A 230,686-nucleotide genomic window follows, 5' to 3' on the forward strand; every position below is an offset into this window, starting at 1 on the left:
ATTCTTGTGCGAGACAACTGTAAGATTGGAAGCTGCTTGAATTAAATCTGCATCCTTCGGTGAAATTTCAACAATGACAGAGTTCTCCAATATTTTCACGATTGTTCCGTTTACTTCGTGGTCATTGCGAATAAATGAAATCTTTTCATCAATCTCTCGTTCCGCAACAAAATCGCAAACTTCCTTCGTTCTACGTGGAAATGACAAACCAAAAACCCCCTCATTTCTTTTCATCTCTCAAAATAAAAAGAAGCTCAGGCGTGTATCCTAAGCAATCTGAAATCCAAGTAATTCGATCGATGAATACTAATAGTATAACATATTTTGAATGTTTATTCAAAATGGCGTATGGAAGGGGAGTTGGACAGAAAAAATGCATTGATTCGAAGCGATATGTTGGCTTCGAATCAATGCATTTTCAAAATTCTATTGTTATGATTTACCGAATCGTACGAGTAGCCTGTGCAATACTTTTCTTCACTGGATCGTTGTGAGTTTTCTTCCGCGCAAACAAGAAATATGAAGAAATCGTAATTGTCGCAATCAGTAAGGTGAGAACCGCTTGCACGCGCAATGATTCAATGATAAGCATGGCGACATAGATCGTCGAAATACTAATGATTGTAAAATAAGTTAAATACGGAAATAACCACATTTTAATTTGAAGTGCTTCTGGGTTTTCCTTTTCAAATTTTCTGCGCATCCGTAAATGTGAAAAGGCGATAACGAGATAGACTAATAAAGCCACTGCCCCAGATGAGTTGACTAAAAATAGGAAGATTTTATCAGGCGAAACATAGCTGAAAATCACCGCGATATACGAGAACACCGTACTAAACAGAATCGCTCTTACGGGAACACCTTTTTTGCTGAGCTTTAAAAACGCTTTTGGCGCATCGCCTTTTTTGGCCATTCCGAACAGCATTCTGGAGTTCGCGTAAAGTGCTGAGTTCAAGCAGGAAAGCACAGCTGTTAACACGACAAAATTCATAATTTGTGCAGCTGCTGGAATTCCAATATGATCTAGCACCGCGACAAATGGACTCACAAGAATATTAGTAGAATTCCATGGCAACAATGTAACGACAATTGCGATAGAACCGATGTAGAAGATAAGGATTCGCCAAATTACACTGTTTGTTGCAATACGAACGGCTTTTCCAGGGTGATCTGATTCACCAGCAGCAATCGCGACGATTTCAGTCCCCATGAATGAAAAGATTACTACTGTTATGCCTAGCAGGACGGAACTGATTCCAGTTGGCATGAATCCACCATTACCTATAAGGTTAACGGTTCCTGGAGCCCCCACGCCTGGATACCATCCGAAAATAACACAAAGGCCAAGAACAAGAAACAAACCAATACTAACGACCTTAATAAGTGAAAACCAATATTCAAATTCCCCAAAGGACTTAACTGAAAAAAGATTCGTGAGTGTTAGCAACACGGTTAAAATGAGTGCCATAAGCCAAAGAGGAAAATCGGGAATCCAATATTGCATGATCGCAGCACCTGCAATTGCTTCAATTGCAATGACAACGACCCAAAAAAACCAATAGAGCCAACCGATCGTAAATCCTGCCCACGGCCCAATTGCTTCATTTGCATATGTAGCAAACGATCCGCTTGTCGGATAAGCGGCTGCCATTTCACCGAGCATTCTCATGACTAAAACAACAAGCGTCCCCGCAAGTGCATACGACACAATAGCGCCGGGTCCCGATGAGTTAATAACTGCACCGCTGCCGATGAATAATCCAGCGCCGATAACACCGGCAATTGAGATCATACTAATGTGACGAATTTTCAAATCTGGATTTAACTGTCCTTGTTCTGTCGACATATTGCATCCCCCTATGATTGAAAAACTGTTTTCTTGGCCGCCCTAGTTTACTTGCCTCCTTTGATTGCAAGCGGTTCCAATTTACTGTTCTCTGAATATTCCACCACTACGATGTTAATCATACACGATCGTGCTTTTAAACAAATAGACAAATTGTTAAAAAGGTTCTGAAAGAAGTAAACAAAACGTTAATATTTCGGAAGAAGAAATGAATGAATAAGCTTGGAGGAGAGGAGGTGGATGAACTTTCTTTCCCGTATTGCAGGGATCAGCAGCTTTTGATAGTATAAGCTGATTGGACAAACTGTCCTCGTTTCAAAGGGGATCGCGCACATGAAGTCCAATTTATTGGAAGCAATTTTCTAATGTGGTTATTAGGAATGCTTTAAACAAGTCCGCTAATTAAGACCAAGAGGTGTCATATGAGATCAATCAAATTGCTAATCGCTGTTCCTTTTCTCGGATTTTTAGGGTTTTTGCCATGGGCGAATCGGATAGAGCCTTATGTGCTCGGCATGCCATTCTTGCTCTTTTGGCTCGTGCTTTGGATGGTTATTTCACCAATCATTTTAATGATCGTTTATAAATTGGATCCGGATAATCGAGAAGGGGAAACAGAATGAACATATCGCTGCTGATAGTCGGTTTATTTATGATCTTGGCACTTTTCTTGGGCATTATATCTTCAAGGGGAAAAGAAATGAGCATGGAGCAATGGACTGTTGGGGGACGGGGCTTCGGCGCGCTTATTATCTTTTTTCTTATTGCTGGTGAAGTGTATACAACCTTCACGTTTTTAGGCGGAAGCGGATGGACATATACAAGGGGAGCGGCGGTTTACTACGTGCCGGCGTATATTTTCCTTGCGTATGTTTTGTCTTATTGGTTCGTTCCTAAAATATGGAGATATTGTAAAGAAAACAATTTAATCTCCCAGCCAGATTTCTTTGTTGCTAAATATAAAAGCACAGCATTAGGTATTTTAGTTGCCGTTGTCGGCTGTGTTGCTATGGTGCCATACATTGTTATTCAATTTAAGGGGCTTGGGATTATTGTTTCGTCTGCCTCTTATGGTTCGATTTCTCCGACTGTTGCAAGTGTTATCGGTGCAATTGTTGTAGCGACCTATGTAATGATTTCTGGCATTCATGGTTCTGCGTGGACCGCGATTATTAAAGACTTTATGATATTAATTGTCGTCATTTTCTTAGGTATTTATATTCCATTTCATTATTATGGCGGTATTCAGCCAATGTTTCAGGCTGTTGAAATGGTGAAGCCCGAATTACTAATATTATCGGATGCTGGATTAAGTCCTTCTTGGTTCATCTCTACGGTTATTTTTACCGCGATCGGTTTTTACATTATGCCAACGTCATTCATGGTTATTTTGTCCGCTAATGGTGAGAAGAACTTGAGGAAAAATGCGATTACGCTGCCGCTCTATACGATTCTATTGTTGTTCATCTTCTTTGTTGGGTTTTCCGCCATCACAATTATTCCTGAATTGGGCGCCGCACAAGGAGATATGGCATTGTTAACATTAGCCATAAAAACATTTGATCCCTGGGTGATCGGCATTATCGGTGCCGCAGGTTTGCTGACGGCACTAGTGCCTTGTTCTGTTATGCTCATGTCCATTGCAGCGGGGTTAACACAAAACGTATACAAAGTAATTGTGCCAAATGCGTCGGACAAACAATTGCTTCTTGTTTCAAAGTTGCTTATTGTAGTTCTTTCAATGATTGCACTTTATTTTACAATTACAGGCGGAGAGGCCATGGCCATGCTAAACATTATGGCCTATAGCTTAATCGTTCAATTAGCGCCAACCCTTTTCTTTAGTCTGATGAAAAACAATTTTATTACGAAAGAAGGGGCTTTTGCAGGGATCATTACAGGTGTAATTGTAGTTCTTTTCATGACGATCAATGGATTAGGAATTGGAGACTTGTTGCCGACTGCGCCGCAGTGGATACAAGACATTAATGCTTCATTTATCGCGTTAATCGTAAATATTGTACTTATGCTTGTGACAAGTGTTGTGGCGAGGATGTTTATTTCTTTTAAACAGCCAGGAGTAGAATGAGAAATCCTTAACAAATGAAAAATCACTCTCGGCACTTTAGCCTGAGAGTGATTTTTTATTTTCTTTTTTATTTGGATAGAGCAGCTGATACGCCATAATGGCAACTTCCAATGTCAATCGTTTCGATGGTTCCATAAAATCACTGCCAAGTAATGATTCGATCTTTTCCAATCGATGGTAAAGTGTTTGCCTGACGATGAAAAGGCGATCGGCAGTCTCTTTTTTCGCACCACCGCATTTCAAATAAAACCGAAGCGTTTCAAAGAGGTTACTTTCCATCTTCTCATCATAAGCAAGCAATTCTGCCAAGTAATCTTGAACATATGCTTGAAGGTAATTTTTATCGTCTACTAAAAGCAACAAGCGGTAGACGCCTAAATTTTCATAGAAAACAGTGTCGATAATTCCTGTGTTACGCATTTGAATGACCTTTAACGCCTCTTCGTAACCTTTTTGCACGTCGGTGATATTTTTATAAACCATGCTTAAGCCGAACGAACAGCTGCTTCCTTTTAAGTACGTATGTTCATTGGTGTTTTGAATTTGCTGGATGACGTTCACGAATCGATCCTGTTCATTCTTTAAATGGTCTGCTGCGATGAAGGAAGCGATGACCGCTACGCTGTTTTTATTTGACGAAACTGCTGGAAAGAACCCGTTTCGCTTGAGCAGTGTTCGAATCATCATCGACCGCTGTAGTTTAATTTCCTCCCAACTAGCTTCATCTAAATGGGATTCTGGGTGATCCACTTGTATGACAAATACACGGTAATGCATATTGCGGCTCATTGAAGGTAAATATGTTTGAATATCATCTTGTTCGACACTTCGTCCATTTAATAAATTACGAATAAACTCATCTTCGTTATTTTGCTTACGCTCCTCAATTGTACGGTTTCGAAGAGTGATTTGCGCAATCGCTAATGCAGCTCGATCTAGCATAAGAAATGTAAATTCATCCGTCTGTTTTTCAGTTGCCTCTAAACATAGATATCCCAATGTTTGTCCAAGTCCCGTGACAGGCATAAGTGCAAGGTTTTTCCCGTCTACTGACAATTGTTTTTGTTCGATCTGATCGTGCGGAGTTATTTCCATATACGTTCGAATAGAAGTTTCCAAGTTTTTTACGTTGGATGGATAATAGTATGTCTTCGCTTCATCGGAAATAAAGACAATACCCTTTCCGAAAAGCTGATGCAGCTCTTGCAATATTTTTAAAATCCCATTAGGCATTAAAGACAGGGCGCCTAGTTCCCTTGACATTGTATCGAGTTTTGACAACATTTCATGATGTTGATTAATAATATGGGTGTGTAAATCTTGTGTAATATCCACAAATTTTACGGTTTTATCAAATGTGATAATTGGGAAGTTATACAGATTAGCCAATTGAATGACTTCAGGTGGAAATGATTGGAAAAAGTCCCCGATTTCAATACATAGACAAGCGACCTCTCGTTCTATTAATTGACTAATAAACATCAACTGTGTCGGAATGTCTTGTTGTAAACCAATACCTGTCGTTAAGATCATTTCGCCTCCGTTAATAAGAGAACCAAAATCTTTTACTTCTAATATATGAGACCATTTTACTTGTCGGTCTAATCCACTTTTACCCGCAATGACTGTCGCATCTTTAAATGACTGTCGCACAAGGATATCACGAACAGTTAACGTAAACTCCTTCATGTAAATGCCCTCCATAACGTTAAAATAAAACTTGAATGATTTGACAATATGTAAAATGAAAACTTTTCAGATTACTTGTATTATATATTATGAAATGGAAAGAAGATAGCGTCAGTAATAAGTTAATGAGACCAGGGGGAGAAGAAATGACACAAATCGCAGTTGAAAAGAAAACGCTTTCGAATTTTATCAATGGACAGTGGGTAAAATCGACGACAGATAAATATGAAAAGGTGCCGAACCCGGCAACAGGAGAAATTTTAGCTGAAGTACCTGTTTCAACGAAAGAAGATTTAGCGCAGGCTGTTGCAGCTGCGAAAGAGGCTTTTAAAACGTGGAAAAAGGTTCCAGTTCCACAGCGTTCTCGTATTCTTTTTAAATACCAACAGCTTCTTGTGGAAAATTGGGATGAGCTTGCAAAACTAATTACCATAGAAAACGGTAAAAACTACAATGAGGCGTACGGGGAAGTGTTACGCGGTATTGAGTGTGTGGAGTTTGCGGCGGGATCACCAACTTTAATGATGGGGTATCAGCTTCCGGACATTGCCACGAATGTTGAATCAGGTATGTATCGTTATCCACTTGGCGTTGTTGGGGGAATTACACCATTTAACTTCCCGATGATGGTTCCTTGCTGGATGTTCCCACTTGCGATTGCAAGCGGAAATACATTCATCCTAAAACCGTCAGAGCGTACGCCGCTTCTTGCAAACCGCTTAGCAGAATTATTGAAAGAAGCAGGATTGCCAGATGGTGTCTTCAATATTGTTCATGGCGGACATGACATTGTAAATGGGATTTTAGAGCACAAAGATATCCCAGCGATATCGTTTGTCGGATCTCAGCCTGTTGCAGAATATATTTACAAAACAGGTACTTCAAACGGTAAACGTGTTCAGGCACTGGCAGGTGCGAAAAACCACACGATCGTTATGCCAGATGCTGACCTTGACTTAACGGTGACGAACATCATTAACGCTGCATTCGGATCAGCTGGGGAAAGATGTATGGCATGTGCCGTTGTCGTTGCAGTTGGAGATGTTGCGGACGAACTCGTTGAGCGTTTAGTCAATGAGTGCAACAACATGACAATTGGTAACGGGCTTGAAGAGGGCGTCTTCCTCGGACCTGTTATTCGCGAAGCACATAAAGACAAAACATTAGGCTACATCGAGTCAGGTGTTGAAGAAGGTGCGACATTACTCCGTGATGGCCGCAAAGATAGCGCTGTTTCCGGCGAAGGCTATTTTGTTGGACCAACGATTTTCGATCATGTGACACAAGAGATGAAGATTTGGAAAGAAGAGATCTTTGCACCTGTTCTATCGATCGTTCGCGTTGATACGTTGGATGAAGCAATTGAGTTTACAAACGCATCTGACTTTGCAAATGGTGCTTGCTTGTTTACGGACAGTGCAAAAGCAGAGCGTCAATTTAGAGAAGAAATCGATGCAGGTATGCTTGGCGTGAACTTAGGCGTTCCAGCGCCAATGGCATTCTTCCCATTCTCAGGCTATAAGAAATCGTTTTACGGTGATTTACATGCGAATGGCCGTGACGGGATCGAGTTCTATACACGCAAGAAAATGGTAACAAAACGTCACTAATCCAACTAACTCGGGCTCCGCATTTGCGGAGCCTTACGATTAAAAATAAAGGGAGTGTAAAAATGACAACGGCGAAAGAAAAAACAAAATCACGTGATCAAGTGTGGAATCATATTTCTTCCTACAATGAAACAACCCGTCCAATGGTATGGGAAAGTGCGGAAGGTGCCTGGGTGACAGATGAGAACGGCGACCGTTATTTAGATGGCATGTCTGGACTTTGGTCCGTAAATGTAGGATACGGGAGAGAGGAAATCGCAGCAGCCGCTTATGAGCAAATGAAAAAATTGCCTTATGTCCCAATGACACAAAGTCACGGGCCGGCAATCGAGTTGGCAGAAAAGATTAATGAACTCCTTGGCGATGAGTATAAAATCTTCTATTCGAACAGTGGATCGGATGCGAACGAAGTCGCATTTAAAATGGCAAGGCAATATCATCAGCAGAATGGTGAGCCATCACGCTATAAATTTATTTCCCGTTATCGCGGCTATCATGGCAGCTCAATGGGCGCACTCGCAGCAACTGGGCAGGCACTCCGTAAATACAAATACGAACCGCTTGCACCTGGATTTTTACATGTTGCACCGCCAGATAACTATCGTCGTCCGAAGGGTATGTCTGTTGAGGACTACAATATTCAACGCGCACAAGATATTGAAGATAAAATTATTTGGGAGCAAAAAGAAACAATCGCAGCCGTTATTATGGAACCGCTTATTACAGGGGGCGGCATCTTAATTCCGCATCCAGTATACGTTGAAAAAGTACAAGAGATTTGTAAACGCCATGGTGTATTGCTCATTATCGACGAAGTGATTTGTGGATTCGGACGAACTGGAAAAGCATTTGGTCATCAGCAATTTAATATTAAACCGGATATTGTGACGATGGCAAAAGGACTTACAAGCTCTTATTTACCATTGTCAGTGACGGCAGTTCGTAAAGACATCTATGAAAAGTTCAATACCGGCGAAGAAAACAGCCACTTCCGTCATGTTAACACATTTGGGGGGAATCCAGCAGCTTGTGCAGTCGCATTAAAGAACCTCGAAATTATGGAAAGAGAAAATCTTTTTGAACGCTCGGCAGAACTGGGCGCTAGATTAAGGGAAGAGCTAAAGTGCCTGAACGATCATCCGCATGTTGGAGAAATTAGAGGAATCGGTTTCCTTCTGGGAATTGAAGTTGTAGAAGACAAAGAAACACGCGAGCCCGCGACGAATGAGCGCATGGCAAAAATAATCGGTGAATGTAAAGCGAACGGATTGATTGTTGGCCGAAATGGGGACACAGTAGCAGGATTTAATAACGTCTTTGCATTGAGTCCACCGCTTTCTTGCACAGATGAGGATCTTGACTTCATTATTGCAGTTGTGAAGAAAGTGTTTAAGGAAAACGAGTAACAGGAAGATATAAGTAAGCATGGCATCCTTACAAAAAAACTGAGAACGCCATTTCTAGGGGTTCTCAGTTTTCTTTTTAAAGACTGCTGATATGCGTTTTTCTGTTTTGTTTTTCATTCGATGAAAGTTTTCCACGTGCTTCCAGATCGCCATAATGAATAAGAAGGCCGAAATGGCAGTTGGCCAAATCGTCTCCATCCAAACGGTGGAAGCGAAAAGTGTAATGTACAGCATGAGAACGCCGAGGACAATATAATCGGTGGCCAGTGCAACGATGATAAAAAGTGCCAAACCAAGCAGTCCGAAACGCCAGTCCAGTGCAAACAATACACCGATCAAAGTCGCTGTACCTTTACCGCCGTTAAAATTCATGTAGAACGGAAAATTATGTCCAAGAATTGTTGCGGCGCCTCCTAAAAATAATAGGGAGGCAGTAAAGTCAGGTAACAGCCCAGCATTCATAGCAAAATAATGGATGAGTAATACAGCTAATACCCCTTTGGCAATATCAATGAGCGCAACAAGGGCCCCGAATTTTTTCCCAAGTACAATGGTCGCATTGGAGGCACCCGCATTTTTAACACCGGTTTCCTTTAAATTCACTCCAGAAATTTTTTGCGCAACAAATGATCCGTGCACGCATCCAATCATATAACCGAATGCGAGGACACTGATGATCCAAAATTCCATACGTATTCCTCCAATTTAGGTTATGACTATTATAACATCCTAAAACACAAGGTTCAGAAAAATTTTTCAAATATACTCTTGACACTAGGTCGGGATTAAACGTATACTAGCTTACAAGATGGTGAACGAATTGAATAACTCTTATCCAGAGCGGCGGAGGGACTAGGCCCTGCGATGCCCGGCAACCAGTAAGCGACGAGCTTGCAAAGGTGCTACTTCCTACAGACGCGTGAGGCGGTCTGAAAGATAAGAGGAGGACTAAGCGAAAGCAAAACCTCTTCTTAAACGAAGGGGTTTTTTTAATTGATTCAGTAGAATCAATTAAAGCCTCCGGCGGATGTCACAGATTTTGAAAGGAGTTAATTGCGCAAGCGCAATTCAAAATCTGGACGCAATTACGCCGAGGCGTAATTGATTTTATCATAAAACCTCCTGCATCTCCGCAAACAATTCGCATCTAAAATAAATTGAAAGTTTTGGAGGTAATGAAAATGACGAATCTTCAACCTGAAACTCTATTATTACATGGCGGCCAAGAACCAGATCCGGTGACGGGATCTCGTGCTGTTCCAATTCATCGAACAACTTCTTATGTGTTTCGTGATACTGAGCATGCACAAAACTTATTCGCATTGAAAGAAGCCGGCAATATTTACACACGTATTATGAACCCGACAGTTGACGTATTTGAAAAGCGAGTTGCTCTGCTAGAAGGCGGAACAGCGGCATTGGCATTATCTTCTGGAATGGCGGCAATCGCATTTTCTATTTTAAACATTGCGGAGGCTGGCGATGAAATCGTAGCGGCGGGTAATTTGTACGGCGGTACTTATAATTTATTTGCAGTGTCGTTGCCGAAATACGGTATTAACGTAAAATTCGTCGACGCGGAAGACCCAGAAAACTTCCGAGCGGCAATTACTGATAAAACGAAGGCTATTTTTGCTGAAACAATCGGTAACCCTAGCCTCCATGTTCTAGACATTGAAGCAGTTGCGAATATTGCCCATGAAAACGGTATTCCATTATTGATCGACAGTACATTCGCTTCGCCTTATGGCTGTAATCCAATTGAATTTGGAGCAGACGTTGTCATTCATTCCGCAACAAAATGGATTGGCGGTCACGGTACTTCTATTGGCGGAGTAGTTGTTGACGCTGGAAAGTTTGACTGGACACAAGGGAAATTCCCTGGTTTCACGGAGCCGGATGAGACGTATCACGGTCTTCGCTATGGCATCGATGTGCCAAATGCAGCATTTGCAACAAAACTTCGTGTCCAGGGACTGCGTGACTTCGGACCATGCTTAAGCCCGGATAATGCATTTGCATTTTTACAAGGGCTTGAAACACTTCATTTACGTGTAGAAAAGCATAACGAAAACGCACGAAAAGTGGCAGAGTTTTTGAAAGATCATCCATCCGTTGAATGGGTAACATATACAGGGTTTGAAGATCATCCATCGTATGATCTTGCGAAAAAGTATTTGAAAAACGGTTTTGGTTCAATTGTAAACTTCGGCATCAAAGGCGGACGTGAAGCTGGTCGTAAAGTGATCGACAATGTGAAAATTTGGTCGCATGTGGCAAACGTAGGGGATGCGAAATCGCTTATTATCCACCCGGCTTCCACTACTCATCAGCAGCTTTCAGCAGAAGATTTAAAAGTGTCAGGTGTAACAGAAGAACTAATCAGATTATCAATCGGTCTAGAAGCGCCGGAAGATATTATTGCAGATTTGAAGCAGGCGATTGAGCAAGCAGCGCCAGTTGAAGTAAAATAAAAGAGAAAAAACCGGTTTGGACTTATTCGTCTTAAACCGGTTTTTTTAATCCTCGTCCTTAATATCCCGATCGGGTGGAATGGGCTCGTTTTTCCATTCCTCAATTTGTTGTTTTAGGCGTTCCAGCTGTTCAAAATAAAGTGTAAATTGATCTTTGTTTACAAGAAACTGCTCACCATCATGGACGGAGCGAATGCGACCTTCCAAAACATATTTGCGAACTTGTTCAAGAGGCATGCCAAGGTATTCAGCTGCTTCATCAATAGTAATATACATGGTCAAATCCCCTAAAAGAAAGGGGGTGTCCTAGAAGTGCCAGGCTCTTCGCTTTAGAACAACCCCTCAAATGTTAGATCATCTTTTCAAATTTCAATTTCTCGTTCAACTTGAGCATAATCGGAATACCGACTGCCATCACAACAAATTCACCAACGGCGACTGTCAACCATGTGAAAAGAAATGGTAACTCAAGCGCAAGGTTTAATTCGAAAGCGATGATGAACATCGTAAATGTGAAAACGAGCGTATTGAAAATGAGGCGTTTCAAATGACCCGCTATAAATTTACGCGAAAAAATCGTAATGGACAACGCTAAAATAGATTGCCCGACACCGAAAAACAAGTCATACAAGCCAAGTGGCGAGAATAAGTTCGTGACAAATACCCCAAGCACAATTCCAAAGAAGAATTTCTTATTAAAGACGACAAGATGATTGAACATCTCTGAAACACGGAATTGGATATTGGTGAATCCAAACGGGGCCACCAACATCGAAACAGCGACATACAAAGCAGCGATAATACCGCTGGTTGCCATCGTTTTTATTTTCATATTCACTTCTCCTTAGTTTTTTATCGTGGGATGGTTTCGAACCACGTTGTGCGATGCGCACAAAGAAGAATTTTAAACGATGGAGTGGGGGAATGTCAATGGAAGAAAAGAGGAAATATGATAAATCGCAGTAGTTGAAAAGTTAAAATACATAGGAAAAGTGAACATAAGATGCCGAGTCCCTAAATTGTCTGTGTACTCGGCACCTTTTCTTTTTCTTAATGGAATTGTTGCAACGTTACTTTCACCGCTTCTTCAATTTCCTTGTAGCCCGTACAGCGGCATATATTAGATTCCAGCCAGTCCTTAACTAGAAGATTATTGGCGTCTTGATGCTTTTGAATCATCGCATGACAATTCATGATGAAAACGGGCGTGCAATACCCGCATTGAAAAGCAAATTTTTCAATGAATTGCTTCTGAATTGGGACATTATAAAGCCCTTCAATAGTCGTCACTTGATGATTTTGTGCTTCGATGGCAAGCATAATGCAAGATTTCATCGGTTCACCGTCAATGATGATCGTAATGCCCCGCAATCCCCATTGAGACAGCCGGATTTGGTACCCGTTAATCCTAATTTTTCACGCAATACATATAGAAGCGTATCTGTATTTCGAACGTGAAGCGCGCGATCTTCTCCATTAAATTCACATGCAATCGATCAGTAGAGGAGAAATCAGCCGTATATTTCGCTGCTCCAGTCACTTTTTCATATGCATCCTTCCGCTCAATACTCTTACCGATAATCCAACTCATGACAAGGTTCACCCCTATAGTTCATCATCCTCACCATTATTGTCCTCTGTAGAAAAAAGTAATCATTGACGAAGGGGATTGAATGAATAGGAAGGCTTTTTATGATTGAAGTATAAGATCTTAAGAATTTCTTCAGAATTACCGTCGATGAATGTTAAGATTCACGCATTACAATTGGTATCATAGAGGAAAGAAGTGAGGTGCGGGCGATGATGAATTTTACGGTTCTGATAGCAGATGATGATCAGGACATCCGAAACGGTATCGAAATTTATTTAAAAAATGAAGGCTATCAAGTGTTGAAAGCTTCGGATGGAAAAGAAGCGCTGACGCTATTGGAAGAGAATGATGTCCATCTGCTCATTCTTGACATTATGATGCCGAATATGGATGGCATTACGGCAACATTTAAAATTCGCGAGGCGCGTAATATTCCAATTATCATGTTAAGTGCAAAAGCGGAGGATTCTGATAAAATTCATGGCTTGTCTGTCGGGGCAGACGATTACGTCACGAAACCATTTCATCCGATGGAGTTAATGGCACGTGTGAAATCCCAGCTGCGCCGTTATGTACAGCTTGGAACTTATGATGGCCAGAAGAAAATTGAAGTGGATGGACTTGTGCTTGATGAGGAAGCAAAGGAAATTACAGTGGACGGCGACCCTGTCAAGCTAACGCCGATTGAATATAAAATTACTGAACTACTGATGAAAAATGCAGGACGTGTTTTTTCGATCAATGAAATTTATGAACGTGTGTGGAATGAAGAAGCGTACAATGCCGAAAATATTGTCGCGGTTCATATCCGTAAAATTCGAGAGAAAATCGAGGCGGATCCAAAAAATCCAAGATATGTAAAGGTGGTATGGGGCATTGGTTACAAAATCGAGAAATGATTGGACGACTGTCTGGTCAATCGTAGCGATTGTCATTGCGCTCATTAGTCTAGCTTACGGATTGCCCTCTATTATAGAGATGATTGGAAACGGCATGGAGCGTTCCAGCCAAACAATTGCTTACGTTGCACGTCTAATGAAGGGAAGTTTATCGATATGAAGCACAGTAATAAAAAGTCTGGATTCCTCATTTGGCTGTTTTTAATGGCGATTGTATTAGTTGCATTGTTTTCGGTGCAATATGGCTCACAATTTTCCCGTGGAAGTTTCACTGAACAGGAAGATTTTCAGATGCAGATGGCTGATTTTTACGAACAGCTCGGTAAAGTGGTATTAAATCCAATTGATATCGAAGCGGAGAAGGACCAAATTCCGGTATTAAATGGGGAAATAGAAGAGCATCGAAATCAGTATGGAACACTTTCTGAACAGATTCAAAACATTAATGAACAGTACAAAGACCGCATTGCCGAAGCGGAAGCAGAGAAAAATGAGATTGTAAAAACTGCTTTAGTTCAGGAGCGCGATACGAAAATCGATGATATACGGAAAAACTTTGAAGACGATGCACATGTTGAAGCAAAAATTCGAGCAGAAAAGCTACAGCATTTGAAGCAATATATACAGCAAAGACAACATGACTTTAACAATCTGCTGGAGTTTCCAGTGGCGTACGAATTAATGGATATTAAAACGGGACAAACATTCACAAAAGGGAATGTAAAAGAAAATTCCGGGTACCAAGTGACTTTTGATAAGGAAAATGGCTTCCTCGTGGCAAACCAATATAGCCGCTCCGATTTGTATGATATTTCTAATGAATACGGTGTAGATCATAACGCGGCGATTGATTCTACCTTGGGAAATTATCTTGGATCGGATCTAAACACGTCCAAGCGCTTTAAAGGAGCCGTAATAATTCCTGCCAGTGCTTTCGAATCAGGTTGGCTTGGCAGACAAGTCGACAGTTTCAATCGTACGAAATACGGGATGATTGCGTTGTGGGCAGCCGGTATATTGGCCGCAATTGCCCTATTTACTTTTTCACGATTTCAAAAAGAGTGGGTTATAAATAGCTCATACGCAGATCGTTATATGCGCTTGAAAATTGATGTAAAAGTGGCGTTATTATTTTTATCAATACTGATTACGGGAATCATTTTAGAAACGATACAGCATGATTTTCATGGATATTTTTCCTCTAACAGTATCGAAAGCTTATTCTCTTTAGTCTTTACTTTTGCTTTGTTAGTAGTGTTCCTTTGGGGAATGGTTTTCCAAGTACTATTATTCGTAAAACGTTTGAAAGCAACGGGTGCGCTTGAACAAGACATAAAAGAAAGTTTGACCGTCAAATTTTTCAAAATATGGCGCGATATGTTTTTAAACCGAAAAGTTGGTACGTTCATGTTCATTCTGCTCATCGGATTTTTCCTTGCAGGCATTGGGTTTGTTGTTAGTGTGATGGTACCCGGGCTATTGCTTATTTACGTTCCGCTTGTATTGTTTGTTGGTCTGCCATTTTTATTTATGTTTGTTAGTCAAGCCGCCTATTTAAATCGAATCATGGCTTCGACAAAAGCAATGGCAGAAGGACGATTGAATGAAGAGATTTCGGCTAGAGGCAGATCCCCGCTTGCAGACCATGCTAGAAATTTAAATAATCTTCGTGAAGGTGTTCGCGTTTCAATGACCGAACAGGCGAAAAGTGAGCGAATGAAAACAGAGCTGATTACGAATGTGAGCCATGATTTAAGGACACCGTTAACTTCTATTATTACGTATACAGATTTACTGAAAAATGAAGAGCTGACGGCGGAAGAACGTGCAAAATATGTTGATGTTTTGGATAAAAAATCGCAGCGTTTAAAAACATTGATTGAAGATTTATTTGAAGTGTCCAAAATGGCGAGCGGCAATTTAGAGTTGCATAAGCAGCGCGTAGATCTTACTCAATTGCTACAGCAAGCACTTGCGGAACATGAAGAAGATATTTCAACTTCAGGCATCGATTTTCGTGTAGGCTTGCCAGATAATGGGCTAATCGCATATGTAGACGGTCAAAAATGGTGGCGTGTATTGGATAACCTCATCGTCAATGCCATTAAATACACACTACCTGGAACCCGGGTTTATATGACGCTTCGAAAAGTTGGTAACAGCGCCGAGTTTGTCGTGAAAAATGTCACAAAATACGAACTTGGTGAAAATACAGATGAATTGTTTGAGCGTTTTAAAAGAGGCGACGCATCCCGTCACACAGATGGTTCCGGACTCGGTCTTGCAATTGCGCAATCGATTGTCGATTTGCATAACGGCCAGTTAAAAATTGATGTTGACGGTGATTTATTCAAAGTAACGGTCACGGTACCCGCACTATAAAGCGAAAGCTGTACATGTCCTAAGTAAGGATGATGTACAGTTTTTTTGCATTCAACTTCAAAAGTATTCCGGGTAATATGACCTAATTACGGTCAACAAGTGACATTTGTAACTTACCTTATTTGTTTTGTTTTTTATAATTGCAGTAGATTAAATATGATCGAGAAGAGGAAAATCTATGCGCACGCTAGTATTTCAAGGCTATATGTGGGGTTATATTTTAAGTAAAGCAAATAAAACATTTACGATCAATAAATTAAATAAGACAGGTAAGAGCAAAGAAAAATTGGAACTAATGGATAAAATTATACTAAAATGTACCAAAAATTTAATTAAAATCTCGGGTGCTGACTTAATTGTAACAGGAACAGAGAACATACCTTTAGATGAACCTGTATTATATGTCGCCAACCATCAAGGGAATATGGATATTCCCATTTTATATTCAACGGCTCCTCAAACGATGGCTTTTGTTGCGAAAAAAGAAATGGAGAAAATTCCGTTGTTGGGCTTTTGGATGAAAGAACGAGGATGCGTGTTTATCGATCGAGATAATGCGCGCAGTTCCCTAAAGTCTATTAACCAAGCGATAGAAAGTTTGAAATCAGGACATTCCATCGCAATTTTTCCGGAAGGAACTAGAAGTAAAGGTCCTCAGATTGGAGATTTTAAATCGGGTAGTTTACGAATTGCGATTAAGTCAGGGGTTAAAGTGATTCCTGTAACCATTAAGGATTCTTACAAATTGATCAGTGAGAAAGGCAGGAATACACCAGCACAAGTATCTGTCCATTACTCTGACCCTATCGATTCAAGAGAATTTAAAGATACAAACGAACTAGCCACAGCAGTTCTAGCACAAATTAATAAATATTTATAAGATGAGAAGTAGACAGTGGGGACTAGGATATAGAAAGCGATGAATGGGAATACTTTTCATGTAGCAGTGAAAAATTGCAATTGAAAGGAGAAAATCATGAATCAAAATTACCCCAACAAAGCTGATCATGAACCGAATACCGACAAACATTTAAAGAACAACGCATACGAGTATGAGTTACCCTTGGCAGATCCCTCCGAATCCAATGAAACGGAAACATTTCGTCAAAACGAATCAACGACAGCCGGCGAAAATGAACCGTCCGCATTCGATGCCAATAAGGACTTGGGGCCCCATACCGAGCTAAGCTCCACTTCTCGAATTCTATCGGCAAGTGAAAAAAATGAATTAAATCTATTTGTCGAAGAATCCCATCACGAGTGGAATGAATTGTAGGACACAAAATATACGAAATTTCTCAAAGAAATGGGTTTGAAAGTTCTTCCCTGAGGGAATAGAATAGAAAGTAACCTTGGTCTTTGGTGTTATACATGAAAGATAAGGTACTTTTCTATTGCTATTTAGCATAGAAATACTAAACAAAGGGGGGCTTTTAATGTCTATTCTTAATGGAAACTATCCAAACAAACAAGATTTTGAACAGAAATTCTTGCATCCAACAAAAGGAATTGTTCGGACTGTCGAGTTGCCGTTGTCTGATCCATCTACTTCAAGTTGGACAAATATGAGGAATTCAAACAAATTCCGCGAAATGAAGCCATCCGCCTTTAATTTAAACAAGGTCGGCTTATACACGACGCTGAAGCCGCTGGATCAAGGTAAAAGACGTTCACGTCAAAATGATGTTGAAGAGCGGACGTTTAACCAACAAGCGCACGACAAATGGAATGCACATAAAATGAAAAGGTCGTTTGAAAATGATGCGTGACGATTCATCAGTACCACCCGAACCTAAAAGCAGCTAGTCAGTAATTGGTCATGTCCGATTCAGTGACTAGCTGCTTTTGTTTTGTATGGAATGGGATCAAACAGGCGGGGGCGAGAGGATTTCTGTAAACCTAGGATATGCAGAGTCCTATTCTACAAGTCCTTGCTTAAACGCATAAATAACAGCTTGCGTTCGATCTTGTACTTCTAATTTTGACAGTATATTACTTACATGTGTTTTGACTGTCTTTAGTGCGATAAATAGTTCATCCGCAATTTCCTGGTTCGTTTTTCCTTTTGCGAGGAGGAGAAGAACCTCATACTCGCGCTCTGTCAAATCATGATGCGGTAATTGATCTGCACCCGATCGCATTTTTTGCATCATTTTCGTTGTCACTTCGGGTTCCAAAACCGTTTGGCCCTTCAATGTTTCCCGAATCGCTTCGGCAATTCGTTTCGCATTAGACGTTTTAAGTATGTAACTTAATGCGCCGGCTTCAAGCGCAGGATATACTTTATCATCATCTAAAAAGCTCGTGACAACCATAATTTTTGCCTCAGGCCACTCTTCGATGATAGCGGCGGTTGCTTCCGCGCCGTTCATTTCCGGCATAACCATATCCATCAATATAATGTCCGGACGTAACGATAACGCTTTTTCAACAGCTTCTTTCCCATTCACAGCCTCCCCGATGACTTCCATATCAGGTTGGATTTGTAAGTAGGCAGATACGCCGATTCTGACCATTTCGTGATCATCCGCTAATAGTACTTTAATCATTCACTTCATCACCTTTCCGCGCAGGCAGTTTTACTTCAACAATCGTTCCTTGTGAGGGAACAGAAACAATTTTGCACGTTCCGCCAATTTCAATGGCGCGTTCTTTTACATTTTGTAAGCCGTACGATCCGCTTTTACCTTCCGTATCATCAAAACCAATTCCGTTATCTTGAACCCGGAAAATTGCCAGTCCATCCCGTTCTACAAATAATACGTCAACTTCCGTTGCTTGGGCGTGACGAAGCGTATTTGAAAAGGTTTCTTGCGCAATGCGGAATAAATGATCTTCCGCACCTTTTGATAAATTCACTTCTTCCAAGCGGAATCGAATGGTGAAATAAACTTTTTCGCGTAATTCAAGCAAAAGTTCTTCCAACCCTTCGGCAAGTGACTTGTTATTTAACGCCGCGGGGCGCAAATGGAGGAGTAGGGCACGCATTTCTAGCTGGGCTTGTTGCACCATACGTTCCACTTGTTGTAATGGCTTTTGTAAATTTTCCTCGCTTCCACTTTCAGTAATTGCAGATAACAGCATCGATGCTGCAAATAATTGTTGGGAAACGGAATCATGCAGTTCGCGTGCGAGTCGCTGGCGTTCCTGAATAATTTGTTCTTGGATCATTTTATCTTGCGCTTCCGCACGTTCATCCGTGATTCGTTGCAAGCTTTTTCGCTGTGTTTGAATGAGAGTGGAGACGGAGTCAATCGTTCGGTTCATCCGCTTCGTAAATTTATTGGGTGAATGGGAAGTTCTTTCTGTATCTATTAATCCGATGAGTCGATCTTCCATCGCTTTTTCTTTCTGGCGACTGATGGAATGCGTCCATACGGCGATGCCACAAGCAAAAAGAAAGATCGTATTCAAAATCCACCAGCCGAGTGGAACGTTCGCAAATTGTAATTCGTAAAAAGCGAACCAACTTTCTCGTAATGGTAAATCTAATAGAAAGTAAATATAAATGGCGACAACCCCTGTGAAAAGGAAGGTTAAAACAATGCTGCGTCCTATGATTGCCTTCATTTTCTTATCACCTCAACATCTCCAGCCCATGTGGCAAGTGTAATAATGATTTCGGGGGAGTCGTCCGATTTACTTTCATAACTATCTTTCATATGGAGTGTTTCATTGATGAGACGTTTCCGATGTTTGTCAAACAGGTTAACCTCGCCGAATAGCGTTGTGTAATGGATGCGTACAGGAATTTCGTAAGGTACATCGATTTTGATCTTTCCAATTCCTTGTCGAATAGAAATGAGAGAAGTGCCCTTCGGTAATACTGTATCCGTCACATCAATATGAATATCACCAAAAAACCCTTGAATGTGAAGATCCTCCCATTCGTAGGATGAAAAAGGCGAGGACTGAACAGAAAATAATTTGTTTTTCCAAATACCATTCGGTGTTTCCCTCTTCACATCATGAAGCGGCCGCATGATTTCCGACGCTGGAACGCCTTTCCAAAGTTTCAGAAGGACAGTTGCCAGTAGTATAAATATGAGTAAACGTAAACTCCAAAGCGTTAACAATGCCATAACGATAAAAAAGGCACCTAGTATAAACATCCATTTCGAACGCTTTTGCGTGCCGAAATAGAGAAGTCCGATGCCAAAAAGGACGAACACAATATTCCCATTATGGAAAAAAGCGGATTCCACAAAAACGAGCAAGAGGAAAGCGACTACCCAAAATGTCATTTTTTTCGTTTCAATCCGATTCATCTCGATGTTCTCCCTTCTTGATGCCGGCGCAATTATTACAATTTAGAAGTGAAAAATAGGTAATTAGAATTTCTTCAGCCTGATTGAAAACGCTTGTCAGCCTAGGCGCGAAGTCGAGCGAAGACGCGAATAGAACTTAAGTTCATGAGCGGACGAGCGAGACGAGCAACGACGGATGCGAGCGTTTGTCAACAGGCTGAAAGGAAGGCGACTGCCTTCCTTCATAGTTTACACAATTTCTACATTTTTTGTGGATGTTTTTTCTAATGCGTCCAAACGACGTTCCATGGATGATGTTTCGTACTGGCGCTCCACTTTTACACTTAGGTTTTCGATGTAATTTTTCATTTCCCCAAATGAAGCAAGCTTATTTTCAACAGCCTCGGGAGAAATGACTTGTTCCATCCGACGATGGGCACGCGTAACATTTTCTTTCCCCATCAATTGCAACTGACGAATTTTCATATCTTTTACTTTATGCTTCATTTCTTCAAATTTACGTTCTAAAGAGATAAGCTCAGCGGCAGTTTCGGCAATACTTGTGGATAACTCTGCAACACGCATTTCATAAGCAGCAACTTCATCACGCGCAAATGCGGCTAGATCTTCTTCACCAGCTGTTTCTGCAAGTGTTAGCTGACTCCTGCGCTTATCTGCCATTTTTTCTGCTTCTTTTAATTCTTTTTCCATCTCTTGCTTAAGCTTTCCTTGGCGTTCCAATAGGTTGCCCACTGAATTCGTCTGTTTCTCAGCTTCACGAAGATATTGATTTAGCATAGCGATTGGATTTTTGTTCTCTTTTTTATCGAAAAACGTGTGTAGATCTGCTTGAAGTGAATATTTAAATCTGTTCCAAAGTGAGTTCATATTTATTGCCTCCTTATTTTGTTAATTCGTCCCACTGACGTTCAAAATTGACGAATGGGTCATTCGAAGTTGCAGTTAGTACTTTGTTACTTTCCGTTCCTTTCCATTTACGCCAAACAAAGAGTACACCGAACAAGGCGACAATGCCGATAAAGGCAGGGATATTTGAAATGGCTGTAAACAATCCGATGAGCAGAACGATTCCCCAAAACAGTTTCAACATTTTTGAGTCGCTTTTTCCATAATAATGAAACCCTGCGTAGGCAATCAAAACGGATAGGGCTAACGCAAGTAGGGAACCGAGATTAGCTAGAACAACGATTGCTGCGATAATACCAAGTATCGCTAAACCGAATTTTTTCATGTATTGTTCCTCCTTTCATTTGTAACTCTATCGTATCGAAATGATTTGCTCGTCCCAACGGCCGTAAAACGTATTTGCAACTAAGACTTGAGACCGATATTGCATTCGACAGGCTGTTATGGCTCCCGAAATGATCGATAAAAAGTAATCCACAGCTATTCGCGAAATCCTCTGCTGATACAAAAGAGATTCAAAAATTATAAACACTTATATCCACTTGTTAACATTCTTTTGTGGATAACTCAGTTTATTGCGAAGTTATCAACAATTCCGTCATATGTAGATTGGTGGAAAATAATCATATGATCCTTCATCAAAGCGTAAAATAGTTAACAGGATGTGGAACTTCGCCAAACCGTTTACGTCACGTTAGGGTAGAGAACAAATTGAAGTTCATGACACGATGAAGTAAAGTTATACTATTGGGAGGCATCATGTGGTAGAGTGGATCGGGGAAATTATGAGCGCGTACGGGTATTTGGGTGTTTTTCTATTAATATTGATTGAAAATCTTTTTCCGCCTATACCTTCAGAGGTTATTTTGGCTTTTGGTGGCTTTATGACGACTTATTCCGAACTAACGGAAACCGGTGTGATCGTTGCGGCAACTGCCGGATCTGTCATTGGAGCGATGATTTTGTATAGCATCGGCCTTTTAGTCGATGTGCCTCGCCTTGAAAAAATGGTTGATCGGTGGGGGCATGTACTGAGGTTGAAACGGAAGGATATTCACAGGGCCGATGAATGGTTTAGTAAATCAAGCTTTTGGACGGTGCTATTATGCCGGCTTGTGCCATTAATTCGAAGTCTTATATCAATCCCAGCCGGCATGTCTACGATGAACTTTTTCCTTTTTATTATTTTGACCGCCATTGGAAGTCTTGTTTGGAATAGTGTGCTCGTATACACCGGAGCCGCACTAGGAGAAAATTGGGAATCGATCGTTCTAAAAATGGATACATATTCTAACTTTGTTTATATTTTATTGGGAATCGTCGGGATTATTGGATGTCTATCGTATATCGGATTTCGAAGAAGGAGAGCTTAAGGATAAATGGAAATTTTTGATTTAATCAAAGCGCTAATATTAGGATTCGTGGAAGGGATGACGGAGTTTGCGCCCGTATCGTCGACAGGGCATTTAATCATCGTTGACGATATGTGGTTGAAGACTGAGCAATTTTTAGGGAAGTACCCTGCAAACACATTTAAAATTGTTATTCAGCTGGGTTCGATTTTAGCCGTTGTCGTTGTCTTTTGGAAACGATTGTTTAGTTTACTAGGGTTATATAAAATTGACGGCAAAAAAATGAATAGCCGATTCAATTTAGCGCATGTCATTGTAGGTATGTTGCCAGCTGTCATTTTAGGATTTGCTTTTAAAGATTTGATCGATGATTATTTATTTGGTGTGGAGACGGTTATTTGGGCGTTGATTGCCGGCGCCATTCTGATGATCGTGGCAGATAAATTTGGACCTAAAAAGCCGAAAGTGAATTCGTTGGATGAAATTACGTACAAGCAAGCATTCAAGGTCGGACTTGTGCAATGCTTATCGCTTTGGCCGGGATTTTCACGCTCCGGGGCAACGATTTCAGGCGGCGTCTTATTCGGTATGAATCACCGAGTTGCTGCGGATTTCACGTTCATTATGGCAGTTCCAATTATGCTCGGCGCGAGTCTCGTTTCTGTGTTGAAAAACTGGGAGCATATGTCGATGGATTACTTGAACTTCTATATTGTCGGCTTCGTCAGTGCATTTGTGTTCTCATTAATCTCAATTCGCTTTTTCTTAAAGCTTATTTCGCGAATAAAACTTGTGCCATTTGCGATTTACCGCATTATTTTGGCGATTGTATTAGCGATCATCGTATTTTTATAAATCAAAAAGACTTCTGGGATCATCTCAGAAGTTTTTTGTATTAGTAGGATACTGATTTTCCGTGATAGGCTAATTTTTCCGAAATATTTCTTCCTGCTTTTATTACATGTTCAATAAGAAATTCAGTTCGACTTTCAGTGAGGTTGAAACTGACAACCCCAATGCTAATTGCACCAATCACCTCGCCAAATCCATCTTTTATGGCTACAGCAAATGAAGATGTGCCTTCTGTTCTTTCCGCATGGCTCACAGCAAAGCCTTTCCGTTGAATTTCACTTAACTCTAGTTTGAACAAAGGAATTTCCTCTGCCGGTAAAAGTTTTGTTAAGATCTCGTCCACTTTTATTGGCGGCATTGCGGAAAGCATAGCCTTATTAGCCGCCCCGATATGCATTGGAATGCGGATCCCAAGTTGATCGTAAATCCGAATCGGATTATTTTCACAATCAATTCTTTCCATAACAATGGCTTCCGTGCCAGAAGGCTTACTTAAATACACACTTTCCTGCACTTCCCGCATCAAATTCTCCAATACAGGTCTGACTTTACTCACATAATCTACTGTGTCATAGACGCGGAGTCCATATTCCAGCCAAATCATACCGAGCCGATATAATTTTGTCTGATGATCTTGTTCGACCATTCCTTGCTTGATCATTGCTTGTAACAGTCGATGCATCGTACTAAGTGGTAAATTACATTGTTTTGAAAGCTCGGAAATGGACATGCCATTTTCGACAGCCCCGGTTGCAAGGACATTCGCGACAGTCATCGCACGTTGTATGGATTGCATTTTTTGCACCGCCTATCTTTTATTTAGCGAGTTATTTTTGTCGTGTGGGTATTCTGAATACATCTGAATTAAAAAGTTTTCTAAATACATTGACATTGTAACACGAAACAAATATATTTGAACTACAAACTTTCCGTTAATCGGAAGTAGTTTCCACTAATCGGAAAAGGGTGAGGGATAATGACGTATTGTTCATCAATGTATGCGCCATTACAGTGGGTAATTGTAAAACATCCTAAGCAAGCTTTTTACAATCAAAGCTATTTGGCGGATCAATGGAAAACTTTTAATTACTTAGAGGAGCCGAACTTTGAAGAGGCTGTTCGTGAATATGAAGAATTTATTAGTATTCTAGAAAAATATGTGCCGCAAATTGATTTTTTACCAGCTTCAGATGAGGTTGGAATGGATTCGTTGTACGCACACGATCCGGTGAAATTTACGCCAGCAGGAGTAATGATTTTGAAATCCGGTAAAAAAGTAAGACAGCCAGAAGCAAACGTTTATCGAAAGTTTTTAGAAGAAAAAGAAATTCCGATCATTGGGGAATTGACAGGCGATGCAGTAGCGGATGGCGGCGATATCGTTTGGTTGGATGATCGCACATTGGTTGTTGGACGCGGCTATCGAACGAATGATGAAGCCATTGAACAAATTCGAGAAATGACCGGGTCTTTCGTGGACGAGTTTATCGTTGTTCAGTTGCCGCATGACCTTGGAGAAGAAGAGTGTCTTCATTTAATGTCCTTTATCAGTATGGTGGATAAAGACTTGGCCGTTGTGCACTCACGTCTCATGCCAGTGTTTTTCCGTCAGTTGCTCATTGAACGCGGCATCCAATTAATCGAAGTACAGAAGGATGAATACGACAATTTAGGCTGTAATGTATTAGCATTAGCACCGCGCGTATGCGTCATTTCAAGTGGAAACGCTTCCACGAAACAACAGCTGCTAGACGCGGGTGCAACTGTTTACGAGTACAAAGGCGAAGAAATTAGTGTCAAAGGGACGGGCGGACCGACATGTCTGACAAGTCCAGTCATTCGACGATAAAAAGTGAACGAAGGGGAAATGAAAATGTTTAAAAATGTCATTGTAAAAGAACCGGGAAAGAGCTATTTAAACGGATTAACGACAACAGATTTAGGGAAGCCCATCTATGAGTTATTGCTAGAACAGCATAAAAGTTACGTAGAAGCTTTAGAGAAATGCGGTGTAGAAGTGACCTATCTTCCGCCAAGCGAAGAATTTCCGGATTCAACATTCGTTGAAGACGCGGCCGTTTTAACACCAAACTTTGCAGTTGTGACAAATCCAGGAGCGGAATCCCGTAACGGCGAAATTGTGGAAATTGAGGAAGTGTTAAAAGGTTTTTACGACAAGTTTCATACGATTCAAGCACCTGGCACATTGGATGGCGGAGACGTTCTTCAAGCGGAAGACCATTTTTATATTGGAATTTCAGAGCGTACGAATGAAGAAGGCGCACGTCAATTTAAAGAAATTATGGAATCGGAAGGTTATCAAGCAACAATCATTCCATTAAAAGAATTTTTCCATCTGAAAACCGGTATTGCGTACCTTGGCAATAATAAAATGGTTGTTGCGGGTGAATTTGTCGAGCATCCAGCTTTTGCATCTTATGACCAAATTGTCATTGGAAAAGAAGACGAGTATTCCGCAAACTGCATTCGCATGAATGATTTTGTCATCATTCCAGCAGGGTACCCGGAAACAAAACGCAAACTTGAAGAAGCAGGCTACGAAACCATTGAACTGGAAATGTCTGAAGTTCAAAAACATGACGGCGGGTTAAGCTGTTTATCACTTCGTTTCTAAAAAAGAACCTAGGATTGTTTTATCGGCGGAAGGCTTACGTGCCTTCCGCTTCTAGTACTAAACGAGCGCAGTACATAAAGGAAAGGGGAGAGATTTTGATGTCAAACAACGGAGAATTGCTGGAGTCTAACCAATTGAATCGCTCGATGAAAAGCCGGCACTTGTTCATGCTGTCACTTGGTGGTGTTATCGGTACTGGTTTATTCTTGAACGCTGGCTACACGATTAACCAAGCGGGTGCAGGTGGTGCGTTACTCGGTTATCTATTTGGCGGATTGATATTATATATGGTCATGGTTTGTCTAGGGGAATTAGCCGTTCATATGCCGGTAACGGGATCATTCCAAACGTACGCAACACGATATATTAGTCCTTCGGCAGGTTTTTCGCTCGGCTGGATGTATTTTGTCGGATCGGCTGCTACTGCGGGTGTTGAGTTTACGGCAGCCGGAATTTTAATGCAGCATTGGTTCCCGGACATTCCGATCTGGATCTGGTGTGCAGTCTTTATGGTATTGCTGTTCGCGTTAAACGCGCTGACAACGAGAGGTTTTGCAGAAGCAGAGTTTTGGTTTGCAGGCATTAAAGTATTAGCAGTTGTGCTGTTCATCATCATCGGATTTGCCGCAATCTTCGGGCTTATCCCGCTGGAAGACCGCGGCACGCCGTTGTTTACCAACTTAGCGCCTACGGGATTGTTCCCAGCCGGTATTGCGATCGTCTTTATCACGATGATGAATGTCATTTTCTCTTATCAAGGATCAGAACTTGTGGGGATTGCAGCGGGGGAAACTGAAAATCCGCAAAAGAATATTCCGAAAGCGATCCGTACGATTTTAATTCGGATTATTGTATTTTATATTGCGTCGATCATTGTGTTATCGGCTATTTTCCCATCGTCAGAGCTTGGGTTGCTCGCCAGTCCATTCGTTACTTTGATGGAAATTGCAGGGGTCCCTTATGCAGCGGGAATTATGAACTTTGTCATTTTAACGGCTATTTTATCGGTTGGAAACTCCTGTCTTTATGCTTCAACTCGCCTGCTTTGGTCGATGGCAAATGAAGGCATGGCACCAAAAGTATTTGGCCGCTTAACAAAACGAAAAGTTCCACTTATGGCACTTCTTTTTACAATGACATTTTCATTGCTGTCACTTTTGACGAGTGTTATGGAGGCGGACGCGGTATTCGTATTACTCATGTCGATCGCTGGCATTGCTGTCACGATTTCGTGGATGGGAATCGCTATGTCACAGCTGATGTTCCGCCGCCGTTACTTGCAAGCGGGCGGTAAACTAGAAGACTTGAAGTATAAAGTGAAGTTTTACCCATTTATCCCGATTTTCTGTATTGGATTTTGTGCGTTCATTCTCGTGTTTTTAGCATTTGATCCAACACAACGGATTGGACTTGCTTATGGTATCGGTTTCTTTATTGCGTGTATGTTGTTTTATAAATTAAGATTAGAGAAGAAAAATAAAACAATTGTAGGCGTTGAAGTGAAGTCGGTTGAAGATTGAAAAATGGCGTTCAATTACACCGTGACGATTAGACGTCAGTAAACATTTATATAGGTGATGGAAAGGAGAATTTTGCGTGGGTAATAGTCTTTGGGGAACACCGGATGACCTTCGCGCACTCTTATGCGAGCTCGTCAGTTGGGATAGCCGGACGTTAACAGAAGGTGAATGCATCTTTGCGCCGAAAGTGGCGGAGAAGCTAGGGGAGTTGGATTATTTTAAAGATCATCCCGATCGCTTGGAATTACATGACGCAGGCTTAGGCAGGCAAGCGGTAACAGCTTTGTACAAGCATCCAGAAGCGACAGAAACAGTTGTCCTAATTAGCCATTTTGATACCGTTTGGACGGAAGAATTTGGGGTGTTGGAGCCGCTCGCGTTTCGTCCGGAAGAATTAACGCAAAAGCTCATGGAGCCGAAGTATAAAAAAGACTTGCCGAAAGATGCGCAAGTCGATCTTGAATCGGGCAAGTACTTATTTGGCCGCGGCACGATGGATATGAAGATCGGTCTTGCGCTGCATATGCAGTTAATCGAAAAAGCAAGTATTGAAAAATGGCCGATTAATCTTCTATTAACGACAGTTCCAGATGAAGAAGTGAACTCCGCGGGTATGCGTGCAGCAGTCGTAGAGCTCGTTCGTCTCCGTGAAGAGTATGGCTTAACGTATAAATTATTTTTCAATAGCGAACCTTCATTTTCAAAAAATCCGACAGATATTGATGAGTATGTCTATTCCGGAACGATTGGAAAGATTATGCCAGCCGCATTATTCTATGGAAAAGAAACGCATGTCGGGGAGCCGATGAAAGGAATGACAGCGAATTATATCGCTTCTTTCTTAACACAGCGCATGGAGTGGAATGATAAGTTCCGGGAAACGGTTCTTGGCGAAAGTACACCGCTGCCAGTTTCTTTACAGCAAAAAGATTTGAAACTGCAATATTCAACGCAAACACCGTACCGTGCAGTTGCCTTGTACAACGTATTCTTAATGAAACGTACGGCCGCCGAAGTGATGGATTTATTCGAACAAGTAGCGACGGAAGCGATGGATGCGTGTAACGAAAGCTACCGACAGATTTGTGCACGTGAACAAGTGAGTGGTGTTGGGGAAGTAAAAGTGTTGCGCTACGAGCAATTGCTGGCACACGCAATTGACAAGCTTGGGGCAGAGGAAGTAGAACAGATTAAAAAGGAAGTTGTGGACAATCCAGATTGGGATGACCGAGAAAAATCCCTTCGGATCGTCGATAGTCTAATGATCCAATGCCAAGAGCTAGCGCCGGCGACCGTCTTACTGTACGCACCGCCATATTATCCAGCCATTAACTCATCGAACGACGAATTGGTGAAAGATTCGATTGAACTAATGAAAAAAGTGGCGAAGTCGTTCGACAATACGGTAAAGCAAGTGCATTACTTTAATGGTATTTGTGACTTAAGCTACGTCAATTATGAAGACGATTCAAATGGGTGGGCAGCGTTTGAAAGCAATACACCGGTTTGGGGAGATACGTACAGCATTCCATTTAAAGAAATGGGCGAGCTGCGCGCCCCAGTCCTAAACGTTGGGCCATTCGGAAAAGACGCACATCAGCGCACAGAACGCCTGCATGTCGACAGTGCGTTTGTGGAAATGCCGGTGATGATTGAAGAGCTTATTAAAAGCCTGATGGTGAATGAAAGTAAAGTAGTTGTTAAATAAAGATGAAAACAGAGATCCTAACGGTATGGGTCTCTGTTTTTTCATTGTTCTGTTAGAATGAAATAAAAACTACAGGTGATTGTAATGAAGAATCGAATTTTAATTATAGAAGATGAAGAAAATATTGCGCGTGTACTTCAGTTGGAACTTGAATTTGAAGGGTACGAAACGGCGGTTGCCCATACAGGACCGGATGGGTTGATTCTTTACCGCGAACAGAGCTGGGATCTTGTCTTGCTCGACTTGATGCTGCCGGGGGTGAATGGGTTTGATGTGCTGCGAAGAGTCCGTGCAACGGAAGCCAATACACCGGTTATTTTATTAACAGCGAAAGGTGAAGTTGAGGATAAAGTGACGGGGCTCGATCTCGGGGCAAATGATTATGTGACGAAACCTTTTGTGATCGAAGAACTACTTGCGCGTATTCGAACGGCGCTTAGATTCTCTGCGCCGGCAGCTGTAAAGGCAGATCCAGATCTTCATGAATTTGCGGGATTGTCTATGAATGAAAAGACGCGTAAAGTGAGTCGAGACGGCATGACAGTAGAGTTGACGCCGAGGGAGTATGATCTATTGCTTTATTTACTGAAGCATGCGCGTCAAGTGCTTTCGAGAGAACAAATACTGGATGCCGTTTGGGGATACGACTATTACGGGGACACAAATGTCGTGGATGTGTACATTCGGTATGTCCGGAAGAAGATAGACGTGAAAGGAAAACCGGCACTTATTCAAACAGTTCGAGGTGTTGGCTATGTGCTAAAGGAGTCCGCTGATGCGACTTAAAACAAAAATTCACTTGTTCTCCACGATGATCATGCTTGTCATTTTGACATTGACAAATGTGGGTATTTATTTTTTATTCGAAAAGACAGCGTATCGTTCGGAATATAGTCAATTGTTAACGAGAGCACAAGAACTAACAACATCTCTTAGCAAAACAACCGAACAAATGGATGCAAGAACAATTATTATGGCCCATGTGCCAGCTAATGGTGCCGTTCGTATTGGAAAAATTACTGTGGCGTCTCAAACTACATTCGGATCAGAGAAAATTAATTTTGATATCAATCACAAGGAGCGCTATACAATTGGTGCCTTTAATGGCACAAAAACGATGGCGATCAGTGTTCCCGCAATTTGGCCCAACGGTGAAGTCGTCCAAGTGGAAATGGTACAGCTAATGGAAGACTTGAAGGACAGCTTACGATTGTTGAAACTTATCCTTATCGCTGTGACAATCGCTGCGATGATTCCAATTGTTGCATCTAGTATAACGTTAGGGCGTATTGTGACACGACCGATTGAAAAATTGACCACTACCATGATAGAAAGCCGGCAGTCGGGTAAATATGAAAAAATTACAGTCCCGTTAAAGGGAAAAGATGAGCTTACACAAATGAGCCGTACATTCAACGACATGATGGAGCAGCTTGAACAGAATTACAAAAAGCAAGAACAGTTCGTTTCGAATGCTTCTCACGAATTAAAAACACCGTTAACTGTTATTGAAAGTTATTCCCAGCTTCTCTTACGCCGAGGATTTGATAATCGCGCTGTCGCAAAGGAAGCGGTTGAAGCTATTAGCGGTGAGTCAGGAAGAATGAAGGAAATGATCACGCAGCTTTTAGAACTCGCCAAAACGAATGGATCGATGACATTTCAATTTGAAGAAGTGGCACTCTATCCATTCATCCAAGAAGTAACAGAGCCGATGCGAATAGCTTATGATCGAGCATTTCATGTCGCAGGTGATGTTGATATTTCTTGGGTAACGGATAGAGCCCGTTTAAAGCAGTTGTTATTCATCTTGCTTGATAATGCAAGGAAATATAGTGATGGAGAAATTAATGTTCAACTTCGACAAATGGATGATCAGTTGAAAATTTCGGTTGTGGACCAAGGAGGCGGCATTCCAGCCGAACATTTGCCGCATATTTTTGATCGTTTTTATCGTGTCGATAAAGATCGCAGCCGAAAAACCGGCGGTACAGGTTTAGGTCTTTCCATTGCGAAAGAAATCGCACAAGGACTCGGTGCAGACTTAACGATCGATAGTGAAGTAGGTGTTGGGACGACTGTCCAAATTAGTTTGCCGAAGCGATGATTTCTCACCGATTTTTAATTTGGGGTGGATATACTAAGAGCAGGAGGGATGGCGATGAAGCTCTTGAAAAAACCTTGGTTGATCCCAGTAATCTTAACAATTCTTATTTTAGTGGCCGGCGATTTTTTTACGAAGCAATTTGTAACAAAAGCGGAAGCAATGCCCGAAGGTGAAATCCGACACCAGCTAGAAGAAATGTACGGCGGGCAAGTGAAGCAACTTGCGTTAAAAGGGTTGGTCTATGAAGTGGAGTTAACGAACAAGCAAGGGATTTACGAAATGGAAGTAGACGCAGAAACAGGGAAAGTATTGTCCCTCGCGCAGACGAAGAAAGAAACTTCTACTGCCAAGCAAGATGAGAAGAATCATGAAGTGGGGACTGCTCCGTCAGATAACGAAAATCTGCCCAAAGATGTACAAAAAGAAAATATTGGGCAGAACGAAAAGCCAACTGGGTCGTCAGAATTGAAGGAAGAAACGGTGTTAATATCAAAACAACAAGCCATAAACATTGCGCTCGCCCAGCAAAAGGGAGAGGTTGATGATGTCGACTTTGTCCGGACTGAGAGCGGCGGCTACTATATCGTTGAAATCGAAGTGGAGAACGATGCGCGCGGCGACGAAGTCTATTTTCAAATCCATGCCATCTCAGGGAAAATCTTATCTGTTACATGGGACGACTGATTCTCATCAATTTCTAATAATACTCTTCCTGTCCTCTCATAATCGCCGAGTATGATTAAGGTAATAAGAAAAGGAGGAGTTACATTATGAATAAATGGATCATTGCACCAGTGTTAGCAGGAGTCGTAGCAGTCGGAGGTGTTGCCTATGCTAGTAGTCCGGCTACTATTAATACTCAACCATCACAAGTTGTTGACGTGAAACAAGCGCCTCAAACGGACACAAAACAACTATCAGCTGATGAAGCGACTGCAATCGCATTGGAGAAAGCAAAAGGTACTGTGACAAAGGTAGAGTTAGACACGGATGATGGATGGAAACATTATGATATTGAAATTAAAGACGGCGTTTATGAATATGACTTTGAAATCGATGCAGTAACAGGTAAAATCATCGAGTTTGAAAAAGATCGGGACGATGATCAAAAACGAACTGTTTCTAAACAAGCAAATGTAAAACAAACAAGTGAAAATAAGCAAGGAATGATTTCACAAGACGAAGCAGTCGCAATTGCGATGAAACAAGCATCAGGAACTGTAACAGATGTTGAGTTAGATCATGATGACGGTCGAAAAGTTTATGAAATCGAAATCCATGACGGTACATTTGAGTATGATTTTGATATCGATGCATTCACAGGTAAAGTGTTGAAATTCAAAAAAGATCGAGATGACGATTGATGGAAAAGGCTGCTTGCGCAGCCTTTTTTCTATTTAAAACATGTATTCTTTTCCAACATGCTCTCTATATAAATTAGTCCCACGAATAAGCATCCCTACGAACTGTGATATTTATCCGGCCCATCCCGATGTCAAGAATGGTAATTGACAGTTGCATAATTTGATTACGCTGTCCGTTAAATTGACCGAAAGAAGTATTAATTTTATAATTTAAAAAAGTGTTAATGGAGGTTTTTGCGATTAATCAAACGCTAACAAATTTATGTCGTGCTCATACGGAACTATCAACGCGAGACATTCTGCAGTTAAATAACATTGCATCCACATTGCAAATGTATGCAGATGTATCAAATGCCTACACGTTCATAGATTGTAAAGTGAAAAATACGCAGCATGCAATTGTCGTAGCAGAAGCTTTCCCGACCAAAATGGGACATATATACGAAAAGTCCGTCGTGGGGAAAATAGTTTTTGATACATTTGAACCTGGCGTTTTTTATAGTTTTCAAACCGGGAGAAAGTCTTTAATACGACGAGCGGTTACCCAAGAAGGAAAATCAGTAGAACAAAGTGTAGTTCCTATAAAAAATGAAGACGATGAAGTGATTGGTGTGCTTATTCAAGAAAAGGAAGTTGATGCAGCTGCTAATGATGCTAAACTACATCCCAATGCATCAATTGGTCAACATTCTATTGAATATATTATTGGTGACAGAAATAGTGAGCTTCCAATTGTCTCAGATTTATTAATGGAAATCTTTTTACTAACAGATGAAGATGATCGGCTTATTTATACAAATTTGGTTGGGACTCGATTCATCACTGAAATGAGCGGAGAAGAGGAAATTCAAAACCAAAACTTAGTAAAGTTATTGCCTTTTTTAAAGCCTGTTTTTGAACAAGAAGATTCATTTGTTTTTGATTTAGCTTTAGAGAAAAAAAGTTTAGTAGTTAAAAAAATTAGGCTTCGAAAAAAAGATAAGATGAAAGGCACACTTCTCATTATTCAGGATGTAACCGAACTTCGCATGAAGGAAAAAGAGTTGAAGATGAAATCTGTCGTTATTCAAGAAATTCATCATCGTGTGAAGAACAATTTACAAACAGTAGCAAGCTTATTACGTCTTCAAATGAGGAAAGGTGTTCCCGCGGAGATTCGACCTTATTTTGTCGATACGTTAAGCCGTATTTATAGTATTTCATCCGTTTATGAACTTATTTTATCAAATGAAAATGCCGATGATGATGCGGTGGATTTGATTGAATTGACTGAGAGGATCTGTTCTTCAGTGGTGGGAAATAGTCCACATGAAAAAGTTCACTTGATTATTCAATCAAATGGCAATAAAATAATAACTATATCTAGGAAAGCGGTTTCAATTGCACTTATGGTTAATGAGCTAGTGCAAAATGCCGCTAAGCATGCTTTCCCAGAAGGTGGAAAAGGAAGAATTATTGTCGAGTTCATTCTCAATAAAGATATTCTTGAGCTTCACATTTTCGACAACGGAGTTGGAATGAAGGGGCCAAAACCATCACTTGGATTAGAAATTGTACAGAACCTAGCTGTTAATGATTTGAACGGCGAGTTTTATTACGTACCGGAAAAAAAAGGAACACATGCAGTCATTACGTTTCCAGTAGATCCGGAGGTTTTAATTTATCATGAGCAAGAAGATATTGATAGTTGAAGATGAATCGATCATTCGAATGGATATGAAGATGATGCTTGAAGACCACGGGTACGAAGTGGTCGGTGAAGCGGGGGATGGGGATCAGGCAATTGAATTGGCATTTCAAGAAAAACCTGATCTCGTTCTCATGGATATTAAAATGCCTAGGATGAACGGTTTGAAGGCGAGTCAAGTTATTGCGAGCCAATTAGATATCCCTATTTTAATAATAACGGCATATAGTCAAAAAGAGTTTGTTGAGCAAGCCCGTCAAGACAATATTGTTGGATACTTGGTTAAGCCAATTTCTGAATCAAACTTAATTCCCGCAGTTGAAATAGCAATGCACCAGGCAAACAAAGCAAAAAAGCTTAAGCTTGAAATAAAGACCGCGCAGCATGAGGTGGAAAAAAGAAAATTGATTGAACGCGCAAAAGGAATTCTAATGGATAAAAAAATGCTAACGGAACAAGAAGCATTCAAAAAAATGCGGGATGCGAGTATGGCGAGGCAAATGACAATGGAGTCAATTGCAAAAGAAATTCTCTACGAAAACAAGTAAATACATTCAAGCAAAGGCGCTTAAAAGAACGTATGATTACGTTCCTTTTTAGGCGTCTTTTTTATTTCTATGAAAGTGGGTGGTTTTTCAAGTTTTATATGATCTTCATTCGGTTTGCTGCAAGGGATACGTTGAAAGGGGAATCTGAAAATGGAAATGATCGGAACTGTAATTGTTTATATTATTATGGCTTGTGCGATTATTGGTGCTTTGGCGGCAATCAAAAACCCAGAAGAAGGAATAGGAAAAGAATTCATGTCAGGTATGCATGCAGTGGGTCATATCTTTGTTCCGGCTGCGGGGATTATGGCGTCTATTCCTTATTTAACAATATTTATTAGCAAGTTTATTGGACCGATTTTTGATACAATCGGAGCGGATCCAGCCATTGCTGCGACAACGATTTTAGCTTCGGATATGGGCGGTTATCAGTTGGCAAATGCTTTGAAAAACTCCTATGAAGGCTGGGTTATGGCGTTGATCGTCGGTTTTATGGCTGGCGCAACAATTGTTTTCTCAATTCCGATGGGACTTGCTATGCTTGATAAAAGGGACCATAAATATATGGCACTTGGTGTCATGTCGGGTGTTTTAACAATTCCAATCGGGGCGTTTATTGCATCTGTGCTAGTAGTTTTATTTGACACAGAGATCCGTGATGTCATCAGCACAACATCAGCTTCTAATTATGAATTTGTTATTAGTTATGGACAAATCTTAATCAATCTACTACCATTACTTATTTTTGTCGTTTTGATTGCAGCAGGATTGAAATTCTTCCCGCGCGGTATGATTGCGGGCTTTATGGTATTTGGAAGAGTCATGGATGCAGCGATTAAACTTGTACTTGTCTTTTCTATTGTTGAAATTTTTACAGGCGCTTTTAGTACGCTATTCGGTACTTGGGGCTTTGATCCAATTATGGCTGATAAAGAAGATCAGTTTCGGGCTCTTGAAACGGCCGGTTACATTGGAATTATGCTAGCCGGCGCATTCCCAATGGTTTACTTAATCCGAAAATATGCATCAAAGCCGTTAGAAATAGGGGGTCGCAAGTTAGGTTTATCTCCTGTTGGAAGTGCTGGTATTTTGGCGACAATGGCTAATATTCTTGCTATGTTTTCACTCGTGCGATACATGAAGCCGAAAGATAAAGTTATTAATATTGCATTTGGTGTTTGCGCGGCTTTTTTACTTGGCGACCACTTGTCATTTACAGCAAACTTCCAGCCAACGATTATTTTACCTGTTATGATTGGTAAGCTAGGTGCGGGAATTTGTGCAATTGCAATTGCCTACAAACTTTCAGTACCGACGGCTATTAAACTAGAAGCAAAAGATCGTGAAGAAGGAATTATTCGTTCGGATGAATATTTGGACGAGGAAGATCTTCGTGATCGAAAAGAAGGGAAAAGCAAAAAAGAGGAAGTTATCACCCAAGCTTGATTACGTGAAATGGAGCGGAAAGGAGAGGATCAAATGAGTGAAGAGAAAAAAAGGTTTATTCAGGAATTTGTTCCCGGCAAACAAATTACGCTTAGTCATTTAATCGCTAATCCAGATCCGGATATGTTTCAAAAACTTGGTATTCAAGAGGCTGGTGCGCTAGGGATTATGACATGTACACCAAGTGAAACAGTTATTATTGCTGGAGATTTAGCTACAAAAGCAGCAAATGTCAAAATTGGATTTCTAGATCGGTTTACTGGAAGCCTTGTTATCGTAGGTTCTGTCTCTGAAGTTGAAATGGCAATGATTGAAATTAATCGATTTCTATCGGAAACACTAGGATATACGCCGTCGACCATTACAAAATCATAAGGGCGTGTGGTTAGATGAAAAATAGAGCGATGCTTATTGGTGCGATTGACGCAGGGAAGTCGACGTTGACAAATGTCTTATTGGGCAAGGACGATGATGCGGTTAAAACGCAAACGTTGATGTATGATGGCTGGATTGTGGACACACCGGGTGAGTACACAGAGAACCCGATGTACTACAAAAATATTATGGCAACCGCAATGGAAGTTACGCATGTATTTTATTTGCAAGATGCGACAAGCACAAAAACTATTTTCCCGCCTGGTTTTAGCAGTGGGATTGCGAAACTATCTATTGGTGTCATTACGAAATGTGACCATCCTGAAGCAAACATTGCTCGTTCGTTTGATAAAATCAAATCTGTTATTACAAATGGACCGATTGTCATCACATCAGCGGTCGAGGGAAAAGGCATTAACCATTTGAAAGAATTGGTTCAAATGACAAGTATGGAACAAATGAGACGTTACTATGAAGGAAATGCGGAAGATGATTACTTATTGTATACTGATTCACTTTACACCCTCTGAAAAGTGTGATAAGTTATTGATAGAAAAGTAAATGGAATTGGCAAAGACGCCTTTACGATTCGAAGACTAGTCTTCGGGTCTGTAAAGGCGTCTTTTTATCTTTATTCAGCCAAAAATTACGCCGAGTCGTAATTGATTTTTTTAAGGGGTGAGCGTGTGCGGAAGCAAGAAACGATGATCAGTGCAGGAATTGACATTGGCACGAGCACAACGAAGCTTATCATTAGTCGATTTTCATTGATGAATGTAGCAGGAACAACCCATGTACCACGCATTGAAATCGTCGATAAAGAAATTCTTTATAAAAGTCCGATATTTAGAACGCCGTTAATCGATTTTACAACGATTGACGTGGCGGGCATCGAAAAGATTGTCCGTGCACAATACGCAGAAGCGGGAATCGATGCATCTCAAATTGAAACAGGTGCAGTAATTATAACCGGTGAAACCGCGACAAAGCATAATGCGAGTGAAATGCTGCATTACTTGTCAAATGAAGCCGGCGATTTCTTGGTTGCGACAGCAGGCCCTGACTTGGAAGGCATTATTGCAGCCAAGGGTTCGGGGGCTTTCGATCTATCAAACCGAACGAGGAAAGTGATCGCCAACATCGACATCGGTGGTGGGACAGCAAATATAGCAGTTTACAAAGATCAAAAGCTGCTTGGCACCTGCACGATGCATATCGGCGGTCGATTGATCGAATTTAACGATCAACGCGTCGCGTCTATTGCACCATCTATCGGCAGGCTCATCGCGGAGCAAAGTATTCCACTAGAAATTGGTGATTCCATACATACGCCGAGCATTCGACGTGTAACCGATTTCATGGCAGAATCGCTCGGTCGCATATTAAAAAATGATGTGCGACGGGAAGATGAAGTGCTAATCATCGGACATCAGCCGAACTGGCAAGAGGAAATTGATACGATCATGTTTTCAGGTGGCATTTCCGAGTGTATGTACAATCACGAATCTGCCTCTCATCTAGCGCAATACGACGATATTGGAACGCAGCTTGCATCTTCACTGCAACAAGCAAGTTTGCTACAAGCATTTTCGTGGGCTGAACCCGTCGAGACAGTTCGTGCAACAGTCCTAGGGGCGGGGACGCAAACGACTGAAATAAGCGGTGCAACGATTCAAGTTGCGCCGCATGAGCTGCCATTAAAAAACATTCCCGTCTACAACTACGATTTTCAAGAAGATCTAGCCCGAGGGTTAGCTAACTTTGAAGCGGCGATCCAAACGGCGATAGAGATGTTCGATGCAACGCGGGAAGGTCAAAACTTTGCACTTTATTTATCAAACCTTCCTTATATGGGATTTCGGGATATCCAACAGTTGGCTCGCACGATCATGCAAGTCATGTCGCAACGGCCGAAGCCTGGTGAGCCAATAATCCTTGTGTTACAGACTGATCATGCAAAAGTATTAGGTCAAACATTGCTTGCGATGAATGTCCAACAAAGCGTCATTTGTATTGACCAAATAAGTGTCGATCATGGTGATTATATGGACATCGGAAAAATACTGGATGCTGGCGTTGTGCCAGTTGTTGTAAAAACATTAACTTTTCACTCGTCATAAAGGAGAGTGTTAACCATTGAATTTAAAAACGGTTTTAGGCGGAGTCACTTATTCCTTCGCTGATTTAAAAGAAGTAATGGCGAAAGCCAACGAAGAAAAGTCGGGGGACCGATTAGCCGGAGTGGCGGCGGAAACAGTGCAGGAACGAATTGCTGCAAAATCAGTATTGAGCGATATTTTATTGAGCGAGATCCGAAACAATCCGTTAATATCACCTGAAGAAGATGAAGTATCACGCATTATCGAAAATGATATTAACGAGAAAATTTACGGTGAAATACAAAATTGGAGCGTTGCTGAATTACGTGAATACATTTTAAGTAATGAAGTTGGAGACCGTGAGCTGAAACGAGTTAGCAGAGGTCTGACATCTGAAATGATCGCGGCGGTTGCGAAGCTGATGTCCAACTTGGATTTGGTGCATGCGGCAAACAAAATTGAAATCCTTACAACATGCAACATTACGATTGGTCGTAACGGAACGATTTCATCACGCTTGCAGCCAAATCACCCGACAGATAATGTCGATGGCATGATCGCATCCCTTAAAGAGGGGCTTAGCTATGGGGTTGGCGATGCAGTAATTGGGATTAACCCTGTCGATGATTCTGTCGAAAGTGTCAAGCGACTCTTACACGCAACAAAGGATTTCATGAATGAATGGGAAATTCCAACTCAAAACTGTGTACTGGCACATGTCACTACACAAATGAAAGCGATTGAACAAGGTGCACCCGCTGATATGATCTTCCAAAGTATCGCTGGAACAGAAAAAGCTAACCGTTCATTTGGAATTTCAGCAGACCTCATTGCCGAAGCGAAAGATCTTGCATTAAAGCAGGGCACGGGATCTGGACCGCAAGTTATGTACTTTGAAACGGGGCAAGGTTCTGAGCTTTCCGCGGAAGCACATTACGGGATTGACCAGCTAACGCTCGAATCTCGCAACTATGGGTTTGCGAGACATTATGATCCTTTTATTGTCAACACGGTTGTAGGTTTTATCGGACCGGAGTATTTGTACAATAACAAACAAGTGATTCGAGCGGGGCTTGAGGATCACTTCATGGGTAAAATGCACGGAATACCAATGGGCGTTGACATTTGTTATACGAACCATATTAAAGCGGATCAAAATGATATTGAAGACTTGAGTGTTTTATTATCGGCTGCGGGGGTCAACTTCATCATCGCGGCACCAATGGGAGACGACGTCATGCTGAATTACCAGTCCATGAGCTATCACGACGTTGCGACGTTATTAAACACATTTGGTAAAACACCAGCACCAGAATATTTGCAGTGGCTTGAAAAAATGGGGATTTACGAAAATGGTCGTCTAAGCGCGCGCGCTGGAGATCCGACAATATTCACACGATAGGAGATGACGTCTGTGAATGAACAATTGATTGAGCAAATTACTAAAATGGTTGTTGAAAAACTGCAAACGACAAACGTCCGATCAGATGTCCGTGAAAAAGACAGGACGGAAATGCCTGTCCAACTTTATCAACAGTCCGCGACAGGCAATTTCAGGGAAGAAAAAGTAATCAATACAACGCCTGGTAACGTAAAGTTTTTCAATACAGTTTCACAAGAAGCAAAGCCAAGTCATATTAAGTCTCATCCAAATGAGTCGATTGAAAGTGATAAGAAAAAGGAAGAAGAACTAGCTAAGCTTCGTAAGAAAACACCTGCCCGCATTGCGGTAGGCAGAGCAGGTTCAAGGCCCAAAACAAACACATGGTTGCAGTTTAGATATGACCATGCTGCAGCTGTCGATGCTGTTTACGGTGAAGTTCCGAAAGAAATTTTGGATGGCTTAAACTTTTTCCAAGTTCAGTCGAAAGTTGTTGATAAAGAAGAATACATTCGTCGACCAGATCTAGGGAGACGGTTGTCAGACGATTCCGTTCGCACTGTGAAGGAAAAATGTAAGCACGCACCGACTGTTCAAATAGTTGCATCCAATGGTTTAAGTGCAAAAGCAATCGAAGAAAACTTGGAAGACGTCTATTTGTCGCTCGAGCAATCGTTAAATAACCTAAATATCGATATGGGCACAACTTTCTATATTGATAAAGGACGCGTTGCATTGATGGATGAAATCGGAGAAATCCTACAACCGGACGTTGTCATTATTTTAATCGGTGAACGTCCAGGACTTGTGTCTGCCGAGTCTTTAAGTGCGTATATTTGCTACAAACCGCGTTTTGGCACAATTGAAGCAGATCGTATGGTTGTGTCTAACATCCATAAAGGCGGAATTCCACCGGTTGAAGCAGGTGCTTATTTAGGAACACTCATCCAAAAAATCTTGAAGCACGAAGCGAGTGGCGTATCTCTTGTCAAAAAAGAAGGGTAGGAGGTGTGTCAGTAATGGATAAAATTTATGCGGATATTTTGTCGATGCAAGTCATTCCAAACGTAGATGCGGGGTTGGCCAAGCAGTTTAACTTAAAACCTTATCAACGCAGCCTTGGATTGTTCACGACGAACATTGATGATATTGGTTATACGGCTGCCGATGAAGCAACAAAAACTTCAGATGTTGAAGTTGTGTATGCCAAAAGTTTTTATGCCGGCGCTGCACATGCCTCCGGACCTCTCTCGGGAGAATTCATCGGCATTATTGCGGGTCCTTCCCCAGAGGAAGTGAAAAGCGGTCTCGACTCTATTCGGATTACGATTGAGAACAGCGCTTATTTTGAAGCCATTAATGGGAATCAAGATCATGCAATGTTTGCCCATACCATATCCAGTTGCGGCAGCTACTTAGCGGAGCTTGCGGGCGTAAGGGAAGGACAGGCACTCGCTTACTTAATCGCACCGCCGATCGAAGCAGTTGTCGGCTTGGATGCTGCTTTAAAAGCAGCGGACGTGACAGTATGTGAATTCTTTTCACCGCCTTCTGAAACAAACTTTGGCGGCGGTCTCTTAACGGGAAGCCAATCGTCATGTCAAGCGGCAGCTGATGCATTTAGAGAGGCCGTTTCCAATATGGCGAGGCGGCCATTAGATTACTAAGGCAAGGAGTGAAACATGTGGTAACAGCGATTGATGCAGATTTATTAGCCCAGCAGGAAATGCGTACAGCTGTAAAAACGGCTAAAGAAGCACAGCAGGCTTATATGAGCTACACACAAGAACAGGTCGACCGGATTGTTCAAGCAGTTGCTGAAGCAGCGTTTGCACAATCTGAAAGACTTGCCCAAATGGCAGTAGAAGAAACAGGAATGGGTGTAGCCGCCCATAAAAAAATTAAAAACGAAGTCGGCTCCAAAGCTGTTTATGAAAGCATTAAAGATGTGAAAACAGTAGGAATTATCGACGAAGACAAAGTGAACAAAGTGGTTGAAATTGCAGCGCCATTTGGTGTGGTAGCGGCAATCATTCCGACGACGAACCCAACGTCTACGGCATTTTTTAAAACGTTAATCGCCTTAAAAACACGAAATGCAGTTGTCGTCAGTCCGCATCCATATGCGGTGAATTGTACACATGAAGCATTGAAAGTTTGTGACGCTGCTGCTGTAGCGGCGGGGGCGCCAAAAGGTTTAATCCAATGTTTGACAATGTCTTCGATGGAAGCAACTCAACAGCTGATGAAGCATCCTGATGTGAACCTGATTTTGGCAACAGGGGGCGGTGCACTTGTCAAAGCGGCGTACAGCTCTGGTAAGCCTGCGTACGGGGTAGGTCCAGGGAACGTACCGGTTTACATTGAACGTTCTGCCAAAATTGAAAAAGCAGTCAAAGATATTGTTGACAGTAAATCATTCGATTACGGGACGATTTGTGCGACTGAGCAGGCAATCGTCGTGGATCGAAACGTATCGGAACTCGTGACGCGTGAGCTGAAGAAAAATGGCGCATATATTTTATCAGACGATGAAAAGCGGTTGATGGAGAAAACGATTTCTCCTATACCGGGGAAAGTGAACCCGAAAATTGTTGGGAAAAGCCCGCAAACGATTGCACAATTGGCCGGTATCACGATTCCTGAAGGAACGCGCATTATCGTTGGAATGGAAACAGAAGTTGGCAAAAACACTCCGTTTTCACTTGAGAAATTATCGCCGGTATTTGCCATGTACGTTGCGAATGATGTAAAAGATGCAAAAGATATTTGTCTGTCACTTTTAAACTTGGGCGGACGCGGCCATTCACTATCCCTTCACACGGAAAATGATGCAATTGCACGCGAGTTTGCAGTGGAAATGCCAGTTTCCCGGATTATGGTCAATACGATGTCTTCTGTTGGAGCTGTCGGTGGAACAACGGGTCTTATGCCGTCACTCACACTCGGCTGTGGATCTTTTGGAGGCAACATTACATCCGATAACGTAACAGCCAAGCATTTATTGAACATTAAACGCATGGCTTACGGCATCAAAGAAGTACAGCCTCCAAAAAATGATGGCGGTGCTGTAACAGCCAGCCCGCAAGATCAAATTGTCTCTCAAGTGATGCAGGCAATGGGCTCAACTAACACAGTCGATCCGGAAATGGTCAAAGGTTTAGTCAGTGAAATCGTTAAACAACTAACAAAATAAAACTAATTTTTCTAGGAGGAAACAAATATGAACAGAGAAGGTACAGCATTAGGAATGGTAGAAACTAAAGGATTAATCGGTTCAATTGAAGCAGCGGACGCAATGGTAAAGGCTGCAAGTGTTAACTTAGTTGGAAAAGTACATGTTGGAGGCGGAATTGTAACAGTTTTAGTGCGCGGTGATGTAGGTGCGGTTAAAGCGGCAACAGACGCAGGTGCGGCAGCAGCACAGCGCGTAGGCGAATTGCTATCTGTACACGTAATTCCAAGACCACACAATGAACTTGAAATGATCTTACCTTCTGGAAGCTAAGGAACATAGATAAGTTGAACTAATGAACGCATAAAAGTATATGTGAATTTTAAGCTGAACTAGCGAAGGTGCCTTCCAAGCGGGAGGCATTCGCAAGCACCGAAGCGATATTAGTAGAAATTTTTAGTTCGATTTATGTAGTTGAAAAGGCGAATGGTTCTACAGTTTATTGAAAGGTGGAAATGACATGGATCAGCAATTGATCGAAAAAATTGTAGGAGAAGTACTTGGACAATTAAGCCAAGCGGGCGTTCAACCATCCGAACCCTCTTCTGCAAATGCAATTCCAATCGCTGTTTCTGCTCGTCACGTCCACTTGTCGCAAGAACATGTTGAGGCACTTTTTGGTAAAGGGTATACATTAACACAAAGAGCAGAATTATCCCAGCCAGGTCAATTTGCTGCCAATGAGACAGTTGTCGTTGCAGGTCCCAAAGGCAGTATTGAACGTGTGCGAGTTCTTGGACCTGCACGCTCATTGACGCAAGTTGAAGTAAGCTGGACAGATGCTATGAAGCTTGGCGTTAAACCGCCGCTTCGTGAATCTGGAAATATTGCGGGCTCTGGAGCCATTACCCTGATTGGTCCCAAAGGCAGTATTTACTTGCATGAAGGACTCATAGTTGCACAGGCTCATATTCATATGCAGCCTCAAGATGCATTGCGTTTAGGCGTACAAAATGGCGAGTGTGTCACAGTAGAAGCAGACGGAATCCGGCCGATCGCTTTTCGAAATGTGAAAATACGCGTGTCTGAACGATATCGTTTAGAAATGCATATTGATACGGATGAAGCGAATGCGGGTTTCATCACGCAAGGAACCATTGGACGAATTGTATCGAGCGAAGGTTCTGGTTCTCGTCCAATGGAATTAACTGACGGAAAAGTACCGGAGCGTTCAGTTCCACAATCTCATTATTTCAAGAAGAAACTGCTTTCAAATGGGGATCTTCGTGAAATCAAAGCTGCCGAAATTGTCGTTGAAAAAGGTACAATTGTTACTGCGTTAGCACGCGATACGGCAAGAGAACTGGGTAAAACGATTACGGTCGGTAAATAGAAAAGGTGATTACGATATGCGAATCGGAAGAGTGATCGGAAACGTTTGGGCAACACGTAAAGAAGAAGGGTTGCAAGGATTAAAATTACTTGTGATTCAACCATTAGACGCATATGGAAACCCGATTCAAACGCATTTTGTGGCGGCTGACCGCATCGGAGCCGGAATCGGAGATGATGTCTTAGTGACAAGCGGCGGATCATCCCGCTTCATTGATCGAAATAACCCAATGCCTATTGACGCGGTCATTATCGGGATCATCGATGCAACAGAAGTGGAAAGAGGTGAATTGAATGGGTCAAGCGATCGGAATGATTGAAACAAAAGGGTTGGTCGGTTCCATCGAAGCGGCAGACGCAATGATTAAAGCGGCCAATGTCCGGTTGATCAAACAAGAATTCGTTGACGGCGGCATCGTTACAGTCATCGTACAAGGCGATGTCGGTGCAGTTCAGGCGGCAGTAGATGCGGGGCGCGATGCAGTAGAACGTACAGGCGAACTGCTCGGTGCGCACGTCATTCCACGTCCGGATGAATCAGTTTTTGGCATGGTTAAACCCCTAGAAGAACAAAAAGATGAGGAACAGCAAAAACAAGCAAAGTCTAAAGCCCCTGCAGCAAAAGCGCAAGCAGCTAAAAAGACAGATGCATAAGGTACGAAAGGGTTGAACATAAATGGCATTTCGGAGAAATAAAATCGCTGTCATCGGTGCTGGGAACACAGGTGCTACAACGGCTTTGTTGGCGGTCCAAAAAGAATTAGGTGACATCGTTCTATTGGACATTCCAGAGCTTGACGGTCCGACGAAGGGTAAAGCACTGGACATGCTTCAAACAGGACCTGTTCAACAGTTCAACGCCAAAATTAAAGGCACGTCTAATTACGAAGACATTCAAGATGCGGATATGGTTATCATCACTGCGGGTATTGCGCGTAAACCAGGGATGAGCCGTGACGACCTTGTTTCCACGAATGCAAAAATCATGCGTCATGTATCTGAGCAGATTAAAAAATATGCTCCAAACAGTTACGTGCTCATTTTAAGTAACCCTGTTGATGCAATGACATACGTTTGCTACAAAACAACAGGATTTCCTAAAAATCGAGTCATCGGTCAATCGGGCGTTCTTGATACTGCGCGTTTCAACACATTTGTGGCGGAAGAGCTTAACATTTCCGTCGAGGACATTTCTGGCTTCGTACTAGGCGGTCACGGCGATGACATGGTACCACTCGTAAGATATTCTTACGCGGGTGGCATTCCATTGGAAAAAATCCTTCCACAAGAACGTCTTGATGCGATCGTAGAACGTACAAGAAAGGGCGGCGGCGAAATCGTTTCTCTTCTTGGTAACGGAAGCGCATACTATGCACCAGCTGCATCTTTAATCGAAATGGCAGAAGCAATTATTAAGGATAAAAAGCGTATCCTTCCATCGATCGCATACTTAGAAGGCGAGTACGGCTACAGCGATCTATACCTGGGCGTACCAACCGTAATCGGCGGAAACGGTATCGAAAGTGTTATTGAACTGCCGCTTACAAGCGAAGAAAAAATCGCACTCGACAAATCTGTTGAGTCTGTAAAATCTGTGTTGAAGATTTGTAATGGTTAAGGAACTAGCAAAACTACACTTCTTTGAAAATAGGGAAGTTCACTGCACTTGTTCAAAATAGGTATTCATCCAAACATTAAGCGAAAGCTGAAATTACTTGGTTGTCGGCTTCTATTTTAACTTTTATGCTTCTAAGCACTAAAAGGCTGCTTGCGCAGCCTTTTTTCTATTTAAAGCACATACTCTTTTCCAACCTCCGCCAGTTCGGCAGATCCATCATAATGCACTTTTGCCGCTTGTAAAATTTCCTCAATATTGCCGTGCAACGGTAAATGGGTCAGAATGAGCTGCTTTACATTGGCTAAATGTGCAAGATTCCCTGCTTCGCTTCCGCCCATATGCCCCGGTGCTTTTCCAACATGCTCTTCATATAAATTGGCCTCGCTTATAAGGATGTCCGCATCGCGCGCAAATTCAACTAACTCCTCTTGCCATTCTGTATCCGCTGTTAAAACGATGGAGTGATCTGTTGTTTGGAATTTCATTGCTAGGCAATAAACTGGATGCTTTGTCTCGCAAAATGAAACGTCAAAAGGCCCGATTTGAATCGTCTCTTCTTTTGAAATAGGAATTCCAATTGTTTGTTCTTTATAAGAAAGCTTTCCGAAATTTTCTGGATCTTCCTGGTGACCGTAAATAGGAAGCGGTTTTAATGGCTTGCCAAGATAATAATTGATCAGTCGGCTATATTGAAGACTGCCTATATCTGCGATATGGTCTGCATGATAATGACTAATGACGACTGCATCTAATTTTTCTAATGGTAAGTAGTTTTGCAAGGAAGAAAGAACCCCGCTGCCACAATCAATAAGACAATGAAAGCCTTCATGCTCGAGCAGAAATGATGATGTCGCGCTATTTGCCTTCGGATATCCGCCCCAAATGCCGATTGGAACAATTTTCATAATTTGTGCCTCCTTTGTTAGTAGTAGTGTAACGCGGAGATGCGGGATTGAAAAGTTTTGCGCAGAAGAGAGCCAAGGCGCGGTCATAAATCCCGTCAAGGCGATCACAAAATCCGCCGCCATATACAAAAAGCCGCACCCCATTTAACGGAAGGTGCGGCTTTACATTTATTTCTTTTCTTCAATTAACCCCGACTCAACAAGAAAATCATGAGCGACAGTTTCCACCATCATCCCGTCATTGTCAACTTTGGCATTCATTTTCTGCATCGCTTCTTCATTGATCATACCTTCCAGCTTTTTTAAAACCTCTTCTATTTCTGGATATATTTCCAACGTTTCTTTCCTTACAAGTGGAAGCGCATGATATGGCGGGAAGTAGGACTTATCATCCTCCAATACACGCAAATCGTAATCTTGCAACTGACCGTCTGTCGTGTAGGAGTTGATGACGTCTACCTCTTTCGCGCCAATGGAACGATACATGATGCCGTGGTCCATTCCTTTGACGTCTTTGAATTTCAAACCGTATTCTTTCTGGAAGCCCGGTAAGCCATCCGGTCGGTCGATAAATTCAAAAACGGCACCAAGGATAAAGTCTTCCGAGTATTTGGCAAAGTCACTGAACGTTTTGACACCAAGTTCTTCTGCTTTTGCTTCATCCAACGCTAACGTATACGTATTGTTAAACCCAAATGTGTTGAAAGCGATGATCCCGTCTTCATCGACAAGCCGTTTCGTCAATTCTAGTGTTTCCTCGGCTGTACCTGGCTCCTCGTGATAATAGTTGACGACGATAGTACCCGTGTAATCGGGAATTACATCAATTAAACCATTGAGCATGGCATTCCAAACGACATTGGAGCCGCCGAGGTTTTCTTTGTAGATGACGTCAATATCTGTTTGATCTTCAATCAATTGTCCCATGACATGCGACAAAATAATGCTTTCCGTATTGTTTCGTGAGCCTAATGTTAAGGAATCTTTTTCAATAAAAATACAGCCGGCCAACATGCTTGTTACGAGCCCTATGACAAGCAATGCAATCAATTTTCTTCTCATCAAGATTTCAATCCCTTCGGCGTCGTCCACTTTTCAAACGCCCCGAAAAGTGTTTCCAGGATGATCGCAAGAAGGGCCGCCGGAATGGCTCCAAGTAGAATTAAACCGTCAATTCCGCGTGTAATTCCAAGGAAGATGAAATCACCCAATCCGCCTGCACCAATAAAGGCTGCTAATGTTGCGTTACCAACGTTAATAACCGCGGCTGTTCGAATCCCGGCCATAATAACAGGTAGGGCTAACGGCAACTCAACTTTGAAAAGAATTTGCATATTCGTCATGCCCATTCCTTTCGCTGCTTCAGTCGTCGCTTTGTCGACGTCCTTAATCCCTGCGTAAGTGTTTCGAATGATTGGCAGAAGCGAATAGAGGAATAGTGCCGCGATCGCTGTTTTCACGCCAATTCCAAAAATCGGGATCATAAACCCGAGCAAAGCTAGACTTGGAATGGTTTGCATAATCCCTGCGCCGCCAAGCACAAAGGTTGTCAGCTTTGGAATACGTGACACTAGGATTCCGAGGGTAACACCAAGAGCAATGGCAATGAGCATCGAGAAAAATACGAGCTGAATATGGACAAATGTCGATTCAAGGACTTCTCCCCATCGTGCCTGTAACTGTTGAACGAGTTGTTCCCATATATTTAATTGATTCATTGGTCTTCCTCCGTTTCTGTCCATTGGCTGGACATGGCGGATAACAGTGAACCTCGTGTAACGACCCCAAGGATTCTTTGTCTTTCATCGACAACCGGAATAATTCCAAAAGGCGCGTTGTCCATTAAAACAATGGCGTCTTCGGCACTTGCCGTGTCATGGAGGAAAGGTTCACGGGATAGCATAATTTCTTCTATCGTTTTAATATCATCTAACTTTTTAATCACATCGTACGCAGAAACGATTCCGAGTAGCTTGTTGTCATCATCGACAATAATAAGATTTGTGATTTTGCGCTGCCGGATGAGCGAGAGTGCTTTTTCCGGAGACCTTTGGGGAGGAGAGGTAATCACGGTTTCCGACATAATTTCGGTAACAGGCATCAGGTCAGGATTTTGGGTAATCCGGTGTTTCCCGATGAACTCCTCTACAAATCCGTGGGCTGGTTCGTGAAGTAATTTTTCTGGAGAATCCAATTGTAGAAGCTTGCCATCTTTCATAATTGCGATGCGATCGCCCATTTTTAACGCTTCATCCATATCATGTGTAACGAAAACAAAGGTCTTATTTAATTTTTTATGCAGTGCACTGACTTCGGCTTGCAGCTGATCACGTGTAAGCGGATCAAGTGCACTAAACGGTTCATCCATTAAAATGATATCGGGGTTAGCGGCGAGCGCCCTAGCGATCCCGATTCGCTGCTGTTGTCCGCCCGAAAGTTCTTTTGGGTAACGAGTGGCGTATATTTCGGGGTCGAGCCCAACTAATTCAAGCAATTCATTTACCCGCGCTTTAATTTCTTTTTCATTCCAACCTTTCATTTGTGGCACAATCGCGATATTCTTTTCGATTGTATAGTGCGGGAAAAGCCCGATTTGCTGAATGACATAGCCGATACCTCTTCTCAGTTCAGAAGCGTTATAAGAGTTGATGTCTTTCCCGTTGATGGAAATCGTGCCACTTGTATGCGGTTCCATTTTATTAATCATTTTCATCGTTGTAGACTTACCTGAACCACTAGGCCCAATAATGACGAGAAATTCACCTTCTGCAATCTCAAAGCTGATGGATTTCACGGCTTGGAAGCCGTCATCATACACCTTACTGACATTTTCAAATTTTAACATACAATCCCCCTATAGTTTTTCACTACAAATTTATTTCCAAATACTATATAAAAAAGTAATTTGGAGCGATAAAAAAAGAAGACATATAGGCGTTTGAAATTGCTTCAAGCCATGTCTTATTCATCTAGCATAGCATATTAAATGAATCTCTGGACGAATTTTTTAAAAATTAGTAGTTTTCTATCACTACTTTGATTTATTTCAACAGCTATGTTAAGAGTATGCAAATAAACGATTTATATATGAATGAATTTCATAATTCCTAGCCCTTGTCTCACAAGGGTTTGTAGACATCAAAAAGGAAGTACCTCCCCAAGTCTTGTATAATGGTAGTCGACGAAAACATCCCAAAAGACTGGAGCGGTACTCCCTATGACCATTATATGACAACAGAGCTTATTTAGCATTGAAGAATTATACGAATTGGAACCTACCCAAAAATATGAGGAGATCATGGCGGCCATCGATCTGGATGCGCTTTTCCATGAAATCAAAAAGAAATCCCGCTTGGGTGCGCCTGCTGAATTGAATTACGGCGCGATGATTGTAAGTGTTTTCGCACGTTATATAGAACGGATTCCAACAATCAAAGACCTCATCAAGCGATTGAGTAACGACCTCTCTTTCAAGCTGGATTGCGGGTTCAAGGTCTCAGACAGTGTTCCTTCAGAGGCGTCTTACAGCCGTCTTCTTACTAAGCTGACTGAAACCGATATCCTTGAAAAGGTACAAGAGACGATTGTCTTGAATGCCATCTCAGAGGACTTTATCCAAGATGACACAGTGGCGATTGACGCTACTCATTTTAAGGCACGTGACAAAGCGCCAGCCAAACAGGAAAAACTGAAAGCCGAACCTAAAAAACGCGGCCGTAAAAAGAAGGAAGAACGTGAACAATGGCTGGCCAAACAGGCAGAACAGGAAGCGAATCTTCCACTATACGAAAAGAAAATCGAAGCACAGTTGGATGAACCGCTTGCCCGGCTTCGTGCTGAAGTTCCCCAAGACCCCAAATGGGGTGTCAAGAAAAACAGTGAGGGGCAGAACGTGTTCTGGTTCGGCTATAAAGGGCATTTGGCAGTAAGTACGTCTAGTCAATATATTCTGCAATCCCTATTTTCTTCTGGAAGCCTGAATGACGGAAAGGCTGCCATCCCGCTGTTGAAAGGGATCGAAGAACGACTTCCACTTCACAATCTGACGTATCATACGATGGACGCCGGTTACGATTTTGAAGCAATCTACGAACAAGTACATCGTATGGAACAACGATCTATCATCGCTTATAATAAGCGGAATGAACCTGAGCCCATCGGATTCGACGAACATTTCGCACCAACTTGTTTCAGGGAGCATTCCTATTGTTACGATAGCTATGATGCCAAATATGAAACGTTGAAATACACGCGGCCAAAGGAGTGTGCAGATTGTCCGCTCGCAAACGAGGGCATCTGTCAGAAAGTATACAAAGTGAAGGTCACCACAGATTTACGTAGATACAGTACACCGGCCCGTGGTTCCAAAGCATGGAAAATGCTTTTTAATCGCCGGACCGCCGTAGAACGCGTCAATGCTTATCTGAAGGAATTCTTCCAATTGAACAACGTCCGCTATCGGACTGGAAAACGCGCGAAAGTTCACTTCGGCTTACTCGTGCTTGTTTACAATGCTTCAAAACTCGCTGTCGATCGAATCGGTGTACGTTTGAACCAAATTCAAGCTGCATGATTTCTGTTTTTTGAAATACAAATGTAAATTCTGCCCTTGTTTGTATTTTTAAAAAGAGCAATTATGAAATTGATTCATATGTATAAAATAGTCCTTTAAAACTAATTTATTGAAGTTGGTTTTTGGCATAAATAATGCCCCTAAAAATTCAGGGGCATTCAAATTACTCATTATTTACACTGCTGGAATGAAGTGGAGGAGGAACGACCCATCCTTTTTCTTTAGCTAGCCGCAACGCCTTTAAGCCAAACTTCGCACGCTCCATATGATACTTCCCAAACATCATGCCAATGTCTTCACGGAGACATTGCCCAATGACAGCACTGCATGAAACGAGCCCTTTACCGACATCACTACCAACAGCTGTAGCAATTTCTAGATCTGTGAATCTTGCCCCGACTGGAATTTCCTCTGCATTCGCTTTTGGGCGATCTGGTGCGGCAGGCGGCAGTGCAATACCGTTATCTTTCAATAACCCTTCAAGTTCTTTTTTCTCCGACTTCATTAGGTCGATGGCTTCTTTTACCAGCTTGCCAAGATCTCCATCGCCTACATGATTGATAAACGCTTCGTATCCACTAATTAATCCGTTGTTTGCCGCGATAAACGCCCATACGCCAATGACTTCACCATAATGCATGGGTTCATTTTTGGGATTTCCTGACATAACGCCCATATTTAAGAACTCCTCCTTGATAATTTTCAATACAAGTCTAAGGTGTGCGTAATGAAAAATATTATTCATGATGGTATCTGTTGCGATTACCGGACATGGATTGCCGATGTCGGGTGAAGAACTAAGTGATAATTTACAAAAACTTTCCCAACAATTTGATCAAATTGCCATTCCTGATTATGGGAAATATATTCAATAGCTGAAAGAAGTATATTCTTCCTATTTACGAATCGAACACTATATGTTAGGGTGTGTAGAGTGTGAATAATACTATATATTGTATCGTACGATGAAATGGTACCGAATACGGTTTAAAAGGGAATCCGGAAATCCGGAGCTGTCCCCGCAACTGTGAACGCTAACGAAAGCCTAAATAAACCACTGTGGATAATTCCATGGGAAGGGAAGGCAAGTAGGATGATGCGCAAGCCAGTAGACCTGCCATTTGATCGTCAAGCAACACTTTCTTCGGGGGTTGAGAGGTGGAAGCGAGCGGGAATCACTTCTATACTTCTTTTTGAATGTGTTAATCCCATTTTGTTTCCTTATCCAATAAACCATCGAGCGACAGCTCTGCCGAAAAGGTGGAATTGTCGTTTTTTTGTTGCACAAAAAGGGAGGAATGGATAATGACAATGATGATCGCAATGGCTAACAAGGATCGGCTTCTGGATGAATTGCAAATGGAATTTGGCGAGAAGGCGATTAAACCGCTTTTACTAGCAAGCGAACGATGGAAAAAACAGTATCCGGATGGGTCTAATACTGAATGGATGCAGGCGATGACATTAGAAGCGCTTAGTTTGATCGATGAAACTGAAACCTATTGGACCTTTGTGGCAGCACGGATCTATTTACAAAATGTCTATTCTGAACAGGAAAGACTCCGAAAATCAAAAGTTTATACAGACTTTGCAGATCATGTAAACCGCTTAGTAAAACAAGGAATATATGCCTCTTTTTTAACAGAAAAATATTCTCGCAGCGAGTTAGAAATGCTTGGAATGATGATTGAACCCGAACGAGACAAACATTTTACATATATCGGTTTAAAAACAATGATGGATCGTTATGTTGCGGTCGATTTTGAAAAGCAGGCAGTTGAACTCCCTCAAGAACGCTGGTTAATTATTGCGATGACGCTCATGCAGGATGAAGTAGGCGATCGTCATGAAAAAATAGCAGACGCCTATTGGGCAATGAGCAACTTGTATATGACAGTCGCGACACCGACGCTTGCAAACGCAGGCAAACCGCATGGCCAGTTATCGAGCTGTTTCATTGATACGGTGGATGACTCTTTGCAAGGAATTTATGACAGCAACACAGATATTGCCAACTTATCTAAATATGGCGGCGGTATTGGTGTCTATATTGGAAAAGTACGCAGTCGCGGTTCTTCAATTAGGGGATTTAAAGGGGCGTCAAGCGGCGTTCTTCCGTGGATTAAACAATTGAACAATACAGCGGTTAGTGTCGATCAGCTTGGACAGCGCCAAGGAGCGATCGCTGTATACTTAGATGTTTGGCATAAAGACATTCTAACTTTTCTAGATTTGAAATTGAATAATGGAGACGATCGACTTCGGGCGCATGATATTTTTCCAGGTGTTTGCCTTCCGGATTTATTTATGGAGCAAGTGGAAAGGCGCGGGGAATGGTATTTATTTGACCCGCACGAAGTTCGCACTGTAATGGGTTATTCGCTGGAAGATTATTATGATGAAACAAAAGGAACAGGATCGTTCCGAAAAAAATATGAAGAATGTATTCAGCATCCGTTACTAAGTAAAGAAGTCATTCCAGCCATCGAAATTATGAAACGTATACTGCGCAGCCAGCTGGAAACGGGTACACCCTTTATGTTTTATCGAGATGAGGTCAATCGTACCAATGCGAATAAACATGAAGGCATGATTTATTCATCAAATCTTTGCACAGAAATAACGCAAAATCAAAGCCCAACCCAATTTGAATCGGTCAACCTTGAAGACGATCTTGTGGTCACCCGTTCAAAACCAGGCGATTTTGTCGTCTGCAACTTATCGTCTATCAACCTTGGCCGTGCGGTACCTGAAAATGTTTTGGAAAGATTGATCAGTATTCAGGTGCGTATGCTTGATAATGTCATTGATTTAAATCAAATACCTGTCGTGCAAGCGCAAAGGACGAATATGCGTTATCGAGGGATCGGGCTTGGAACTTTTGGTTGGCATCATTTACTGGCTATTAAACAAATCCAGTGGGAATCAGAAGAGGCTGTCGAGCTTGCCGAAAAATTGTATGAGAAAATCGCCTATTTAACGATCAAAGCTTCGGCGGATCTTGCGAAGGAAAAAGGTGCGTATCCGCTATTCGAAGGATCCGAATGGCAATCAGGCGCTTATTTCGAACGAAAAGGCTATAACTCCAATGACTGGCATGCACTTCGCTCGGATGTCGAACAAAACGGTATCCGCAACGGTTATTTGATGGCTGTTGCGCCAAACAGCTCTACTTCCGTCATAGCTGGGTCAACGGCATCAATTGACCCGATTTTTAAACCGTTCTATTACGAGGAAAAGAAAGATTACAAGCTGCCAGTTGTCGCGCCAGATTTAGACCACAATACGTACAACATCTATCGCCGTTCTGCTTATATCGTAGACCAGCGCTGGTCCATTCAACAAAATGCGGCAAGACAACGGCATATTGATCAAGCAATTTCGTTTAATCTCTACGTTCCAAATACCATTCGGGCATCTGTTTTGTTGGATCTTCATATACAAGCATGGAAATCTGGTTTGAAAACGACTTATTATATGCGCTCAAGCGCATCCGATATCGAGGAGTGCGAATGGTGTCATTCCTAATTGCCTATGCATCTTGGAGCGGAAATACGGAAGAAGTGGCAGGGCTTATTGGTGAGGCGCTAGCGGAGGAAGGCGTTTCTGTTACAATGCATCGAATAGGGCGGGATGTCTTACCGAATCCCCGCTCATTTGATGCGTTTATCATTGGATCATTTACATGGGATCGAGGCGCTACACCTGACGAAGTCAAAGATTTTGTCGCACAGATCGGCTATAAACCAAATCCTGTTTTTGTCTTTGGAACGGGTGATACACAATTTGGCGGGGATGACTTGTTTTGCAAGGCCGCCGACAAGTTGGCGAAGTTTTATCATTCCACCTATGCAGTACTTAAAATTGAGCAAAGTCCACGTGGCGCCCAGGAAAGCGAAGTAATTAATTGGACGAAAGGGGTTTATACACATTGGCAACACTTACACGCGTAAAAGTGATTGAGCCGGCGAATCCAAACAAAGCGACGGCGATATTTGGCGGGAAAGCAAGCGGCATTTTAAATTGGAATGACCTTGCGTATCCTCATTTTTATACAATACGACAAAAAATCCGCTCACTCTTTTGGACGGCGAACGAAGTAGATATGACGCAAGACGTAAAACAGTTCCCTACGTTGGACCGAGCGGAGCAAGATGCATTTCTTAAAATTATTGGGTTGTTGGCGACACTGGACGGTCCGCAAACCGATATTGCAGCGAAAATCGCCGCTTATACGACGGACCCTTCCGTGAAGTCGCTCATGGCAACGATTGCAGACCAAGAAAGCGAACATAACCATAGCTATGCGTATGTCCTGTCATCGGTTACGACGTTAGATAAACAAATTGCTTCTTTTGAAATGGGGCGAACCGATGATGTTTTAATCACACGTAACGAGAGAATAGTAGAAGTGTATAACGAATTTGCCGAAAAACCGACGATAGAATCTGCGCTGAAAGCAATGGTTTATACAACTTTGTTGGAAGGACTATTTTTCTATAGCGGATTTGCCTTTTTCTATAATCTTGCGCGCCAACAAAAAATGGTTGGCACGTCGACGATGATTTCGTACATTAATCGTGATGAATTACAGCACGGGAAGGCGATGAGTGATATTTTCCGTGCGGCGCTTGGGGAAAACCCTGCATACAATACGGTCGAATTTACTGAGTGGATTTACGATCAATTTCAACATTCTGTGGAACAAGAAATCATATGGAGCCGCTACGTTCTTGCGGACATTCAAGGTATTCAACTTGAAGAAATGGAAGGATATATTAAGTACCGGGCTAATAAAATGCTTCGAATGCTCGGCTTAAGTGAACTTTACCCTGAATCTATAGAAAATCCAATGAAATGGATCCGGGCATATGTCGACAATTTTGATGACACAAAAACCGACTTTTTTGAACAAACTTCGCGCCAATATGTAAAAACAAGTGATTTAAATGGATTTGATGATTTGTAATTTAAAAGAAGAAGTGGAAAATGAAATGGGCAAGATATAGAGGAGTGTAGAAAGAGTTTTTCCCTATCAGTTAATTTACAGATCGTTTTTGAATGAACAAACCAATTTGGCGCAAAATAAATAAGGTTTTTATAGTCGATTGTGAATACTTTGTTACGGATAGAAAGTTGTGACATTAATCACAACAGATGAACAATTTTTTGTTTAATATAAGAGCAAGAAATGATGATTTCTTATTTACTATGCGAAAGCCAGGGGAAACCCTATACTGGTTTATTGTCAAATTCAATGAGAATGATTTTCAAGTAAATTAATCATAGGAGGAATAAATCAAATGGTACAACTAACACTCGACACTCAAGTTTCCGATATCGTCAATGAACTCCCGCAAAGTGCGGATCTATTTAGAAGTCTCCGCATCGATTTTTGTTGCGGTGGCAAAGTGCCGCTAAAGGACGCAGCGGAAGAAAGAAATTTAAATCCCGAGGAAGTATTAAATAGCGTTAAGGAAATCGCAGATAAGAAAGAACAACGCAACAGTATGCATCCATCTTCGTTTGGCGCAAAAACGTTAGTTGCGTATATTCAAGAGAAATACCATGAAAACTTGCGGGAAGAATTGCCACAGCTTACACCGTACGTAACACGTGTTGCAAAAGTTCATGGGGATCGCCATCCGCATCTACTACGTATTCAGGAGCTTTTCAAAGAATTGCGAGACGAACTGCTTGATCACACAGAAGACGAAGACAAAAATGTTTTCCCGCTTATTTTAGAATTTCTCGATAACCCTACACCAGAGTTGAAAGAGAAAATCCGGCCGCATGTTGATGAGCTCGAAAGTGAGCATGCGCATGCGGGAGAAATCTTATTTGAGCTTCGGGACATTACAAATAACTTCACGCCTCCAGAAGATGCTTGTGGAACGTACCGAGTCGTTTACTCACGTTTAGAGCAGCTTGAAAGAGATACATTTGACCATGTACACCTTGAAAACAACGACCTATTCGATCGGGTGCGTGCAGCTCTTTAATATTATGTAATATAAGCCACCGTTTTTGCGGTGGTTTTTTCTTTGCCGAAAGCAGGAATAAGGCTAATTTGCCACGTTCTATGTAATGTCTGCATGAAAACCTTCTATTAGACCGATGATTTAGAGGACGTTAATCGTAAAACATACATTCATAAACCGCGATATTACCAACGTGAAATCGATTTTGAATACATGTTCGTTAGGGAAAACGGCAATACTGGTGAATGTGAGGGGAGTTTCTGGTATATATAGGAGTTTCCCTAATAGAATGAAAATAGATTATCTTATAAAATTTAGGGTATTGGATGGACAAGCTGATAAATCTACTCATTGTTCGATAGTTAAAGAAGGAGTGTGGATGTTTCGATGAAGAAAAAAAGTGTCCTTGAAAGTGGGTTGCGATACTTCAAGCCGGTTGAAAGATATTCGGGTAACTGGTCCATTTTAGAAGAAAAAAGTCGAGAATGGGAAAATATGTATCGACAGCGGTGGTCGCATGACAAAGTGGTGCGTACGACGCATGGCGTCAACTGTACGGGTTCTTGTAGTTGGAAAGTCTTTGTGAAAAATGGAATTATTACTTGGGAAAATCAGCAAATTGACTATCCTTCTTGCGGACCGGACATGCCAGAATTCGAGCCGCGCGGATGTCCCCGAGGCGCTTCCTTTTCTTGGTATGAATATAGTCCTTTACGGGTGAAATATCCTTACATACGCGGAAAACTGTGGCGGATGTGGAGTCAGGCACTGTCAGAACAGAAAGATCCATTAAAAGCATGGGAAAGCATTGTAGAAGACCCGGCGAAAGCAAAAGAATATAAACAAGCCCGAGGAAAAGGCGGACATGTCCGCGTTAATTGGCGAGACGCAGTGATCCTTATTTCCACACAGCTCATTTATACAATTCGTAAATACGGCCCGGACCGGATTGCGGGCTTTACGCCAATTCCCGCGATGTCAATGGTGAGCTACGCGTCAGGCGCCCGTTTTATTTCACTGCTTGGCGGGGAAATGCTTAGTTTCTATGATTGGTACGCTGACTTGCCGCCATCTTCACCGCAAATTTGGGGGGAGCAGACAGATGTACCTGAGTCGAGCGATTGGTATAATTCTGGCTACATTATTATGTGGGGTTCCAACGTACCGCTCACAAGAACACCAGACGCTCACTTCTTAACGGAAGTTCGTTACAAAGGAACAAAAGTTGTGTCCGTTGCACCGGATTATGCGGAAAGTGTTGTCCATGCGGATGATTGGATCGCAGCCAATCCTGGAACAGATGCGGCTGTTGCCCAAGCGATGACGCATGTGATTTTGGAAGAATTTTACGAGCAACGTAAAGAGCCAATGTTCTTGAATTATGCGAAACAATATACAGATATGCCTTTCCTCATCCTGTTAGATGAGCATGAGGGGTCTTACAAAGCGGGGCGTTTCTTGCGCGCAAGTGATTTTGGCAACAACTCCGAAAATGCAGAATGGAAGCCGGTTATTTTTGATGAGGCGGCAAATGAAATTATTGTTCCAAATGGCACGATGGGTCAGCGTTGGGAAAAAGATGTGAAATGGAACTTAATTCTTGAGAATGAAGATGGATCCCGCGTTGAGCCAGCTTTAACGATGGCAGATCACGGGGCAGAATGGACTGAAATGGTTTTTCCTTACTTTGACAGTGCCGGGAATGGAACATTCAAACGTCCAATTCCAGTGAGAAAAGTAACATTACAAGACGGTTCTAAACGCCTTGTAACGACTGTTTATGATCTCATGCTGAGCCAGTATGGTGTTCGCCGAATTGGCAGCAATTTAGAGGCGAAAGGATTCGACGATGCGGATTCACTCTACACGCCGGCTTGGCAAGAAAAAATTACGAACGTAAAACCTGCACTTGTTACGCAAATTGCCAGGGAGTTTGCACAAAACGCACTGGATACAGGCGGTCGCTCCATGATTATTATGGGCGCGGGTATTAATCACTGGTTCAATAGTGACACAATTTATAGATCAATCCTAAATCTAGTCACACTTACCGCTTCACAAGGGGTCAACGGCGGGGGATGGGCGCACTATGTTGGACAAGAGAAATGCCGACCGATTGAGGGGTGGAGCACGATTGCCTTCGCAAGGGACTGGCAAGCACCACCGCGCTTGCAAAATGCTACTTCGTTTTTCTACTATGCAACCGATCAGTGGAAATATGAGGAAATGGGCGCGGATGTCTTAATGTCGCCGACAGGAGGAAAAGCGCTGTACGATCATCCTGCGGACTATAACGTGTTAGCGGCAAGGCTTGGTTGGTTGCCTTCCTACCCGCAATTTAACAAAAATAGTCTTTTATTTGCAGAAGAAGCGGCGAGAGCGGGCAAAACGGAAACGGCAGACATTATTCAGCATACACTTGAACAAATCAAGTCAGGTGAAACAAAATTTGCTGTTGAGGATCCAGGGGCACCTGAAAACTTCCCGCGTTCGTTATTCGTTTGGCGCTCAAATCTTGTTTCGAGCTCCGCCAAAGGACAGGAATACTTTATGAAGCACTTATTCGGTGCTTCAGATGGCCTTCTTGCAACACCGAATGAGGAAGTAAAGCCAGAAGAAATGGTTTGGCGTGATGAAGTAGAAGGGAAATTAGATTTACTCGTTGCACTGGATTTCCGGATGACGGCAACACCGCTGTACGCGGACGTTGTACTTCCGGCTGCAACATGGTATGAGAAACATGACCTTTCTTCAACGGATATGCATCCATTTGTCCACCCATTCAACCCAGCTGTCGATCCATTATGGGAATCGCGTTCAGATTGGGATATTTACCGGACAATCGCCCAAACATTTTCTGAAATGGCGAAAACGTATCTACCAGGCGTTTATAAAGACTTGGTAACGACTCCGCTTGCCCACGACTCTGCTCAAGAAATTGCACAGCCGTACGGGGAAGTAAAAGATTGGAAAAAAGGCGAAGTGGAAGCGATCCCAGGGAAAACGATGCCAGGTATGACAATTGTGGAACGAGATTATACAAAAGTTTATGACAAATACGTAACGCTTGGACCATTGCTCGCAACAGGAAAAGTAGGCGCGCACGGTGTAAGTTTCTCCGTTGCCGAAGAGTATGAGATGATGAAAAGTATCAATGGTACGTATAGTGATGACACCATTAAAAATGGTCTTCCAAAATTGCATACAGCAAAACAGGCAGCGGAATCTATGCTTGCTTTATCATCCGCAACAAATGGACGTGTTTCTCAAAGAGCATTTGAGGCGGCAGAGCAAGATACCGGTGTTGAGTTAAAAGATATTTCAGCGGATCGGGCAGCGGAACGTTTTACGTTTGCAAGTATTACTGCACAACCGCGCGAGGTGATTCCGACACCAGTATTTAGCGGATCTAATAAGTTAGGGCGTCGTTACTCACCGTTTACGACGAATATTGAGCGGCTTGTACCGTTCCGTACGCTTACTGGAAGACAGCACTTTTATATTGACCATGAATTTTTCCTAGACTTTGGAGAAGCATTGCCAGTCTTTAAACCGACATTACCACCGATGGTATTCGGACCGCGAGATCAACAAATTGTAGGTGGGCAAGACTCGCTCGTATTAAGATATTTGACGCCTCACGGAAAGTGGAATATCCACTCGACGTATCAAGACAATCACCATATGTTAACTCTTTTCCGGGGCGGGCCGACAGTTTGGATTTCAAACCTAGATGCAGACGAACACGGCATTGATGATAATGATTGGCTAGAAGTCTACAACCGTAATGGAGTTGTGGCAGCGCGGGCAGTCGTCAGTCACCGTATGCCAAAAGGAACGATGTTTATGTATCACGCGCAAGATAAGCATATTCAAGTGCCAGGATCTGAAATTACAGAACAGCGCGGCGGCAGTCACAACGCACCAACCCGCATTCATATGAAGCCAACGCAAATGGTAGGCGGATATGCGCAGTTGAGTTATGGATTTAACTATTACGGACCGATTGGAAATCAACGTGATGTGTACGTAGCAGTTCGCAAGATGAAGGAGGTAAATTGGCTTGAAGATTAAAGCACAAGTTGCAATGGTCATGAACCTTGACAAATGTATTGGGTGTCATACATGCAGTGTCACGTGCAAATCGACTTGGACGAATCGTGAAGGCGCCGAATATATTTGGTTTAACAATGTTGAAACAAAACCAGGGATTGGCTATCCAAAAAGATGGGAAGACCAAGAACTTTATAAAGGTGGCTGGCAGTTAAAAAACGGCAAGCTTGAACTAAAAAGTGGATCAAAACTATCGAAAATTGCCCTCGGGAAAATATTCTATAACCCAGACATGGTTCAAATTGAAGATTATTACGAACCATGGACATATGACTATGAGAAGTTGACAAATGCAGGAGAAAGTAAGCATACACCTGTCGCAAGAGCGAAGTCTGTTGTTTCAGGCGACTATATGGACTTAGAGTGGGGGCCAAACTGGGAGGATCAGTTAGCAGGGGGCCACATTACAGGGCCAAAAGACCCGAACATCGAAAAAATTGAAGAGGATATCAAATTCAATTTTGAAAAAGCGTTTATGATGTATTTACCGCGTCTTTGTGAACATTGCTTAAATCCAAGCTGTGTTGCATCCTGTCCTTCGGGAGCCATTTACAAACGCGATGAAGACGGTATTGTTCTCGTTGACCAGGAAGCGTGCCGCGGCTGGCGCTATTGCATGACTGGCTGTCCGTATAAAAAAGTGTATTTTAACTGGAAGACAAATAAAGCAGAAAAATGCACATTCTGCTTCCCGCGTGTTGAATCTGGATTGCCAACTGTATGTTCTGAGACATGTACGGGTCGTATTCGTTACTTGGGCGTTCTCTTATACGATGCGGATCGTGTCCTTGAAGCGGCTTCAACACCAGATGAAAAAGATCTTTACAAGGCACAATGCGATTTGTTTTTAGATCCGAATGATCCCGAAGTGATCGAACAGGCGAGAAAAGACGGTATTTCTGAAGAGTGGATCGAAGCGGCACAAAATTCTCCGGTCTACAAATTAGCTATTGAATACCAGCTCGCTTTCCCATTACATCCCGAATACCGAACGTTGCCAATGGTTTGGTACGTTCCGCCGTTAAGTCCGATTATGAACTATTTTGAAGGGAAAGATTCAATCAAAAATCCTGATGCCATTTTCCCGGCAATTGAGGAAATGCGCATACCAGTTCAATACCTTGCCAATATGTTAACAGCTGGAGATGCACAGCCAGTGAAAGAAGGTTTGCAGCGTATGGCCATGATGCGTTCTTATATGCGTGCATTGTCATCTGGAAAGGAGTTTGACGAATCAAGGCTTGCAAGGGTTGGTCTAACTGCCGAGCAAACGAAGCAAATGTATCGACTGCTTGCCATCGCGAAGTATGAAGATCGCTTCGTGATCCCGACATCCAAAAAAGAACAGCATATGAACGTTTACCGCTCACAGGGTTCGCTTGGCTACGAGCAGATGGGCGATTTCGGCGGAAACAGTTCGAACAATCAGTTCAGCTATTCCTATATGGAAAATAACGATTGTGACGGCTGTGGACCGGTTGTACCGACAAAAACGGGCAAAGAAATTTACGAAGAGAATTTCTATGGGGGGATTTGGCGTGATTGATTTAGGGAAATTGAATGACCAAAAAAAGATCTTCAGTTTCTTTGCAAATCAGCTGTCCTACCCTGAGAAACTTACGTTTCATCCGCAGGGATTAGAAGAGTCAATTGACTCTTCTAATCCAGCCCGTGAAGACGTAGTCATGTACTGGGATCTTATGCATGAATACAGTTTAGATGACATTCAAGAGATGTACACGAATACGTTTGACTTTCAAAAGGAATCGACACTTTTTATGACATACGTCAAGTTTGAAGATGCAAAAGAGCGCGGGCAAATGCTTGCCAAGTTGAAAGTGCTTTATGAAATGTTCGGACTTGAAATGCCGAATCATGAGCTATCTGATTTTTTACCGCTTATGTGTGAATTCATCTATGCGGCGGAGTGGGTAGGAGATCCAAGAGCAGAACAAAGTTTCTCCATGCTGCTAGCGGTAATGGAAGACGGAACGTATCATTTAATGAAAGCATTGGAAAAATTCGATAGCCCATACTTCTATTTAATACGCGGGATGCGGGAAATATTTAAGTCTTGTATTCGTCAGGAGGAACGCGCCAATGACTAATCAGTTTTTATGGGTCATTTTCCCTTACATTTGCATGGCAGTATTTATTGTGGGTCATATATTTAGATATCGAAATGATAAATTTGGATGGACAGCCAAATCAAGTGAGTTTTTCGAGAAGAAACAGTTAATGATCGGAAGCTTATTGTTTCATATCGGAATTGTGCCGGTCATTTTAGGTCATGTTGCAGGCTTAGGTATTCCGAAGGCATGGACGCAAGCAATGGGAATCAGTGATCATATGTACCATATGGGTGCTGTGTACGGCGGTGGTTTTTTTGGAATTGTGACACTTCTTGGTATGATTATATTAACATCGCGTCGTTTTACGAAAAAAAACGTGCGTCAACACTCATCGGCTTCGGATATGATCGTTAACGTACTGCTGTTATTTATCGTTTTTATCGGTACATATGCTTCCCTTGTAACGAATGCAGTCGTGCCGGGCTTTGACTATCGGGATTCCATTTCAGTCTGGTTCCGCTCGTTACTTATATTCCGTCCAGAGGCAGGATTAATGGGAGCCGTCCCACTTACTTTTAAACTGCATATTTTAGCGGGTTTTCTCATTTTTGCAATGTGGCCATTTACTAGACTTGTTCATGTATGGAGTGTCCCTTTAAACTATGTTGGAAGAAGCTATATTTTGTACAGAAAGAACAGTCCAAGTGCGTAAAAGTAAATGCAAGGACCAATAGGGAGTCAATACAATGGAAGGACAAGAGAAATTTAATTATCAGGAAGAGATTGAGCGCTTTAGAAAGCATTTTCAGTTTGACTTTATTGGGGTAGCACTCATTCAATCTGCAAATGGTGAAACAAAATGGAGATTCGTATCCGGGAACCAAAGTAATCGATATAAGCGTATCGTTTTACAAACGGGAAAAGGAGTGATCGGGCTTGTCCTAAAGACGGGGAGACCTGTCATCGTTGAAGATGTAGAGCAAATGATTGGGAAGACGAATTTATATAAATATCCATTGATCATTGCTGAAAAACTTCAAAGCTTCGGTGTCATACCGCTTTATAAATACAATCGCGTGAAGGGCGTTTTGCTCGTAGGATACCGTTCGGAGCTACTAACAAGTGCTGTATTCACAGAATTTCAACGCCAAGTAGGACCAGTATTTGGCGAGTTTTACAACAAGGAGATGGTTGAAAGTGATGGAGATAAATAACTTTCAAATAACAGATTTGTTGATGAAAATGTATGATCATTCGTCTGAAGCCATCTTTTTTTTCGACCGTGAATGCAAACTCATTTCAATGAATAATGCTGCAACGCTCATATTAGATCAAGAAGTTATTGAGCGCATGGTGGCAGGCGATCCAAAAGCTATTTGCCTGTCGTGCCAAGGGTATACAAGTGAGAAAGAGATGAGAACATGCACGTCTTGTTATATGGTAGACGTGAAAAATGATTTTAGCTCATTTCAAGTCTATTTGGATACGAGGGGACAGGGGATTATCCCATATACTGCCAGTCATCAAATGATCGATGAGAAAAATGGTGTTCGGGTTTTAACGTTGCGAAATTTAACAAAACAGTACAAAACACAAGAAATGTTGAATCAGCAAATGATGATGAAAAGCATCATTAAAGCCCAAGAAGATGAGCGGAAAAGAATTTCTAGGGAGCTGCATGATAGTGTGGCGCAAGAAATGCTAAGCTTATTAGTAGATCTACGCGTGTTGAAGTATATGAGCATTGAGGGAGAAGTTTTAAAAAAAGTGCAACAGACAGAAATCTCCCTCATGCGCTTATTAGATGACATCCGTCATTTATCGGTTGAGCTTCGTCCAGCTACTTTAGACGATTTAGGGTTGGAAGCTGCGTTTCGCACACATTTCAAGTGGATCGAGAAAAATTATGGTTTGGGCGTTAGGTTTAGTGCTGAATTAGCGTCAAAGCGGTATGAGGGGGAAATTGAAACCGTCGTCTATCGTGTTTGCCAAGAAGCTGTGTTCAACGCCTTGAAATATGCCGAAACGGATGAGATCACTGTGCGGCTTTTTGAAGAAAACAATTGTTTGCTATTAACAGTTGTAGACGAAGGTATTGGTTTTGATAGGAATGCAGTGAGCCCAAAAGGAACTGGGCTGGGCCTTTATGGAATGAAAGAGCGGGCCGAGCTTGTTGAGGGAACACTCACTATCCTTTCGGAGGTGGGAACAGGAACAAAGATCCAACTTAAAATTCCCATCGGAAATAATGGATAGAATCTGGCCTTCTTAGAAAGGGGAAGGTTGTATGAAAATTATAATTGCAGATGATCATGCCGTTGTAAGAAGCGGTTTTATGCACATATTAAATTTCCAAAAGGATATGGAAGTCGTTGCGACCGCTGCCGATGGTTTAGAGGCCTATGAACAGGTGGCGAAACATCGCCCCGATATTTTATTGTTGGATTTAAGTATGCCGCCTGGCCAAAGTGGACTGATTGCCACTGGAAAAATTAAAGAAGATTTTCCGGAGACAAAAATTTTGATCTTAACGATGTATGATGATGAGGAATATTTATTTCATGTCCTTAAAAGCGGGGCTTCAGGTTATGTACTCAAAAATTCTCCGGATGAAGAGCTGCTAGATGCTATTCGCGTAGTTTATGAAGGTGGGACATACATCCACCCGACGATGGCGACATCGCTTGTTCGGGAATTTGTGAAAAAAGATACGGATGGTGTCGAAACAGATCCGTATAAGTTGTTATCCAAGCGGGAAATTGAAGTCCTTCCCCTTGTGGCGAAAGGATACGGAAATAAAGAAATTGCGGAAATGCTTTATATTTCCGTAAAGACGGTTGAAGCACATAAAGCAAAAATTATGGATAAACTTCAATTGAAAGGCCGACCGGAATTGGTGGAATATGCTTTGAAGAAGAAGTTCTTAAACTTCTAACGAAACAATATTAGTTAATAGGGATGTGATAACATTGGCAGAAGGCGTAGCGTTTAAGTTTGACCTACCTGCATTGCGAATCCTTGAAAATGAACACAAATATTTATTGCATTTGATGGAACAGTGGCATCTCATTGTGCTTGGGTTTGAACGAGATATTTATACACTTGAGGAAGGGCGGGAAGCACTGCAAACACTTCGGAAAATGATCGTTGATTTTATTGAACCATTGAAAAATCATACGGATAAAGAAGAAACATTTTTATTTCCTTTACTGACAAAGTATGTAGGCAACGAACAAGGCCCTGTTCTTGCGGTGGAAGAGGAGCATGAAGAAATTGACGCCTATATCGGTCATTTTTTACACCATACGCTCGGAGACATCAATCACCTTTCGCTGCAAGATTTAAAAGACGTAGCGCATGATGCTGGTGAAGCGTTTGAAGTATTGACTGTCCATTTCATCAAAGAGGAGTCGATCATTTTCCCGATGGTCAACAATATGTTAAGAATTGATGAACAAGATCAACTTGGTGAACAGCTTTATACTTCAATATTGTAAGATTAGATGAGTGGTCGGTTAAGAAGAGTAAGATGATAACGAACAGAAATGGATGGATTGGAATGGTTAAGAAAATACAATTACCGTTACAAACAGCAAACCTGATTGTTGGATTTATGGTATGGGTACTGATCTCCTCGCTTTTACCATTCATCCGAGAAGATATTTCAATTCCTACGGAGAAACTTGCGATTGTCACCGCAGTTCCAATTGTCCTAGGGTCGATTTTGCGGATTCCATTAGGGTACTATGCCAATATATTTGGCGCAAGGATCATTTTTTTCGTTAGTTTTATCGCACTTTTATTTCCCGTATTTTATATTAGTGCGGCTTCAACATTTATGGATTTAATCATTGGCGGAATTTTTCTTGGAATCGGAGGCGCGGTTTTCTCGGTTGGGGTTACCTCATTGCCGAAATACTATCCAAAGGAAAAACACGGTCTTGTTAATGGTATTTACGGAGCGGGGAATATTGGAACGGCCATTTCAACATTTGCGGCACCTGTTGTCGCAACGCAAATTGGTTGGTCGGCGACAGTAAAGCTGTATTTAGTCCTACTGCTTATTTTCGCTGTATTGAATTTTGTATGGGGCGATCGAAAAGAAATAAAAATGAAAGCACCGATTGTTGAACAGATTAAAGGTGTTTATAAAAATGAGAAATTATGGTTTTTCTCTCTTTTCTACTTCATTACATTCGGTAGTTTCGTCGCGTTTACCGTGTTTTTGCCAAACTTTCTTGTAACATTTTTTGAGTTAGAGAAAGTAGATGCTGGACTTAGAACGGCAGGGTTTATTGCAGTGGCAACTTTCCTTCGACCTGTCGGCGGATGGCTCGCAGATAAATTCCAGCCTTTAATTATCCTTATGTTTTGCTTTGCTGGACTTACAGGGGCTGCTATCATTCTAGCGTTCTCACCTTCCATTCCTTTATATACAGTCGGCAGTATGCTCATCGCAACAACTGCTGGAATTGGAAATGGTGTCATTTTCAAGCTTGTACCATTTTACTTCAACAAACAGGCAGGGATTGTGAATGGAATTGTCTCGATGATGGGTGGACTGGGTGGATTTTTCCCACCGCTCCTTTTATCAGTCATCCATTCCATTACCGGTTCTTACTCGATCGGTTTTATGGCATTTTCACAAGTAGCACTTGTCAGCCTAGTCCTCGTCATTTGGCTTTATTATATGGATCGCGTGTCGACGGCGGCAGAAGTCTTTAATAATACAGGGCAAGGTATTGTTGTTACAGATTCCACTGGTACGATTCAATCAGTCAATCCTGCCTTCACCGCATTGACGGGGTATACTGAACAGGAAGTGATCGGTCAAAACCCGAGAATTTTAAGCTCAGGCAGACACACGACAGATTTTTATACGACGATGTGGAGTCAAATCGGCCAAAAAGGCATTTGGTCAGGTGAAATATGGAATAAAAAGAAGAACGGTGAAGAGTATTTAGAGCTCATTTCTATTAGTGCGATCACTGACGAATCCGGAGAAGTTATCCGTTATGTCGGAACGTTTACCGATATTACGCCTAAGAAAGGAAAGGGCAACTGGTCTTTTTGATCGGTAGCCCTTTCTTTATGTAAGTAAAAAAGTTTTGAAGGAGGGCGGATTGATGGACAATCGCTATTCAAGACAAATATTGTTTAAGCCGATCGGCGAAAAAGGACAAAACAACCTTCAAAATAAGCATGTCGTGATCATCGGATGCGGGGCGCTTGGTTCGCCGATTGCGGAGACACTTGTGCGCGCCGGTGTTGGAAAATTGACAATTGCGGATCGGGACTATGTGGAAACTAGTAATTTACAAAGACAACAGCTATTTACAGAACAAGATGCACGTCTTGGAACACCCAAAGTAGTAGCAGCTAAAAAGCGACTTGAAATGATTCGAGAAGATGTCCATATTATTCCTGTTTTGGATCATGTGGATGGGGTATTTTTAGAGGAATTAGCAAAAGATGCCGATTTAATAATGGATGCGACGGATAATTTTGAAACGCGGCTCGTTATGAATGATGTTGCATGGAAACTTGGCATTCCATGGATTCATGGGGCTTGCGTTGGCAGCTCGGGGACAGTGTTTCCATTTATCCCGGGGAGGTCGGCTTGTTTTCGATGTTTGCTTCCTGTGCTTCCTGCTGTAAATGAAACTTGTGATACAGCTGGCATTATCGCACCTGCTGTTCAAATTACTGCCGCTCATCAGAGTGCTGAAGCGCTAAAATGGCTCACTGGAAACGAACAAACAATGCGAGAAAAGCTTTATCACTTTGACGTTTGGCATAATACGCATGTGGAAGCAGGTATTTCTCGATTGCAAAATAAAGCTTGCGAAACATGCGGAGAATCACCGACGTACCCAGCATTAACACAAATTGAAGGGACAGACTATGCGGTGTTATGTGGTCGTGAAACCGTACAAATTGTGCCGGAACCCGATCGTGCTTTAACGATTCAAGATGGTGAAGAAATCGCCAAGCGACTTGGTACACCTTATACAACGACACCGTTTTTTGTTGAGTTTTACGTGCAAGGTTATCGATGTGTGCTATTCGGGAATGGGCGTCTATTAATTCACGGGTTAAAAGATCGGAAGATTGGACGGAAATTATACCATCAATTAGTCGGATAAAGAGGGTGAAGAATTGTCTCATTTGAGTGAAAAGGATCGACAAAAAAGTTTAGCAGTATGTGTTCTTACAATCAGTGATACAAGAACTGAAGCGACAGATAAAAGTGGTGATGTTGTTCGAAAGATGCTTGAAACGGCGGGTCATCAAGTTGTTGATTCGCGGATTTGTAGGGATGACAAAAAGGAAATTAAAAATGTGTTAGATCAATGGCTGGACGAACCGGATGTACAAGCCATCATTACAACGGGCGGTACAGGTATTGGTTTCCGGGACGTCACAATTGAAACGGTCACACCTTATTTTACCAAAAGTCTTGAAGGATTCGGCGAATTATTTCGACTCCTAAGTTATACAGAAGATGTCGGTTCAAAAGCGCTGTTAAGCCGGGCGACAGCCGGCGCAATCCGCGAAAAAATACTGTTCGCTTTGCCGGGTTCTTCTAAAGCGGTGGAGTTGGCGATGGAAAAGCTTATCGTGCCGGAGCTGCATCATATTGTACGCGAGCTGACGAAACATTTGAACGACTGAAAAGTGTATAGTTGAGCGAGTCTCCAACCAATAACGGTTAGTCTCCAACAAACTCGCTCAAACCTTCATTCGCTATTCGTTTTTCAGTCGTCCAGATCATCAGAATGGTAAGGGGAATGAAAGTTTAGCGTTGGCGTTCAAAATCGCCATTTTTTCCGCCCGTTTTTTTCAACAGCATCGTCGGGCCAATGATCATTTCCTTCCCAGCGGCTTTACACATATCGTAAATCGTTAAGGCGGCGGCAGAAGCGGCTGTTAATGCTTCCATTTCAACGCCTGTTACGCCTTTTGTTTTCACTTCTGCTTCGATCAGTACCTCGTAATGGGCGGCTTCTTGATCGATATTCCAATCGAAATGGACATCCACGCCAGTTAGTGGAATCGGATGGCACATCGGAATGATATTGGAAGTGTTTTTGGCTGCTAAAATGGCGGCAACTTGCGCAACGGCAAATACATCGCCTTTCTTATTCGTACCTTCTGTAATTTGTGAATGAATTTGTTCATTCACAACGATAGAAGAAGCAGCGACCGCTGTTCGAACGGTTTCGGACTTTTCGGAGACGTCGACCATTTTGGCACGACCTTGTTGATTGAAATGAGTAAGTTCAGACAATAATATTCGTTCCTTTCGGGGTCTTTTTATTTAGTATATCAAATTAGGGGGAGTATACATCATGGTTGAAATACGTAAACCGATTCCAGTGAAAGAAGCAGTTCAGCTCGTCATGGACCATGTCGAGCCACTGCAAACAGAAATCATACCATTAGAGAAAGCCTATGGACGAGTATTAGCGGAGCCGATTATTGCAAAACACGATGTACCACCATTCGACCGTTCCCCTTATGATGGATTTGCCATTCGTTCGGAAGATTCAACAGGCGCTTCTGGGGATAATCGGATCGCATTTAAAGTCATTGGTGAAATCGGAGCAGGCTATGTTGCAGAACGAGGTATCAAGAAACACGAATCATACCGGATTATGACGGGTGCGTTAATTCCAGAAAATGCCGATGCTGTTGTGATGCTTGAGCAAACCAAAGAAGATGGGGAAGGTTTTACAATACGAAAACCATTTCTAAAAAATGAAAATATCTCATTTCGGGGGGAAGATGCCCAACAAGGTGAAGTGCTCATAGAAGCGGGTTCACTCATCCATCCGGGGACAATCGCCTTGCTTGCGACGTTTGGTTATGCCGAGGTCAATGTGTCAAAGCAACCGATTGCTGGTATTTTATCAACGGGAACGGAACTATTACGAGTCGATGAGGAGCTCGTTCCTGGAAAAATCCGCAATTCAAATGGGCCAATGATTACAGCACAGCTAGCGAGAATGGGTATTGCACATCGTTCTTATGGGATGTTAATCGATGATCTTGATGCTTGTACAGAAGTGGTTGAAAAGGCGTTGAAGGAAACTGATTTACTCATTACAACAGGCGGCGTTTCAGTTGGCGACTATGATTACTTACCGGCAATCTATGAACGTCTTGGCGCGAAAGTTTTATTTAACAAAGTGGCCATGCGCCCCGGTAGCGTGACCACGGTTGCGGTACTTGGAAATAAGCTGTTGTTTGGCCTTTCAGGTAACCCATCTGCTTGCTTTACTGGATTTGAATTATTTACGCGTCCGGCGATTCTTCGTATGATGAAGAACAATGCGCCTTATATGCCGCGCATGAGGGCGAAGCTTGGGGAAGACTTTACAAAGCCTAATCCATTTACACGCTTCGTTCGCGCTATTTGGGAAATGACACCTGAAGGGATCGTCGCAACACCCGCGGGTTTTAATAAATCGAATGCCGTTTCATCCATTGCGCGGGGCAATTGTATCATTGTCTTGCCAAGCGGAACACGAGGCTATACAAAAGGGACCGACATCGATGTACTGCTGCTTGGTTCGGAGCAAGGGGTCAGTGAGTGGACGTTATGAAAGTATTGCACGTCATTGGTTTTAAAAATAGTGGAAAAACAACGCTCATTGCACGATGGGTGCAATTATTACAACAAAAAGGTTTAGAGGTAGCCGTGTTGAAGCATCACGGACATGCCGAATCACTTGCTATGCCGGATGCATCGACAGACTCTATGCAATTTTTTTATAAAGGGGCTATGGTCTCTGTAGCGGCCGGCGGCGGTTCTACCCAGCTCATGATGAATAAAGAAATGCCATTTGAAACATTAAAAGAATTAGCGGCTACCGGCCATCCTGACATTTTATTCATTGAAGGGTATAAGAAAGAAAAGGGTGATAAAATTGTTTTACTAAGAGACGGTGAAGATTGGCAATCTTTACAGTCTGTTCAAGGGTTACAGTTGATCGTTGGCTGTACGGAAGTCTCAAGTGACCTGCCGAAAATTGCAACTCGAGAAGAAGGGGCACTGCTCGATCGATGGCTCCTTGAATGGCTTGGAAAGGATGACATTGTGAATGAAACCATTTGAAATCGTCGAAGAACCGATACAATCACAACGTTATGTCGATTATGTTTTACATGCTGGTGCCGGTGCTGTCACTGTTTTTACAGGACATGTGCGGGAATGGACGCACGGCGTACGAACACTCTACTTAGCGTATGAAGCGTATATTCCAATGGCAGAAAAAACCTTAGCGCAAATAGGAGCCGAAATGGAAGAAAAATGGCCGGGAATTAAAACTGCCATCGTTCATCGCATCGGTGAATTGCATATTTCAGATATTGCGGTGCTCATTGCTGTATCGTCACCGCATCGAAAAGCGGCGTACGAGGCAAATGAATACGCCATTGAGCGTATTAAAGAAATTGTCCCCATTTGGAAAAAAGAAATTTGGGAAGACGGAGAAGAATGGATCGGCGCACAGAAAAAGTATCCGGGGAAAGGGAAGAAATGAACATGATTACAGTAAATTATTTTGCAAGGTTACGGGAACTAACTGGCAAAACGAAGGAAACGATTGAACGAGGGTCAATGACCGTTCAAGAGTTACTCGACTGGGCGGAAGAGACGTATCCTGGATTTGGAAAAGATACCGTGCATGTAGCAGTTAACGAAGAATATGCCTTAAAGGAAGATGTCATTCAGTCCGGTGACAATTGTGCCTTTATCCCGCCAGTGAGTGGTGGATGAAACGCATCGTCGGTGTTGTATTGGCGGGAGGACTTTCAAGGCGTTACGGCTCACCAAAAGCATTCGCGAAGCTCGAAAGTCGATTTTTTTATGAAATAGCAGTGGATGTTTTAAAAGAGTTATGTGATGAAATTGTTGTCGTAACGCGTCAAGAATTTGTGAACCGTTTTCCGGCTAGTCTCACCGTCATAGTCGATGTAAAAGAGTTTGGCGGATTAGGGCCGCTGGCTGGGATTTATTCTGCAATGGAAGCGATCAAGGCCGATCAATATGTCGTTCTGCCATGTGATATGCCGTATATGAAGCGAGAAGTCATGCGAAATTTGCTAGTGCGACACAAAAAAGGAACAACAGCCGTCGTTGCAGAAGGGAAACAACATCCGCTCGTCTCTATTTGGGATGCGGAAACGAAAGCAACGATTCAAGAAGCACTAAGGAATCATCAATTACGTGTTATCCAGACACTGACAGCGTGTTCTGTGACATGGATTGAAGGCGATACTTTAACGAAGGATACAGCGCGAACCTTTGTCAATGTCAATACGCCGAATCGATTGGAGAGGATTTAAAAATGGAAGCAATCGTAGATAAACTAGGTCGTCCGATTCGAGATCTGCGAATTTCAGTGACGGATCGATGCAACTTTAGATGCTCCTACTGTATGCCAAAGGAAATCTTCGGGGATGACTATGTTTTTTTACCGAAAAATGAATTACTAACTTTTGAGGAGATCCATCGATTTGCTCGTTTGTTTGCGCGGCTTGGCGTTAAAAAGCTGCGGTTGACAGGGGGAGAGCCGCTTATGCGCAGGAACCTTCCCGATTTAATAGCGCTTTTAATGCAAATTGAAGGCATTGAGGATATCGGCTTAACGACAAACGGCGTTCTATTGAAGCAGTATGCACAGCCGCTTTATGACGCGGGACTTCGCCGGTTAAACATGAGTCTCGATGCGCTTGACCCAGAACTGTTCGGAAAATTAAACGGCAGGGGCATTAAATCAGACCTTATTCTTTCCAATATTGATCTTGCGCAAAAAACTGGTTTTGAAGTGAAGGTGAATATGGTCGTTCAAAAAGGCGTGAACGAACACGAAATTGTTCCGATGGCGGCGTATTTTAAAGAGCGTGGAATTACTCTTCGATTTATCGAGTTTATGGATGTTGGTAATGATAATGGCTGGAGCTTTGAAAAAGTCGTGACGAAAAAAGAGATTTACACGATGCTACGGGGGCAGTTTGAACTGGAACCGGCTGAACAAAATTACTACGGAGAAGTAGCTAAACTTTATCGCTACAAAGACAACGGTGCAGAAGTAGGTTTCATTACATCGGTTTCAGAATCATTTTGTTCAACTTGTACACGTGCTCGTCTATCGTCTGAAGGCAAATTGTATACGTGTTTATTTGCATCGGATGGGTTTGACTTGCGCTCCCTGATTCGAAGTGGCAAGTCCGATGACGAGCTTTTAGAAGCGATTACGGATGTTTGGGCAAAGCGCGCCGATCGTTACTCGGACGAAAGAACCGAGCAAACGGCCAAAAACCGCAAGAAAATCGGCATGAGTTATATTGGCGGGTAGGAGTGCCTGGCACCTGTCCTGATTCATCCACTGCCTTTGTGCTACAATTGTGACAACAATGGAACTGGGGGGAGTTTGGATGAAACCAAAGATTTTTATTACACGGAAATTACCGGAGGAAATGGTTGCGCCATTTCGAGAAAAATACGATGTACGCATGTGGGATGCGGAAGATGCAGCCGTTAAACGCTATGTACTATTAGAAGAAGTGAAAGAAGCGGAAGTACTTTGGTCAGTTGTTTCGGATGCAATTGACCGTGAAGTTTTTGAAACGGCTAAGAAATTGAAAATCGTCGCCAATATGGCGGTTGGCTATAATAATGTGGATATCGAAGCAGCGAAAGAACATGGTGTCATTGTGACAAATACGCCTGACGTTTTAACAGAAACAACAGCTGATCTTGCATTTGCACTTCTTTTGGCAACGGCAAGACGACTTTACCACGCGGAAGAGGAACTGCGGTCAGGGGGCTGGACGTCTTGGTCACCAATGGGCTATACCGGCATGGATGTCGGCGGTGCCACAATTGGCATTATCGGCATGGGGCGGATCGGGGAAGCGGTCGCGCGCCGTGCAACAGGGTTTAATATGCGGATTTTGTACCACAACCGTAATCGAAAGCCCGCAGCTGAAGAGGCATATGGTGCAGAATATGCAGACATGGATACTTTGCTGAAAGAAGCAGATTTTGTCGTCGTGTTAGCACCGCATACACCGGAAACAGTCGGATTGATCGGTGAGCGGGAGCTTGCGCTTATGAAAAAGACAGCTTCTATTATTAATGTCGCGAGAGGCGGCATTATCGATGAACAAGCACTGTACAAGGCACTCAAAAATGACGTCATTTGGGCTGCCGGACTGGATGTATTTGAAACGGAGCCAGTACCGCTAAACAACCCGTTGCTCACTTTACCAAATGTGACAGCACTTCCACATATCGGAAGCGCCAGTATTCGAACGCGTATAGGCATGATGGAATTGAATGCAAAAGCGATTCATGCTGTGTTGGAAGGAAGGGAACCCGAAAATCGGGTCGTTTAAAAGCTGGCAGGGAATGAGAAAAACCGCCTCCCAGTGAGCTGGAGGGCGGTTCTTTCAATGAAATAAATTAATGGTCGTAATAATAATAGGCATGGCAAAAACGTCAATGAGAAATGCTCCGACAATTGGGACGACGAGAAATGCTTTTCGGGAAGGGCCGAAACGTTCGGTGACCGCCGCCATATTGGCCATTGCATTAGGTGTCGCACCGAGACCATGACCCGTGAAACCGGCAACCATAATGGCCGCATCGTAGTCTTTTCCAAGCAAACGGAAAAGGACAAAAATGCCGAAAAGAACGATGAAAACAACTTGTACAAAGACGATGACAAGTAAAGGTAGTGCTAAACCCGCAACTTCCCATAGCTTGATACTCATCAAAGCCATCGATAAAAAGATACCGAGTGTCACATCACCGATTAAACTAATCCCTTTCATTTCAATGATGTTTGGATTGATACGGTCAATAATGTTGCGGACAATGACAGCAACAAACATTGCGCCGACATAGCCTGGCAAAACAAACCCTGTTGCAGTTGAGAATAACCCGCCTAGGTACGTGCCAATGGCCATACAAAGTGTAATGAGTAAAATTTGAATGAAGAAAGAATCGGTTTGAATCGAGTTTCCCGGCGCTTCTTCAGTGACCACTTTATGATCTTCTACTTCAGTAGGCTTTAAATTGTACTTTGAAATTAAATACTTTACTGTAGGGCCGCCGATTAAACCACCAGCAACGAGACCAAATGTTGCTGCAGCGACACCAATGGAAAGGGCTGATTGAATCCCAAGGTCTTCTAAAGTTTGTCCAAATGCTGTCGCAGCACCGTGGCCGCCTTCCATCGAAACAGCGCCTGCCATCATTCCGATCAATGGGTGAAGATCGAATAAATAGGCCATCGATACACCGATCCTGTTTTGGGCGAGGGCAAGAAAACCACAGGCAAGCCAATAAATAACAAGCAATTTCCCGCCGAGGCGAATGAGCTGGAAGCTTGCGCCTAAACCGATTGTCGTAAAAAATGTCAGCATAAATAAGCTTTGCAGTGATGTGTCAAGCGTAATGTTCAGTAAGCCAAGGGACTTTAAGATGGTTGCGACGGCCGCAAAGAGCAAACCGCCAACGACTGGCGCGGGAATACAAAATTGTCGCAAAAAAACCGACCTTACGAACGAGCCACATGCCCAATGCAAGAAGTGCAACTGCAAGAAAAATGGTGCTAATTTGATTGAGTTCTAACGTCATGTTCTATACCTCCCCAAAAAGGCTGCAATGGCTTCGTTTGCCAAATAAGCACCTAGTTTAACGGTACGATTATTTTCATCTAACATTGGGTTTACTTCGGAAATATCAAAGGATACTGTTTTGGGATGTGCAGCAACGAGTTGAATAATTGAACGTACAAGGGAAGGCTCTAAACCAAATGGCGAAGGAGCGCTTACGCCCGGCGCAAAAGCAGCGTTCAAAACGTCAGAACATAACGTCAACAATACATAGTCGTGGTCTTCTATGAATGCAGTTAATGCAGTCTGCAGATTAACAAAATTACCGTGATGAATATTTTCTTCGTATTCATATAATACACCGAGTTCATCCGCACGATCGAATAGCTCTTGCGTATTCCCAAAACGTTGAATACCTGCAACAAAATAACGGCTGTTTGGATCATGGTCTAAAATTTGTTTAAACATAGTGCCAGAGGATATCTGTTCTTCATAAGAACGTAAATCGAAATGCGCGTCAATATTAATAATGCCGAGCGATGCGTCTTTTCCAATATAGTTTCGTACACCTAAATAATGGCCGTAAGCGGTTTCATGACCGCCGCCAAAAATGATCGGTACAGTCTTTTTGGATAACAACTTTTCCACGGCAAAACCAAGTTGTTGCTGCGCCTCTTCCAGTTCATTTCCTAGGCAGGCAATGTTACCGATATCGATGATCCGTTTGTTAGCTGGAAATTTCCAAGGAAGCTTAGAAATTTCGCCTCGAAGGGCATTAGGTGCTTGGGCTGCGCCTAAACGTCCTTTATTTCTTTGAACACCTTCTTCACATTCGAAGCCAATAATTGCACAAGCTTCGGGGGCTGGCGCTATTTCGTCAATATCCATAATTTCGATAACTTGGTGATAACGGAAGCTCGATCTATTCTCAACATGGTCTGTCCGTCCAGTCCATAAAGCGGGATTAATTTTTCTAATCATAACAATCTTCCTTTCGAAATTATTAAAAAACAGTTTGTTCGATTATTATATATGTCTTAATTTATAATTTCTAATATATAAATGGCATAGATATATAGCTTTAATCTATAAGTGAGGGAGATGCGGAAAATAGAAATTAAAAAAATCCATTATTTCGTGACGATTGTCGACTTAATGAGTTTTTCAAAAGCCGCCAAAAAATTACATGTTTCGCAGCCGTCATTGAGTAAGGCGATTCAAGACTTAGAAAAGGAATTTGGTTTCCCACTCATTGAACGCAACACACGAAATAGCCGCCTAACGGAAGCGGGGGAAGTCTTTTATAAAAGGGCAATTCATCTTTTAAATGAAGTAGACGTAGCGAAAAAAGAAATGGATGAAGTGAAGCTTGTCGGAAAAGGTGAAATTCAACTCGGAATGATCGAGTCTATTAAGCATTGGTTGCCCAAAGTGATTGTCGATTACGAAGAAAAATTTCCAGCTGTTAAGATTAGGCTGACGGAAGTGTTAAGTGGGGAAGCTGTAAGGCATTCATTAAGATCGTATGAGACACATGCGATTATTACAAATCAACCTATTCAAGAAGATGATATCGAAACAATCCCCTTGTATGACGAAAAACTAGTCGTTGTCTTCCATCACACTCATCCTTTGGTCAACTATGAGGAAGTTACATTGAAGCAAATTGCCGATGAGCCTTTTATGATCAGTGCGGAAGGATTTCAAACGAGAAAGGATATTTTGCATGCATTTGCATTAGAGGATGCTATGCCGAACATCAAGTACGAATTTGAACGGTTTGAAACAGCTTTAAGTTTAGTAAGAGAAAATTTAGGGATTGCCATTATTCCAGAATATTATTTGCTTGGTCCAAAAGATTCATCTATTCAAAGCAAGAAATTGACATCATCTATATTAGATCGGACTGTCTATTTAACGGTTATGAGGAATAGATTCCTTTCGCCATCAGTCAAAGTGTTGTTACAAGACATTCAAGATTACTTTGCGTAATTCTATTTTTATTATGAAGAAAAAATGAGAGGGGAGATTTAAATGATCGGAAGAAATGACCCTTGTTCCTGCGGTAGTGGGAAAAAGTATAAAAAATGCTGTGGTTCAAAAGGAACTGACCTCGTCGGCATGATTGTTAACGAAGAACTTGATCGGGTGCTAATTGGCTATTTTGAACAATATCCGCAAGGTGATGATCGCAAGGAAATGATGCGAATGATGAGGGAGTGGGTGAATCGGCTTTCGGATAGTTGGGCGAAAGAACATATTGAGGAAGCGGCCGGTGAGTTTTATTTATTCATTCAAAATAAAAGGCTATGGACGATATATTTGGCTGAGCAGCTTCAGCAAACGAAGCGTGAATCAGTTGCCTCCGTATTGCGAAAATGGGACGAGCCATTCATGTTATTGGGCGAAATTACGGACAGTAAACCAGGAATGATTAAAGTAAGGGAGATTTTCGGTGAGAAAGAATACAAAGTAACGCGAAATGAAGGAATGCCGATCGATCCGGGAACGTTGATGTTTGGCGTTGTACTGCGTGACCCGAGGGAAACAGAAGAAGCAATTGCGCCCGTTTCGTCCATGATGTTCCTCGCGAAGTGGAGTAAACAAACAAAAAAATCCTTAGTCGAATTGAGAGAATCAGTCGTCAATCAATCAACAGAGCAATTTATACTCGATCATGCACTCGATATTTATGAGCTTTTCATCAAGCGCAGCATGGCTTCGATGAATGAGCTTGTAGAAGAAGTGCTGTCAGAATCTCAATTACATGCTTTAAAGGCACTCGATCGAAATTTACATGAACTTGACCAAACAGCCAATGCGCTTGAAATCATGCATAAACTAGCAGTTGCTTATTTCTTAAATGAAAATCAGGACAATTTACTAGAAAAAGATTTTCTGGCGGCTGCTGTCAAAACGGGAATCGACATTGGTGTCGTACAAGGAACAGGTTTAGAACTTGAAGATATTATACAAAAATTCGGAGCTTCAACCGATGGGGTAAGGGGGTATATTGATCAACTGTCCTCACTTTATAAGGAAATGATGGATAGTGGGGATGAGCCAATCGCATCACGTGTTTATGAGATTGGGACAGATCCAAGGCCCTCGGAAAAAGCGCTTTGGGAAACATCTATGACGACAGCTGGTGTTGTTCAGCCTGAGCGAAAGCCAAGTGTGGCAGATGGTCGGGCGCAACTTTTGGCGTATGAAGCGTATGCGGCAGAATCGGAAAAGGAGAGAAGGGTGCTTGCGAAAAATGCATTGGAAATGGGACCGAATGTACCGGATGCGTTACTTCTAAAAGCCGAGGTTGAAGGAGATCCGAAAAAGGCGGCTGCCCTTTATGAAAAAGCGATTCAACAGGCAAGTAAAACTTTTGAGCCTGGGGAAAATCCTTGGAAAAATATTCCGAATCGGCCGTTCATGCGTGCTGCATTCGCCTATGGGGTTCACTTGTTCAAACAAGGTGAATATGCAGAGGCAGCCTCTATTTTTACAGATCTTGTGAAAATGAGCCCGACGGATAACCAAGGTGCGCGGTACGAAGCGGTCGCCTCGCTAATCCACGTTGGACGTTATAATGAGGCTGCAGAAATTATGGTGCGTTATGAAAAAGGCTCACAGCATGATGCGGCGTATCTCTATTTGGATTGGAAGCTTGAATACGAAGCGACAAATGGGGATTCGAAAAATACAGAAGAAATGTTGCAAACAGCAGCAAAAGTGAATGGTCATGTCATGCATTTGATGACATTCAAAGCGAAAACGATTCCTTATCCACGGTATCAAGAATTGCAGCCGGGAAGTGAAGCAGAAGCGCGATATATTTGGCTGTTGTTGAATGGCGGGAAATAAGTAGAAATCCATTTACCGGCGTTCGTTTGATGAACGGATTTTTTGTAGTACAGGCACTGTAAACTTACTAATTGTCATAAATAACGCCTTTCATAAATAAAATGGATTGTTTAGATCGATAAAAGGGAGTGAACAGTCCATTTCTACATTTGTGACGCAATCATTAGAAGAACTTCGATTTTGGTCACGAATTATGAAAGAGCATGCATTCTTTTTAAGTATTGGGTTTACCGCAGACGATACGAAGCTCATTCAACAAGCAAAGCAATATATGGCAATATTTGAGCGGATTGAAGAACAAGCTAAAGCATATAACGAAGAAACGGATCCGGAGGTAATCAGACAGTTTAACACACAAGTCTATCAAGCGGCAGTTTCCATCTGGGCCTTCAAGCGAACAGTACTTGGGTTAATCGTAGATTGTCGGATTGGTGGAAATAATTTCCCGCTACTACTCGATCACATAAGTAGGGAAGCTGCCTATTTCGCTAATCGATTAAAGGAACTGAATGAAGGCAAGATGAAACCGTTAGCAGATGCCATTATAAAAGAAAATGTGTTTTTCTTAAAAATAATGGCAGACCACTCTAAATTTATCGGTCACTTGCTGGATCCGTCTGAAAGAAAACTTGTCGATCAGGCACGTGAGTTTAGCCATGATTTTGACCAACTTCTTTACCAAGCACAAGATTTGGATCATATGCGTCCTTACACAGAAACAAAGCCGATGCTAGGTCAGTTTTTGGATCAAAATAGGGTTTCTGTTGCGTCGCTGCGAGACTTTAAGAAAACGGCAAGAGATTTAATTGAAGCTTGTAAAATCAAGAGCATTATTCACCCGCTTCTCGCCGATCATGTATACCGTGAAGCAGATCATTTCCTTCATATTATTGATGCATTCGAAGAACATCTCACAGCGCAATCATAGGATATTCTTAACTTTTTTAGCATCGCAAGCTGGTAGTCATTCGAATGAAAAACACAAAAAACGTCCGCCGATATGACATTCGGCAGACGTTTTTTTGCATTTCTATTATTTCCCACCAAGCAAATCGAATAATCCACCGGTGATGCTTCCTTCATCGCGGGAGCCGCCGCCTGGTGTTTGCGGTGCTGCCGCGAATACTCGGCTTGCGAGTCTTGAGAATGGCAAGGATTGAATCCAAACTGTTCCAGGACCGCGTAAAGTTGCAAAAAATAGTCCTTCGCCGCCGAATAATGCAGTTTTAACACCTTTGACCATTTCGATATTGTAATCAACGTCCTGTGTCATCGCGACAAGACACCCTGTATCTACGCGCAAAGTTTCACCGGGTTGTAGTTTTTTCTCGATGATCGTTCCGCCAGCATGGACAAATGACATGCCATCGCCTTCCAGCTTTTGCATGATAAACCCTTCGCCGCCGAAGAAACCTGTACCAAGCTTACGTTGAAACTCAATCCCAACAGAAACACCTTTTGCAGCCGCTAGAAAGGCATCTTTTTGACAAATAATTTTCCCGTTGTAGAGGCTTAAATCCATCGGAATAATTTTTCCTGGATAGGGAGAAGCGAAGGAAACATGCTTCTTCCCAGTGCCCACGTTTGTAAATGTTGTCATAAATAAACTTTCACCTGTTAAAAGACGTTTTCCTGCACCCATCAACTTACCCATCAACCCGCCGCCTGACGAGCGGGAACCATCCCCGAAAATTGTTTCCATTTCAATTCCGTCTTCCATCATCATCAGCGCACCGGCTTCTGCAATCACTGTTTCATGCGGATCCAGCTCTACTTCTACAAATTGCATGTCATCTCCGTATAGCTTGTAATCAATTTCATGGTTATTCATAAAATATGCCTCCTCGACCTAATATTTTGACTACTCATTCATACGAAAAGGAATTGGCAAAAGTTTCGGGGAAAAAGATTATTTTTTAAAAAATGGACAACTCCGTAAATCTCTCATTTATATGTCCCGGAAAATCGCCAAACTTTACTTGCTAGCTCGCGCGCCTCGGCCTCATGTGAAGTACCGACATAAGACTCCCTAAAAGAACGTGCAATTGACTCGAGGACAAAAAATCGCGGGGAATTACTTTGAATTTCTTCGAGCAGAAATTGGACATACTGTTTTCCGGCGGGCTGTTCCTCTAGTTCGAGTCGATCGCGGAAACCTAAAAGATCTTTCGCGAGCAGATCTTTCGTAATCGTATTTTGGGAATGGTCGTTTCGGAATGTCTTAAAAAGATGCACATCGAAAAATGCGTCTGAAGAACGGATCATATCTGGCAATATCGAATCCATTCTTCGCAATAGAAAATTCAAAAGCTGCGTTGCATCAGGTTCCTTTGACGAAATAGTGGACCATGAATGCAATGTATGATGAAGCATGCCAAGCAACATCATGGCACAATCTAAGGCATAAGGTTTCGCACTTTTGCCGTATACATCGACGATTCTTTCAGCGAGCCACGAGAATTCATCGTACAGTATTTTTTTTACAAATTGCTTTAAATCCTCTTCGCCGGAATGATAAACAGCTTCATAAATCGGCAGTAAATTTTGTTCTCGATTCATATGTAATCGAAGAACAATTTGTTGCGTAAGAATTTCTTTATTCCTAGGGTCTTGTCCGATGAGCAGTTCCTGTCGTTTCAAATACGTTTCGATTCGAGCTTGCTCTAAAATAGCCAATAAACATTCATTTTTAGATGAAAAATAATTATAAAAAGTCCCTTTCGAGATCTTCGCCTCATTTAAAATATCTTGGACGGAAGTTGCTGTAAATCCTTTGTCGATAAAAATACGTTGTGCTGTACGCAACACTTGACGTTTTCGTTCGTTCATTACATCACCTTTGAACTCATAGTATAGCTTTATTTTAATCCTATATCCCAAGTATATCAACATTGATGGGAGATTATTATTTTACGGTTGATTTTTTTGAACTGCGGGTATAAAATACTTAGAGTGATGAACTAGGTGTACAATTTATATACTAATTGTACAAATGGAGGATTGAGATGAAAAACGACAAATTAGATATTGGTGCAATGCATGAAAAGCCACCTTATGCCATGTTGGCCATTTTATTCTTTGGCGCGTTTGTTGCATTGTTGAACAATACATTACTAAATATCGCCTTGCCGACGATTATGGTTGAATTCGATGTCAAACCGTCCGTCGTTCAATGGCTAACGACAGGATACATGCTCATTAATGGGATTTTAATTCCTGCAAGTGCATTTTTTATTCAAAGGTTTACAAATAGAAATTTATTCATTACGGCGATGTCCTTATTTACTTTAGGAACATTTCTAGCGATTGTAGCACCGTCATTTCATATCATTGTATTGGCAAGGATGATTCAAGCGTCCGGTTCTGCCATGATGATGCCGCTACTCATGAATGTCATGCTCGTTGCATTTCCAGTCGAGCGCCGCGGATCGGCGATGGGTATCTTTGGACTTGTCATGTTCACGGCACCGGCGATTGGCCCGACATTATCCGGTTGGATTATTGAACATTATTCTTGGAGAACATTATTTGGCATCGTATTGCCATTTGCATTTTTACCGCTATTATTTGCGATTTTTAAGTTGCGCAATATTACACCGAATCGAGACGTGCAACTAGACGTCTTTTCATTAATATTGTCGAGCATCGGCTTTGGCGGACTGCTTTACGGCTTTAGCTCTGCGGGTGATAAAGGTTGGGGAGATCCGCTTGTATACGGCACGATCGCGATTGGAACAATTGCCCTTATTGTATTTGTTCTTCGTCAATTGCGAATGGATGACCCGATGTTAGATTTCAAAATATATAAGCACCCAATGTTTGCGTTGTCTTCGGCAATTTCAATTGTCTTATCGATTGCGATGTTTTCCGCGATGATTTTAACGCCGCTTTATGTCCAAAATATACGCGGTATTTCACCATTCCACGCGGGTATTTTAATGCTGCCGGGAGCCGTTCTGATGGGGGTAATGTCTCCAATTACCGGGCGCTTGTTCGATAAATACGGTGCACGTATCATGGCGATTATTGGTCTCGGTCTGACAGTTGTGACGACCTATTACTTAAGTAAGCTTGATTTACATTCCGGCTATTACTACATTATGTTGCTTTACACAGTGCGGATGTTAGGATTCTCATTAGTCATGATGCCGGTTATGACAAACGGTTTAAATCAGCTGCCAATGCAGTCCAATCCCCACGGTACAGCGATTAATAACACGCTGCAGCAAGTATCCGGGGCAATTGGATCCGCATTATTATTAACCATAATGACGAATCGAATGGAGTCGTCAGGTGCTGATCTTGCGGCGAAAGCAGCGGCTTCGGGAGAAATGCCGACAACACCTGAGGCAATTGAGGCGATGAAGCAAACGATTGAGACACAAGCTATGCTCGATGGCATCACTCATGCATTTTTCGTATCGACCGTCATTGCCGTCGCGGCACTTGTGTTGGCATTTTTTATTCAACGTGTAACGCCGCCAAAACAGAAGGAACTGATACAAAAAACGACCAAAACCTCATAATGAAAAAATCCGCATCATTTTATATGACGCGGATTTTTTGGATCCATTTTCATCTAGTGTATTTATAATGGGAAGAAAATCGGGATCATGATCAGCATGACTGCATAAATCACTAGCTGCAAAGGTACGCCAACTTTTACGAAGTCGAAAAATGTATACCCGCCAGCCGTCATCACCATTGCATTGGTCGGGGAGGCAACAGGTGTTGAGAATGCCATATTGGCGCCGACTGCCACTGCAATTAAAAACGAATAGGGATTTGCATCCATACTAAGTGCCGCATTCATCGCAATCGGGACAAATAAAACGGCCGTCGCTGTATTGCTTATAAATTGTCCGAAAGTCATTGTTAATAGAAATATACCGGCGAGGACTCCTATTGCACCGAATCCACCAAGTACTTGAATAATCCCTTCAGAAAGTATGACCATGCCTCCTGTTTTTTCCAAAGCCGTCGCCATTGGCAGCATCGAGGCAATGAGAATAATGCTTTCCCAATTAATTTTACTATAGGCATCATCCATATTGCGTACGCAACCCGTCAAAATCATTAAGACCGCACCGATTGCAGCAGATACGACAGTCGGGAAAACGTCAAAGACCATTAGCAAAATCATCAACAACATAATCCCGCCCGCAATTGCTGCTTTTCCACTCGCAGTTGCCATACTTGCATGTTCTTTCGGCTGTCCTACAACGACGAAGTCTTGCGTTTCTTTTGCCAGCCGTTCGATTTCATCCCAAGAGCCTTGCACAAGTAACGCATCCCCGAAACGAAGGCGCTGTTTAGATAGTTGCTTCGGAAATTGTTCCCCGCGACGGTTAATACTGAGGATATTTAAATTGTATTTTTCGCGGAATCCGAAGTTTTGGATCGTTTCATCGATCAGACTTGAATGTGGCGTTAACAAAACTTCCGCAATTCCTAGCTGCTTGGAAATTAGATCATCCGCTTCGGAGTCGCTTTCTTCAATTTGTAAGCCAAAGTCTTCTTTTAGCCTTTCGATATTCTCTATTGATCCTTTCATATAAAGGACATCTTTTGGTTGAATAATACTTTTTGGACCCGCCATTTCTTGGTAAGTAACGGGTAAAAGGTTCAAACCTTCAGTCGTTTTTCGCTCGATTTTCAAAAGGAATGATTGATAATTGGCTGGGATTTTCAATTCGGTCAACCGCTTTCCAATCATTTTGGATTGTTCAGGAACACGAACGCGAACCAAGTTTCCACCTAGTTGATAATCAATGGCCAGCTGCTTTGGGGAAAGTTTATGTTCATCATTTGCATTATTTCTTCTCTTTCCTTTTGGAAGCAGCTTATTTCGAACTACATATAAATAAATAATACCTGTCATTACGCCAATGATGCCAATGGGTGTAATGTCAAAAAAGCCGAGTTTCTCATAGCCGTTTTCTACGAGATGCTGACTAACGATTAAGTTTGTCGGAGAAGCGATCAGTGTCAAAAGACCAGAAAAACTTGCCATATAAGACAAGGGAATTAAAAACTTCGAAGGACTGCTTTGAATACTCATCGCAATACTGACAACAATTGGGAGCATTAAAGCGACTGTTCCAGTATTACTCATAAATGCGCCAACAGTGGCAACGATCACAAGCAGAAGAATAAATAATTTTTTCTCACTGTCTCCAGACCAGCGAAGAAGTAAATTTCCTGCCATCTGGGCAAGACCCGACCGGAAAATACCGGCGCCAACGATAAATAAGCTGGCAACCATCATCACAACAGAATTCGAAAAACCGGCAAGCGCCTCAGTGGGCTCTAATATGCCTGTTAAGACAAGAGTCAACAATGCAAGCACAGCCACAAGATCTGCCCGCAAACGATTGCTTATGAAAAAGATAATTGTAATGAGCAAAATACTGAACGTAATAATGAGCTGCAATTTTATTCGAATCCTTTCTATCAGAAAGTAAACTCACTATCAGAAAGTAAACTCACTTAAATTGTATAACATCGGGGAAAATAAGTGCTTTGTATATAAGGAATTATTTGTGACGATCTTTCATAGTTGTATGGCAGGCATGCTTCAAAATAGAGGTATTTATTCCGATTTGTTGAAATATATAACATATAGAAGGCGTTAGTGGAAAGGGGAGTTGCACGATGCAATTAAACAACTACATTGGCGGTTCATGGCAGAAAACAGAGGGCGCAGCGTATACAGCAGTATTAAATCCCGCAAACGGAGAAGAACTGGCGCAAGTGAGACTGTCTTCAAAGGAAGATGTAGATTTGGCAGTGCAAGCGGCAAAAAAAGCGCAAAAAGAATGGGCACTTGTTCCAGCACCAAAGCGCGCGGATTATTTATATGAAATTGGTCGAATCATGAAAGAGAAAAAAGAGCATTTGTCACAAATCCTGACAAAGGAAATGGGAAAAGTCATTGAAGAAGCGCGGGGGGAAGTGCAGGAAGGCATCGACATGGCTTTTTATATGGCCGGCGAAGGAAGACGGCTTTTTGGAGAAACCGTTCCATCAGAGCTCCAAAATAAATTTGCGATGAGTGTTCGCGCGCCAATCGGTGTCGTCGGGCTCATTACGCCATGGAATTTTCCAGTTGCTATAGCGACGTGGAAGTCATTTCCAGCAATTGTCGCGGGAAATACTTTCGTCTGGAAACCTGCAACGGAAACACCGATGTTGGCATACGAAATGGCACTCATATTTGAAGGGGCAGGGCTGCCAAAAGGTGTTGCGAATATCGTTTTTGGCACGGGTTCAGTCGTTGGGACAGCAATGATTGAGCATCCTGATGTACGTGTCATTTCGTTTACTGGATCGACAGAAACAGGCCGAAGTGTTGCAGAAGCAGGCGGCCGTCATTTAAAAAAGGTTTCCCTTGAGATGGGTGGAAAAAACGCAGTCATCGTAATGGACGATGCGGATCTTGAATTGGCTGTGGAAGGCATTCTTTGGAGTGCATTTGGCACAACAGGTCAGCGTTGTACAGCATGCAGCCGCGTCATCGTGCATAAAGATATAAAGAAGGACTTAGAAGAAAAACTGCTTGCCGCTATGGAAGGTTTAACGATTGGCGATGGATTGGATGAGTCCGTAAAAGTAGGGCCGGTTATAAATGAGAAAGCATTGAAGAAAATTCAAAAATACGTTGAAATTGGCCGAGAGGAAGGCGCTCAATTGCTTGTTGGCGGCAATGTTTTAAGCGACGGGAATTATGCGAATGGACATTTTTTTGAGCCTACGCTCTTTACAAATGTGAAGTGGGATAGCCGATTAGCGCAGGAGGAAATTTTTGGCCCAGTTGTCTCTTTAATCGAAGTTGAGAGTTTAGAAGAAGCGATCGAAGTCAATAACAGTGTACCTTATGGATTATCAAGTTCCATATTTTCACAAGATGTGAATAAAGTTTTTCAAGCGCAGCGTGATTTAGATACGGGAATTGTCTACGTAAACGCAGGGACAACAGGGGCAGAAATCCATTTGCCATTCGGCGGTACGAAAGGAACTGGAAATGGCCACCGGGATTCGGGCGTTGCGGCACTCGATGTATTTACAGAATGGAAAAGTATCTATATTGATTACAGCGGAAAGTTACAGCGTGCGCAAATTGATACGGAATAGTTTGAAAGGCTACATAGATTCACGGACCCTTAGGAAAATAGCAGCGAAAGACTATCTTTAAAAGGGGATGAGGACGTGAAGGTTGTTGTACTTGGTGCAGGCTTAATGGGAAAAGAGGCCGCGCGTGATCTTGTTAAAAGCGATGATGTTGAACAAGTCTATTTAGCAGATGTCAATATTCGGCAAGCGGAAGATTTTGCAGAGCAATTGATGAATGATAAGTTAACCATTCTGTTACTGGATGCAACAAACGATCAACAACTCCGTGACGTGATGAAGCTTGGCAATATTGTCATCAACGCACTTTTTTACTCATTCAATGAAAAAGTGGCGCAAATCGCGATCGAACTTGGTGTTCACTCTGTCGATCTTGGCGGCCATATCGGTGGTGCAACAGAAGCAGTTTTACAGCTTTCAAAAAAGGCCGAAGCGGCAGGTGTGACCATTATTCCGGATCTTGGCGTTGCACCGGGAATGATTAATATTTTAACAGGTTACGGGGCTAGTAAACTAGATCGAGTGGATACGATTAAGCTTTACGTTGGCGGTATTCCAGTAGATGCAAAGCCACCGCTGAACTACAAAGTGGTTTTTTCATTGGCAGGCTTATTTGACCATTACACGGATCCATCGAAAGTGATTCGAAATGGAAAACTGATTGAAATTCCATCCTTATCGGAAATTGAGCCCATTACTTTTGAAAAATATGGGGAGCTGGAAGCATTCCATACATCTGGGGGCATTTCAACTTTGGCGCAGTCCTTTCCAGACGTGGATACGCTTGAATACAAAACGATACGCTATCAAGGACATGCGGAAAAGTTTCAATTGCTCGTTGATCTTGGCTTGCTTTCCCGCGATACAACTGTGCAGATTATGGGGCAAGAGATTCACGTGCGTGACGTCATAAGGGAGTATTTATCGTCCAAGCTGCACCTCGGACGAGACGAAAAGGACGCAGTTTTATTGCGGGTCATTGTCGCTGGGTTTCGGAGCGGTGAAAAAGTGGCGTATACGTACAACTTGCTGACGGAAAAAGATTCAACAGTCAATGAGACGGCGATGGCGCGTGCAACTGCCAATACGGTTTCAGTCGTCGCACAAATGATCGGGAGAGGGACCATTACAAAGCGAGGTGTTCACCCGCCTGAAAAAATCGTTCCTGGTGAACTGTACATTGAAGAAATGAAATTGCGTGGTGTCATCATTCAGGAAAGTATGCACAAAGGGGATGCACCTGCATAAGGGAGCGTTTACGATGAACTTTGAGTGGACGGATGAACAAAAGATGCTTAGAAAAACGGTGCGGCAATTTGTCGATGATGAAATCATGCCGCATATTCAAAAATGGGATACGGATGGTGGTTTTGACCCGGCACTTTGGAAGAAAATTGCGGATCTCGGTTTGATGGGTGTTTGTGTGCCCGAAAAATACGGCGGCAGCGGCATGGATTATAATTCACTAGCGATATTGTGTGAGGAGATGGAGCGCGGCGACACTGCTTTTCGAACGGCTGTGTCTGTTCATATAGGTTTGAATTCTATGACGTTGATGCAATGGGGAACCGAAGCGCAGAAACAAAAATATTTAGTTCCGCAAGCGAAAGGTGAGAAGATTGGTGCGTTCGGACTGACTGAACCGGGTGCCGGATCGGATGTTGCTGCGATGTCCACGACGGCGGTGCGTGATGGAGACGATTATGTTTTAAACGGTCAAAAAACGTGGATCTCCTTATGCGATGTCGCGGATCACTTCCTTGTCTTTGCCTATACGGACAAATCAAAAAAACACCATGGCATCAGTGCATTTATTGTCGAACGAACGATGCCGGGCTTTTCATCCAAAGCGATTAAAGGAAAATATGGCATTCGCGCAGGTAATACAGGTGAGCTGTTTTTCGATGACGTTCGTGTTCCAGTAGAAAATTTGGTAGGAAAAGAAGGCGAAGGCTTTAAAATTGCCATGTCTGCTTTAGATAATGGCCGTTTCACAGTGGCGGCCGGCGCGGTCGGATTGATTGGCGCGTGTATCGAAGAAAGCGTGAAATATTGCCGGGATCGGGAAACATTCGGCAAAGAAATTGGCAAGCACCAGCTCGTCCAACAAATGATCGCCAACATGGAAGCGGGCTATCAAATGAGCCGCCTGCTTGTCTATCAGGCGGGGGAGCTAAAAAACAAAGGGGTGCGTAATACACGCGAAGTGTCCCTTGCCAAATGGCAGGCTTGTAATTTTGCCAATCAAGCAGCAGATGATGCGGTTCAAATCCACGGTGCTTATGGCTATTCGGACGAATATCCAGTCGGCAGGTTCTTGCGAAATTCAAAAGCGCCCGTCATATATGAAGGGACCCGTGAAATTCATACGATTATGCAGGCGGAGTATGTGCTCGGTTACCGAACTGACAAACCGCTTAACCAACAGTTGCCAAAATGGCCGTTTGAATGAAAAAACATCCTGTGGGGTGTTTTTTTATTGAGGAAAGGAATAGTTTTAAATTGTGTAACTTTTTCTCGGTGCTGCAGTCTAACTACTTGAAGAAGGAGGTCGAGGATGAAGAAAAAAATGATGCGTTTTCTTATCGTAATCGCCAGTCTGCTGCTATTCGTCACCGCATGCGGAACAGACGTTGATGATTCAAGCGTAAATGAACAAAAGAAAAATAATACTAGTTTCGCTCAAGATGACTACAAAGAAATTACAAATTCAAACAATGAACTTGCATTCAAACTGCTAAAAGAAGTTGAAAAAGATGAACAGGGCAATGTCTTCATTTCACCAACTAGTCTATTTATGGCACTGTCTATGGTTTACAACGGAGCGGATGGCGAAACGAAAAAAGAAATTGCAGAAATACTTCAAGTGAGCGGCATCGAAGTAGATGATTTAAATAAGGCAAACGCCTCACTACTAGCAATGCTCACAAAAGAGTCAGAGAGAATTACAGTGGACATCGCCAATTCCGTTTGGATCAACGATGAATTTCATTTTCAACAAGAATTTGAAAAGGACGTCAGTGACTTTTATCAAGCCGAAATGAAAGAATTTAATCCTATGGATGAACAGGCAGCGAAAACGATTAATGGGTGGGTGGAAAAAGAAACACAGGAAAAGATTAAGGAGATTGTAGAAAATCCGCTTAATCCTGATTTGGTCATGATGTTGTTAAACGCCATCTATTTCAATGGGGAATGGACGTATGAATTTGACAAGAATCTAACTGAAATCCGTGAATTCTTTTTGTCTGACGGAACGACGACCCAAATCCCTTTTATGAACAGAAGAGAAAATTTCTTGTATATGGAAAATGACGACTTCCAGGCAGTGTCACTTCCATATGGGGATGGGGAAATGAGTATGAAAGTATTTTTGCCGAAAGAAGGCAAAAGTTTAACAGACTTTGAAAATGCGCTTTCCAACGAGCAATGGCGGGAATGGGATAAACAATTTAGCCAGCAGGAAGGCATTGTGAACATGCCGAAATTTAAAATGGAATATGAAATAGAACTGAATAGCGTGTTACAAAAGCTCGGAATGCCAACTGCCTTTACGGAAAAAGCAGAGTTCCCAAAATTAATTCAAGAAGATGCACCCCTGATGATTGATAAGGTAAAGCAAAAGACATTTATTGATGTGCATGAAAAAGGTACGGAATCGGCAGCTGTGACATCAGTAGAAGTCGTCTTAACTTCTGCGCCGGCAGATGAATTTTATATGGACATCAATCGGCCATTCTTTTTTATGATTACAGATGACGAAGCGGAAGCGATTCTGTTCATGGGCAGCGTTTCAAATCCGAAAGAGCTTGGGGATTCCTAAGCTCTTTTTCTTTAGGACCATTTTGTTATCCGTCTCAATGTGTTGTAATTCTCTGAATTAATAATATAAATAAATTGGGCAGAAAAGTGTGATAACATATTTCTCAAAACAGATTAGGGGAGCACGATCTTATGAAACTTGAAACGCCAATTAAAATAAAGCCTTCCGCGCGCATGTCTATCTTTTCCGAAGCAATTTTTGGTGATTTAAAGGCTGCTGCTGCGAAAAAACAAGCAACGGGCATTGAGCTGATCGATTTGAGTCTTGGCAGTCCGGATTTGCCGCCGGATGAAAAAGTGCGGAAAGTATTATCTGATGAAAGTGCATTGGCAACAACATATGGCTACACGCTTGGCGGGACAAAGCGTTTTAACGAAGCAGTTGCCAATTATTATAAACGGCGTTCCGGTGTCGACATTAACCCGGAGACCGAAGTCATCCAGACGATGGGTTCACAGGAAGGGCTCGTTCATTTACCGCTTGCATTTTGTGATGAAGGCGACATTGTACTTACGACGGATCCCGCTTATGTCGCATACGAAGCTGGCATTAAACTAGCAGGAGCTGTACCGTACTACATGCCGCTTCGTGAAGAAAATGGATTTTTGCCAGATTTACGAGCCATTCCTGAGGAAGTTGCAGAAAAAGCAAAGCTGCTTATTTTGAACTTGCCTGGGAATCCAGTACCCGCGCTTCCAAGTGCTTCGTTCTTTGATGAAGTCGTCGCTTTTGCGCAGAAATACAACATTATTGTATTGCATGATGCAGCTTATTCGGAATACTATTTCACAGGAGACGCACCGATTAGTTTTCTAGCTACAGAAGGCGCTATAGATGTAGGTGTAGAAATTAATTCATTGTCGAAAAGCTTTAGCCTGGCCGGGGCGCGTATTGCCTATATTGTTGGAAATGCTGAAGTCGTCAGCATCATGAAACAGTTAAAATCGAATTTGGATTACGGAACATTTGGACCGATTCAGGAAGCGGCGGCTGTAGCATTAGACAATGCCGAAGAAATTACAGATCGACTTAGAAAAGAATTTTCTAAACGTCATCAAGTGTTAATGAATGGAATGAAAGAAATCGGCTGGTCAGCCACACCGTCAAATGGCGGTATGTTCGTCTGGGCAAAATATCCGTATGACATGGGGGACATCGATTTCGTTTACGAAATCATTGAACAATGCGGAGTCGTCATGGTGCCGGGCAGTATTTTTGGTTCGGGCGGAGAAGGGTATGTACGCTTAGCGCTCGTTCAATCGGTGGACGAGCTGCAGCGAGCAATTGAGCGGTTAAAAAACTTGTCTATTTAATATAAAAAAGCTAGGAAGGTGATCCACATCTTCCTAGCTTTTTTGGTGTATACTGGAACTTTGAAATGATTCGATTGGAGTTATGCACAATGGACAAGAAACAAACAGGATTAAAACCATTTTTCTCACTTATTTTATCCACAAACATTCCCAAACTCGCTTTAGCTATAGGCTTAACAGCAAGCGTGCTCACGACACTGGCAGGTCTTGTCGTTCCGTTGTTAACAAAAAATCTTGTGGATGGTTTTTCTGTTTCCAAGTTAAGTGTCCCACTTATGATCGGAATCGGTGCAGCATTTATCGTGCAAGCAGTCATTAACGGGATTTCGATTTATTTACTCAGTTATGTCGGTCAAAAAGTCGTTGCCAGACTACGTGATCGGATGTGGATAAAACTTATTCGTTTACCGGTAAGTCATTTTGATTCCGAATCGAGCGGTGAGACGGTGAGTCGTGTCGTCAATGACACGGGCATCGTTCGAGAACTGATTTCCCAACATTTTCCGCAATTCATTACAGGAATTATATCAATTCTTGGAGCAGTCACGATCCTTCTGATAATGGATTGGAAAATGACGCTAATTATGCTCATATCTGTTCCAGTTACAGTTGCTGTGATGATTCCTTTAGGGCGACGAATGGCGAAGATTTCAAGAGGGTTGCAAGATGAAACGGCTGTTTTTACAGGGCAGATTCAACAAACGCTTGGTGAAATTCGCTTGATGAAGGCTTCTACTGCTGAACGCAATGAGGAAGAAAAGGGAATGGCAGGTATTCAAAAACTGCTTGGATACGGATTGAAGGAAGCGCGGATTACCGCATTGATTGCACCGTTGATGTATTTAGTTGTAATGATTGTAATCGTTATGATTATTGGGTACGGCGGCATGCGTGTTGCGAATGGCACGATGTCCACAGGAGCACTCGTTGCGTTTTTACTATACTTATTCCAAATTATTTTCCCGATTACATCATTTGCGATGTTTTTCACACAGCTTCAAAAAGCAAAAGGGGCGACAGAGCGCATTATCGATATTTTAGAGCTGCCGTTGGAAGAAGGGCAGGACGGTTTGGATATCGATATTGCCAATCAGCCAATTTATGTGAAGGACGTTTCTTTTACTTATGATGAAGAGGAACCAGTGCTTCAACATATTTCTTTCGAAGCTCAGCCGGGTGAAATGATTGCTTTCGCAGGTCCGAGCGGTGGCGGAAAAACGACGATGTTTGGCTTGTTGGAGCGGTTCTATGAACCATCAACAGGAGAAATTTGTATAGGAGACACACCAATTCACAAATTGTCGACAACTTCTTGGCGCAGCCAAATTGGATATGTGCCGCAGGAAAGCGCCATGATGGCGGGAACGATCCGTGAAAATCTTTGCTACGGTCTGGAGAATGCGGCGGATATTTCGGATGAACAGCTTTGGAAGGTAACAGAAATGGCGTATGCAGATCAATTCATCAAATCCTTTACCAACGGTTTAGATACGGAAGTAGGGGAGCGGGGCGTCAAGTTATCGGGCGGGCAAAGGCAAAGAATTGCCATTGCACGAGCGTTTTTGCGCGATCCGAAAATTTTAATGATGGACGAAGCAACTGCGAGCTTGGATAGCCAGTCCGAAGGCGTCGTTCAAGAAGCGCTCACACGATTGATGGAAGGCCGCACAACATTTGTCATTGCCCACAGACTATCCACAATCGTCGATGCAGATAAAATTATCTTCATTGAAAAAGGAAAAGTAACAGGGATCGGAACACATCAGGAGCTCATTCAATCCCATAACCTGTACCGTGAGTTTGCCGAACAGCAATTGGCAGGGGATAATTTATAAAAAGTACCCATTTGGTGCCAGGCACCCACACAAATTGGAAACTATTCTGATAACCTTTAAAAGGAGCGCTAAGTCACACGATTAGCGCTCTTTTTAGTTACTCTGGGGATTTTTCGTAGTTAATGAGTCCTAATCTTTCTTTCTTCTATCTATATGAAGCCTCACTTATAAATTTGTCAAAAACTATATACATTATAAAATCATTCTGATAACATGTTATAATAGTTGGATAATACTGACTATTTAGTTAAATTTAATGAATTAATATAAATTTTTGATTCGAACGATGGGTTCGTGAATGATCGCCATTTGAGATGTGGGTATTAAGTAGCTTTTTGGGCTGCTTCTTTCCAATATTAAAAAGGGGGTGGAGAAGGACGTTACCGGAAACTTTATAGATCAGAGGTAAGAAAAGAACAAGCTTCAATTCTATTAACTTATAACAGGGGGAATTCAATTGAAAAAGTACTCAGCTTTTGCAATCGGTTTACTACTGCTTTTCTCCATACTATTAAGTGCTTGTTCCGACGGAGAGAGTTCTGAAAAGAAAAGTAATGACGATGACATTTCGGTAGGCGTCCTTCTTCCTGTCACAGGAAATAATGCGACGGACGGTAAAGACATGTTAAACGCAATGAATATGGCGGTCGAGAAAGTGAATGATGCTGGCGGTGTTTTAGGGAAGAAAATAAAGTTAGAAGTTGCCGATGATGCATGTGATCCACAAACTGCGACAACTGCAGCAAACAAGCTAGTTTCCCAGGGAGTTATTGCGGTTGTAGGTGGCTACTGTTCAGGTGCTACATTGCCTGCGACGGGTGTTTTCCATAATGCAAATATCCCGATGATTGTCGCCGCGGCAAATTCATCTGAACTACCTGAACAAGGCTATGAAAGTTTGTTTTTAATAAATGGACTTGTGCCTGACCAGGCAAAAACGGGTACAGATTATTTTGAAGAGCAGGGCGGTAAAAATATCGCGATTATTCATGACAACTCCGCTTATGCGAAAAATTTAGCTGACTTTGCCAAAGGCTATGTTGAAGAAAACGGTGGAAAAGTTGTTGCATTCGAGGCGATCAATCCAGAAGAAAAGGATTTCGGATCATTGATGACAAAATTGAAAGCGCTTAATCCTGATGGTACGTACTTTACCGGCTATTATGCCGCAGGTGGTTTGATGGTTAAGCAATTCAAAGAAAAAGGTGTGTCTGGCTCGTTCATGGTCGGTGATGGAAGCTATTCACCGGACATCATCGACATAGCTGGAGCGGAAAACGCAGAAGGTTTACTAGTGACAGCAACACCGACGGCAAACTTTATCCCGGGTGCAGAAGAGTTTGTTGAGGAATATAAAGGAAAATATAACCTGTCACCTGGTCCGTTTTCAGCTTTGTCATTCAATGGGATGAACTTATTGGTAGATGCATTGGAGAGAGCTGATACTACAGAAGCTGATGCGCTCATAAAAGCTTTGAAGGAGACGGAGAATTTCGAGGCAATTGGACAAGTCATTGAATTCAATGACACGAACTCACTAAACCAATCGAATTTCCATGTGATGAAAGTTGAGAATGGGGACTTCGTGCTAGAAAAATAGATTTGTTAGGCCGTCGGAGTTATTCGGTTTTGGGGAATAAGCGAATAGTTCCGACGGCTTCCCGTCTTTGGGAAAATGACTGAGAAACTTCACTCAAGTAATAATAGGCATCAAAACTACGAAAAAAGCACAGAAATGAGTGATCAATGAATGGGGATTTTTTTACAAATATTAATTGATGGGCTTGTGATCGGTGCATTTTACAGTTTAATCGCCTTAGGCTATACGATGGTGTACGGAATTATTAAGCTGTTGAACTTTGCACATGGTGACTTGTATATGATCGGTGCGTTCATAGGATTTACTTTACTGTCATTTATTACAGGAGATGGCGGTCTGAATACAAGTGTATTAGGAATTGGGATGATTTTTGTCATTACAATGATCCTTGTCGGATTTGTAGGAATGGGAGTAGAAAGGATTGCTTATCGTCCGTTGCTCTTGGCCCCAAGGTTGTCCATTCTGATAACCGCGCTAGGCGTTTCTTTATCACTTCAGTACACGTCTATGAACGTTTGGGGTGCTTCTTACAAAGTATATCCGATTAGTTTACCTAAAAATGGGTTTGAGATCATCGGTGCTCACATTTCCTATTCCCAAATCGGAATGATTTTACTCTCCGCCTTGCTCATGTTGGGACTCCGATTATTTATCGATAAAACCATTTATGGAAAAGCAATGCGCGCGATTGCGTTGGATCAAACCGCATGTAGTTTAATGGGCATAAACGTGTATAGGATCATTTCACTCACCTTTTTTATCGGTGCATTTCTAGCAGCCGGAGCTGGGATCATGTCTGGAATCTATTATGGTACGGTCAATTTTATGATGGGTTTCATTATCGGATTAAAAGCTTTTACGGCAGCTGTATTAGGCGGTATTGGAAACATTACAGGGGCAATGCTTGGTGGATTTGTCTTAGGCATTTTAGAAGCGTATGGTACTTTTTACTTAGGCGGATCTTGGAAAGACGTCTTGGCATTCGGGATACTCATTTTATTTTTAGTATTTAAGCCGACAGGAATATTAGGGGCGAAGGAAATGGAGAGGATGTAGATGATAAGAAAATATAAAAAACAGTCACTTTTACTACTCACCCTCATTATGTTCATACTTCCATTCTTTCTTAATATCTACTGGTTAGATGTTTTTACCTTTGTTCTTTTTTATGTTGTGTTGGCCCAGGGGTTGAATATAGTTGTTGGATACACGGGGTTGTTGGATTTGGGATATGCCGCATTTTTTGCTGTCGGTGCTTATACGACTGCAATCTTGATGACGACTTTCCAGTGGTCGTTCTGGTCGACTCTCCCAGTTGCCTTTCTACTTGCAATTATTTCAGGCATCATCATCGGCACACCAACGCTTCGGCTTAGAAGTGACTATTTAGCGATCGTAACACTGGGTTTCGGAGAAATTGTTAGAATCGTTGTGACGAATCTTAATATTACAGGCTCGGCTTCGGGGATTTATGGGATTCCAAGACCTTCCATCGGCGGCTACGTCATATCGACGCAAAAAGATTTTTATTATTTAATTTTGATCTTCGCGATCCTGTCCGTTCTCATCGTCTATCGGTTGGGTCATTCAAGAATTGGCCGTGCATGGATTTATATTCGCGAAGATGAGGATGCTGCGGAAGCAATGGGGATCAACCGGATCCGTCTGAAATTATTATCATACGCTTCTGGTGCTGTCATCGGCAGTTTTGCAGGTTCCGTTTTTGCGGTTAAAATGACAGCGATTGCGCCACTCAGTTTTAGTTTCCTGCAATCTGTCATGATCTTACTCGCAGTTGTACTAGGTGGTCTCGGCAGTATTTCGGGGGTTGTTGTCGGGGCGGCTTTAGTCATCATACTTCCGGAGCTTTTACGGGGGGCAGACGATTGGCGTTATTTAATATTTGGGGTGGCACTTGTTGCAATGATGGTGTTCCGTCCACAAGGCATATGGCCGCCGCAATATGAAACGGAAGACGAGGATCCTAATGACGAGACAGAAGACTTGGATGGATCGAATACGAAAGCGCCTGAAGAAAGCCCATCACTATAAGGTAATTCCCAAATACGATGGGGTGAAAATTCGACAGACTTGTTACTTCGAAATAAATGGAACTGCTCAATAGATTACAAATCTATCAATAATCTGCGACAGAGTGGGGGGGAATTCAATGTCTATATTAACGGTCACTAATTTAAGCCTTCAATTCGGGGGATTGAAAGCTGTCAACGATTTATCATTTTCTGTAGAAAGGAATAGCATTTCAAGTATCATCGGACCAAACGGCGCAGGGAAAACTTCAGTTTTTAATATGATTACAGGTTTTTATCGTCCGACAAGCGGAGGAATCGAACTGGATGGTACGAGTCTTATCAATAAAAAACCAAGTCATATCACTACATTAGGAATGGCGCGTACATTTCAGAATCTGCGGCTGTTTCCTAATTTGTCCGTACTCGATAATGTGAAATCCGGCATGCATTGCCGGACAAAACAAGCAGTATTTGGCGCATTATTCCGCACAAAGGCGCAAAAAGAAGAAGAAAGATTAATAGAAGAAGTGGCGAATGAGTGTATCGATTTTGTCGGCATCCGTAAGTTTAGGATGAGAGCGGCAAAAAACTTGCCATACGGTCAACAACGATATTTAGAAATTGCGCGTGCATTGGCATCAAAGCCGAAAATCATTTTACTCGACGAACCGGCCGCTGGATTAAATTTTGCAGAAAAACAATACTTAATTGAGCTGATTCGGCGGATTCGCGATGAGTACAATATTACTGTTTTAATGATCGAGCATGATATGGCACTGATCAAGCAAATTTCAGAACATATTACCGTCATCGATTATGGTGAAAAGATTGCCGAAGGAACGCCGACCGAAGTGCTGAACAATGAAAGGGTCATTGAGGCATACTTAGGGAAGGAGGAAGTCGTGTGAAGCCGCCGTTATTGAAACTGACGAATGTCAATTCCTATTACGGGAAAATTCGTGCATTGAATAATGTTAACTTGGAAATAAACGAAGGGGAAATTGTTACATTACTTGGCAGTAACGGTGCAGGAAAGAGCACAACACTTAAAACGATATCCGGCATCATAAAACCAAAATCTGGGGAAATCGAATGGAATGGACAAAACCTCGTGAATGTTCCACCGCATAGAATTGTCGAATCCGGCATTATTCATGTTCCGGAAGGAAGGCGGATTTTTGGTGGACTTACTATTACAGAGAATCTTGAGTTAGGAGCTTACACGTTTAGAAAGAACAAAAAGTGGATAAAAGAAGGAATTGAACGCGCGTTTGATCTATTTCCGCGATTAAAAGAACGTTCCAAACAAATTGCTGGCACGTTAAGTGGAGGCGAACAGCAAATGCTTGCGATTAGCCGCGGTCTCATGGGTAATCCAAAGCTGCTCATGCTAGATGAACCATCGATGGGACTGGCACCGATCATCGTTCAGGAAATCATGCATAATATCCAGGAAATCAATAAGCAAGGGACAACGATCTTATTGATTGAGCAAAATGCAAAAGCTGCACTGCGCTTAGCGAATAGGGGTTATTTAATTGAAATTGGAAATATTATTATGCATGATTCAGCCGAAGTATTGCGGGAAGATGATCGGATCATTCGAGCTTATTTAGGGGCATGATGCACTCTTGACTTGTCCTCTAGACATGTCGCGTACAATATTTAAACTACATAACCCGTAGTAAGGCTCTTTCGCCTTACTACGGGTTATTTTGGGCCTTTAACTATATTTGTCAAGTCCATTAACAGCCGTAGGGGAATGCCAACAACTATACTAAACTCTTCCCAAGAGTTCCTTTAACTGTAACTTCACCTTGAGACACTTTCCTTGTATTACACCACTCATAAATAAAACGAATCATCACTTTTGTAAAATCAACCAACTGTACAATCTGTACTTTTTCATTTACCGCATGTGCATTTTGTAAATCACCGGGACCGTAAATGACCGTTGGGATTCCTGCTTCCCCGAGCCATCCGCCGTCTGTAACAGTAGGAGAATAGTCAACAATCGCAGGAGCGTTCAATTGGGATTCGTGACAGCGTGACAATGCTTTTACACCGGGCGATTCTGGGTTGATCTCCAGAGACGGAAAAATTTCTCCCTTGTCCTCGATCATTGATGATCCCCCCCATTCAAAAGTTGGCGGATGATCACATAACCAAGGATCACTTTCTGCAACTTTGCGTAAATGGGTTTCAATTTCCTTGGCAACTTGCTCATGTGTTTCGTCTGGATAAAAATGAACCGTAATCCACAATCGGCATTCATCTGCGATAAAAGCGGGGTGCCTTCCGCCTTCAATAACGGCAGGGTTTATAGTAGAAGAGCCGGCTGGGAAACCGGGATAACTTTTAACAACTGCCCAATGACGTTCCAATTCTTGTAAACCTGCAATCATCTTCATCATCTTTTCAATGGCGCTTGCACCATGGAGTCCGCCGCCCGCGTGAATCATGCTTCTTCGCGTTGCATCGTGGTGAGTTGTCGGACTTTTAATCGTCACCCAACCAGTAATGACGCCACCTTGTCCTTGAATACGAAGGTCGGATGTATCGACAACGACTGCGAAATCCGCAGTGTACCCCCGTTTGGTACATTCAAGCGTTCCGGCTTCGCCTACTTCCTCGCCAATAACGGATTGGAAAATCAAATCACCAGAAATGTTAAGATTCGCCTCTTTTAATAATTGAATCGCAAAGAGGGAAGCGGCCAGTCCACCCTTCATATCTGCTGCACCGCGTCCAATCAAATGCCCCTCTTGAATAATCGGCTCAAAAGGATCGGTATCCCATTGTTCGTTTTCATCGATTTCAGCGACATCAACATGTCCGTTAATAATTAAGCTATTATGCTGTTTAGGATCTGTTCCTCTTAAAGTGCCGACGATGTTTGGATCATTTGGATACACGTCCCATTGGTCTATTGAAAAATCTAGTTTCTTTAAAAAGTTTGCGATGAAATCCTGTGCTTCTTTCGTATTTCGCGCCGGTGGACTGGGTGTTTTATATTGAATAAGCGTCATTGCAAGGTCGACTAATTCCTTTTGTCGTTCTTCTACTTGCATCAATAATTGTTCAATAGATGTCACAAAAATAGCCCCCTTTTAAGTAAATAAAAAACCACTTCACACAAACGGGAAGTGGTTAAATACATGTTAAATTGCCTAGGCAAACATCATCACTTCCCTACGCTAGTATTACCTAGGTCAGGTTATTAGGGTTGAGAATAGATTCTCTCTCAGCTTGGAAGCACCCCTAGCGTAAATTGTTAATTTAAATGAATCTATTTCAACCTTCGCATAGAAAGACGTTTGAGTCAATATTCAAATAAATGAGATTACCTATATGTTAGCCATAGTTAATATTTTTTCATTCTAAACTTGCCAAAATCCAAAATGGGATTTATAATGACTGAGTGACCAGAAATGATTTTTAGTCATACGGAAAATTGATTAAGAGCGAGGTGTAGAATTGGATCGCAGACAAGAAATTTTAGAAGCAGCGGCAAAATCGTTTTCTCTTTTCGGCTACAAAGCAACGACGATGGATCAAGTCGCCAAAATTGCGAATGTCGGTAAAGGAACGATTTATACGTTTTTTGCTAATAAAGAAGAACTGTTTCATGCCATTGTACTAAAGATGATTGAAGAAATGCGTGCGGCGGCGGATGCAGCTTTCGTAGAAGGCGCGTCATTTCAACAAAACGCGCATGCCAGGCTCATGCAAATGCTCAAATTCCGTGAAACGCATCAATTATATGCAAAGCTGATCGACGAAGAAAAAGCATTGCGAACACCTGCAGTAAGCGAGGTGCTCCAAACGATAGAAAAAGAGGCGGTCTCTTACATTCAGGAAAAGATTGAAAAGGCGATCGCTAAAGGGGAATTGAAGCCCTGTGACGCGGAGCTTGTTGCTTATCTATTATTTAAGTCATATCTTGCACTTGTCGTAGATTGGGGAAAAAATCACGGAACAGAACTTGACGAAGAACGAATTGTGGCTTTAATCAGTGATACGATTTTTAAAAGTCTTGTAATATGAGACTCTTTTTTTACACAAAAGTGACCGATTGAAAGAAATGGTCAACCAGTTCTAGGAGGAGTGAAAGAATGAAAAAAACAATGACAGGGGCGGAATGGAAACAACTATTTCGATCCAGAAAACTGATGGTTCCCATGATCGCCATCCTATTTATCCCGGTGTTGTACGCGGGAATGTTTTTATGGGCTTTTTGGGATCCATACGCGAATATGAAAGACTTGCCAGTGGCAATTGTGAATTTGGATAAAGGGGCAGAAATGGAAGGGGAGCAGCTTGCGCTCGGAAAAGACTTGACTGATAAATTAATGGACAGTAAGCAGTTCGATTTTAAAGAAGTCACCAAATCAAAAGCAGAAAAAGGTCTAGCCAAACAAGACTATTATGTCGTCATCGAAATTCCGGAAAACTTTTCGGAACACGCAACAACGTTATTAGATCCTGACCCGCAAAAGTTGATGATCGTTTATAAACCAAACGAAGGATTCAACTTCTTATCAGCACAAATTGGTGAAACGGCGATGGACCGCATCCGTGCAGAAGTAAATGAACAAGTTACCTCTACGTATGCCGAGAAACTTTTTGACTCCATCGTGAAAATGGGAGATGGCTTCGGTGAAGCTGCGGACGGTGCTGGCAAATTGCATAATGGCGCTGTTCAATTAGCAGGCGGAGCAAATGAGCTGAAAGGTTATTTAGAAACGTTAGCAAGCAGCACAATTACGCTTGCAGATGGCTCGCAGAAGTTAGCGCAAGGGGCAAGTGAAGCAGGGAATGGCGCAAGCAAATTAAATAAAGGATTGGATACACTTGCTACAGGTTCAAAAGAACTTGTTGCAGGCGCCCAAAAAGCGTCGGACGGTGCTGCTAGCCTACAAGAAGGAATTGTTAGCTATACAGAAGGCGTTGGCCAGTTAACGGCAAGCTATGGACAAATTGCACAAAAAGAAAAAGAATTGAATATGGCGATGAGCACGTTGAATGACAAGTCGAAACAACTCAATGGGGCTGCGGGGCAATTAGCGGGAGCCGCCGGAAATATTGCACAAGGGATCGACGGTTTATCCACACAGCTAGAAGCAGTCATGGCAGGTCTGCCTGAGGAACAGCAAACTGCCCTTCGAACGACACTTGCGCAATTAAAACAAGGAAGCGCTGGGTTAGCAGGCGGCATGCAAGAATTAGCCGCGGGTACTGCGTCGCTTGCGAATGGAACCGCAGGGCTAAATGATGCATCTGGCGGACTTGCGACTGCACATGGGCAAGTATTGGCCGGCTTGGAAAAATTAAATGGTTCTTCCGCAGAATTGAAAAATGGCGCGAATGCACTCGCGGCAGGCAACGCCACGTTATCTTCAAGTCTTGTACAATTTTCCGAAGGCGTCCAATCCGCCCAAAAAGGTTCGGCAGATTTGGCTTCAGGGCTCGCGGCTTTAACGGAAGGGACAGGATCTATGAAGGCGGGAACATCTACCCTTGCTTCAAAATCTAAAGAACTGGCATCCGGTTCTGCCTCATTGGTGAATGGCATAGCTGAACTTGACAAAGGCACAGTAACTTTACAAGAAAAATTAGCCGAAGCGAATAAAGCCGCAAGCGAAGTGCATCCATCCAGCAAGACGTACGAGATGATGGCCGCTCCGGTCAATGTGGATCAGGAAGGCATTAACCACGTGCCAAACTACGGAACAGGCTTTGCACCATACTTTTTGTCACTTGGCCTATTTGTGGGCGCTTTACTGCTTTCCATCGTTTTCCCGCTGGTCGAGCCCGCGGTAAAACCAACAGGCGCATTCAGATGGTTCTTTAGTAAAGTTTCTGTATTGGCGACCGTAGGCCTATTGCAAGCACTCATCGCGGTTGGCATTGTGAAATATGGATTAGGGATGGAAGTGGTGAATACACCGCTGTTTATCTTAACAGCCATCATTACGAGCTATACATTTATTGCCCTTGTGCAAATGCTCGTTTCTCTATTTAGCGATGCGGGACGTTTTGTCGCCATTCTCGTCCTTATTTTGCAGTTAACGACAAGTGCAGGGACATTCCCGCTCGAATTAATCCCAGCACCGCTACAAATTTTCAATAAGTTTTTACCGATGACGTATTCTGTTCAAGCATTTAAAGTGTCTATTTCCACAGGCGACTTTTCATTCCTGTGGATGAATAACGGCGTGCTCATTGGATTTATGGTTGCCTGCCTTATGATGACAGTTGGCTACTTTGCATTGATGTTCAAAAAAAGATATTCAAGAGAAGAAGTAGTAGCTTAATGAAAAAAATCCTCCTAATGCGATTGTTCACATTAGGAGGATTTTTTTAGGAGCCTACAAAATCACCGCCGTCAACATGGATTGTTTGACCCGTCATATAACTGGAATCGTTTGAGGCCAAAAATACATAGGCAGGTGCATTTTCTGCCGGTTGACCGCGGCGCTGAACCGGTGTATCAGCGCCATGTTGTTCGACTTTCTTTGCATCAAAAGTAGCGGGGATGAGCGGCGTCCAAATAGGGCCTGGCGCCACCGCATTGACACGAATCCCTTGTGTTGCCAAGTTCAATGCAAGTGACCGAGTAAAAGATGTAATGGCGCCTTTTGTCGCCGAATAATCGATTAAATCTTTTGATCCATTGTAGGCGGTAACAGACGATGTATTAATAATTGTATCGCCTTTTTTCATATGTTTTAGCGCAGCCTTTGATAGATAAAATAACCCAAAGAAGTTAGTGTCGAATGTTTCACGAAGCTGATCGCCTGAAATCGCTGAAATATCTTTCTGCGGAAACTGTTTACCTGCGTTGTTGACCAAGATATTTAAACTGCCAAACGATTGAACGACATCGCTGATTAACTGCTCGCATTGCTCTTCTTCACTAATATCCGTACGTATTTTTAATGCCTTCCCACCGTACTGTTCAATAAGCTTTACTGTCTCATCGGCATCCATATCTTCTCGTTCATCCAAGTAAGCGATGGCGACGTTCGCGCCTTCTTTCGCAAACGCGACGGCAACGGCTCTGCCAATGCCGCTGTCTCCACCTGTGATTAAAGCATTTTTGCCTTTTAACTTACCCGAGCCTTTATAATTTTCATCATCATAAATTGGCGCAGGTTTCATTTCGGCTTCTATACCAGGCTGTTTATTTTGCGTTTGAGCGGGAATGTTTTGATCTAGCTCTTGATAGTGATCTTTTGTCATTATACTCCCTCCTTTGTAGGGAGTCATTCCCTATCAAAAGAGGAGTTAAACAAGGAGTCGAAAATGTCGAACGCCCCTTTTGAAAGGGGCGTGGAAAATTGTCATAATTGTAATCTCTTTTAGAAGAAAAACAACCCAACACTAATAATAACTCCGCTCAACAATAGAACAAATAAACAATATCCCATAATATCCTTCGCCCGGAGTCCCGCAATCGCAAGCGCCGGCAAAGCCCAGAACGGCTGAATCATATTGGTCCACGCATCGCCCCAAGCGATTGCCATCGCAGTCTTGGATAAGCTCACACCAAGCGATTGCGCGGATTCCAGCATAATTGGTCCTTGTACAGCCCATTGACCGCCACCCGATGGAACGAAGAAATTAACGAGGCCGGCAGCGAAAAACGTAAAGAGTGGGAACGTCGATGCCGTCGAAATATTGGCGAACCATTCGGACATGATACCTGCCAGTCCCGATGCCACCATCATGCCCATGATGCCTGCGTAAAATGGAAATTGGAAAATAACGCCGCCCGCTGTTTTAACCGCTGTTGCGATCGCCGCAAGAAATTGTTTCGGCGTCCCATGAAAAATGATCCCCAGGATAAAGAAGATGAAATTGACGATATTTAAGTTCAAATCAAAGCCTTTTGTAAAGAAATGGTTGAACAAGTAAATAAGTCCAAGTAAACCGATCAGCATGGAAAGGAGCACACTATTTTCGAGTCGGTCCGCCGGCGTTAATACACCTTGTTTTCCGTAGCCTTGACTTCTTCTTCTAACAACTTCGGGTCAATGATAAATGTGTCTTCTCGTTTTGGCATCATGAAACGATTCAAAAGAGGCACTGTAATCAAAAGCGCAATGACAATAATTAAGTTATAAGTTGAAAAAATCGTTTCTGACGTAGGGACGACGCCCATGACGTCTGCAAATGGATGATCCGCCGTCGCAATTGAGAGTGGAATAGAACCCGAAAGTCCACCGTGAAAAACGATAAAGCCGGAGTACGCACTGGCTATTAATAGCCGGTAATCTACCGTTGTTACTTTACGCGCAATTTCTTTTGCAAAGAGAGCTCCGATGACAAGACCAAATCCCCAGTTAATCCAGCACGCAATTAATGAGACAAATGTAACGAGTAAAATGGCAGAGCCAGGTGATTTGGCTAAGCCAGCGAGAGTACTGAGGAGTCTTTTGAAGACCGGACTAATGGCAAGTACATATCCAGCGACAAGGATGATGACCATTTGCATCGTAAACGCTAAAAGACCCCAAAAACCATCTCCCCAATGCACAACCATATCCAGAGGGCTGGAATCGGTTAGCAGCACGCCAAGTGAAAATACAAGCAGCGTTAATATAGCAACGAATACATATGGATCGGGCAAATAGCGTTCCATCAGTGTATTTGACCATCTTGTTAACGTTTTCATGGATTGAATCTCCTTCTTTTTAAAATGTTAAAATCTCATATTTCCCCATTCTATTCATTCTCCCGTTAGGTTTCAAGTCTATCAGCTATAAAAATGAGTTTGAAAGTATTTTATCAAATTGTGAAACGAAAACGAAAGGTAATAGTCTAATCCAATAACAAGGAGAGATGGAAAGGATTGGTGAATGTGAGAAAACCTTTCATATGGGGAGTCAGCGCCGTCATCTTGACGGGGATTGCGCTTTCATTTGTTTTTTTCATGGAGAAGGTGACGGTGACGGCTTCTGAAATTGCGTTAGTTGACCAAGGTTGGCGTGCGAGTTTTTCATCGCCCATTAAAAAAGAAGCGATCGGGACGAGTGCACTTGTTGTTAAAGACCTTAAAGGAAAAGAAGTAGATGCGAAAATAACGTTAAGCAACGACAATCTTACAGTACACGTAAAAGGGCTGGTACCCGGTGAATATCAGCTGCATGTAAAGAAAAATGCGCTTAGCCGAAAATCATTGCATGAATTGCCGCTTCAAGCAATCCGATTTCAGGTACAAGAAACGGTCGAACCCGTATCGTCTGAAAAAGAACTAACTGCCTATTTTGAACGTGTACTGTCACAGCAAAAACAATTACAGAAAGGTACAGCGTATTCGACCAACGAATCGGCCAGGGAAGACCAAAGCAGTGCCGACATATCCGAAGATGCAACGGCAAATCATTCAACGACGAACAATCAGGTCGAAGGGGTCGATGAAGCAGATATCGTGAAGACCGATGGGAGTTTTATTTATGCTGCGATGGGGGATGGGACTGTAACGATTACAGATATTCGAGACCCGCAGGAGATGAAGCGGACATCTACCATTAAAATGGATGAAAAATTTATCCCAACACAACTATTCCTGCATAAAGGGCTGCTCGTCGTTATAGGTGATCGCTATGAACCATACGAAAATGTCACTACCGAAGATCAATTGCGCATCATGCCTGTTAGTGGGATGACGGTCGTACAAATGTATGATATAGCAAATCCCGAAAAGCCCACGTTCGTACGTGAAGTAGGAGCGGAAGGATACTTGAGCGGTACGCGGAAAACAGGGGAAATGCTTTACTTTGTGACGACTGTACAACCTCCTATCTGGATGATGGAAAAAATCGAAGGGGAGGCGCTTCGCCCGCGGATTTACGATTCTAACGCTAAAGAAACGACAGAATGGATGGATTACGAAGACATTGCTGTTTTGCCGGGAGCAATGGAACTAACCTATTCAATTATTACAGCGGTCGATTTAACTTCACCTGCCGAGTCAAAGGTAGTAACGAAGGGATATCTTGGTGGCAGCGGGCAGCTTTATATGTCTAAAGACAACTTGTACTTAACCGCAACAATTTACGACGACAGTCCGTCTCCTGCTAAAAGTGATGCCGAGATCATGATTTGGAATCCAGGTATTATGAATAGCGAGATTTTCAAGTTTTCATTGCACAAAACAGAAGTTGTATTCCAAAATTCAGCACTCTTAAGAGGCCACGTACTCAATCAGTTTTCTATGGACGAATACAACGGTAACTTCCGAGTCGTCACGACAGAAGGCAATATGTGGGATGAGAAAAATCCTTCAAAAAACCATCTGTTTATTTTAAATGAAAAGATGACGGTCGTTGGATCGATTGAAGGGCTTGCAAAGGGAGAGCGTATTTACTCCGCGCGTTTCATGGGGGATAAGGCATACATGGTCACTTTTCGTGAGACAGATCCGTTATTTGTCATAGATGTAGCGAAGCCGACAGCCCCCAAAGTTCTAGGGGAGCTCAAAATACCCGGTTTCAGCAACTACCTACACCCGCTTGATGAAAACCATCTAATTGGCTTCGGCTATGAAACGACCGCTGAGAAAGTTATCGGCAGCAATGAACCGCGTATTTTAACGCAAGGTATGAAGATTTCCTTATTCGATGTAACAGATTTTGCAAATCCAAAAGAAAAAGACACTGAAATAATTGGTGGAAGAGGTACGTATTCACCGATTCAATACGATCATAAGGCATTGCTGCGACATCAAGAACGTCACTTGTTTGGTTTCCCAGCAGTCGTTTACGATGAAGTGAAAAAAGATCAATTGGATCTTCAAAGCACTGGTTCATTGGTCTACGAAATAACGTCTGAAAATGGGATCATCTTGAAAGGAGATTTGTTGACAGCAAAAAAGAATGGACAGCAATATGAGGAGTGGGAAAAAGAAATTCGGCGCCTTTTATATAGTAAAGATACACTTTTTACGGTGTCAATGCATGAAGTGAAAAGTTATGATCTCAACACATTTGATTCGATTGGAAGTGTAACGCTAAACTGAGTACAAAAGAAAGAGCTATCCACAAATGGTCAACGTTTGGGATGGCTTTTTTTAATTCACATGTGGACAACGGCTATTTAGGTGTTTTCACCTTGAAAGTCGTAGATTTTGTTAATAAATAAACCCTCAACTGTGCAAAATGGTGATAAGTATGACCATGCTGTGCATTGTACTTTCAAAAAGGCTTCGCTAAAATGATGAGAAAGGTATTTGGGAGGATGGTGACAATGGATAAGGAACTGGCAATTGATTGTTGCTTGCTTGCCGGTCGGTTGATGATGGAAGCCGGGGCTGAGACGTATCGAGTCGAAGATACGATGAAGCGAATGGCGAATTCATTGGAATTGCCTGCTGCACACAGCTTTGTCACACCGACGGGCATTATTTTTTCACCGGGCAGCCCCCACCATACGAAGCTCGTTCAAATTTCAAAACGTTCAACAGATCTTGAAAAAATTGCATTGGTAAATGCAGTTTCACGAAAATTATCCACTGGGCAGTCCGCACTTTCAGAAGCCTATCAAGAACTGTTGCACATTGAAAAGGCAAACGTCATGTTTCCGATGTGGCTGCAGATTTTTTCGGCTGCCATTGCGAGCGGCTGTTTTCTCATCTTATTGGAAGGCAGTTGGAAAGACGTTCCTATGGCTATTCTGGCAGGCGGAACTGGATTTACGGTTGCGGCATTTTTAGATGATTTAACGCGTGTAAAGTTTTTTGCGGAATTCATGGCTTCTTTAGTCATCGCTTTAATTAGTTTCTTTGCCGTATCATTTGGATTTGGGCAGGAGCTAGATAAGATCATTATTGGCTCGGTCATGCCCCTTGTACCAGGATTACTAATTACGAATGCAGTCCGTGATTTAATGGCAGGGCATTTCGTCTCGGGGTTATCAAAGGGGGCGGAAGCTTTTTTAACTTCTTTTGCAATTGGGGCAGGCGTTGCTTTCGTATTATCATTCTAAAGAAAAGAGGTGACGGCTTTGTCATGGTTTGTACAAGCGATCCTTAGTTTTTTAGCGGCATTCGGATTTGGAATCATCTTCAACGCACCTCGTAAAATGTTATTTTACTGTGGTTTTGTTGGCATGTCCGGTTGGCTGGGTTACAAGGTCTTTCATAACATTACAGGTGATGCCGTCCAATCTTCTTTCCTTGGTGCATTTGCCGTAGCGGTTGTTGCACATTTATTTGCAAAACGTTTTCGGACACCGATGATTGTATTTAGTGTGGCGGGAATTATTCCACTTGTACCGGGCGGAATGGCTTATAATGCGATGCGTCATATCGTTGAAAATGATTACCTTTCAGCAATTACATTTGCCTCTGAGGCTTTTATGATTTCGGGTGCCATTGCGATGGGACTCGTTTTTGCAGAAGTGATTATTCAGCTTGCCTTCCGAAAAAGAACGCCGAGGTTTTACACAAAAAACTAGTTCTGTGTAAAATCTGGCGTTTTATTAATATGTTTGATTTGTTAGGTCAATTTGATCAGCCGTAACTGGCATTCCTATATAATAACCTTGCACAGCATCTACACCCATTGAAGTGAGAAGATCGTATTGTTCCTCGGTTTCAACACCCTCTGCGACCACATAAAGTCCCATTGACTTTCCGAAGCGGATCATTCCTTCAACAAGTTGCTTCGTTCTCGGCCGGGTAGATAATGAATGGATAAATTCTTTATCAATTTTTACCTTTGTAAGTGGTAAGTGCTCCATATACCGAAAAGAAGCATAGCCCGTGCCGAAATCGTCAAGGGCAAATTCGATTCCGATTTCCTGAAGCTCTTTCATTTGCCGCTGGATCGAATTTTCCTCTTCTGCCTGGAAGGCGAATTTTTCTGTGATTTCGATTTGGATAAGATTCGCCGGACATCCTGCGGCTGCTAGGATTCCTATCACTTTGTTTTTCATCATATCGTTGCTGAACTCGCGAACGGATGTATTGATTGAAATACCTACATCGTGTTTCTGTTCATGCCAAGAAGCTGCCAAGATCGCGGATTCCTTCAGGACAAATTGACCGATCTCATGAATGAGGCCATTTTCTTCAGCAATCGGGATGAGCTCATCGGGGGATATATAGCCTAGTTCTTCGTCTTCCCATCTGACAAGTGCCTCGTAAAGTGTAATTTTACCAGAAGCAATGTCCCGCTGCGGTTGATAAACGACCTGCAGGTTGTTATCGTTGAGTGCAGTTAACAATTTACGGTCAATCATTGTTTTTCGGTTCAATATTTTATGGGAGGCGGGTGACAAAGATGCAATTTTTCCACCGCCATTTTTCGTTACTTCTTTTGTTGCGGCAACAGCGGCTTTCATCAAATGAACGTAGGAAATCTGATCCTCAGGATATCGAACGATTCCGCCACTCACCGATAATGGAAAAGGGCTGTGATTGATGGAGATAGGTTGCTGTTCCAAAAATTGGAGAAACCCTTGAACGTACCAATCACCAAATGGCGTAATAACGATGAATTCATTGACGCCAATTCTTGCAATAGGATTGTCTTGGAAATATCGTTTCACTCGATTTGAAAAAGCTTGAATCATTTCTATTTCGAAATCAGAAGACTGAAGTTCTTTTAACGTAAAATAATGATCAATCGTGAGGTGGACTAAAGAAAAATGTCGATCTTCGGCAATTGCTTCATCTACTGTTGTTTCGAGTTTATGGCGGCTCATTAGTCCCGTTTCATAATCTATAAATGCGAGTTGCTGCAACTGTTTTCGACGTTCGATGTCTTCAGTCATATCAAGCTCAAGAAAAGTGACAGAAGTTACGCCTTGTTCTTCCACTACATGTGGGATTGCTAATAGACTGACAAAATAAGATTCGCCTGTCCGTGTTAACTTTTCGGCAGCGCCGAACCAAGTTTTCCCATTTGATACGTCAGTCCAAATAGTATGCACAAGTGCACTTTCATCATTTGAGTTAGGAAACATTTGCCAAATCGTTTTATCGAGTACACGTTTTGGCGTCCATTTGCTAATTTCCAAAAAGTTTTTATTTACATCTGTGATGAAGCCATCGCTATCGGTTCGAGTTACCATATAATGTCGTTCTAAGCCTTGTATAATGTCGGGTATCTCTGGCAAGCTTCGGCCTTTTGCCGATCTCATGTCGTAATCCCCTTTCAGAAGAAAGATAGTTCAATTATAATAGATTTTTATGATGTGTACAGTAGAATAATAGCACAGAGTATCAACACTCGGTCGAATTTTCAAATAAAAATTGTTTCATCGATAAGGGGGAGAGAAATGAATCGATTAAAAGGAATTATAATGATTATTTCCGGTGCGGCGCTTTGGGGTGCAACAGGTCCTTTACTAGAATGGCTTCTTAACAATAGTCAAATGTCCATCCCTTTCATATTGATCAGTCGTCTTACCCTTGCTGGCGGGGGGTTGCTTGTTTATTTAAAGTTGAAGAAGAAGCAAATTACGCTTCCGCTCAGGCAAAAAGTATGGCTTCGACAAATTATCATCTTTGGCGTTGTTGGTATGCTCGGTGTTCAGTATGCATTTGTCGCTTCTATTGATACGAGCAATGCCGTCATTGCGACGTTATTCCAATTTCTCGCACCTATCTATATTATTATTTTTGTTTCTTTGCGGCAAAAAAAGAAGCCGCCAACTGTGCAAGTACTTGGCATGTCTGTGACTATTATCGGTTTGTTTTTCCTGCTTACAAACGGCTCTATTTCAGGCTTTGTCTTGAGCAATGAAGCGCTTTTTTGGGGGCTTGTCGTCGGGTTCACATTTGCATTTTATACGCTATATCCTGTTCGGATTATGCAAGAATGGGGTGTCATTTTAACGGTTGGCTGGGCAATGTTAATTGGCGGTCTTACGCTGTTTATAGTCAATAGTTGGACATTCGTGAAAGAAGTTCAATATTTAACGGATCTAAAAATGGCGGGCATGCTCATTTTCATTATCATTGTCGGTACAGTGGCGTTTTTGTTATTCCTTGGCAGCATGAGCTATATTACACCTGTTGAAACAAGTGTTTTATCTAGCTTTGAGCCGCTTACTGCGATGGTCATTTCAGTTCTTTGGTTCGGAGAGCTATTAGGGAAATGGCAGTTAGCGGGCGCGATTATTATGCTTGTTGGCGTTACGTGGCTTTCCATAGCAGGTGGAAAAGCGAAAAAAAAGAACATTGAAAAAGCACCAGATCCGCATTGAGGATGGGTGCTTTTTTAGTTAGTAAATAAGGAATCCATTGACTCGCATGCCTATACACAGTTTCTGCGCTATGGCATAATGGGGACTACTAGTGAGACTATTCGTAAAACGAAGGAGTTTTGAGGTGAGAAGAAATTGAAGACTGTATTTTCCTATGCAAAAAGCTATAAATGGCCGATTATCATTGCATTATTCCTCATGTTTGTCGAACTGACAGTGGAACTCATTCAACCCCTCCTCATTGCAAAAATTATTGATGAAGGAATTGTCACAAGAGATGCACAAGTCGTTTGGACTTGGGGAAGCGTCATGATGGGGCTTGCTTTCATTGCCTTTATTTCTGGTGTCATTAATTCTTTTTTCGCAGCCCATGCGGCACTTGGATTTGCGTACGATCTCAGAAAAGCGTTATTCCAACAAGTACAAGCTTTTTCGATGGCAACATTTTTACGATTCCCAGCTTCGGGACTGATTACTCGTTTAACAAGCGATGTATCGATCGTACAAACCGTTCTTTTTATGGGGCTGCGTATTATGATGCGGGCGCCTCTCCTCGTTATCGGAAGCTTAGTGATGGCTTTTGTAGTGAATGCAAAGCTTGCTGTGTTTCTCATCATTGGCGCCCCTTTTTTAGCGTTTTTCCTTTATTTCATGACGAAAAAAGGGGTCAGTTATTTTTCCCGTGTGCAGAAACGGTTAGATACCGTCAATCGAGTCATCCAAGAAAGCCTTCAAGCGATTCGGCTCATTAAAGCATATTTGCGCGGATCATACGAGGCAAGTCGATTTTCAACTGTATCGAAAGCTTTACGTACAGACACTGTCCTAGCGATGCGCAGAATGGAACTGATATTACCGATTCTTCTTCTCGTCATGAATGGCAGTTTAATGGCTGTTCTTTGGTTTGGGGCGGTAGAGGTGCAAAGTGGGCGGGCGCAAGTTGGTGAACTTGTCGCAATCGTTAATTATGCGATGCGGATGACGGGTGCTTTTTCGATGTTTTCTTTTCTAATTGTGGCATTTTCCCGTGCGAAGGCTTCAGCGGAGCGAATGGAGGAAGTTTTATTAGCAAAGGAATTGGAACAAGACTATGTTGAAAGCTCCAGTATGAAGCGATTGGATGGAGATTTGCGTTTTGAACATGTCTATTTTAATTATCCAGGAAAACCGACTCCTATTCTTGAGGATATTTCGTTTCACATTGCGGCAGGTGAAAAGCTAGCGATTATGGGAGCGACTGGTTCTGGAAAATCGACATTATTAAACTTAATTCCACGCATGTTCGAAGCGACATCTGGCCGAATTACGGTAAGCGGGGTCGATGTGAACGAGTGGACGTTGAAAGATTTACGTGAAATGATCGGCTTCGTTCCGCAACAGTCCATTCTTTTCACCGGCTCTATTTTAGACAATTTGTCATGGGGAGATGTGGAGGCACGTGTAGATGAATTGGAAGAAGCGGCAAAAAAAGCACAGATTCATTCGTCCATTGAAGCATTTCCTTCTCAATATGAGACGCGGGTGGGCCAAAAAGGGGTCAATTTGTCGGGTGGTCAAAAGCAACGGTTATCGATTGCGCGAGCTCTCGTTCGTAAGCCGTCCATTCTCATTTTAGATGATAGTACAAGTGCACTTGACGTGAAAACAGAATCTGCTTTATGGGATGCCCTTCGAGGGGAGGAAGCAACAATGCTCGTTGTGACACAGAAAATTCGAACAGCACAAGGGGCTGATCGTATTCTTTTACTAGATGATGGAAAGGTAGTAGGGTACGGTACGCATGACGAGCTAATGAAACAATCCCCACTCTATCAACAAATCGCCAAATCGCAAATGGAAGAGGGGGGAGAGCGCGTTGTTTAAAACGATTCGTAAACCATTTGGCTATGAGCCGATTTTGACGAAAGAGGATATCCGAGGGCAAACACGCAAGAAAAAAGAACGTGCCAGTGATTGGAAATCTGTACTTTTCCGTATTTGGCAACTCGTCGATGAACAGCGGGGCCTGCTCATTATGGTACTCGCATTCGTCTTCGTAAGTTCGGCACTTACGCTATTAGGTCCGCTATTAATCGGTAAAATCATTGACCATTATATCGTGCCGATGAGATTTGACGGGTTAGTGGGGGCAATCGGGCTGTTAATTGTTATTTATATCGTCTTATCGACAGCTACTTATTTGCAAAACTTCTGGATGGTCGGGATCGCTCAACAAACCATTTATCGTTTACGTACAAACTTATTTGCTCATCTTCAACAATTGCCGATCACATTTTTTGATAAACGGCAGCACGGCGAATTAATGAGCAGAATGACAAATGATATCGAAAATGTAAGTCAGACGTTAAATACGTCTTTCATACAGGTGTTTTCCAGTATCTTGACGTTAACAGGCACGCTTGCCGTTATGCTTTATTTAAGTCCATTATTAACACTTATTACAATGATTATCGTGCCGGTCATGTTTACAGCGATTCGCTGGATTACGAGGCGAACGGGCCTACTCTATAAGGAACAGCAGCAAGCGCTCGGCGAATTAAATGGCATGATTGAAGAGACGATTTCAGGCCAGCGTATTGTGAAAGCTTTTTCACAAGAAGAACGGGTAATGGAAGAGTTCTCTATTAAAAGTGAACGGCTTCGTCAAACGGGGTTTTGGGCATTGACATATTCAGGGTTTATTCCGAAAGTGATGAACTTGTTGAATAACGCTGCTTTTGCGATCGTTGCGGGTGTTGGTGGATTGTTAGTGTTAAAAGGGGACGGATTGGTGACGATTGGTACGATTGTTATTTTTTCAGAACTTGCCCGTCAATTTACCCGTCCTTTGAATGACTTGGCGAACCAGTTGAATACGGTGCTTTCAGCAATTGCAGGTGCCGAACGGGTATTTAAAATGATGGATGAGCCCATTGAGAAAGATGATGCAACGACATATGCGGACCGCAAGTTAATAGGAGATGTCTCATTTAAAGAGGTGTCATTTAGTTATTCGGGGGAAGAGGATCACGATACGATTAAAAACATGTCATTTCACGTCAAGTCAGGTGAAACAGCAGCTTTTGTCGGGGCAACGGGGGCGGGGAAAACAACTGTCATGCAATTGCTAGCTCGTTTTTACGAAGTTGATCAAGGGGTAATTTTAATAGATGGGGTTCCCATCCAAGAACTTCCTCGGCACACATTGCGTAGCCAAATGGCTTTCGTGTTGCAGGATCCGTTTTTATTTGAAGCGGCAGTATTGGAAAACATTCGCTATGGGAAATTAGATGCGACCGATGAGGAAGTCATAGAGGCTGCGAAAAAGGCGAATGCGCATTCCTTCATTACCCGACTTGAAAATGGTTATGATACGGTGCTCACTTTAGATGGCGGCGAATTGTCGCAAGGTCAAAGGCAGCTGCTATCGATTGCACGTGCACTTGTAGCGGATCCAGTCATTCTTTTGCTGGATGAAGCAACAAGCAGTATCGATACCGTAACAGAGCTTGAAATCCAAGAAGCACTTGAGCGGTTAATGAAAGGAAGAACAAGCTTTGTCATCGCGCATCGTTTGAATACGGTTCGTAAAGCAGATATCGTTTTCGTGTTAGATCAAGGAAATCTGATTGAATCGGGCAGTCAGCAGGAGCTGATTGAACGAAAAGGTATCTATTACGATATGTTGAGGCAATCCTGATCGGAAAAGCTGTATGCATGTCCATGCATTAGGTATGCATACAGCGCTGATTCCGACTAAGACTGTTGTCTTTTGTATTTGTTATGCTATAATACTACTAGAAACAAATTTTCGGGGAATTAGCTCAGCTGGGAGAGTGCTTGCATGGCATGCAAGAGGTCAGGGGTTCGAGCCCCCTATTCTCCATATATTTTAAAGTCCAGATTTCATTATCTGGACTTTTTTTAATTTCATTGTTGCATGATTATGTAGAAAAATGCATGAATATAACACAACCTAATGAATGTTGTCGTCGCCAGACTAACTAGCAATTAACAAGATATTATATTTTCCCACTATTTAAAAAGTTAATAGACAAAAATTCGGCTTTAAACTATACTAATAGTCAACGCTTGGCAGCGTTTACAAACAAGATCTGGGCATAAGGGGGAGTATTCGAATGAGTAATATTGAAGTTCCAGTAAAGGTGAAAGTGCAAGGGGAAAGATGGTTTCCATCTGAAAAAACATTTGCAGAAGATATGAAGGAATTATGGGGAGATTGGTACTGTGACTCAGAAGTTGGAAAACTAAGAGATGTTATTATGCGCAGACCGGGCAAGGAAGTCGAGTATATTACGCAAGAGAATTATGGCGATTTTCGTTGGAAAGCACCGATGGATATCGAAAAAGCGCGGGCGCAGCATGATGCATTGACAGATATTTACCGTGCGCACGGCGTCAATGTTCACTATGTTGAAAATCAACGCGAAGACCGACCGAACGCTTTATTTATGAGAGACCAAGTTTTCATGACGCCTGAAGGAGCGATTCTTTGCCGAAACGGGATTTCCGCGCGCCGCGGAGAAGAGCGCTACACAGCAGAGACGTTAAGTAAACTCGGTGTGCCAATTATTAAAACAATTAACGGGGAAGGGTGGTTTGACGGCGCTTGCGGGATGTGGATTGACCGTCAAACAGTTATTTTAGGGACAAGCGCCCGGGCGAACAAAAAAGGGGTCGAACAAGTAGAGTCTGAGCTTAGAAACATTGGTGTGACGGATATTATTAATTTCCAAATTCCATATGGCCATGCTCATCTCGATGGATTGATGAACATTGCCGATAAAAAGACGGCAGTTTTATTCCCTTGGCAAGTTCCATACGATGTTGTGAAACAATTGCTGGATCGTGATTTTACAATTGTTGAAGCAACGAACTTCGAGGAAATTAAATGGGGATCTTGTATGAACTTCGTAGCCCTTGAGCCTGGAAAAGTTGTCATGCCAGGGGGCAACCCAGAAACGAAGGCGAAAATGGAAGATGTCGGCATTGAAGTCATCGAGGCGGACATGAGCGAAATCTTAAAAGGATGGGGAGCCATCCACTGTATGACTGCATTTTTGAAACGTGACCCGATCGGTTCGTTGGATGAATAATAGAATTGAACGTTAAAGAATGCAAGTGTGAACGCTTGGTGATTTGGCGGTCTTGCTGCCAAGTCACCTTTTTAACTAAAAAAACCATAAAAGGGGGAAAAGACTATGAAAAGAGCACTATTATTTCTTTTGATGAGTCTCATTTTAGTCCTTTCAGCTTGTAGTGATGCGAGCAGCGGCAGCGGTGGGGGAGAAGAGGCAGGTCCATCAACGATTGATAAAGTTTTAAAAAATAAAAAGCTAGTCGTTGGAACAGCGCCGGGGTATTTCCCATTTGAAATGAAAGACAAAAAAGGCGAGTTTATTGGCTACGATATTGATGTTGCAAGAGCGATTGCAGAAGCATTAGGCGTTGAAATTGAATTTAAGCAGTTTGGTTTTGACGGATTGATCCCGGCACTGAATACGGGGGAAATCGATATTATTCTTGCGGGTATGACGATTCGTGGGGATCGTGCGTTAGCGGTTAGCTTTGCGAACCCTTATTTCTCAACTGGACAAGTACTTATGCTTCCAAAAGGTGATACAACAACGAAGTCATGGGAAGATTTGGATAAACCAGGCAAGAAAATTGCAGTCTCACTTGGAACAACAGGCGCACTATTAGCGAAACAGTTATTTAAAGAAGCAACAGTTCAAGACTTTGATGACTTCCCTTCAGCAGGTATGGCGCTGACGCAAGGTCAAGCGGACGGAGTCGTTTATGATGAACCGGCAATTCGTACATTTGAGCAAATGCACGAAGAAAGCGTAAAAGGCGTTTACGATCTGATCTCTGTGGAAGAGCTTGGAATTGCTGTAAAATATAATGATTTACGTACTGTTCAATGGTTAAATTCATTCTTGGCATCATATAAAGGAAGTCCGAAAGAGTTAGAGTCGTTTGATAAATGGTTCACAAATATCGATTGGATGGATGATGTAGAGCCGAAGGAATAATTCTGCTCTCAGCTGCAAGGCATCGGATCAGACAAATGTCTGATCCGAAATTCCTCTTAAGTAGCTGGTATATGGGATCGTTTTAAGGGGGAACGGAAGATGGGTACAAATTGGAATGTCATCAGTCAAAATCTAGATTTATTTATAGAAGGTGTTATTTTAACGTTACAGATTTCGGCTTTAGCATTAGTGATTAGTATTCCAATTGGGATTCTGCTTGGTTTATGCCGGATTTCTAGAAATAAAATTGTTTCCTTTATTGCGACTGCTTATATAGAAGTCATGCGGGGCGTTCCACTTCTCGTACTTCTTTTCTGGATCTTCTTTGTTCTTGGGAGATCATTATCACTTGGACCGTATTGGTCTGCAGTGCTCGGACTTGCCTTTTTCTCAGCAGCATTCGTAGCGGAAATTATTCGCGCAGGGATTCAATCTGTTCCGCGCGGACAAATGGAAGCGGCTCGTTCTTCGGGGATGAGTTATATTCAGGCGATGAAACTGATCATTTTACCGCAAGCTTTTCGTAAAGTTTTACCGCCATTGGCATCACAGTTTATTATACTGATTAAAGATTCTTCATTAGTATCTGTTATTTCTGTTGTAGACTTGACGCTTATAACGAAAAATTTAGTAGCGACAACATTCCGTCCGCTTGAAATTTGGACATTCGTTGCACTCCTATATTTTGTCATTACATTCTCATTGTCTCGTTTTATCGGATATTTTGAAAAGAAATTTATGAAGAATGAATACTAATTGTTATGGACTAGGTTTGTGTAAGGGGTGTTTTACATGATTTCAATTAAGAATGTCAATAAATCGTTCGGAGATCACATGGTATTGACGGACGTAACGTTAGAAATTCCTAAATCGAATGTAGTAGCAGTTATTGGTCCCAGTGGTGCCGGTAAATCGACATTGATCCGAACGCTGAATGCACTTGAGCCAATTGATAATGGAGAGATCATCGTAGATAATATCTCGATTCATGATAAGAAAACGGATATTAATAAGGCGCGAGCCAATATCGGATTCGTGTTTCAAAGCTTTAACTTATATCCTTTCCTGACGGCGCTACAAAATGTTACGCTTGCACCGATGAAAGTAAAAGGTATGAGTAAAGAAGCTGCTGAAAAAAGAGGGAAAGAGCTGTTATCATCCTTAGGGTTGGGCGATAAATTCGATGCGTTCCCGGGAAGATTATCAGGAGGGCAGCAACAGCGTGTTGCGATCGCACGCGCACTTGCGATGGATCCACAAGTGATGCTCTTTGACGAACCGACTTCTGCGCTTGACCCGGAGATGGTCAATGAAGTGCTTGACGCGATTCGTAAATTAGCACATGACGGAATGACGATGATCGTTGTGACGCACGAAATGGGCTTCGCGAAAGAGATTTGTGACGAAATCGTCTTCATGGCGGATGGGAAAATTGTAGAAGTCGCACCACCATCCAAGTTTTTTACCAATCCGGATTCAGAGCGTGCAAAAAACTTTTTATCAAAAGTGTTAAATCATTAATGAGCAAAAACATTGGACAACATTCTGTCCAATGTTTTTAGTTTTCTACTAACCAAATTATATGGAAGTGGATGTATCGATCCGGTTAAAGTGGGCGTTCAACGTATTCCTGTGCCTCCTTCCTCATACGATGACGTAAGGAGGGATTTTGGATGTATGATCGGATGGCGGCAGTTCGCTATGCAGATCAATGGTGGGATAAACGAAACCCGGCATTTCCGGCGTTTGACGTCGATTGTACAAATTATATTTCACAATGTTTACTGGCTGGCGGTGCGCCGATGCATGGCTATCCGAATCGGGAAAGAGGATGGTGGTTGAGGGGCGGAAATTGGAGCTTTAGCTGGTCAACGGCTCATTCGTTGCGTTGGTATTTAGGCACTTCCAAAAAAGGTCTAACAGCCAGACAAGTTTCATCGGCTGATCAACTAGATTTAGGAGATGTCATCGCCTATGATTTTACCGGTGATGGTCGATACGATCATTCTACGATTGTTACCGCAAAAGATGGTTCCGTACCACTCGTCAACGCGCATACGTATAATGCCCAGCATCGTCACTGGGCCTATAAAGATTCCTATGCCTATTCACCAAGTGCCAAATATGTCTTTTTTAAAATCAATGACCAATTTTCATAAAACATTCGGCGCTTGCGGACTCCTCCTGCAAGCGCCGAAGCATTTTAAGGGAAAGATTTTTAACCGCCTTAGATTATCAATCGAACCATAAAATCCCCAATGTTCCTTCGCCGCCATGGACAGCTAGTATGGAGCCAATCTCTCCAATTTCCACTTCAAGGTCGGGGATTTGCTCGGAAATCAAGTTTTTCAAGTGAGTTGCTTTATCGAAAATATTGCCGTGCATTAAATAGATTTTTTTTCGGCCCGCATGATGGCTCTCTACAACTCGGTCGACTAAATATTGCAAAGCCCGTTTTTCAGAACGAACTTTATCAATCGCTTGTAAACGCCCATCACTCATAATTTGGACGATCGGCTTCACTTTTAATAGACTGCCAAGGTAAAATTGAATGCTGCTCATTCTGCCACCCTTGTATAATTGATCCAAACTTCCAATTAAAATATAGTTATGAAGCGTTCCCGCCAGTTTTTCAAGATGTTCTTTAATTTCTGTGATGGTTGAACCAGTTTCCAGCATCTTTATGCCATCAGTTACAAGTTTTGTCATTCCGTAGGAAAGTGCTTTCGAATCGATGCACGTTACTGGGAAATTTGCAATGTCCGCACCTGCGCGGGAGGATGAAAGTGTTCCGCTTAACTCACTAGAAATATGAATCGCGATCGCTTGTTCATAGTTTTCGGCTAGTTTTTTGTAAAGCTCTGCAAATTCACCAACAGCCGGTTGAGATGTTTTAGGTGATTCTTTGGAAGCTTTTATTTTCTCGTACAATTCGGCAGTACTTAAATCAATACTATCGACATATTGTTTTTCACCGAAGTGTATATTTAAAGGGACGACATATACATCGGGATGCTGTTTTAAGCTCTCTGGAATATATGCCGTACTGTCTAAAACCCATGCAAGAGGTTTTTTAGTCATAAATTGTATCCATCCTTGTCATCAAATTAGTAATTGAATCATTATACCATGAATACTAATTTAAAAGACTTAGGAATGTTGAATAAGTAGAATAGTATAAGCAATAGAGACTATTATTGTCACAAAACCGCAAAGTTTCAATTTTTGAGCTATACTATTGATGACAATATAAAAAAGGGGCAATGAACATGATCGGTCAAGCTTTATCTGTCAGGGAAGCGATCGTCACAAGACGTTCGGTAAAAAATTTTAATGGACAACCGGTTGATGCGGAAAGCATTACTCGAATATTAGAAGATGCAGTGTGGGCGCCAAACCATGGTCATCGTAATCCATGGCGATTTATCGTTGCAGCTGAAAAAGACTATGGAAAGCTATTAGAGGTGCTACGCGAATTTGGTGTGCCGAAATGGCAAGAACTTTCTGAAGAAGATCTTGAAAAGCAAATGAAGAAATTTACGAATCCAGGTGCTGCTGTATTTGTAGTTGTGCCGGAAGATGCGCGTCAAAAAGAACGATTGGAAGATTATGCGGCGGCAAGCATGCTCATCCAAAATGCACAGCTTCTTGCGTGGGATGAAGGCATTGGAACATGCTGGAAAACGCCAGCTTTCTTAGACAATCCAAAGTTTAGAGAAGCGCTTGGCGTCGAGCAAGGTGAACGTATTATTAGCATGTTGCAATTTGGTTATTTTGATGAAGCGCCAAAAAGCCGTCCACGTAAACCGTTAAATGAAGTCGTCACATATTTTGGACGAGATTCCGAGTAATCGTTAAGTAAAAGGTTATCCCAGAAGAGCCTGGCTCCACTAAAAGGTGCCGGGCTCTTCGTTTTGGGACAATCCTTATTTCTTCAATTCATCTTTTGAAAAGTTCGCCATCTCATAATAATAATCGCCGATGACGCGGAGTCCTTTGTCGAAGTTCTCTAGATGGAAATGTTCGTTTGGCGCATGGAAGTTTTCTGTATCCAATCCAAAGCCCATTAATACAACAGGAACATGCAACAACTCATCAAATGCTGCAACGATCGGAATGGAACCGCCGCCTCGTGTATAAACAGTTGGCACTTCGTAAACTTTTTCATACGATCGGCCCGCAGCTTGAATTGCAGGATGGTCAATCGGGGTGATGAATGGCTTACCTTTATCGAACTCCGTTACCGTCACTGTGACACCAGCGGGCTGATGTTTTTCAATATGTGCTTTTAACTTTGAAACGATGACTTCTGGATCTTGATCAGGAACGAGGCGGCATGTAATTTTTGCACCCGCTTCCGCTGGCAAGACGGTTTTAATTCCTTCGCCTGAAAAACCGCCAAAAACACCATTTACTTCAAGAGTAGGGCGAGCAGAAACCCTTTCTAAATGCGAAAATCCCTTCTCACCGAATAATTCAGCAACGCCGACTTCTTTTTTCAATGCTTCCTCATCAAAACTGAGTGCTTGATAAGCCGCTCGTTCATCTTCAGACAGTTCTCGAACGTCATCATAAAAACCGTCAACAGTAATCGTCCCTTCCTGGTCATGAAAAGAAGCAACGAGTTCAACTAACGCATGAATCGGATTTTGAATACCGCCGCCGTAAAGTCCGGAATGGAGATCACCTTTCGCCCCGCGGATATCAATTTGAACACCGCATAGACCGCGTAAACCGTAGCAAACAGCCGGTTGACCAGGTCCTTGCATACCTGTGTCGGAAATAAGCACAATATCTGCCGCTAATTTTTCTTTATTCGCTTCGATATACTTTTCAAGATTCGGGCTGCCGATTTCTTCTTCCCCTTCAATAATGAACTTCACGTTAACAGGCAAGCTCCCATGTTCTTGCATAATGGCCTCAACCGCTTTAATATGCATAAATACTTGTCCCTTGTCATCGCTCGCTCCGCGTGCATATAACTTATCGTCGCGTATTTCTGGCTCAAAAGGTCCGCTATCCCAAAGATTTAATGGGTCGACAGGCTGAACATCATAATGACCGTAAAAAAGGATGGTTGGCTTGCCTTCTGCATGCAACCACTCGCCATATACGACAGGGTGTCCCTCGGTTTCATCAATGGATACGTTTTCAAGTCCAGCATGTTGAAGTGACTGCACAAGCCAATCAGCAGCCTTTTGCATATCCGTTTCATGTGCTGACAATGCGCTAATGCTTGGAATACGAAGGAAATCCTTCAATTCTTCAAGATGAACATCTCGTTTTTCTTTGAAATAGTGATCTAACATTTCTGCATTATTCATTGTATTCCCTCATTTCAAAAGTGTCATGAAAACAGTATAGCAGATTAGCGTGAAAAATACGGATGCCAGATGGAGGTGCATTTTCACATTGTTTGGGTATAGTATTTGTAATTTAGAATCCAGGATATGGTATGCTATTTGAAAGTTCTAAAATCGGTTTAACAGGTGGATGCTTTACATTTTAAGGAAGTATCCTAGCCAGGAGGAATTGCTTTTGTTTATTGCACTTGTATTTTTCTTATTTTTGTCATTTTTCTTATCGGGAAGTGAAACGGCGCTAACTGCTGTCAATCGGATGAAAACTCAATTTCGCGCCGATCAAGGCGATCGCAAGGCGATCAGACTGATGCAGCTGATTTCAAAGCCGGATCGTATGATTACAGCCATATTAATCGGTAACAATGTCGCAAACATTATGATGCCAACGATTGTGACAATGATTGCAATTGACCAAGGCCTAAGTGTTGGATTATGGACGGGTGTTTTAACGATCATCATTATTATCTTTGGCGAAGTATTGCCAAAAACAATCTCTGCAACATTTGCGGATCGCGTTGCATACACTGTTGCACCGGTCATTGAGCTGTACGTCAAAGTTTTAACACCGATTACAATCATCCTTGCTACGTTTACAAATGTATTTATCCGGATCATTTCCAAAGGCGCCGTGAAGGAAGCTACGCTGACAAAAGATGATTTGCGTTCGATGGTTGACATTGCCTCAACGGAAGGGACGGTTGAAGAGGAGGAGTCCGTACGTCTGAAGGGAATTTTGGATTTTCCGGAAAAGGATGTTTCGGATGTGCTGGAAACGCATCGAACGGATATTATCGGATTGCCAATGGAAGCGACGTATGAAGAAGTACGTGATACGATCTTGGAATATTTTTATACCCGCTATCCTGTGTACGAAGAAAGTATCGACAAAATTGTTGGGATGTTTTATTCTAAAATGCTGATCGAATGGTCGATGAATCCTAGTCGAAAGCTTAGTGAAATGATTGACCGCAATCCTTTATATGTCGTACAATCCGCAAGCATCGAGAAAGTCTTTAAAATGATGCTTGCAAAGAAAAAGCATATGGCAATTGTATTGGATGAGTACGGTGGAACTTTGGGCATTGTGACACATGAAGATATTATTGAAGAAATGATTGGTCAAGATATTGAAGACGAAACAGATATTGATGAAGAAGTGCTTGTCTATGAAAAAACAGACGATATGCTTATTTGTCACGGTCGATTTGAAATTGTAGATGCAATGGAATTACTAGGCGTTGAGTTGCCAACTGACAATGAAACACTTGGTGGGTTCGTCTTGCAGGAGCTTGGACATGTTCCGGAGCCGGGGGAAAGGTTTACGTATGACAAACTCCGTTTTGAAATTAATGAAATGGATCGCAGTCGAATCGGCCGTATGACGATCACAATAAAGGAAGAAGAATAAGCACACATGAGCTTGTTATCATTTCCTTACACGTTTGTAAGAAAATTGAAAGGGAATCCGATAGTTTAAAATTAATGAGTAGCCGATAATGAGGTCAATAGCAATTACGGAGGCGTTATCGGATGAACACGAATTTGGAAAACTTATACGAACAATACGGTCGTTACATATATCATTTATGTTTAAAATTAACACGCAATAAAGAAGAAGCAGAAGACCTCATGCAAGATGTATGGGTAAAGGTGATTCGCTATAGCGGTAAAATTACAGGTGTTGAAAATTTGAAAGCTTGGATGACGACGATTTGTATGAATACATTTCGGGATCGCTACCGCAAGGATGTTCGAAGAAGTCAACATGTCATGAAACAACCTGATACATTAGACGTACCACTGTTAGATTTGGTTCCATGTAAGGATATGACACCGGTCGAACAGCTTGAACAAAATGATGTGCAATCACTTGTGCAGCAAAAAATTGAGCAATTGGATGGTATTTATCGTAAAACGATTGAGTACTTTTACGTCCACCAATATTCATTAATTGAAATCGCCGACTTGATGAAAGTTTCGATTGGAACTGTTAAGTCAAGACTTTTCCGCGCAAGAAAATATTTAAAAGAATTAATGATGGAAGACGGTGCTGTTCAGGAATATGTGACCGCATGAAAAAAGTTGGATTCGCCAGCAGGCTGATCCAACTTTTTTGTTCATTCATTTAGTTGCTCGTTTAATTCAGCGAGTCTTTCTTCCATTGCCGCAAGGCGCTTTTCCGCTTTTTTCACAAAGCCAGCATTACCTGTAGATTCGAGTTTCTCAATATCTCCTTGGAGATTGATATAATCAAGCTTTAGCTCTGCAATGGCATTTTCAATCTGTCGTTTATCCATTCAGCAACACCTTACTTTTTCCTTTAGTGTACCATATCAGAAGTTGCCTTGCCGGAAGGTTTCCCACTCTCTCGTTTTGGATATTCTAAATAATAACGGATAGCTTCACAGACTGCGTCTTTGCCGTCTCCAAGTCCTAAAGCCGTTTGTCTTGCGATCGCTTTTTTTCGAAGCGGTTCATGCAGAAGCGGTTCCATCACAGCGTTTAGAAGACTTGATTGTTTGACTTTTCGACCAAGCCCAAGATGGATAAAGCCATGCTGTTCTTTCGGAAAAGCGAGTCCGAGTTCGAAATCATTTTGGGCAAGGACAATGCAAGGGATCCCCATAACGGCGACTTCGTAGGGCATATAGCCGGAAGCGCACAGAACGACATCCGCGGTTGCCATCATGCCCGCAAAGTCATAAGGTTGCTGTTGAATATGTGTATTTCTTCTGCCAAGTGCCATCATGCGTAGCTCGCTAACGTCATGTTGATAACGTTCGCCGACTAAAACCGTTACTTTCAATGGAATTTGTAGCTGGATCATGTGACGAAGCGCCCGATAGGACAAGTTACCTTCGTCTTCTTCCCCAAACGATATGACGAGATGAGGCAGTGCATCCGAACGGTTTTTTCGAAGGCCTAGGTTTCTTAAAGCGTTTGTACTTTCATCTGCCATAAAGCTTTCTTTTCCAACGACATAATGATCGGGAACTGGCTCGCTTGTTTCGGCATACAATGTTTGAAAAACTAGATCGGCAGTTTTTCCGCCTTCTCCAAAATCGTCAAAATGGATGATAGAAGGAACGATTTTATGAATCTTTTCCACTTCTTCAGTAGTAGTAGATCCACTATCTCGGATGAGAAGATCGGGTTTAATCATCGAAATTGCTTGTACTAAGGAGGAGCTTCCCTTTAAATTGACAGTTTTAAAACCCTCGGGAGCTGGTGGAGAATTTTCCCCGCATAAATAAATAATTCGCGCTTCTTCTCGTAATGTATGAGCAATCATTGCCGCTCTTCTTGCGGGATATGTGCCTTTTCCCTCCGAACGGGAAATATAAATAGCGATCGTTTTCTTTTTTTGGCTGTTTATTGGAATCACCCTTTCTTTGGCCCGATGAAAAGCCTATCCCTTCAACGTATGAGCGGAAATAGGGAATTATTCTTTTCAATGGGGACTAGAACGAGTGCGGTTGTTTTTTTTGAATCATTATGATAGGCATCAAAAGGCACTCTCCTATATAATTGAAGCAGAAGAGAGGGGATTTTTTTATGTCCAAATCAGTTGTTTTGGCAGAAAAGCCTTCCGTGGCTCGCGATATTGCGCGGGTGCTCGGATGTCATAAAAAAGGAAATGGATTTCTAGAAGGCTCAACATATATCGTCACATGGGCGCTTGGTCACCTTGTGACACATGCCGATCCAGAAGGCTATGGCAATGAATACAAGGAGTGGAAACTCGAACAGTTGCCGATCATTCCAGATCCTTTTAAGCTTGTGCCTATTCGACAAACGATGAAACAATTCAATGCAGTAAAAGCGCAGCTAAAGCGAAATGATGTCAAAGAAGTCATTATCGCGACAGATGCAGGTAGAGAAGGAGAGCTCGTCGCACGTTGGATTTTGGAACAGACGAAATGCCGTAAGCCCATTAAGCGATTATGGATCTCATCTGTTACGGATAAGGCGATCAAAGACGGTTTCAACAATTTGAAAGATGGCCGCGCTTATGAAAATTTATACGAAGCCGCAGTTGCCCGCGCAGAAGCGGACTGGGTTGTCGGTATTAATGCCACTCGTGCCTTGACTGTAAAATACAATGCCCAATTGTCCACCGGCAGAGTTCAAACACCGACATTAGCAATGGTTGCCGAACGTGAAAAACAAATCCGCGATTTCAAACCGAAATCATTTTATGGGTTACAGGCGATTACGGAATCTGCTCGCTTTACTTGGCATAGTCAAGCGGGGCAAACACAGTCATTTGACAAGGGAGCCGTTGAAAAAGTGCTCGACCGACTGGATTCTAGTAAAACGGGTAAGATCGTCGAAGTAAAAACGACACCTAAGTCGCAACCGGCGCCACCATTATTCGATTTAACCGAATTGCAAAAAGAGGCCCATCGTCGCTGGTCTTGGTCCGCAAAAGAAACATTGTCTACGTTACAAAATCTTTACGAACGGCATAAGGCAGTCACTTATCCAAGGACAGACTCCAAGCATCTGACGTCGGACATGGTCGGCACATTAAAAGACCGGATCCAGGCAGTGGACATCGGTTCCTACCGAAAATCGGTTCAACAATTACTTCGCAGCGGGGCGATTAAGCCACAAAAGGGTGTCGTTGATGACAAACGTGTATCGGATCACCACGCCATCATACCGACGGAAGAAACGCCAATTCTTCAAAATCTTTCTGATAAAGAAAAGCGTCTATACGATTTAATTGTCAAACGATTTCTTGCTGTTTTCTTTGGGCCATTCCGTTATGACCAAGTAACGGCAGAGATTGCTGTGAACGATGAATCCTTTAAGGCGAAAGGCCGGACGATTACGGATGAGGGCTGGAAGAAGGTTTATTCCACTGATGAGGAAGAAGGAGACACGGATGCGTTGCCAGCGTTCAAAAAAGGAGACGACGTGGCCATTCGTGCAATCGTTATGACGGATGGCGAGACGAAACCGCCCGCCCGATTTAATGAAGGAACGTTGCTCGCTGCGATGGAAAACCCTGTGCAGTTCATGCAAGGGGAGTCGAAAGATTTGATCAAGACACTTGGTGAAACAGGGGGACTTGGAACTGTCGCGACAAGAGCAGATGTCATCGAAAGACTTTTTAGCACATTTGTCATTGAGAAAAAAGGAAACGATATTTATACAACTTCAAAAGGAAGACAGCTTCTAGAACTTGTTCCGGAAGATTTAAAATCACCGGCTTTAACGGCTGAATGGGAACAAAAACTAACGAAAATCGCCAAAGGTCAGTTGAAAAAACCGATCTTCATAAAAGATATGATTGCCTTTTCGAAACAGACAGTTCATGAAATCAAAACAGACGATAAAAAATTCAAGCATGATAATGTGACAGGTAAATCCTGTCCAGACTGCGGTAAGTTACTATTAGAAGTGAACGGTAAACGCGGCAAGATGCTCGTCTGTCAAGACCGTGAATGTGGCCACCGCCGCACAGTCTCAACACTGACAAATGCGAGATGTCCGGTTTGTAAAAAGAAATTGGAACTTCGAGGAGAAGGTGAAGGCCGAATCTTTGTCTGCAAATGCGGACACCGTGAAAAATTTTCTGCTTTTGAAAAAAGAAGAGCCAAATCCGGCGGGAAAAAAGCGGATAAACGTGACGTTCAGAAATATATGAAAAAGCAAGAAGAGCCGGCCAATACAGCAATGGCAGATGCATTAAAAAAGCTGTTTGATAAATAATTTGCATGACGATCCAAGAAGTGCCTGGCACCACGATACACTTTCAAAATGTAGCATCATATTCTGGTCTCGATACTAGATTTAGTGTTCAATGGTGCCAGGCTCTTTGTCTTTAAAGGGGAGATCTGGTTGGGCAAACAAAAAAAGCAGGTGAAGACGAATGCGGTCAGGATGCTGGACAGTGAAGGAATTGCCTATGAGCTGATCGCTTATGACATTGATGATGAATTGCTTGACGGTGTATCCGTTGCGGAGAAAACAGGGCAGTTAAAAGAAACCGTTTTTAAAACACTTGTCGCCATGGCATATGCTAAAGAATTATTTGTTTTTTTAATACCAGTTGCCGCAGAGTTAGATTTGAAAAAAGCTGCACAGGCAGCGGGGGTTAAAAAGCTTGAAATGTTGCCGCTTAAAGATTTAACAAAAGAGACTGGATATGTTCGGGGTGGCTGTTCCGCTATCGGTATGAAAAGGAAATACCCGACTTTTATTGATCAATCTGCGGAAAAATTGGAAGACATGATTGTTAGCGCGGGCAAGCTGGGGCTCCAGATGAAGTTATCGCCAACCGCCCTTGCAAAAGCGGCTGACGCTGTTTTTGTTCCGTTGATGAAAGAGTAACAATGGAATGCATTGATATATGCTACAATAGATAGATGTTGAAATTCGACATTCGCGCGGGGTGCGAATGTCTTTTTAGGTTGGAGAGATGGAAAAATGAGAAAAACAATAGTATGGAGATGGTCATTTTACTTAGTAGGGATGATGATCCTTTCTTTAGGTATTTCGATGACGATTAAAGGGCAGCGGCTTGGGATCGGTCCCTGGGATGTTCTGCACGTCGGCTTATTTCGGAACTTTGGGTTAACCATCGGCACATGGTCTATCCTAACGGGCTTGACCATTATCGTTGGAACGGCAATAGCGACAAGGGAATGGCCGAAAATAGGCACATGGATCAATATGCTGCTGATCGGAATGTTTATCGATCTATTTAATTGGCTTATTCCGGATATTACGACACTTTGGGGTCAAGCACTTATTTTTATAGCAGGAATTGCGGTTCAAGGGTATGGTGTCGGTATTTATGTCTGTCCAAATATTGGCGCCGGCCCGCGCGACAGTTTGATGCTTTTATTCGTTAAAAAAACGGGTGCGAGCGTCAAAAAAATTCGAACGATATTGGAAATAACCGTGGCATTTGTCGGTTGGATCTTCGGGGGGCCGATCGGAGTCGGTACGGTGCTGATCGCCTTGTTTTTAGGGCAAATCGTTCACTACACATTGCCGCAATGCCGAAAAATTTTACTTAAGCTAATCGGAGAGGAAAACGAAAGACTATTATTTTAGAGATCGTATTTCATTTCAAAGCATGGTGTCCAAGCCGTGCTTTTTTTTATCGTTCAAACATAGGCTAATGATATGTTAAGAAAGGATGGTCGCATGTTTGGAACGATAACAGAATACATGGGGACAGCTTATACAGGTCTCGGCATTTCGCATAAATACGACAAACTCATTGCTGCAGCTTCGGAGACAGTTTTTCTTAAATGCCCGCCAACACATTCTTTGTCTGCGGTTTTAAATGAAGCGGCTATGCAGTTTGTTAAACGCGGATTTCACATTGATCGATTTATGAACCCTGTCCAGCCTGACAAAATAGACGCGATTTTTGTTAAGGATGCCAATGTTTTTATCATTCAAGCATCTCATCCCATAGCGCTCGAGCCAGCGGACATCGGCGGTAGACATAAAGTGATTAGCTATTACGATGTATACGATGAAAGGAAATTGCGCGAGCTCAACGGGGTAATTGTAGAAAATTTGGAAACGGCGGAAGTGTCATTGAAAAAGGCATTGCAATCATTGCGCAAGGCAAAAAAAATTCACGATGATTGGGAACAGGTTAATATTGCCAGAATGATGTGGCCGCAGCATGAAACACTTATTCAGTCGTTAAAAGAAGAACTTTTCGGAAACATCCATTTGAATAAAGAAGCAACAGTTTCTCATAGACTGATCGGCTCCTTAACCTCCAGTGGAGCGCAAGATTTCATACCGTCTATTACGAAGCCTGTAGAGCGTAGAATGTTAATTAAAGGACTTCCAGGAACAGGGAAATCGACGCTGATGAAAGCAGTTGGCGCCGAGGCGGAAAAACGAGGCTTTGATGTCTTGTACGGTTGGTGCGGGTTAGATCCTGCGGGCGTTGATCTCGTGCAAATTCCAGAGTTGTCGATTTGTATATTTGACGCAACAAAACCGCATGCTTATGATCCGGAACGTCCAGGGGATGAAATTCTCGACCTTGTTCATATGTGCGAGGAAAATGAAGAAGCAGAAGAAAAGATTATTGGGATTCAAGAAATATATTCAGAAGCAATTCTCGATGCGACCGGTTATATGCAGGCGTATGCTCAATCTGAAAATAGTATGAAAGCAACAATGGATACGGCTATTATGCAACCTGCATTTGAAACGAAATCTCAAAAATTATTGGAGTACGTTGGTGATGTGTTAAAATGAAAGCATCATCTGTTTGAAAGGAAAGATTATTTTGTCGAAAGTACTCCAAAACTTTTTAGAAACAAATTTAGCTGGGCTTCGCGAGCATGGACTTTATAACGAAATCGATACAGTAGAAGGTCCAAATGGCCCGGTCATTAAAATTCAAGGAAAAGACTTGATCAACTTATCATCTAATAACTATCTTGGTCTTGCAACAGATGAGGACTTGAAACAGCTAGCGATCGAAGCGACGAAAAAATACGGCGTCGGTGCCGGTGCGGTACGTACAATTAATGGGACACTCGATATTCACATTAAGCTTGAAAAAAAGCTGGCTGAATTTAAAGGGACAGAAGCAGCAATCGCTTATCAATCAGGCTTTAACTGTAATATGGCAGCTATTTCCGCTGTGATGAATAAAAAAGATGCGATTCTTTCTGACGAATTAAACCACGCATCAATTATCGATGGATGCCGTCTCTCAGGTGCGAAAATTATTCGCGTAAAGCATCAAGATATGGATGATTTACGTGCGAAAGCGAAAGAAGCAACAGAATCTGGCTTATACGAAAAAGTCATGTACATTACAGATGGCGTATTTTCGATGGACGGTAATATCGCAAACCTTCCAGAAGTCGTGGAGATTGCGAAAGAATACGATTTAATTACGTACGTTGATGACGCACACGGATCTGGTGTAACAGGTTTAGGAAAAGGAACTGTAAAACATTTCGGACTAGAAAAGGAAATTGATTTCCAAATCGGTACACTTTCTAAAGCGATTGGTGTGGTTGGCGGTTATGTAGCCGGTACGCAAGAGCTAATCGATTGGCTAAAAGTGCGTTCTCGTCCATTTTTATTCTCCACATCATTGCCAGCAGGCGACGTAGCGGCGATTATGGGCGCTTTAGATAAAATTTCGTCATCCACAGAATTACATGACAAACTGTGGGAAAACGGTAATTATTTAAAAGAAGGCCTAAAAAAGTTAGGCTTTGATATCGGCAGATCTGAAACGCCGATTACACCTTGTATTATTGGTGAAGAAAAACTGACACAGCAATTTTCAAAACGGCTTGCTGAAGAAGGTGTTTACGCGAAATCCATCGTCTTCCCGACAGTTCCACAAGGCACGGGACGTGTTCGCAACATGCCAACAGCAGCCCATACAAAAGAAATGCTTGATGAGGCACTCGCGATTTATGAAAAAGTTGGAAAAGAGCTAGGCGTTATTTCATAAAATCAAAAAACCACCCAAGAGGTGGTTTTTTTGATGCTTTTTTTAAATCGTTTTAAATAATTTCTTCACGATCGCTGCGAAGTTTTTTGTTGCATGGGATGTTTGCTTGGTCATGCCGAGTCCGATAATACGGCACGCCTCTTTTTCGAATTCAAGCGCTGTAATACCATCAGGTGCACCTTTTAATACAAGTTCGGGACGGATATTAATGCCCAAATTTGCTTGTACTAACGCAATGATCGATTGATCGTCTGACACTTCATATTTCACGATGGGATTAATATTATGCTCGCTAAAAAAAGTAGCCGTTTCATGATCCCATCCTTTTTTGGGTTTGATCAGCGGGTACATTTCTAGTTGCTCTAAACGCATCTTTTGCTGCATTCGTAATTCGCTTTCATTGGATACAATGCAAAATAATTTATCTTTATGTAACGGGTGAAAATCGATGCACTTTTTCGAAGAGGCAATGGTAAAGCAACAATCCAATTCTCCTGATTGAACGGCGGCTTCCAAGTTCTCATAGTCGTTATCATAAATTTCAACGGTGATCTGGGGATATTTACGCTTAAACTCCTTGAGAATCATTGGCAGCCAATGGGTTGTGACACTTGCAAAAGTACCAATTCTAATGATCCCATTCTCCAATTCGTTTAGTGCAGAAGCTTCTTGCAGGAGAAGGTGGTGCGAATGCATAACGGCAAGTGTGTGCTTATGTATGATTTCTCCTTCACTAGTCAGTCGAATCCCCGATCGATTGCGTATTAATAAATGTAATCCTAACTCCTCTTCAAGACTTTTAATCGCATGACTTACTGCGGATTGTGTGAGATTTAGTTCGTTGCCGGCATTTGTAATGTTTTGCAATTGAACAACCTTATTAAAAATTTCATAGCGCTGAATCGTCAACTTAATTCCCACTCTCCTTACATGAAAACTATTAATACATATCATTATAAACATTCGTTTTACTAATCTCAATTATCTAATTATACTGAAAGTGCGAGTTGGTATTGAAAACATATACCGTATTTTAAAATTCAGCTAGAGAAAAGGGGCGATGAATGTGACGGTTGTAGTCAATCAATTTGAACGGGTGTTGCGAGATCAAACAGCAGTTCAACAAATGTATATAAATGGAAAATGGGTAACGAGCAGCTCCAATCAAACGCGAGAGATCTTAAATCCTGCAAATCAGGAAGTCATCGCAACAGTGACAGAGGCAGTTGCCGAAGAGGCTGACTTGGCGGTTGAGGCAGCAAAAAATGCCTTTTATAAAAATGGTTGGAAAAACGTGTATGCGCGAACAAGGGCAGATCTTCTGTTAAAGGTAGCTGAAAAGTTGAGCGAGCGCAAAGAAGAGTTTGCCATGCTCGAAACGTTGAATAACGGAAAAGTGTATGCGGACTCGCTTCAGGATGTAGACGATGCGATCAACCAATTTCAATACTATGCAGGACTTGCGACGAAGCCGCATGGACAAACGTACGAAGTGCCGGATGAAATTCAAGCAATGGTTGTCCGCGAACCAGTTGGGGTTGTAGCACAAATTGTTCCGTGGAATTATCCACTTGTCATGGCAGCACAAAAGATGTCAGCAGCTTTGGCGGCAGGATGCACAGTTGTGATTAAACCTGCATCACAAACACCGCTTACGCTCATTCGGCTGTTTGAGATTTTAGATGAAGTCGGATTTCCAGCGGGTGTCGTTAACCTAGTACTCGGTTCTGGTTCGGTCATTGGAGATGTATTAGTAAATCATCCTGATGTCGACAAAATTTCCTTCACTGGCGGTACAGATACAGGAAAGCAAATTATGAAAGATGCTGCGAATACCGTTAAAAAGGTCGGTCTAGAGTTAGGCGGCAAATCTCCTAATATTGTTTTTGCAGATGCAGATTTTGAAACCGCTATCGATTATGCACTGCTTGGTATTTTTGCAGGACAAGGTCAAGTTTGTTCAGCAGGTTCGCGTCTCTTACTAGAAAAAAGCATCTATGACAAATTTGTTCCGGAGCTTGTCGCACGCGCTAAAAAAATTAAAGTGGGACCGGGCTGGGAAGAAGACACAGAAATGGGACCGCTCATCTCGCAGTCGCATATGGAAAATGTCCTGAACTATGTGAAAATTGGACTGGATGAAGGGGCATGGCTGCTATGCGGAGGGAATCGCATAGTAGATGGCGATCTTGCCAATGGGAACTATGTAGAGCCGACAATCTTGACGAATACGACGCCGGATATGCGTATTGTACAAGAAGAAATTTTTGGACCTGTACTTGTCATTCAAGTATTTGAAACGGAAGAGGAAGCCATTGAATTAGCGAACGGTACTGATTTTGGCCTTGCCGCTGCCGTATTTACAAACGATGGGGCGAAAGCACAGCGGGTCATTCGTAACCTGCGAGCAGGGATTACATGGATCAATGCTTACCATCCGACATTTAACGAAGCACCTTGGAGCGGCTATAAACAAAGCGGGATCGGCGCGGATTTGGGCACATACGGATTTGAACAGTATTTATTGACGAAACAGATTAATATCGCCCTCGAAGTACAACCGTCCGGCTGGTACAAAGGATGAGTTCACTTGAAAGCGTAAGGAGGCGGCAGCATGAATAGCTTTGATGTTGTTGTGGTCGGCGCCGGCATTATTGGCTGCAGTGTTTCTTATCATTTGTCCAAGGCGGGCTACAGCGTTGCGCTAGTTGAAAAAGGCGACATTGCCCACGGGACATCTAGCCGCTGTGATGCCGTCGCGCTCATTTGTGATAAGAAGCCGGGGATTGACACAGAAATTGGTTTTAAAAGTATTCAACTCTATAAAGAATTAGCAAAAGAATTCTCATTTGACTTTGAGTTTTCCACAAGAGGAAGTTTGTACGTTTGTGAAACAGAGCAAGAATTGGAAATTGCAAGCGGTTACGTAGCGGAACAAAGAGCTGACGGATATGACATGAAGATGGTCGATCAGAAAGAACTGCTTGAAATTGAACCTTATTTAGCTAAAGATTTGAAAGGCGGAATTTGGACAGAAGTCGATTCGACGATGAACCCCTACTTAGTTTGCTTCGCTTTTGTGGAAGAAGCTAAGAAATATGGTTTGAAGCTCTTTACGCATCACGAGGTAAAAGGGGTTACAAAAGGTCCGGACGGGCGCGTACAATCCGTCATTACTGATAGAACAACGCTCCATACAAATCGGGTTGTAAACTGTGCCGGAGTTTGGGCAGCTAAACTTGGTCAAATGGTTGGCATTGATATACCTATTCAGCCCCGTAAAGGGATGGTGCTCATCTCAGAAAAAACAAAGCCAGTCGTTAGTCAAAAAGTGCATGAATTCGGCTATATGCTCTCGAAGTTTGAAGATATTAAATACAAACGCAACGTTAGCAAACTCGTTGAAGAGAATAATATTGCGTTTACGATTGAACCGACGGAAGCGGATAACTTTTTACTTGGCGGTCATCGTGCATTTAAAGGATATGACATTAGTTCTGAAAACGATGTCATCCGAGGAATTGCTGAACGAGCCATCCGCTTCTTGCCAATTTTAAAAGATATTAGCTGTATTCGAGCCTATGCGGGAATACGACCATGGGTGCCGGATCATTTGCCGATCGTCTCCGAAGTTGAAGAAGTGCCGGGCTTTTATATTGCCGGCGGGCATGAAGGAGACGGCATCAGTATGGCGCCGATTACAGGAAGAATGATTACACAGCTAATTTCAGGAGAAGAAACAGATTTTAACATAGATCGATTGAATTTCTCACGCTACAAACAATTGGAGCGAGTATCTAGTTAATGAAAAACTATTAAACTACTGACAAATATTGGAGGAATGAAAAATGTATAAACCAACTGGAATGATCCCAGCAATGCCAACACCATTCGATGAGCAAGGAAAAGTGGATTTTGAAGCATATCGCGGACTCATCGAATACTTAATTGAAGGCGGCGTTCACTGCTTGCTAGCCGGCGGAAGTACAGGTGAATATTCACTTATGTCTATGGAGGAACGCAAAGCAGTTTTAAAAGCGGCGGTTGATTTTTCAGGCGGGCGTGTTCCAATCATGGCCGGAACGAGTGCGCATCGAACGGACGAAACGCTTGAACTAACGAAATATGCAGCGGAAATTGGAGCGGATTGCGCGCTTGTCATCACACCTTACTACATGCAGACGAGTGAGGAAGGCATTATTGATTATTTTAAAACGGTTGCTGAACAGTCTGGCATTGGCATTGTTATTTACCATTATCCAGGTGCGACAAATGTCGAGCTGTCACCGGAGCTAATTGCTAAGTTAAGTAAAATTGATGGCATCGTAGGCGTCAAAAATACAACAGATCAAGAGCATACATGTAAAGTCATTGGCCTGACAAAAGATCAGGAAGATTTCGCTGTCCTTACTGGATACGAGCACCTTATTTTGCCAACATTGGCTGTTGGTGGAGATGGCGCAACAGGAATTATTCCGAACTTGATTCCAAAAGAAATTGTGGCGCTTTATGATCTATTTACAAAAGAAAAGGATATTGATGCGGCAATCGCTCTTAACCAAAAACTTCTTCCGCTTTACGACTATGTTGAAGTTGAGCCAAGCCCAGGTCCGGTTAAGGCTGGTCTAGATTTAATCGGATTGAAAGGTGGAACAGTTCGTGCACCGCTCGTTCCGGCATCAGATGAATTAAAGGAGAAAATGAAAAAGACACTTTCCGAGCTTGGCTACGAAGTAAGTCTTGTATAACTGATCATGGGGGGCTGTTCTAGAAGTGCCTGGCTCTTCTTTTTAGGACAGTCCCTCCCTCTTTATATAAAACCAATTTAAAGGTAGGGATGAGCGATGACAACAATGACAACATGTCAAAGAGAATATGGCTTTCTTGACAAAGGATACAAATCGAAAGTACACATGAAAAAGGGACAGTATATATCGGGTTTTTCTGTCGGGATTTTGCACTTGGATGATTGCTGGTATCCAATTTTGCCTGGTAATGTGGCAAATTTATCTACATATGATTTTCCAGTCGTCTTGAAAGTCGTACCGAACTGTAACCAAGAAAGAATTCACGCGGGAGATCCGACGCTTGTGGATGATGTCATCCGGGCGGCAAAACAATTTGAAGCGGAAGGAGCTCGCGTCATTGTTGGTGCATGCGGCTTCTTTGGAAACTTCCAAGAGCAAGTTGCTAATGCAGTCGATATTCCCGTTTTTCTATCGAGTGTTGTACAGCTTCCTTGGATTAAAACAGGATTAAAATCTGATCAGCTTGTAGGTATGCTGACAGCAGACAGCAATGGTATTACACCTTCCTTATATAAAAGCTGTGGGATAGAAAATCCAGATTATGTTGTCGTTAAAGACTTGGGAAGATTGCCGGAATTCTCTGCAATTATCGAAAGCAGAGGAAGCTTTGACAACGATGTCGTTCGCGAAGAGGCTGTGAATGCGGCGAAAGAACTCGTGCGCGACAACCCGAATATCAGGGCCATTCTGCTTGAATGCAGCGATCTTCCGCCTTACGCAGCGGATATCCAACGGGCAGTCGGACTTCCGGTTTATGATTTTATCACGATGATCCGATGGGCTCATATGGCTACGGCACAAAGACCTTATCACGGCTTTATTTAGGAGGTTTTCGCAATGAGCGATGAAAAAACAATTGTCTGCAGATGTGAAGAAATATCGTTTCAAACGATCAGTGACACTGTCCGGGAATATAGCTGCTCTTCCAGAGAAGTAAAGCTTCGTACAAGAGCGGGGATGGGGTATTGCGGCGGAAGAACATGCCGTCATATGATCGATACAATTGTTGCAGGGATTAATCAAGAACCGATTGCAGACGAAATTCAATTGAGCTATCGTCCACCTGCTCGTCCATTAACTTTCGGGGTCTTAGGAGGTATGCAACATGACAATGAGAGTCGTTAATCATCCGGTACTCGGAAAACTTCCAGAACAGAATCGTATAACGATCCGCTTCAACGGCCAACCCTATGAAGCTTACGAAGGGGACACCATTGCCTCAGCCTTAATGGCTCAAGGAGTGAAAACACTCAGGAAGCATGAAATGAGCGGAGAAGGACGCGGCATCTACTGCAATATCGGCCATTGTTTTGAGTGCCGTGTGCAGGTGGGAGATCGGAAAGTAGTACGTGCTTGTTTGACACCGGTTTCAGAAGGCATCGAAATCCATTCACTCACTGCTTTTGTGAAAGGAGGTCAAACAAAATGATCGATTTACTTGTCGTGGGAGCGGGTCCCGCAGGGTTAAGTGCGGCAATCGCAGCAGCTGAACAAGGACTGAAAGTAAAAGTACTTGATGAATTTCCGAAAGTAGGGGGGCGCCTTCTCGGGCAATTGCATCAGGAGCCAAGCGGAGAATGGTGGAACGGCATTGAAATGGGTGAGAAGTTGCATCAGAAAGCGCGTCTCGAAGGAGTGAACATCCAGTGTGAAGTATCTGTCTCAGATATCAGTCGGACAGACTTTGGATGGAGCGTCTACACATCTGTGGGAATGATAAAAGCCAAAAATCTTTTACTGGCCACGGGTGCATCAGAAACGGCTATTCCGCTTCCGGGCTGGACGCTTCCGGGTGCAATTTCAATTGGAGCGGCGCAAGTTATGGGAAATGTCCATCGTGTCAAACCTGGTAATTCGTGCGTGATTATCGGTGCCAATGTACTTTCTATAGCGATCGCAAATGAATTGATGTTATGCGGCGTAAAAGTAAAGGAAATTATTATTCCTGAAACGGGACCGGTCGCAAAAGATGCGGGCGTGCCTGAAAAAGTGATGGCATCCTTAATGAGGCTGACCCATTTGGCGCCAAATGCATTTTTGCGTCAAGCAGGAAAATTTGGGAAGTTTGTAAGTCCGAAAGTTGCTGCTCAGTTTTTCCCAAAAAATGGCATTCGGGTCTTGGGTATACCGATCCGGGTTAAGAAAGCTGCCATTGAAATTATTGGGGAAGGACAGGCGACTGGCGTTCGAACAGTGGCTGTTACACCAGATGGTAAAAGAATTCAGGGCACCGAACAAGTGACAGAAGCAGATTTTGTCTGCATCGCCGGCGGATTAGCGCCGATGTCAGAGCTTGCGTCAATTGCCGGATGCTCATTCAAATATGTAGAAGAACTCGGGGGACATATACCTCTACATAGTGAACGAATGGAAACGGCTGTGCCGGGACTTTATGTAGCAGGGAATATAACGGGTGTTGAAAGTGCTAAAGTGGCAATGGCACAAGGGAAAGTAGCGGGCCTCACGGTTGCATTCAATACGAATGGAGCCTCAAAGAAGACTGAAATGTTAGTGAAATGTGCTTTGGATGATGTAAGAAAAACGAGGGCAAATGCCCTGATCGAGTTTCAGCCGGGTATTGTAGAAGCGCGTGAACGAATTTATGTTCAATTTGAGCAAGAGAGAATTGCGGTGAAACAAGCGATAACGGTTTCCTAAAACAGGTTGGAGGTACATCATGAAAATTTTAGTAATTGGAGCGAAAGGTACACTAGGTTCAGCAGTTGTTGAAGAACTGAAAGATATTGGCGAGATTATACAGGCAAGCAGAACTCACGCAGATATAAAAGTGGACATCACATCACCGGAAAGCATTCAGCAAATGTTTGAAGAAGTGGGTGAAATAGACGCGATCGTCTGCACGGCAGGAGCCGCCCATTTCGGACCGGTCGAGAAAATGACTCCTGAATTAAACCGTATTGCAGTAGAAAGTAAACTGTTAGGTCAAATCAATCTTGTGCTGCTTGGTTTGCCATACATCCGTGACAACGGCAGTATCACATTGATAACCGGCATTTTAATGGATGATCCGATCGTTAATGGGGCATCATCCGCCATGGCAAATGGAGGTGTCCGTGCCTTTGTCTCATCAGCTGCAATCGAACTGCCGAGAGGGATTCGGATTAATAGCGTAAGCCCGAATGTACTGGAAGAATCATTGGAAAAATATGGTCCATCCTTTGAAGGTTTTAAAGCGGTTCCGGCGAAAGATGCGGCTCTTGCTTTTAGAAAAAGTGTGTTAGGTGCACAAACGGGGCAGAGTTATACGGTTTACTGATGATGAATGCAAAGGAGAGAAGGCGATGGAAAACGGAGAGATTGTTGTTATTACTGGAGCTGGTAGCGGTCTTGGGGCTTCACTTGCAAGGAAGTATTCGTCTCATGGGACACATGTCTGTTTACTTGGCAGGACACGGTCGAAGCTCGAAAAAATAGCTTCTGTACTTGAAAGTGATCATTCCATTTATGAAGTAGATATTAGTTCAAAGGAAAGCGTTAGTAAAGTGTTTAGGGAAATTAAAATAGCGCATGGTTCGATTGATTGTTTAATCAATAATGCGGGTGTCGGCATGTTTAAAGATGTCGGAGAAATTACAGAAGAAGAGATCCATCAAATGATTGATATCAATTTAAAAGGAACGATTTTTTGTACGCAAGAAGTACTGCCGGTCATGAAGGAACAAAACAGCGGAAGCATTGTAAATATTATTTCCGGATCTGGAAAAGTAGCAAAAGCCTCTGAAACCGTCTATAGTGCAAGCAAATTTGGGGTGAGAGGCTTTTCAGAAGCTTTATCCGAGGAGTTGAAAAATACGGAAATCCATATTTATGGTGCATACATGGGGAATATGAAAACGAACTTATGGGAGGAAGGATATTCCGAAAATCAATTAGCCAATTATATGAACCCAGATGATGTAGCCGAAATTATATTTGAAAATTTAAAGCCTCGTAAACATTTGAGAGTGACAGACATTACGATTATGAATCATCGATAATTTTGACTTAAATTATAAAGGTTTACATTGCAGCCTAGTGGATGACAGCTTAGATTATTCAAATTGATAAAACGGGGGAATGATCATGAGCGATTTTTTTAATTGGCTAAGCGGAATGGTATGGAATCAATATTTTATTTATTGTTTCCTAGGCGTGGGATTGTTTTTCTCAGTCGCGACGAGATTTGTTCAACTAACACACTTAAAAGATATGGTCAAATTAATGTTTCAGCGAAAGAGCTCGGACAGCGGTGTTTCCTCCTTCCAGGCAATCTCCATGTCATTAGGAAGCCGGGTTGGAACTGGGAATATTGCGGGCGTTGCGACCGCGATTGCATTAGGCGGACCGGGCGCGATTTTTTGGATGTGGCTTATGGCGTTTTTGGGCGCAGCGACGTCTTTCATCGAAATCACTTTGGGACAAGTATATAAAAGTAAGCAAGATGGAGAATACCGGGGAGGTCCTTCCTATTACATCGAGAAGGGTCTGGGTCTAAAGAAATTTGCATTTGCTTATGCTGTTTTAACAATTGTCGCAAACGGTTTCTTACTGATGAATATCCAGTCCAACACAGTAGCGGTCTCAATGAAGGAAGCTTTTGGCATTAACCCGCTGTTCACAGGAATCCTGATGGCAGTATTGTTGGCGATGATTGTTTTTGGCGGCGTAAAAAGAATTGCAAAAGTTTCAGAGTTTGTCGTTCCATTTATGGCAATTGGCTATTTACTAGTTTGTCTTATCATACTTGCTGCTAATGTCACTGCGATTCCAGCAGTGTTCCAATTGATCTTTTCGAGTGCTTTTGGTGCCGAAGCAACCTTTGGGGGAATTATAGGATCGGCTATTGCATGGGGTGTTCAACGAGGCTTCTTCTCTAACGCTGCTGGATCAGGAGGGGAAACTTTCGAAGGATCGGCTGCAGAAGTATCTCATCCAGCTAAACAAGGGCTTGTTCAGGCATTGGCCGTCTATATTGACACATGGGTTATTTGTTCCGCAACTGCGTTTATGATTCTAATCACGGGCATGTATAATGTGCACCCATCCGGCTCAGAAGCGCTTGCCACAAATGTGCCGGGTGTAGAAGCGGGATCTATGAACGTACAGCTAGCTGTTGATTCAGTATTTACAGGATTCGGGTATCTATTTATAGCTCTAGCTTTATTTTTCTTCTGTTTTACAACGATGATTTCCTACTATTATAAGTCTGAAACAAGCTTAGCATATATTCACCGAAGCATGAGAGGTGGAAAGAAATTGTTGGGAGCAGTATTGAAAATTGGCGTTCTATTCTTTGTGGTAACGGGTAGCATTATTACGGCTAGTACAGCTTGGACACTTGGCGATATTGGGTTGGGGAGTATGGCGTATTTAAATATTGTTGCGATTCTACTTTTGACAAAGCCAGCATTGAAAGTGTTAAAAGATTATAGGGAGCAAAAAAGAGCTGGAATTGATCCGGTATTTGATCCCGTCAAACTAGGCATTGAAAATGCGGATTATTGGGAGAATGAATATCCTGCCAATCAAACCAAGAGCAAGCAACCAACTACGAAAAAGACTTATGGCAAAGAGAAGGTACCAACGCTTGTTCAGGCTAGTCCGACAGACAAATTATAATTTAGAGCGGGGGAAGCATTGTGAGATTAAAAGATAAAGTTGCTATAGTAACAGGTGCAGGGTCAGGAAATGGTGCAGCAATTGCCAAAGGATTTCTTGCGGAAGGAGCCAAAGTTGTATTTGCCGATATCAATGAAGACAATGCCGAGCAGCAAGCAATCGATTCAGGTTATGATCCAAAAAAGTGGATTGCAGTAAAAGTGGATGTGGCGGATTCTGCTTCTGTTAAATCTTTAATTTCAAAAACTTTGGAAGCGTTTTCTAGAGTAGACGTAATGATTGCGAACGCTGGGATCACCATTCGAAAACCGTTTCTAGAATTGACTGAAGCAGATTATGATAAAGTGATGGACGTAAATGCAAAAGGTGTATTTCTATGCAGCCAAGAAGCGGCTAGATGTATGGTCGAGCAAGGCGGTGGAAGTATTGTTCACATCTCATCTACGACGTCTGTATTGGCAGAAGGAAATGCGGTACAGTACGGTGCTTCTAAAGGAGCGGTTGCCTCGATGACCCGACATATGGCAATGGACCTTGGAGCGCAGAATATTCGTGTAAATGCGATTGCTCCGGGAACCATTCAAACGAATTTGACCGGAGGGCGTTTAGGGGCGGAAGGTGTACTTGAAAAAGAGGCGGAGTTAACGATGCTTAAAAGAATTGGTCAGCCTCAGGATGTCGTAGGCGCTGCACTTTTTTTAGCATCTGACGATTCTTCTTTTATAACAGGGACACATATTTTTGTAGATGGCGGCTATTCGGTGAAATAAAGGGGAAACAAGAAGCACTGAAACAATTTTTTTTGTTTCAGTGCTTCTTGTTTTTTTGCGTGAAAATCTTCCTTGATATAAATTGCGGAGATTCGAATTACAAATGTGTATTTTTTTATTGTCTTTTCTGAGAGTACATCATATAATGGATTAAAGTTGTTATATCAAGTAATTAATTATTAGTTAATACAAATGTACATCTGGGTAGAACATGAAAGAAAGCGAGGAGTTTAAAATGAAGAAGATTATTGTCACTGGCGCGCTTGGACAAATCGGATCTGAATTGATCGCAAAACTGCGTTCAGAATATGGAACAGACAATGTTTTGGCAACGGATATTCGACGTCCTCAATCACCAACAGGCGGGCCATTTGAAATTCTAGACGTCACGGATGCAAAGAGAATGCATGAGCTTGCGAAAGCGTTTGGGGCAGATACAATGATGCATATGGCCGCATTGCTGTCGGCAACAGCTGAAGAACAGCCGCTATTCGCGTGGAACTTGAATATGGGTGGGCTTGTCAATGCGCTTGAAGTTTCCCGTGAACTGAATCTTCAATTTTTCACTCCGAGCTCAATTGGTGCATTTGGACCGTCCACACCTAAAAAGGGAACGCCGCAAGATACGTTGCAGCGTCCAACAACGATGTATGGTGTCAACAAAGTCGCTGGAGAATTACTCTGTGACTATTACTTCCATAAATTTGGTTTAGATACGCGCGGTGTTCGTTTCCCAGGGCTTATTTCGAATGTAGCGAAACCAGGCGGCGGAACGACAGACTACGCAGTTGATATTTACTACAAAGCGATTGAAGAAGGTAAATACACTTCTTATATTGCAGAAGGTACCTACATGGATATGATGTATATGCCGGATGCACTGCAAGCGATTGTCGATTTAATGGAAGCAGATCCTGCAAAGTTAGTTCACCGCAATGCATTTAATGTTACGGCGATGAGCTTCGAACCATCGGAAATTGCAGCGTCTATCCGGAAGCATATTCCTACGTTTGAAATTGATTACGCCGTAGACCCAGTGCGTCAAGCAATTGCCGAGAGTTGGCCGGATGCAATCGATGCCTCTGCGGCTATGACAGAGTGGGGATTCAAAGCCGAATATGATTTGGACAAAATGACAGAAGATATGCTTGCGGAGTTGAAAGTGAAATTGAAAAGAGAATCTGAAGCATCTTAAAAAACCGCGATTTCGTGGTTTTTTTGTTTGGGAAGATAAGGTTATGCTAGTGCCCAACAAGTATTCCGGTTTCCAACGAACTCGCTGGAGTGTCTAACCAATGCTAGCTAGTGCCCAACAAACCATGCCCAGTCTCCAAACCAATCATTTAAAAAAGACTCTACCCAGAAAAAGTAAGGTAGAGTCTTTTGGTGATTTACAATTATTCAAAACAACAAATGCGCTACACCAGCAACAATCGGCAAGGCAATTAACGTACGCAACAAGAAAATAATCACTAGATCCAAAAAGTTAATCGGGATTTTCGTACCAAGTAGAAGTCCTCCAACCTCGGACATGTAAATAAGCTGAACAACAGAGATCGTCGCGATGACGAACAATGTTAACTCGGAAGTGATAACACCATCAGCAAGAATGACCGGCAAGAACATATCTGCAAACCCGACAACCATTGTCTGTGCAGCCTCTTGTGCTTCTGGGATTCCTAGAACAGCTAAAATAGGTTCAAAAGGTTTTCCTAAAAACGTGAAGACACCAGTGTATTCTGCTAATACAAGCGCAATCGTTCCGAATGCCATAACAACCGGCATGACGCCAACCCACATATCTATCGCATTGCGCATGCCATCACGTACGACATTTCCAAGAGAACGGTTTTGATCGGCCTTTTCAAGAGCCTTTTCAAGACCATGACTAACTACATTATAGCCTTCTGGCAGTTTTTCTTCGTCACCAGTAGCTGGCGTTCCGTCAATATATTCATCTTTTTTTCCGGATAAAGGATAGATTCTTGGCATAATGATCGCGAGAATAAGCCCTGTTAATACTACTGTCCCATAAAATTGCGGGAAGTATTTGGCCATGCCGACCGTGTCTATGATCACAAGCGAGAATGTAATGGAAACGACTGAGAATGTTGTCCCAACGATGGCCGCTTCTTTTTTTGTGTAAAATCCATCTTCGTACTGTTTGCTTGTCAAAAGAACACCGATTGTCCCGTCCCCAATCCATGACGTGAAAGCATCAATAGAAGAGCGGCCGGGCAGTTTAAAAAGAGGTCGCATTATTTTTGACATCATCGTTCCAAAAAATTCTAGCAATCCAAAATTCAATAGTAGAGGCAGGAGAAGTCCTGCAAAGAAGAAAATTGTAAATAAAAACGACACTAATCCATCTGGCGCAAGCAATAACCCACCTGTATTTTCATTTGTAATCGCTTCAGGCCCGATTTGAAAGGTAACCATAATCGCAAATACAGCACCAATTACCCGTGTGACTGTCCAAAATGGAGAGACTTTAAACAGCTGGACGATAAAAGATGGCTTGGTATGTTCTAGTCTAACGAATAAAAACAATAAAGAACCGACTGCGGCAATCACAATAATGATCATCGCGGTCATCGGCATAAAAGGTTCTAATGCGCCGGATAAAATATCTGCAAATTTGGCAATTGGTACTTTCCATTCCTCGCCAAATTTTAATGGAATCATAAAAAGAATAACACCGATAATCGATGGCAATAAGAAATAAAACCAAGTTGAAATTGAAAATTTCTTCAAATAAATTCTTCCCTTCTAAACACACCCTTGTATAAATATACATTTTAAAGATCTGTTATTCATTTGTAAATAGTCACGATGAATGTTCCAATTTTCAGTATACTGTTACTTTTCGAAAAGGATAGGCATGGGAAATTAAAACTGGAATTCTTTATATAAAAGTTAAAAACATTTCCAAATTAAACAGTGCTACAGTATTTTTCGCAAATTAAAACCCAAGAATGTTCATTTGCCAACATTCTTGGGTTTTGCCTACTATTTTTCGTTGCAGTCCGATGGGGAGTCAACAACATTCACTCAAAGTCATTTTCCCAATTATACGTATAAAACCGCTCATACCGGAACCGGCTGTTCATTTCGGGGTCGCCGGCAGCCAATTTTTCTTCTAGATCTTTCATCATCCAAACGGTTTGTGAAGCATGCGCCTTTAGGGCAGCAAGCTTTTTATCGAAAGTGTCTGAGATGTCGTGGATGATATCGGGTTCACCCAGTACATCTTTTGTATTATTCGCAAAGGCGATCGTATACAATGTTGGACGCTTTTCGGGCTCTATGCGTCTGACTGCCCTTACAACTGCACGACCTGACGCATCATGATCGGGGTGGACGGCGAGGCCAGGATAGAAAGAAATGATGAGGGAGGGATTTGTTTCTTTGATCAAATCCGTGACAAGCTGCACCATTTTTTCGTCGTCTTCAAATTCAATTGTTTTATCGCGGAAGCCCATCATCCGCAAATCATCTAGCCCGAGTGCTTCACATGCTTTGATGAGTTCGGCTTTACGAATTTGTGGCAATGTTTCGCGTGTTGCGAATGGGGGATTACCTAGATTGCGCCCCATTTCACCAAGCGTTAAGCACGCATAGGTCACCGGTACTCCCATTTCTCGATACATGCTAATGGAACCTGAGATGCCGAATGCTTCGTCGTCAGGATGAGGGAGAATAACGAGTACGTGGCGTTCTTTTTTAATCATCAAAAATCCTCCTTTAATCAAAAGGTGTTTCGCTAATTTGCAGGGCAACTGATAGTTTACCTTCGGGATCAAGCCCCGCCATCAGCAGCTTTCCTTGTTCGTCAAGTTTGTAATGCGTAATGCCTTGTGCATAAATCCAGCCTGCCGGAAGTTTTAAACCAATGCGATGCGGGGATTCACCGGCAACTTTCCCAAGCTCAAAGTTAACAACAACATTACGAATGAATGCCCCTGCATTGAAAAATCCTTCATTAAAATGGGCGGCGTATGAGCCGTTCGTCGTTTCTAAATGAATATATACATCTTTCCCGGCGAAAGAAGAAATAAGTTCTTGCAAATGATTTGGTTGTACCTTTTTCATAGAAATCCTCCTAACAACAACTACTTATTGTAGTATATAGAAAACACGGGGTGATTGCGATTCATCTGAACCAAATGCAAAAAAAGATCAGAGGAAAATCCTCTGATCAGACTTCTGTCGTTGAAATTTCTGATGCGCCAAAGCGATTTTTTGCGCCGTGCATGACAGGGCCGACATAATCATTGAGCTTCCATCCATTCGTGATTGCTGCCGTAACGAATTTTTTTGCTTCCAATACAGCTTCCTTCACGTCCAATCCATTGGCAAGATTCGCTGTGATCGCTGCTGCGAATGTACAGCCTGCCCCGTGGTTATAATGATTGTCCGTTTTTTCTGCTGCTAGTAATGTGAACGTATTTCCATCGTAAAATAAATCTATTGCTTGATCATGATCTAACTGTTTACCGCCTTTAATGACGACATTGCGTGCACCAAGTTGGTGGATTTTCTCAGCAACAGCTTTCATTTCTTCAATTGTTTTCGGTGTTTTTGTGCCAGCCAATTGCCCAGCTTCAAACAAGTTTGGTGTGACAATTTCTGCTTTTGGCAGTAAGAATTCAACCATTGCGTCGACAGTTCCTGGGTTCAGCACTTCGTCTTCACCTTTACAAACCATAACAGGGTCAATCACAACATTTTTTAAACCCGATTCGGCAATGGCGTTGCCAGCGGTGCGAATAATTTCCTCAGTGCTCAGCATGCCTGTCTTAATGGCGTCAATTCCTGTTGAAAGAGCCGTTTTAATTTGTGCTTGTAATACGTCAGCCGGCAGTGAATAGACGCCATGTGACCAGTGATTGTCTGGATCCATTGTGACAACAACTGTAAGAGCTGTCATACCGTATGTACCATGTTCTTGGAAAGTTTTTAGGTCGGCTTGAATACCTGCTCCGCCTGATGTATCGGAACCTGCGATTGTTAATGTCTTCTTCAGTGTCATATGTAGCAACTCCTTTTATAATACTCTCAAAATTCATTCTACCAAAAGAATCAAACTTTATAAAGATTGAAAGATGTCCATCGTCAGCAATTGACTGTACTAGACCTTAATCGTATCATGACTTTCTGGTTGTTTGCACTGCAACTTTTCGATAATGTAAACGTATAAGAATGTGTCGAATTTAGTAGAAAAGAGGTCAGCTTATGAAAGGTCATAAAAAGTTGAATGAAATAGAGCGTTTATTGCAAGAATTAAAGGATGCCAAGAAAGAAACCGCCGTTACAATCGATGTGGGGGAAAGACGTTCGTTTGGGTTTTGGCGCACAGTGAGGCTAATTTTCCCCATTTGGCGAAAATCGTATATATTCATTGCCATTTTAGCACTTGCACTCATTATCGCGCTGCCATTCGCTGCTTTTTTCTTGTTAAAACAGGGCAGTACGTTTTCAGAGCAAAAAGGCGCTTATCTAGAGCGCATTCAATCTCTTAACGAGCTGGCAACTGCCGAGGCGTATACAAAAGTCATTATTGAACGGCAAGATAATACATTGTTTGGACAGAGTATCGGTTTGAATTTACCGGGGACAAAACGGCAATTGCTCGTCGTTGTGCCAGGTTCGGTGAAAGCTGGCGTCGATTTTTCGAGGGTAACGGAAAAAGACATACAAATCAATCATGATGAGAAAACGGCAACACTTACGCTGCCGCCCGCGACGTTTTTGGGCGGAGCAGAAATCTATTTTGATCAAGTAGAAGTGTATTCCTATGAAGGGCTTTTCCGTGAAAAAGCGAATATCGAAGAAGCGTATGAACTTGCGGCGGAAGCGAAGAAACTAATTTTAGAAGAAACAGCGGGACAAGGTGTACTTACTTTGGCTGAGCAAAATGCAGAAAAAACGTTGCGTGAAATGTTTTCGTTTGCGGGCTATGATGTAATGATTAAGTTTAAGGAGTGAAAAAATGCAAAAGAAATTCTTTATGAATAAGTGGGATGATGTATTAAAGGAAGAATTCACCAAACCGTATTATACAAAGTTACGCGAATTTCTTAAAAAGGAATATGAGGAAGAAATCGTTTATCCACCGATGGATCATATGTGGTCGGCGTTCCAGCATACGTCTTTCGACGATGTAAAGGTCGTTATTTTAGGACAAGATCCTTATCACGGAGAAGGGCAGGCGCACGGGTTGAGCTTTTCGGTACAGCCAGGCGTCAAAATTCCGCCGAGCTTGCGTAATATGTTTAAGGAGCTTACTGCAGATATTGGCTGTCCATATCCGGAAAGTGGGACATTGACAGGCTGGGCGAAGCAAGGGGTACTCATGCTGAACACGGTATTGACGGTTCGAGAAGGACAAGCACACTCGCATCGTCGTCAAGGATGGGAGCAATTTACGGATGAAGTCATTCGGAAACTATCGGCCCGAGAAAAACCAATTGTGTTTGTTTTATGGGGACGTCCTGCAGGGGAGAAGAAAAAACTAATTGATCAATCGAGACATGCCATTGTTGAATCGGTACATCCAAGTCCATTAAGCGCAAGTCGGGGATTTTTGGGAAGCAGGCCTTATTCCGCTGTCAATCAAATTCTGGAGTCTTGGAATGAGCGACCGATCGACTGGTGCCAAACAAACAGCGTTTCCTAACTTGTATGGTAAAGTATGAATAGAAACAGAAACTTGAATGGAAGTAGGTGGCGTATTCGATGATTTCTTATGACCGGATTTTTGCGGAAATGGAAAAACAATTGAACAGCGCAAGGCAGGCGGGAAGTGAATCCACTATTCGTGAATCGCTAGTCGCCATTCGATCACTTTGTGAGGTTGCACTCGGTGAAGAACGCAATTCGGTGGTACAATCATCACCAAAAGTAATGACTGCACCAACTGTTGTGCCGCCAGTTTCATCACTAGAAAGTAAACCGCTATTAGAAAGTGATGCGAATGGTGAATCGTTGTTTGACTTTTAACATTTTATTTGGAAATAGATAGAAGGGGGAAGCGGGTATGCCATTTTTTATCATTGCTGGGGCTGTTAATGCAGCTTTCGCTGTTGCGTTAGGGGCGTTCGGGGCGCATGCGCTTAAAGAGAGACTGTCCGAACGCTACTTAGCGATTTGGGAAACTGCCGTTCAATATCAAATGTTCCATTCGCTTGGTTTAGTCGCAATTGGAATTTTAATGAGCACGTCTTTAATGGGCGCAACAGCGCAGTTAAGCTGGGCGGGATATCTATTGCTGGCCGGCATTATCATTTTCTCGGGGAGCCTTTATGCGCTTTCTCTTTCTGGCGTTGGCATCCTCGGTGCGATTACGCCGATTGGCGGTGTAGCGTTCATCGCGGGATGGGTCATGCTCATTGTAGCGGCTGTCAAATTCACAAATTAGCAAAAAATCTTCCGTTCCAAATAGGAGACGGAAGATTTTTTGGTTATGGTTGCTGGTTAAAATATTCCACATCACCTTCAAATTCCGCAAAGTCAAAATAGATCATCGGAAATAGATAAGTGCGGCCCGTGTCGGATTCTTTTATGATAGCGTGATCGCGCCCAGCAGCTTCCACAACGCCTTTGACAGCTAAGGTGTTGATGCCACTTCTAAGGGCGTGTTCAAATGAAAAATGAAAAGTTCCGGGATTTCCGATGTTCAGGCGTAAAATGTTCTCAATGTATGATTGCTCGCGTGCGGGCGGGGCATACGGTGCGCCGAAAGGTATCCCTGGCATGGGTGCTGGTGTACCTCCAATGGGCACGCCTGGACTTGGAGGTCTCCCACTCGGAATTGTCACTGCCGGAGGTGTAATATGCTGGTTTTGTAGATTCGGGTTCCAATAGTATTGAACCATTTCTTCATCCTTTCCTCTTTATTAGACAGTAGGGCAGTCCGACACGGTAGGTTGAAAGAAGCAGTGTGACTTATATCTGCCTGTGTTCCATTGACCATACCACTGTGCCGGGCAATTCCCCGCAGGCATGAAAAACCATAAAGACCGGGTCGCAGGGTGGAAACGTTCGCCGGCAATGACGCGCCTTGCTAGTCTTTTGTCTTGTTCTCGGGCACGTTGATAAAAGTATCCCTTCGTCGTTGCTTCGAAACCGCCCGGGCGCTGGAAAACCATCTCCTGTAATGTCCGAATGTCATTAAAATCAAGACAATCCGCTAAAACACGATTGACTCCAACATTTCCGACCATTAGCATGCCGAGCTCACCATCACCCTCCGCTTCCGCGCGCATTAATCGTGCGAGTAAATCGACATCTGCCCCGATATGCTTTATGACCGCCACGGAAAAACCCCCTTCGCTTAACCATATGTAAAGAGAGAAATGATCATGACTGCTAATGAAATAAAAGCAAAAAATAGGGATTGTCCTAAAAGTGCCTGGCACTTTGTTTTAGGACAGCCCCTATCTTATGGATTAAATTAAATTGAGAAAAAGTCGGCTTTTTTGTCACCGTCTAAAATTGTACCGACGAAAAATGAGCCAAATTCGCCGTAACGTGCACTTACCTCGTCAAAGCGCATTTCATAAATGAGCTTTTTAAACTGTAGGACATCATCGGAAAATAGTGTAACGCCCCATTCGTAGTCGTCAAAACCGACGGAACCAGAAATAATTTGTTTTACCTTGCCTGCGTAGCTGCGTCCAATCATGCCGTGACTGCGCATTAATTCTTTACGCTTGTCCATATCGAGCATGTACCAGTTATCTTCGCCATCGCGTTTTTTGTCCATCGGGTAGAAACAAATATATTGGTTGCGTGGTAATTCAGGATAGAGTCTTCCTCTTACGTAAGGGTTTTGATATGGATCTTCGTCAGACTCGCCTGCTAAGTAGTTTGATAGCTCTACAACGGAAACGTATGAATATGCAGGGATTGTATAATCTGCGATCGTCAATTTATTGAACTCTGCTTCCAATTGTTGAAGTTCATCCATTGTCGGACGCAATGTCATTAACATAAAATCGGCTTTTTGTCCGACAACTGTATAGAAAGCATGGCTTCCTGTCTTCTCATCATCTGCTTTTTGCAGTTTTTCTAAAAAAGCAAGAAACTCATCGACAGCCGTTTTTCGTTCTTCTTTAGAAAGTAATTTCCAAGATGCCCAATCCATCGAGCGCAAATCATGTAATACATACCATCCATCAAGTGTAATAGCTGCTTCGTTCAATGCATTTGCCACTCCTTATAGTTGATTTCACCCTCAAGTTTAGCATACTGGCATGGAAAAAGTTCTGAATACGCCCCGTTTTCATAAAAACGACATGAAGGCCTCTGAAAATTGAGGTTTGAAAGCTTTTTCGAATCATGTATGCTAGAGGCAGCAAGAGAAAAGTATACAGAAGAAGGGGAGATTGACGGATGGCGGATTTATTTAGCGGAATAAAGGAACGACTACATGGCAGCAAAAAAACAATCATTCTACCGGAAGGAAATGACACGCGGGTCGTTGAAGCAGCCTCACGTCTTTATCAAGAAGGACTTGTGGAGCCCGTCCTGCTTGGGAATGAAGACGAAGTACGAAAAACTGCGGCCGAAGCCGGTGTCGAGCTAACAAATATTTCGATTATTAATCCTGCAAATGCACCCTATCTCGAGGAACTTGTTGAAAAGTTTGTGGAACGAAGAAAAGGCAAAGTGACAGTGGAACAAGCCCGCGAGCAATTGAAAGATGTTAACTACTTTGGTACGATGCTTATTTTCACAGGACGCGCAGACGGTCTTGTCAGCGGTGCGGCACATTCAACAGCGGATACGGTACGTCCCGCACTTCAAATTATTAAAACTAAACCTGGCGTGTCCAAGACAAGCGGCGCTTTTATTATGATTAAAGGTGATGAGCGGCTTGTTTTTGCAGATTGTGCGATCACAGTGGCGCCAACATCTCAAGAGCTTGCTGAAATTGCTGTAGAAAGTGCAGAAACTGCTAAGTCCTTTGGTATTGATCCCAAAATTGCACTCTTGTCATTTTCTACGAAAGGGTCCGCTGTAACTGAGGAAACACAAAAAGTAGCGGACGCGGTATCGATTGCGAAAGAACTAGCACCTGAACTGCATCTTGATGGTGAATTTCAATTTGACGCCGCGTACGTCCCTGAAGTAGCGGCTAAAAAAGCACCCGGTTCACTTATTCAGGGCGATGCGAATGTTTTCGTATTTCCATCTTTGGAAGCGGGGAATATCGGCTATAAATTAACAGAGCGTCTCGGCGGTTATGAAGCAATCGGACCAATTCTCCAAGGATTGAATGCGCCTGTTAATGACCTTTCTCGTGGCTGCTCTGCGGACGATGTGTACAAACTTTCTCTTATTACAGCTGCACAAAGTCTATAAAGTCAGGTGAAGAACATGTGGAACACTGAATTCATATTGAGCAAACCTAGCTGGCGGTGGATCGACGACTCGATTGCTGCCCGCGGGCGATCGGCGTTGGAATCATTTGCCGCAGATGATACATTATGTCATCTTGTCGGACAGCAAATGAGTCCTTCGACAGTTCGATCATGGGTACATGGCAAAACGATTGTCCTTGGGATCCAAGACCATCGACTGCCTCATATTGAAAAGGCAACTTCTTATCTTGAGCAAGAAGGTTATCGTGTCATCGTACGTAATTCTGGCGGGCTGGCCGTCGTTTTGGACGAGGGCGTTTTGAACTTATCAATCGTTCTGTCAGAACAAGGCTCTTCTATTGATATTCCAGAAGGGTATGAGGCGATGCTGGCATTTGTTAGAATGCTATTTCCGGAAGCTGGCGATCGTATTCAGGCGTATGAAATTGTAGGTTCCTATTGTCCGGGTTCCTACGATCTTAGCATCGATGGACGAAAGTTTGCGGGCATTTCTCAGCGCAGGCTTCGCCAGGGAATCGCGGTACAAGTGTATTTATGCGTCGAAGGAAGCGGATCGGAACGGGCGAAGATCATTCAAGAGATGTATAACATTGGCTTGGCGGGGGAGGAAACAAAATTTCGGTACCCATCGATTGAGCCGACAGTTATGGCGTCTCTATCAGATCTGTTGGACATGCCATTAACGGTTAGTGATGTTGTCATCCGTACACAGCTTTTGCTGCGCAATTTAGCGGAAGACATCGTTATGGAGGGCTTTAATTCAGAGGAAATGGAGCTGTATGCCTTCTATTTGCAACGCGTCGTTGAAAGAAATCAAAAGATGCTAGCGCAGGCGTAGACAACTAAAAAGGAAAAACCACCAATCAATGGTTGATCGGTGGTTTTTCTGTTACAAGATTGCCATTTGGTTCCATAGTGAATACCGGGGCTGTACGCTCCTCTTCATCATTGAGCGTAACGAGACGGCGAGCGCGATTCATAATTTGTACGAACTGCTCGTAATCTTCACGCAGCATAAGATTCTCGTGTTTTAACTTTTCAACTTCTTTTTCCAACTGTTCCACTTTATCGTTCGCGATTTTAGCAGTTTGCTTCCAACGCAAAGATTCATTATCGCCTGCACCCGAATGATGCATGCGAACGAGATAGGCAATTACGGTATCCAGGGACAATGACGACAATGGAATCGCTACTTTATGGTCATCCTCCGAACCCTGGGCAGGGTTGTACAGTTGTTGTCCGCGCCTTTTAAAGTCTTTGCCGAGTACGCGCATTGCTTGTTTGCGTTCTTTTTTCGCGTCTGCAAGCTCTTTTTCATAGTCGCGTCTGACAACAGCGTTCCATCTAAATCCACATGCGGCGGCCGTTCGGTTTAGTGCATCTCCAACTTCTTCAAAAGCACTCAGTTGCGTACTGCCTTCACGAACATGTCGCAACACCGTCTCTGCCAGTAAAATATCATTTTCTTCAGTCCAAGCATCCTGTCTAACTTTCACCATTTCCGTGCCTCCTGCCATATACATAGTCTTTTTCTTACGGTTAGTGTCGACACGTTGCGGGACTTTTATTCAAAGAAAAAAGTAAACTATCTTTTTTTCCAGTAAATGAACACATTGTTTACGATTTCACAAGACGTTTTTTGCTATAATTGAAGGACTGACGTTATGGAGGTGTATTGGTTCATGGCTTATAAAGATCAAAAATTAGTCGAAGAAAAGGTGTTTAAAGATCCAGTGCACCGCTACATCCACGTACGCGATCAAGTCATTTGGGATGTCATTGGGACACGTGAATTCCAGCGGTTGCGCCGTATTAAACAGCTTGGCACAACGTATCTCGTTTTTCATGGAGCAGAGCATAGTCGCTTCCATCATTCACTCGGCGTCTACGAAATTGTTCGGCGGATTATTGACGATAGCTTTAGTCGCAGACCGGAATGGAACCATGAAGAACGCCTCGTGACATTATGCGCAGCTTTGCTGCATGATCTTGGACATGGGCCATTTTCGCATGCGTTTGAGAAAGTCTTTCATCTCGATCATGAACAATTCACGCAAGGGATCTTGTTAGGCGATACAGAAGTGAATGCAGTACTTCAAAAAGTTTCCGCGGATTTTCCGCAAAAAGTAGCAGACGTCATTGGAAAAACGTATCCGGACAAGCTTGTCGTCAGCCTCATTTCGAGTCAAATTGATGCGGATCGTATGGATTATTTGCAACGGGATGCGTATTTTACAGGTGTTTCATATGGCCATTTTGATATGGAGAGAATTTTACGTGTCATGCGGCCCGCCGAAGAACAAGCGGTGATTAAGTATAGCGGCATGCATGCGGTGGAAGATTATATTATGAGCCGTTACCAAATGTACTGGCAAGTATATTTTCACCCAGTTTCTCGCAGTGCGGAAGTAATTTTAATGAAAATTTTACATCGGGCGAAAGATCTCTACAATAATGGGTATGTATTTTCACAAGAGCCGGTTCACTTCCGCTCGTTTTTTGATCGGACATTTAAGCTAGAAGACTATATTGCGCTGGATGAAAGTATTTTACTAACTTATTTCCAGCTTTGGATGAAAGAAAATGACCGTATATTAGCAGACTTATGTAGTCGTTTTATCAATCGAAATTTATTTCAATACGCGGAATTTGATCCTGCGACAGAATATCGAAAAATTGGGGAGCTGGAGCAATTGTTTCGGGAAGCGGGGATCGATCCGGAATATTATTTAGTGACGGATTCATCATCGGATTTGCCGTATGATTTTTATCGGCCTGGTGAAGAAAATGAACGATTACCGATCTATTTGCAAATGCCAAATGGTGAGCTGAGTGAGTTGTCTCGTTCGTCTGATATTGTAGATGCCATTTCCGGCAAACGCCGGACAGATCATAAAATCTATTTCCCCAAGGATGTATTGGAAGAAGGGAAAGAGGGGAATCCACTCTTTGAACGGATTTTAGCGTTATTGAAGAAGTAGAAGGGAGTGGCTCGCATGTTACAAGAACATGCTAAAATTGTTCAATTCATTTCATTGGCCAATGAAGTGAATGGCAGAAAAAAGCTTCAAAAAATGGTTTATATCGCAAAAAAAATGCATTTTTCATTCGCGGAAAAATATGAGCTGCATATGTACGGTCCTTATTCAGAAGAGTTAACATTACGTGTAGAAGAACTTTGCGAGATGGGATTTTTGGCTGAGCGCTGTACGGATAAAGGCTCTTATGTCCAATATCATTACCATGTGACGAATGAGGGGACGAGCTTTCTAGAAACCGCTGATGCGCCGCATGACATGCTCGGGGCCTGTATAGAATTGCTCAATGGAAAGAGCGCTAGATTTCTTGAGCTTGTGTCTACATTGCTTTATTTTGATCATCTTGAAAAGGATGAGCAAGTTGAAAAAGTACGCATCGTGAAAAGTAAATTGAATTTCTCGGATGAGGAAATGGACAATGCTTTTGCATTTATCGATGAGTTGGAAAAGGTATCTGTCCAGTGAGATGATGTACATAAAAAAGGTTGGGTTGTCCTAAAACAAAGTGCCAGGCACTTCTAGGACAGCCTCAACCTTAATGTGACTGATTACTGGTCACTCATCCGCTTTCCACCGCTTGCGTAATGATTTTTTGCCATTTCTTCAATGACAATCGAGATGGCCTCGCGCTTTGCACCAATCGTTTCCACCAATACATCGGTTACTTGTTCGCAAAGTGCTCTTTTTTGTTCGTCTGTACGTCCTTCTAGCATTTTGACAGTTACAATCGGCATGTTAAATCCCCCTTTTTCATAATTTTTCGGTATAGTACAATATGATAGCAGAATGGGAGGTAAGTGAGAATGACAAATGAGGAGAAACCAAAACAAAAATTGAGTTTCACAATTATTAAAGACGATCCGACAGACGGTCACGGTGGTTTCGGAATCGGATCATTGTCACTGGAAAATGTATCGCCTGTCATCATTGATGTGGAAGAAGGTGTTGCGCGAATTGAAATTGGTGCAATGCATGCGAGAAGCGATACAGAGCGTGGCATTAAATTTACAACGAGCCGCGCGGATTCTGAAGGTGGAAAACCTTACTGGCTCGTTTGGGTCACGATTGACTTTAAGGAGGAAGGGCCGTACTATGCGGGCGTTACTGCCTGTGAAATGGTCGTCAACCGTGAAAAGCGACGTGGCTATAAAATACTCGCCGACCATGTAAATAAAATGGATAAGTCCATGAAGCGGCAAATTATCGTTGAGCAGATGGATGATCGCTCGAAACGGATATTGGCGGAGTTTTTATCTGGCCATAATCAGGAAATGTGGGATCGCAGTGAGCCTAAATTGCATGCGGATCTAGAAGTTTCCGATAATATATGACGGAAATATGACAAATACAGCAAAGATTCGCTTTCGAGGTTGAATGCCTGCATAAAAGGAAGTACACTAAAATTAGCTTGCGATTGTAAGCTAGGACAATCGGGAAAACGCTTCCGCAGTTGAATTCTACATCATTCCAACCCAAGCATGATGCAAGGATTCACCAAAAGCGCAACCCGGTAAAAAAGCTTTCCGGTCTGAAGGAATTCAGAGAGGAAAGCTTTTTTGATATGTTTCGAATATCTGTGGGCAACGGTGCCAGGCACTCGCTAGTCATTCAAAAAATGAAAAAGGGAACAAATCGAATGTTTTACTATCACCTTCTCCTTGCTTCCGCTTTTCTCGCAAATCCTTATCCGTGCATAATTTCTGCGGAATATCCTTTTCCTTTACATAGACGAGTCGCTGCTTGTCACATTCATTGACAGCAATGCCGCCAGTTTCGACGTCAATGACAATACCATTTACGCCTTTTGGCGGGATAAAAGCTTCCGGTTTTTGTCCCTGAAGTGCAGTTTCCATAAAATCGATCCATATTTTTTTAGTCGCCCCTTTATCTTGCGGGTCGGTTAGCTGCTTTCCTTTGTCAAAACCAGTCCAAACACCGGCGGTAAGGGAAGGTGTATAGCCAATTAAATATTGATCGGAAATGGTTGTGCCAGATTTAGCTGCGTACGGCCTTGTTTGCTTTTGCCGCATGGAAAGCCCCGTCGCGGCAGAATAATCATTAAATACAGGATCAAACATCCCGGTCATTAAATGTGTCAAAACAAATGCATCTTGTTCTGATAGAACACGTTTTTTTGTTTGCTTTGGATGCTCGTAAATCATTTTACCTTCGGAATCCTCAATCGATAAGATCGTCATGGGTTCGATTGCTTTTCCTTCCGATGCAATTTGATTGTACGCTTTTGTCATATCAAAAAGTGTGACTTCTGACGTTCCGAGCGCCACAGCGGGTGACTCGGGAAAGGATGTATCAATAATGCCAAAGCGTTTCGCCACTTTGCTAAATTCTTGATACCCAATATCTTCAAGCGTTTTCACAGCGAAAATATTATCGGAAATGGCTAATGCTTGGGCAAGTGAAATGGGATGACCCGCAAATTTGCCGTTTACATTATTAGGTGCATAGGTCTGGCGGCCATCATCATATGTGAAAATCGTTTTTTCTGTCGATAAAAAGGTGAGTGGACTAAATCCATTTTCTAATGCCGCTGCATATAGAATAGGTTTAATAGCGGATCCAGGTTGCCTTTTAGCTTGGGTTACTCGATTAAATGGACTATCGGCATAACTTGTGCCGCCGACGAGTGAAGTAACAGCCCCTGTTTTCGGCTCGATAGACATAAATCCAACTTGCAATCCACTGTCAGGCATCCACTTGGCAATTGCCTCTTCCGCTGTTTTTTGGTGGTGTAAATTTAACGTTGTTTTAATCGTCCATCCGCCTTCCGCAGGCGTACGTCCATTTTTTTTCAAAATCTCTTCCGCTTCCCGCCAAGCCTGATCGAGAAAATATGGAGCGACTCGCTTATTTTCCTCCGCCCAATTATCCGTTTTAAGCACGATCGCAGCATTTATAGCCCGATTTTTAGCCTGCTCCGATATCATTCCTTGGTTTTCCATCAAGTAAAGGATTAACTCTTTTCTTGCGGTAGATCTTTCTGGATTATCAATGGGATCAAAATTAGATGGACCTTTCGCAATCCCCGTAATGACGGCTGCTTCTTCTAGTGTTAGATCCTTGGCTGGCTTGTCGAAGTAAAAGCGGCTGGCAGCTTCTACACCGTACATCCCATGTCCGAAGTAAACAGTGTTCAAATACCCTTCTAAAATGACATCCTTGCTATAAAAAGTCTCCATGCGATAGGCGTATAGCGCTTCTTTAAATTTCCGCTTCCAAGATTTTTCAAATGTTAAATAAAGATTTCTTGCATATTGCTGCGTAATTGTACTGGCACCTTCTGCTTTGCTGCCACTTTTAATATCTTTTAAAATAGCAGCGCCAATCCTTTTATAGTCAAAGCCATGATGGTTATAAAAATTCCGATCTTCTGTTGCGATGACAGCATCAATAAGAAAGGGAGAGATTTCTTCAAGCTCAACCCAATAGCGGCGCTCTGCTGAAAAACGATCGCCAATTTGTTTGCCATTATGATCGAGAAAAACGGATGCTTTGGGTACACTTAAAGAAGGCGCGCCAGTCACTTGTGCATATAGGCGGAGTGACAAAAAAACTGTCAGTACGGCCGTTACGATGGACAAGGCGAGCAGTAAATAGCCTCTTAAAACTGAACGTTTTTTTTTCATTTTCCTAATTTCTGTCCGTTTCATAAAGATCCCGTCCTATCTATAAGTTCCTTTTAGTATGTTTCGATTGGATGCAGATTAAACGGGAAACTAGTGAAAAATGAAAGCAAATATCTCTTTGAATTGAAATACAAAAGAGAAAAAGGATATAATAGAAAGATATTTGAATTACGTTGAGGCGTAATTGATTGAGAAGGCGGTGTAAGCGTTTGGAAACAAAACATCAAGAACGAAATGTTACAATTCAGCTCCATTCGTTGATCCGACATCCAGGTCAAGCCGAGGAAAAGCATTTCATCCAAGCAGACGGTGCGATCATCGATAAAAAAGGAAAAAAATATTTAGTCTATGAAGAATCAATGGATGGGCAAAATACGCGTACGATGATTAAATTGGATCATCTTGACGCATTCATCATGAGAAATGGCTCTGTGACGATGCGCCTGCCATTTAATGAAAAAAATGAAACGAATGGCTCGTATGGCAACGGTCCAACTTCTTTTCCACTAAACGTTCGAACGAAAAAACTTGAATTTACTGAGGAACAAGACGGGGCGAACGGCCAATTTCATGTCCAATATGGACTCTATGCAAATGAGGAAAAGCTTGGCACTTACGAACTGACCATTACATACACGGAGGGTACGAAATGAATGCTGTAGAAACAATTCAACAAGAAGTAAAAATGGCTTTGCATCAGGCTGTCGTCGATACAGGTCTTGTGGAAGCTGATAACATTCCTGATATTATGCTGGAAACACCGAAAAATAAAGAAAATGGTGATTACGCAACAAATATTGCGATGCAGCTAACAAAGCTTGCAAAAAAACCGCCGCGTGCAATTGCAGATGCAATTCTTGAGAAGTTGGATACATCCAAAACAGCGATTGAGTCAATTGAAATTGCTGGACCAGGATTTATGAACATCCGTCTGAAAACAGATTATTTACAAGTGGTTATTCACTCTGTTTTACAACAAGGTGAAAATTATGGCCGATCCAATGCAGGGGAAAATGAAAAAGTTCAAGTGGAGTTTGTGTCAGCAAACCCAACAGGGGATCTTCACCTTGGACATGCCCGTGGCGCTTCTTTGGGAGATTCACTTTGCAATATTTTAGATTTCGCAGGCTATGATGTCGAGCGGGAATATTATATTAACGACGCAGGAAATCAAATTCACAATTTAGCATTATCGGTTGAAGCACGCTACTTTCAAGCGCTTGGGCAGGAAAAAGAAATGCCCGAGGACGGCTATTACGGTCAAGATGTCATAGATATTGGCACGCGCTTGGCAGCAGAGTTTGGTGACAAATTTGTGCAAATGTCAGAAGATGAACGATATAACTTTTTCCGCCAATATGGACTTGACTATGAGCTGGAAAAGTTGAAGAAAGACCTTGTTGATTTCCGCGTTGAATTTGATCATTGGTTCTCAGAATCATCACTTTACGAAAATGGCAAAATTGACGTGGCGCTCGATAAATTACGCGCAAACGGACATATTTTTGAAGAAGACGGTGCGACATGGTTCCGTTCGACTACGTTCGGTGATGACAAAGATCGTGTGCTCATCAAAAATGACGGTACATACACGTACTTAACGCCAGATATTGCGTATCACGAGGACAAACTACACCGTGGATTTGAAAAGCTTATTAATATTTGGGGGGCCGATCACCATGGCTATATCCCGCGTATGAAGGCAGCGATCGAAGCGCTTGGCTATGACCGGAACACACTCGAAGTAAGTGTTGCCCAAATGGTACAGCTGTACAAAGACGGCGAGAAATTTAAGATGAGTAAGCGTACAGGAAAGGCTGTTACACTGCGTGAACTAGTAGAAGACGTAGGACTGGATGCGGTTCGCTATTTCTTTGCCATGCGTTCAGGCGACTCCCAGATGGACTTTGACTTAGATTTGGCAATTTCTCAGTCCAATGAAAACCCAGTGTATTACGCGCAATACGCGCATGCGCGGATCTCATCGATTTTAAGACAGGCGGCGGAGTCCGAATTGTCCGCGTCTGTTGACAATTTACAGTTGTTGCAAACTGAGAAAGCATTAGAGCTAATGAAAAAAATCGGCGACTTCCCGAAACTTGTCAGCGATGCAGCGAAATTACGTGCGCCGCACCGTGTAACGACATACATCCAAGAGCTTGCCGCAACATTCCATAGTTTCTACAACGCAGAGAAAGTATTGGATCCATCCGAGCGCGACCTATCAGAAGCAAGACTCGCACTTGTTACAGCAACACGTACAACCATTGCGAACGCGCTGAAACTCGTAGGCGTTTCTGCACCAGAAAAAATGTAAAAAATAAACTAATGGGCTATCTTAGAAGTGCCTGGCACCGCTACACACTGTCAAAATCTAGTATCATTTTTAAAGTACGGTACTATATTTAGTGTTCAATGGTGCCTGGCTCTTCGTTTTACTAAAAATTCATTCACCGAAACCGACACAACTCGACAGCTAAAAAAAATATAGTATACTAATACTTGAACAAAATTACATACCAAATGTAAAGGTGCCTCATATGACTTGAATCAGCAAATACATCTGCTGATTCAAGTCAAGCCTCCGGCGGATGTCACAGATTTTGAATTGAGTAGTGGAAGGCAGTCTAAGAGCGCGACGTCAAAAAGAAGGCGGTCTAAGTACGCGACATCCTGTCGCCACGACCGCATGACCGGCATCGTGCCGGCCCCAACGACTGCATACCCGCATCCTGCGGGCACAATTCAAAGTCTGGACGCAATTACGCCGAGGCGTAATTGATTATGAGGTTAAAAGGGAAGCCGGTTCAATTCCGGCGCGGTCCCGCCACTGTAAGTGTGAGCGAGTCGTAGCACGTCACTGGAGAAATCCGGGAAGACACGACAAGCATTGAACACAAGCCAGGAGACCTGCCTTTATAGATCTCACCCAAAACCTGCGAGGATAGGAATGGTGAAAATGGGCCTTTTATGCCTTTTTTTACTAACTTTTCCTCCGTGCAATACGGGGGATTTTTATTTGGTCAAATTTAGGGAGGAAATAGGATGAAAAAGCTAAGGCAACTATGGATTTTATCCATCATGGCAGTTTTCTTGCTTGCTGCGTGTGGGGCAGGGGAGAAAAATAACAATGCAAGTCAAACAACAGGAATAGAAACGGAAGATGCAGCGAAGACAGATGAAGTGCAAGTAGGTTTTCCAATCACTTTAACGGATGCTGTAGGGAACGAGATTACGTTTGAAAAAGCACCTGAAACAATTGTGTCAATGATGCCAAGTAACACGGAAATTTTATTTGGACTGGGATTGAATGATGAAATCGTTGGCGTGAATGATTACGATGATTATCCAGCAGAAGTAGCTGACAAGGAAAAAATTGGCGGTTTGGAATTTAATGTTGAAAAGATTGTTTCCATGACGCCAGACATCGTATTCGCACATGAATCCGGGCTTGGCACGGGTGAAGCCGGACTCCAACAAATTCGTGATGCCGGTATTCCGGTGTTTGTTGTAAAAAATGCTGCTAATTTTGACGAGACATACACAACGATTGAAACGATCGGAAAAGCAACTGGGAAGTCAAAAGAAGCCGGAGAAATTATCGAGGGCATGAAAGCAAAAGTAGAAGAAGTATTGGCGAAAACAGCATCTGTTGAGCAGAAAAGATCCGTTTTTGTGGAAACATCGCCAGCACCTGAAATTTACACACCTGGTAAAAATACATTTATGAATCAAATGCTCGACATGATTGGAGCGGAAAACATTGCGGCTGACCAAGAAGGCTGGGTCATGATGGAACCAGAAGAGATCGTTAAACGAAATCCAGATGTGATTATCGTTATGTATGATTATATTGAAACAGCTGTTGAAGATGTTTATGCGCGCGATGGTTTTGATACGATCACTGCAATTCAAAATAAAGCTGTCATGCAAGTGAAAGAAAATATAACGAGCCGTACAGGACCTCGTCTGGCAGAAGGGTTAGAAGAAATTGCAAAAGCCGTTTATCCGGAGGCTTTTGGTGAGTAAAACAGCAATTGCCTACATCTTTTCAGCCGCCACACTTCTCGTGGCGGTTTGGTTAGGTGTATCGATCGGATCTGTCAAAATTCCGATTCAAACATTGTGGAATGCCACGGCTGATCCAACGGCTGCCAATATATTATGGAAAATAAGAATGCCACGCGTCGTGCTAGCAGGCCTTGTAGGCGCATCTCTTGCCATTTCAGGAGCCGCATTCCAAGGGCTATTAAAAAATCCATTGGCTGATCCATACACACTCGGAGTGTCATCCGGCGCCTCGGTAGGTGCGGTCATGACACTTTTTTTTGGGATTTCCATTACTTTTTTCGGCCATTTTACATTGCCTGTCTTTAGTATGATTGGTGCCGCGCTGACAATGTTTGTCGTTCTCGGATTTGCACGTCTCGTCGACCGGGCAATGAAAATGGAAACGATTATTTTAACAGGGATTATTTTTAGTTCATTTCTTGGCTCTCTTTTATCGCTCATGATCGCATTGACAGGAGAAGAGTTGCGTCAAATTATTGGGTGGCTGCTAGGGAGCGTTTCGATGCGCGGCTGGAGTTATGTGACGATGATCTTGCCATTTGTGGGGATAGGCTCAGTGCTGCTTTGGATCAATCGCCGCGAGTTGAATGCCATGCTTTTCGGAGAAGAGCGTGCACATCATTTAGGGGTCAACGTGAAGCGGAGAAAATGGATGATTTTAATCGGCGGGTCCTTATTAACGGGTTCCGCAGTTGCAGTGTCGGGGACGATTGGCTTTGTCGGTCTTGTCGTGCCGCATATGACAAGACTCATGTGGGGAGCGGATCACAGGCATTTGTTGACACTGTCATTTTTCAATGGCGCATCCTTGCTTATTATTTGTGACCTTGTTGCACGAACGATTATCTCTCCCTCAGAATTACCGGTAGGTGTGATTACGGCGTTTATTGGGGCGCCTGTATTTGCGTTCATCTTTTATCGACAAAGGCGAAAAGGAGCGATGTAATGTTAACAGTCAAAAATCTTACCGGTGGCTATTCAAATACACCCGTTGTAAAAGATGTTTCATTTCAAGTAGAAAAAGGGGAAGTGCTGGGGATTTTAGGTCCGAATGGAAGCGGGAAATCGACACTGCTAAAAATGATCTCAGGTATTCTTCCGAAGCAAACTGGAACGATTACAATTGAAGCTCAAGATGTATCTACATATTCCCAAAAAGAATTTGCGAGAAAAGTAGCGGTATTGCCTCAGATGCACACCCATGCTTTTTCCCATTCCGTCTTTGAAACGGTCTCACTTGGACGATATCCGCATCAATCTGGTCTTTTTTCGACTTGGTCTAAAGAAGATGAGCGTGCGGTCATGGAAGCGATGACGCTGACGGATATTATGCGTTACAAAGATACAGCGATCGAATTGCTGTCGGGTGGAGAGCGACAGCGTGTATTCGTTGCGCAAGCACTTGCGCAAGAAGCGCCGATCTTACTGCTCGATGAACCGACGAATCATTTAGATATTGCTCACCAACAGCAATTACTAGATACGATCCGTGAACAAGCCATACAGAAAGGTTTAACCGTTATTTCGGTTTTTCATGATATTAACCTTGCATCGCTTTACTGCGATCGACTGTTATTAATGGAAAATGGACAAATCGCAAAAATAGGGGCGCCGCATGACGTTGTCAAAGAAAGTATGGTCGGCACAGTGTATGATGCGAAAGTAAAAACACAGCCACATCCAGAATTGCCGAAACCGCAAATCACACTTTTACCTCATGTCGATGTAAAAAAGCTGCCGTTTACTGTTGACTTAACGGATTTCAATGTAACAGCGAATTATGTGTTATTACAGACAAATAAACCGTTAAAAACCGTATCTTCCGCTGTTCATAATCCTGGCACAGGCTGGTATCAAACATTTGTCAACCGGCATGTGGATGCCAATTATCACGTAGCCGATGCAAAGGAAGAAATGGCACGCTATCTCGAACAGGAAGGCTTTCATCCAACAGATACAGTGGGCATGATGACAGCGGTTCAGGCGGAGCATGTTGAATTCGGAAAGTACGAAGAAGATTTTGGTTCGATTCTCATTGCCGTCACGGCGGGAATTGGCAATGCAGTGGATGTCGCCGAGGCGCTTAGCCGTGACCGAAAAGAACGGATCGGCACGATCAATACGTGGGTTATTGTAAATGGCAAACTGTCTGAAGAGGCGTTTATTCAAGCGATGATTACAGCGACAGAAGCAAAAACAAAAGCGCTTCAGACGGAGGAAGTACTTGACCCATTGACGAAAACAGTTGCAACCGGCACGTCAACAGATAGCTTGTTAATTGCCGCTACGCAACAAGGTGAATGTCTACCTTATGCGGGCCCGATTACACCGCTTGGCAAGTTAATCGGCCATGGCGTCTATGAGTGTACCGTTCGTGCTATTCGTGCGTATCGGAAAGCGAAAGAGGGATCGGTATGATTCCTGGACATTTACTCGCGATTGCGATCGGATTCATGCTCGATCGCATTATAGGGGATCCACAGCATTGGCCGCATCCTGTTCGCTGGATTGGTACATTCATTTCAACAGTAACAAGCCGCTTAAATAAAGGCAGATTCCGTTTTTGGAAAGGTGCTTATACTTTTTTTCTGACGATCGGCATCGTCTTCGTAGTGGCTTTAGTTATTGTCACTGTTGCTTACCGATTGCATTTCTTTGTTGGCGTAGCCGCAGAAAGTATTTTAATCGCAATTGGATTAGCGCAAAAAAGTCTTCGTGATGCCGCGGTTGACGTTTACCGCCCCCTTGCGACTGACGATCTTGAAGAAGCGCGAACGAAACTTTCTTGGATTGTCGGCAGAGATACAGAACGGTTGAATGAAAGTGAAATTGCGAGAGGGACGATCGAAACAGTTTCAGAAAACATAGCGGATGGCATTACATCGCCATTATTTTGGGCTTTTTTACTCGGCGCACCGGGGTTGTGGCTCTATAAAACGGTCAATACATTGGATTCAATGATCGGTTATAAAGACGAACGCTACACTGAATTTGGTGCATTCTCCGCAAAGGTGGATGATGTTCTCAACTATATTCCAGCCCGGATGACAGGATTGTTCATTTTATTCTTTACGAAGAATGAAGTAAGAATTCCGCTTCGGCAAAGATTTTCCGGGTGGAAACAAGATGCCCGCAAACATCCAAGTCCAAATAGTGGCTATTTGGAAGCGGCGACTGCTTGGCAGCTCGGGGTTACATTGGGCGGGCAAAATACATATCGCGGCGTTGTGTCTAACCGTCCTCAAATGGGACCAGGCATCACGCCGCTTCGCGCAAGCCATATTCAGCTAGTCATTCAACAAATGACGATTGCTTCATTTACTTTTTGGCTCATTATGACAATGATTGGAGTGCTCATTTATGCGACTGCCTGAACACGGGGCAAACCCTCATCACGTTTATGAAAAGCTTGGGCTGACAACGCCTGATCGCCTCATTGACTTGAGCGAAAACTGCAATCCAGCCGGGCCTCCGTTTTCCGTTTTAAAAGCATGGCATGAACTTGTGCATGACATTCAGATGTACCCAGACCCAAATGGCGAGCCATTTATAACGGCCGCTTCGGATTACCATGAACTTCCAAAAAGCTATCTGTTTGCCGGCAACGGGGCTGCTGAATTGCTTGCGCTCATGGCCGAACGATATCGGGGAAAGCGCGCGGTCCTTGTCCATCCAACATTTTCGGAGTATGAACGAACACTATTAGCGAAAGATGTATCCATTACACATATCGTCGCTTCCGAAACGAATGGCTTTCAATTACCGGTGGGAAAAATCATCGATGCCATGCAGGAAGCGGATGTTCTCTATTTATGCACGCCAAATAATCCGACTGGGATTATGCCGTCTAGGGATGAATTGTTGCAAGTCATTCGTTATGGAGAAAAAGTGAATTGTGACATCGTGCTGGATGAGGCATTTATTGATTTTGTGGATGAATTGCTTTCTTTCATTCCTGAGATTGTCCATTATCCACATGTCATCGTTGTGCGTTCTATGACGAAAATGTATGCTATTCCGGGGCTCCGGCTAGGTTATGTCGCTGCCGATCCGTCGATTATCCAAGAAATCCGTACGGTTGTGCCGCATTGGAATATCAACGGACTTGCAGCAAAGATTGGCGCGATCTGTTTTCAAGAAGACGAATACCGTCAAACTGCCATGCGACATGCGGATAATGAACGCCAAAAACTTAAAAAGCAGTTGAATGATTTAGGCTTTATATTCACCGATTCGGTAACGAATTATGTAGCGTTCACAACAGGATCAGTAGAACGTACGACAAAACTTTACACCGATTTGCTTACCCGCGGAATCATCTTGCGTCACTCCAAAAATTTTCGCGGGATGGATGGAAGATGGCTACGGGTCGGTGTGAAAAACGAAGCCGACATGCAAGTTTTTATGGAGGAATTATCGAAGTGGAAAGCGGAAAACTGACCTTCATAAGCGGCGGTGTTCGAAGTGGGAAAAGCGCCTACGCCGAAAAGTTGCTCGTCAATGAAGCCCGAAAAAACGGCCATCGCCTTGTTTATATTGCTTCTGGCGTATCGACAGACGAAGAAATGCAAAAGCGCATTGAAAAGCATCAACAGGACCGGGCAGTCGAACAGTGGATAACAATTGAGCAACCGATTCAATTGGAAAAAGTATTGCCGTTCATCCAACGGGGGGATTGTGTTTTATGGGATTGCTTAACGACTTGGCTTGCGAACGAAATGTATGCCGGTTGGGAAGTCGGCAAGCCATGCATTGAGCAGCCTCACTGCTTCGATCGGAAAGTGGAAAGGCTTTTCGAAACGATCGAAGAAATACAGCGAATTGCCGCGCATTTTGTCATCGTTTCAAACGAAGTATTAAATGACTGGCCGATGTATGATGCAAGTATGGAAAAGTTTTTGGCGTGGATTGGAAAGCTTCATCAATCTCTTGTGACAAAAGCCAATACCGCGATTGAAATGAATTACGGCATCGCGACAATGTGGAAAGAGGAAAAATTATGAATGGGCTTATTGTGCTTGGCACTGCATCAGACGCGGGAAAGACGATGATTTGTACCGCTTTATGCCGCATATTATCCGATGAAGGCATTCGCGTAACACCTTTTAAATCTCAAAATATGTCTCCATTTTCTATCACACTAGCTGATGAACATGTCATGAGCCGTGCACAAATGATTCAAGCACTAGCGGCTCGAACGGAACCGATCATCGAAATGAATCCCATTCTTCTCAAACCATCAGCGTATATGAAATCCGAAGTGTTTATGCTCGGGAAAAGACTCGCGATGGTAGAAGGAAAGGAATATCGTGATCATTATTACGAGCGTGGGATTGAAGCAATTCAAACATCGCTTTCACAACTTAAGAAATTATACGACACAATTATCATTGAAGGGGCTGGCAGTCCGGCCGAAGTGAATTTGAATGACCGGGACCTTACGAATATGCGAGTTGCTGAAATCGCAAATGTGCCCGCTATATTAGTGGCGGATATAGATCGGGGCGGTGCGATTGCTTCCATCGTTGGCACACTAGAGCTATTGCCAACAGAACATCGGGCTAGAGTGAAAGCCATTATTATTAATAAATTCCACGGAGATATCGCCTTTTTTCAAGCGGGTATTGACTTTATTGAACAATACACAGGAATACCCGTTGCGGGTGTCATTCCATATAAGGTAGACCACGGCATCGAAGAAGAGGATGCGAATCGTCCATTGATGGCTGCACCGGATGGGGTGGATGTGTTTGATGAGTGGGCGGCGCATGTGAAAGCTCATCTTGATTGGCCGCTGATGCAATCGATTATTACGGGGCAAAGAGCATGAATGGACTACTGCTTGCGATACAGTTTTTCACGGTTATTCCAGTGAACAAGGAACTGCCGCTCGGACGGAAGAACGTTACGATGATGTATGGTTCATTGCCGTTCATTGGCGCTTTCATCGGGCTTGGCATGTACAGTGTGCTAGCACTCACTTTCAACGTTGCAGGTTTCGGTTTCTTTCTTGCGGCAGTGCTCATCACGTTGACGGGTGTTTTGCTGACAGGCGGGTTACATCTGGATGGACTTGCAGATACATCAGATGCATTTTTCTCTTACCGCGATCGTCAAAAACGGCTTGAAATACTGGAAGATCCCCGCATCGGTGCATTTGGAACGATGGCAGTCGTTTTATTTCTTCTATTGAAAGTTGCACTGTTCCAGGAATTGATTCAACGCGGGGGCGATTTGATCGTTCTGTTTGTGACAATCCCTATTTTGGCCCGGGCAAGTATGAATATTGTGATGGCCACAACTCGTTCTGCTAAAGACAAAGGACTGGTGCATTATTTTAAAGAACAAACGAATACGTATATACTATTAGCTTTTTCATTTGCAGTTGGATTCATTACGTTATTCGTCATAGGGTTCTTCATTGGCAACTTTTTGGCGCTCATTATTTTACTTGTAATAAGTGCAGGTGTTTTGTTGTTTCGGAGCTGGTCATTCAGGCATTTTGGCGGTATAACAGGGGACCTGTGCGGTGCATTGATCGAAGGAATGGAGGCGGTATTATGGCTCGTTGCTTTGTTTTGTATGTGATTAGGCACTTGCCGACATCGGGCAATGAACAAAAAAAATATATTGGTTGGACGAATGAACCGATGATTCCGACCCAAAGAATGTTGGGTAGCTTTCCGTTTAAGCCCAGCTCGGTCTATTGCAGTGACCTAATACGTGCGAAAGAAACCGCTGCACTTTATTTTCCTGAAAGAGAATATTTGCCTAATGCAGCATTTCGAGAATGTCATTTTGGAGATTTTGAAGGAAAAACCTATGCGGATCTTGAAAATGATCAAGACTATCGCAATTGGATTGAAGATCCTTTGACGTATACGCCAAGGGGCGGGGAGAGTTTAGAAGCCGTTCGAATACGCGTATTGCAAGCATTAAAATTGTTGCCGGGTGGCGCGGCGCTTGTCACGCATGGCGGTCCGATACGGATCATTCTTTCAACATTTTCTAAAGATCAAAAAAACTTTTGGTCTTGGCATGTGCCGCATGGCTCTGTCTGGAAACTGACGTGGCAAAACGAACAGGCATTTGAGGAGGGAGAGCAATGCACGTCTATATCGGCGGTGCCCATAACGGAAAACGGCAATACGTCAAAAATAGGTTGATCGAAAGCGGAAACAAAACTTCGTATTGGATGTCGGGGATAGAACTATTTGAAACATTTCGTGCGGACAATATTCCACGTGGAACAATTGTTGTCTATGATGTGGAAAAGGGAATCGCGCAAACAGATTTATCGGAAGAGGAATTATTGAAAAAAGCGAGTGGAGTAATGAAACATCCTGACGTCATTTTCATTTTAACGGACATTGGGCGCGGCATTGTTCCGATGGAAGCTGAACAACGAGAATTGCGTGATCGATGCGGCAGGCTGTATCAAATGCTTATGTCCCAGGCGGATGATGTTACACAAATATGGTACGGGCTTGCAAAATCATTAAAGAAAAGGGGAGAAATACAATGAAAATTTATACGAAAACAGGAGATAAAGGAAAGACAGCGTTAATTGGCGGACGAGTTGACAAAGATCATGTGCGTGTAGAGGCTTACGGAACGATGGACGAATTAAATTCATTTGTCGGAAAGGCAATGACCGAGTTGGATGAAGTGCTTTTTAAAGACATTCTCTTTGACTTGGAAGCGATTCAAAATGAATTATTTGACGGTGGAACAGATCTAGCCAATGTGATGAAAGAGCGCCATTATAAATTGTCCGAAGAACCAATTGAAGTACTTGAAAAGCGAATCGACAAATTGATGGAAGAAGCGCCGCCGCTAGAACGCTTCATATTGCCGGGAGGCTCTACTGCATCCGCAACGCTTCATATCGCACGCACTGTCGCAAGACGGGCAGAACGTCAAACGGTTACATTGATGAAAGTGGAAGAGAATGTACCTGCAACGGTTCAAAAGTATTTAAACCGTCTTTCAGATTATTTTTTTGTTGCGGCGCGCATCGTCAATAAACGACTAAATGTACCTGATAACGAATACGTTCGGAGTGCGAAAGTGTTCCGGACAGATGATAAAAGTAAAAAGTCGGGTGAATAATGGATGTCCATTAAAAAGTTAACAGTAACCGCTTTTTTTGCAGCACTTTGTGCGGTCAGCGGTTTTATCAAAATTCCTTCTGGCTTTGGAGGTTCTTTGGCACTTGATACGGTTCCGGCACTTGTATCTGCTGCCTTCCTTCCGCCGGTATTTTCGGGACTTGCGTCGTTACTTGGCCATACAGCATCTGCCTTGTATGCCGGGTTCCCATTGGGGCCTTTTCATCTATTAATTGCGCTTGAAATGTTTGTCATTGTGATGTTTTTTGCCCGCCTGCACCGTAAGGGATATCATCTGTTGAAATGGATATTTTTTGTTGCGGCGAACGGAATATTGGCACCATTGCCGTTTTATTTCCTTATTTCGCCTGCTTTTTTCTTCGGCGCATTGCCATTTTTGGTCATGGCTGCGGCTTTGAATGCAATCATTGCCGCTTTTGTGTTACCAGCCCTACGAAATGTCTTGCCTGATCGCCTAGGATTCACCCGATGAGAAATGCAATCGATCTTGGTAGTGGATTCATCGCAACGACTGATAATTCAGGGGGGATCGGCGAAAAAACAGACGATATTGTACATGTAACCGATGAAATTACCGCGCAGTTTGCCACCCGCGTTGCGCTTTTAGAACAATGGGCGGCGGGGGCTGAACCGATTTCCATACTGATTCATAATTTTAGTGGAAAAGGGAGTTGGCCGAAATACGTAGGAGGCGTGACAAAAGTTTTTGAAGAGGCGGGTTTGGGCGTGCCGTCGATTAGTGGCAGTACAGAAACGAATATGTCCCTCCTTCAGTCGGCTCTCGCTGTCACGATCATTGGTAGGCAAAGCGCGTTGCAGGCACCTGAAAATAGTGAACTCCATTGGTTTACATATGGGGTGCCGCTTGTAGGAGAAGAAGTCCTAACGCGTTCACGGGACATTGCCTCGCTCAGAAAAATTAAAGCTGCATTGGATGTCGGCATTATTCAAAAAATGTGGCCGATCGGTTCGGGTGGCATCAAATGGGAAGCGCAGAAGATGCTTGGGGAAAGTCAACTAACGATTGAATCACCATTAAACGTCACCACATCCGGAGGTCCCGCAACTGTTGTCCTTCTTGGGATGGCTTCCCCCGATATTAAAACTGCAAAAGAGCTATTCAACACCAATTTTCATGAAATAAAGATGTATGATTAGCCTGCAAATCACTTGCAGGTTTTTTGTGTTGACATGAAATTCCCCTTTTTTCTATATACATAGTAGTGCAATGAGTATGTCAGCGCCGTATCGTCTCAAGTGGGCCTATTGATCGGCGGAGAAATCTAAACTGCCTAAATACGCTGTTGACTGAATGCTCACTCAGTATTAAACTTGTGGTAAATGGCCAATTGTTCTGAAAAGTTGGACTACTAGGTTCTATAGTTTAAAACAGGAGGGGGAGAGGGCAGATGGGACCACTGCTTATGTTGAATTGGATTCTATTTCTTGGTGTAACCGCTTACGCCATTACGTTGTTTGTGTATTTATTGAAAACACGCATCCAATTTATCAAGCTTGGAAGAAAAGAAGAATTCGACAATAACGTGAAAGAACGGCTTCGAAAAATTTGGGTTTATGTCTTCGGACAAAAGAAACTGCTCAAAGATAAGAAAAGTGGTTTAATTCACGTTGCCTTTTTTTATGGATTCATTCTCGTACAATTTGGTGCAATCGACCTCATTTGGAAAGGGTTAAAACCAGGTTCGCATTTACCGTTAGGTCCCCTTTATCCAGCATTTACATTTTTCCAGGAACTTGTTGTCCTAATGATTTTAATCGCCGTTATTTGGGCATTCCATCGCCGGTATGTTGAAAAACTCGTGCGATTAAAACGCGGATGGAAATCTGGGCTCGTTTTGATCTTCATCGGTGGGCTTATGGTTTCGACAATTTTATCGAATGGCAGTAATATGATTTGGCAAGGAAGCGGTTTAACTTGGACGGAGCCGGTCGCTTCTACCATCGCATCGCTCTTGGCTTTTATGTCGCCGACTGCCGCTGCCGCCGTATTTTTTATCGGTTGGTGGGTACATTTATTAATTCTATTAACATTCCTTGTCTATGTCCCGCAGTCCAAACACGCGCACTTAATCGCGGGCCCGGCAAATACGTATTTCCATCGCTTGGATCATGCTGGGACGTTAAAACCGATCGACTTCGCGGCTTTGGAAGAAATTGAAGATGAAGAAGAGATGCCTGCATTGGGCGTAGGGAAAATAACGGATTTTACGCAACTACAAATGATCGATTTTTACGCTTGTGTGGAATGTGGGCGCTGTACGAATATGTGTCCTGCAACCGGCACAGGGAAGATGTTATCACCAATGGATTTGATCGTTAAACTACGGGATAACTTAACGAATACAGGTGCTCTTTTGACAAAACAAAAGCCATGGGTACCGACTTTCGCATTTGCCAACACAAAAGGAAATGTAATCGCAGCTGCCGCAGGTCTTGAAGGCGCTTCACTCGATACGATTTACAGTCCTTCATTAATTGGTGATGTCATCACGGAGGAAGAAATTTGGGCATGTACGACTTGCCGAAACTGTGAAGACCAATGTCCAGTCATGAACGAACATGTGGATAAAATTATTGATTTACGCCGTTACCTCGTTATGACGGAAGGAAAAATGGATCCCGATGCACAGCGTGCGATGACAAACATCGAGCGTCAAGGAAACCCATGGGGACTCAACCGAAAGGAAAAAGAAAAATGGCGTGATGCACGACCGGAGCTGCAGATCCCAACTGTAAAAGAAATGAAAAAGTCTGGCGAAGAATTTGACTACTTATTCTGGGTTGGGTCGATGGGGGCATTCGATAACCGCTCGCAAAAGATTGCGCTATCTTTCGCGCATCTAATGAATGCGGCAGATGTCAAATTCGCCATTCTTGGCAATAAAGAAAAAAATTCGGGCGATACACCGCGTCGTTTAGGGAATGAATTTTTATTCCAAGAATTAGCGATGGCGAATATTGCAGAGTTTGAAAAAGCGGGCGTTCAGAAAATTGTCACGATCGACCCGCATGCTTACAATATATTCAAAAACGAATATCCAGACCTTGGACTTGAAGGTGTGGAAGTCATTCACCACACGGAATTATTGTATGATCTTGTTAAAGAAGGCAAGCTGAAGCCGAAGCATGCGATCGATGAAACGATCACATTCCATGATTCTTGCTACTTGGGCCGTTACAACGATGTGTACGATCCGCCGCGGGAAATTTTAAAAGCCATTCCAGGTGTCAAACTTGTAGAGATGAAACGCAATCGTCAGGACGGGATGTGCTGCGGGGCGGGCGGTGGGCTAATGTGGATGGAAGAAGATACAGGCCACCGCATTAACGTTGCACGTACAGAACAAGCCGTTGAAGTGAATCCAGGCATTATTTCCTCGGGCTGTCCATATTGCTTAACGATGCTGTCGGATGGAACGAAAGCCATTGAAGTGGAAGAAAAAGTTGGGACATATGATATTGCGGAGCTGCTGGAACGATCTGTTTTTGGGGCAGATATCGCAGTGGAAGACGAGGAAAGTTCAGTGATTTTACAATAATCCAAGTTGCGGAAGATTCGTTATTAACATACAATTAAGTTAATAGAATTGGGGGTGTTCGCACTCCCTTTTTTTAGCAAGTTTGTCGAGCGAGCGTTCAGTCAAAAGGGGTCTTCACATAGAACGATAGAAATGAATGATTCGCAGGCGGACTGAAAGCGCTACCATTTTTTAGTGGAGGAGAAAGGGAATGGGAAGAACAGTAATTCTTGACGGAGCACGCACACCTTTTGGGAAGTTTGGCGGCTCATTACAATCTTTAACTGCAAGTGATCTCGGGGGGATTGCAATTAAAGAAGCTTTAAACAGAGCAAATGTCAAAGTTGACGAAGTAGGCGAAGTCATCATGGGAACGGTTTTGCAAGGGGGGCAAGGCCAAATACCATCCAGACAAGCGGCGGTGAAAGCGGAACTTCCTTGGTCAGTGAAAACAGAAACGATCAACAAAGTATGCGCTTCTGGGATGCGTTCTGTTACCCTTGGCGATCAACTTATTCGATTGGGTGAAGAGAAGGTCATCGTTGCAGGGGGAATGGAATCGATGTCCAATACGCCGTACTATTTACCCAAAGGACGTTTTGGTTTGAAAATGGGGGATGCAAACCTGGTGGACGGCATGGTTTATGATGGATTGTCCTGCTCATTTTCGGCAGATCAAGTTCATATGGGGATCTATGGAAATAAGACGGCTCAAAAATTGTCATTATCGCGGGAAGAACAAGACAAATGGGCGCTGCGCAGCCATGACCGTGCATTACATGCAATTGAAAATGGGATGTTGCAACAAGAAATTGTGTCTATCGAAATTCCGCAGCGTAAAGGCGATGCCATTATCATCGATACGGATGAAGCACCACGCGCAGATACATCGATCGCTTCACTCTCAAAGCTTCGGCCGGCATTTGGGAAAGACGGGACAATTACAGCCGGAAATGCACCAGGCGTTAACGATGGGGCATGTGCACTTGTTTTAATGAGTGAAGCGCAAGCCAAACAAGAGGGCAGAACACCCCTTGCTACGATTATCGGGCATGCCGAAATTGCGATCGAACCCGAAAATTTCCCAGAAACGCCCGGGCTTGTTATTGAGAAGTTATTGAAAAAAACAGGGAAACAACTCGAAGACATTGATCTTTTTGAAATTAACGAAGCATTTGCGGCAGTTGTGTTGGCAAGCGCTCAAATTGCTGGGTTAGATCCGGAAAAAGTAAATGTTAATGGTGGAGCAGTTGCACTTGGACATCCAATTGGCGCAAGCGGTGCACGGATTATTTTAACACTCGCTTATGAGTTGAAACGTCGGGGTGGGGGTATTGGCATTGCATCGATTTGTTCCGGCGGCGGCCAAGGTGATGCAGTGATGATTGAAGTAGCGAAATAAAGGGGGGCGGGCAGCATGAAGATCCAAAAAGTAATGGTCATTGGGGCTGGACAAATGGGCGGCGGCATTGCGCAAGTATGTGCAACTGCCGGCTTTCATGTGTTGCTAAATGACATCAATGAGGAAGCATTGTCTAAAGGAATCGCAACGATTACGAAAAACTTAACACGTAATGTCGACAAAGGCCGCATCTCAAGGGACGATATGCGGCAAACGCTTAACCGCATTACAAGATCATTGGATCTGGAAGATGCAAAAGATGTTGATATTGTCATAGAAGCGGCAATTGAAAATATGGAGATCAAGCAATCTATTTTCAAAAAATTAGATGGCATTGCACCAGGCCATACAATTTTGGCATCTAACACGTCCTCATTGCCAATTACGGAAATTGCGGCTGCGACATCGCGGCCTAAAAAAGTCATTGGCATGCACTTTATGAATCCTGTACCCGTTATGAAGCTTGTCGAAATCATTCGGGGGCTTGCAACAGAAGACGATGTGTACAAAGCAGTTGAGGAAATGACGTTGAAGCTTTCCAAAACGCCTGTTGAAGTGAATGATTTTCCAGGATTCGTCTCCAACCGCATTCTCATGCCGATGATCAACGAAGCAATTTATACATTGTACGAAGGGGTGGCGACTAAGGAAGCAATCGATGAAGTAATGAAGCTTGGGATGAACCATCCGATGGGACCGCTTCAACTCGCTGACTTTATTGGGTTGGATACCTGTTTATACATTATGGAAGTTCTTTACAATGGCTTTGGCGACTCAAAATATCGTCCATGTCCATTGCTGCGAAAATACGTGTCAGCTGGTTGGCTTGGGAAAAAATCTGGCCGTGGATTTTACATTTACGAGTAAAAGGGGAGTCCGTAATGAATTTCCAATTCACCGAAGAACAACAGATGATGCGCGATATGGTGCGCAATTTTGCAAAGATGGAAATTGAACCATTTATTCCTCGGATGGAGGCTGGGGAATTTCCTCGTGAGGTATTAAAGAAAATGGGTGCACTGGGTCTCATGGGGATCACAGTACCGGAACAATATGGCGGGGCAGGAATGGATTTTGTGTCGTATGTTAGCGCGATTCAAGAGCTGTCAAAAGTAAGTGCTGTGATCGGTGTGATTCTTTCTGTGCATACATCTGTCGGCACCAATCCAATTATGTACTTTGGAAATGATGAGCAAAAGCAAAGGTATTTGCCAAAAATGGCATCGGGGGAATATCTAGGCGCATTTTGTCTCACGGAAGCTTCTTCGGGATCGGATGCCGGAGCTTTAAAAACGCGTGCTGTGAAAAAAGAGGATCATTATGTGTTAAATGGCTCTAAAATGTTCATTACAAACGGCGGTGAGGCGGATGTTTACATCGTCTTTGCAGCTACAGATCCGTCTAAGGGAACGTACGGAATTACTGCCTTTATCGTAGACAAGGACACGTCGGGGCTAGTCATTGGTAAAGACGAACAAAAAATGGGACTGCATGGTTCAAGGACGGTTGAATTGTCGTTCGACAATATGAAAGTACCTGTTAACAATCGGCTTGGCAATGAAGGGGAAGGTTTCAAAATCGCCATGGCGAATCTGGACGTGGGACGAATTGGCATCGCAGCCCAAGCGCTTGGCATTGCGGAAGCGGCGCTTGAGGCCGCAACAAACTATGCGAAACAGCGCATTCAGTTTGGAAAGCCGATCGCAGCGCAGCAAGGGATCGGATTCAAACTTGCGGATATGGCGACCACTACGGAGGCAGCACGGCTGCTTGTCTACCGAGCGGCAGCGTTGCGCGCGGACAATTTGCCTTGCGGGAAAGAGGCATCCATGGCAAAGCTTTTCACGGCCCAAGCGGCAGTTGATAATGCCATCGAAGCGGTTCAAATATTCGGCGGTTATGGCTATACCGAAGACTACCCAGTCGAACGCTATTTCCGCGATGCAAAAGTGACGCAAATTTACGAAGGAACAAGTGAAATTCAACGGATCGTCGTAAGCAAGCATCTACTAAAATAACCGGCATAATGGGGTGTGAGAAATATGAACTTCAAACTATCGGAAGAGCATGAAATGATTCGGAAAATGGTACGGGATTTTGCGGAAAATGAAATTGCGCCGACAGCTGCTGAAAGAGATGAAGAAGAACGGTTTGACATGGAGATCTTTAAGCAAATGGCAGAACTTGGATTAACGGGCATTCCTTGGCCGGAAGAGTACGGCGGAATTGGCAGCGACTATTTGGCGTATGTCATTGCGGTGGAGGAATTATCGAGAGTCTGTGCTTCGACGGGTGTGACGCTTTCCGCGCATACATCTTTAGCAGGTTGGCCAATTTTCGCGTATGGGACGGAGGAGCAAAAACAAAAGTATTTACGCCCAATGGCAGAAGGTACAAAAATGGGTGCTTACGGTTTAACAGAGTCAGGTTCGGGATCCGATGCGGGCGGTATGAAAACGACAGCGAAGCTAGATGGCGATCATTATGTGTTGAATGGTTCTAAAATCTTTATTACAAATGGTGGTTTCGCCGATATTTACATCGTATTTGCGGTGACAGATCCAGAATCCAAGCATAAAGGAACAAGTGCTTTTATTATCGAAAAAGACTTCCCGGGCTTTTCAGTCGGAAAAAAGGAAAGGAAACTCGGGATTCGCTCCTCACCTACAACGGAAATATTGTTCGAAAACTGCCGCGTTCCAAAAGAAAATTTACTAGGAGCTGAAGGTGAAGGATTTATCATTGCGATGAAAACGTTAGACGGCGGGCGTAATGGGATTGCCGCCCAGGCTGTCGGCATCGCACAAGGAGCGCTGGATGCCTCTATTGACTATGCCAAAGAGCGGGTACAATTCGGTAAACCAATTGCGGCCAACCAAGGAATTAGTTTTAAGCTGGCGGATATGGCAACTGGAATCGAGGCATCTCGTTTGCTTACTTATCAAGCGGCATGGCTGGAATCGAACGGATTACCGTATGGAAAAGCATCTGCCATGGCGAAGCTAATGGCCGGTGATACGGCTATGAAGGTGACGACCGAAGCGGTGCAAGTGTTCGGTGGATATGGCTATACAAAGGATTATCCAGTAGAACGTTATATGCGTGACGCGAAAATCACACAAATTTATGAAGGAACGCAGGAAATTCAACGTCTCGTCATCTCCCGTATGCTAACGAAATAACTCGGGGGGATTTTATGTCGATCAAACATACTGTGCAATCATCCGTTAAAGATGAAGGGTTGATTGAGAAAAGACGTGAACAAATGATTCAGGGTGCCGTAAAGCTCTTTAAAGAAAAAGGTTTTCATCGGGCTACGACACGTGAAATTGCCAAGGCGGCAGGCTTTAGTATTGGTACGTTATACGAATATATTCGTACAAAAGAAGACGTTTTGTATCTTGTTTGTGACAGTATTTACGATGAAGTGCTGCATCGCCTATCGGGAGTGTCCACCGAAAAAGGCACGATAGACGAGTTGCAAGCAGCCATTCGACAATATTTCGAGCTAATTGACCATATGGCGGATAAAATACTTGTCATGTATCAAGAGTCGAAATCATTACCAAAAGAGGCATTGCAATATGTATTGAAAAAGGAAATGGAAATGGTTTCTCTATTTGAATCGATCCTCCAGGCTTGTGTGCAAGCGGGAACAATCCAACTTTCGGAGAAGGAAATTCCGCTGGCTGCCCATCATATTGTCGTGCAAGGACAAATGTGGTCTTTTCGCAGATGGGCGCTGCGCGATCAGTATACGATTGAAGAATACATCCGTATTCAGACGGACCAGCTTTTAAGAGGGGTGTGCTAGATGAGGTTCTGGCACGGGGAGAAAGGGTGTTCAATCAATGGCAACGATAGAGATTTATAAACCTAAGCATCATATTCGATTTGTCACGGCTTCAAGTCTCTTCGACGGGCATGATGCATCCATCAACATCATGAGACGGATCTTGCAGTCGAGCGGTGCGGAAGTCATTCACCTCGGTCATAACCGCTCCGTTGAAGAAGTCGTCAATGCCGCCATTCAAGAAGACGTTCAAGGGATTGCGATTTCATCTTATCAAGGCGGGCATGTTGAGTATTTTAAGTATATGTATGACCTGCTTGAAGAAAAAGGGGCACCGCATATTCGGGTTTATGGCGGGGGCGGCGGGGTCATTCTACCAAAGGAAATTAAAGACCTGCATAACTATGGGATTGCATGGATTTTCTCACCGGAAGATGGACGGAAAATGGGGCTCCAGGGCATGATCAACCGCATGCTTGAAGAATGTGATTTCTTAACGAAAAAAGACAATGAATTGGCACTGCTTGAAAAAATCGGGACAGATCATCCTGAAGTGCTGGCTAATTTAATTACATTCGTCGAGGAAATGTATGGGCAAAACAATGAAGAGGCAACCGCACTTATTGAAAAAGCGAAAACACTTTCTAAAAACACGCCCATTTTAGGGATTACGGGAACAGGTGGAGCAGGAAAAAGCTCATTAACAGACGAGCTGATTCGTCGGTTTTTACATGAATTACCCGACAAAAAAGTAGCGATCTTGTCCATTGACCCAACGAAGCAAAAAACAGGCGGCGCATTGCTCGGAGATCGAATTCGAATGAATGCAATTTTTAACGAGCGGGTGTTTATGCGAAGTTTAGCAACCCGCGGCTCCCGTTCTGAATTGTCGAGCGCCATCCCAGACGTGCTGGACATTGTAAAGGCGGCCGGCTTCGACTTGATTGTTGTTGAAACGAGCGGCATTGGTCAAGGGGACGCTGCGATTGCGGAAATTTCCGATGTCTCGATGTACGTCATGACAAGTGAATTCGGAGCGCCAACGCAACTGGAAAAAATCGATATGATTGACTACGCAGACCTCATTGTGATCAATAAATTTGAGAAAAAAGGCTCAGAAGATGCGCTTCGTCAAGTGCAGAAGCAATACCAGCGAAGCCGCTTGTTATTTGACCAAGACCTCGATCGCATGCCAGTTTATGGGACAATCGCAAGCCAGTTCAATGACAAAGGAACAAATGCGCTTTTTGCGGCGATTGTTCATGTGTTGAATGAAAAATGTGCACTGAATTGGCAAACTTCCTATGCGCATTCGGTCAAAACACAGAAGGAAAATGTCATTATTCCGAATGACCGCCATCAATATTTACGTGAAATTACAACAACGATTCGCGACTATCATAAGAAGTCCGCGCAACAGGCAGAACTTGCAAGAAGATTGTTTCAGCTGGAAGGTGCGATCGAAGAAGTGAAAGAAAAAGCACCGAATGATGGACTCGCAGCTTCTTTACAATCATTGGCGGCCGGTGTTAAAGATGAACTGACGGCGGAGTCCAAGCGCATTCTAGCCAATTGGGAACAATTAAAAGAAGCTTATGCCGGTGATGAATTCGTTACGAAAATTCGCGGCAAAGAATTAAGAACGGCCTTAACAACGACAAGTTTATCAGGCTTGAAAATACCGAAAGTCGCCTTGCCGAAGTTCAAAGATTACGGCGAAATCCTTCGTTGGGTGTATCGTGAAAATGTTCCGGGATCCTTCCCTTACACAGCGGGTGTCTTTCCATTTAAGCGAGAAGGAGAAGATCCGAAACGACAATTTGCGGGAGAAGGGACACCGGAGCGAACCAATCGGAGATTCCACTATTTATCCAAAGATGACGATGCCAAGCGTCTATCAACCGCCTTCGATTCTGTTACTTTGTACGGGGAAGATCCGAACGAACGCCCGGATATTTTCGGGAAAATCGGTGAGTCGGGTGTGAATGTATGTACGCTCGATGATATGAAAAAATTGTATGCTGGTTTCGACTTATGTGCGCCATCGACTTCTGTTTCAATGACGATCAATGGTCCGGCACCGATCATATTGGCGATGTTTATGAATACAGCGATCGATCAGCAGGTGCGGCGGAAAGAAGAAGAGCTTGGGCGTTTGCTGACCATTGAAGAGTTCACAGCTGTGAAAGAAGCGACCCTTCAAGTTGTCCGTGGAACCGTACAAGCGGACATTCTAAAGGAAGACCAAGGACAAAACACATGCATCTTCTCAACGGAATTTGCACTTCGCATGATGGGAGATATCCAACAATACTTTATTGATCATCAAGTGCGGAACTACTATTCCGTTTCCATCTCGGGTTATCATATTGCCGAGGCGGGTGCGAATCCGATTTCCCAGCTTGCCTTTACTTTGTCTAATGGATTTACGTTTGTAGAATATTATTTAAGCCGGGGCATGCATATTGATGACTTTGCACCGAACTTATCATACTTTTTTTCAAATGGGCTTGATCCGGAATATACTGTGATCGGTCGGGTAGCACGGCGCATTTGGGCAGTCGCCATGCGTGAAAAATATGGTGCGAATGAACGAAGTCAAAAGTTGAAATATCATGTTCAAACGTCTGGACGAAGCTTGCACGCGCAGGAAATTGACTTTAATGATATTCGAACAACTTTACAAGCACTCATGGCGCTGCAAGACAACTGCAATTCTTTACACACGAATGCATATGACGAAGCAATTACAACACCGACTGAGGAATCTGTACGCCGCGCCATGGCGATTCAAATGATTATTACAAAAGAACATGGTTTGTCAAAAAATGAAAACCCGCTGCAAGGCGCTTTCATTATCGACGAACTGACCGATCTTGTGGAAGAAGCTGTTTTACAAGAGTTTGACCGATTGGACGATCGCGGCGGTGTGCTTGGTTCAATGGAGACCCAATACCAACGGGGCAAAATTCAAGAGGAATCTATGTACTATGAGATGAAGAAACATTCGGGGGAAATGCCGATTATCGGCGTGAATACGTATTTAAACCCGAATCCTGCGTCTTTGGAAGCGATCGATAATATGGAAATTGCCCGTGCTTCCAAAGAGGAGAAAGAATCCCAGATTATCAACTTGCGTAAATTCCAAGCAACTCATGCCGAACAATCGAAGGAAGCCTTGAAAAAATTAAAAGAAACGGCCATATCGGGTGGAAATGTCTTTGCAGAATTGATGGAAACGGTAAAAGTCGCAAGTCTCGGACAAATTACAAACGCATTATACGAAGTCGGTGGACAGTATCGACGCAATATGTAAGCAAACTGTGCATTGGGGAGGGCTCCTTGATGCACAGTTTTTTGTTTTTAGATTTTGTAAGGAATATGGTTATACTAATGTAAAGTTTATGTAGGAATTGGAATGGGCGGTACTATTGACTGTTATTTCCATGTATAATGTAAGGAATGAGTTGAAAGAGGTGTCGGCATTGAAATTTTATCATCATATCTTGATAATAGCGTTCCTTGCAGTTCTCACCTTTTTGCTTTACGATAACAACTTAGGTGCAATTCCATTTTTGCTAACGGCCATTTATCTTACTTTTATTTGTATCAAAGAACTAAAACACTTTAAAAAGAGTTAAAGATTGTGGCATATTCTGAATGGCATTGTATATAATGATAAGTATGCTTCTGTTTAGAGAAAGGACGTGCCTCTATTGAATATCCATGAAATGACAAAAGAACAGCTTGCGGAAGAGTCGATGATCGATATCGCTTTTGCAGTTTTAACGGAAAGACGCGAGTCACTTACATTACTAGAACTAATGGATGAAATCCGTAAACTAACAGGCTTAAGCGAGGCAGAAATGAAATCGAGGCTGCAACAATTTTATACAGATATGAATATTGATGGAAGATTTCTTGCAATCAATGACAACCGTTGGGGATTGCGTGAATGGTATCCTGTAGACCAGATTGAAGAAGAAACGGCTCCTGTTGTCCGGGTCCGTAAGAAGAAAAAGAAAAAACAAGTCGACGATGATGATGAAGACGAAGAAGAGGAAGAGGAAGATGAGTTATTCGACGACGAGTTCGACGAATTGCTCGATGAAGATGACGAAGAAGACGATGATGAAGATGAAGACGACGAAGAGATCGAAATCGAGGAGGATTTAATAGATCCAGACGACGAACTTGAAATCATTGACGATGAGGAAATGGACATTGAGGAAGACGATGATGAAGAGGACGAGCTTGAGTAATAATTGCTTGACTTCGCTCGCCTGAAAATATAAGATTTTATTGGGCTCCTTAAAAAGGATATGAACTCGTGAATATGCGCTCCTCCTGTAGACTAAACTACGGTCGAAGGGGCGCTTTTTTTGTTTTGCCAATGAGCGTAAAAAGGAACGGAGGATTTTTCATGACAAAATATATTTTTGTTACCGGTGGTGTCGTTTCGTCACTAGGTAAAGGGATTAACGCGGCATCTTTAGGCCGGCTATTAAAAAATCGAGGGCTACAAGTAACGATCCAGAAATTTGATCCTTATATTAACGTGGATCCGGGAACGATGAGTCCCTATCAACACGGTGAAGTTTTTGTAACGGAAGATGGTGCAGAAACAGATCTTGACCTTGGTCATTACGAACGCTTTATCGATATTAAGCTCAATAAGTATTCGAATGTCACAATGGGTAAAGTGTATTCCTCTGTCTTGAAAAAAGAGCGTCGCGGTGATTATAAAGGTGCAACAGTCCAGGTCATTCCGCATATTACGAATGAGATCAAAAATATGATTAAACGTGCAGGGAAAGAAACGAACGCAGATGTCGTCATTACAGAAATCGGCGGCAGTGTCGGAGATATTGAGTCATTGCCGTATCTTGAAGCGATCCGTCAAATGAAAATCGATCTCGGAAAAAGCGACGTCATGTATATCCATAATACGTTAATTCCGTATTTGCATGCGGCGGGTGAAATGAAAACAAAACCTACCCAGCACAGCGTGAAAGAATTGCGAAGCCTTGGCATTCAGCCGAATATAATCGTTGTTCGAAGCGAGTATCCAGTGCCGCAAGATATGAAAGACAAAATAGCGCTTTTCTGTAATATTAAACCAGAAGAAGTGATCGAGGCGCTCGATGCGGAAACATTATACGAAGTTCCTTTACGTTTGCATGAGCAAAAAATGGACAAGATTGTCGTTGACTTTTTAGAACTAGAAACGAGCGATCCGGATTTAACAGAAATTAAAGAGCTTGTAGGTCTAGTGAAATCCCTCTCCAAAAAAGTTCGCATTGCCCTCGTCGGGAAATATGTCGAACTTCCCGATGCTTATATTTCAGCAGTTGAAGCGATGCGACATGCGGGCTATGGCTTCGATGCGGATATTGAAATTAAGTGGATTAACTCGGAAGATGTGACAGCAGAAAATGCAGCAGCAATGCTTGAAGGTATGGATGGGATAGTTGTTCCAGGTGGGTTCGGAGATCGTGGTATTGAAGGGAAAATTGAAGCGATTCGCTACGCGCGTGAACGTAAAATCCCATTCTTCGGCATCAGTCTCGGTTTGCAATTAGCAACGATCGAATTCGCAAGAAATGTTATGGGGATTTCTAAGGCAAACTCAACAGAATTCGATCCCGAGACGGAAAATGCAATTATTGAAAACCATCCTGAATATAATGGCGATGGAGACATCGGCGTCTTGCGTCTCGGACTCCATCCATGTAAATTGAAAAGCGGTACAAAAGCAAGTGCTGCATATGGTGAAGAGCTTGTGTACGAACGTCATCGACACCGCTATGAGTTTAATAATGAATACCGCGAGCGATTTGAAGAGGCGGGCATGGTCGTTTCTGGCGCAAGTCCAGACGGATTACTCGTTGAAATTATGGAACTCGAGGACCATCCATTTTTCATAGGGGTACAGTTCCATCCAGAATTTGCTTCACGTCCAACAAAACCACAGCCGCTGTTCCGCGAATTTATCGGTGCAGCCTTGGCGATACAAAATTAAAATAAAAAGGTGCCAGGCAGGGACATCATTTTGTCCTTGTGCCTGGCACCTTTTTTTAGGAGTCCATTAATATCTCATCATAGGCCATCTTCACCGCTTCATAGATAAAAAGAGCAGCGAGTGCATGAGGCTGAACAATCCTTTCACCATCCACCCCTGGTAATAGCCCTCGCGTCAGGCCGGTAGATAGATAAGTATACGAAAAATCCGCTAGCGCATTTGAATCGTCAAGCTTTTCCGCAGCCAAAGCCGCAAAAGGGATAAAGTTTTCAGATAGTGAGCGAGCGAGCCTTAAAGCTTTTTCATCTTCTGAGGAACGTGTTAACAGCCAAACTCGATCCACTTTTTCAATGGGCATGCCATCTTCGTAACGGATCGCGCCTTTAAACGGTTCTATACCTTCTAGTGCTGTCATAACAACAGCTTCAAGCTCTCCGAAACCAGCAAAAACAACCCGCCCCTCGCCGACCGACGCTTGTGCTAGAAGTCGTGCTGTCTCTCCTATAGCTTCTTCGTTGTTGGATGCAATTCGTTGAAGGAGCCCTCCTATTTGTGTTGTTAGTATTTTCAAGAAAACCACCTCCATTTCATTATAAGAATAGGCATACTGGAAAGCAAAGAAGAACTTTTTGTAGAATACCTACTAAAATAGTACAATTTGTGGTAGAGTTTTACGTAGTTGTAATAGATTGTAGAAAAAAGAAGGAATAAGCAGCGTGCTTGTCTAATAGGGTTTAATGTAAAGGTACTTACAAAGGGGAATATGTGCCAAGGAGAAATGGGGTGGGTTCTTGAAAAGTCTATTAATAGTTGATGACCAATCGGGAATCAGGCTGTTACTTGATGAAGTTTTTCGTCGGGAGGGCTATAAAACAAAGCTTGCTTCGAATGGAATTGAAGCGATTAAATCCGTGGAAGAAGAGGTTCCGGACTGTGTGTTGCTTGATATGAAAATGCCCGGTCTCGATGGGATCGAAGTATTAAAAAGATTGAAAAGTGATAGGCCAGAGTTGCCAGTCATTATGATGACTGCATACGGGGAAATCGAACTAACAGATGATGCGTTGAAAATTGGTGCGGATAAATATTTTACAAAGCCATTTGATATATACGAAGTTCGAGATGCAGTCAATGAAATATTTGAAAGCTCACAGAGCAGGCAGTGGTAAACACTGTCTGTTTTTGTTATGATAAATGGGGTAAATATCTGGACGCAATTACGCCGTGGTGTAATTGAGTAAGAAGCTGAACTTCTGAAGGAGGAATAGCAATGGCACTTGTTTCAATGAAAGAAATGATGATTAAAGGAAAAAAAGAAGGTTATGCAATCGGACAGTTTAATCTGAATAATCTTGAATATACGCAAGCTATTTTACAAGCTGCACAAGAAGAACAATCTCCAGTAATTTTAGGGGTATCAGAAGGTGCGGGCCGCTATATGGGTGGTTTTACAACAGTTGTAAACATGGTAAAAGGTTTAATGCACGATTATCAAATTACAGTTCCAGTTGCTATTCACCTTGATCATGGTTCAAGCTTTGAAAAATGTAAAGAGGCGATTGATGCTGGCTTCACCTCCGTTATGATTGATGCTTCGTCAAAACCGCTTGCCGAAAATATTGAGATAACGAAGAAAGTTGTCGACTATGCACATCAACACGGTGTGTCCGTAGAAGCTGAATTAGGTGTCGTTGGCGGACAAGAAGATGATGTGATCGCAGACGGTGTTATTTATGCAGATCCGGCAGAGTGTAAGGAACTAGTTGAAAGAACAAATATTGATTGCTTAGCGCCAGCGCTCGGTTCGGTCCATGGCCCATATAAAGGTGAGCCGAACTTAGGATTTAAGGAAATGGAAGAGATTTCTAGCCAATCTGACTTACCTTTAGTACTTCATGGAGGTACAGGTATTCCGCTAAAAGATATTCAACGTGCAATTTCTTTAGGGACAGCGAAAATTAACGTTAATACAGAAAACCAAATCGAAGGAACAAAGGCAGTTCGTGCAATACTAGCTGCGGACGAGAATGTATACGATCCGCGCAAATATTTAGCGCCAATGCGCGATGCGATTAAGCAAGCAGTTATTGGTAAAATGCGCGAATTTGGCAGTTCACAAAAAGCATAACAATAGGCAATTGAATGAAAAAGTAAAGGAGAAACATTCTACAACTAGGATGTTCTCCTCTTTTTCCATATATATGATATAAAAATGAGGATTTTTAGTTTAATTTATTTAGTTCTATTTAGGAGGATTTTGGAATGAAATTTTTTATTGATACAGCAAACTTTGAAGAGATTAAAGAAGCACATAGCTGGGGCATTTTAGCGGGTGTAACGACAAATCCATCCCTCGTTGCAAAAGAAAATGTACCTTTCCATGACCGTTTACGCGAAATTTGTGCACTTGTTCCAGGTTCGGTAAGTGCAGAAGTAATTGCTCTTGATGCAGAAGGAATGATCGCAGAAGGACGTGAACTTGCGGCCATTGCACCTAATATTACAGTTAAATTGCCAATGACACCGGAAGGTCTAAAAGCTTGTTCTGTCTTTGCTGCAGAAGGGATCAAAACAAACGTAACTTTAATCTTCAGTGCGAACCAAGCGCTTCTCGCTGCACGTGCAGGTGCTACGTATGTTTCTCCATTCCTTGGCAGACTTGATGATATTGGTCAAGATGGCATGTCGCTCATCAGTACAATTGCAGACATCTTTACGATCCACGATATGAAAACAGAAATTATTGCTGCGTCGATCCGAGGACCTCAACATGTAACAGATGCTGCGCTAAGTGGTGCGCATATTGCAACAACGCCATTTGGTGTGTTGAAACAGATGTTTAATCATCCACTGACAGATAAAGGGATCGAAGCGTTTTTGAATGACTGGGAAGCAAGGAAAAATAAGTAACATGTCAAAGGAGAAGATGATGGACGTTTACAAAATTAGAGGAGGTAATCGTCTTCAAGGGACGATTAAAGTGAGCGGTGCGAAAAACAGTGCAGTTGCCTTAATTCCAGCTTCAATCCTCGCTAATTCTCCTGTAACAATTGAGGGATTGCCTGAGATTTCCGATGTTCTGACATTACAGAGTTTATTGGAGGAAATCGGCGGGATAGTAAATTTCCATGAAGGAACAATGACGATCGATCCAAGTGAAATGATTGCGATGCCTCTTCCGAATGGTGACGTCAAGAAATTACGGGCGTCTTATTACTTAATGGGTGCAATGCTTGGGAAATTTAAAAAAGCCGTCATTGGCTTACCAGGTGGCTGTCATTTAGGGCCTAGACCAATTGACCAACATATTAAAGGCTTTGAAGCACTCGGTGCAAAAGTAACGAACGAGCATGGTGCCATCTATTTACGGGCAGATGAACTGCGCGGTGCGAAAATTTACTTGGACGTTGTCAGTGTTGGGGCGACAATTAATATTATGTTGGCGGCCGTCCTTGCAAAAGGTCAGACGATCATTGAAAATGCAGCAAAAGAGCCGGAGATTATTGATGTGGCAACGCTGCTTACGAATATGGGCGCAAAAATTAAAGGTGCAGGAACAAACGTCATTCGAATTGACGGTGTCGATGAGCTGCATGGCACTAACCATACAATTATACCTGATCGGATCGAAGCGGGAACGTTTATGATCATGGCGGCAGTCGCGGGGAATGGCGTAATTATTGACAATGTCATTCCATTCCACGTAGAAGCATTAACTGCCAAGCTCCGAGAAATGGGCGTTAATGTTGTTGAAGGAGAAGAGCAAATCTATATTCCGAAAACTGACAAGCTTCATGCAGTTGACGTTAAGACACTTGTCTATCCGGGCTTTCCGACTGATCTGCAGCAGCCTTTCTCGGTCTTATTGACACAAGCTGCCGGCTCTTCAATCATTACCGATACAGTTTATTCTGCTCGATTCAAACAGATCGATGAACTTCGGAGAATGAATGCGGATGGGCGAGTGGAAGGACGCTCAGTCATTTTAACAGGACCTACGCCACTGCAAGCCGCAACAGTTCGTGCAACTGATTTGCGTGCGGGTGCTGCGTTAGTCATTGCTGGTTTAATCGCAGAAGGAGAAACAGAAGTGCAAGAAATTCAACATATCGAACGCGGCTATAGTTCTCTCATCCAAAAACTGCGCGGCATTGGCGCAGACATCTCCAAAGTACCAGTTCCGGAAAAAGCAGCAGTGAATAAATAATTGATAAACAGTTCTATGCAATTATGTTATACTAATGATGAATAGTACAACCTATAATGGTTGAGCCGTAAAAACGGGGGGATAGCATGGAACGCAGTTTATCGATGGAATTAGTTCGCGTGACAGAGGCGGCCGCGGTTTCCGCTGCACGCTGGATGGGGCGCGGTTTGAAAAATGAAGCGGATGATGCTGCAACGACAGCAATGCGCACCGTCTTTGACACCATTCCAATGCAAGGCACAGTTGTCATTGGGGAAGGTGAAATGGATGAAGCGCCGATGCTTTATATTGGTGAACAGCTCGGATTGGGACAAGGACCTTACGTAGATGTGGCTGTTGATCCATTAGAAGGTACGAATATCGTTGCTTCAGGTGGCTGGAATGCCCTAGCAGTCCTTGCGATTGCAGATAAAGGAAATCTTTTGCATGCGCCTGATATGTATATGAATAAGATAGCAGTAGGCCCGGAAGCGGTAGGTAAAATTGATATAGACGCTTCTATTACGGACAACTTAATTGCGGTGGCAAAAGCAAAAAACAAAGATATAGGTGATGTGGTCGCAACGATTTTAAATCGTGAGCGTCATGCGCAAATGATTGAAGAAATACGAGCAGCCGGTGCACGCATCAAGTTAATTAATGATGGTGATGTTGCGGGAGCCATTAATACGGCTTTTGACGAAACTGGCGTCGACATTCTGTTTGGTTTAGGCGGTGCACCTGAAGGCGTTATTGCGGCAGTCGGGCTAAAATGTCTCGGCGGTGAAATTCAAGGTCGTCTTGTGCCTTCCAACGAGGCAGAAAAAGTGCGTTGTGAAAAAATGGGCATCGACGTTCAAAAGGTGTTGCGAATGGAAGATCTTGTAAAAGGCGATGATGCGATTTTTGCAGCGACCGGAGTAACAGACGGTGAGCTTCTTCGTGGCGTTCAATTTAAAGGTGCATATAGCGAGACACATTCACTCGTGATGCGCTCCAAGTCAGGAACAATCCGTTTTGTAGAAGGCCGTCACAGCATGAAGAAAAAACCTTTGCTCGTTATGCAAGACTGAGTGACCTCCATGCCCGGCGACAGCCGGGCATCCTTCAATTATAAAAAACCTCAATCTAATCAATAAATAAAGATAAACTATCCATTAATTTAAAAGAGTGGTGCGGAAAAAATGACAACGTTAACAATATCAGCGTTGGAAAATATGACCTTAAAAGAGTTATATGCCCTCGCTAAACAATACAAAATTGCCTATTATGCAAAATTGACGAAAAAAGAGCTTATTTTCGCAATTTTAAAGTCTAGGGCTGAACAAGAAGGTTACTTCTTTATGGAGGGTGTACTAGAAATTATTCAATCCGAGGGGTATGGTTTCCTGCGGCCGATTAATTATTCTCCAAGTTCAGAAGACATTTATATTTCTGCCTCCCAAATTCGTCGGTTTGACCTTCGTAATGGTGATAAAGTGACAGGAAAAGTACGTCCGCCAAAAGAATCCGAACGTTATTATGGTTTGCTCCATGTGGAGGCTGTGAACGGGGAAGACCCTGAAGTAGCACGTGAACGTGTACATTTCCCAGCATTAACACCACTTTATCCGGATAGGCATATCCGTCTAGAAACATCCCCAAATAAGCTATCTACACGAATTATGGATCTTGTCTCACCGGTTGGGTTCGGACAGCGCGGACTAATCGTAGCACCTCCGAAAGCCGGTAAGACGATGTTGCTAAAAGAAATTGCGAATTCCATTACGACGAACTACCCAGATACAGAACTCATCGTACTGTTAATAGACGAACGTCCAGAAGAAGTAACTGACATCGAGCGCTCTGTGAAGGCGGATGTTGTGAGTTCAACGTTTGACGAAGTGCCTGAAAACCATGTGAAAGTTGCTGAGCTTGTGTTAGAGCGGGCAATGCGTTTAATCGAGCATAAGCGCGATGTCGTCATTTTAATGGATTCCATTACACGTTTAGCACGTGCTTACAACCTTGTGATCCCTCCAAGTGGGCGAACGCTTTCCGGGGGAATAGACCCAGCTGCATTTCATCGCCCGAAACGCTTTTTTGGAGCTGCCCGAAATTTGGAAGAAGGCGGCAGCCTAACGATTCTTGCGACAGCTTTGATCGATACAGGATCGCGAATGGATGAAGTCATTTATGAAGAGTTTAAGGGAACAGGAAATATGGAACTGCATTTAGATCGGAACTTAGCGGAGCGACGTATATTCCCGGCACTTGATATTCGACGTTCTGGTACACGGAAAGAGGAGTTGCTCATTCCATCCGATCAGTTAGAAAAACTATGGGCCATTCGAAAAACATTTTCCGATGCGACAGATTTCGCGGAACGCTTTTTAAGGAAGTTGCGCCAAACGAAAACAAACGAAGAGTTTTTCGACAAGCTTAATGAGGAAATGAAAGCACATCGCAATGGAAAAGGACTTCTATAAAATCCCATATGTTTATCACTAAAAAATAGTTGCATCGAAAAAACAAACTTGCTATAATAATTCAGGTATGTTAAATACGATCTGCTGCATATACGGCTGACGGTTAACGGGTCGTGTAAGGCATCAGTCTTATAATGAGGAGTTCAAAAACGAGGATGAAAAGGATCGAGGAGTACTAGGAAGCGAAGTTACGAGCAACGGAGCGTATTTTAATACGTGAGCAGCGGAGTGGCGAGCTGACAACGTAATCCGAAGATCATTTTTACCGGAGTCTTTTGAACAACCTCTTAAAAAACTCTGTTCCAGATGGTTCAGGGCGAGAGGAGAGAGATTGATGAAAGCAGGAATTCATCCAGCTTATAAAGTAGCAACTGTCACATGTTCATGTGGAAACACATTCGAAACAGGTTCTGTAAAAGAGGACATCCGAGTGGAAGTTTGCTCAGAATGCCATCCATTCTACACTGGACGCCAAAAATTTGCTGCAGCGGACGGCCGTGTCGACCGCTTCAACAAAAAATATGGTCTCAAAGAAGAAGGCCGCGACGAAGAGTAATCTTTCGCAATACCCGTCAGGTGCAAAGCGCCAGGCGGGTGTTTTTATTTAAACTACACAACAAATGAAAATAAAACGTTAATGACATGATATAAATACATTTAAAAGAAGTGCTGAAATGAAAGAGGGAAGAGTTATATGTACGTATCAATGCAAGGCGGTTGGATTGAAGTCATTTGTGGCAGCATGTTTTCGGGTAAATCGGAAGAGTTGATCCGTCGTGTTCGCCGTGCGCAATTTGCAAAGCAGAAAATTGCCGTGTTCAAACCGGAAATAGATGACCGCTTTAGTGAAGAAGCAGTCGTCAGCCATAATGGCACAACCGTTATTGCCTATCCGATCGCAGATTCTTCGCATATTGAATCCTTTTTGTCAGATAACTATGACGTCATTGCAATTGATGAAGCTCAATTTTTTGATGAGTCAATTGTCGATGTTGTCACAAGACTTGCAGACCGCGGCTTTCGCGTTATTTTGGCAGGGCTCGATCAAGATTTCCGCGGAGAACCATTTGGCCCAATGCCCCGCCTCATCGCAATTGCGGAGCATGTAACAAAATTGCAGGCGGTTTGTATGGTTTGTGGTTCGCCCGCAAGCCGCACGCAGCGCCTTATCAATGGACAACCTGCGGGATATGATGACCCGATTATTTTAGTAGGCGCGTCAGAGGCTTACGAAGCAAGATGCAGAAAACACCATGAAGTACCTAAAGGTGTTTCCATACCAACGACGAATTAATGCAAACGACAAACCCGACCGGTTCACCGGGCGGGTTTTAATCTTTAACACCAAGGAAAATATTGTATTAATTAATATTTATCCCGTACAATAAATGTAAAAACAGTCTGTAGAAGAGGTGGACGCATGTTTGAAAGGTTACAAGCGGTAGAAGACCGATACGAGCGGTTAAATGAATTATTGAGCGATCCTGAAATTGTTAGCGATATGGACAAGCTCCGCGAATATTCCAAAGAACAATCTGGTATTCAAGAAACGGTGGAAACATATCAGGCATATAAAAAGGCTGAAGCCGAACTTGAGAGTGCGAAAGAAATGTTAAACGACCAGCTTGATGATGAAATGAAAGAACTCGTTAAAATGGAAGTATCCGAACTGGAAGATACCATTGAAGACCTTGAGCAAAGGCTCAAAATATTACTCGTACCGAAAGATCCGAATGACAACAAAAACGTTATTATGGAAATTCGCGGTGCGGCAGGCGGCGATGAAGCGGCATTATTCGCAGGCAATTTGTTCCGTATGTACAGCCGTTTTGCGGAAATGCATGGCTGGAAAGTGGAAATTATGGACTCATCGCCGACGGAGCTTGGGGGCTTTAAAGAAATCATTTTCATGGTAAACGGAAACGGTGCTTATTCTAAGTTGAAATATGAAAATGGTGCCCACCGTGTTCAGCGTGTGCCTGAAACCGAATCGGGCGGCCGCATTCACACATCGACAGCAACTGTCGCATGCTTGCCTGAGGCGGAAGAAGTTGAAATAGATATTCATGAAAAAGATATCCGTGTCGATACATTCGCATCATCAGGGCCAGGCGGACAATCGGTGAACACAACGATGTCAGCAGTTCGTCTTACGCATTTGCCAACAGGCATCACAGTGTCCTGTCAAGATGAAAAATCCCAAATTAAAAATAAAGAAAAAGCGATGAAAGTGCTGCGTGCAAGAATTTACGATAAATTCACCCAAGAAGCGCGGGCAGAATACGATGAAAAGCGGAAGTCCGCAGTCGGTACTGGAGATCGTTCCGAGCGAATTCGTACGTATAATTTCCCGCAAAATCGTGTAACAGATCACCGCATCGGTTTGACGATTCAAAAGCTCGATCAAATTATTGAAGGTAAAATGGATGAAATTATCGACGCGCTCATCATGGAAGAACAAGCCTATCGTCTAGAAAGCTTAGATCGTAATGAATGAAAAAATATTTGAAGCGATTAAACGGGCTTCTGCTCTACTGGAAGAAAAAGGGCTAGAAACAAATATGGCTTCATTACTTATGGAATTTGTGACGAAAAAATCTAGCGCTTCCTTACTGGCAGATTGGCGCGAGCCACTGACAGAGGAACAACAGCAGCAATTTTGGTCGCAAATGCATGAGCTGCTTTCGGGCAAGCCGCTGCAATATGTTATTGGCCAAGAAAGTTTTTACGGTCGCCTATTTAAAGTTGACGCGAATGTTCTGATCCCGCGCCCGGAAACAGAAGAGCTTGTTTTTGAAGCGCTGAAACGAAGCCAGCTACTTTTTCATGATAAAGCCATTTCTGTTGTCGATATTGGGACAGGAAGCGGGGCAATTGCGGTGTCATTTAAAAAAGAATGGCCCGAAGCGAATGTCTATGCAACGGATATTAGTGAGGGCGCTTTAGCGATTGCTAAACAAAATGCTGAGGCATTAGAAGCGGCCATTTCTTTTCGGCGAGGCGATCTAACAGAGCCGATTGCCGACCGAAAATGGGATGTCGTATTATCCAATCCCCCGTATATTGCGTATGATGAGGCGGACCAAATGACAAATTCTGTCTTGGAGCACGAACCACATTGCGCTTTATTTGCAAAAGACGATGGATTGTATTTTTATCAACAACTTGCAAACACGCTTCCGCCGCTTATGAACAAACGATCACTAATAGGTGTGGAAATCGGCTATCAACAAGGTAAGGCTGTGCATAAGTTGTTCCAACAGGCATTTCCGAACGCGGCTGTGGATATCGTCCAGGATATAAATGGGAAAGACCGAATGATATTTTGCAAGACTTGTGAATAAATCTTCCACCTCCTGGCAACAATTTGTGTAGGAGGGGAAGAGATATGTTGCCAGATTACGAGATTGCAAAAAAGAAATCATTGTTTGAAAAGTTAACACCAATCATTGAATTCATCATATTATTAATCATCATTCAATCAGTCATAACATTATTCACAGTAGAGCGGGCGGACGAAGAATCGATTCGATTTCGCTTACTTGCACACTCTAATGCACCTGTGGATCAGCAAATGAAAGAAGCGATCCAGCAAGAAATAGAACCGATTATTCAGCAGGCAGTCGCAGCTTCGCAGTCAAAGGAAGAATTAGAGGCTAACTTACTCGCGATTGAAGAACAGATTGTTAGGGTCGCTCAATCGCTAGCCGGCAATAAAGAAATCACGCTTGAACGCAAAGAAGCATTGTTTCCGCCGAAACGATCAGGTTTATTGATTTATCCACAATCAAATTATGACGCGTATATACTGACAATTGGAAGCGGTCGAGGTGATAATTGGTGGTGTGCTTTATTCCCGAAAATCTGTTTTCCAGATGAAAAAGAGATGGAAAAAGAAAAGAAGGCAGAAAATGAGGAAAATGAAGTCACTTTCTTCGTATGGGAGTGGATAAAAAAGAAGTTTGCTTAGTGTTATCAACAACTTTTGTGGATAATTACGATGAATTGTGAATAAAAGGGGAATCAGCACGTGGAAACAACGATTATTTCAGTGGATAAATCTATGGATAAACAAAAAAGTTATCAACAGGCTGTGGATTTATTGGAAAGCGGCGGGGTTGTCGCCTTCCCGACAGAAACGGTTTATGGGCTTGGTGCAATTGCAACGAATGATGAAGCTGTACAAAAAATATTTGCGGCGAAGGGAAGGCCTTCTGACAACCCGTTAATTGTACATATTGGAAATATCGAAGAAGTTGAACGATATGCGACGGGTGTGACTGAAAATGCACAAAAATTGATGACAGCTTTTTGGCCTGGTCCGCTCACGCTTGTTTTTAATAAGATTCCTGGAGTAATCGCTGCAACCGTTACACCTGGCGTTGAGACCGTAGGGATTCGTATGCCAAACCATCCCGTTGCGCTTGAATTGCTACGTACATTGGAAGCGCCGCTTGCTGCACCGAGCGCGAATCGAAGCGGGAAGCCAAGCCCGACGGAAGCGATTCATGTCTATGATGATTTAAAGGGGCGTATCCCGCTCATTTTAGACGGCGGACAAACGGGTGTCGGTGTCGAGTCGACTGTGATCGATATGACGACAAATCCGCCAACGATTTTGCGGCCGGGCAGTATTACACAGGAAATGATCGAATCGGTCATTGGACAGGTTCATGCCGGAGGTGACTCTTCCGACAAAGAAGCACCGCGATCCCCGGGGATGAAATATCCACATTATGCCCCTCTTGCACCGCTATACATCATTCCGCAGGATGAAGGGCGATTAAATGCCATCGTAGATCAACTCCACCAGGAAGGAAAAAAGGTTGCTGTCATTGGTCCAAATGAATGGAATGGTTCAACAGCGGATTGGTATTTTGCAATAGGTGCAAAAAATGATTTGTCCGCGATGGCCGCTAATTTATACGGGGTTCTTCGTAAGTGCGATACGACAGAGGCTGATGTCATTTTAGCTGTGGAAACTGAACCAACTGGTATTGGTGCGGCAGTTATGAATCGGTTAATGAAAGCCGCGAATGGAAACAGATACGCATAACAATAACGAATGACCTTTCAATAGAGTGCATAGGATGAAAGAATGCTCTATGCGGGAGGTCATTATTTGATTGAGTTATTCTCAGCTGGCATTACGTCCATCGATATTATCGTTGTGTATAGCTTGTTACAAGTAAAAGAAGGAAAGCTTGCATTGGCGCTTTGGACCTCATTGCTAAATATGCTTTTTCCCTTTTTGGGATTTATTACCGGAGAATTTTCTATGTATTTTTTTACATCTTGGAGTAGTTTATTGTCCGGTATTTTACTAGCCTTGATCGGAATACATATGCTTTTACAAGACAACGAAACGGTTTCTGAATCGAAGCAGCTACCTCCCTTCGTCATTGCACTTGCGGTTTGTTTAGATACATTTTCCGTCAGCGTGTCGTTTGGAATGCTGCAAATGGACAAATTTATATTCATTTTAGCTTCTGGCATATTTGCCTTTACGCTAGCTTACTTATCCCTTACGTTGAAAGGGATCCTTGGCTTTAAAACGGGTCATCGATTAAGACGTTTTGCGGGGCTTGTACTTTTGATTATGGGTGTTTTGTCATGTATTCGTTGAAATTAAGCATGTCAAAATAGGTAAAACTCAGTTAATGTGGAAAGTAGGTGATAAGAATATGAATATTTACTTTATTTGTACAGGAAATACATGTCGAAGTCCGATGGCAGAGGCCATTCTTCGTTCAAAAGCGTTGGATGGTGTAACGGTCCGTTCAGCAGGGATTCATGCCGGAGATGGTTTTCCGATTGCGCAAAACGCCAAGCAACTAATCGAAGAATCATCCATGCCTTATACGCCAGTGTCTAGCTCTGTTTCTAGGGAGGATTTGGTCTGGGCGGATGTGATTTTGACAATGACAGAAGCGCATAAGGAAGCACTACTGTTTTCATTCCCGGAAGTAAAACACAAAACATTTACGTTAAAAGGTTATGTTCAATCAACAGATGGAAGGGACGTATTAGACCCATTTGGAGGAGATTTGGATACATATCGCCGTACATTTAATGAGTTGTCCAACATAATGGATGAACTTGTGCAAAAAATGGCAGGGGATCAATCATGACAATGGCCAAGAAAAAGAAATTTGGATTGCGTAAAAAGCTTGTCTTATTCGTTACGATTTTGGCAATTGTCACGTATACAACAAGTGCTTTATTTATTAACATTGTTCAGCCGTATTTCTTTCCAAAGGTTGAACTATTTTGGTTTGCGGTTATCACATATACGCTTGGTGTTGTATGGTCCGGCATTTTAGCAGCACTATTTAGTACGATTCTTATTAAACCGTTGCAAAATCTTGAAAAAGCCGCGATCCAAATAGCGGATGGAAAAATCGGAACGGAAATCGATTTGCCAAATTCTTCGGATGAAATTCGATCCGTCGCTGAAGCATTTCAACAAATGGTACATAACCTACAGGCGATCGTCGGGCAAATTGAGGTGAACTTTGAGAAAACAGCCGACATTGTGGACAAACTATCAGCAGAAACAAGAGTCGCAACTGGACAAGCCGAGGCAGTGGCGTCCACGATTACGGAAATTTCAACAGGTGCTGAAGAATCGGCAATGGCTATACAAGAAACCGCAGAGGCAATCGAAGACATTCGGCAATTGGCAGTCGAAGTGAATCATCGGGCAGAAAATTCTTCATTGCGTTCAAAAGAAATGCTTACGGGGCTGCAACATACATCTGAAGCCTTCCATACAATTGTGACCGGCATTCAAAAAATGTCATCCCAAAGTGAACACTCTTTAGAAACGATACGAGACCTTGATAACAGTGCGAAAAGCATTAGTGAAATTGTTCAGCTTGTTGGCAATATCGCGACGCAGACGAACTTACTAGCGCTAAACGCTTCCATTGAAGCTGCTCGTGCCGGTGAACACGGGAAAGGCTTTGCGGTCGTTGCAGAAGAAGTTCGGATTCTTGCAGATGAAAGTGCCGCAGCGGTGAAAGGAATTTCAGCACTCGTCGGTCAAATTCAAATCGATGTCGCGAAAATCGTTAGCGGTATGGATGAACTAGTTCGAACTGCATCGCTAGAAGTCATGCATGCGAACAAAGCGAGTGAAGAAATGCAGACGATGACGGATCAAGTAAACGGTATGGCGGCCGCAGTGACTGACATCACAAACTTAATGGAACGCCAACTCGTTAATATCGAAATAACAGGCCGCCAATCACAGGAAGTAGCAGCCATCGCAGAAGAAACTTCCGCGGGAGCGCAAGAAGTAAGAGCGGCAACCGAAGAACAAGTGCATTCAATTGAACAGGCAGATGCCATTACCAGTCATTTGAAAAATCAATCAGAGCAACTGTATCAAGTGATCAATCAATTTGATCGGACAAAGTACGATTAGTAGCGATCGCTTTCCCGATTGATAAGAACTGAAATAATTAATAATACTATAAAGACCATATTACAGCTCTAATTTTGATTAGGGCTGTAATTTTTCAAATTATAATGATAGAATGAGTTGTGAGTAAATTATGAAAAGAGGATCAGTGCGACATGAAAATAGCAATTTCTTCCGATCATGGCGGCAATCATCTACGTCGAGAAATCGTTCAGCTTTTAAGTGAATTAGGCGTTGAATTTGTAGACCTTGGACCGGATTCAGATGATTCTGTTGATTATCCTGACTATGCGGGTGCTGTTGCAAACGGCGTGGCATCAGGCAATTATGACAGAGGGATACTCATTTGTGGGACGGGCATTGGGATGTCTATCGCAGCTAACAAAGTAAAAGGAATTCGTTGTGCACTTGTTCATGATGTATTTAGTGCAAAAGCAACGAGAAATCACAATGACTCTAACGTTCTTGCAATGGGCGAGCGCGTTATCGGAGCAGGCCTCGCGAGAGAAATTGTAAAAGCATGGCTAAGCGAGCCGTTTGAAGGCGGAAGACATGAGCGTCGTGTAGGCAAGGTAATGGAATTAGAATCCAAGTAAAAGACAAATAGGTAGTCGTCAAACTGGAATTGTGAAGGGCAGTGATCGTGTGGATGCGCTAAATTTATGGAAGTTACAGGTGGAACAGTTATTATCGGAAATGGCCGAACAAGTTGAATTGGTGCCAGATACATTATTCGTTGTTGGCTGTTCGACATCTGAAATTGCCGGGAAGAAAATTGGGACATCTGGTGCACTTGAAGTGGGAGAAACTCTTTTCACACCTTTAAAACAATTTGCAGAAAAGCATCAGCTTCATTTAGCTTTCCAAGGATGTGAGCACATTAACCGTGCGCTTACAATTGAAAAGAAAGCTGCCGAAAAATTTAACTTAGATCCAGTTTCTGTCGTTCCGGCGATGCATGCGGGCGGTTCAATGTCCCATTATGCTTATCGTCATATGAATGATCCGGTCGTTGTAGAATCTATTCAAGCCAATGCGGGAATCGATATTGGACAGACATTAATAGGCATGCATTTGAAGCCTGTCGCAGTCCCAATTCGAACCTCGATTCAAAAAGTTGGGGATGCGGTAGTAACGGCGGCCACGACTCGACCAAAACTAATTGGTGGAGCACGTGCGGTTTATACACTAGAGGAAGAAGGGGAAATGGACAAATGAATTTAGAAAATGTGAAAAAAGACGATGTAGCAATCTATGAAGCAATTAAAGCAGAGAAAAAACGTCAGCAATCTAATATTGAATTGATTGCATCTGAAAACTTCGTGACAGAAGCAGTCATGGAAGCACAAGGATCTTACTTGACAAATAAATATGCAGAAGGCTACCCAGGTCGCCGCTATTACGGCGGTTGTGAGCATGTCGACGTGGTGGAAAACATTGCACGCGACCGTCTGAAAGAAATTTTTGGTGCAGAATATGCAAACGTTCAGCCGCACTCTGGTGCACAAGCAAATATGGCTGTTTACTTTGCAACATTGAAACCAGGCGACACAGTACTTGGTATGAACTTATCCCATGGTGGACATTTAACGCACGGCAGCCCAGTAAACTTCTCTGGTGAGCTATATAATTTCGTGGAGTACGGTGTGAGTGAAGAAGACGAGCGCATCGATTATGAAGATGTTCGTCAAAAAGCACTTGAGCACAAGCCAAAAATGATCGTTGCAGGTGCAAGTGCATATCCACGTGAAATTGATTTCGCGAAATTCCGTGAAATTGCGGATGAAGTCGGTGCAATTCTATTTGTTGACATGGCGCATATTGCAGGTCTTGTGGCAGTTGGCGAGCACCCGAATCCAGTACCGCACGCACATTTCGTAACATCTACAACACATAAAACATTGCGCGGTCCACGTGGCGGTCTCATCTTATCAACAGAAGAAAACGGTCGCAAGTTAGACAAATCGATCTTCCCTGGCGTACAAGGCGGTCCGTTAATGCACGTTATTGCTGCAAAGGCAGTGGCATTCGGAGAGGCACAGCAACCGGAATTCAAAACATATATCCAACAAGTGAAAAGCAACGCAAAAGCACTTGCTGAAGCACTAATTGCAGAAGGTGTTGACATCGTTTCTGGTGGTACGGATAATCACCTCGTACTCGTAAACCTTCGCTCACTCGGCATTACAGGAAAAATCGCAGAGCACGTACTTGACGAAGTAGGCATCACAGTGAACAAAAACACGATTCCATTCGATCAAGAAAGCCCATTCGTCACATCTGGTATCCGAATCGGTACACCAGCTGTCACAACACGCGGCTTCAAAGAAGAAGAAATGAAAGAAATCGCTTCAATCATGGCAACACTTCTAAAAGACCATGAAAATGAAGCAGTGAAAGAAGAATCAAGCAAGCGCGTAGCTGCGTTGACTGACAAGTTTCCGTTATATGAATAAGAAGTAACGAACGGAGCCGCTATTTTTAGCGGCTCCGTTTTGCTCTGTCTGGATCGTACCAACTAGTTGTCGAGTTTCCCTAAAAGTAGATCGGGTTTCCCGCACCGTACCCTGAGTTTCCCTGATTGCCCGTGGAGTTCCCCAGAAAGCCCACTGAGTTCCCTGAAACAACAATGATTCCCGAAGTCCGTCTAAATATTCCACAAAAAAGAACATCTTCAAAGCACCACATTCGGCGTGCCGCTTTGGAATCATTCTGTTATAATGTACAAGACATTCCGAAAAGGAGCGATTATTATGCCAAAAGTACATGTTTTTGATCACCCGCTCATTCAGCATAAACTGACTTACATACGAGACATTAACACAGGAACAAAGGAGTTCCGTGAGCTCGTCGACGAAGTTGCAACTCTCATGGCTTATGAAATTACACGCGAACTGCCACTGCAGGAAGTTGAGATTCAAACACCAGTTTGCACTTCCAAAACCAATGTCCTAGCTGGTAAAAAGCTCGGCATTGTGCCAATTTTACGGGCGGGAATTGGAATGGTAGAAGGAATACTGAACTTAATTCCAGCCGCAAAAGTTGGTCACATCGGACTCTACCGTGACCCGGAAACATTATTGCCAGTTGAATATTATGTAAAGCTTCCTTCCGACGTTTCAGAGCGTGAATTTATTCTCGTTGATCCGATGCTTGCAACAGGGGGATCTGCGATTGAAGCAGTGAATTCCTTGAAAAAACGCGGTGCGAAAAATATTCGTTTCATGTGTTTGATCGCAGCACCTGAAGGCGTGAAAGCGATGACGGACGCACACCCAGATGTGGACATTTACATTGCAGCACTTGATGAGAAGCTGGATGAAAAAGGTTATATTGTGCCAGGACTTGGTGACGCTGGCGACAGACTTTTCGGAACAAAATGAATCGGAAGGCGTGAAAGTATTGAAGAAAAAATGGAAAGTGATGACGATTTTTGGTACGCGGCCGGAGGCGATTAAAATGGCGCCGCTCGTCTTAGAATTGCAAAAGCATTCAGATGATATTGAATCGATTGTAACGGTTACGGCCCAGCATCGCCAAATGCTTGACCAAGTATTAGATACATTCGGCATCACCCCGGACTATGACCTCAATATTATGAAGGATCGCCAAACGCTTATAGACGTTGCGACGCTAGGGCTTGAAGGGTTAGATCGGATTATGAAAGAGGCGCAGCCCGACATTGTACTCGTTCATGGTGACACGTCCACGACATTTATCGGAAGTTTGGCAGCATTTTACAACCGAATTGCGGTTGGACATGTTGAGGCTGGACTCCGTACGTGGGATAAATATTCCCCGTATCCAGAAGAGGCGAATCGCCAACTGACAGGCGTCATTGCGGACCTGCATTTTTCGCCAACAGAAAAATCGGCGCAAAACCTTTTAAATGAAGGGAAGCCGGCAGACCGAATTGTTGTAACTGGAAACACTGCCATCGATGCACTTCAAACAACTGTTCGCGAACAATATTCACACCCAGTTCTTGAAAGACTAGGGACAGACAAGCTTGTTCTGTTAACAGCGCACCGCCGAGAAAACCTAGGCGAACCGATGCGCAATATGTTCCGTGCGATTAATCGATTACTTGCGAAGCATGAAGACATTCAAGTCATTTACCCTGTTCATATGAACCCAGCTGTACGGGAAGTAGCAGATGAGCTGCTTGGCGACAATGATCGCGTTCATTTAATTGAGCCACTAGAAGTCGTTGATTTCCACAACTTTGCAGCACGTTCACATATCATTTTGACAGATTCCGGCGGTATTCAAGAAGAAGCACCGTCACTTGGCAAACCAGTCATTGTTTTACGCGACACGACGGAGCGGCCGGAAGGCATTGAAGCTGGAACACTAAAGCTAGCAGGAACAGATGAGGAGACAATTTTCTCGTTGACCGACACACTTTTAACAAACGAAGAAGAATATACAAGAATGGCGCAAGCATCCAATCCATATGGAGATGGGCATGCTTCAGAACGTATTGTTGAAGCGCTGAAAAAATACTTGTCTGCGCAAGCATAAGACATAACTCACAAAATACGGGGTTATCCCAGAAGTGCCTGGCTCTTCATTTGGGAATAGCTCCGTATTTTCTCGAGGAAGCCCATCGTGTATTGAGTAAGAGATCCTTCAATTTTACTTTAAAATGCCGCAATCACATGACTTTTTCAATTATTCATGAACCTTCACTGCCGTCCGTCAAATATGTCCATTGTTTGACAAAGGGAACAGTTTGTGAAGAATTTCAAGGGAATCAATTGACATCAAAAAGTCCCTGTTGTATGCTAACAAAGGTAAGAATGATAGGTGTTTCTACTATGTGGAAACGGGCGAAAATGGTTGTTTTCAACACGTTCTATCATCCTTTCACTGGACGCCGAATGCGGTAAGTCGGGGATCTTTCTCTAATCATTCACAGGCAACGTGTCCTGGTGAACGCATTCAACGCGATTCGCTTACATTTTACAGATTTCGACTTGAATAGCGGGGTCTGAACAACGAGAAATGCGTGCCGCTTTTTCCCTTTTAGAGTCGCAGAACGAAACAATCCACGCCTAAGAAAAACACCACTTCAAAATTTCAAAAACAGGAGAATGTCCAACTATGCAAACATTGCAAGAAGTACATAATAGGCAAAGGAAAGCTCTCTTTTTTTTGCTCGCATTGTTCGTTATAGGCTGGGGATTCACGAACTTTCAAACGGTTTTTGCAGGTTTAATATTAGGATCTTTGTTTGGATTGTATAATTTTTGGATTCTTGTCCGTAGAATGGAAAGATTTGATCAAAAAGTTACGGAAGGAAAAAGAGGAGTGTCACTTGGGACCGGAATGCGTTTTGCATCTGGAGTAGCCGCGGCTGCAATTGCCATTGGGTTGCCAAAATACTTTGATCTAAACAGCACAGTAGTTGGAGTTATGGTTCCGTATATTCTGTTACTAGCTGATAGGATCATATTTCACGCGAAAAAATAAGTACCTGACTGTGAAAGGGAGGTGAACGAAACGTGAACCACGAAAATCCGGATTTTGAAATGTTCGGGATAATGTTTAACGGTTCAAACATTCTAATGCTTTTTGTTACTTGTCTGATTGTTTTTCTAATTGCAGTTATATCTACTCGCAATCTGCAAGTAAAGCCAACCGGCATGCAGAACTTCATGGAATGGGTCATGGACTTCGTTAAAGGAATTATTAAGAATAATATGGACTGGAAAACAGGTGGTCGATTCCATGTTCTTGGGATTACGCTCCTCATGTTCGTTTTCGTAGCAAACGTCCTAGGTCTTCCATTCGCAATTGTATGGGACCACAACTTATGGTGGAAATCGCCAACAGCTGATCCGACTGTAACTTTAACACTTGCTTCAATGGTAGTTGTGTTGTCGCATTATTACGGTGTTAAATTATATGGTCTCAAAGGATATGGAGCAGGATTTTTAAAACCGCTACCATTTATGTTCCCATTGAAAATCATTGAGGAATTCGCAAACACGCTGACACTCGGTCTGCGTCTTTACGGTAACATCTTTGCAGGTGAAATCCTTATTGGATTACTTGCAGCACTAGGGGCTTCTAGCATTTTCGGCTTTGCCGGTGCATTAATACCAGCCCTCGCTTGGCAAGGATTCTCGATCTTTATCGGGGCAATCCAAGCATTCATTTTCGTTATGTTGTCGATGGTCTACATGTCTCATAAAGTGAGCACGGATCATTAAACATATAATACCCGCATCGTGGGTTACCCAACAAAAAAAGTTAAAAATTAGGAGGAAATAATACTATGGGTCTATTAGCAGCAGCAATCGCAGTTAGTCTTGGTGCACTTGGTGCAAGTATCGGTAACGGTATGATCGTTTCTAAAACAGTCGAAGGAATTGCACGTCAACCAGAAGCACGTAGCGTACTACAAACAACAATGTTTATCGGGGTTGCACTAGTTGAGGCACTTCCAATCATCGCTGTAGTTGTCGCGTTCATCGTAATGAACCGCTAATCATTTAAGAAACTTGTATAAAATGGCGAAGAGCGTAATTTGAAGTCCTTCGCCATTCCTTTATGTAAACTTCAGTACCACATGAGTAAACAATTAAACATCATTTTCCATATCGAAAGAGATCACAGCTCTTGAAGGGAGTGAAACAATCGTGTTTTTGAACACCTTCACCCTCTTGGCAGCAAATGCTAATCCAGGGTTTTTAGAAGCATTAAATAACAGACTAAACTTAGGTGACATTATCGTTACCGTTACATTTTTCACGATTCTCATGATTCTTCTCAAGAAGTTTGCATGGGGTCCATTAATGGGTGTTATGGATCAACGCGCCGAGCTCATCGCGAATGAAATCGAGGCAGCAGAAAAAAGCCGTCAAGAGTCACAAAAGCTTTTGGATGAACAACAAAGCCTTTTAAAAGAAGCTCGCGAAAGTGCACAAGCGATTGTTGAAAATGCGCGCAAACAAGGTGAAACACAGCGTGAAGAGCTTGTAGTAGCAGCCCGCGCAGAAGTGAACCGCATGAAAGAAGCGGCAACACTTGAAATTGCAACTGAGAAAGAAAAAGCAGTTGCAGCAGTACGTGAAGAATTCGTATCTCTATCTATTCTTGCAGCGTCTAAAGTGCTTGGCAAAGAAATTTCCGAGGAAGACAACCGCGCATTGATTGAAGAGACGATTGTGAAGGCAGGCGAAGGCCGATGAGTAAATCGGTTGTAGCAAAGCGTTATGCGCTTGCATTGTTTGAGTCCGCTCAGCAAAATGACCAAATCGCGCCGATTCAAGCAGACCTTCACGAAATTAAAAAGGTTTTTGCTTCAAACAAGGAGCTTAGCCAATTGCTTGATTCACCAAATTTATCGGTGAACAAGAAAAAAGAACTATTAACGACATTATTCAAGGATGCAAATGTGTATGTCTTGAATACATTATCCCTTTTGCTAGATAAGAAACGTATTGACGAAGTTGTCAATATCACTGACGAATTTACAACATTTGCAAATGATGCAGCTGGTGTTGCAGAAGCAAAAGTATATTCCACACGACCACTTACAGCAGAAGAAAGTGAATCTATTTCAAAAGTTTTCGCACGTAAAGTTGGCAAACAAGCATTGCGAATCGAAAATATTATCGATCCGAGCCTAATCGGAGGCGTCCGTCTTCAAATTGGCAACCAAATCTATGACAGCAGTGTAAGCGCAAAGCTTGACCGTCTGAGAAAAGATTTAATCGGATCTTAAATCTGAAATTTGAGGGGTGACATACATGAGCATCAAAGCTGAGGAAATCAGTGTACTCATAAAGCAGCAGATTGAAAATTATCAATCTGAGATGAAAGTGAGCGAAGTTGGTACTGTTATCCAAATCGGTGACGGGATCGCACGTGCTCATGGCCTCGACAACGTCATGGCTGGAGAACTTCTTGAGTTCTCTAACGGTGTTATGGGTATGGCGCAAAACTTGGAAGCGAACAACGTTGGTATCGTTATCCTCGGACCATACACAGACATTAAAGAAGGCGATGAAGTACGTCGTACAGGCCGTATTATGGAAGTGCCAGTTGGTGAAGAACTCATTGGCCGTGTTGTCAATTCACTTGGTCAACCAGTGGATGGACTAGGTCCTATCGCAACAACAAAAACGCGTCCAATCGAAAGCCCAGCACAAGGGGTTATGGCGCGTAAATCGGTTCACGAACCACTTCAAACAGGGATTAAAGCGATCGATGCGCTTGTTCCAATCGGACGTGGTCAGCGTGAATTGATCATCGGTGACCGCCAAACGGGTAAAACAACAGTTGCAATCGATGCGATTTTGAACCAAAAAGACGAAGATATGATTTGTATCTACGTTGCCATTGGACAAAAAGAATCGACTGTTCGCGGTGTTGTTGAAACGCTTCGTAAAAACGGCGCACTTGACTATACAATCGTCGTAACAGCTTCGGCTTCACAGCCAGCACCACTTCTTTTCCTAGCACCATATACGGGTGTAACAATGGCCGAGGAATTCATGTTCCAAGGTAAACACGTTCTTGTCGTTTATGATGACCTATCAAAACAAGCGGCAGCATACCGTGAACTTTCCTTGCTACTAAAACGTCCACCAGGTCGTGAAGCTTACCCAGGTGACGTATTCTACTTGCACTCCCGTTTACTCGAGCGTGCAGCTAAATTGAACGATACACTTGGTGCAGGGTCTATTACGGCACTACCATTCGTTGAAACACAAGCTGGAGATATCTCTGCTTACATTCCAACGAACGTAATATCAATTACAGACGGACAAATCTTCCTTCAGTCTGACCTATTCTTCTCGGGTGTACGTCCAGCGATTAACGCAGGTCTTTCCGTATCCCGTGTAGGTGGTTCAGCGCAAATTAAAGCGATGAAGAAAGTTGCGGGTACACTTCGTCTTGACTTGGCAGCATACCGTGAGCTTGAAGCTTTCGCACAGTTCGGTTCTGACCTGGATGCTGCAACAAAAGCAAAACTTGACCGCGGTGCGCGCACAGTTGAAGTATTGAAACAAGACTTGAACAAACCGCTTCGCGTTGAATACCAAGTTGTGATTTTATATGCATTGACACGCGGATATTTAGACGATGTAAAAGTCGAAGACATCTTACGTTTCGAAGCTGAAATCACAAGCTGGCTGGAGTCAAACCACACTGAAGTTTTCGAACATATCCGTTCAACAAAAGATCTTCCGTCAGATGACGTAATGGCTGATGCGATTAACGCGTTCAAAAAGAACTTCGTACCATCCGCATAAGATTCTGTACAAACAATAGATCTAACAAAACGATAAGGTGGTGAATTGCCAGTGGCATCATTACGCGATATTGAAACACGTATTAAGTCAACAAAGAAGACGAGTCAGATTACAAAGGCGATGCAGATGGTTTCAGCTTCTAAATTGAGCCGTGCAGAATTGAACGCGAAAGCATTCGTTCCTTACATGGACAAAATTCAAGAAGTTGTCGGTGCAATTGCATCCGCAACAACCGACGTTAGTCATCCGATGCTCGTTTCACGTCCTGTGAAAAAGACCGGTTATATCGTTGTAACATCAGATCGAGGTCTTGTTGGCGGCTACAATGCGAATATTCTACGTGCAGCCAAAAGAGCGATCGAAGCTCGACATACGTCTAAAGACGAAGTCAAGATCGTTGCGATCGGCCGAAAAGGTCTAGAGTTTTTCAATCGCCTTGGGTATAACGTTGCAGATAGCGCGGTAGGTCTGTCTGATCATCCTTCTTTTGATGAAATTAAACACATCGCGAACCGAGCTGTTGGCATGTTCACAGACGGCACTTATGATGAAGTGTACTTGTATTACAACCACTACATCTCTGCCATCTCAAGTGAAGTGACGGAAAAGAAATTGCTTCCGCTCACGGATATCACATCGGCACCCGACACTTCTTCGTATGAGTTTGAACCTTCTGCTGGAGCAATTCTTGAAGTGCTCCTGCCACAATATGCAGAAAGTCTCATTTACGGGGCGGTGCTTGATGGGAAAGCAAGCGAACATGCTTCCAGTATGACAGCGATGAAGACTGCTACAGATAATGCATTTGAATTAATAGATGATTTAACACTTTCATTCAACCGTGCACGACAAGCTGCGATCACGCAAGAAATTACGGAGATCGTTGGCGGAGTCGCCGCTCTCGAATAAGAGCGGGCTCGCACGGCCATCAGTAAGACAGGAGGGAAAGGTATGAGTAAAGGACATGTACTTCAAGTTATGGGTCCGGTTGTTGACATTAAGTTTGAAGACGGTCATCTTCCAGCGATCTATAACGCTTTGAAGGTCCAAATTGAACGTCCAAACGCGGAAGCTGAAACGTTAACGCTTGAAGTTGCATTGCACCTTGGAGACGATTCTGTTCGTACGATTGCGATGTCATCTACAGACGGCCTACAACGTGGTTCTGTCGTAGAGGATATGGGTGCTGCAATATCAGTCCCAGTTGGTGACATTACACTTGGACGTGTTTTTAACGTACTAGGAGAAATTATTGACCTTGGTGAGGAAATCTCGGCTTCTGAGCGCCGCGACCCAATTCACCGTCAAGCACCTACTTTTGAAAACCTTTCAACAGACGTTGAAATTCTTGAGACGGGCATTAAAGTTGTTGACTTGCTTGCGCCGTACATCAAGGGTGGTAAAATCGGTCTATTCGGTGGAGCCGGTGTAGGTAAAACAGTTCTAATCCAAGAGCTTATTAACAACATTGCACAAGAGCACGGAGGTATTTCTGTATTCGCGGGTGTTGGAGAACGTACGCGTGAAGGAAACGACCTTTTCTATGAAATGACAGACTCTGGTGTTATTAATAAAACAGCGATGGTATTCGGTCAAATGAACGAGCCGCCAGGTGCACGTATGCGTGTTGCCTTGACTGGTTTGACAATGGCAGAATACTTCCGTGATGAGCAAGGACAAGACGTTCTTCTGTTCATCGATAACATTTTCCGCTTTACACAAGCAGGTTCCGAGGTTTCGGCACTTCTTGGCCGTATGCCATCTGCGGTTGGTTACCAGCCGACACTTGCAACGGAAATGGGTCAGCTTCAAGAGCGTATCACATCGACAAACGTTGGTTCTGTTACGTCCATTCAAGCGATCTACGTTCCAGCGGATGACTACACAGACCCAGCTCCGGCTACGACGTTCGCTCACCTTGATGCGACGACGAACCTTGAGCGTAAACTTTCTGAGATGGGGATCTACCCTGCGGTTGACCCACTCGCATCCACTTCACGTGCACTAAGCCCTGAAATCGTTGGCGAAGAGCATTACGAAGTTGCGCGACAAGTTCAATCAACACTTCAACGTTACCGTGAGCTTCAAGATATCATCGCAATTCTTGGTATGGATGAGCTCGGCGAAGAAGATAAACTTGTTGTTGGACGTGCACGCCGCATCCAGTTCTTCTTGTCTCAAAACTTCCACGTTGCGGAACAATTTACAGGACAGCCTGGATCTTACGTGCCTGTTGCTGAAACAATCAAAGGCTTCAAAGAAATTCTAGAAGGCCGCTACGACCACCTTCCGGAAGATGCGTTCCGTCTAGTCGGACGTATTGAAGAAGTGATTGAAAAAGCAAAAGGCATGGGCGTAGAAGTCTAATAAAAGGGTTCAGGAGGGAAAAAAATGCAGACAATTAAAGTCAATATCGTCACTCCCGACGGACCAGTTTCCGAAACGGAAGCAAACATGGTTATCGCGACTACTGAAAACGGTGAAATTGGGATTCTTCCCGGCCACATCGCGATGGTTGCACCGCTTCAAATTGGCGCTCTTCGCTTAAAAAAGGATAACTCGACAGAACATGTTGCCGTTCACGGCGGTTTTATCGAGGTTCGTCCGGATGTAGTCACTGTTTTAGCGCAAAGCGCTGAAATGGCATCCTCCATTGACTTAGCACGCGCACAACAAGCTGCCAAACGCGCAGAAGATAAGTTGCGTGTAAAATCAGAGGATCTGGACTATAAATTAGCAGAACTTGAATTACAACGTGCCATGTTACGTATTAAAGTTCATGGTACACGGTCGTAATTTGTATGGTAGTTATTTCGGGCGGACAGGGGAGTCATTCTTCTGTCCGTCCTTTTTTTAAATGTCTAGCTCCGGGCGCCTAAGGGCTCGGAGGCTCGCAGGATGCAAGTCAGTCAGCCGTTGCCAATCGAACGGCGAAGGGTTCGATTTGCCGTATTTCTGCGGACTTTGCAGAAATTAAGGCACCTTCAGGACGTCGCGCACTTAGACTGCGTTCCTTAATCGCCCTACGCTTTTCTTTGTTACAAATATTACATCTTTGTCGAAATTCGATGATAAATGTTGTTTCATCCGGGTTTAGTTGGTAAAATTTGTAGCTAGCAATCTAATGATTGAGTAGAAGAATAAGATTTCAAGGAGGCAAGATCTGCATGAGTGGTATGATTGGATATCAGCCAATGCTAGTCATTTTTTCGCACATATTTTTTATCGGAATTGCATTTTACGCGCTGCAAGCCATCATGCCGGAAAAAATAATTAGAAAAAACCGCGTATTGCAAGCGCAGTTGCTTTTTATTTTACTTAGTGTAGCAATCGGTTGGGCTGTATCGAATTTCTTTTTGGAGATATCCTATTGGTCAGGAAGAATTCCTTTTATCTTTATTCAGCGGTAGATCCCTACTCTATAGGTGATGGGATGAATGTAGTTTTGTCCTTTTTTAGCAAGTGTTCAAACACTTGCTGAATAAAGATAAAGCCTCCGGCGGATGTCATAGATTTTGCAAGACTAAAGGAAGGCAACCTAAGTGCGCTGCGTCCTGTAGCAATGGTTGCATGACCAACATCCTGTTGGCCTCAAGCTCGATTCAAAATCTGGACGCAATTACGCCAAGGCGTAATTGATGTTTGGCTAAAATTATTGTCGGAATTTTGAACGTTTCAAGCGCTAAATTTAAGGGAAATGTATGTAAGCAATTCGTTGGGAGTCATACGGTACATGTTATCGCCGCATATATGGATGAGAATGAGCATCCAACAGCATTCCGACAACATAACCGTATATGGGGCGATGGCTAGTACCAAACAGTTAGGCCATAGCGTAAAGATATTCGGATTTTTGAATTGACGATGTACTAGCGGTAAGCGGCGCTTCAAAGTCCGTGACACGAACAATAAGTTGTAGTTAGTATGGCACGAATCCTCAAATTTGTACATATTATAAATTATTATGATAGAGGATTGTAAAATAGCCCGTAGGTTGCTTGTTTACCGGTCTAGGGCACTGTAAAATAGTAAATGTTTGACGTTAAGAGTAATTTTGTGAACCTTATAAAATGGATTTTTCTGCAGCTATCCAGTTGCAGTTTCTATGTGGATTTTTATATTAAAAATTCGCATTCAGTGCAATTTCAACTTTATAAAAGATTTTAATGCAGAGGATATAAATTGAAGTCGGAGGGGCTTATTGTGGATAAAATTATTATCAATGGTGGACGCGCGCTAAAGGGAAATGTGCGCGTTGAAGGGGCAAAAAACGCTGTATTGCCAGTGCTTGCTGCAGCCTTGCTTGCATCAGAAGGCTCAAATATCATACGTGACGTCCCAAATCTTTCGGATGTCGGTACGATTAATGAAGTACTGAGAAGTTTAGATGCCAAAGTAGAATATACACCCGAGGCGGATGAGGTAATTATCGATGCATCGGGATCGCTGTCAAGCGAAGCGCATTTTGAATATGTTCGTAAAATGCGTGCTTCGATCCTTGTCATGGGGCCGCTTCTAGCCCGTAACGGATTTGCACGTGTTGCATTGCCAGGGGGATGCGCAATCGGCTCACGACCGATTGATCAACATCTAAAAGGATTCGAGGCAATGGGGGCTGAAATTACATTTGGCCATGGACATGTCGAAGCAAAAGCAGAGGGCGGTTTGAAAGGTGCGAAAATCTACCTTGACTTCCCAAGCGTCGGCGCAACTGAGAATATTATTACGGCGGCGGCTTTAGCAAAAGGGACGACCATCATTGAGAACGCTGCAAAAGAACCGGAAATTGTCGACCTTGCCAACTTCATCAATGAAATGGGCGGAAAAGTAGTTGGGGCGGGCACGGACTCCATTCGAATTGAAGGCGTACAAAAATTATATGGCACAACGCATCATATTATTCCGGATCGTATTGAAACAGGAACATTTATGGTAGCCGCTGCGATTACAGGTGGCGATGTGATCATTGAAAACGCCGTTCCCGAGCATAATGCTGCGTTGATCTCCAAACTAGGAGAGATGGGCGTTGTTATTACTGATTTAGAAGAAGGTATGCGCATCACTGCGAAGCATCCATTAAAATCTGTTGACTTAAAAACAATGCCGCACCCGGGATTCCCAACAGATATGCAATCTCAAATGATGGCACTTATGTTGGCAGCACATGGCACAGGTGTTTTAACGGAAACCGTTTTTGAAAATCGTTTCATGCATGTGGAAGAGTTTCGTCGGATGAACGGCAATGTTAAAATTGAAGGTAGGTCTGTTATTGTAACGGGTCCATCTAACTTGCAAGGCGCTGAAGTAGCAGCGACAGATCTTCGTGCTGCGGCTGCACTCATTCTAGCTGGTTTAATTGCGGAAGGCGTGACACGTGTAACAGAATTAATACATCTAGACCGTGGATACGTCAACTTCCACTTAAAATTACAAGCACTAGGTGCAGATATTACGCGCATATCAGATGAGCCAAAGGTGAAAATTGAAGAAACACAACATGTATAATCATTGGGCCGTAGACATTTGTCTATGGTCTTTTTCAATGGTTAAAAAGCATAAAAAAAACCGTGCTTCATATAATTGACTATGGACAAATTACTTGCCGTTTTTTTCATCCTACTCTTATTTTTCGTCCCTTTTTTGCTAAGACAAACACCAGAAGTAACGAAACCGTCAAAAGGAATGACGGAGGAGGCCGATTGCCAAGTCCATATTACAGTTGCGGGAGAGGACAAGCCACTTTTACTTGAGGACTATGTCGTCGGCGTTATCGCTGCGGAAATGCCGACTACTTTTCATGAAGAAGCACTCAAGGCGCAAGCAGTGGCAGCTCGTACATATGCATTGCGGACAACGAATAATGGCCAAAAGCCGATTGCCGCCGACGTTTCTGCACAAGCCTATAAAACAAAGGAAGAAAGAAAAAAACGATGGGGGAAAGATTTTAAACGCAATGAGGAAAAAGTACGTGCAGCGGTAGAGGCAACTGCGGGAAAAATCATAGTCTACGAGGAACAAATGATTTCTGCCATGTTCTTTTCGACGTCCAATGGACAAACAGAAACGGCCCTCAATTTTAGCGGCAATGAAATTGCTTATTTGCAAAGTGTGGAAAGTCCGGGGGAGGAGGACATCGCACCCAAATTTAAACGCCAATTGAAACTGCCGCTAGCTGAGTGGAACGAAGCACTAGGAACAAATTGGACAACTGATCAATTTAAGTCGCTGCAACTCGTTAGAAATTCTTCGGGGCGCGTTCAAAAAGCGGTTACGACTAATTTTGAAATGGGCGGTCGGGAAATGCGAGAATTGCTTGGCTTGGCATCTACTGATTTTAATATTGCTTTTGATCTAGAGAAAGAGATTGTACATGTCACAACAGTTGGCTACGGGCATGGCGTAGGGATGAGCCAGTACGGAGCAGAGGCATTTGCCCGCAAAGGCTGGACTGCCGAAAAAATTCTTTTACACTATTACAAAGGCACAGAAATAAAAAATTTCGCTCTATCTGAATCTGAATGTTTAAAAACTCCTTGACTTGCAGACAATAGCAAGTGAGGTGATGATAATGCGAGAAGAAAAACCGAAATCCCCTTCTCAAGAGAAAAAAGTGAGTGCTAAGACAAAGAGCTGGTTTTGGCCGGTAGTCTATTCGGGTATCGCTGTCGTCTTCGTCGCCATGATCTGGGGCTATAACGCATTCATGAAAGTAGATTCCCCAGGTTCGACGGACGTAGCACAAACTACCCCAACTGATGATGTGGTTGTCGAAACGAATGCTGCAAAGGAGATGCTCAAATATCCATTTGATGAAGCCCTCCTAGATAAGGTAGCCATTTTACAAGAGTATTATGATACAGAAGCCGAAGCTGATATGCGAGAAAGTGCTTTACTCGTCTTTAATCAATCGTATATGACAAACACAGGCGTATCGATCTCAGTAGAAGGCCAGCCATTCGAAGTTGTTGCAGCACTTAGCGGTACAGTTGAAGATGTGATTGCCGATGTTTTTAAAGGTGATGAAATTATTGTATCTCATGCTGATGGTTTAAAAACAATCTATCGTTCTGTTTCAGGAGTTGTTGTGAAAAAAGGCGATACAGTAGATCAAGGACAAGCACTCGCAACTGCTACACAAAATGAATGGAATCCAGCAGCCGGCGTCCACTTACATTTCGAAGTACAAAAAGACGGCGTCGCAGTAAACCCACGCTCTTATCTAGCATTCTAAATAGCACAACATTCCAAGCCATTTCCAAAATTTAATTGGAGTGGCTTTTTTTTTGAAATAAAATGTATCGAGTTTCCCGCAACTTGTGGCGAGTTTCCCTCAACATGTCGCGAGTTTCCCTCAACGTGTGGCGAGTTTCCCTCAACGTGCTCTGAGTTCCCCGCAACGTGTGGCGAGTTTCCCTCAACGTGTCATGAGTTCCCCTCAACGTGTGGCGAGTTTCCCCACAACGTGTGGCGAGTTCCCCACAACGTGTGGCGAGTTCCCCGCAACGTGTCATGAGTTCCCCGCAACGTGTGGCGAGTTTCCCTCAACATGTCATGAGTTCCCCTCAACATGTCGCGAGTTCCCCGCAACTTGTGGCGAGTTTCCCTCAACATGTCATGAGTTCCCCTCAACGTGTGGCGAGTTTCCCTCAACGTGCTCTGAGTTCCCCGCAACGTGTGGCGAGTTTCCCTCAACATGTCATGAGTTCACCGCACCACCCCTTGAGTTTCCCACACCGGACTGCGAATTCTCTGCAATTCCTTCAATTTCCTCCCGCTAATTCCCAAAACATCCATCTTTCGCCCGCATATCTAAGCAAACGCCCGCATAGGATATAGGACAGATTCGTAGCTGACCAGGAAAGGAAGAGGGCGTGCACGAGCAAATACGGAGGCGCTGCGTGCGCCTCGGAAAAATGTTGCTAGAAACGGGACTTACCGTACGGGCTTTGGCGAAGGTAACGGGCTACTCAAAAAGCACGGTTCATAAAGATCTGACGGAGCGTTTGCCAAATGTTGACGCGGCATTGTCAGAAGAAGTTGCCAAAATACTTGCCTATCATAAGTCTGTCAGACATTTACGGGGTGGAGAGGCGACGCGGATAAAATGGATGAACGAATCGAAGAAAATTGGAAGCCGATAAGAAAAAGGCGGTGTCGCATTAGATTAGCGACCTGCCTTTTTTATCTTTATTCAGCATTCATCCCAACTTTATAGATGGTGGGATGAATGCAGTTTTGTCTTCTGTTCAGCGAGTTTTCAAACGACTGCTGAATAAAGATAAAGCCTCCGGCGGATGTCAAAAGTGGAAAGCGCCGTCTAGCCTCGACAGGCGTTGGAGGGCTTGTCACAAAAGGTGTGCACTTTGCACCTTTTGGGCGAGATCGAAACGACCCGAGAGGCTGGCGCTTGCAACTGGATGTCACAGATTTTGAAAGGAATTAAAGAAGGCAGTCTAAGTGCGCGACGTCCTGTCGCACCGACTGCATGACCAACATCCTGTTGGCCTCAAGCCCGATTCAAAATCTGGACGCAATTCCGCCGAGGCGTAATTGATTGTTTCTAAAAACTCCCTTCTAATTTCTAAAAATATCCTCTTATTAATTTTCATTTTTAGTTGACTATGGTAAGATTGTTTGTTAGGAGAGTATACATAAATGGGGTAACCGATGACCTAGTTGGAAGGGGTAACATAGACAATGTTTGCAAAAGATATCGGGATCGACCTAGGTACAGCTAACGTCCTGATTCATGTGAAAGGAAAAGGGATCGTACTGAATGAGCCTGCTGTTGTAGCGATCGACAAGAAAACGAACAAAGTACTTGCAGTTGGTGAAGAAGCAAGACGGATGGTTGGAAGAACGCCGGGAAACATCATTGCCATTCGGCCGATGAAAGACGGAGTGATTGCGGACTTCGACACAACTGAAGCCATGCTGACACATTTTATGGACCGCTTAAACGTCAAAGGATTTTGGTCCAAACCACGCATCTTAATTTGTTGTCCGACGAATATCACAAGCGTGGAACAAAAAGCGATTCGGCAGGCAGCTGAAAAGGCTGGCGGTAAGAAAATTTACTTGGAAGAAGAACCGAAAGTTTCTGCAATTGGTGCAGGGATGGACATTTTTCAACCGAGCGGTAATATGGTGATTGATATCGGCGGCGGTACAACGGATGTGGCTGTATTATCTATGGGAGACATTGTGACATCGGAATCCATTAACATAGCGGGAAATACGTTCGATAACGACATTAACCAATTTATCAAAAAAGAATATAAATTGCTTATTGGGGAGCGAACTGCAGAAGATATTAAATTGAAAGTGGGATCCGTCTATCCGAGTTCTCGAAATGAGCAGTTGGATATTCGTGGCCGTGACCTGGCGACAGGGTTACCACGCACAATTACCGTTCATTCAGAAGAAGTTGGCCGTGCACTTCAGGAGTCAATCCGGGAGATCGTACAGGCAGCAAGAAATGTTTTGGAAAAAACACCCCCAGAATTATCAGCCGATATTATCGATCGCGGCATTTTTCTTTCGGGCGGCGGAGCACTACTGCACGGCGTCGATCAATTATTAGCAGACGAGCTCAAAGTGCCTGTCTTTATTTCCGACAGCCCGCTCGATTGCGTTGCGCTCGGAACGGGTATATTACTTGAAAATATCGATAAAGTTGCAAGACATCTATGAGAAACAGAATTAAAAGGCGGTGAGTACATGTTTCGTGGATTTTACACAGTCGGATCTGGAATGATTGCACAGCAGCGAAAAACGGAAATGTTAGCAAATAATTTAGCGAATGCCAATACGCCAGGCTACAAGGCAGAGCAGGCGGCAATTCGTTCATTCCCAGAAATGCTCATGTCGCGTTTAGATACTACGAAAATACCAACGAAAAACCCGGTGCATATGAAAGGACTATCGCCTATAGGATCTATTTCAACGGGTGTATATATGCAAGAGACATTGCCATCATTTATCCAAGGCTCGTTGCAAGAAACAGAGCTGACGACGGACGTGGCACTCATTGAGGGCGCTTTACCGGCGAATGACAATGGAACAAAAGGTGCCATTTTCTTTCGATTGGAAGGAGAAGGCGGCCAAGATTTTTACACAAAGAATGGAAATTTCACGGTAGCTCCAAATGGTTATTTGACCAATGCACTAGGGTTTTATGTGTTGGATCAAGTCGGACAGCGTATTCAATTGAAAAATGACGAGTTCCAACTAACGGAGAACGGTGTCATTCTAGAAGAGGGAACAGCAGTTGCAACACTTGGCATTTCATTTGCTGATCGTCCAGAAACCCTTTTAAAGGAAGGAAACGGATTATTTAGGACTGCTGATGGTGGAAACCTTCCAAATGCGGCAGAAAGCGCAGGGGTGTCTTACATGACGCGCCAAGGCTTCCTAGAAGGGTCTAATGTGGATGCCGCTGAAACAATGACTGACATGCTGACCGCTTACCGGGCTTTTGAGGCCAATCAAAAAATCTTGCAAGCCTATGATCGCAGTATGGAAAAAGCGGTAAATGAAGTGGGGCGTATCAATTAATGGCTAATCCGTCAGTTGAAAGGGGGTTTGGCGTATGATACGCACAATGACAACAGCAACGAACACATTAGGGCAATTGCAGCATCAGATCGACCTAATCGGCAATAACTTGGCAAACGTTTCAACACATGGCTACAAAGCAAGTGAAGCAAAATTTCATGAGCTGCTTTATCAACAATTTCAAAACGACAAGACGGACGAAGCACCGCGCCAATCGCCGCTAGGGATACGCTATGGGTCAGGCGCGATGCTTGGACAAGCCCAAGTGAATTGGAAAGTTGGCGGCTTACAGTCGACGGGTCGTCCACTCGACTTTGCATTCACTGCACCAAAACAATATTTTAACGTCATCATGCCGATGGACGGAGGAACACGGACAGTCTATACCCGGCAAGGGAATTTCTACATGTCGCCTATAGCAGACAATCAGGTGATGCTCGTGAACGGCGATGGCTACCCCGTTGCGGATCAGTCTGGAAATCCAATTACGTTTTCCGACCATGTTCAATCTTATACAGTGAAATCAAACGGGATTTTACAGTTAACCCATCAAAACGGATCGATGGAAGAAATCACACTAGGAATTACAACGATAGAACGTCCAAACTTAATGGAACATATTTCGTCTACATATATAGGGTTCCCGAATAACTTTGCACAACTTGGCATTCGGGAAGAAGAGGTCGCCATTAATTTGCAAGGGGAACAAAGGCAAATGATTGGACTTGAGAATGGGGCACTGGAAGGATCTAATGTCAACGTTCAAAAAGAAATGACAGACTTGATCGGTGTGCAACGCTCTTATCAATTGAATGCGCGAACCATAACGTTAGCAGATCAAATGCTCGGACTAATTAACAATATTAGATAATATTGAAATGTTAGGACATATAGGGAGTACTAGCGATGACAGATGAAAAAAATGATGTGATAAAGCAAAGCAATACTACCCCGCCCCTTCCCAAAAGACGGAAAGAAAAAACGCCGGAAAGGGATAACGGAACACCAAAAAAGCCGCAGTGGGTACAAGTTCGTATTTTCCCCATTTGGCTTCGGATTATTCTTGTGCTTGTACTGCTGGTCGGAGCAGCCATTGTTGGGGCGATGATCGGATACGGCATTATCGGTGATGGAAATCCGGGAGATGTATTGAAAAAGGAAACGTGGGTTCATATATTGGATATTATCAACGGTAAAACGAAATAGAAAATTTTGTTAATAGCTACATAAAAGCTGGGAGGAATGAACATGCTAACTGCAGAACAAATACAAGCAATTATTCCGCATCGTTATCCATTTTTGATGATCGATCGAATGCTCGAAGTCGAAGAAGGAAAACGTGCAGTAGGGTTAAAAAATGTGACAATCAATGAGGAATTTTTTAATGGCCATTTCCCTGGTTATCCTGTGATGCCAGGTGTTTTAATTGTTGAGGCACTTGCACAAGTAGGAGCGGTGGCACTTCTTCAAAAAGAAGAAAACAGGGGCCGGCTTGCCTTTTTTGCGGGAATTGATAATTGCCGCTTTAAAAGACAAGTTGTTCCAGGAGACACATTGCGCCTTGAAGTTGAAATTACACGACTCCGCGGATCCATTGGAAAGGGAAAAGCCGTCGCAACCGTAGAGGGTGAAATTGCCTGTGAAACCGAAATCACTTTTGCGCTAGGACCAGTTGTCGAAAAGTAAAATCGGATCTTTGAGGTCAAAACAGTACATTCGTACTTCTTAATAAAGTAGGAGGTTTTCAATCAGTATGTTTAAAGATCTTTCTCCAAATTTGAAAAGCAGTATCACAAGGTCTATTACACAGACCTTTGAACAATATATGAGTGAAATTGAATGGGATGAAGATCGATACAGCATTGACGACTTTATCGTAAAATGGCGTGAATACATTACGACGCGAGCACTTTGGTATGCAAAAATCCCAGATGATATAAAACGGGATGTACAGTTTCATGAAGATTTAGCCGTGCGGATCAATGAAAATATTGCCCGTATTTTAAACGAACCGCCATCTGAGGAGCAAATTGCAGAAATTCAAATTATGCAGGAAAAGCTTAATACGCACTATGAGTATGACTGCAAAGCAGAAGCAGTATACGTTGAAGGTTTGTTAAAAAAACTCATGGAATCTTCCCGATAAATGATGGATAATTCCTTCCTTTCTGGTCAACCTACTTAGTATCATACGGTTTTGTATGATAGACGGCTTGTGGAGAGGAGGGAAAATGGATGTTGAAAAAAGCGATACCGCTTGTTCTTATGTCTGGACTCGTACTAACTGCTTGTATGAATAATGGTGCCCTTCCAAGGAATGATGAAACGCCAATGCAAAATGTGGAAGACCGTGCAAGAGACTGGACGCCGAATGTGAATGATGGGCAAACAGGGCCTAATCTTGATGGCATCGATAATAATCGAAACAACATTAACGGCAACGGTGTACGTGATGGAGTCATTAATGACAATAATCCTAACGGCGTGATAAACGACGATACGACACTTCCAGGTGAAGTTAATCGGAACGACAATATTCGCCGCTAACTGCAAGCCGTATAAAAGGGGCTGTCCCAGGAGTGCCTAGCACTTCTGGGACAGCCCCTTCTCAATTAATCGTTATTTTGTAATTGGTCTCTTTTTAAGCGTGGACGTGAACGCATGTCGGATTCAAATCTACCCAGCAAATCATCACCTGTTAATCCTTCGCCTAGTAACTCCTCCAACAACTGTTCCGCATATTGCGCACGTGCCCGCTTGAGGCGTCCTTTTAGTAAAACAGATATATTATCGCCGATCTTCTTGACGGCACTCACTGCTACTTTAAAGGCTGCCGGCTCGTTCTCCGGATAGGAAATGACCACTTTTGCTTCGAGTAAGTCCTCAGACGCCATCCAGTTTGTAAAAGTATCCTCATATTTTTGATCGATAAACATCTCGAGAACCCATAAGCGGTGGCTGTTTTCTTGGTTAATAATAATGCCATCGATTAATGGGAAATCTTGAATTTGGTCATCGGTTAAAATGCCGACTGATAACATTTTGAATGTTTTCAAAATGGCCACCTCACTCATTTTTCTATAAGTATACCATACGGTTTACACTTTCTCTGAAAAGTGCCAAAGTCGAATTATCTGAATAGGCAGATGTGTCGGGAAATGCGTTTTCATGCAGGTTTTCTAAATATCCCATAAAAACGGTTGTTTGAAAATTAAGATTTAGTCATCGTTAACGCTTGAAAATTACAATTTGGACTTTTGCCAAAAGCATTCATTCGAATTAAGATAAAACCAATTCAACGGAAAGGAGGGAAAGGAGTGAACCAAGTTGCACTCGTCGGTCGAATTACGAAAGATCCTATTTTAAGACGAGTATCGGAAGGGCGTATCCAATCTAGCTTCGTTCTGGCGATTAACCGTAACTTTAAGAATAAGAATGGAGAAGTTGAGGCGGATTTTGTCCTTTGTACGACATGGGGAAAGCTGGCAGAAAATACAGCGAGGCATTGCGGAAAGGGCTCATTAATTGGAATTGGGGGTCGGCTACAATCTAGAACATACGAACGGGAAGATAAAAGTCGTGTGTATGTGACAGAAGTAATTGGAGAAGATATCCGATTCCTTTCAACGAAAAAAAGAGGCAATGAAAATTTGTACGGTGAGTCTGATCCGACAATGCCACCTGCCAAGGATCATGATGAAAAGAAACATTTTCAGCTGCCCAGTCATGAAAGTGATGCGTTGCCAATTTTTTAGTCGGATCGTATATGGATGAACCGATTAGCCGAGAGGGGTTGAAAAGCCGAGAAGCTGCAGCACAACTAAATATGGATAGTGTGGAACGAGTACCGTAAAAAAAGGTTAATAGAATAGTGAGGAAGCTATGGCAATTGGGGAATTGCCATAGCAAAAAGGAGATCTGGAAAGGTGACGGATCGCTAATACGTCATCTACGGGGATGATTTACGCCAATAATTGGAAGCAAAAAGACCGCTTTTGCTTCCAATTTCAACAGGAAAGGGGAATCGCTTATGGACATGAACAAACTCCAACAAGACCTTATTCGAATGGAACTTCAAATTGGTCAATTAATCCATATTACCGCTAATTTGAATGAGCGTCTGAATCGTTTAGAGAAAGCAGAAAATCAGAAAAAAACAATGTTCATGAATAGAGCTGCACCGATTGAACGCATGTAAAAAGATCTCAGCGCCCATTAAGACGCTAAGATCTTCAGAGGAATTAGCCAAATGATAATAAGTCATCGAGCTCCGAATCGGATAACTCGGTGATCCATTGGCTCGATTGGATAAGTTCAGCTGACAAAGCCGCTTTTTCCGCAAGCATCTTATCGATCTTTTCTTCAATTGTTCCGATCGTCACAAACTTATGCACATGGACAAACCGTGTTTGACCGATACGATAGGCACGATCTGTAGCCTGATTTTCAACCGCAGGATTCCACCAACGATCCGCATGAAGGACATGATTGGCACTCGTTAAATTCAAACCCGTTCCACCCGCTTTTAAGGAAAGGATGAAAACTGGAAATTCTTTTTGTTGAAATGCTTCTACGAGCCGATCACGCTGAGCCTTAGGCATACTGCCCGTTAAGAAAGGTACTTCAATACCGTAAAGCTCAGCCAGGCATTGACGGATTAGTTGGCCCATTCCGATATATTGGGTAAAAATTAGACACTGCTCACCGTTCTCTGCAATTTCAGCGGCCATCGATACAATGCGATGTAACTTTTCAGAGCGCTCTAAAAGCTGTCTGGCAGGTGTATAAGGCTCTTTTAAAAATAAGGCTGGGTGATTACATAGCTGTTTCAATCGGCTTAACATTTTTAAAATAAGTCCTTTTTTCTCAAAGCCAGATAAAGTTTCTAATTTAAATTTTGTTTCTTCTAAAAAGCTTTCATATAGAGCTGCCTGTTCAGTTGTGAGCGGACAATATTCATTTTGCTCCTGTTTCTTTGGCAGATTAAGCTGTAAATCCGGGTCATCCTTTGTTCTCCGAAGTAAAAACGGACGAATTTTTGCGCGGAGTTTACGCTTGCCCGCTTCATCATCGTCCCTTTCGATCGGTACGATGAAGTCATCGGTAAATGTACGGAAGCTTCCTAAATAGCCTTTATGGACGAAGTCAAAGATCGCCCACAACTCGGAAAGCCGATTTTCA

At 42.9% G+C, this 230,686-nt stretch carries 225 protein-coding genes, 1 tRNA gene, 6 pseudogenes and 5 riboswitches (2 of these 237 only partly in view); of the genes and pseudogenes, 185 read left to right on the plus strand and 47 right to left on the minus strand.

Translation table 11 applies throughout. From position 1 onward, the window contains the following. Both AU377_RS04770 and AU377_RS04775 read right to left on the minus strand, forming a co-directional pair. A protein-coding gene (locus AU377_RS04770; RefSeq protein ID WP_067404984.1) for a DUF2187 family protein crosses the window boundary here: on the minus strand, positions 1-207 show its 5' portion. 15 nt of this gene lie to the left of the window's left edge; 207 of the gene's 222 nt are visible here — the first part of the coding sequence; it begins with the start codon at positions 205-207; its stop codon lies off the left edge, out of view. A gap of 232 nt (positions 208-439) precedes the next feature. Continuing rightward, complete coding sequence (locus AU377_RS04775) at positions 440-1,846, minus strand: amino acid permease (protein ID WP_067404986.1); 1,407 nt, start codon at positions 1,844-1,846, stop codon at positions 440-442. 422 nt (positions 1,847-2,268) lie between these two features. Between AU377_RS04775 and AU377_RS04780 the strand changes: the two genes are divergently transcribed. Next, positions 2,269-2,469 (plus strand): DUF3311 domain-containing protein, encoded by a 201-nt coding sequence (locus AU377_RS04780; protein WP_067404989.1) that lies wholly within the window; start codon positions 2,269-2,271, stop codon positions 2,467-2,469. Next, positions 2,466-3,935, plus strand: a complete 1,470-nt coding sequence (locus AU377_RS04785) for a sodium:solute symporter (RefSeq protein ID WP_067404992.1) — start codon at positions 2,466-2,468, stop codon at positions 3,933-3,935. The genes AU377_RS04780 and AU377_RS04785 overlap by 4 nt, the downstream gene beginning before the upstream one ends. Positions 3,936-3,971: 36 nt before the next feature. Here the strand turns inward: AU377_RS04785 and AU377_RS04790 are convergent, their stop codons facing one another. Continuing rightward, positions 3,972-5,624 (minus strand): PucR family transcriptional regulator, encoded by a 1,653-nt coding sequence (locus tag AU377_RS04790; protein WP_067404995.1) that lies wholly within the window; start codon positions 5,622-5,624, stop codon positions 3,972-3,974. Positions 5,625-5,770: 146 nt separating this feature from the next. On the opposite strand from AU377_RS04790, the gene AU377_RS04795 reads away from it, so the two are divergent. Both AU377_RS04795 and AU377_RS04800 read left to right on the plus strand, forming a co-directional pair. Continuing rightward, positions 5,771-7,234, plus strand: a complete 1,464-nt coding sequence (locus AU377_RS04795) for a CoA-acylating methylmalonate-semialdehyde dehydrogenase (protein WP_067405000.1) — start codon at positions 5,771-5,773, stop codon at positions 7,232-7,234. Positions 7,235-7,296: 62 nt separating this feature from the next. Then, complete coding sequence (locus AU377_RS04800; protein WP_067405006.1) at positions 7,297-8,640, plus strand: aspartate aminotransferase family protein; 1,344 nt, start codon at positions 7,297-7,299, stop codon at positions 8,638-8,640. Between the two features lie 54 nt (positions 8,641-8,694). On the opposite strand, the gene AU377_RS04805 is transcribed toward AU377_RS04800, so the two are convergent. Then, positions 8,695-9,330 carry a glycerol-3-phosphate acyltransferase gene (locus tag AU377_RS04805; protein ID WP_067405009.1) on the minus strand — a complete coding sequence of 212 codons (636 nt, stop codon included), beginning with the start codon at positions 9,328-9,330 and terminating at the stop codon, positions 8,695-8,697. A gap of 138 nt (positions 9,331-9,468) precedes the next feature. Continuing rightward, a riboswitch (SAM riboswitch) is annotated at positions 9,469-9,583 on the plus strand. A 238-nt stretch (positions 9,584-9,821) separates the two neighbouring features. Between AU377_RS04805 and AU377_RS04810 the strand changes: the two genes are divergently transcribed. Then, positions 9,822-11,114: an O-acetylhomoserine aminocarboxypropyltransferase/cysteine synthase family protein gene (locus tag AU377_RS04810; RefSeq protein WP_067405012.1), complete on the plus strand. Its 1,293-nt coding sequence runs from the start codon at positions 9,822-9,824 to the stop codon at positions 11,112-11,114. 45 nt (positions 11,115-11,159) lie between these two features. Here AU377_RS04810 and AU377_RS04815 read toward each other — a convergent pair whose 3' ends face one another. The 4 genes and pseudogenes from AU377_RS04815 to AU377_RS04830 form a co-directional block, all read right to left on the minus strand. Then, positions 11,160-11,390: an excisionase family DNA-binding protein gene (locus tag AU377_RS04815; protein WP_067405015.1), complete on the minus strand. Its 231-nt coding sequence runs from the start codon at positions 11,388-11,390 to the stop codon at positions 11,160-11,162. Positions 11,391-11,463: 73 nt separating this feature from the next. Then, positions 11,464-11,946, minus strand: coding sequence for a QueT transporter family protein (locus AU377_RS04820; RefSeq protein WP_067405018.1), 483 nt, complete (start codon positions 11,944-11,946; stop codon positions 11,464-11,466). A gap of 6 nt (positions 11,947-11,952) precedes the next feature. After that, positions 11,953-11,997: riboswitch (PreQ1 riboswitch) on the minus strand. Between the two features lie 167 nt (positions 11,998-12,164). Continuing rightward, a pseudogene (locus AU377_RS04825) lies at positions 12,165-12,607 on the minus strand ((2Fe-2S)-binding protein). Continuing rightward, positions 12,523-12,705, minus strand: coding sequence for a hypothetical protein (locus AU377_RS04830; RefSeq protein ID WP_067405021.1), 183 nt, complete (start codon positions 12,703-12,705; stop codon positions 12,523-12,525). The pseudogene AU377_RS04825 and the gene AU377_RS04830 overlap by 85 nt, the downstream one beginning before the upstream one ends. 209 nt (positions 12,706-12,914) lie before the next feature. Here AU377_RS04830 and AU377_RS04835 point away from each other — a divergent pair, with 209 nt between their 5' ends. The 6 genes from AU377_RS04835 to AU377_RS04860 all read left to right on the plus strand — a co-directional run bounded on the left by AU377_RS04835 (position 12,915) and on the right by AU377_RS04860 (position 17,755). Beyond that, positions 12,915-13,604 carry a response regulator transcription factor gene (locus AU377_RS04835; RefSeq protein WP_067406037.1) on the plus strand — a complete coding sequence of 230 codons (690 nt, stop codon included), beginning with the start codon at positions 12,915-12,917 and terminating at the stop codon, positions 13,602-13,604. After that, the gene (locus AU377_RS04840; protein ID WP_067405024.1) at positions 13,582-13,764 is read left to right on the plus strand and encodes a hypothetical protein; all 183 of its coding nucleotides are present in this window, start codon (positions 13,582-13,584) and stop codon (positions 13,762-13,764) included. Before AU377_RS04835 ends, AU377_RS04840 begins: the two co-directional genes overlap by 23 nt. Then, positions 13,761-15,986, plus strand: coding sequence for a histidine kinase dimerization/phospho-acceptor domain-containing protein (locus AU377_RS04845; protein WP_067405025.1), 2,226 nt, complete (start codon positions 13,761-13,763; stop codon positions 15,984-15,986). The genes AU377_RS04840 and AU377_RS04845 overlap by 4 nt, the downstream gene beginning before the upstream one ends. Positions 15,987-16,164: 178 nt before the next feature. Next, a complete protein-coding gene (locus AU377_RS04850; protein ID WP_067405029.1) occupies positions 16,165-16,866 on the plus strand; it encodes a 1-acyl-sn-glycerol-3-phosphate acyltransferase in 702 nt (233 codons plus the stop codon). A 96-nt stretch (positions 16,867-16,962) separates the two neighbouring features. Continuing rightward, positions 16,963-17,262 (plus strand): hypothetical protein, encoded by a 300-nt coding sequence (locus tag AU377_RS04855; RefSeq protein ID WP_067405030.1) that lies wholly within the window; start codon positions 16,963-16,965, stop codon positions 17,260-17,262. A 160-nt stretch (positions 17,263-17,422) separates the two neighbouring features. After that, positions 17,423-17,755: a hypothetical protein gene (locus AU377_RS04860; protein ID WP_067405033.1), complete on the plus strand. Its 333-nt coding sequence runs from the start codon at positions 17,423-17,425 to the stop codon at positions 17,753-17,755. 147 nt (positions 17,756-17,902) lie between these two features. Here AU377_RS04860 and AU377_RS04865 read toward each other — a convergent pair whose 3' ends face one another. The 5 genes from AU377_RS04865 to AU377_RS04885 form a co-directional block, all read right to left on the minus strand. After that, positions 17,903-18,535, minus strand: a complete 633-nt coding sequence (locus AU377_RS04865) for a response regulator transcription factor (RefSeq protein WP_067405036.1) — start codon at positions 18,533-18,535, stop codon at positions 17,903-17,905. Continuing rightward, on the minus strand, positions 18,528-19,556 hold the full coding sequence (locus AU377_RS04870) for a sensor histidine kinase (RefSeq protein WP_067405039.1): 1,029 nt from the start codon (positions 19,554-19,556) through the stop codon (positions 18,528-18,530). Before AU377_RS04870 ends, AU377_RS04865 begins: the two co-directional genes overlap by 8 nt. Then, positions 19,553-20,254, minus strand: a complete 702-nt coding sequence (gene liaF, locus AU377_RS04875; protein WP_067405042.1) for a cell wall-active antibiotics response protein LiaF — start codon at positions 20,252-20,254, stop codon at positions 19,553-19,555. The genes AU377_RS04870 and liaF overlap by 4 nt, the downstream gene beginning before the upstream one ends. A gap of 228 nt (positions 20,255-20,482) precedes the next feature. Beyond that, on the minus strand, positions 20,483-21,121 hold the full coding sequence (locus AU377_RS04880; protein ID WP_067405045.1) for a PspA/IM30 family protein: 639 nt from the start codon (positions 21,119-21,121) through the stop codon (positions 20,483-20,485). Between the two features lie 13 nt (positions 21,122-21,134). Next, complete coding sequence (locus tag AU377_RS04885; RefSeq protein ID WP_067405048.1) at positions 21,135-21,485, minus strand: ABC transporter permease; 351 nt, start codon at positions 21,483-21,485, stop codon at positions 21,135-21,137. A gap of 436 nt (positions 21,486-21,921) precedes the next feature. On the opposite strand from AU377_RS04885, the gene AU377_RS04890 reads away from it, so the two are divergent. Further along, positions 21,922-22,533, plus strand: a complete 612-nt coding sequence (locus tag AU377_RS04890; protein WP_156450385.1) for a DedA family protein — start codon at positions 21,922-21,924, stop codon at positions 22,531-22,533. 6 nt (positions 22,534-22,539) lie between these two features. Then, positions 22,540-23,367, plus strand: coding sequence for an undecaprenyl-diphosphate phosphatase (locus AU377_RS04895; RefSeq protein WP_067405050.1), 828 nt, complete (start codon positions 22,540-22,542; stop codon positions 23,365-23,367). Positions 23,368-23,407: 40 nt separating this feature from the next. On the opposite strand, the gene AU377_RS04900 is transcribed toward AU377_RS04895, so the two are convergent. Beyond that, positions 23,408-24,160: an IclR family transcriptional regulator gene (locus AU377_RS04900; RefSeq protein WP_067405053.1), complete on the minus strand. Its 753-nt coding sequence runs from the start codon at positions 24,158-24,160 to the stop codon at positions 23,408-23,410. Between the two features lie 180 nt (positions 24,161-24,340). On the opposite strand from AU377_RS04900, the gene AU377_RS04905 reads away from it, so the two are divergent. From AU377_RS04905 to mdh, 23 genes and pseudogenes are all read left to right on the plus strand, one after another. Beyond that, a complete protein-coding gene (locus tag AU377_RS04905; protein ID WP_067405057.1) occupies positions 24,341-25,213 on the plus strand; it encodes a dimethylarginine dimethylaminohydrolase family protein in 873 nt (290 codons plus the stop codon). A gap of 18 nt (positions 25,214-25,231) precedes the next feature. Beyond that, positions 25,232-25,999, plus strand: a complete 768-nt coding sequence (locus AU377_RS04910; RefSeq protein WP_067405060.1) for a dimethylarginine dimethylaminohydrolase family protein — start codon at positions 25,232-25,234, stop codon at positions 25,997-25,999. A gap of 98 nt (positions 26,000-26,097) precedes the next feature. Then, a complete protein-coding gene (locus AU377_RS04915) occupies positions 26,098-27,519 on the plus strand; it encodes an amino acid permease (protein WP_067405063.1) in 1,422 nt (473 codons plus the stop codon). A gap of 76 nt (positions 27,520-27,595) precedes the next feature. Beyond that, the gene (locus AU377_RS04920; protein ID WP_067405067.1) at positions 27,596-29,227 is read left to right on the plus strand and encodes a M20/M25/M40 family metallo-hydrolase; all 1,632 of its coding nucleotides are present in this window, start codon (positions 27,596-27,598) and stop codon (positions 29,225-29,227) included. Positions 29,228-29,311: 84 nt separating this feature from the next. Next, positions 29,312-30,013, plus strand: a complete 702-nt coding sequence (locus tag AU377_RS04925) for a response regulator transcription factor (RefSeq protein WP_067405068.1) — start codon at positions 29,312-29,314, stop codon at positions 30,011-30,013. After that, complete coding sequence (locus tag AU377_RS04930) at positions 30,003-31,334, plus strand: HAMP domain-containing sensor histidine kinase (protein WP_067405070.1); 1,332 nt, start codon at positions 30,003-30,005, stop codon at positions 31,332-31,334. Before AU377_RS04925 ends, AU377_RS04930 begins: the two co-directional genes overlap by 11 nt. Before the next feature lie 54 nt (positions 31,335-31,388). Beyond that, positions 31,389-32,018, plus strand: a complete 630-nt coding sequence (locus AU377_RS04935; RefSeq protein ID WP_067405073.1) for a PepSY domain-containing protein — start codon at positions 31,389-31,391, stop codon at positions 32,016-32,018. 86 nt (positions 32,019-32,104) lie between these two features. Further along, the gene (locus AU377_RS04940; protein WP_067405076.1) at positions 32,105-32,698 is read left to right on the plus strand and encodes a PepSY domain-containing protein; all 594 of its coding nucleotides are present in this window, start codon (positions 32,105-32,107) and stop codon (positions 32,696-32,698) included. A gap of 224 nt (positions 32,699-32,922) precedes the next feature. Further along, positions 32,923-34,389: a sensor histidine kinase gene (locus tag AU377_RS04945; protein ID WP_067405078.1), complete on the plus strand. Its 1,467-nt coding sequence runs from the start codon at positions 32,923-32,925 to the stop codon at positions 34,387-34,389. Further along, positions 34,364-34,933, plus strand: a complete 570-nt coding sequence (locus AU377_RS04950; RefSeq protein WP_067405081.1) for an ANTAR domain-containing response regulator — start codon at positions 34,364-34,366, stop codon at positions 34,931-34,933. The genes AU377_RS04945 and AU377_RS04950 overlap by 26 nt, the downstream gene beginning before the upstream one ends. A 150-nt stretch (positions 34,934-35,083) precedes the next feature. Further along, positions 35,084-36,379, plus strand: coding sequence for an ethanolamine utilization protein EutH (gene eutH / locus AU377_RS04955; RefSeq protein WP_067405084.1), 1,296 nt, complete (start codon positions 35,084-35,086; stop codon positions 36,377-36,379). 33 nt (positions 36,380-36,412) lie between these two features. Beyond that, complete coding sequence (gene eutS, locus AU377_RS04960; RefSeq protein ID WP_067405087.1) at positions 36,413-36,754, plus strand: ethanolamine utilization microcompartment protein EutS; 342 nt, start codon at positions 36,413-36,415, stop codon at positions 36,752-36,754. Positions 36,755-36,768: 14 nt separating this feature from the next. Continuing rightward, complete coding sequence (locus AU377_RS04965) at positions 36,769-37,284, plus strand: EutP/PduV family microcompartment system protein (protein WP_067405090.1); 516 nt, start codon at positions 36,769-36,771, stop codon at positions 37,282-37,284. Between the two features lie 174 nt (positions 37,285-37,458). Beyond that, positions 37,459-38,874 carry an ethanolamine ammonia-lyase reactivating factor EutA gene (locus tag AU377_RS04970; RefSeq protein ID WP_067406043.1) on the plus strand — a complete coding sequence of 472 codons (1,416 nt, stop codon included), beginning with the start codon at positions 37,459-37,461 and terminating at the stop codon, positions 38,872-38,874. A gap of 16 nt (positions 38,875-38,890) precedes the next feature. Continuing rightward, a complete protein-coding gene (locus tag AU377_RS04975) occupies positions 38,891-40,255 on the plus strand; it encodes an ethanolamine ammonia-lyase subunit EutB (RefSeq protein ID WP_067405093.1) in 1,365 nt (454 codons plus the stop codon). A gap of 12 nt (positions 40,256-40,267) precedes the next feature. Further along, positions 40,268-41,239, plus strand: a complete 972-nt coding sequence (eutC, locus tag AU377_RS04980) for an ethanolamine ammonia-lyase subunit EutC (RefSeq protein ID WP_067405096.1) — start codon at positions 40,268-40,270, stop codon at positions 41,237-41,239. A gap of 14 nt (positions 41,240-41,253) precedes the next feature. Next, positions 41,254-41,901: an ethanolamine utilization microcompartment protein EutL gene (gene eutL / locus AU377_RS04985; protein ID WP_067405099.1), complete on the plus strand. Its 648-nt coding sequence runs from the start codon at positions 41,254-41,256 to the stop codon at positions 41,899-41,901. A gap of 59 nt (positions 41,902-41,960) precedes the next feature. Further along, positions 41,961-43,430 carry an aldehyde dehydrogenase family protein gene (locus AU377_RS04990; protein ID WP_172794032.1) on the plus strand — a complete coding sequence of 490 codons (1,470 nt, stop codon included), beginning with the start codon at positions 41,961-41,963 and terminating at the stop codon, positions 43,428-43,430. Positions 43,431-43,457: 27 nt separating this feature from the next. Further along, a complete protein-coding gene (locus tag AU377_RS04995) occupies positions 43,458-43,742 on the plus strand; it encodes a BMC domain-containing protein (RefSeq protein ID WP_067405102.1) in 285 nt (94 codons plus the stop codon). A gap of 187 nt (positions 43,743-43,929) precedes the next feature. Next, positions 43,930-44,580 (plus strand): annotated as a pseudogene (pduL, locus tag AU377_RS05000) (phosphate propanoyltransferase); the annotation flags it as partial. Between the two features lie 238 nt (positions 44,581-44,818). Continuing rightward, complete coding sequence (locus AU377_RS05005; protein WP_067405106.1) at positions 44,819-45,121, plus strand: EutN/CcmL family microcompartment protein; 303 nt, start codon at positions 44,819-44,821, stop codon at positions 45,119-45,121. Continuing rightward, positions 45,096-45,455: a BMC domain-containing protein gene (locus AU377_RS05010; protein ID WP_067405107.1), complete on the plus strand. Its 360-nt coding sequence runs from the start codon at positions 45,096-45,098 to the stop codon at positions 45,453-45,455. Before AU377_RS05005 ends, AU377_RS05010 begins: the two co-directional genes overlap by 26 nt. 22 nt (positions 45,456-45,477) lie before the next feature. Then, on the plus strand, positions 45,478-46,419 hold the full coding sequence (mdh, locus tag AU377_RS05015) for a malate dehydrogenase (RefSeq protein WP_067405110.1): 942 nt from the start codon (positions 45,478-45,480) through the stop codon (positions 46,417-46,419). Positions 46,420-46,589: 170 nt separating this feature from the next. Here the strand turns inward: mdh and AU377_RS05020 are convergent, their stop codons facing one another. From AU377_RS05020 to AU377_RS05035, 4 genes are all read right to left on the minus strand, one after another. Further along, a complete protein-coding gene (locus tag AU377_RS05020; RefSeq protein ID WP_067406046.1) occupies positions 46,590-47,324 on the minus strand; it encodes an MBL fold metallo-hydrolase in 735 nt (244 codons plus the stop codon). Between the two features lie 168 nt (positions 47,325-47,492). Then, a complete protein-coding gene (locus AU377_RS05025) occupies positions 47,493-48,386 on the minus strand; it encodes a glycine betaine ABC transporter substrate-binding protein (protein ID WP_156450386.1) in 894 nt (297 codons plus the stop codon). Beyond that, positions 48,386-49,042, minus strand: a complete 657-nt coding sequence (locus AU377_RS05030) for an ABC transporter permease (RefSeq protein WP_067405112.1) — start codon at positions 49,040-49,042, stop codon at positions 48,386-48,388. The genes AU377_RS05025 and AU377_RS05030 overlap by 1 nt, the downstream gene beginning before the upstream one ends. Further along, the gene (locus AU377_RS05035) at positions 49,039-50,169 is read right to left on the minus strand and encodes a betaine/proline/choline family ABC transporter ATP-binding protein (protein ID WP_067405115.1); all 1,131 of its coding nucleotides are present in this window, start codon (positions 50,167-50,169) and stop codon (positions 49,039-49,041) included. Before AU377_RS05035 ends, AU377_RS05030 begins: the two co-directional genes overlap by 4 nt. A 372-nt stretch (positions 50,170-50,541) precedes the next feature. Here AU377_RS05035 and AU377_RS05040 point away from each other — a divergent pair. Continuing rightward, a pseudogene (locus tag AU377_RS05040) lies at positions 50,542-51,897 on the plus strand (IS1182 family transposase). Positions 51,898-52,060: 163 nt separating this feature from the next. On the opposite strand, the gene AU377_RS05045 reads toward AU377_RS05040, so the two are convergent. Further along, a complete protein-coding gene (locus tag AU377_RS05045) occupies positions 52,061-52,573 on the minus strand; it encodes a DUF3231 family protein (protein ID WP_067405118.1) in 513 nt (170 codons plus the stop codon). 79 nt (positions 52,574-52,652) lie between these two features. On the opposite strand from AU377_RS05045, the pseudogene AU377_RS15475 reads away from it, so the two are divergent. From AU377_RS15475 to AU377_RS05120, 16 genes and pseudogenes are all read left to right on the plus strand, one after another. Then, a pseudogene (locus tag AU377_RS15475) lies at positions 52,653-52,772 on the plus strand (MBL fold metallo-hydrolase); the annotation flags it as partial. Between the two features lie 79 nt (positions 52,773-52,851). Beyond that, positions 52,852-53,034, plus strand: a riboswitch (cobalamin riboswitch). 177 nt (positions 53,035-53,211) lie between these two features. Beyond that, the gene (locus AU377_RS05050; protein ID WP_067406052.1) at positions 53,212-55,425 is read left to right on the plus strand and encodes a ribonucleoside-diphosphate reductase subunit alpha; all 2,214 of its coding nucleotides are present in this window, start codon (positions 53,212-53,214) and stop codon (positions 55,423-55,425) included. Beyond that, the gene (locus tag AU377_RS05055) at positions 55,410-55,850 is read left to right on the plus strand and encodes a flavodoxin (protein WP_067405128.1); all 441 of its coding nucleotides are present in this window, start codon (positions 55,410-55,412) and stop codon (positions 55,848-55,850) included. The genes AU377_RS05050 and AU377_RS05055 overlap by 16 nt, the downstream gene beginning before the upstream one ends. After that, entirely contained in the window at positions 55,829-56,866 is a 1,038-nt protein-coding gene (locus AU377_RS05060; RefSeq protein WP_067405130.1) for a ribonucleotide-diphosphate reductase subunit beta, read from the plus strand. Before AU377_RS05055 ends, AU377_RS05060 begins: the two co-directional genes overlap by 22 nt. A gap of 334 nt (positions 56,867-57,200) precedes the next feature. Continuing rightward, positions 57,201-57,899 (plus strand): iron-sulfur cluster repair di-iron protein, encoded by a 699-nt coding sequence (gene ric, locus AU377_RS05065; protein WP_067405133.1) that lies wholly within the window; start codon positions 57,201-57,203, stop codon positions 57,897-57,899. A 366-nt stretch (positions 57,900-58,265) separates the two neighbouring features. Beyond that, positions 58,266-61,952: a nitrate reductase subunit alpha gene (locus tag AU377_RS05070; protein WP_067405137.1), complete on the plus strand. Its 3,687-nt coding sequence runs from the start codon at positions 58,266-58,268 to the stop codon at positions 61,950-61,952. Further along, positions 61,942-63,537, plus strand: a complete 1,596-nt coding sequence (narH, locus tag AU377_RS05075) for a nitrate reductase subunit beta (RefSeq protein ID WP_067405140.1) — start codon at positions 61,942-61,944, stop codon at positions 63,535-63,537. Before AU377_RS05070 ends, narH begins: the two co-directional genes overlap by 11 nt. Beyond that, entirely contained in the window at positions 63,530-64,099 is a 570-nt protein-coding gene (gene narJ / locus AU377_RS05080; RefSeq protein ID WP_067405143.1) for a nitrate reductase molybdenum cofactor assembly chaperone, read from the plus strand. Before narH ends, narJ begins: the two co-directional genes overlap by 8 nt. Beyond that, the gene (gene narI, locus AU377_RS05085) at positions 64,092-64,775 is read left to right on the plus strand and encodes a respiratory nitrate reductase subunit gamma (protein WP_067405145.1); all 684 of its coding nucleotides are present in this window, start codon (positions 64,092-64,094) and stop codon (positions 64,773-64,775) included. The genes narJ and narI overlap by 8 nt, the downstream gene beginning before the upstream one ends. 34 nt (positions 64,776-64,809) lie before the next feature. Beyond that, positions 64,810-65,277: a GAF domain-containing protein gene (locus tag AU377_RS05090; RefSeq protein ID WP_067405148.1), complete on the plus strand. Its 468-nt coding sequence runs from the start codon at positions 64,810-64,812 to the stop codon at positions 65,275-65,277. After that, positions 65,264-66,319, plus strand: coding sequence for a sensor histidine kinase (locus AU377_RS05095; RefSeq protein WP_067405151.1), 1,056 nt, complete (start codon positions 65,264-65,266; stop codon positions 66,317-66,319). The genes AU377_RS05090 and AU377_RS05095 overlap by 14 nt, the downstream gene beginning before the upstream one ends. 31 nt (positions 66,320-66,350) lie before the next feature. Further along, positions 66,351-66,998, plus strand: coding sequence for a response regulator transcription factor (locus AU377_RS05100; protein ID WP_067405154.1), 648 nt, complete (start codon positions 66,351-66,353; stop codon positions 66,996-66,998). 34 nt (positions 66,999-67,032) lie between these two features. Further along, positions 67,033-67,560, plus strand: coding sequence for a hemerythrin domain-containing protein (locus tag AU377_RS05105; protein ID WP_067405157.1), 528 nt, complete (start codon positions 67,033-67,035; stop codon positions 67,558-67,560). A gap of 62 nt (positions 67,561-67,622) precedes the next feature. Beyond that, positions 67,623-69,137, plus strand: coding sequence for a nitrate/nitrite transporter (locus AU377_RS05110; RefSeq protein ID WP_067405161.1), 1,515 nt, complete (start codon positions 67,623-67,625; stop codon positions 69,135-69,137). A gap of 52 nt (positions 69,138-69,189) precedes the next feature. After that, complete coding sequence (locus AU377_RS05115; RefSeq protein ID WP_067405163.1) at positions 69,190-70,209, plus strand: ThiF family adenylyltransferase; 1,020 nt, start codon at positions 69,190-69,192, stop codon at positions 70,207-70,209. 13 nt (positions 70,210-70,222) lie between these two features. Beyond that, positions 70,223-70,738, plus strand: coding sequence for a molybdenum cofactor biosynthesis protein B (locus AU377_RS05120; protein WP_067405166.1), 516 nt, complete (start codon positions 70,223-70,225; stop codon positions 70,736-70,738). Between the two features lie 124 nt (positions 70,739-70,862). On the opposite strand, the gene moaC is transcribed toward AU377_RS05120, so the two are convergent. Further along, positions 70,863-71,354, minus strand: coding sequence for a cyclic pyranopterin monophosphate synthase MoaC (gene moaC, locus AU377_RS05125; RefSeq protein ID WP_067405168.1), 492 nt, complete (start codon positions 71,352-71,354; stop codon positions 70,863-70,865). Positions 71,355-71,415: 61 nt separating this feature from the next. On the opposite strand from moaC, the gene glp reads away from it, so the two are divergent. From glp to AU377_RS05160, 7 genes are all read left to right on the plus strand, one after another. Then, positions 71,416-72,672: a gephyrin-like molybdotransferase Glp gene (gene glp, locus AU377_RS05130; RefSeq protein WP_067405173.1), complete on the plus strand. Its 1,257-nt coding sequence runs from the start codon at positions 71,416-71,418 to the stop codon at positions 72,670-72,672. Then, positions 72,669-73,184, plus strand: a complete 516-nt coding sequence (gene mobB, locus AU377_RS05135; protein WP_253724404.1) for a molybdopterin-guanine dinucleotide biosynthesis protein B — start codon at positions 72,669-72,671, stop codon at positions 73,182-73,184. Before glp ends, mobB begins: the two co-directional genes overlap by 4 nt. Further along, the gene (locus AU377_RS05140) at positions 73,171-73,611 is read left to right on the plus strand and encodes a molybdenum cofactor biosynthesis protein MoaE (protein WP_067405178.1); all 441 of its coding nucleotides are present in this window, start codon (positions 73,171-73,173) and stop codon (positions 73,609-73,611) included. Before mobB ends, AU377_RS05140 begins: the two co-directional genes overlap by 14 nt. A gap of 2 nt (positions 73,612-73,613) precedes the next feature. Beyond that, positions 73,614-73,847, plus strand: a complete 234-nt coding sequence (gene moaD / locus AU377_RS05145; protein WP_067405180.1) for a molybdopterin converting factor subunit 1 — start codon at positions 73,614-73,616, stop codon at positions 73,845-73,847. After that, entirely contained in the window at positions 73,844-74,416 is a 573-nt protein-coding gene (locus tag AU377_RS05150; RefSeq protein ID WP_082731926.1) for a molybdenum cofactor guanylyltransferase, read from the plus strand. The genes moaD and AU377_RS05150 overlap by 4 nt, the downstream gene beginning before the upstream one ends. Positions 74,417-74,418: 2 nt before the next feature. After that, positions 74,419-75,429, plus strand: a complete 1,011-nt coding sequence (gene moaA, locus AU377_RS05155; protein WP_067405183.1) for a GTP 3',8-cyclase MoaA — start codon at positions 74,419-74,421, stop codon at positions 75,427-75,429. 79 nt (positions 75,430-75,508) lie between these two features. Next, positions 75,509-76,471 carry a D-glycerate dehydrogenase gene (locus tag AU377_RS05160; protein ID WP_067405186.1) on the plus strand — a complete coding sequence of 321 codons (963 nt, stop codon included), beginning with the start codon at positions 75,509-75,511 and terminating at the stop codon, positions 76,469-76,471. 54 nt (positions 76,472-76,525) lie between these two features. On the opposite strand, the pseudogene gltS reads toward AU377_RS05160, so the two are convergent. Together gltS and hutG are read right to left on the minus strand one after the other, a co-directional pair. Further along, positions 76,526-77,717, minus strand: a pseudogene (gltS, locus tag AU377_RS05165) (sodium/glutamate symporter). Continuing rightward, positions 77,714-78,676, minus strand: a complete 963-nt coding sequence (gene hutG, locus AU377_RS05170; protein ID WP_067405188.1) for a formimidoylglutamase — start codon at positions 78,674-78,676, stop codon at positions 77,714-77,716. Before hutG ends, gltS begins: the two are co-directional and overlap by 4 nt. Before the next feature lie 129 nt (positions 78,677-78,805). Here hutG and AU377_RS05175 point away from each other — a divergent pair, with 129 nt between their 5' ends. The 3 genes from AU377_RS05175 to AU377_RS05185 all read left to right on the plus strand — a co-directional run bounded on the left by AU377_RS05175 (position 78,806) and on the right by AU377_RS05185 (position 82,481). Then, positions 78,806-79,687 carry a LysR family transcriptional regulator gene (locus tag AU377_RS05175; protein WP_067406056.1) on the plus strand — a complete coding sequence of 294 codons (882 nt, stop codon included), beginning with the start codon at positions 78,806-78,808 and terminating at the stop codon, positions 79,685-79,687. 42 nt (positions 79,688-79,729) lie between these two features. Then, the gene (locus AU377_RS05180) at positions 79,730-81,553 is read left to right on the plus strand and encodes a tetratricopeptide repeat protein (protein WP_067405191.1); all 1,824 of its coding nucleotides are present in this window, start codon (positions 79,730-79,732) and stop codon (positions 81,551-81,553) included. A 139-nt stretch (positions 81,554-81,692) separates the two neighbouring features. Continuing rightward, a complete protein-coding gene (locus AU377_RS05185; RefSeq protein WP_082731952.1) occupies positions 81,693-82,481 on the plus strand; it encodes a DUF2935 domain-containing protein in 789 nt (262 codons plus the stop codon). 105 nt (positions 82,482-82,586) lie between these two features. Here the strand turns inward: AU377_RS05185 and AU377_RS05190 are convergent, their stop codons facing one another. Together AU377_RS05190 and AU377_RS05195 are read right to left on the minus strand one after the other, a co-directional pair. Further along, a complete protein-coding gene (locus tag AU377_RS05190; RefSeq protein WP_067405197.1) occupies positions 82,587-83,384 on the minus strand; it encodes a TIGR00266 family protein in 798 nt (265 codons plus the stop codon). Positions 83,385-83,497: 113 nt separating this feature from the next. Continuing rightward, the gene (locus AU377_RS05195; RefSeq protein WP_067405200.1) at positions 83,498-84,382 is read right to left on the minus strand and encodes a TetR/AcrR family transcriptional regulator; all 885 of its coding nucleotides are present in this window, start codon (positions 84,380-84,382) and stop codon (positions 83,498-83,500) included. 176 nt (positions 84,383-84,558) lie between these two features. On the opposite strand from AU377_RS05195, the gene AU377_RS05200 reads away from it, so the two are divergent. Beyond that, the gene (locus AU377_RS05200; RefSeq protein WP_082731928.1) at positions 84,559-86,079 is read left to right on the plus strand and encodes a DHA2 family efflux MFS transporter permease subunit; all 1,521 of its coding nucleotides are present in this window, start codon (positions 84,559-84,561) and stop codon (positions 86,077-86,079) included. A 62-nt stretch (positions 86,080-86,141) separates the two neighbouring features. Here AU377_RS05200 and AU377_RS05205 read toward each other — a convergent pair whose 3' ends face one another. Beyond that, a complete protein-coding gene (locus AU377_RS05205) occupies positions 86,142-87,992 on the minus strand; it encodes an SLC13 family permease (protein WP_172794033.1) in 1,851 nt (616 codons plus the stop codon). Between the two features lie 215 nt (positions 87,993-88,207). Between AU377_RS05205 and AU377_RS05210 the strand changes: the two genes are divergently transcribed. The 11 genes from AU377_RS05210 to AU377_RS05260 all read left to right on the plus strand — a co-directional run bounded on the left by AU377_RS05210 (position 88,208) and on the right by AU377_RS05260 (position 101,911). Beyond that, positions 88,208-89,686 (plus strand): aldehyde dehydrogenase family protein, encoded by a 1,479-nt coding sequence (locus tag AU377_RS05210; RefSeq protein ID WP_067405205.1) that lies wholly within the window; start codon positions 88,208-88,210, stop codon positions 89,684-89,686. Positions 89,687-89,761: 75 nt separating this feature from the next. Continuing rightward, positions 89,762-90,931 carry a saccharopine dehydrogenase family protein gene (locus tag AU377_RS05215; protein ID WP_067405207.1) on the plus strand — a complete coding sequence of 390 codons (1,170 nt, stop codon included), beginning with the start codon at positions 89,762-89,764 and terminating at the stop codon, positions 90,929-90,931. A 13-nt stretch (positions 90,932-90,944) separates the two neighbouring features. Next, a complete protein-coding gene (locus AU377_RS05220; RefSeq protein ID WP_067405210.1) occupies positions 90,945-92,135 on the plus strand; it encodes an acyl-CoA dehydrogenase family protein in 1,191 nt (396 codons plus the stop codon). A 105-nt stretch (positions 92,136-92,240) separates the two neighbouring features. After that, a complete protein-coding gene (locus tag AU377_RS05225) occupies positions 92,241-93,506 on the plus strand; it encodes a serpin family protein (RefSeq protein WP_067405212.1) in 1,266 nt (421 codons plus the stop codon). A gap of 149 nt (positions 93,507-93,655) precedes the next feature. After that, a complete protein-coding gene (locus AU377_RS05230) occupies positions 93,656-94,819 on the plus strand; it encodes an aminotransferase class I/II-fold pyridoxal phosphate-dependent enzyme (RefSeq protein WP_067406061.1) in 1,164 nt (387 codons plus the stop codon). A gap of 89 nt (positions 94,820-94,908) precedes the next feature. Next, complete coding sequence (locus tag AU377_RS05235; protein WP_067405214.1) at positions 94,909-96,654, plus strand: ABC transporter ATP-binding protein; 1,746 nt, start codon at positions 94,909-94,911, stop codon at positions 96,652-96,654. A gap of 457 nt (positions 96,655-97,111) precedes the next feature. Next, positions 97,112-98,254: a branched-chain amino acid ABC transporter substrate-binding protein gene (locus AU377_RS05240; RefSeq protein ID WP_067405217.1), complete on the plus strand. Its 1,143-nt coding sequence runs from the start codon at positions 97,112-97,114 to the stop codon at positions 98,252-98,254. 150 nt (positions 98,255-98,404) lie between these two features. Then, on the plus strand, positions 98,405-99,310 hold the full coding sequence (locus tag AU377_RS05245; protein WP_067405220.1) for a branched-chain amino acid ABC transporter permease: 906 nt from the start codon (positions 98,405-98,407) through the stop codon (positions 99,308-99,310). 48 nt (positions 99,311-99,358) lie between these two features. Further along, positions 99,359-100,306, plus strand: coding sequence for a branched-chain amino acid ABC transporter permease (locus tag AU377_RS05250; protein ID WP_253724406.1), 948 nt, complete (start codon positions 99,359-99,361; stop codon positions 100,304-100,306). Positions 100,307-100,424: 118 nt separating this feature from the next. Continuing rightward, positions 100,425-101,195, plus strand: coding sequence for an ABC transporter ATP-binding protein (locus AU377_RS05255; RefSeq protein WP_067405226.1), 771 nt, complete (start codon positions 100,425-100,427; stop codon positions 101,193-101,195). Continuing rightward, positions 101,192-101,911: an ABC transporter ATP-binding protein gene (locus tag AU377_RS05260; protein WP_067405229.1), complete on the plus strand. Its 720-nt coding sequence runs from the start codon at positions 101,192-101,194 to the stop codon at positions 101,909-101,911. The genes AU377_RS05255 and AU377_RS05260 overlap by 4 nt, the downstream gene beginning before the upstream one ends. Before the next feature lie 148 nt (positions 101,912-102,059). On the opposite strand, the gene AU377_RS05265 is transcribed toward AU377_RS05260, so the two are convergent. Further along, complete coding sequence (locus AU377_RS05265; protein WP_256381694.1) at positions 102,060-103,382, minus strand: acetylornithine deacetylase; 1,323 nt, start codon at positions 103,380-103,382, stop codon at positions 102,060-102,062. A gap of 77 nt (positions 103,383-103,459) precedes the next feature. Next, positions 103,460-103,560: riboswitch (TPP riboswitch) on the minus strand. Between the two features lie 204 nt (positions 103,561-103,764). Here AU377_RS05265 and AU377_RS05270 point away from each other — a divergent pair. Together AU377_RS05270 and AU377_RS05275 are read left to right on the plus strand one after the other, a co-directional pair. After that, on the plus strand, positions 103,765-104,334 hold the full coding sequence (locus AU377_RS05270) for a TetR/AcrR family transcriptional regulator (RefSeq protein ID WP_067405231.1): 570 nt from the start codon (positions 103,765-103,767) through the stop codon (positions 104,332-104,334). A gap of 68 nt (positions 104,335-104,402) precedes the next feature. Beyond that, complete coding sequence (locus AU377_RS05275; RefSeq protein WP_253724391.1) at positions 104,403-106,604, plus strand: YhgE/Pip domain-containing protein; 2,202 nt, start codon at positions 104,403-104,405, stop codon at positions 106,602-106,604. 46 nt (positions 106,605-106,650) lie between these two features. Here AU377_RS05275 and AU377_RS05280 read toward each other — a convergent pair whose 3' ends face one another. Then, on the minus strand, positions 106,651-107,532 hold the full coding sequence (locus AU377_RS05280) for an SDR family oxidoreductase (protein ID WP_067405234.1): 882 nt from the start codon (positions 107,530-107,532) through the stop codon (positions 106,651-106,653). A gap of 119 nt (positions 107,533-107,651) precedes the next feature. Next, positions 107,652-108,967, minus strand: a pseudogene (locus AU377_RS05285) (short-chain fatty acid transporter). A gap of 186 nt (positions 108,968-109,153) precedes the next feature. On the opposite strand from AU377_RS05285, the gene AU377_RS05290 reads away from it, so the two are divergent. From AU377_RS05290 to AU377_RS05300, 3 genes are all read left to right on the plus strand, one after another. After that, positions 109,154-111,313 carry a beta-propeller domain-containing protein gene (locus tag AU377_RS05290; protein WP_067406070.1) on the plus strand — a complete coding sequence of 720 codons (2,160 nt, stop codon included), beginning with the start codon at positions 109,154-109,156 and terminating at the stop codon, positions 111,311-111,313. Between the two features lie 218 nt (positions 111,314-111,531). Then, complete coding sequence (locus AU377_RS05295; RefSeq protein WP_067405236.1) at positions 111,532-112,278, plus strand: threonine/serine exporter family protein; 747 nt, start codon at positions 111,532-111,534, stop codon at positions 112,276-112,278. An 18-nt stretch (positions 112,279-112,296) separates the two neighbouring features. Then, positions 112,297-112,749 (plus strand): threonine/serine exporter family protein, encoded by a 453-nt coding sequence (locus AU377_RS05300; protein WP_067405239.1) that lies wholly within the window; start codon positions 112,297-112,299, stop codon positions 112,747-112,749. 24 nt (positions 112,750-112,773) lie between these two features. Here the strand turns inward: AU377_RS05300 and AU377_RS05305 are convergent, their stop codons facing one another. Next, positions 112,774-114,438, minus strand: coding sequence for a GGDEF domain-containing phosphodiesterase (locus AU377_RS05305; RefSeq protein WP_067405242.1), 1,665 nt, complete (start codon positions 114,436-114,438; stop codon positions 112,774-112,776). 138 nt (positions 114,439-114,576) lie between these two features. On the opposite strand from AU377_RS05305, the gene AU377_RS05310 reads away from it, so the two are divergent. The 9 genes from AU377_RS05310 (at position 114,577) to AU377_RS05350 (ending at position 123,700) form a co-directional block, all read left to right on the plus strand. Next, complete coding sequence (locus AU377_RS05310; RefSeq protein WP_067405243.1) at positions 114,577-115,506, plus strand: DMT family transporter; 930 nt, start codon at positions 114,577-114,579, stop codon at positions 115,504-115,506. A gap of 135 nt (positions 115,507-115,641) precedes the next feature. Then, positions 115,642-117,369 (plus strand): ABC transporter ATP-binding protein, encoded by a 1,728-nt coding sequence (locus tag AU377_RS05315; RefSeq protein WP_067405246.1) that lies wholly within the window; start codon positions 115,642-115,644, stop codon positions 117,367-117,369. Next, a complete protein-coding gene (locus tag AU377_RS05320; RefSeq protein ID WP_067405249.1) occupies positions 117,362-119,185 on the plus strand; it encodes an ABC transporter ATP-binding protein in 1,824 nt (607 codons plus the stop codon). Before AU377_RS05315 ends, AU377_RS05320 begins: the two co-directional genes overlap by 8 nt. Before the next feature lie 113 nt (positions 119,186-119,298). Next, positions 119,299-119,371: transfer RNA gene (locus AU377_RS05325), tRNA-Ala, on the plus strand. A 253-nt stretch (positions 119,372-119,624) separates the two neighbouring features. Beyond that, positions 119,625-120,602, plus strand: coding sequence for a dimethylarginine dimethylaminohydrolase family protein (locus AU377_RS05330; protein WP_067405252.1), 978 nt, complete (start codon positions 119,625-119,627; stop codon positions 120,600-120,602). Between the two features lie 105 nt (positions 120,603-120,707). Further along, positions 120,708-121,541 (plus strand): transporter substrate-binding domain-containing protein, encoded by an 834-nt coding sequence (locus AU377_RS05335; protein ID WP_067405255.1) that lies wholly within the window; start codon positions 120,708-120,710, stop codon positions 121,539-121,541. Positions 121,542-121,640: 99 nt separating this feature from the next. Then, positions 121,641-122,297 (plus strand): amino acid ABC transporter permease, encoded by a 657-nt coding sequence (locus AU377_RS05340; protein ID WP_067405258.1) that lies wholly within the window; start codon positions 121,641-121,643, stop codon positions 122,295-122,297. A gap of 36 nt (positions 122,298-122,333) precedes the next feature. Next, positions 122,334-123,062 (plus strand): amino acid ABC transporter ATP-binding protein, encoded by a 729-nt coding sequence (locus AU377_RS05345; RefSeq protein WP_067405261.1) that lies wholly within the window; start codon positions 122,334-122,336, stop codon positions 123,060-123,062. Positions 123,063-123,214: 152 nt separating this feature from the next. Further along, entirely contained in the window at positions 123,215-123,700 is a 486-nt protein-coding gene (locus AU377_RS05350) for an amidase domain-containing protein (RefSeq protein ID WP_067405263.1), read from the plus strand. Positions 123,701-123,776: 76 nt separating this feature from the next. Here AU377_RS05350 and AU377_RS05355 read toward each other — a convergent pair whose 3' ends face one another. Further along, positions 123,777-124,622: a DegV family protein gene (locus AU377_RS05355; protein ID WP_067405266.1), complete on the minus strand. Its 846-nt coding sequence runs from the start codon at positions 124,620-124,622 to the stop codon at positions 123,777-123,779. Between the two features lie 188 nt (positions 124,623-124,810). Between AU377_RS05355 and AU377_RS05360 the strand changes: the two genes are divergently transcribed. Further along, positions 124,811-125,392, plus strand: a complete 582-nt coding sequence (locus AU377_RS05360) for a nitroreductase (protein ID WP_067405269.1) — start codon at positions 124,811-124,813, stop codon at positions 125,390-125,392. A gap of 75 nt (positions 125,393-125,467) precedes the next feature. Here the strand turns inward: AU377_RS05360 and AU377_RS05365 are convergent, their stop codons facing one another. After that, complete coding sequence (locus tag AU377_RS05365) at positions 125,468-126,865, minus strand: dipeptidase (RefSeq protein ID WP_067405272.1); 1,398 nt, start codon at positions 126,863-126,865, stop codon at positions 125,468-125,470. Between the two features lie 214 nt (positions 126,866-127,079). Between AU377_RS05365 and AU377_RS05370 the strand changes: the two genes are divergently transcribed. Together AU377_RS05370 and AU377_RS05375 are read left to right on the plus strand one after the other, a co-directional pair. Continuing rightward, positions 127,080-128,312, plus strand: coding sequence for a hemolysin family protein (locus AU377_RS05370; RefSeq protein WP_067405275.1), 1,233 nt, complete (start codon positions 127,080-127,082; stop codon positions 128,310-128,312). Positions 128,313-128,434: 122 nt separating this feature from the next. Beyond that, positions 128,435-128,980: an RNA polymerase sigma factor gene (locus AU377_RS05375; protein ID WP_067405279.1), complete on the plus strand. Its 546-nt coding sequence runs from the start codon at positions 128,435-128,437 to the stop codon at positions 128,978-128,980. Between the two features lie 41 nt (positions 128,981-129,021). Here AU377_RS05375 and AU377_RS05380 read toward each other — a convergent pair whose 3' ends face one another. Together AU377_RS05380 and AU377_RS05385 are read right to left on the minus strand one after the other, a co-directional pair. Further along, positions 129,022-129,201, minus strand: a complete 180-nt coding sequence (locus AU377_RS05380; protein WP_067405282.1) for an SE1832 family protein — start codon at positions 129,199-129,201, stop codon at positions 129,022-129,024. A 23-nt stretch (positions 129,202-129,224) separates the two neighbouring features. Then, the gene (locus AU377_RS05385) at positions 129,225-130,196 is read right to left on the minus strand and encodes a hypothetical protein (RefSeq protein ID WP_156450387.1); all 972 of its coding nucleotides are present in this window, start codon (positions 130,194-130,196) and stop codon (positions 129,225-129,227) included. A gap of 263 nt (positions 130,197-130,459) precedes the next feature. Between AU377_RS05385 and AU377_RS05390 the strand changes: the two genes are divergently transcribed. From AU377_RS05390 to AU377_RS05410, 5 genes are all read left to right on the plus strand, one after another. Continuing rightward, positions 130,460-132,625 carry a DNA topoisomerase III gene (locus AU377_RS05390; RefSeq protein WP_067405287.1) on the plus strand — a complete coding sequence of 722 codons (2,166 nt, stop codon included), beginning with the start codon at positions 130,460-130,462 and terminating at the stop codon, positions 132,623-132,625. A gap of 129 nt (positions 132,626-132,754) precedes the next feature. Beyond that, positions 132,755-133,246 (plus strand): Cys-tRNA(Pro) deacylase, encoded by a 492-nt coding sequence (gene ybaK, locus AU377_RS05395; protein WP_256381695.1) that lies wholly within the window; start codon positions 132,755-132,757, stop codon positions 133,244-133,246. A 96-nt stretch (positions 133,247-133,342) separates the two neighbouring features. Then, entirely contained in the window at positions 133,343-133,975 is a 633-nt protein-coding gene (locus AU377_RS05400; protein ID WP_067405290.1) for a YitT family protein, read from the plus strand. A 93-nt stretch (positions 133,976-134,068) separates the two neighbouring features. Further along, the gene (locus AU377_RS05405) at positions 134,069-135,151 is read left to right on the plus strand and encodes a hypothetical protein (RefSeq protein ID WP_067405293.1); all 1,083 of its coding nucleotides are present in this window, start codon (positions 134,069-134,071) and stop codon (positions 135,149-135,151) included. Positions 135,152-135,182: 31 nt separating this feature from the next. Beyond that, positions 135,183-136,373, plus strand: a complete 1,191-nt coding sequence (locus AU377_RS05410) for a glycine C-acetyltransferase (protein ID WP_067405295.1) — start codon at positions 135,183-135,185, stop codon at positions 136,371-136,373. Positions 136,374-136,415: 42 nt separating this feature from the next. Here AU377_RS05410 and AU377_RS05415 read toward each other — a convergent pair whose 3' ends face one another. After that, positions 136,416-137,294, minus strand: a complete 879-nt coding sequence (locus AU377_RS05415) for a LysR family transcriptional regulator (RefSeq protein WP_253724392.1) — start codon at positions 137,292-137,294, stop codon at positions 136,416-136,418. A gap of 139 nt (positions 137,295-137,433) precedes the next feature. Between AU377_RS05415 and AU377_RS05420 the strand changes: the two genes are divergently transcribed. The 12 genes from AU377_RS05420 to AU377_RS05475 all read left to right on the plus strand — a co-directional run bounded on the left by AU377_RS05420 (position 137,434) and on the right by AU377_RS05475 (position 148,765). Then, positions 137,434-138,957, plus strand: a complete 1,524-nt coding sequence (locus tag AU377_RS05420; protein WP_082731930.1) for an aldehyde dehydrogenase family protein — start codon at positions 137,434-137,436, stop codon at positions 138,955-138,957. Between the two features lie 30 nt (positions 138,958-138,987). Next, on the plus strand, positions 138,988-140,178 hold the full coding sequence (locus tag AU377_RS05425; protein WP_067405301.1) for an FAD-binding oxidoreductase: 1,191 nt from the start codon (positions 138,988-138,990) through the stop codon (positions 140,176-140,178). A 43-nt stretch (positions 140,179-140,221) separates the two neighbouring features. Further along, entirely contained in the window at positions 140,222-141,121 is a 900-nt protein-coding gene (dapA, locus tag AU377_RS05430) for a 4-hydroxy-tetrahydrodipicolinate synthase (protein ID WP_067405304.1), read from the plus strand. Positions 141,122-141,217: 96 nt separating this feature from the next. Beyond that, positions 141,218-142,006 carry an aspartate/glutamate racemase family protein gene (locus AU377_RS05435; protein WP_067405308.1) on the plus strand — a complete coding sequence of 263 codons (789 nt, stop codon included), beginning with the start codon at positions 141,218-141,220 and terminating at the stop codon, positions 142,004-142,006. A gap of 12 nt (positions 142,007-142,018) precedes the next feature. After that, positions 142,019-142,306, plus strand: a complete 288-nt coding sequence (locus AU377_RS05440; protein WP_067405311.1) for a (2Fe-2S)-binding protein — start codon at positions 142,019-142,021, stop codon at positions 142,304-142,306. Beyond that, positions 142,287-142,610, plus strand: coding sequence for a (2Fe-2S)-binding protein (locus AU377_RS05445; RefSeq protein ID WP_067405313.1), 324 nt, complete (start codon positions 142,287-142,289; stop codon positions 142,608-142,610). Before AU377_RS05440 ends, AU377_RS05445 begins: the two co-directional genes overlap by 20 nt. Beyond that, positions 142,607-143,839 (plus strand): NAD(P)/FAD-dependent oxidoreductase, encoded by a 1,233-nt coding sequence (locus AU377_RS05450; protein WP_067405316.1) that lies wholly within the window; start codon positions 142,607-142,609, stop codon positions 143,837-143,839. The genes AU377_RS05445 and AU377_RS05450 overlap by 4 nt, the downstream gene beginning before the upstream one ends. Before the next feature lie 19 nt (positions 143,840-143,858). Then, positions 143,859-144,458, plus strand: a complete 600-nt coding sequence (locus tag AU377_RS05455) for a short chain dehydrogenase (RefSeq protein WP_067405319.1) — start codon at positions 143,859-143,861, stop codon at positions 144,456-144,458. 25 nt (positions 144,459-144,483) lie between these two features. After that, a complete protein-coding gene (locus AU377_RS05460; RefSeq protein ID WP_067405322.1) occupies positions 144,484-145,179 on the plus strand; it encodes an SDR family oxidoreductase in 696 nt (231 codons plus the stop codon). 85 nt (positions 145,180-145,264) lie between these two features. After that, positions 145,265-146,800 carry a sodium:alanine symporter family protein gene (locus AU377_RS05465; RefSeq protein WP_067405324.1) on the plus strand — a complete coding sequence of 512 codons (1,536 nt, stop codon included), beginning with the start codon at positions 145,265-145,267 and terminating at the stop codon, positions 146,798-146,800. A gap of 20 nt (positions 146,801-146,820) precedes the next feature. Then, positions 146,821-147,570, plus strand: coding sequence for an SDR family NAD(P)-dependent oxidoreductase (locus AU377_RS05470; RefSeq protein ID WP_067405327.1), 750 nt, complete (start codon positions 146,821-146,823; stop codon positions 147,568-147,570). 235 nt (positions 147,571-147,805) lie between these two features. After that, positions 147,806-148,765 (plus strand): L-threonine 3-dehydrogenase, encoded by a 960-nt coding sequence (locus tag AU377_RS05475; protein WP_067405330.1) that lies wholly within the window; start codon positions 147,806-147,808, stop codon positions 148,763-148,765. 206 nt (positions 148,766-148,971) lie between these two features. On the opposite strand, the gene AU377_RS05480 is transcribed toward AU377_RS05475, so the two are convergent. The 4 genes from AU377_RS05480 to thiD form a co-directional block, all read right to left on the minus strand. Continuing rightward, positions 148,972-150,324 (minus strand): YjiH family protein, encoded by a 1,353-nt coding sequence (locus AU377_RS05480; RefSeq protein WP_067405332.1) that lies wholly within the window; start codon positions 150,322-150,324, stop codon positions 148,972-148,974. A 293-nt stretch (positions 150,325-150,617) separates the two neighbouring features. Beyond that, positions 150,618-151,304, minus strand: a complete 687-nt coding sequence (bshB2, locus tag AU377_RS05485) for a bacillithiol biosynthesis deacetylase BshB2 (RefSeq protein WP_067405335.1) — start codon at positions 151,302-151,304, stop codon at positions 150,618-150,620. 10 nt (positions 151,305-151,314) lie between these two features. Further along, positions 151,315-151,662, minus strand: a complete 348-nt coding sequence (locus AU377_RS05490; protein ID WP_067405338.1) for a YojF family protein — start codon at positions 151,660-151,662, stop codon at positions 151,315-151,317. A 106-nt stretch (positions 151,663-151,768) separates the two neighbouring features. Continuing rightward, the gene (thiD, locus tag AU377_RS05495) at positions 151,769-152,602 is read right to left on the minus strand and encodes a bifunctional hydroxymethylpyrimidine kinase/phosphomethylpyrimidine kinase (RefSeq protein ID WP_067405340.1); all 834 of its coding nucleotides are present in this window, start codon (positions 152,600-152,602) and stop codon (positions 151,769-151,771) included. A gap of 203 nt (positions 152,603-152,805) precedes the next feature. On the opposite strand from thiD, the gene AU377_RS05500 reads away from it, so the two are divergent. Genes AU377_RS05500 through AU377_RS05515 form a run of 4 tightly spaced genes read left to right on the plus strand, consistent with a single transcriptional unit; the run spans position 152,806 to position 154,990 of the window. Continuing rightward, positions 152,806-153,558, plus strand: a complete 753-nt coding sequence (locus AU377_RS05500) for a DUF4230 domain-containing protein (RefSeq protein ID WP_067405344.1) — start codon at positions 152,806-152,808, stop codon at positions 153,556-153,558. A gap of 4 nt (positions 153,559-153,562) precedes the next feature. Beyond that, a complete protein-coding gene (locus AU377_RS05505) occupies positions 153,563-154,249 on the plus strand; it encodes a uracil-DNA glycosylase (protein WP_067405346.1) in 687 nt (228 codons plus the stop codon). A gap of 59 nt (positions 154,250-154,308) precedes the next feature. Next, positions 154,309-154,572 carry a YwdI family protein gene (locus AU377_RS05510; RefSeq protein ID WP_067405349.1) on the plus strand — a complete coding sequence of 88 codons (264 nt, stop codon included), beginning with the start codon at positions 154,309-154,311 and terminating at the stop codon, positions 154,570-154,572. Positions 154,573-154,609: 37 nt separating this feature from the next. Further along, positions 154,610-154,990 (plus strand): DUF423 domain-containing protein, encoded by a 381-nt coding sequence (locus tag AU377_RS05515; protein ID WP_067405352.1) that lies wholly within the window; start codon positions 154,610-154,612, stop codon positions 154,988-154,990. Between the two features lie 43 nt (positions 154,991-155,033). Here AU377_RS05515 and AU377_RS05520 read toward each other — a convergent pair whose 3' ends face one another. The 3 genes from AU377_RS05520 to hemQ form a co-directional block, all read right to left on the minus strand. Continuing rightward, the gene (locus tag AU377_RS05520; protein ID WP_067405355.1) at positions 155,034-155,447 is read right to left on the minus strand and encodes a spore coat protein GerQ; all 414 of its coding nucleotides are present in this window, start codon (positions 155,445-155,447) and stop codon (positions 155,034-155,036) included. Between the two features lie 21 nt (positions 155,448-155,468). Then, the gene (locus AU377_RS05525; RefSeq protein WP_067405358.1) at positions 155,469-155,888 is read right to left on the minus strand and encodes a cell wall hydrolase; all 420 of its coding nucleotides are present in this window, start codon (positions 155,886-155,888) and stop codon (positions 155,469-155,471) included. A 137-nt stretch (positions 155,889-156,025) separates the two neighbouring features. Beyond that, positions 156,026-156,775 (minus strand): hydrogen peroxide-dependent heme synthase, encoded by a 750-nt coding sequence (gene hemQ, locus AU377_RS05530; protein WP_067405360.1) that lies wholly within the window; start codon positions 156,773-156,775, stop codon positions 156,026-156,028. A 191-nt stretch (positions 156,776-156,966) separates the two neighbouring features. Here hemQ and pta point away from each other — a divergent pair, with 191 nt between their 5' ends. After that, positions 156,967-157,938, plus strand: a complete 972-nt coding sequence (gene pta, locus AU377_RS05535) for a phosphate acetyltransferase (RefSeq protein ID WP_067405363.1) — start codon at positions 156,967-156,969, stop codon at positions 157,936-157,938. Between the two features lie 15 nt (positions 157,939-157,953). Next, a complete protein-coding gene (locus AU377_RS05540) occupies positions 157,954-158,796 on the plus strand; it encodes a lipoate--protein ligase family protein (RefSeq protein WP_067405366.1) in 843 nt (280 codons plus the stop codon). 25 nt (positions 158,797-158,821) lie between these two features. Here the strand turns inward: AU377_RS05540 and AU377_RS05545 are convergent, their stop codons facing one another. Next, a complete protein-coding gene (locus tag AU377_RS05545; RefSeq protein ID WP_067405369.1) occupies positions 158,822-159,457 on the minus strand; it encodes an RsfA family transcriptional regulator in 636 nt (211 codons plus the stop codon). A 183-nt stretch (positions 159,458-159,640) separates the two neighbouring features. Between AU377_RS05545 and AU377_RS05550 the strand changes: the two genes are divergently transcribed. Together AU377_RS05550 and AU377_RS05555 are read left to right on the plus strand one after the other, a co-directional pair. Next, complete coding sequence (locus AU377_RS05550; protein WP_067405371.1) at positions 159,641-160,939, plus strand: HD domain-containing protein; 1,299 nt, start codon at positions 159,641-159,643, stop codon at positions 160,937-160,939. Positions 160,940-160,954: 15 nt separating this feature from the next. After that, positions 160,955-161,461: a YwgA family protein gene (locus AU377_RS05555; protein ID WP_067405374.1), complete on the plus strand. Its 507-nt coding sequence runs from the start codon at positions 160,955-160,957 to the stop codon at positions 161,459-161,461. Between the two features lie 83 nt (positions 161,462-161,544). Here the strand turns inward: AU377_RS05555 and AU377_RS05560 are convergent, their stop codons facing one another. Next, complete coding sequence (locus AU377_RS05560) at positions 161,545-161,730, minus strand: 2-hydroxymuconate tautomerase (RefSeq protein ID WP_067405377.1); 186 nt, start codon at positions 161,728-161,730, stop codon at positions 161,545-161,547. A 69-nt stretch (positions 161,731-161,799) separates the two neighbouring features. On the opposite strand from AU377_RS05560, the gene AU377_RS05565 reads away from it, so the two are divergent. Further along, positions 161,800-162,327, plus strand: coding sequence for a YwhD family protein (locus AU377_RS05565; RefSeq protein ID WP_067405379.1), 528 nt, complete (start codon positions 161,800-161,802; stop codon positions 162,325-162,327). A 273-nt stretch (positions 162,328-162,600) separates the two neighbouring features. On the opposite strand, the gene AU377_RS05570 is transcribed toward AU377_RS05565, so the two are convergent. Further along, positions 162,601-164,664 carry a transglycosylase domain-containing protein gene (locus AU377_RS05570; protein ID WP_067405382.1) on the minus strand — a complete coding sequence of 688 codons (2,064 nt, stop codon included), beginning with the start codon at positions 164,662-164,664 and terminating at the stop codon, positions 162,601-162,603. Positions 164,665-164,849: 185 nt separating this feature from the next. Here AU377_RS05570 and AU377_RS05575 point away from each other — a divergent pair, with 185 nt between their 5' ends. The 24 genes from AU377_RS05575 to AU377_RS05690 all read left to right on the plus strand — a co-directional run bounded on the left by AU377_RS05575 (position 164,850) and on the right by AU377_RS05690 (position 191,599). After that, positions 164,850-165,293, plus strand: a complete 444-nt coding sequence (locus tag AU377_RS05575; RefSeq protein WP_067405385.1) for a DUF1934 domain-containing protein — start codon at positions 164,850-164,852, stop codon at positions 165,291-165,293. Next, a complete protein-coding gene (argS, locus tag AU377_RS05580; protein ID WP_067405387.1) occupies positions 165,290-166,957 on the plus strand; it encodes an arginine--tRNA ligase in 1,668 nt (555 codons plus the stop codon). Before AU377_RS05575 ends, argS begins: the two co-directional genes overlap by 4 nt. Positions 166,958-167,393: 436 nt before the next feature. Next, positions 167,394-167,573: riboswitch (cobalamin riboswitch) on the plus strand. A gap of 112 nt (positions 167,574-167,685) precedes the next feature. Continuing rightward, on the plus strand, positions 167,686-168,669 hold the full coding sequence (locus AU377_RS05585; RefSeq protein WP_067405390.1) for an ABC transporter substrate-binding protein: 984 nt from the start codon (positions 167,686-167,688) through the stop codon (positions 168,667-168,669). Continuing rightward, complete coding sequence (locus AU377_RS05590; protein WP_067405393.1) at positions 168,662-169,657, plus strand: iron ABC transporter permease; 996 nt, start codon at positions 168,662-168,664, stop codon at positions 169,655-169,657. The genes AU377_RS05585 and AU377_RS05590 overlap by 8 nt, the downstream gene beginning before the upstream one ends. Next, complete coding sequence (locus AU377_RS05595; RefSeq protein WP_067405395.1) at positions 169,657-171,129, plus strand: adenosylcobinamide amidohydrolase; 1,473 nt, start codon at positions 169,657-169,659, stop codon at positions 171,127-171,129. Before AU377_RS05590 ends, AU377_RS05595 begins: the two co-directional genes overlap by 1 nt. Continuing rightward, positions 171,129-172,085, plus strand: coding sequence for an adenosylcobinamide-phosphate synthase CbiB (gene cbiB / locus AU377_RS05600; protein WP_156450401.1), 957 nt, complete (start codon positions 171,129-171,131; stop codon positions 172,083-172,085). The genes AU377_RS05595 and cbiB overlap by 1 nt, the downstream gene beginning before the upstream one ends. Then, entirely contained in the window at positions 172,072-173,151 is a 1,080-nt protein-coding gene (locus AU377_RS05605; RefSeq protein WP_067405401.1) for a histidinol-phosphate transaminase, read from the plus strand. Before cbiB ends, AU377_RS05605 begins: the two co-directional genes overlap by 14 nt. Beyond that, positions 173,133-173,714: a bifunctional adenosylcobinamide kinase/adenosylcobinamide-phosphate guanylyltransferase gene (locus tag AU377_RS05610; RefSeq protein WP_067405404.1), complete on the plus strand. Its 582-nt coding sequence runs from the start codon at positions 173,133-173,135 to the stop codon at positions 173,712-173,714. The genes AU377_RS05605 and AU377_RS05610 overlap by 19 nt, the downstream gene beginning before the upstream one ends. Further along, positions 173,711-174,541, plus strand: coding sequence for a cobyric acid synthase (locus AU377_RS05615; RefSeq protein WP_067405407.1), 831 nt, complete (start codon positions 173,711-173,713; stop codon positions 174,539-174,541). The genes AU377_RS05610 and AU377_RS05615 overlap by 4 nt, the downstream gene beginning before the upstream one ends. Then, entirely contained in the window at positions 174,538-175,299 is a 762-nt protein-coding gene (gene cobS / locus AU377_RS05620; protein ID WP_067405410.1) for an adenosylcobinamide-GDP ribazoletransferase, read from the plus strand. The genes AU377_RS05615 and cobS overlap by 4 nt, the downstream gene beginning before the upstream one ends. Further along, positions 175,272-175,877 (plus strand): histidine phosphatase family protein, encoded by a 606-nt coding sequence (locus AU377_RS05625; RefSeq protein WP_067405413.1) that lies wholly within the window; start codon positions 175,272-175,274, stop codon positions 175,875-175,877. The genes cobS and AU377_RS05625 overlap by 28 nt, the downstream gene beginning before the upstream one ends. Further along, positions 175,817-176,236, plus strand: a complete 420-nt coding sequence (locus AU377_RS05630; RefSeq protein WP_067405416.1) for a bifunctional adenosylcobinamide kinase/adenosylcobinamide-phosphate guanylyltransferase — start codon at positions 175,817-175,819, stop codon at positions 176,234-176,236. Before AU377_RS05625 ends, AU377_RS05630 begins: the two co-directional genes overlap by 61 nt. Beyond that, on the plus strand, positions 176,233-176,823 hold the full coding sequence (locus AU377_RS05635) for a cob(I)yrinic acid a,c-diamide adenosyltransferase (protein WP_067405418.1): 591 nt from the start codon (positions 176,233-176,235) through the stop codon (positions 176,821-176,823). The genes AU377_RS05630 and AU377_RS05635 overlap by 4 nt, the downstream gene beginning before the upstream one ends. Before the next feature lie 3 nt (positions 176,824-176,826). Then, complete coding sequence (locus AU377_RS05640; RefSeq protein WP_067405421.1) at positions 176,827-177,315, plus strand: ECF transporter S component; 489 nt, start codon at positions 176,827-176,829, stop codon at positions 177,313-177,315. After that, positions 177,312-178,001, plus strand: a complete 690-nt coding sequence (locus AU377_RS05645; RefSeq protein WP_067405423.1) for a hypothetical protein — start codon at positions 177,312-177,314, stop codon at positions 177,999-178,001. Before AU377_RS05640 ends, AU377_RS05645 begins: the two co-directional genes overlap by 4 nt. Positions 178,002-178,252: 251 nt before the next feature. Beyond that, a complete protein-coding gene (locus tag AU377_RS05650; RefSeq protein WP_067405426.1) occupies positions 178,253-180,403 on the plus strand; it encodes a (Fe-S)-binding protein in 2,151 nt (716 codons plus the stop codon). 190 nt (positions 180,404-180,593) lie between these two features. After that, positions 180,594-181,784, plus strand: coding sequence for an acetyl-CoA C-acetyltransferase (locus AU377_RS05655; protein WP_067405429.1), 1,191 nt, complete (start codon positions 180,594-180,596; stop codon positions 181,782-181,784). Between the two features lie 15 nt (positions 181,785-181,799). Continuing rightward, positions 181,800-182,651 carry a 3-hydroxybutyryl-CoA dehydrogenase gene (locus AU377_RS05660; protein WP_067405432.1) on the plus strand — a complete coding sequence of 284 codons (852 nt, stop codon included), beginning with the start codon at positions 181,800-181,802 and terminating at the stop codon, positions 182,649-182,651. 14 nt (positions 182,652-182,665) lie between these two features. After that, positions 182,666-183,802, plus strand: coding sequence for an acyl-CoA dehydrogenase (locus AU377_RS05665; protein ID WP_067405435.1), 1,137 nt, complete (start codon positions 182,666-182,668; stop codon positions 183,800-183,802). 24 nt (positions 183,803-183,826) lie between these two features. Continuing rightward, complete coding sequence (locus AU377_RS05670; RefSeq protein WP_067405437.1) at positions 183,827-184,966, plus strand: acyl-CoA dehydrogenase; 1,140 nt, start codon at positions 183,827-183,829, stop codon at positions 184,964-184,966. A gap of 14 nt (positions 184,967-184,980) precedes the next feature. Next, on the plus strand, positions 184,981-185,598 hold the full coding sequence (locus AU377_RS05675) for a TetR/AcrR family transcriptional regulator (RefSeq protein ID WP_067405440.1): 618 nt from the start codon (positions 184,981-184,983) through the stop codon (positions 185,596-185,598). A 37-nt stretch (positions 185,599-185,635) separates the two neighbouring features. Beyond that, entirely contained in the window at positions 185,636-188,893 is a 3,258-nt protein-coding gene (gene icmF, locus AU377_RS05680) for a fused isobutyryl-CoA mutase/GTPase IcmF (RefSeq protein WP_067405443.1), read from the plus strand. Positions 188,894-189,284: 391 nt separating this feature from the next. Further along, entirely contained in the window at positions 189,285-189,839 is a 555-nt protein-coding gene (gene rpoE, locus AU377_RS05685) for a DNA-directed RNA polymerase subunit delta (RefSeq protein WP_368664421.1), read from the plus strand. A 161-nt stretch (positions 189,840-190,000) separates the two neighbouring features. After that, on the plus strand, positions 190,001-191,599 hold the full coding sequence (locus AU377_RS05690) for a CTP synthase (RefSeq protein WP_067405445.1): 1,599 nt from the start codon (positions 190,001-190,003) through the stop codon (positions 191,597-191,599). A 55-nt stretch (positions 191,600-191,654) separates the two neighbouring features. On the opposite strand, the gene AU377_RS05695 is transcribed toward AU377_RS05690, so the two are convergent. Continuing rightward, positions 191,655-192,170, minus strand: coding sequence for a DUF2529 family protein (locus AU377_RS05695; RefSeq protein ID WP_253724394.1), 516 nt, complete (start codon positions 192,168-192,170; stop codon positions 191,655-191,657). Between the two features lie 220 nt (positions 192,171-192,390). On the opposite strand from AU377_RS05695, the gene AU377_RS05700 reads away from it, so the two are divergent. The 41 genes from AU377_RS05700 to AU377_RS05905 all read left to right on the plus strand — a co-directional run bounded on the left by AU377_RS05700 (position 192,391) and on the right by AU377_RS05905 (position 228,052). After that, entirely contained in the window at positions 192,391-192,768 is a 378-nt protein-coding gene (locus AU377_RS05700) for a response regulator (protein WP_067405450.1), read from the plus strand. A 101-nt stretch (positions 192,769-192,869) separates the two neighbouring features. Further along, positions 192,870-193,727 carry a class II fructose-bisphosphate aldolase gene (locus AU377_RS05705; RefSeq protein WP_067405452.1) on the plus strand — a complete coding sequence of 286 codons (858 nt, stop codon included), beginning with the start codon at positions 192,870-192,872 and terminating at the stop codon, positions 193,725-193,727. Between the two features lie 134 nt (positions 193,728-193,861). Beyond that, positions 193,862-194,509: a fructose-6-phosphate aldolase gene (gene fsa, locus AU377_RS05710; RefSeq protein WP_067405454.1), complete on the plus strand. Its 648-nt coding sequence runs from the start codon at positions 193,862-193,864 to the stop codon at positions 194,507-194,509. Between the two features lie 19 nt (positions 194,510-194,528). After that, positions 194,529-195,806 carry a UDP-N-acetylglucosamine 1-carboxyvinyltransferase gene (locus AU377_RS05715; RefSeq protein ID WP_067405456.1) on the plus strand — a complete coding sequence of 426 codons (1,278 nt, stop codon included), beginning with the start codon at positions 194,529-194,531 and terminating at the stop codon, positions 195,804-195,806. A gap of 86 nt (positions 195,807-195,892) precedes the next feature. Further along, complete coding sequence (glpX, locus tag AU377_RS05720) at positions 195,893-196,858, plus strand: class II fructose-bisphosphatase (protein WP_067405457.1); 966 nt, start codon at positions 195,893-195,895, stop codon at positions 196,856-196,858. Positions 196,859-196,969: 111 nt separating this feature from the next. Next, entirely contained in the window at positions 196,970-198,253 is a 1,284-nt protein-coding gene (rho, locus tag AU377_RS05725; protein ID WP_067405459.1) for a transcription termination factor Rho, read from the plus strand. A 334-nt stretch (positions 198,254-198,587) separates the two neighbouring features. Beyond that, positions 198,588-198,809, plus strand: a complete 222-nt coding sequence (gene rpmE / locus AU377_RS05730; protein WP_067405461.1) for a 50S ribosomal protein L31 — start codon at positions 198,588-198,590, stop codon at positions 198,807-198,809. 138 nt (positions 198,810-198,947) lie between these two features. Then, on the plus strand, positions 198,948-199,547 hold the full coding sequence (locus AU377_RS05735; RefSeq protein ID WP_067405464.1) for a thymidine kinase: 600 nt from the start codon (positions 198,948-198,950) through the stop codon (positions 199,545-199,547). Positions 199,548-199,673: 126 nt separating this feature from the next. Further along, a complete protein-coding gene (prfA, locus tag AU377_RS05740; protein WP_067405466.1) occupies positions 199,674-200,750 on the plus strand; it encodes a peptide chain release factor 1 in 1,077 nt (358 codons plus the stop codon). After that, entirely contained in the window at positions 200,743-201,597 is an 855-nt protein-coding gene (gene prmC, locus AU377_RS05745; protein WP_067405477.1) for a peptide chain release factor N(5)-glutamine methyltransferase, read from the plus strand. The genes prfA and prmC overlap by 8 nt, the downstream gene beginning before the upstream one ends. 44 nt (positions 201,598-201,641) lie before the next feature. Then, on the plus strand, positions 201,642-202,223 hold the full coding sequence (locus tag AU377_RS05750; RefSeq protein ID WP_067405479.1) for a stage II sporulation protein R: 582 nt from the start codon (positions 201,642-201,644) through the stop codon (positions 202,221-202,223). 60 nt (positions 202,224-202,283) lie between these two features. Further along, positions 202,284-203,309, plus strand: coding sequence for an L-threonylcarbamoyladenylate synthase (locus tag AU377_RS05755; protein ID WP_067405482.1), 1,026 nt, complete (start codon positions 202,284-202,286; stop codon positions 203,307-203,309). Between the two features lie 66 nt (positions 203,310-203,375). After that, positions 203,376-203,879, plus strand: a complete 504-nt coding sequence (locus AU377_RS05760; RefSeq protein WP_172794026.1) for a manganese efflux pump — start codon at positions 203,376-203,378, stop codon at positions 203,877-203,879. Positions 203,880-203,937: 58 nt separating this feature from the next. After that, positions 203,938-204,384: a low molecular weight protein arginine phosphatase gene (locus tag AU377_RS05765; RefSeq protein ID WP_067405487.1), complete on the plus strand. Its 447-nt coding sequence runs from the start codon at positions 203,938-203,940 to the stop codon at positions 204,382-204,384. Further along, a complete protein-coding gene (locus tag AU377_RS05770) occupies positions 204,381-205,682 on the plus strand; it encodes a methyl-accepting chemotaxis protein (RefSeq protein ID WP_067405490.1) in 1,302 nt (433 codons plus the stop codon). Before AU377_RS05765 ends, AU377_RS05770 begins: the two co-directional genes overlap by 4 nt. Positions 205,683-205,834: 152 nt before the next feature. Then, a complete protein-coding gene (rpiB, locus tag AU377_RS05775) occupies positions 205,835-206,275 on the plus strand; it encodes a ribose 5-phosphate isomerase B (RefSeq protein ID WP_067405496.1) in 441 nt (146 codons plus the stop codon). A gap of 100 nt (positions 206,276-206,375) precedes the next feature. After that, positions 206,376-206,897: a TIGR01440 family protein gene (locus AU377_RS05780; RefSeq protein ID WP_067406082.1), complete on the plus strand. Its 522-nt coding sequence runs from the start codon at positions 206,376-206,378 to the stop codon at positions 206,895-206,897. Next, the gene (gene glyA, locus AU377_RS05785) at positions 206,894-208,135 is read left to right on the plus strand and encodes a serine hydroxymethyltransferase (RefSeq protein WP_067405498.1); all 1,242 of its coding nucleotides are present in this window, start codon (positions 206,894-206,896) and stop codon (positions 208,133-208,135) included. The genes AU377_RS05780 and glyA overlap by 4 nt, the downstream gene beginning before the upstream one ends. A gap of 297 nt (positions 208,136-208,432) precedes the next feature. After that, positions 208,433-209,062, plus strand: coding sequence for a uracil phosphoribosyltransferase (upp, locus tag AU377_RS05795; protein ID WP_067405504.1), 630 nt, complete (start codon positions 208,433-208,435; stop codon positions 209,060-209,062). Positions 209,063-209,081: 19 nt separating this feature from the next. Further along, positions 209,082-210,203, plus strand: coding sequence for a non-hydrolyzing UDP-N-acetylglucosamine 2-epimerase (gene wecB, locus AU377_RS05800; RefSeq protein WP_067406084.1), 1,122 nt, complete (start codon positions 209,082-209,084; stop codon positions 210,201-210,203). A gap of 582 nt (positions 210,204-210,785) precedes the next feature. Beyond that, positions 210,786-211,154: an ATP synthase subunit I gene (locus AU377_RS05805; RefSeq protein ID WP_067405509.1), complete on the plus strand. Its 369-nt coding sequence runs from the start codon at positions 210,786-210,788 to the stop codon at positions 211,152-211,154. 32 nt (positions 211,155-211,186) lie between these two features. Beyond that, on the plus strand, positions 211,187-211,897 hold the full coding sequence (atpB, locus tag AU377_RS05810) for a F0F1 ATP synthase subunit A (protein ID WP_082731935.1): 711 nt from the start codon (positions 211,187-211,189) through the stop codon (positions 211,895-211,897). Between the two features lie 65 nt (positions 211,898-211,962). Further along, a complete protein-coding gene (atpE, locus tag AU377_RS05815; protein WP_067405512.1) occupies positions 211,963-212,175 on the plus strand; it encodes a F0F1 ATP synthase subunit C in 213 nt (70 codons plus the stop codon). Between the two features lie 175 nt (positions 212,176-212,350). Next, entirely contained in the window at positions 212,351-212,878 is a 528-nt protein-coding gene (atpF, locus tag AU377_RS05820; protein WP_067405515.1) for a F0F1 ATP synthase subunit B, read from the plus strand. Then, positions 212,875-213,414: a F0F1 ATP synthase subunit delta gene (locus AU377_RS05825; protein WP_067405522.1), complete on the plus strand. Its 540-nt coding sequence runs from the start codon at positions 212,875-212,877 to the stop codon at positions 213,412-213,414. Before atpF ends, AU377_RS05825 begins: the two co-directional genes overlap by 4 nt. Positions 213,415-213,439: 25 nt before the next feature. Beyond that, positions 213,440-214,948: a F0F1 ATP synthase subunit alpha gene (gene atpA, locus AU377_RS05830; RefSeq protein ID WP_067405524.1), complete on the plus strand. Its 1,509-nt coding sequence runs from the start codon at positions 213,440-213,442 to the stop codon at positions 214,946-214,948. Positions 214,949-214,999: 51 nt separating this feature from the next. Then, complete coding sequence (gene atpG / locus AU377_RS05835) at positions 215,000-215,857, plus strand: ATP synthase F1 subunit gamma (RefSeq protein ID WP_067405527.1); 858 nt, start codon at positions 215,000-215,002, stop codon at positions 215,855-215,857. A 42-nt stretch (positions 215,858-215,899) separates the two neighbouring features. Further along, entirely contained in the window at positions 215,900-217,315 is a 1,416-nt protein-coding gene (gene atpD, locus AU377_RS05840) for a F0F1 ATP synthase subunit beta (protein WP_067405530.1), read from the plus strand. Between the two features lie 24 nt (positions 217,316-217,339). Continuing rightward, positions 217,340-217,744, plus strand: a complete 405-nt coding sequence (locus AU377_RS05845; protein ID WP_067405537.1) for a F0F1 ATP synthase subunit epsilon — start codon at positions 217,340-217,342, stop codon at positions 217,742-217,744. A 371-nt stretch (positions 217,745-218,115) separates the two neighbouring features. Then, the gene (locus AU377_RS05850; protein ID WP_067405546.1) at positions 218,116-218,358 is read left to right on the plus strand and encodes a DUF1146 family protein; all 243 of its coding nucleotides are present in this window, start codon (positions 218,116-218,118) and stop codon (positions 218,356-218,358) included. A 793-nt stretch (positions 218,359-219,151) separates the two neighbouring features. Then, positions 219,152-220,453, plus strand: coding sequence for a UDP-N-acetylglucosamine 1-carboxyvinyltransferase (murA, locus tag AU377_RS05855; protein ID WP_067405554.1), 1,302 nt, complete (start codon positions 219,152-219,154; stop codon positions 220,451-220,453). A gap of 81 nt (positions 220,454-220,534) precedes the next feature. Continuing rightward, a complete protein-coding gene (gene spoIID / locus AU377_RS05860) occupies positions 220,535-221,485 on the plus strand; it encodes a stage II sporulation protein D (protein ID WP_067405559.1) in 951 nt (316 codons plus the stop codon). Positions 221,486-221,516: 31 nt separating this feature from the next. Continuing rightward, entirely contained in the window at positions 221,517-222,179 is a 663-nt protein-coding gene (locus AU377_RS05865) for a M23 family metallopeptidase (protein ID WP_067405564.1), read from the plus strand. Between the two features lie 640 nt (positions 222,180-222,819). Further along, a complete protein-coding gene (locus AU377_RS05870) occupies positions 222,820-223,089 on the plus strand; it encodes a sporulation transcriptional regulator SpoIIID (RefSeq protein ID WP_067405567.1) in 270 nt (89 codons plus the stop codon). 556 nt (positions 223,090-223,645) lie between these two features. Beyond that, positions 223,646-224,641, plus strand: a complete 996-nt coding sequence (locus tag AU377_RS05875; protein WP_067405570.1) for a rod shape-determining protein — start codon at positions 223,646-223,648, stop codon at positions 224,639-224,641. A 27-nt stretch (positions 224,642-224,668) separates the two neighbouring features. Beyond that, positions 224,669-225,505 carry a flagellar hook-basal body protein gene (locus AU377_RS05880; RefSeq protein WP_067405572.1) on the plus strand — a complete coding sequence of 279 codons (837 nt, stop codon included), beginning with the start codon at positions 224,669-224,671 and terminating at the stop codon, positions 225,503-225,505. A gap of 34 nt (positions 225,506-225,539) precedes the next feature. After that, positions 225,540-226,376: a flagellar hook-basal body protein gene (locus tag AU377_RS05885; RefSeq protein WP_067405574.1), complete on the plus strand. Its 837-nt coding sequence runs from the start codon at positions 225,540-225,542 to the stop codon at positions 226,374-226,376. 35 nt (positions 226,377-226,411) lie between these two features. Next, positions 226,412-226,711 (plus strand): DNA-directed RNA polymerase subunit beta, encoded by a 300-nt coding sequence (locus AU377_RS05890; protein WP_067405576.1) that lies wholly within the window; start codon positions 226,412-226,414, stop codon positions 226,709-226,711. Positions 226,712-226,753: 42 nt separating this feature from the next. Then, positions 226,754-227,191, plus strand: coding sequence for a 3-hydroxyacyl-ACP dehydratase FabZ (gene fabZ, locus AU377_RS05895; protein WP_067405579.1), 438 nt, complete (start codon positions 226,754-226,756; stop codon positions 227,189-227,191). 67 nt (positions 227,192-227,258) lie between these two features. Continuing rightward, positions 227,259-227,651, plus strand: coding sequence for a hypothetical protein (locus AU377_RS05900; RefSeq protein WP_067405581.1), 393 nt, complete (start codon positions 227,259-227,261; stop codon positions 227,649-227,651). An 89-nt stretch (positions 227,652-227,740) separates the two neighbouring features. Beyond that, positions 227,741-228,052, plus strand: coding sequence for a hypothetical protein (locus AU377_RS05905; protein ID WP_067405584.1), 312 nt, complete (start codon positions 227,741-227,743; stop codon positions 228,050-228,052). 65 nt (positions 228,053-228,117) lie between these two features. Here the strand turns inward: AU377_RS05905 and AU377_RS05910 are convergent, their stop codons facing one another. Further along, positions 228,118-228,561, minus strand: a complete 444-nt coding sequence (locus AU377_RS05910; RefSeq protein WP_067405588.1) for a YwpF family protein — start codon at positions 228,559-228,561, stop codon at positions 228,118-228,120. 261 nt (positions 228,562-228,822) lie between these two features. Here AU377_RS05910 and AU377_RS05915 point away from each other — a divergent pair, with 261 nt between their 5' ends. Together AU377_RS05915 and AU377_RS15480 are read left to right on the plus strand one after the other, a co-directional pair. Continuing rightward, entirely contained in the window at positions 228,823-229,260 is a 438-nt protein-coding gene (locus AU377_RS05915; protein WP_067405590.1) for a single-stranded DNA-binding protein, read from the plus strand. A gap of 275 nt (positions 229,261-229,535) precedes the next feature. Continuing rightward, positions 229,536-229,703: a hypothetical protein gene (locus AU377_RS15480; protein ID WP_156450388.1), complete on the plus strand. Its 168-nt coding sequence runs from the start codon at positions 229,536-229,538 to the stop codon at positions 229,701-229,703. A 43-nt stretch (positions 229,704-229,746) separates the two neighbouring features. Here AU377_RS15480 and AU377_RS05920 read toward each other — a convergent pair whose 3' ends face one another. Continuing rightward, positions 229,747-230,686, minus strand: partial view of a DEAD/DEAH box helicase gene (locus AU377_RS05920; protein WP_067405593.1) — the 3' end only. The gene runs 1,796 nt beyond the window's last position; 940 of the gene's 2,736 nt are visible here — the last part of the coding sequence; the start codon falls outside the window, past its right edge; the stop codon is at positions 229,747-229,749.

The organism is Sporosarcina sp. HYO08, assembly GCF_001563475.1.
GTDB lineage: Bacteria > Bacillota > Bacilli > Bacillales_A > Planococcaceae > Sporosarcina.

What these genes read in the sequence shown, in the direction of transcription:
- glyA (WP_067405498.1), top strand. Translation starts at nt 206,894, where the DNA reads ATGAATTTAGAAAATGTGAAAAAAGACGATGTAGCAATCTATGAAGCA.
- AU377_RS05475 (WP_067405330.1), top strand. Translation starts at nt 147,806, where the DNA reads ATGAAGAAGATTATTGTCACTGGCGCGCTTGGACAAATCGGATCTGAA.
- AU377_RS05705 (WP_067405452.1), top strand. Translation starts at nt 192,870, where the DNA reads ATGGCACTTGTTTCAATGAAAGAAATGATGATTAAAGGAAAAAAAGAA.
- AU377_RS05360 (WP_067405269.1), top strand. Translation starts at nt 124,811, where the DNA reads ATGATCGGTCAAGCTTTATCTGTCAGGGAAGCGATCGTCACAAGACGT.
- AU377_RS04830 (WP_067405021.1), bottom strand. Translation starts at nt 12,705, where the DNA reads ATGAGTTGGATTATCGGTAAGAGTATTGAGCGGAAGGATGCATATGAA.
- AU377_RS05385 (WP_156450387.1), bottom strand. Translation starts at nt 130,196, where the DNA reads ATGATTGCTCATACATTACGAGAAGAAGCGCGAATTATTTATTTATGC.
- AU377_RS04860 (WP_067405033.1), top strand. Translation starts at nt 17,423, where the DNA reads ATGTCTATTCTTAATGGAAACTATCCAAACAAACAAGATTTTGAACAG.
- AU377_RS15480 (WP_156450388.1), top strand. Translation starts at nt 229,536, where the DNA reads ATGGACATGAACAAACTCCAACAAGACCTTATTCGAATGGAACTTCAA.
- rpiB (WP_067405496.1), top strand. Translation starts at nt 205,835, where the DNA reads ATGAAAATAGCAATTTCTTCCGATCATGGCGGCAATCATCTACGTCGA.
- AU377_RS04800 (WP_067405006.1), top strand. Translation starts at nt 7,297, where the DNA reads ATGACAACGGCGAAAGAAAAAACAAAATCACGTGATCAAGTGTGGAAT.
- AU377_RS04805 (WP_067405009.1), bottom strand. Translation starts at nt 9,330, where the DNA reads ATGGAATTTTGGATCATCAGTGTCCTCGCATTCGGTTATATGATTGGA.
- AU377_RS05295 (WP_067405236.1), top strand. Translation starts at nt 111,532, where the DNA reads ATGGTGACAATGGATAAGGAACTGGCAATTGATTGTTGCTTGCTTGCC.
- moaD (WP_067405180.1), top strand. Translation starts at nt 73,614, where the DNA reads ATGATTACAGTAAATTATTTTGCAAGGTTACGGGAACTAACTGGCAAA.
- AU377_RS05365 (WP_067405272.1), bottom strand. Translation starts at nt 126,865, where the DNA reads ATGAATAATGCAGAAATGTTAGATCACTATTTCAAAGAAAAACGAGAT.
- fabZ (WP_067405579.1), top strand. Translation starts at nt 226,754, where the DNA reads ATGCTAACTGCAGAACAAATACAAGCAATTATTCCGCATCGTTATCCA.
- AU377_RS05100 (WP_067405154.1), top strand. Translation starts at nt 66,351, where the DNA reads ATGAAAATTATAATTGCAGATGATCATGCCGTTGTAAGAAGCGGTTTT.
- AU377_RS05805 (WP_067405509.1), top strand. Translation starts at nt 210,786, where the DNA reads ATGCAAACATTGCAAGAAGTACATAATAGGCAAAGGAAAGCTCTCTTT.
- AU377_RS04910 (WP_067405060.1), top strand. Translation starts at nt 25,232, where the DNA reads ATGAAAATGTTTAAAAATGTCATTGTAAAAGAACCGGGAAAGAGCTAT.
- prmC (WP_067405477.1), top strand. Translation starts at nt 200,743, where the DNA reads ATGAATGAAAAAATATTTGAAGCGATTAAACGGGCTTCTGCTCTACTG.
- AU377_RS05690 (WP_067405445.1), top strand. Translation starts at nt 190,001, where the DNA reads ATGACAAAATATATTTTTGTTACCGGTGGTGTCGTTTCGTCACTAGGT.
- AU377_RS04925 (WP_067405068.1), top strand. Translation starts at nt 29,312, where the DNA reads ATGAAGAATCGAATTTTAATTATAGAAGATGAAGAAAATATTGCGCGT.
- AU377_RS05050 (WP_067406052.1), top strand. Translation starts at nt 53,212, where the DNA reads ATGATCGCAATGGCTAACAAGGATCGGCTTCTGGATGAATTGCAAATG.
- AU377_RS05350 (WP_067405263.1), top strand. Translation starts at nt 123,215, where the DNA reads ATGTATGATCGGATGGCGGCAGTTCGCTATGCAGATCAATGGTGGGAT.
- AU377_RS05875 (WP_067405570.1), top strand. Translation starts at nt 223,646, where the DNA reads ATGTTTGCAAAAGATATCGGGATCGACCTAGGTACAGCTAACGTCCTG.
- AU377_RS05330 (WP_067405252.1), top strand. Translation starts at nt 119,625, where the DNA reads ATGAGTAATATTGAAGTTCCAGTAAAGGTGAAAGTGCAAGGGGAAAGA.
- pta (WP_067405363.1), top strand. Translation starts at nt 156,967, where the DNA reads ATGGCGGATTTATTTAGCGGAATAAAGGAACGACTACATGGCAGCAAA.
- AU377_RS05550 (WP_067405371.1), top strand. Translation starts at nt 159,641, where the DNA reads ATGGCTTATAAAGATCAAAAATTAGTCGAAGAAAAGGTGTTTAAAGAT.
- AU377_RS05375 (WP_067405279.1), top strand. Translation starts at nt 128,435, where the DNA reads ATGAACACGAATTTGGAAAACTTATACGAACAATACGGTCGTTACATA.
- moaA (WP_067405183.1), top strand. Translation starts at nt 74,419, where the DNA reads ATGGAAGCAATCGTAGATAAACTAGGTCGTCCGATTCGAGATCTGCGA.
- AU377_RS05020 (WP_067406046.1), bottom strand. Translation starts at nt 47,324, where the DNA reads ATGAAAATTGTTCCAATCGGCATTTGGGGCGGATATCCGAAGGCAAAT.
- AU377_RS05010 (WP_067405107.1), top strand. Translation starts at nt 45,096, where the DNA reads ATGGGTCAAGCGATCGGAATGATTGAAACAAAAGGGTTGGTCGGTTCC.
- AU377_RS05440 (WP_067405311.1), top strand. Translation starts at nt 142,019, where the DNA reads ATGAGCGATGAAAAAACAATTGTCTGCAGATGTGAAGAAATATCGTTT.
- AU377_RS05560 (WP_067405377.1), bottom strand. Translation starts at nt 161,730, where the DNA reads ATGCCGATTGTAACTGTCAAAATGCTAGAAGGACGTACAGACGAACAA.
- AU377_RS05845 (WP_067405537.1), top strand. Translation starts at nt 217,340, where the DNA reads ATGCAGACAATTAAAGTCAATATCGTCACTCCCGACGGACCAGTTTCC.
- thiD (WP_067405340.1), bottom strand. Translation starts at nt 152,602, where the DNA reads ATGACACTGAAGAAGACATTAACAATCGCAGGTTCCGATACATCAGGC.
- rpmE (WP_067405461.1), top strand. Translation starts at nt 198,588, where the DNA reads ATGAAAGCAGGAATTCATCCAGCTTATAAAGTAGCAACTGTCACATGT.
- AU377_RS05540 (WP_067405366.1), top strand. Translation starts at nt 157,954, where the DNA reads ATGTGGAACACTGAATTCATATTGAGCAAACCTAGCTGGCGGTGGATC.
- AU377_RS04870 (WP_067405039.1), bottom strand. Translation starts at nt 19,556, where the DNA reads ATGAAGGCAATCATAGGACGCAGCATTGTTTTAACCTTCCTTTTCACA.
- AU377_RS04775 (WP_067404986.1), bottom strand. Translation starts at nt 1,846, where the DNA reads ATGTCGACAGAACAAGGACAGTTAAATCCAGATTTGAAAATTCGTCAC.
- AU377_RS05225 (WP_067405212.1), top strand. Translation starts at nt 92,241, where the DNA reads ATGAAGAAAAAAATGATGCGTTTTCTTATCGTAATCGCCAGTCTGCTG.
- glpX (WP_067405457.1), top strand. Translation starts at nt 195,893, where the DNA reads ATGGAACGCAGTTTATCGATGGAATTAGTTCGCGTGACAGAGGCGGCC.
- AU377_RS04965 (WP_067405090.1), top strand. Translation starts at nt 36,769, where the DNA reads ATGAAAAATAGAGCGATGCTTATTGGTGCGATTGACGCAGGGAAGTCG.
- AU377_RS05675 (WP_067405440.1), top strand. Translation starts at nt 184,981, where the DNA reads ATGTCGATCAAACATACTGTGCAATCATCCGTTAAAGATGAAGGGTTG.
- AU377_RS05640 (WP_067405421.1), top strand. Translation starts at nt 176,827, where the DNA reads ATGTCCATTAAAAAGTTAACAGTAACCGCTTTTTTTGCAGCACTTTGT.
- AU377_RS05665 (WP_067405435.1), top strand. Translation starts at nt 182,666, where the DNA reads ATGAATTTCCAATTCACCGAAGAACAACAGATGATGCGCGATATGGTG.
- AU377_RS05630 (WP_067405416.1), top strand. Translation starts at nt 175,817, where the DNA reads ATGCACGTCTATATCGGCGGTGCCCATAACGGAAAACGGCAATACGTC.
- AU377_RS05460 (WP_067405322.1), top strand. Translation starts at nt 144,484, where the DNA reads ATGGAAAACGGAGAGATTGTTGTTATTACTGGAGCTGGTAGCGGTCTT.
- cobS (WP_067405410.1), top strand. Translation starts at nt 174,538, where the DNA reads ATGAATGGACTACTGCTTGCGATACAGTTTTTCACGGTTATTCCAGTG.
- AU377_RS04810 (WP_067405012.1), top strand. Translation starts at nt 9,822, where the DNA reads ATGACGAATCTTCAACCTGAAACTCTATTATTACATGGCGGCCAAGAA.
- AU377_RS04995 (WP_067405102.1), top strand. Translation starts at nt 43,458, where the DNA reads ATGAACAGAGAAGGTACAGCATTAGGAATGGTAGAAACTAAAGGATTA.
- AU377_RS05110 (WP_067405161.1), top strand. Translation starts at nt 67,623, where the DNA reads ATGGTTAAGAAAATACAATTACCGTTACAAACAGCAAACCTGATTGTT.
- AU377_RS04885 (WP_067405048.1), bottom strand. Translation starts at nt 21,485, where the DNA reads ATGAAAAAATTCGGTTTAGCGATACTTGGTATTATCGCAGCAATCGTT.
- AU377_RS05160 (WP_067405186.1), top strand. Translation starts at nt 75,509, where the DNA reads ATGAAACCAAAGATTTTTATTACACGGAAATTACCGGAGGAAATGGTT.
- AU377_RS05715 (WP_067405456.1), top strand. Translation starts at nt 194,529, where the DNA reads ATGGACGTTTACAAAATTAGAGGAGGTAATCGTCTTCAAGGGACGATT.
- AU377_RS05735 (WP_067405464.1), top strand. Translation starts at nt 198,948, where the DNA reads ATGTACGTATCAATGCAAGGCGGTTGGATTGAAGTCATTTGTGGCAGC.
- AU377_RS05030 (WP_067405112.1), bottom strand. Translation starts at nt 49,042, where the DNA reads ATGAATCAATTAAATATATGGGAACAACTCGTTCAACAGTTACAGGCA.
- AU377_RS05140 (WP_067405178.1), top strand. Translation starts at nt 73,171, where the DNA reads ATGAAACCATTTGAAATCGTCGAAGAACCGATACAATCACAACGTTAT.
- AU377_RS04940 (WP_067405076.1), top strand. Translation starts at nt 32,105, where the DNA reads ATGAATAAATGGATCATTGCACCAGTGTTAGCAGGAGTCGTAGCAGTC.
- AU377_RS05660 (WP_067405432.1), top strand. Translation starts at nt 181,800, where the DNA reads ATGAAGATCCAAAAAGTAATGGTCATTGGGGCTGGACAAATGGGCGGC.
- prfA (WP_067405466.1), top strand. Translation starts at nt 199,674, where the DNA reads ATGTTTGAAAGGTTACAAGCGGTAGAAGACCGATACGAGCGGTTAAAT.
- AU377_RS05005 (WP_067405106.1), top strand. Translation starts at nt 44,819, where the DNA reads ATGCGAATCGGAAGAGTGATCGGAAACGTTTGGGCAACACGTAAAGAA.
- AU377_RS05435 (WP_067405308.1), top strand. Translation starts at nt 141,218, where the DNA reads ATGACAACAATGACAACATGTCAAAGAGAATATGGCTTTCTTGACAAA.
- AU377_RS05070 (WP_067405137.1), top strand. Translation starts at nt 58,266, where the DNA reads ATGAAGAAAAAAAGTGTCCTTGAAAGTGGGTTGCGATACTTCAAGCCG.
- AU377_RS04930 (WP_067405070.1), top strand. Translation starts at nt 30,003, where the DNA reads ATGCGACTTAAAACAAAAATTCACTTGTTCTCCACGATGATCATGCTT.
- eutS (WP_067405087.1), top strand. Translation starts at nt 36,413, where the DNA reads ATGAGTGAAGAGAAAAAAAGGTTTATTCAGGAATTTGTTCCCGGCAAA.
- AU377_RS05220 (WP_067405210.1), top strand. Translation starts at nt 90,945, where the DNA reads ATGAACTTTGAGTGGACGGATGAACAAAAGATGCTTAGAAAAACGGTG.
- AU377_RS05235 (WP_067405214.1), top strand. Translation starts at nt 94,909, where the DNA reads ATGGACAAGAAACAAACAGGATTAAAACCATTTTTCTCACTTATTTTA.
- AU377_RS04815 (WP_067405015.1), bottom strand. Translation starts at nt 11,390, where the DNA reads ATGTATATTACTATTGATGAAGCAGCTGAATACCTTGGCATGCCTCTT.
- AU377_RS04945 (WP_067405078.1), top strand. Translation starts at nt 32,923, where the DNA reads ATGGAGGTTTTTGCGATTAATCAAACGCTAACAAATTTATGTCGTGCT.
- AU377_RS05425 (WP_067405301.1), top strand. Translation starts at nt 138,988, where the DNA reads ATGAATAGCTTTGATGTTGTTGTGGTCGGCGCCGGCATTATTGGCTGC.
- AU377_RS04795 (WP_067405000.1), top strand. Translation starts at nt 5,771, where the DNA reads ATGACACAAATCGCAGTTGAAAAGAAAACGCTTTCGAATTTTATCAAT.
- AU377_RS05335 (WP_067405255.1), top strand. Translation starts at nt 120,708, where the DNA reads ATGAAAAGAGCACTATTATTTCTTTTGATGAGTCTCATTTTAGTCCTT.
- AU377_RS05520 (WP_067405355.1), bottom strand. Translation starts at nt 155,447, where the DNA reads ATGGTTCAATACTATTGGAACCCGAATCTACAAAACCAGCATATTACA.
- AU377_RS05595 (WP_067405395.1), top strand. Translation starts at nt 169,657, where the DNA reads ATGTTAACAGTCAAAAATCTTACCGGTGGCTATTCAAATACACCCGTT.
- AU377_RS05635 (WP_067405418.1), top strand. Translation starts at nt 176,233, where the DNA reads ATGAAAATTTATACGAAAACAGGAGATAAAGGAAAGACAGCGTTAATT.
- atpA (WP_067405524.1), top strand. Translation starts at nt 213,440, where the DNA reads ATGAGCATCAAAGCTGAGGAAATCAGTGTACTCATAAAGCAGCAGATT.
- AU377_RS05625 (WP_067405413.1), top strand. Translation starts at nt 175,272, where the DNA reads ATGGCTCGTTGCTTTGTTTTGTATGTGATTAGGCACTTGCCGACATCG.
- AU377_RS05655 (WP_067405429.1), top strand. Translation starts at nt 180,594, where the DNA reads ATGGGAAGAACAGTAATTCTTGACGGAGCACGCACACCTTTTGGGAAG.
- AU377_RS05280 (WP_067405234.1), bottom strand. Translation starts at nt 107,532, where the DNA reads ATGACAAAAGATCACTATCAAGAGCTAGATCAAAACATTCCCGCTCAA.
- AU377_RS05090 (WP_067405148.1), top strand. Translation starts at nt 64,810, where the DNA reads ATGGAAGGACAAGAGAAATTTAATTATCAGGAAGAGATTGAGCGCTTT.
- AU377_RS05770 (WP_067405490.1), top strand. Translation starts at nt 204,381, where the DNA reads ATGACAATGGCCAAGAAAAAGAAATTTGGATTGCGTAAAAAGCTTGTC.
- AU377_RS04970 (WP_067406043.1), top strand. Translation starts at nt 37,459, where the DNA reads ATGATCAGTGCAGGAATTGACATTGGCACGAGCACAACGAAGCTTATC.
- AU377_RS05670 (WP_067405437.1), top strand. Translation starts at nt 183,827, where the DNA reads ATGAACTTCAAACTATCGGAAGAGCATGAAATGATTCGGAAAATGGTA.
- AU377_RS04790 (WP_067404995.1), bottom strand. Translation starts at nt 5,624, where the DNA reads ATGAAGGAGTTTACGTTAACTGTTCGTGATATCCTTGTGCGACAGTCA.
- AU377_RS05380 (WP_067405282.1), bottom strand. Translation starts at nt 129,201, where the DNA reads ATGGATAAACGACAGATTGAAAATGCCATTGCAGAGCTAAAGCTTGAT.
- AU377_RS04785 (WP_067404992.1), top strand. Translation starts at nt 2,466, where the DNA reads ATGAACATATCGCTGCTGATAGTCGGTTTATTTATGATCTTGGCACTT.
- AU377_RS05570 (WP_067405382.1), bottom strand. Translation starts at nt 164,664, where the DNA reads ATGAAACGGACAGAAATTAGGAAAATGAAAAAAAAACGTTCAGTTTTA.
- AU377_RS05465 (WP_067405324.1), top strand. Translation starts at nt 145,265, where the DNA reads ATGAGCGATTTTTTTAATTGGCTAAGCGGAATGGTATGGAATCAATAT.
- AU377_RS05505 (WP_067405346.1), top strand. Translation starts at nt 153,563, where the DNA reads ATGCAAAAGAAATTCTTTATGAATAAGTGGGATGATGTATTAAAGGAA.
- AU377_RS05565 (WP_067405379.1), top strand. Translation starts at nt 161,800, where the DNA reads ATGACAAATGAGGAGAAACCAAAACAAAAATTGAGTTTCACAATTATT.
- AU377_RS05850 (WP_067405546.1), top strand. Translation starts at nt 218,116, where the DNA reads ATGAGTGGTATGATTGGATATCAGCCAATGCTAGTCATTTTTTCGCAC.
- icmF (WP_067405443.1), top strand. Translation starts at nt 185,636, where the DNA reads ATGGCAACGATAGAGATTTATAAACCTAAGCATCATATTCGATTTGTC.
- AU377_RS04845 (WP_067405025.1), top strand. Translation starts at nt 13,761, where the DNA reads ATGAAGCACAGTAATAAAAAGTCTGGATTCCTCATTTGGCTGTTTTTA.
- AU377_RS05250 (WP_253724406.1), top strand. Translation starts at nt 99,359, where the DNA reads ATGTTCATACTTCCATTCTTTCTTAATATCTACTGGTTAGATGTTTTT.
- AU377_RS05555 (WP_067405374.1), top strand. Translation starts at nt 160,955, where the DNA reads ATGTTACAAGAACATGCTAAAATTGTTCAATTCATTTCATTGGCCAAT.
- AU377_RS05500 (WP_067405344.1), top strand. Translation starts at nt 152,806, where the DNA reads ATGAAAGGTCATAAAAAGTTGAATGAAATAGAGCGTTTATTGCAAGAA.
- AU377_RS04865 (WP_067405036.1), bottom strand. Translation starts at nt 18,535, where the DNA reads ATGATTAAAGTACTATTAGCGGATGATCACGAAATGGTCAGAATCGGC.
- AU377_RS05200 (WP_082731928.1), top strand. Translation starts at nt 84,559, where the DNA reads ATGAAAAACGACAAATTAGATATTGGTGCAATGCATGAAAAGCCACCT.
- AU377_RS04820 (WP_067405018.1), bottom strand. Translation starts at nt 11,946, where the DNA reads ATGAAAATAAAAACGATGGCAACCAGCGGTATTATCGCTGCTTTGTAT.
- mdh (WP_067405110.1), top strand. Translation starts at nt 45,478, where the DNA reads ATGGCATTTCGGAGAAATAAAATCGCTGTCATCGGTGCTGGGAACACA.
- AU377_RS05515 (WP_067405352.1), top strand. Translation starts at nt 154,610, where the DNA reads ATGCCATTTTTTATCATTGCTGGGGCTGTTAATGCAGCTTTCGCTGTT.
- eutL (WP_067405099.1), top strand. Translation starts at nt 41,254, where the DNA reads ATGGATAAAATTTATGCGGATATTTTGTCGATGCAAGTCATTCCAAAC.
- AU377_RS04880 (WP_067405045.1), bottom strand. Translation starts at nt 21,121, where the DNA reads ATGAACTCACTTTGGAACAGATTTAAATATTCACTTCAAGCAGATCTA.
- AU377_RS05045 (WP_067405118.1), bottom strand. Translation starts at nt 52,573, where the DNA reads ATGGGCGTTATGTCAGGAAATCCCAAAAATGAACCCATGCATTATGGT.
- AU377_RS05340 (WP_067405258.1), top strand. Translation starts at nt 121,641, where the DNA reads ATGGGTACAAATTGGAATGTCATCAGTCAAAATCTAGATTTATTTATA.
- AU377_RS05275 (WP_253724391.1), top strand. Translation starts at nt 104,403, where the DNA reads ATGAAAAAAACAATGACAGGGGCGGAATGGAAACAACTATTTCGATCC.
- fsa (WP_067405454.1), top strand. Translation starts at nt 193,862, where the DNA reads ATGAAATTTTTTATTGATACAGCAAACTTTGAAGAGATTAAAGAAGCA.
- AU377_RS05645 (WP_067405423.1), top strand. Translation starts at nt 177,312, where the DNA reads ATGAGAAATGCAATCGATCTTGGTAGTGGATTCATCGCAACGACTGAT.
- AU377_RS05650 (WP_067405426.1), top strand. Translation starts at nt 178,253, where the DNA reads ATGGGACCACTGCTTATGTTGAATTGGATTCTATTTCTTGGTGTAACC.
- mobB (WP_253724404.1), top strand. Translation starts at nt 72,669, where the DNA reads ATGAAAGTATTGCACGTCATTGGTTTTAAAAATAGTGGAAAAACAACG.
- AU377_RS05455 (WP_067405319.1), top strand. Translation starts at nt 143,859, where the DNA reads ATGAAAATTTTAGTAATTGGAGCGAAAGGTACACTAGGTTCAGCAGTT.
- AU377_RS05035 (WP_067405115.1), bottom strand. Translation starts at nt 50,169, where the DNA reads ATGTTAAAATTTGAAAATGTCAGTAAGGTGTATGATGACGGCTTCCAA.
- AU377_RS04935 (WP_067405073.1), top strand. Translation starts at nt 31,389, where the DNA reads ATGAAGCTCTTGAAAAAACCTTGGTTGATCCCAGTAATCTTAACAATT.
- AU377_RS05095 (WP_067405151.1), top strand. Translation starts at nt 65,264, where the DNA reads ATGGAGATAAATAACTTTCAAATAACAGATTTGTTGATGAAAATGTAT.
- upp (WP_067405504.1), top strand. Translation starts at nt 208,433, where the DNA reads ATGCCAAAAGTACATGTTTTTGATCACCCGCTCATTCAGCATAAACTG.
- AU377_RS04855 (WP_067405030.1), top strand. Translation starts at nt 16,963, where the DNA reads ATGAATCAAAATTACCCCAACAAAGCTGATCATGAACCGAATACCGAC.
- AU377_RS05865 (WP_067405564.1), top strand. Translation starts at nt 221,517, where the DNA reads ATGCGAGAAGAAAAACCGAAATCCCCTTCTCAAGAGAAAAAAGTGAGT.
- AU377_RS05310 (WP_067405243.1), top strand. Translation starts at nt 114,577, where the DNA reads ATGAATCGATTAAAAGGAATTATAATGATTATTTCCGGTGCGGCGCTT.
- AU377_RS05210 (WP_067405205.1), top strand. Translation starts at nt 88,208, where the DNA reads ATGCAATTAAACAACTACATTGGCGGTTCATGGCAGAAAACAGAGGGC.
- AU377_RS05765 (WP_067405487.1), top strand. Translation starts at nt 203,938, where the DNA reads ATGAATATTTACTTTATTTGTACAGGAAATACATGTCGAAGTCCGATG.
- liaF (WP_067405042.1), bottom strand. Translation starts at nt 20,254, where the DNA reads ATGAATCGGATTGAAACGAAAAAAATGACATTTTGGGTAGTCGCTTTC.
- AU377_RS05780 (WP_067406082.1), top strand. Translation starts at nt 206,376, where the DNA reads ATGGCCGAACAAGTTGAATTGGTGCCAGATACATTATTCGTTGTTGGC.
- AU377_RS05585 (WP_067405390.1), top strand. Translation starts at nt 167,686, where the DNA reads ATGAAAAAGCTAAGGCAACTATGGATTTTATCCATCATGGCAGTTTTC.
- AU377_RS05880 (WP_067405572.1), top strand. Translation starts at nt 224,669, where the DNA reads ATGTTTCGTGGATTTTACACAGTCGGATCTGGAATGATTGCACAGCAG.
- AU377_RS04990 (WP_172794032.1), top strand. Translation starts at nt 41,961, where the DNA reads ATGCGTACAGCTGTAAAAACGGCTAAAGAAGCACAGCAGGCTTATATG.
- AU377_RS05025 (WP_156450386.1), bottom strand. Translation starts at nt 48,386, where the DNA reads ATGAGAAGAAAATTGATTGCATTGCTTGTCATAGGGCTCGTAACAAGC.
- AU377_RS05355 (WP_067405266.1), bottom strand. Translation starts at nt 124,622, where the DNA reads ATGACTAAAAAACCTCTTGCATGGGTTTTAGACAGTACGGCATATATT.
- AU377_RS04905 (WP_067405057.1), top strand. Translation starts at nt 24,341, where the DNA reads ATGACGTATTGTTCATCAATGTATGCGCCATTACAGTGGGTAATTGTA.
- AU377_RS04895 (WP_067405050.1), top strand. Translation starts at nt 22,540, where the DNA reads ATGGAAATTTTTGATTTAATCAAAGCGCTAATATTAGGATTCGTGGAA.
- AU377_RS05195 (WP_067405200.1), bottom strand. Translation starts at nt 84,382, where the DNA reads ATGAACGAACGAAAACGTCAAGTGTTGCGTACAGCACAACGTATTTTT.
- AU377_RS05115 (WP_067405163.1), top strand. Translation starts at nt 69,190, where the DNA reads ATGGACAATCGCTATTCAAGACAAATATTGTTTAAGCCGATCGGCGAA.
- atpD (WP_067405530.1), top strand. Translation starts at nt 215,900, where the DNA reads ATGAGTAAAGGACATGTACTTCAAGTTATGGGTCCGGTTGTTGACATT.
- AU377_RS05825 (WP_067405522.1), top strand. Translation starts at nt 212,875, where the DNA reads ATGAGTAAATCGGTTGTAGCAAAGCGTTATGCGCTTGCATTGTTTGAG.
- narI (WP_067405145.1), top strand. Translation starts at nt 64,092, where the DNA reads ATGACTAATCAGTTTTTATGGGTCATTTTCCCTTACATTTGCATGGCA.
- AU377_RS05190 (WP_067405197.1), bottom strand. Translation starts at nt 83,384, where the DNA reads ATGAATAACCATGAAATTGATTACAAGCTATACGGAGATGACATGCAA.
- eutH (WP_067405084.1), top strand. Translation starts at nt 35,084, where the DNA reads ATGGAAATGATCGGAACTGTAATTGTTTATATTATTATGGCTTGTGCG.
- AU377_RS05305 (WP_067405242.1), bottom strand. Translation starts at nt 114,438, where the DNA reads ATGAGATCGGCAAAAGGCCGAAGCTTGCCAGAGATACCCGACATTATA.
- AU377_RS05420 (WP_082731930.1), top strand. Translation starts at nt 137,434, where the DNA reads ATGAATGTGACGGTTGTAGTCAATCAATTTGAACGGGTGTTGCGAGAT.
- AU377_RS05615 (WP_067405407.1), top strand. Translation starts at nt 173,711, where the DNA reads ATGAATGGGCTTATTGTGCTTGGCACTGCATCAGACGCGGGAAAGACG.
- AU377_RS05885 (WP_067405574.1), top strand. Translation starts at nt 225,540, where the DNA reads ATGATACGCACAATGACAACAGCAACGAACACATTAGGGCAATTGCAG.
- spoIID (WP_067405559.1), top strand. Translation starts at nt 220,535, where the DNA reads ATGGACAAATTACTTGCCGTTTTTTTCATCCTACTCTTATTTTTCGTC.
- AU377_RS05445 (WP_067405313.1), top strand. Translation starts at nt 142,287, where the DNA reads ATGACAATGAGAGTCGTTAATCATCCGGTACTCGGAAAACTTCCAGAA.
- argS (WP_067405387.1), top strand. Translation starts at nt 165,290, where the DNA reads ATGAATGCTGTAGAAACAATTCAACAAGAAGTAAAAATGGCTTTGCAT.
- AU377_RS05055 (WP_067405128.1), top strand. Translation starts at nt 55,410, where the DNA reads ATGGTGTCATTCCTAATTGCCTATGCATCTTGGAGCGGAAATACGGAA.
- AU377_RS05890 (WP_067405576.1), top strand. Translation starts at nt 226,412, where the DNA reads ATGACAGATGAAAAAAATGATGTGATAAAGCAAAGCAATACTACCCCG.
- AU377_RS05545 (WP_067405369.1), bottom strand. Translation starts at nt 159,457, where the DNA reads ATGGTGAAAGTTAGACAGGATGCTTGGACTGAAGAAAATGATATTTTA.
- ric (WP_067405133.1), top strand. Translation starts at nt 57,201, where the DNA reads ATGGTACAACTAACACTCGACACTCAAGTTTCCGATATCGTCAATGAA.
- AU377_RS05255 (WP_067405226.1), top strand. Translation starts at nt 100,425, where the DNA reads ATGTCTATATTAACGGTCACTAATTTAAGCCTTCAATTCGGGGGATTG.
- AU377_RS05400 (WP_067405290.1), top strand. Translation starts at nt 133,343, where the DNA reads ATGAGAAAAACAATAGTATGGAGATGGTCATTTTACTTAGTAGGGATG.
- atpE (WP_067405512.1), top strand. Translation starts at nt 211,963, where the DNA reads ATGGGTCTATTAGCAGCAGCAATCGCAGTTAGTCTTGGTGCACTTGGT.
- AU377_RS04900 (WP_067405053.1), bottom strand. Translation starts at nt 24,160, where the DNA reads ATGCAATCCATACAACGTGCGATGACTGTCGCGAATGTCCTTGCAACC.
- rho (WP_067405459.1), top strand. Translation starts at nt 196,970, where the DNA reads ATGACAACGTTAACAATATCAGCGTTGGAAAATATGACCTTAAAAGAG.
- AU377_RS05390 (WP_067405287.1), top strand. Translation starts at nt 130,460, where the DNA reads ATGTCCAAATCAGTTGTTTTGGCAGAAAAGCCTTCCGTGGCTCGCGAT.
- AU377_RS05405 (WP_067405293.1), top strand. Translation starts at nt 134,069, where the DNA reads ATGTTTGGAACGATAACAGAATACATGGGGACAGCTTATACAGGTCTC.
- AU377_RS05345 (WP_067405261.1), top strand. Translation starts at nt 122,334, where the DNA reads ATGATTTCAATTAAGAATGTCAATAAATCGTTCGGAGATCACATGGTA.
- dapA (WP_067405304.1), top strand. Translation starts at nt 140,222, where the DNA reads ATGTATAAACCAACTGGAATGATCCCAGCAATGCCAACACCATTCGAT.
- AU377_RS05905 (WP_067405584.1), top strand. Translation starts at nt 227,741, where the DNA reads ATGTTGAAAAAAGCGATACCGCTTGTTCTTATGTCTGGACTCGTACTA.
- hutG (WP_067405188.1), bottom strand. Translation starts at nt 78,676, where the DNA reads ATGATTAGAAAAATTAATCCCGCTTTATGGACTGGACGGACAGACCAT.
- AU377_RS05245 (WP_067405220.1), top strand. Translation starts at nt 98,405, where the DNA reads ATGGGGATTTTTTTACAAATATTAATTGATGGGCTTGTGATCGGTGCA.
- AU377_RS05490 (WP_067405338.1), bottom strand. Translation starts at nt 151,662, where the DNA reads ATGAAAAAGGTACAACCAAATCATTTGCAAGAACTTATTTCTTCTTTC.
- glp (WP_067405173.1), top strand. Translation starts at nt 71,416, where the DNA reads ATGGTTGAAATACGTAAACCGATTCCAGTGAAAGAAGCAGTTCAGCTC.
- AU377_RS05150 (WP_082731926.1), top strand. Translation starts at nt 73,844, where the DNA reads ATGAAACGCATCGTCGGTGTTGTATTGGCGGGAGGACTTTCAAGGCGT.
- AU377_RS04850 (WP_067405029.1), top strand. Translation starts at nt 16,165, where the DNA reads ATGCGCACGCTAGTATTTCAAGGCTATATGTGGGGTTATATTTTAAGT.
- AU377_RS05450 (WP_067405316.1), top strand. Translation starts at nt 142,607, where the DNA reads ATGATCGATTTACTTGTCGTGGGAGCGGGTCCCGCAGGGTTAAGTGCG.
- AU377_RS05900 (WP_067405581.1), top strand. Translation starts at nt 227,259, where the DNA reads ATGTTTAAAGATCTTTCTCCAAATTTGAAAAGCAGTATCACAAGGTCT.
- AU377_RS04915 (WP_067405063.1), top strand. Translation starts at nt 26,098, where the DNA reads ATGTCAAACAACGGAGAATTGCTGGAGTCTAACCAATTGAATCGCTCG.
- AU377_RS05750 (WP_067405479.1), top strand. Translation starts at nt 201,642, where the DNA reads ATGTTGCCAGATTACGAGATTGCAAAAAAGAAATCATTGTTTGAAAAG.
- AU377_RS05605 (WP_067405401.1), top strand. Translation starts at nt 172,072, where the DNA reads ATGCGACTGCCTGAACACGGGGCAAACCCTCATCACGTTTATGAAAAG.
- AU377_RS05510 (WP_067405349.1), top strand. Translation starts at nt 154,309, where the DNA reads ATGATTTCTTATGACCGGATTTTTGCGGAAATGGAAAAACAATTGAAC.
- AU377_RS04950 (WP_067405081.1), top strand. Translation starts at nt 34,364, where the DNA reads ATGAGCAAGAAGATATTGATAGTTGAAGATGAATCGATCATTCGAATG.
- AU377_RS05180 (WP_067405191.1), top strand. Translation starts at nt 79,730, where the DNA reads ATGATCGGAAGAAATGACCCTTGTTCCTGCGGTAGTGGGAAAAAGTAT.
- AU377_RS04835 (WP_067406037.1), top strand. Translation starts at nt 12,915, where the DNA reads ATGATGAATTTTACGGTTCTGATAGCAGATGATGATCAGGACATCCGA.
- AU377_RS04780 (WP_067404989.1), top strand. Translation starts at nt 2,269, where the DNA reads ATGAGATCAATCAAATTGCTAATCGCTGTTCCTTTTCTCGGATTTTTA.